The organism is Streptomyces sp. SCSIO 75703 (assembly GCF_036607905.1).
Taxonomy (GTDB): domain Bacteria; phylum Actinomycetota; class Actinomycetes; order Streptomycetales; family Streptomycetaceae; genus Streptomyces.
In genome coordinates this window covers 3,669,872-3,895,692 of the sequence record NZ_CP144555.1, presented here as the reverse complement: position 1 = coordinate 3,895,692, position 225,821 = coordinate 3,669,872, and the positions used below count along the sequence as shown (strand labels likewise).

The following is a 225,821-nucleotide window of genomic DNA, read 5'->3' as shown; positions in this document are numbered from 1 at the left end:
TCCTGCCGGTGCTGCCCAACATCCGCGTCGACACCGACCCCGGGTTCGCCGCCCAGACCGGCCTCTTCAACCACCTGCTCGCCGGGGCCCTGGACGCCCTGGACGAGCCCCGCTCCCCGCTCCTGCTCATCCCGCCGCCGCCCTCGTACGACTTCCACGCCGACACCTACGACGGCACGCACCCCAACGAACGCGGCGAACACAAGATCGCCGAGGCGTTCGCGCAGGCGATGTGGGAGCACTGGGACCTGGGCGCCCCCTACGCGCTGCGCCGCGACGCCGGACGCTGACAAGGGCCCCGGACACCGGCACCGGCCGCTTGCGTGGAGCACACTCCAGGACGTTGGCTGGAGGACATGGAGTACACGCAGCTCGGACGCACCGGACTCACCGTCGGCCGGCTGGTCCTCGGGACCATGAACTTCGGCCCGCAGACCGACGAGGCCGACAGCCACGCGATCATGGACGCGGCGCTGGACGCCGGCATCAACCTCTTCGACACCGCCAACGTGTACGGCTGGGGCGAGAACAAGGGCCGCACCGAGGAGATCCTCGGCAGTTGGTTCGCCCAGGGCGGCGGACGGCGCGACAAGGTCGTCCTCGCCACCAAGGTCTACGGGAACATGGGCCCGGACGGCGAAGTCTGGCCCAACCACGACAAGCTCTCCGCCGTGAACATCCGGCGGGCCGTCGACGCCAGCCTCCAGCGGCTGCGCACCGACCACATCGATCTCTACCAGTTCCACCACATCGACCGCGCCACCCCCTTCGAGGAGATCTGGCAGGCGGTCGACGTCCTCGTCCAGCAGGGCAAGATCCTCTACGTCGGCTCCAGCAACTTCCCCGGATACAAGATCGCCCAGGCCAACGAGCTGGCCGCCCGGCGCGGCGGCACCATCGGCCTGGTCAGCGAGCAGTGCCTGTACAACCTCGCCGAGCGGCGGGCCGAGATGGAGGTCATCCCGGCCGCCCGCGACTACGGGCTGGGCGTCATCCCCTGGTCGCCGCTGCACGGCGGGCTGCTGGGCGGTGTGCTGAAGAAGCAGGTCGAGGGCGGGCGCCGGGCCTCCGGCCGGGCCGCCGAGGCCCTGTCCGACCCGGCGCTGCGCGCCCGCGTGCAGGCGTACGAGGACCTGTGCGACAAGCACGGCGTGGAGCCCGGGGAGGCGGCGCTGGCCTGGCTGCTCACCCGGCCCGGCGTGACCGGCCCCATCGTGGGCCCGCGCACCGCCGGCCAGCTCGCCTCCGCGCTGCGCGCGGTGGAACTGGAGCTGTCGCCGGAGCTGCTGTCCGGGCTGGACGAGGTCTTCCCGGGCCCGGGACCGTCCCCGGAGGCGTTCGCCTGGTGACGGGGGCCGTACCGGAGGGCGGGCCGTAGCGGAGGGCGGGGCCGTAGCGGAGGGCGGGCCGTAGCGGAGGGCGGGCACTCCGCCGGAGGGCCGGGGCCACACCAGGCGGGCACTCCGCCGGAAGGCGGGTGCTTCGCCGGGCGAGGCGCCGCGCCGGGCGGCGGGTGCTTCGCCGCGTGAGACGGCCCGTGGCCGGTGGCGGGCGCTTCGCGGGGTGACCGGGGCGCGGCCCGGGGGCGGAGGCGCACGCCCGGCGACCGGCGCGCGCCGCGCCGGAGGGCGAAGGCGCCGCGCCGGAAGGCGACGGCACCGCCGGGTGTGCCGGCCCGCTTCCGGTCACCGGTGCCCGCCGGGTGCCGCGTGGCTCCGCCGGGCAGGGGTCACCCGGTGCGGGACGTGGCGCCCGGCGGAGCGGTGGTGCGGAGCGTCGGGCGCCCGGTGCGGCCCAGGGGCCCGGTGACCCGCCGGTGGCGGTGACGCGGGGGAAACGGGGCGGCGGCTCGGCGGGCGCCCTCGCGGGGCTACCGTCCGAGCGCCGCCGCCAGAGCCACCACGGCGAGCATCAGCACGAGCACACCGGCCATGATCCGGTTCCGGGTCTTCGGGTCCACGGTCCCGAGCCTATCCGGCGCCGCCGAGCGCCGAGCGGGCGACCGTCCCGTACCGGGGCCGTTCCCCCGGCACCCCGGAACGGGGCAGCTCGCTGCGCATCAGCACCAGCTCCGTGACGGTCCAGGCGGGCCCGGCGAACCCCGCCAGCGCCTCGGTGTACGGCCGCACCTCGTACGGGCCCCGGGCGCGCGCCAGGGTCAGGTGCGCCCGGTAGGGCCGGTGCTCGCCCGGCGGCAGCCCGGCCCGGCGCCCGGCCGCCTCGGCCCGTCCGGCCAGCAGGCGCAGCGCCCGGACGTCCCCGCGGACGCCGGTCCACAGGGTCCGGCCCCGCCCGAAGTGGCCGCCGCCGCCCAGCGCCAGCGCGAAGGGCGCGGTGTGCCGGGCGGCGCGGTCCAGCCGCTCGGCCAGCCGCCCGGCCGTGTCCTCGTCGGCCTCGCCGTAGAAGGCGAGGGTGAGGTGCCAGGAGGGGCGGTCGGTCCAGCGCAGCGCGTCCGCGCCGGGCAGCGCGCGCAGGGCGGCCTCCTCGGCGGCGAGGGCCCGCAGCGCCTCCTCGGAGGGCAGCACGGCGGCGAACAGTCTCATACGGGCAGTCTGCCCGGACCTCCGGGGGCGCGGCGGGCAGCGGCCGCCCGGGGAGGCCCGGCCCCGCTCACAGCGCCGCGGCCAGTTCCTCCCGGCGCTCGCGGGGCACGAACCGCACCTGGGGGTGCCCTCGGTGCCAGCCGACCGACAACCGCAGGTTGCCGACGCGGGCCAGGATCAGGCCGATGACCGCCGCGGCACCGGCCGCGACCGCGCCGCCGGCCGCGAGGCCGACCCGGGCGCCGTAGGCGTCGGTGACGTAGCCGACGATCGGGGCGCCGACCGGGGAGCCGCCGAGGAAGACCATCATGTACAGGGCCATGACGCGGCCCCGCATGGCCGGGTCGGTGGACATCTGGATGCTGGTGTTGGCGGTGACGTTGACCGTCATGCTGAAGATGCCGAGCGGCACCATGAGCAGGGCGAACAGCCACAGGCTGGGCGCGAGGGAGGCCGCCACCTCCAGCGAGCCGAAGGCGAGGGCCGCGGCGATCAGCACCCGCAGCCGGGCCGTGCCGCGCCGGGCGGCGAGCAGCGCGCCGGCCAGGGAGCCGACGGCCATGAGGGTGTTGAAGAGGCTGTAGGAGCCGGCGCCGGCGCGGAAGACGTCGTCGGCGAAGGCGGACAGGAAGACCGGGAAGTTGAAGCCGAAGGTGCCGATGAAGCCGACCAGGACGATGGTCCAGGTCAGCTCGGGCCGTCCGGCGACGTAGCGCAGTCCCTCGCGGAGCTGGCCCTTGCCGCGCGGGGCCCGCTCGACCGCGTGCAGTTCGCGGGCGCGCATCAGCACCAGGCAGGTCAGCGGCGCGACGAAGGAGAGGCCGTTGGCGAGGAAGGCCCAGCCCGTGCCCACGCCGGTGATCATGAGGCCGGCGACGGCGGGGCCGACCAGCCGGGCGGACTGGAAGTTGGCCGAGTTGAGGCTGACGGCGTTCTGCAACTGGTCGCGGCCGACCAGTTCGGCGACGAAGGACTGGCGGGCGGGGTTGTCGACGACGGTGGCGAGGCCCATGGCGAAGGCGGCGACGTAGACGTGCCAGACCTGGACCTGGCCGGTCAGGGTGAGGACGGCGAGGGCGAGCGCGGTGACGCCCATCGCGGACTGGGTGACCAGCAGCGCGGGCCGCTTGCGCATCCGGTCGACGAGGACACCGCCGTACAGGCCGAAGAGGAGCATCGGCAGGAACTGGAGGGCGGTGGTGATGCCGACCGCCGCGGAGGAGCCGGTCAGGCTCAGCACCAGCCAGTCCTGGGCGATGCGCTGCATCCAGGTGCCGATGTTGGAGACGACCTGCCCGACGAAGAAGAGCCGGTAGTTGCGGACCTTCAGGGAGGCGAACATCGACGTCCTGGCGGACGTCCGGGAAGCGGACGGGGGAAGGGGTTCGTCGGGGTCGGGTGCGGGGGCGGAATCTGCTCCGGTTCCCGTACTCAAAGGGTTCGCCTCCTCGTGAACGGCCTACAGGTGTGCGAGCTTCTCCAGCACGGGGGCGGCGGCCCGCAGGGTCGCCCACTCGTCCTCGTCGAGTCCCTCGACCAGCGTCGCCAGGAAGGCGCTCCGCCTGCGGCGGCTCTCGTCCAGCATGACCACGGCCTGCTCGGTCTGCGTGACGACCTTCTGGCGCCGGTCCTCGGGATGCGGCTCCAGGCGGACCAGCCCCTTGGACTCCAGCAGCGTGACGATGCGGGTCATCGACGGCGGCTGGACGTGTTCCTTGCGGGCGAGTTCTCCCGGGGTCGCGCTGCCACAGGTGGCGAGGGTGCCGAGCACCGACATCTCGGTGGGGCTCAGGGACTCGTCGACCCGCTGGTGCTTGAGCCGACGGGACAGTCGCATCACGGCGGAACGCAGGGAGTTCACGGCGGCGTCGTCGTCGCCATGGGTGAGGTCCGGCATGGTCCTTAGCGTAACTCATTAGTCTGTCGAAATACCACCGCTCACCAGGCCGCGTTCCCGTGACGCCCGGCACGGAAACCTCGGCATCACCCTTACGGGTGAGCTGAATCCGGAAACACTCGCGCGGGTGGCCCGGCGGGGGTGACCCTCGACGCCATGGGGACCAACGTGCTCAGCCTGCGAATGGACGGGGAGCTGCTCGAACGGCTCCGGGAACATGCCGCCAAAAGAGGGATGAGCGTCCAGGACTATGTCGTCCAGACGCTCATCCGTGATGACTTCGACCAGCGCTTCCAGTCCGCCGTCGAGGAGACGGAACGGTTCTACGGGGTCACCTGACCGGTCCGCGGGGTCCGGCCGGCGGCCCCGCGCCGCGTCGGCGGACCGGGGCGGGCCGTACCGGGCCGGGGCGGGCCCTCACCGGTACGGCGCCGGCCGGATCAGGTCAGGCCCAGGGCCGGCATCAGGTAGTAGAAGGCGAAGACGCCCGCCACGGCGTACATCGCCACCGGGACCTCCCGGCCGCGGCCGGTCGCCAGGCGCAGCAGCGCGAAGGTGATGAAGCCCATGCCGATGCCGTTGGTGATCGAGTAGGTGAACGGCATCATCACCATCGTCACGAAGGCCGGGACGGCGATCGTGAAGTCGGCCCAGTCGATCTCCTTGACCGAACCGGCCAGGATCAGGAAGCCGACCGCGACCAGCGCCGGGGTGGCCGCCTGGGACGGGACCATGGTGGCGACCGGGGAGAGGAAGAGCGCCACCGCGAAGAGGCCGCCGGTGACGATGTTGGCGAAGCCGGTCCTGGCGCCCTCGCCGACACCGGCCGTGGACTCCACGAAGCAGGTGGTGGCCGAGGAGGAGCTGGCACCGCCCGCGGCGACGGCGATGCCGTCGACGAACAGGACCTTGTTGATGCCGGGCATCTGGCCCTCGGCGTCGGTCAGCTTGGCCTCGTCGCTGACGCCCATGATCGTGCCCATGGCGTCGAAGAAGCAGGACAGCAGGACCGTGAAGACGAAGAGCACCCCGGTCAGGATGCCGACCTTCTGGAAACCGCCGAACAGGCTGACCTCGCCGATCAGGCCGAAGTCGGGGGCGGCGACCGGGTTGCCGGGCCACTTCGGGGTGGTCAGGCCCCAGGACGGGACGTCGGCGACCAGCTCGATGACCACCGCGACGACCGTCATCACGATGATGGAGATCAGGATCGCGCCGGGCGCCTTGCGGACGATCAGCGCCAGCGTGAGCAGCACGCCGAGCACGAAGACCAGCACCGGCCAGCCGAGCAGGTGCCCGCCCGTGCCGAGCTGGAGCGGGACCGTGGTCTGCGCGACGTCCGGGATGCGGGTGACGAAACCGGAGTCGACGAGGCCGATGAGCATGATGAACAGGCCGATACCGATGGCGATCGCCTTGCGCAGCCCGTAGGGCACGGCGTTCATCACGCGCTCGCGCAGACCGGTGGCGACCAGCAGCATCACCACGAAACCGGCGAGCACCACCATGCCCATGGCGTCCGGCCAGGACATCCGGGGGGCGAGCTGGAGGGCGACGACCGAGTTCACGCCGAGACCGGCGGCGAGCGCGATCGGGACGTTGCCGATGACACCCATGAGCAGCGTGGTGAGGGCCGCCGTCAGCGCGGTCGCGGTGACGAGCTGGCCGTTGTCGAGCTGGTGGCCGTAGATGTCCTTCGCGCTGCCCAGGATGATCGGGTTCAGCACGATGATGTAGGCCATCGCGAAGAAGGTGGCGAGACCGCCCCGGATCTCACGGGGCAGCGTGCTGCCGCGCTCGGAGATCCTGAAGAAACGGTCGAGGGGACCCTGCGGGGACTGCTGCCCCGGGGCCGGGGGAACCTTGGCAGACGCCGAGGTGGACATGCGAGACCTCATCACCCAAGGGTTCCCCCACGGCCCTTTTGGTGTTTCCTACGAATGAAAGCGGTCAGAGACAAACGGGTTCAGTATGAACGTATGAGCCCGAGATCGCTATCTCCGCGCGTAGAAACCGGCCGGAGCGGTCCCCGGACGCGCCGCCACCCGCGCCACGGCCCCCTCGTAAGCTGTACGCATGGCGAAGTGGACACCCAGACACGAGGCGCCGGAGCCCCTGGAGGGGCCCGTGGTCGCGACCATCACCGGCGGCACCGTCCTCTGGTTCGTCCTCTTCGTGGCGCAGCTCCCCTTCTACGGCTGGTTCGACGACCGCGGGCACGCCTGGTGGGTGTGGACCTGCCTGGCCGGAGCCGGCCTCGGGCTCATCGGCATCTGGTACGTGCGCAAGCGGGACGCGGCGCTCCGCCGGGACGCGGCACGGCGGGCCTCCGCGCAGGGCTGACGGCCGGCGGCCGGCCTCCCGCCGGGTGACGGCCGGCGCTCCGCCGCCCCTCGGGCGGCCCCGCCCCGGGGCACCCTTCCGGGGCGGGTCCTCCTCACGCAGCACGCGCGGCGCCACCCCCTCGTCCCCAGGTCTGATCTTGGGCACCCTCGGCGGGTGCGGCCGGGCGAGCGCACGTACCGTCGAGGGCATGACGCACACCGACGCGGAAGCGGGTCCAGGCGCCGTGCCCCCCGTCCCACCCGCCCCGCCGGCGACGGGCCTGAGCGCGGCCGAGGTCGCCGAGCGGGTCGCGCGAGGTCAGGTCAACGACGTTCCGGTGCGCAGCAGCCGGTCGCTGACCGAGATCGTCCGCGCCAACGTCTTCACCCGGTTCAACGCGATCATCGGCGTGCTCTGGGGCATCATGCTCTTCGTCGCGCCGATCCAGGACAGCCTCTTCGGCTTCGTGATCGTCGCCAACACCGGCATCGGCATCGTCCAGGAGTGGCGGGCGAAGAAGACCCTGGACTCCCTCGCCGTGATCGGCGAGGTCCGCCCCACCGTACGGCGCGACGGACGGGCCGCCGAGGTCGCCACCTCCGACATCGTGCTCGGCGACCTCATCGAGATCGGCCCCGGCGACAGGGTGGTCGTCGACGGCACCTGCGCCGAGGCCGACGGGCTGGAGATCGACGAGTCGCTGCTGACCGGCGAGGCCGACCCGGTCCTCAAACACCCCGGCGACCCGGTGCTCTCCGGCAGCTTCGTCGTCGCGGGCGGCGGCGCCTTCCAGGCGACCCGGGTGGGCCGCGAGGCGTACGCCGCCCAGCTCGCCGAGGAGGCGTCCCGCTTCACCCTCGTCCGGTCCGAGCTGCGCTCGGGCATCTCCACCATCCTCAAGTACGTCACCTGGATGATGGTCCCGACCGCGATCGCCCTGATCATCAGCCAGCTCGTGGTCCAGCAGACCGCGCTCAAGGGCTCCCTCGCCCGGACCGTCGGCGGCATCGTGCCGATGGTGCCGGAGGGGCTGGTGCTGCTCACCTCGGTCGCCTTCGCCCTCGGCGTGATCCGGCTCGGCCGCAAGCGGTGCCTGGTGCAGGAGCTGCCCGCCATCGAGGGGCTCGCCCGGGTCGACACCGTCTGCCTGGACAAGACCGGCACCCTCACCGAGGGCGGCATGGACATGAGCGCGCTGCACCCCCTCGGCGGCGCCGACGAGGGCCACGTCCGCGCGGTGCTCGGCGCCCTCGGCGCCTCCGACCCCCGCCCCAACGCCTCCCTCCAGGCCGTCATCGACGCCTGTCCCGTCCCCGACGGCTGGCGGTGCACCGCCGCCCTGCCCTTCTCCTCCGCCCGCAAGTACAGCGGCGCCACCGTCCGCGAGGGCGCCGGCGCCGCCCCCCGCACGTGGCTGCTGGGCGCGCCGGACGTGCTGCTCGCCGAGGACGACCCGGCGCTCGCCGAGACCGCCCGGCTCAACGAACAGGGGCTGCGCGTCCTGCTGCTCGCCCGCTCGGGCCGGGAACTGGACGACCCCGCCGTGGCCGAGGACGTCACGCCCGCCGCCCTGGTCGTCCTGGAACAGCGGCTGCGCCCGGACGCCGCCGACACCCTGCGGTACTTCGCCGCGCAGGACGTGCGGGCCAAGGTGATCTCCGGCGACAACGCGGTCTCCGTCGGCGCGGTCGCCGCCAAGCTGGGCCTGTCCGGCGGGGCCGTGGACGCGCGGCGGCTGCCCGCCGAGCGGGAGGACATGGCGGCGGCGCTGGACGAGAACACCGTGTTCGGGCGGGTCACCCCGCAGCAGAAGCGGGAGATGGTCGGCGCCCTCCAGTCGCGCGGGCACACGGTCGCCATGACCGGCGACGGGGTCAACGACGTCCTCGCGCTCAAGGACGCCGACATCGGCGTGGCGATGGGCTCCGGCTCGGAGGCCACCCGGGCGGTCGCGCAGATCGTGCTGCTCGACAACAGCTTCGCCACGCTGCCCTCGGTGGTGGCCGAGGGCCGCCGGGTCATCGGCAACATCACCCGGGTCGCCACGCTGTTCCTGGTCAAGACGGTCTACTCGGTGCTGCTGGCCGCCCTCGTGGTGTGCTGGCAGGTCGAGTACCCCTTCCTGCCCCGGCACCTGACCCTGCTGTCCACGCTGACCATCGGCGTCCCGGCCTTCTTCCTCGCGCTCGCCCCCAACACCGAACGGGCCCGGCCGCACTTCGTCCGGCGGGTGATGCGGTACGCGATCCCGGGCGGGGTGGTGGCCGCGCTGGCGACCTTCTCCACGTATCTGCTGGCCCGGCACCACTACACGGGCCCGGGGTCGCTGGAGGCGGAGACCAGCGCGGCGACGCTGACGCTGTTCCTGGTCTCGATGTGGGTCCTGGCGATCATCGCCCGGCCCTACACCTGGTGGCGGCTGACCCTGGTGGCGGCGATGGGCGGCCTCTTCGTCGTGGTGCTGGTGGTGCCGTGGCTCCAGCACTTCTTCGCGCTGAAGCTGGTCGGCGTGACGATGCCGTGGGCGGCGGTCGCGGTGGCCGCGGCGGCGGCGGCCCTGCTGGAGGTCGTGTGGCGCTGGGTGGGCCGCCGCTTCCCCGTCTGAGCCACCCGCGGGGGTGACGGCGGGACCCGGGCGGGCCGGCGATCGGGGGCCGGGCGAGGGCCGCCGGGCCCGGACGGCGACGGCGGGGCCGGGCGCGGTGTCCGGCCCCGCCGTCGTGTCCCGGGTGCTCCCGGGGCCGTGCCCGGGTCAGTCGAACCAGCGGTCGCGGGCCAGTTCCGCCGTGCGCGAGGGGTCCTCCAGCAGCGCCGCCACCTCGAAGCGCCGCGGCCACTGCCCGGCCGCCCAGGCGAGGGCGGCGGCGACACCCTCCAGGGTCGCGGCGTGCACGACCCCGTCCGAGGAGCGCCGCCAATCGATCTCCACGCCGTCCACGACCAGCTCCTCGTGCTCCACATACGAGGCGGGGGTACGGGCGCCGAGCAGCACCCGCACCGGCTCCGGCACCTCGTGCTCGGTGCCCTCGGAGTGCACCTCGCCCGTGACCGACTCGCTCAGCCGCCGCACCTGGAACAGCTCCGCCAGCTCCGCCGCCCGCGCCGGGCGCACCGGCAGCAGCGGGACGCCCTCGGTGAAGGGCAACAGGTCGGGCGAGTCGACGACCACGGCGTCGGCGGCGTCCACCACCTCGACCCGGCCGTCGACCACGGCCCGCACCTCGTCCGGCAGCGTCACCCGCTCCGGGTTCAGCTCGGCCAGCGCGCCGTACAGGGCGTGCAACTGGGCCGCCGTGACCGGCCGGTCCGGGTCGGCGAGGCGGTCCAGCAGCTCGGCCGCGCCGCCCGGCTCGTCGAGCAGCGCGGCGACGGAGGTCCGCACGCCGAGGGCGCGCAGCACCTGCTCGTCGTCGAAACCGGCCGCGTCGGCCTCGTCGTACAGGCCGCGCAGCAGCGGGTCCGTGCCGGCCGCGCGCAGACCGGCGGGACGGCGTCCGCCGAGCACCGGGTGCCCGCGCAGCCACCAGGCGGTGTAGGGCCGTACGACCTCGTGGGTGCCGTCGGCCAGCAGGACGCGCACCGGCTGGACGAGGGCGTCGCGCAGCGGCGGGCGGGAGAGCAGGGCCAGGGCCTCCGGCCACTTGCCGTCGTCGACGAGGTCCAGGTCGCGGACGGCGACGATCTCGGTGGCGACCGGCGGGACGGGGCTGTCCGGGAAGCGGTCGAGGATGTCCTCGCTCCACACGTCCACGGCGTCCAGCAGTCCGGCGTCGTCCGGTTCGGCGAAGTCGCCGTCGCGGGGCTCCAGCTCGTCGGGGTCGAGGACCACGTCGGTGGCGCGGACCAGGGCGAAGTCCACCAGCACACCGCAGGCGGCGAGCGGGTCGGGGCCCCAGCGGCCGGCCAGGCCGGCGTCGACGGCGGCGAGTTCGTCCTCGCGCATCACCCGGGCGAAGGGGCCGCCGGGGAAGACCAGCTCGCCGGCCGGGGAGAGTTCGCCGTCCTCGTCGGTGAGGGCGAGCGCGCCGAGCCAGGGTTCGTCGCCGGGGGTGAGGCCCGCGTCGCGGACCAGGCCGAGGACGGTGTCGGCCAGTTCCTCGGCGTCGAGGGTGTCCTCGTCCCAGTGGGCGCCGGCGTCGTCGTCCAGGGAGGCGGCGACGGCGGCCCGCACCTGCGGGGTGGTGAGCACGGCGCGGGGCGTGGCCGGGAGCGCGCCGAGCTTTTCGAGCAGCGGGTGCGCGGCGTCCGGGTGGGCGACGCGCAGCCCGAGCCGGGTGAGGGTGTCCGGGCTGAGGGAGGCCGCCTCCGGGGAGGGCAGCAGCACCTGCCGGGGGCCGATCACCGTGCGCGCCCCGCCGGTGCCGTACTCCGTCCCCGCCGCGCCGGCCAGCGGTACGGGCAGCCCGGAGAGCCGGTCCGGGTCGACCCCGGCGAGGCTGTCGTAGAGCCGCCGCCACCACGCGGGGGCCTTCTCCAGTCCGGCCAGCCGGTCGATCGCGTCGGTCAGCGGCACCCGGGCCACGCCCAGCGCGCGCAGTTCGGCGCGGCGCTCCAGTCCGGCGGGGAGCAGCGTGGGCAGCACCTCGGCGAGGACGCGCACCGTCTCGGCGCCCGCTCCCTCGACGACCTCGGCGTCGCGGGGCCGCAGGGACCCGGGCAGGTCGTCGGCGTCGTCCTCGGGGACGACGGCGGGCGGCAGGAAGGAGGTGCGGGGCAGCCGGTCGAGGACCGCCTCGCGCAGGGCGCCGTCCAGGGCACCGGAGCCGAGCGGGCCGGGCACCAGGTCGATGATCCCGGCGGTGACGGGCCGCCAGTCGGCGAGGAGACCGGCGTAGGCGTCGGCGGCGCGCTGCACCAGGAAGTCGGTGAGCGGGCCGGGCGCGGCGTGCCGGCGGGTGGAGTCCAGCGGGAAGGTGGCGATGAGCAGGGCGGGCACGCCGAGCGGTTCGTCGCTGGGGGTGGGGGCGTGCACGACGGGGCTGGTGCGGGGGCGGACCGGGGCGCCGTCCGCGTCGACGGGCACGGCCCAGGTGAGCGACCAGTGGGGGCGCAGCCGCTCCTCCACGGGCCGGTCGGCGAGCAGGTCCGGGGTGAGGGGGCCGTGCGCGGCCGAGGTGCGCCAGCGGGTGGTGCCCTCGCGGGAGTCCTCGACGACGGTCAGGTCGCCGTCGGCGCGGCGGCCGAGGGTGCGCGTCCCCTCCGGTGTCTCGACGACGACCTCGGCGAGGCCGGGCAGCGCGAGCAGCAGGGCGTCGTCCACGGCGTGCAGCAGCCGTTCGGCCAGGTCGGCGGCGGCCGGGTCGCGCAACGGCAGGATCACGGCCGTGTCGTACGGGTCGGGGGCGCTGGCCTCGGCGGGGAACGGCAGCCGCAGCAGCGGTACGTGGCCGTCGCGCCGGCGGATCTCGTCGGCGAGCCCGGCGCTGTCCCCGGCGGTGCCGGCGGCGAGGTCGCGGGCCTCGGCGAGGGACCAGCGCACGCCGCCCTGGCGTCCGACGACGGCGGGCTCGTCGGTGACCGACAGCACGGCGGCGAAGCCGACGCCGAAGCGGCCGACGGCGTGGTCCCCGGCGTCCCGCTTCGCGGAGGCCCGCAGCGTGGCCAGCGACTCGACGCCGGCCGCGTCCAGGGGGGCGCCGGTGTTGGCGGCGACCAGGACGCCGTCGCGCAGGGTGAGGCGGAGCCGGCCGGTCACGCCGGCGCGGGCGGCGGCGTCGGCGGCGTTCTGGGCCAGCTCGACGACCAGCCGGTCGCGGTAGCCGCCGAGGACGAGGTCCTCCTCGGCGTTGGCGTCCTCCCGGAACCGGGCGGGGCTCGCCGCCCAGGCGTCCAGCACCCCGCGCCGCAGCCGTGCCGTACCGAACGGGTCCGCGCCCTCGACGGCCGGCCGAACGAACTTGCTCACGTTGACTCTCCTCATCGGCCCTCATCGGCGTGAGCTCGAAGGTACCGCTCCGGACCGACGGACCGGCACGACGTCCCTGCGGCCCCGCCCACCCCACCCCCCACCGGCGTTCACCCGCACGGACGAATCCGCGGCGTCGGCATCGGGGGCCTCTGGTGCCGGGTCCCCCGCCCGCCGCCCCCGCGCCGCCCCCGCGCCGTCCTCGGAACCGGCCGCACCGCCGCGGCCCGGTCCGGCCGCTTCCGGAGGCACCCGGCGCCGTGGCCCCTCCTGCCGCACGTCGGACCCGTCCGGGGAGATCCGCGGCCAGGGCCGTGAGCGGGCCGGGTTCAGGGGCCCGAGGAACTGCCGCCGGGCCGGAGCGGCGGGGGCCCGGCCCGTCCGCGGACGTCCGGCGGCGGATCGAGGAGTGCGGTGATCGCGAGGTGCGGCGGGGGTGGCCCGTGCGGGCCGTGACCGCCGGCCGGACCGAGGACGCTTCCGGCGCCGGGTGACCGCCCCGGTGCCCGCTCGCGCGCCGGGCGCCCCCTCGCCCGCCCGGGGCCTACGAGTGGCCCAGGTCCGTCGTCGTGTCGTCCTCCTCGGCCGGGACCGAGCCCGAGTCGGGGGACGGACGGAGCGGGAAGGGGTCGACGCGGGTCTCGTCGATCACCGGCGGGGCCGGCTGGGGCGTCTTCGGCATGACCGCGGCCTCGGAGTGGCCGCCGCAGCCGTAGGCCAGCGAGACGACGCGGCCGTCCGCCGGGGAGAACTCGTTGGCGCAGATGCCGAACGCCTGGCCCAGGGTGCCGCCGACCGGCACCAGGAAGCCGCAGGAGTCGCAGGCGGCGGGCGCCGACTGGGCCATCGGGGTTCTCGGGCCGAAGGACTCCTCCCAGCGCTCGGCGGCCAGCCGCAGCCCGTAGCGGGAGAGGACCCGGGCGCGGCGCAGGCCCAGCTCCTCGGCGAGCGCGGCGATGGTGCCGCGCGCCGGGACGACCGGCAGCTCGGCCGGCGGGACGGCCGTGACCTCGGCGTCCTCGGCCTCCACCACGTCGGCCGGCTCGGCGAGGACGGCGGAGTTCGGCGGCGGCTCGTCCTCCCCCGACCAGCCCGGCTCCAGCCGGGGGTCCTCCGCGTCCGTGGGCAGCAGGTCGCCGGGGCCCAGGTCGCCGGGGCGCAGCCGCTCGCTCCACGGCACCCACTCCGGCGCGAGCAGCGCGTCCGGGCCGGGCATCAGGACGGCCTCGTCCACCGTGACGACGCGGGCGCGGGAGGCGCGGGCCACGGTGACGGCCCAGCGCCAGCCGCGGTAGCCCAGCTCCTTGCAGGCGAAGTAGTGCGTGACGACGCGGTCGCCCTCCGACACCATGCCGGTGTGCTCGCCGACCACTCCCGGTGCGGCGGCCTCCTCGGCCGCGCTCCGGGCGAGATCGATCGCCTCGGCGCACAGGCGGTCAGGGGTGCGGCTTCGCGTTGTCGCTGCGCTCACAGGTATCGCTTCTCTCCATACGCCGTCTCACGAGTGCGCCGCTGCCTGCGAGGGGCGGACGGAGCGGACCCGTGGACCGCGTCGACGTCCGCGCCCGATCGCGCTCGGGCGCACCTACGTCATCCATTCTGCGGGATGCACGTGAGGCGCGCGGCCGAGAACGACGCGACGGCGCGCTAGGCACGCTACCTGCTCAGGTGCGCTGGGCCTACACCGACGGGAGTTTCGGCGCGGGCCCGTGGCCTCCCCGGGCGCGGCGCGGGGCCCCGCGGGCCGGGTGCGCCGGACGACCCGATCAGCGCCATCCGCGGCCCCGCGGCGCTAGAGGGCCGCCGCTCGGGGCACTATGACGGGGTGGCAGCCGCGCGGACGGAGTCCAGGGGCGGAAGCCGGGGACGCGGTCCCGGGCTGTTCCGTGCCGTCGGCCGTGCCCTGCGCCGGCCGGTGAGCGCCGCGGGCCGCCTCATCCGCCGGGCCACGCACGCGCACGGCGCCGGCGAGTCGGGCCTCGGCAAGCTGATCGAGCTGCACGGGGTGAACGGCGCCGGCGACGTCATGATCACCGTCGCCCTCGCCTCCACCGTCTTCTTCTCGGTGCCCACCGACGAGGCGCGCGGCCGGGTCGCCCTCTACCTCGCCATCACGATGGCCCCCTTCACCCTGCTCGCGCCGGTCATCGGCCCGCTCCTGGACCGCGTCCCGCACGGCCGCCGGGCCGCCATGGCCACCGCGATGGGCGCCCGCGCGCTGCTCGCCCTGGTGCTCTCCGCGGCGGTCGCCGGCGGCGGACTGGAGATGTACCCGGCGGCGCTCGGCGTGCTGGTCGCCTCCAAGGCGTACGGCGTGGTGCGCAGCGCGGTGGTGCCCCGGCTGCTGCCGCCCGGCTTCTCCCTGGTGAAGGCGAACTCGCGGGTCACGCTCTGCGGGCTGCTCGCCACCGGCGCCGCCGCCCCCGTCGCGGCCCTGCTCCAGCAGGTCGGCCCCCGCTGGCCGCTCTACGGCGCCTTCGTGATCTTCGTGGTGGGGATGGCGCTGTCCTTCTCGCTGCCCGGCAAGGTGGACTCGGCCCGCGGCGAGGCCCGGGCGCTGCTCGCCGCCGACGAGCACCGGCTGCACGTACCGCGCCGGGTCGCGGGCAAGCGTCCCGGGCTGCGCACGGTCGGCACCGCGGTCACCCACGCGCTGGCCGCCAACGCCGCCATCCGCGGCCTCTCCGGCTTCCTGATCTTCTTCCTCGCCTTCCTGCTGCGCGAGCACCCCATGACCGGACAGAGCGCGGCGGTGTCCCTCGGCATCGTGGGCGTGGCGGCCGGGGCGGGCAACGCGCTGGGCACGGCGGTCGGGGCCTGGCTGCGCTCGCGGGCACCGGAGATCATCATCGTGACGGTGGTGGCGGTGGTGCTGGGCACGGCGGTCACCTCCGCGGTGTTCTTCGGCGCGGTGCTGGTGGCGTGCCTGGCGGCGGTCGCCGGGTTCGCGCAGGCGCTGGCCAAGCTGTCGCTGGACGCGCTGATCCAGCGGGACGTGCCCGAGCTGGTGCGCACCTCGGCCTTCGCCCGCTCGGAGACGCTGCTCCAGGTCTCCTGGGTGCTCGGCGGGGCGATCGGCATCGCGCTGCCCCTCAACGGCACGCTCGGCCTGTCGGTCGCCGCGGCCATCGTCGCCGCCGGATGGCTGACCACCGTACGGGGCCTGATCGGCTCCGCGCGGCACGGCGGAACGGCCCGGCCGCGGGTGGCGTGAGCACGGCACGCCGCCCCCAGGTGGGAACCGGGCCCGAGTCGGCATATAGCCTTCGCCCATGACCACGTTGCAATCCGTTGTGCGACGCCGCCGCGCCGTCGCCGCCGCCGGCGCCGTATCCGCCGGACTGCTCGTCCTGTCCGCCTGTGAGAAGCCGACCGCCATGTCGACGATCACGGTGGGCAGCTCCTCCATCAGCTCGGAGGCCGCCTGCGGCGGTCACGACAAGGCACTCTCGGACAACGAGATCACCAAGTGCCTCCAGGACAAGAACGCCAAGTCCGTCAAGGTCGACGAGGACGGCACCGTGCGCTTCGGTGTCGATCCGGACATCGCCGACAAGCACTGGACGATCCTGATGAACGGTCAGCAGCTCGTCGACGACAGCTCGAAGACCTACCGCACCATCCCCGGCAGCGTCTTCTTCAACGCCCAGTACGGCGCCCAGGGCAACTCGACCAACGTCGCCATCGCCGCCCGTGACGGCAAGGACGGCAGCGAGAAGATCACCGGCGTGTGGGTCTTCAAGCTGGAGAAGGGCGACTGACCACGTCCCCCGCGCGCATCCTCGTGGCCACCGCGGTCCCCGCCGAGCGGGACGCGGTGGCGCGGGCGTTCCCGGGAACGCCCGCGGAGATGCCCCTCCCCGGCGCGCTGCTGCACCGCCCGCCGGACGGCCCCGACCTGCTGGCCGCCGGTGTCGGCCCCGCCCTCGCCGCCGCCTCGGCCGCCGCCGCGCTGACCGCCGCGGCCCTCGACGGCGCCCCCTTCGCCCTGGTCGTCTCGGCCGGCATCGCCGGCGGCTTCGCGCCCCTGGCGCCGGTCGGCTCGCTCGTCGTCGCCGACGAGATCACCGCCGCCGACCTCGGCGCCGAGACCGCCGACGGTTTCGTGCCGGTCACCGCACTCGGCTTCGGCACCGTCACCCACCGTCCGCCCGCCGCGCTGGTGCGCCGGGTCGCCGAGGCGACCGGGGCCCGCCCCGGGACCGTGCTGACCGGGTCCACCGTGACCGGCACCGCCGAACGCGCCGCGCTGCTGCGCGCCCGCCACCCCGGCGCCCTCGCCGAGGCCATGGAGGGCTTCGGCGTCGCCGAGGCCGCCGCCGCGCACGGGGTGCCCGTGCTGGAACTGCGCGCGGTCTCCAACCCGGTCGGCCCGCGCGACCGGGCCGCCTGGCGCGTCGGCGAGGCACTCGCGGCCCTGACGGACGCGTTCGGGAAACTCGCCCCCGTCCTCACCAGTTGGAAGCCGGATGGTCCAGATGTTCGCTGAGCCCCTGCGGATCGCCTACTCGCCCTGCCCGAACGACACCTTCGTCTTCGACGCCCTCGCCCACGGACGGGTGCCCGGCGCCCCGGCGCTCGACGTGACCTTCGCCGACATCGACCTCACCAACGGCATGGCCGCCCGCGGCGAGTTCGACGTGCTGAAGGTGTCGTACGCGGTGCTGCCGTACGTCCTCGGGCCCTACGCGCTGCTGCCCTGCGGCGGGGCGCTGGGCCGGGGCTGCGGGCCGCTGGTGCTGAGCCGGGACGCGGACGCGGCGGGGAGCGGGCTGCGCGGCCGGACGGTCGCGGTGCCGAGCGAGACGTCGACGGCGTACCTGCTGTTCCGGCTCTGGGCGGCGGAGTCGGTGCCCGGCGGGGTCGGGGAGATCGTCGTGATGCCGTTCCACGAGATCATGCCGGCGGTGCGGGACGGGAAGGTGGACGCGGGCCTCGTGATCCACGAGGCGCGCTTCACCTACCGGGAGTACGGGCTGTCGCAACTCGCCGACCTGGGCGAGTTCTGGGAGCGGACCACGGGGCTGCCGATCCCGCTCGGCGCGATCATCGCCCGGCGCTCGCTGGGGGCGCCCGCGCTGACCGGGCTCGCCGACGCGATCCGGACCTCGGTACGGGCCGCCTGGGACGACCCCGAGGCGTCCCGGCCCTACGTCATGGAGCACGCCCAGGAGATGGACCCGGCCGTCGCCGACCAGCACATCGGGCTGTACGTCAACGAGTTCACCGCCGACCTCGGCGAGGACGGCTACGCGGCCGTGCGCGGACTGCTGACCCGCGCGGCGGCCGAGGGCCTGGTGCCGGCCCTCGGCCCGGACGCGCTGGAATTCCCCTGAGGAACCCGGGGAACCCGGGCAACCCGAGAACCCGGGGAACCCGAGGAACCCGGGGAACCCGAGGCCCCGGGGAACCCGGGAAAACGCGGCGGAACTCCTGCCTCACACGTCCAACTGGTCGGCGACCGCCCGCAGGAGTCCGGCGATTTGCTTGCCGGAGTTCTTGTCGGGATAACGCCCCTTCTCCAGCATCGGCGTGATGTTCTCCAGGAGGGTCGTCAGGTCCTGGACGATCGAGGCCAGTTCGTCGGGCTTCCTGCGCTGGGCGGCGGCGACCGAGGGCGCCGGCTCCAGCAGGGTCAGGGACAGCGCCTGGTCACCGCGCTGTCCGGCGACCACCCCGAACTCCACGCGCTGTCCCGGCTTCAGCGTCTCGACTCCGGCGGGGAGGACCGAGGAATGGACGAAGACGTCGCCGCCGTCGTCCCGGGAGAGAAAGCCGAAGCCCTTCTCACTGTTGAACCACTTGACCTTGCCGGTAGGCACGTCTGTCCTCGTCCTCGTACTCGTCGGAAAACTGCTGCTGACCACCGCGGAAACGGCTCTTGATAGCACTCGGGCGGGTCGTGGGACCCGCCGGTACCCAGGCTAATGGTCTTCCCGCCCGTGACAAGACGTCCCCCGGGTTGTTCCTTCGGGTCGGGAACTACCCTGGTGGGGTGCGTGACAAAACCCGAACGAATTCCGCCGCGCCGGGCGACCGGCTGATCCTCGCCGGTGCGATCGTCTTCTTCATCGGAACCGCGGCCACCCTGGTCACGGTGGCCCCGCTGTTTCTGGGGACCACTCCGTTTCCCACCTACATGTTCGGACTGAGCATGCTCATGGGGGTCGGTTTCCTGATCTCCGGCGCGGGCGTGCTGCGTTCGGTGGCGGCGGGGCGGCGTCAGGCGCGGGAGGCGTCGGGTCCACCGAGGTAGGCCGCGAACCACCCGGGGAACTCCGTGAGCGCGCCGAGGATCACGTCGGCGCCCGCCGCGCGCAGTTCCGCCGCGTCGCAGGGCCCGCTCACGACGGCCACGGCGTGCGCGCCGGCGGCGCGCGCGCCGCGCACGTCGCCCGTGTGATCCCCGACGTACACCGATGCGCCGTGCTCGCGCAATGCGTCCGCCTTCTGTTCGGCCCACAGGTCGCCGACCACGGAGTCCGGTTCCAGACCGAGGTGTTCCAGGTGGAGCTTGGCGTTGGGCTCGTACTTGGCGGTGACCACGACGGTGCGTCCGCCGGCGGCGCGCACGGCGGCCAGCGCCTCGCGCGCGCCGGGCAGGGCGGGCGTGGCGGTGACGGCGTACGCCGGGTACATCTCCCGGTACAGGCCGGCGGCCTCCGCGACGCGCTCCGCCGGGAACCAGTGGGCCAGCTCCTCCACGAGCGGCGGGCCGAGCCGGGTGACGGCCAGGTCGGCGTCGACGTGGGTTCCCGTCCGCTCGGCCAGCGCCCGGTAGCAGGCGTGGATGCCGGGGCGGGAGTCGATCAGCGTCATGTCCAGATCGAAACCGACGGTGGGGGCGGGGCGGGACGTCCGGTTCATACCGCCCATTGTGCCGGGCGGCCGGTGACCGGCGGCAGCCCCCTCCCAGCCGTCCCGGCCCGGACCGGCCCCAGGAGAGGCCCCGGCGGCCCTCCGCCGGACACGGCGGGCCCGCGGGGGCCGGAGCCCTCGCGGACTCTCGCGGTGCGGGGCGCGCACCGGCGGAACGGAGGCACGTCGCCGGGCCGAGGCGGTCCGGTCGGGCCGAGGCGGTCCGGTCGGTCTCGTCCGGCCGGAGCCGCGTCGCCGGGCGGGGGTCCCTCGTCCGGCCGGGCGCGGCGCCCCCGCCGCACGCCCGGTGCTCAGGAGGCGCGGCGGGACTGAAAGAGGAGGTAGAGGGCGGAGGCGAGGGCGGCGCCGCGCAGTACCCAGGGCCAGGTGCCGGCGACCGCGTCGCTCATCTGCCCCTGGAGGACCGGATCGCCCCAGCGGCCGTCGGCGCGGCCCCACAGCCAGACGGCGCCCGCGACGGCGACCGTGCCGGGGAGCCCGAGGACCGCCCACTTGGTCTGCGCGGGGGTAAGCCGCCGGGAGAGGTAGACGATCAGCCAGCCCAGCCCCAGCGGGAGCAGGCTGCCGAGCACGGCGCCGGCGATCAGCAGCGCGGCGGCGCACAGCAGCAGCGGACTGTTCCGGCCGCCCCGCGGCCACAGGCGGGACAGCCGGCCGCGCAGCCCGGCCGGTCCGGCCGCCGCCTCCTCGGCCACGACGGCCTCCCCCGCCGGCGGCACCCGCTCCGTCGCCTCGGACGGCCGCTGCGGCGGCCGGAGCAGTTCGGGCAGCTCCACACCGCCGACGAAGCCGGGCACCCCGTCCCCCATGCCGCCGAAGGGCCCGTCGTCCACCCGCCACCAGTCGGGCTCGCGGACGTTCTCCCCCAGCTCGTGCGCGCCGGCCGTGTGCGGCGGGGAGGGCGGCGGCGGTGCGTCCGCCGGTCCCGTGGGCCTGGGGCGCGGCACGGGCCACCGCAGGCCCTTGCGCCGGCCCCCGTCCTCCGCGGCCTTCGGCGGCTCGGGCGGGCCGGGCGGGCCCTCCGGCTGGAGCGGCACCCCGGCGGGCACGTGCCGGGGCGCGGCCGGGGCGGCGGGCGAGCCGCCGGCCGCCTCCACGATGTCGTCGGGGCTGCCCAGCCGGTCCAGGATGCGGCGGACGGCGGCCGGGCTGTCGACGGTGGTCCGGGCGCGGTGCCGGTCGATCTCGTTGCGCAGGTCGGCGACCAGCCGCATGCGGGCGGACGACGGCAACTGGCGTTGCTGCGCCACGTCGCCGACGCGGCTCAGATACTCGTAGACGACCTGGTCGCTCTCGATCCCCACGAACCCCTCCGGGGCGGTGCGGTGTGATACCCCGTCGGACGAAGGTACCGAATCTTCCCCGGCCCGGCGGCACCGAACGGCCGCCGGGCCGCGCCGTGACCCGCCGGCCCCACGGGCCGGCCCCCCTCGCCACCGACCGGGCACCACAAGCCGACCCCCCTCGTGACCGACCGGGCCCCGCCCGTGCCCGTGGTGTGTCCGGGGACGCGCGCGCCGCCCCGGTGACGGACGCACCGGCTACCGTTGGCCGGATGAGCACCGAGGAGAAGTCCGCGGCCCCCCGGTCCCTCGCGGAGGCGCTCCGGGGGAGGGACGACGCGTCCCTCGCCGCCCTTCTGCGCGCCCGGCCCGACCTCGTCACGCCCGTGCCCACCGACCTCACCCAGCTCGCCACCCGGGCCGGCACCCGGGCCTCGGTGGTGCGGGCGCTGGAACGTCTGGACCGCTTCGCGCTCCAGACGGCCGAGGCCCTCGCGGTGGCCCCGGACCCGGCGGCCTACGGGGAACTGCTCGCGCTGCTGGCCGGGGACCCCGGTGACACGGCCGACCCGGCGGTCGCCACGGCCCTGCCCCGCGCCCTCGGGCTCCTGCGCGACCAGGCCCTGGTGTGGGGCGACGACGACCGGCTGCGTCTGGTGCGCACCGCCCGCGAACTGCTCGCCCCCTCCCCGCAGCACCCCTCGCCGACCGGGCTCGGCCCGACCGTGCGGGAGGCGACGGCGGGCATGTCACCCGGCCGGGTGCAGGAGATCCTGGCCGCCGCCGGGCTGCCGTCGACGCACGACTCGGTCTCCGCCGTGGCCGCGCTCGGCGGCCTCTTCCGGGACCGGGAGCGGATGGCCGCCCTGCTCGGCACGGTCCCCGAGGAGTCCCGCGCGGTGCTGTCCCGGCTGGTCTGGGGCCCGCCGTACGGGCAGGTCACCCACGACCCCGCGCCCCCTCTGCGCCGGCTGCTCGACCTCGGCCTGCTGCTGCCCACCTCGCCCGGCACCGTGGTGCTGCCCCGCGAGGTCGCCCTGCACCTGCGCGGCGGCCGGGCCCACCGGACGACCGAGCCGGTGCCGCCGCCCGTGACCGCCGCCGCCGGCCACCGCCCCGAGGTGGTGGACGCCACCGCGGCCGGGCAGGCCCTCACCGCGCTCGCCACGGTCGACGAACTGCTCACGGACTGGAACGAGGGCGGTCCCCCGGTGCTGCGGGCCGGCGGCCTGAGCCAGCGCGACCTCAAGCGCACCGCCGTCGCCCTGGACGTCTCCGAGCCGGTCGCCGCCTTCTGGACCGAACTGGCCTACGCGGCCGGGCTGCTGGCCCCGGACGGCGAACCGGACGAGCGGTACGCGGCGACCCCGGCGTACGACGAGTGGCGCGACCTGCCCGACGCCGAACGCTGGGCCCGGCTCGCCGAGGCGTGGCTGCTCGCCACCCGCACCCCCGGCCTGATCGGCGGACGGGACGCCAAGGACCGCACCCTCGCCGCCCTCGGCCCCCACCTGGACCGTTCGGCGGCCCCCGAGGTCCGCCTGCGGGTGCTGGCACTGCTCGCCGGGCTGCCCGAGGGCTCCGCGCCGGACGAGGAGTCGCTGCTCGCCCGGCTGCACTGGGAGCGCCCGCTGCGCGCCACGCGCCGCGACGGGCGGGACGCGGGCGCCGGGCGCGGCGGGGCGGAGGACGACCCGCGCACCCGGCTGGCCCGGTGGACGCTCTCGGAGGCGGAACTGCTCGGCGTCACCGGCCGCGGCGCCCTCGCCGCGCCCGCCCGTGCCCTGATCGGAGCGCCCGCGGGCGCCGACGGCACGCTCACCACACCCCTCGCCCCCGCCGAGCGGGCCGCCGCCGGGGCCGCCGCCGCCCGGCTGCTGGCACCCCTGCTCCCCGAACCGCTGGACCACGTCCTGCTCCAGGCCGACCTGACGGCCGTCGCCCCCGGACCGCTGGAACGCCCGCTCGCCGAGGTGCTGGGCGTCCTCGCCGACGTGGAGTCCAAGGGCGCGGCGACCGTCTACCGGTTCACGCCGGGCTCGGTGCGCCGCGCGCTGGACGCCGGGCGGACCGCCGCCGACCTGCACGCCTTCCTCGCCGCGCACTCCCGCACCCCGGTGCCCCAGCCACTGACGTACCTGATCGACGACGTGGCCCGGCGGCACGGGCGGCTGCGGGTCGGGGCGGCCTCGGCGTACGTGCGCTGCGACGACGACGCGCTGCTCAGCGAGATCCTGGCCGACAAGCGGGCCCCGGGCCTGGGCCTGCGCCGCCTCGCGCCGACCGTGCTCGCCGCCGGGGCGGACCCGGGCGCGCTGCTGGAGGGGCTGCGCGCGATGGGCTTCGCGCCGGCCGCCGAGACCGCCGAGGGCGATGTGCTGATCGCCCGCGCGGACGCCCGCCGCACCCCGCCGCGCACCCCGCCCGAGCCGGTCCCGGACGGTCCGCCGGTACCGGACGAGGCGCTGCTGACGGCCGCGATCCGCGCCGTGCGGGCCGGCGACCTCGCCTCCACGGCCCCGCGCAGACCGGCCCCCGGCGCCGCCCCCGCGGCCGACGGCACGCCGCCGCGCACCGGTCCCGCCGAGACCCTGGCCACCCTCCAGGCCGCCGTGCTGACCGGCGAGGCGCTGTGGATCGGCTACGTGAACGCCGACGGCGCCGCCAGCCAGCGCGTCATCGCCCCGGTCCGGGTCGAGGGCGGCTTCGTGACGGCGTACGACCACACGGCGGACGAGGTGCGCACGTACCCGGTGCACCGGATCACGGGTGTGGCGGAGCTGGCCGACGGCGCGGACTGAGCCGCCCCCACCACACCTCGCCACACGGTTCCGCTTGGCTCCGCGCATTCGGGTGTACGCGAGTGTTCATGCACGCCACGCCGGGCCCGTCCCACCGACGAGGGAGGTTCGGGAGCATTCCGCATCGGAGCGGTACGGCGGGGGCAGCCACCCGGTGTCCCGAGCGGGACCGCCCACCGGCGGGACCGTCGCGCTCCCCGAGCGCCCCCACCCCGTGACCCGCGCGCCCAGCGCCAGGAAAGGCCGGACCCCCATGCGCCGCCCCACCCTCCCCGACTCCGTCCGTCCCGCCGTCGCCGTCTCCGTCGCCGCCCTGATCACCGCCGCGGCGCTCTTCGGCTCCCTCGCCCCCCGGGCCTCCGCCCAGCCCCCGGCGTACCTCGCGCCCCACCCGTACCTCACCGCCACCACGGTCCCGCCGACCGCGTCCGCGCACCACTGAGCCGCGGTCCCGATCAGGCACACTGGACGTTTGGCCGAGCCGTCCGGCCCGACCGCGCGCGAAGGGGTGCCACCCGTGAATGGTCCGCTGATCGTCCAGTCCGACAAGACCCTGCTCCTGGAAGTCGACCACGAGCGGGCCGACGACTGCCGCCGGGCCATCGCGCCGTTCGCCGAGCTGGAGCGGGCGCCGGAGCACATCCACACCTACCGGGTGACGCCGCTCGGCCTGTGGAACGCCCGCGCGGCGGGCCACGACGCCGAGCAGGTCGTGGACGCGCTCGTGCAGTACAGCCGCTACCCGGTGCCGCACGCGCTGCTCGTCGACGTCGCCGAGACGATGGACCGCTACGGCCGCCTCACCCTCTCCAAGGACCCGGCCCACGGGCTGGTCCTCACCACCACCGACCGGCCGGTGCTGGAGGAGGTGCTGAAGTCGAAGCGGATCGCGCCGCTGGTCGGGGCCCGTATCGACCCCGACACGGTGGCCGTGCACCCCTCCGAGCGCGGGCAGATCAAGCAGACCCTGCTCAAGCTGGGCTGGCCCGCCGAGGACCTGGCCGGGTACGTCGACGGCGAGGCGCACCCGATCGAGCTGGCCGAGGACGGCTGGGCGCTGCGGCCCTACCAGAAGCAGGCGGTGGAGAACTTCTGGCACGGCGGCAGCGGGGTCGTCGTGCTGCCCTGCGGCGCCGGGAAGACGCTGGTCGGCGCGGGGTCGATGGCGCAGGCCAAGTCGACGACGCTGATCCTGGTCACCAACACCGTCTCGGCCCGCCAGTGGAAGCACGAACTGGTGCGGCGCACCTCGCTGACCGAGGACGAGATCGGCGAGTACAGCGGGACGCGGAAGGAGATCCGGCCCGTCACCATCGCCACGTACCAGGTGCTCACGACCCGCCGCAAGGGCGTCTACCCGCACCTGGAGCTGTTCGACTCCCGCGACTGGGGCCTGATCGTCTACGACGAGGTGCACCTGCTGCCCGCGCCCGTCTTCAAGTTCACGGCGGACCTCCAGGCCCGGCGGCGGCTCGGGCTGACCGCGACCCTGGTCCGCGAGGACGGCCGCGAGTCGGACGTGTTCTCGCTGATCGGGCCGAAGCGGTTCGACGCCCCGTGGAAGGAGATCGAGGCGCAGGGGTACATCGCGCCCGCCGACTGCGTGGAGGTCCGGGTCAACCTCACCGACTCCGAGCGGCTCGCGTACGCCACCGCCGAGACGGAGGAGAAGTACCGGTTCTGCGCCACCACCGCGACGAAGCGGAAGGTGACGGAGGCGCTGGTGCGCCGCTTCGCGGGGCAGCAGATCCTCGTCATCGGCCAGTACATCGACCAGCTCGACGAACTGGGCGAGCACCTGGATGCGCCCGTGATCAAGGGCGAGACGACCAACGCCCAGCGGGAGAAGCTCTTCGAGGCGTTCCGGCAGGGCGAGATCGGTGTGCTGGTCGTCTCCAAGGTGGCGAACTTCTCCGTGGACCTGCCGGAGGCGACGGTGGCGATCCAGGTCTCCGGCACCTTCGGCTCGCGGCAGGAGGAGGCGCAGCGGCTCGGCCGGGTGCTGCGGCCCAAGGCCGACGGCCACCAGGCCCACTTCTACTCGGTGGTCGCCCGGGACACCATCGACCAGGACTTCGCCGCTCACCGGCAGCGCTTCCTGGCGGAGCAGGGGTACGCGTACCGGATCGTGGACGCGGACGACCTGCTGGCCGCCGACTGAGGCGGCCGGGACGGCCGGCGGTCAGGACAGGCGGGGCCGGGCCCCGCGCCCTCCGAGGTGCGCGCTCGGCGGCAGGAGGCGGGCGGTACGGACCGCGCGGGGGGTACGGGCCGGCGCGGGGCGGGTCAGCGGCGGCGGACGCCGGCCTCCTCGCCGTACTCGCCGAGGACGATCACGTCGAAGGCGGCGCCCGCGAAGACCCGGACCGCGCGCAGGGCGTCGCCGATCCGGTGCCGGCGGGCACCGGTCACGGAAGTGGCGCCGGACGCGCGGTGCGGGGCCGGGGCGGGGGAGACGGTTGCTGCACTCATGTCCCCATGGTGGCGTTCCGTCCCCCCGCGCGGCATCGGTCCGAGGACCGAACTTCCGGCGGTGCCGCGTACGCCTGCGGAGGGACCGGGACCCCCGGGGTGAGGAGGGCCCGTCCCCTAGGGCCTCTCGTGTGGATCACGCCGGGCTCGCGGGGTCCGGCCCGATCCACACGAAAGACCTCAAGGCGCGACACGGGGGCGCGGGGACCGTCCGGGCCGCGGTGCCGGAAAACCGTTTGGCCCGGGGTGCCCCTCCTCCCCTAGGATGCCCCTTCTGCCCGCCTCCCCCCGGAGTGCCGCCGCCCGGACGGAAACCGGCCGGCCCGCGCGTCGCCCGCGCCCGTCCGTCCCGCAGGTCCGTCCGGAGGCATCCCTTGACCACGTCCGTCCACGACGACTCCCCGTCCGGCACCGCCGACGGCCCCCTCGCCCGGGAACGCGCCCACCTCGCCGCCGCGCGCCGCGCCCTGCGGGCCATGCGGGAGGACGTCGAAGCCCTCGACCTCACCGACGTCGCCGCGAACTGGGTCAACGCGGCCGTCCTGGAACGCCAGATCGAGGACCGCGTCAAGGCCCTCGCCGACCTCGCCGACACCCCGCTCTTCTTCGGCCGGCTCGACTACCTGCGCGCGCCCGGCGAGAGCGGGGCCGAGGGCGGTGACGGCCTCCGCTTCCACATCGGGCGCCGGCACGTGCACGACGCGGACGGCGACCCGATGGTGATCGACTGGCGGGCGCCGGTCTCCCAGCCCTTCTACCGGGCCTCCGCCAAGGACCCGATGGACGTCACGCTGCGCCGCCGCTTCGGCTACACCGGCGGCGACCTCACGGCCTACGAGGACGAGCACCTGTCCGACCCGGCGGAGGCGGCGACGACCAGCGCGCTGCTCCAGCGGGAGATCGAGCGGCCCCGCGTCGGCCCGATGCGCGACATCGTCGCCACCATCCAGCCCGAGCAGGACGAGATCGTGCGGGCCGGGCTCGGCGGGACGGTCTGCGTGCAGGGCGGCCCCGGCACCGGCAAGACCGCGGTCGGCCTGCACCGGGTCGCCTACCTCCTCTACGCCCACCGCGAGCGGCTGGCCCGCACCGGCACCCTCGTCGTCGGGCCCAACCGGTCCTTTCTGCGCTACATCGAGCAGGTGCTGCCGGCCCTGGGCGAGCTGACGGTGCGTCAGTCCACGGTGGACGAGCTGGTGGCCCGGGTCGAGGTGCGCGGCACCGACGACGCGCCGGCGGCGACGGTCAAGGGCGACGCCCGGATGGCCGAGGTGCTGCGCCGGGCGCTGTACGCGCACGTCACCGCGCCCACCGAGCCGGTGGTCGTGGTGCGCGGCTCCCGCCGCTGGCGGATCCCGGCGTACGAGGTGGAGGAGATGGTCCGCGAGCTGCTGGACCGCTCCATCCGCTACGGCGCCGCCCGCGAGGCCCTGCCGCAGCGCATCGCGCACGCCGTACTGGTGCGCATGGAGCGCTCCGGGGAGGCGCCGGACGACCGGGTGCAGGACGCGGTGGCCCGCAACGCGGCGGTGAAGGCGGCGGTGAAGGCCCTGTGGCCGCCGGTCGACCCGGCCAGGCTGGTACTGCGGCTGCTGTCGGACCCGGAGTTCCTGGCCGAGCACGCCGAGGGCGTCCTCACCGGGGAGGAGCGGGCGGCGATCCTGTGGGACCGGCCGGCCCGCTCGGTGCGCTCGGCGCGCTGGTCGGCGGCGGACGCGGTGCTGATCGACGAGGCCGCCGACCTGATCGAGCGCACGCCCTCGCTCGGGCACGTGGTGCTCGACGAGGCGCAGGACCTCTCCCCGATGCAGTACCGGGCGGTGGGCCGGCGCTGCTCCACCGGCTCGGCGACGGTCCTCGGCGACCTGGCGCAGGGCACCACGCCGTGGGCCACCGGGAGCTGGCGGGAGGCGCTGGCGCACCTGGGCAAGGACGGTGCGGTGGTGGAGGAGCTGACCGCGGGTTTCCGCGTACCGACGGACGTCATCGCGTACGCCTCCCGGCTGCTGCCGCACATCGCGCCGGGGCTCGCGCCGGTGGCGTCGGTGCGGGAGAACCCGGGCTTCTTCGAGGTCCGTCCGGTCGTGGCCGGGACGGCGGAGGTGGTGGCCGCCTGCCGGGAGCTGCTGGGCCGGGAGGGCTCGGTGGGCCTGATCGCCGCCGACGCCCGGGTCCCGGCGCTGGCCGCGGCGTTGACGGAGGCGGGCCTCGGCCCGCTGGGCCCCGGTGAGGAGGCCACCCGCGAGACCCGCCTGACGCTGGTCCCGGCCTCCCTGGCCAAGGGCCTGGAGTACGACTACGTGGTCCTCGACGAACCGGCGGCGGTGGCCGGCGCCGAGCCGGACGAGCGGACGGGGCTGCGCCGGCTCTACGTCTGCCTGACCCGGGCGGTCTCCGGCCTGATCGTGACCCACGCGGAGCCGCTGCCGCGGCAACTGGCGGGGTGACGGGCCGGGGGCCGGTCCCCGCCGGCCCCGCCCCGCCGGCTCACCCGGCGTCCAGCACCGTCCGCCACCGGGCGACCTCGTCCGCCGAGACGGGCCCCGCCCAGCCGTCGGGCCGGGCCGCGCCGCCGATGTGGAAGGCGTCGACCCCGGCCTCCCTGAGCACCGGTACGTGGTCCAGGCGCAGGCCGCCGCCGACCAGGAGCTGCTGGCGGTAGCCCGGTTCGTCGCGGCGCCGCGCCTCGGCGAGCAGCACGGGCAGGCCCTCGTCCACGCCGCCGGCCGCCCCGGCGGTCAGGTAGGTGTCGAGACCGGGGAAGTCGGCGAGGCGCTTGCGCAGCGCGGCCCGGTCCAGGGAGCGGTCGATGGCGCGGTGGAAGGTCCACGGGCAGCCCTCCAGCTCCCCGGCGACCCGCTCGACCGCCGGGACGTCCAGGTCGCCGTCGGCGTCGAGGAAGCCGAGGACGAACTGCGTGGCCCCCGCGTCCCGCAGCTCCCCGGCGAGCCGTGCCAGCCGCTCGACGTCCCCGGCGGCGAACCCGGCCGCCAGCCGCAGCATGACCCGCAGGTCGATGTCGACGGCGGCCCGGATCGCGGCGACGGTCGCGGTCGGCGGGGTGAGCCCGTCGGCCGCCATGTCGGTGACCAGTTCGAGGCGATCGGCGCCTCCGGCCTGGGCGGCGACCGCGTCCCTGGCGTCGAGGGCGATCACCTCCAGGACTGCACGCTTGCTCATGGGACCCCATTCATCGGCCTATAGGTCTAGTCCAATCAAGACTATGCCCCACCGGGGCCCGCGTGGGCGCCGGTCCCGGTTCGCGGCCCGTTCCCGCCCGGTCCCGGTTCGCGGCCCGTTCCCGCCCGGTCCCGGTTCGCGGCCCGTTCCCGCCCGGTCCCGGTTCGCGGCCCGTTCCCGCCCGGTCCCGGTTCGCGGCCCGTTCCCGGCCGGGCCCGCGCCGGAGCGGGCACAGCGGGCGGGCCGGCGTGGAGAATGGGGGCATGGCCGATCTCGACGCGTTGCGGTACCGGTTCTCCCGGGCCCTGGAGGGGGCGCGGGGCGCGGACGGGCCCGACCCCGGGCCCTACGCCGAGCGGCTGCTGGCCCGGTGGGGCGAGCCCCAGCGGCGCTACCACACCCCGGCCCACCTCGCGGCGGTCCTCGGGCACGTCGACACGCTGAGCGCGCACGCCGACGACCCGGACGTGGTCCGGCTGGCCGCCTGGTTCCACGACGCCGTCTACCTGCCCGAGCGCTCCGAGAACGAGGAGCGCTCGGCGCGGCTGGCCGAGCGGGCGCTCCCCGAGGCCGGGGTCCCGGCGGCGAAGACCGCCGAGGTGGCCCGGCTGGTCCGGCTCACCGCCGGCCACGACCCGGCCGACGACGACCGCGACGGGCAGGTGCTCTGCGACGCCGACCTGGCGGTCCTCGCCGCACCGCCCTCGGCGTACGCCGCGTACACCGCCGCCGTGCGCGAGGAGTACCACTTCGTGCCGAACGACGCCTTCCGCGCGGGCCGCTCCGCCGTCCTGCGGCACCTCCTGGAGCGCCCCGCGCTCTACTCCACCCCGCACGGCCGGCGGGAGTGGGAGGCGACCGCCCGCCACAACCTCGCCGGAGAGCTGGAAATGCTGTCGACCGACGGTGATCCGGCGCCGTAGCCTGCCCGGCATGGGACACGAGGGCGCGCAACGGGTGGAGGAGGCCGTCGCGGACGCCGTGGCGCTGCTGCGGACGGCGGCGGACCGGGACTGGGAGGCCGTACGGGCCGGCGGGCTGGAGTGGAGCTGCCGGCGCACCGCACAGCACGTCGCCAGCGATCTCCTCGCCTACGCGGGCCAGTTGGCGGGCCGCGCCGAAGACGCCTACGTGCCCTTCCGGATCACCCTCGACGCGGACGCCGACGCGGCGGACGCCCTCCACGTGATCGAGACGGCCGGCGCGCTGTTCGCCGCCACGCTCCGCGCCACCCCGCCCGGGGTACGCGCCTTCCACCCCTACCCCTTCGGCAGCGCGGACCGCGACGGCTTCGCCGCGATGGGCGTCGCCGAGGTCCTGGCGCACACCTCCGACATGGCCGAGGGCCTGGGGCTCGGCTACGAGCCGCCCGCCGAGCTGTGCGCGTACGTGCTGACGCTGATCTTCCCGCACGTGCGGCCCGGCGAGGCCCCGTGGCCCACGCTGCTGTGGGCCACCGGCCGCGGCGAACTGCCCGGCCGGGCCCGGCTCACCGAGTGGCGCTGGCGCAACGACCTGGTGCTGCCGGCCGGACGGCTCGCCCTGCGGGGCGTCCGGCCGGCCGTCGCGGCCGATCTGGCGATGGGCGGCGACGGCGGCTTCACCTGGGTGGAGGGCGGCCCCGGCGAGGGCACCCGCGACGCGGCCGGGGCGCTGTTGAAGGCGTACGAGGCGGGCACCCACCGGCCCGAGTGGGGCATGTTCGTCCTCGTCCGCGCCGAGGACGACCGGGCGGTCGGCGGCATCGGCTTCCACGGCCCGCCGGACGGCGAGGGCCGCGTCGAGGTCGGCTACGACCTGTCCGCCGCCGCCCGCGGCCGGGGCCACGCCACCGAGGCGCTGCGCGCGCTGTCGGCCTGGGCGCTCGGCCGGGACGAGGTGACGTGCGTGACCGCCACCACCGAGCCCGGCAACCTCGCCTCCCAGGCCGTCCTGGGCCGCGCCGGCTTCACCCGGACCGGCGGGGAGGCGCAGGAGTACGCCTACGAGCTGAGCGGCCCGCTGGGCTGACCCCCGGCCCGCTTGCGGCGGCGCAGCCCGGACGCGTGCAGCAGCCGCACCACCTCGCGGCTGCCGACCTCCAGGGCGCCGGCGACGACGTCCGCGTAGCGCTGGGCGGGGATGTCGTAGTGGTCGCGTTCGAAGGCGCGGCGGGGCACGCCCAAGTGGTCGGCGAAGGCGTGCAGTTCGGTGTAGGAGACGTCGCTGACCAGGTGGGACCAGAGACGGCCGTGGCCCGGCCAGGTCGGCGGGTCGATGTAGAGGGCCACCGGCGCCCCTACGCGGACGGGGCGCCGCCGGTGACGGCGCCCAGCGAGCCGACCGGTGCCACCCGCACGCCCGCCTCGGAGCACACCCAGTGCGGGTCCGGGCCGAGTTCGGGATCGACGTCGAGCGCGTGCGGCTCGCCGGCGACGCACACCGGGCAGAGCGGCCAGCGGCCGTACCGCTCCAGCAGCGCGTCCTGCACGTCCTGGGCGACCAGTCCGGCGACGAACTCCGCTCCCTCGGGCCACTGCTCGACCCACCAGCGCCGGTGGGCGACGGCCTCCTCGACGAGCGAGACGACGTCCGCCTCGGCGACCCGGCCGGCCATCAGGTCGGCGAGGACGAGGGCGCGGGCGGCGTGCAGGGCCTGCTCCAGGGGGCTGACGGGGTCCATGCCTCCCATTGTGCGCGCTCTTGACCCCCGAACCGAAACGAAAATATCTTTCAGGGGTGACCGATGACGTGAAGGAAACTTCCGGCAGACCGCGGGGCGGGCGGTCCGCTACGCCGGACGGCCGGAGCGTGCCCGCGTCCCCCACGCTCCCCGCGCCCCCGGCGCCCGCCGCCCTCACCGCGAAGGTGCGCACGCTGGCCCCGTCGATGACCCGGTCCATGCAGCGGGTCGCCGAGGCGGTCGCGGGTGATCCGGCGGGCTGCGCCGCCCTCACCGTCACCGGTCTCGCCGAGCGCACCGGCACCAGCGAGGCGACCGTCGTGCGCACCGCCCGGCTGCTCGGCTACCCCGGCTACCGGGACCTGCGCCTCGCGCTCGCCGGACTCGCCGCCCAGCAGCAGTCCGGCCGGGCACCCACCCTCACCACCGACATCGCGGTCGACGACCCGATCGCCGACGTGGTCGCCAAGCTCGCCCTCGACGAACAGCGCACCCTCGCCGACACCGCCGCCGGCCTCGACACCGGCCAGCTCGAGGCGGCCGTCGTCGCGCTCGCCGCCGCCCGGCGCACCGACGTCTACGGGATCGGCGCCTCCGGGCTGGTCGCCCAGGACCTCACCCAGAAGCTGCTGCGGATCGGGCTGATGGCCCACGCCCCCGGCGACCCCCACCTCGCCGTCACCAACGCGGTGCAACTGCGCCCCGGTGACGTCGCCCTCGCCGTCACCCACTCCGGCTCCACGGCGGACGTCATCGAACCGCTGCGGGTCGCCTTCGAGCGCGGCGCCACGACCATCGCCGTCACCGGCCGCCCCGACAGCCCCGTCACCCAGTACGCCGACCACCTGCTGACCACCGCCACCTGCCGGGAGAGCGAGCTGCGGCCCGCCGCGATGTCCTCCCGGACCAGTCAGCTCCTCGTCGTGGACTGCCTGTTCGTGGGGGTCGCCCAACACACCTACGAGACGGCGGCGCCCGCGCTGGCCGCCTCGTACGAGGCCCTGGCGCACCGGCGCGACCCGCGCGGCGCCCGCTCCCGCTGACCGGCCCCGGCACCCCCGCACACGCACACGCACACGCACCGAAGAGAGCCGCCGCCATGAACTCCCCCTCCCCCGCGCCCGGCACCCCCGCCGCTCCCGGCCCCGCTCTGCGGTCCGAGCTGGAGACCCTGGCCACCGAGGCGTTCCGGCCCGAGCTGGCCGAGATCGACAGGCTGCCCACCCTGGAGATCGCGCGGCTGATGAACGGCGAGGACCGCACGGTGCCCGCCGCCGTCGCCGAACGGCTGCCCGAGATCGCCGCCGCCGTCGACGCCGTGGCCGCCCGCATGGCCCGCGGCGGCCGGCTGGTCTACGCGGGCGCGGGCACCGCGGGCCGGCTCGGCGTCCTGGACGCCTCCGAGTGCCCGCCCACCTTCAACACCGCCCCCGGCCAGGTCACCGGCCTGATCGCGGGCGGCGCCGACGCCCTGGTCACCGCCGTCGAGGGCGCCGAGGACTCCGCCGAGGCGGCCCGCGCCGACCTCGACGCGCTCGGGCTCGCCCCCGCGGACACCGTGGTCGGCGTCTCGGCCTCGGGCCGCACCCCGTACGCCGTGGGCGCCGTCGCGCACGCCCGCGCCCTGGGCGCGCTGACCGTCGGCCTGTCCTGCAACCCCGGCAGCGCCCTCGCCGCCGCCGCCGAGCACGGCATCGAGATCGTCACCGGCCCCGAGCTGATCACCGGCTCGACCCGGCTGAAGGCGGGCACGGCCCAGAAACTCGTCCTCAACATGCTGTCGACGATCACGATGATCCGGCTCGGCAAGACCTACGGGAACCTGATGGTCGACGTCCGCGCCTCCAACGAGAAGCTGCGCGCCCGTTCCCGGCGGATCGTCGCCCTCGCCACCGGCGCCGGGGACGCCGAGGTCGAACGCGCCCTGGCGGCGACCGGCGGCGAGGTCAAGCACGCCATCCTCGTCCTGCTGGCCGACGTGGACGGCCCCACGGCCGCCCTCCTTCTGGAGGACTCCGGCGGCCGGCTGCGCGCCGCGCTGGCGGCGGCGGGCGGCTGACCGCAGGCTCGGGGGGTGCACAAGGACCCCCACGCCACCGCCGCCGCGCTGCTCCCCCTGGTCGGCGGCGCCGCGAACATCACCTCCGTCGCCCACTGCACGACCCGGCTGCGTCTCGGGCTCGCCGACCGCTCCCGGGTGGACGACGCCGCCCTGCGGGCCCTGCCGGGCGTGCTCGGCGTGGTCGAGGGCGACGGGGCCTGCCAGATCGTGCTGGGCCCGGGGACCGTCGGCCGGGTGACCGGCGCCTTCGAGGAACTGCTCGCGGCCGGACCGCCCGGCGCCCCCGCGGCCGAGGGCACGGCCGACGAACTGGCCCGGCGCGGCAGCGCGTTGAGGGAACGCCAACGGCGGCGCAACGCGACCCCGGTGAAGACCGCCCTGCGCCGCCTGGCCGGGGTCTTCGTGCCGCTCGTCCCCGCCCTCATCGGCTGCGGCATCGTCGCGGGCATCGGCGGGCTCCTCGCCAACCTGGGCTGGGCGGCGGGGCTCACCCCGGCCCTCACCGCCGTCTCCTCCGCCTTCCTCGCGCTGATCGCGGTCTTCGTCGGCCACAACACGGCCCGCGAGTTCGGCGGCACCCCGGTCCTCGGCGGCGCCGTCGCGGCCGTCGTCGTCTACCCGGGCGTGGCGAAGGTGACCGTCCTCGGCGCCGCGCTGGCCCCCGGACAGGGCGGGGTGCTCGGCGCGCTGGCGGCGGCGCTGCTGGGCTGCCGGGTCGAGAAGTGGTGCCGGGCCCGCCTGCCCGGCACCCTGGACGTGCTGCTGACACCCACCCTGACCGTCCTGGTCCCGGGCCTCGCCACGCTCTACGTGCTGATGTCCACGGCCGGCGCGGTCGCCACCGCCATCGGCACCGCGGCGACCTGGCTGCTCGGCACCGCCGGCGCGCTCGCCGGGCTGGTCCTCGGCGGGCTCTTCCTCCCGCTGGTGATGCTGGGCCTGCACCAGGCGCTGATCCCGCTGCACACCACGCTCATCGAGCAGCAGGGCCACACCGTCCTGCTCCCGCTGCTGGCCATGGCCGGCGCCGGACAGGTCGGCGCCGCGGCGGCCGTCTGCCTCCGGACGCGCCACGACACCTCGCTGCGCACCACGATCCGCTCGGCGCTGCCGGCCGGACTGCTCGGCGTCGGCGAACCGCTCCTCTACGGCGTCTGCCTGCCGCTGGGCCGCCCCTTCCTCACCGCCTGCGCGGGCGGCGCGGCCGGGGGCGCCTTCGTCGGGTTCTTCGCCATGCTCGGCCGGGACGTCGGCGCGACCGCCATCGGCCCCTCCGGCTGGGCCCTGTTCCCGCTGCTCGCGGGCGACGGCGGCTGGGCCTTGGCGGCGGCGGTGTACGGCGGCGGACTGCTCACGGCCTACGTCACCGGGTTCGCGGCGACCCTCCTGTTCGGCCTCCGCGGACTCCCCCGTCCCGCGCGGGCGGACGGCACGGCCGGCGCCGTGTGCGATTCTGAGGGACATGAACCACGCCCAGCGGACCGCCCTGGGCCGAGCCCTGCGTCTCCTCGGTGAGCACGGCGAGGCCCTGGGCGCCGACACCCCGGACGCCCGGCTGCACGAGGTCAGGGCGGATCTGAAGCGCGCGCTGGACCTGCTGGAGGAGAGCGTCACCACGGCCGTCCCCACGACCCGCTGCCCCGAGCACCCGACCGGGCCGGTCGACCAGGGCGCTCCCGACCTGTGCCTGCTCTGCGAGACCCGGCGCCGTTCCGCGCGCCGCGCCGAGTACCACGGCGGTCCCCTGCCGGCCCGGCCGGCCGAGCCGGTGCCGTCCCGGTACGGGGTGCGGGGCGACCGCCCGCAGCCGCAGCAGCGCTGGCTGCCGGAGCGGTGGAACGGCCAGGTGTGGGAGTTGTGCGGCACCCCGCGCCGGGACCGCCGCGAAGCCGAGCTGTACATCGCCGCCCAGCTCCGCGGCCCGCGCCCGGCGCCGGCCTACCGGCTGGTGCACGAGTTCACCGACTACGAGGTGCTGCGGGTGTGGGGCACCCCGGTCCGCACGGACACCGAACCGCTCGGCGGCGCCTGACCGGGGCCGCCGCCCCGTACCGCGCTCAGCTCAGTGTCTTCAGTGACGCCGCGTCGAACGGGGCCAGGTCGCCGAAGCGTCCGGCGAGGACCTTCTCGGCCCATTCCGGGTCCTGGAGCAGCGCCCGGCCGACGGCGACGAGGTCGAACTCGTCGTTCTCCAGCCGGTCCAGGAGGTTGTCGAGGCTGCCGACCGCGGCGCCCTCCCCCAGGAACGCCTTGCCGAAGTCGCCTTCGAGCCCGACCGAGCCGACGGTGATGACGGGCTTGCCGGTGAGCTTCCTGGTCCAGCCGGCCAGGTTGAGGTCGCTGCCGTCGAACTCGGGGCGCCAGTAGCGGCGGGTGGAGGCGTGGAAGACGTCGACGCCGGCGGCGGCGAGCGGGCAGAGGAGCGCGTCCAGTTCCCCGGGGGTCCCGGCGAGGCGGGCGTCGTAGGCGTCCTGCTTCCACTGCGAGTAGCGGAAGATCACCGGGAAGCCGGGCGAGACCCGCTCGCGGACGGCGGCCACGATCTCCGCGGCGAAGCGGGTGCGGGCCACGAGGTCGCCGCCGTAGGCGTCGGTGCGGCGGTTGGTGCCCGCCCACAGGAACTGGTCGACGAGGTAGCCGTGGGCGCCGTGGATCTCCACGCCGTCGAAGCCGATGCGTTCGGCAGCCGCGGCGGCCTCGGCGAACGCCCCGACGACGTCGTCGAGGTCCTGGCGGGTCATCTCCCGGCCGGTGGGCACGGACTCGCCGATGCGCAGGCCGGAGGGGCCCACGGCGGGGGCGTCGGCGAAGGGCGGGTCGCCCTGCTCGCGGACCATGCCGATGTGCCAGAGCTGCGGCACGATCGTGCCGCCGGCCGCGTGCACGGCCTCGGCGACCCTGGCCCAGCCGGCGAGCTGCTCCTCGCCGTGGAAGCGGGGCACCCGGTCGCTCTGCCCGGCGGAGGGGTGGCCGACGTAGGTGCCCTCGGTGACGATGAGTCCGACACCGGCGGCGGCGCGGCGCGCGTAGTACGAGAGCACGTCCTCGCCGGGGATGCCGTCCGGGGAGAACATGCGGGTCATCGGCGCCATGGCGATGCGGTTGGGGACGGTCAGCCCGTTGAGGGTGACGGGGCGGGCCAGCAGCCGGGCGGCGCGGGCGGCGGCTTCGGACGCCTCGGGGGCGGTGGCGGTCACGTGGGGGCTCCTCGGTCGAGGGAGTACCGGCGGGTATGTGCGCGCGCATGCATCGCACGCGTCCGGGACAACCGGCCGTCCCGCGCGGGCATTCCGCGCTCCGGCACCGCCCCGTGTGATCCCCGGCACATCCAACTCCCCGGCGCCACCGTCCCCTTGGGCCGCGCCCGGGTCCGAAGACGGCGCGAGGGCGGCACCCCCTGCCGGAACAGGGGATGCCGCCCTCGGATGCGCGGGACGCGACCGGACGGGTCCGGTCAGAAGTCCATGTCACCGCCCGGCATGCCGCCGCCGGCCGGCGCGGCGGCCTTCTCCGGCTTGTCGGCGATGACGGCCTCGGTGGTGAGGAACAGCGCGGCGATGGAGGCGGCGTTCTGCAGCGCGGAACGGGTCACCTTCGCCGGGTCGATGATGCCCTCGGCGATCATGTCGACGTACTCGCCGGTCGCGGCGTTCAGGCCGTGGCCGACCTGGAGGTTGCGGACCTTCTCCACGACGACGCCGCCCTCGAGACCACCGTTGACGGCGATCTGCTTCAGCGGGGCCTCCAGCGCGAGCTTCACGGCGTTGGCGCCGGTCGCCTCGTCGTCCTGGAGCTCCAGCTTCTCGAAGACCTGGGAGGCCTGCAGCAGGGCCACGCCGCCACCGGCGACGATGCCCTCCTCGACGGCCGCCTTCGCGTTGCGGACGGCGTCCTCGATGCGGTGCTTGCGCTCCTTGAGCTCCACCTCGGTGGCGGCACCGGCCTTGATGACGGCCACGCCGCCGGCCAGCTTCGCCAGGCGCTCCTGGAGCTTCTCGCGGTCGTAGTCCGAGTCGCTGTTCTCGATCTCGGCGCGGATCTGGTTCACGCGGCCCTGGACCTGGTCGGCCGAGCCGGCACCGTCGACGATGGTGGTCTCGTCCTTGGTGATGACGACCTTGCGGGCCTTGCCCAGCAGGTCCAGCGTGGCGTTCTCCAGCTTGAGGCCGACCTCCTCGGAGATGACCTCGCCGCCGGTGAGGATGGCGATGTCGCCGAGCATGGCCTTGCGGCGGTCGCCGAAGCCCGGGGCCTTGACGGCGACGGACTTGAAGGTGCCGCGGATCTTGTTGACCACCAGGGTCGACAGGGCCTCGCCCTCGACGTCCTCGGCGATGATCAGCAGCGGCTTGCCCGACTGCATGACCTTCTCCAGGAGCGGCAGCAGGTCCTTGACGTTGCCGATCTTGGAGTTGGCGATCAGGATGTACGGGTCGTCGAGGACGGCCTCCATACGCTCCATGTCGGTGGCGAAGTACGCCGAGATGTAGCCCTTGTCGAAGCGCATACCCTCGGTGAGCTCCAGCTCCAGACCGAAGGTCTGGGACTCCTCGACGGTGATGACGCCTTCCTTGCCGACCTTGTCCATGGCCTCGGCGATCAGCTCGCCGATCTGGGTGTCGGCGGCGGAGATGGAGGCCGTGGAGGCGATCTGCTCCTTGGTCTCCACGTCCTTGGCCTGCTCCAGCAGGGCGGCGGAGACGGCCTCGACGGCCTTCTCGATACCGCGCTTGAGGGCCATCGGGTTGGCGCCCGCGGCGACGTTGCGCAGGCCCTCCTTGACCAGGGCCTGGGCGAGGACGGTGGCGGTGGTCGTACCGTCGCCGGCGACGTCGTCCGTCTTCTTGGCGACTTCCTTGACCAGCTCGGCGCCGATCTTCTCGTACGGGTCCTCGAGCTCGATCTCCTTGGCGATGGACACACCATCGTTGGTGATCGTGGGGGCGCCCCACTTCTTCTCGAGGACGACGTTGCGGCCCTTGGGGCCGAGCGTCACCTTGACGGCGTCCGCGAGCTGGTTCATGCCGCGCTCGAGGCCGCGCCGTGCCTCCTCGTCGAACGCGATGATCTTGGCCATGTGAAGTGGTCCCTCCAGGACTGGGGGTGATTCCTTCGGACCGCGCCCGCGCCCGCGACGGACGGCTCGCGTGCCTCGTGGTTCCTTCCCCACCCGGCCCGCGGGCCTCACCGACCCGGTCCTCGTTGTCACTCTCACCTTCAGAGTGCTAACGCAATGATTAGCACTCGACCCTGCCGAGTGCAAGCGCCTCCGGGCGATCCGCGGCCCGGCTCCGCCGCCCGCGAACACCGGGGAGCCCCCGCCCGGGACGGCCCGAAGGGCCCGCACCCCGTGGGGTGCGGGCCCTTCGGAGAAGAACCGTTCGCTTTCGGTGGCCGTACGTCTCAGGCGCTGAGGCGGACCATGTCGGCCTGCGGGCCCTTCTGACCCTGCGAGATCTCGAACTCGACCCGCTGGCCTTCTTCGAGGGTGCGGTAGCCGTCCATCTGAATCGCGCTGTAGTGGACGAAAACATCCGCACCACCGTCGACCGCGATGAAGCCGTACCCCTTCTCCGCGTTGAACCACTTGACGGTGCCCTGAGCCATGCCTAACTCCCCTATTACTGGCCCTTGCACAGATCCGCACTTCGCGGACCCGGGTCAGACCTCACCCCCCGTGCTTGGGGGCGTGCGCCGGAACGCGTCGACCGCGGCCGAATGTATCTGCCCAACTGCCGTCTGCAACAGGTCAATCGGACGAGAAATCTGGACGCGCCGGGCCAGGAAAGTGGCGAGAATTCGGTTGAATTCCGGTCAAGTCGGGCCACACAAAGGCCACAAAAGCCGCGAATGCCGCCCAGACTTTGGCTGCATCTTGTCGGGCGTACGGCAGGAATTCAGGGTCCCCGAACCGTCGGAGGAGACCGCGTTCCCCAACTCTACCGTGCTCAACCCCATGGAATTGCCCCCTCCGCTTCTCTCACGGAGGGGGCAGGTCCCGCGCACGGCGGGTCACCGCCATTACCTTTGGTAACGGCCAGGGTCGGTCAGCCGCCGGCGACCGCCGGGATGATGGAGACGCCCGCGCCGTCCGGGGTCGCCGTCTCCAGCCCCTGCTCGAAGCGGACGTCGTCGTCGTCGACGTAGACGTTCACGAAGCGGCGCAGCTTGCCCTGGTCGTCCAGGACGCGGGCGGCGATGCCCGTGTGGTTCTTCTCCAGGTCGGAGATGACCTCGGCGAGGGTCGCGCCCTCGGCGCTGACCTCGGCGCGGCCCCCGGTGTAGGGGCGCAGGATGGTGGGGATGCGGACGGTGACACTCACGGGGGAACCTCCGGAAGGGGTGGCGGACCGACGGGCGCGGGAGCTGCGCGTCCAGCCCCCGCCGCCCGACGACGAGGGGACGGCGGGGCGGTGGCTCAGCCGAGGCCGGCCGCGCGGAACGACTCCAGGCTGGGGCGGATCGTGGCGGTCAGGCCGGTGTCGGCCACCGCGTCCAGGGTCTTGAGCCCGTCGCCGGTGTTGAGCACGACGGTGGTCAGGGTGGGATCGAGGACGCCGCTCTCGACCAGCTTGCGGGTCACGCCGACGGTCACGCCGCCGGCGGTCTCCGCGAAGACGCCCTCGGTGCGGGCGAGCAGCCGGATCGCGTCCACGATCTGCGCGTCGGTCACGTCCTCCACGGCGCCGCCGGTGCGGCGGGCGATGTCGAGGACGTAGGGGCCGTCGGCCGGGTTGCCGATGGCGAGGGACTTGGCGATGGTGTCCGGCTTCTGCGGGCGGACCACGTCGTGTCCGGCCTTGAAGGCCGCGGCCACCGGCGAGCAGCCCTCGGCCTGCGCCCCGAAGATCTTGTACGGCCGGTCCTCGACCAGGCCCAGGGAGATCAGCTCGCGCAGCCCCTTGTCGATCTTCGTGAGCTGGGAGCCGGAGGCGATCGGGACCACGATCTGGTCCGGGACGCGCCAGCCGAGCTGTTCGCAGATCTCGTACGCGAGGGTCTTGGAGCCCTCGGCGTAGTAGGGCCGCAGGTTGACGTTGACGAAGCCCCAGCTCTCGCCGGCCGGGTCGCCGATCAGCTCGGAGCAGAAGCGGTTCACGTCGTCGTAGGTGCCCTCGATGCCGACGAGGTCACCGCCGTAGACCGCGGCCATGACGACCTTGCCCTGCTCCAGGTCGTGCGGGATGAAGACGCACGAGCGCAGTCCGGCGCGGGCGGCGGCGGCGCCGACGGCGCCGGCCAGGTTGCCGGTGGAGGAGCAGGACAGGGTGGTGAAGCCGAAGGCGCGGGCGGCCTCCAGCGCCTGGGCGACGACGCGGTCCTTGAAGGAGTGCGTCGGGTTGCCGGAGTCGTCCTTGACGAACAGCCCGCCGGTGACGCCGAGTTCGGCGGCGAGGCGGTCGGCCCGCACGAGCGGGGTCCAGCCCGGGTTGAGGTTGGGCTTGCCGGCCACGTCGGCGGGGACGGGCAGCAGCGGGGCGTAGCGCCAGATGCTGGCGGGGCCGGACTCGATGCGCCGGCGCAGTTCCCCGGCGTCCAGGCCGGCGAAGTCGTAGGCGATCTCCAGCGGTCCGAAACACTCTTCGCAGGCGAAGACCGGGCCGAGCGGGACGCTGTGGCCGCATTCGCGGCAGGAGAGCGCGGCGGCGGGACCGAGGTCGACCGAACCGGCGGCAGGGGTGGCGGCGTTGGCGCTTTCGACGGTCTGCACAGCCATGTGAGGCGAGGCCCTTTCTCCTCATCTTCCCCACGACGCGTTTCGCCGTGAGACGGAATTGGCACCTTCCCGAGCCGGGAGCCTCGCCACGTCTGCGTGACAAGAACCGACTGGAGGGTTGCCGGGGCTTCATCGGGCCGTGTCCCTCTGCCCCTCTGGATGAGCGGTATGCGGTTGTCGGCGGTGGCGACCCCGGCATGCGAGGGTCGTCCGCGTTGTTCAAGACTGTAACCGAAGGCCATGACGGCCGAGACCGTCGTCCGTACCGCGAGATGGATCACGAAGGAGCCACCGACCGTGCTGGAAGAAGTCGAGCGCTGGCTGAGCGCCCGCTCGTGGTCCGTCGCCGACCGCCCGCTCCGGCAGCTCGTGGCCGCCAAACGCGCCGGGGGCCAGTCGGTCAGCGTCGTGCTCCCCGCGCTGGACGAGGAGGCGACGGTCGGCGAGATCGTGCGGGTGATCCGCCGCGAACTGATGGAGCGCTGCCCGCTCGTCGACGAGGTGGTGGTCGTCGACTCCGGCTCCCGCGACCGGACGTCGGCGGTGGCCGCGGCGGCGGGCGCGCGGGTCGTGCACCGCGACGCCATCCTGCCGCGCATCCCCGCGGTGCCCGGCAAGGGCGAGGTGCTGTGGCGGTCGCTGCTGGTGACCGGCGGTGACATCGTGTGCTTCGTCGACGCCGATCTGCGCGAGTTCTCCGCCGACTTCGTCACCGGCATCGTGGGCCCGCTGCTGACCGACCCGGACGTGCACCTGGTCAAGGCGATGTACGACCGTCCGCTGGGCACCGCCGCCGGTCAGGGCGGCCGGGTCACCGAGCTGGTGGCCCGTCCGCTGCTCAACCTGCACTGGCCGCTGCTGGCCGGCTTCGTGCAGCCGCTGGGCGGCGAGTACGCGGCCCGCCGCTCGCTGCTGGAGCGGCTGCCCTTCCCGGTCGGCTACGGCGTCGAGCTGGGCATGCTGGTCGACGCGCTGCACCTGGTGGGGCTGGACGCGCTCGCGCAGGTCGACGTCGGGGTGCGCCACCACCGCCACCAGGATGGGCGGGCGCTCGGCCGGATGTCCGCCGCGATCTACCGCACCGCCCAGCTCCGGCTGGCCCGCGGCCACCTGGTGCGGCCGTCCCTCACCCAGTTCGAGCGGGGTGAGGGCGGCTTCGAGCCGCGCACTCACCCCGTGGACACCGAGGAACGGCCGCCGATGGAGCAGATCGCGGAGTACGCGGCCCGGAAAGTGGCCTGAGGCCCCGGCCGGGCCCGGGGATCAGCCAGGGACGCCGTCCGACCAGCGCCAGCGTCCGGCGCCGTCGCGCTGACAGGTCAGGTACTCGCCGCCGCGCCCGTAGGTGCTCATGCCGTGGTGCCGGTTGGCGCAGAACTGGCCGTCGGCGTAGCAGTTGCCCGCGGGGCTGGTGAGGGCGCAGTTCCGGGTGGTGCCGGAGCCGCCGGTGGTCCCGCCCGTGGAGCCGCCGGTCGTGCCGCCCGTGGAGCCGCCGGTGCCGCCTGTCGTGGCGGGGGCCGCGGGCCGGGGCGGCGGGGGCGTGTACAGCGCCTTCCCGGCGCAGTCGCGGCCGTCACGCGGGACGGTGAACGCCACGTCGTAGGCGGGGTTGGCGTCCTCGGGGTCGTCGACCTGGCCGCAGACCCTCTCGCCGGCGCCCCAGGACGAGGCCCGCGTGCCGCCGCCGTCCAGCGAGAGGCCGGTGCCCTGGAGGTAGACGGCGTAGTCGAGGCCGGCCGAGCGGGCGGCGGCCGTGGCGGTGCCGACGGTGGCGCCGGTCTGGTCCGCGAGCGTCTCCACGGCCGGCGTGGGCGCGGGCGTCTCGGAGGTCTCCGCCGGCTCCGGTGCCTGGGCTGGCTCCGGCGTCCGCGCGGCCGGCGTCGCGGACGCGGTGGCCGGACGGGCGTCCGCCGCCGCACTCCCGCCGCCACCCCCGCAGCCGGCCAGGACCAGTGCGGACACCGCCGTCACGGCCGCCGCGGCGACGGCCCCCCGGCCGCCTCGGACCCGTCTGTGCACGGGCATGCCGCCCACCCCCCACGATGATGAAAATATGCACCGCATATCCTCAGGCTTTTCACGCCACGCACACAAGCGGTGTGACGGAATCGATGCGCGGGGGCGCCCGGCCACGTTTGAGGCCCCCGGGGCGTGGCTAGGTTGAGGCGTATGGCTTCACGCTTCGGTGCTGCTCAGGTGCTGGTGGCCTCCAACCGGGGGCCGGTCTCCTACCAGGTGCGCGAAGACGGTTCGCTGCACGCCCGACGGGGCGGCGGCGGACTGGTCTCCGGACTGTCGGCCATCGGCCCGGACGCCGGGGCGCTGTGGGTGTGCTCGGCGCTCGGCGACGGCGACCGCGAGGCGGTCCGGCGCGGGGTGGGCGAGGACGGCGTGCGGATGCTGGACGTCCCGGCCGACGTGCACGCCGACGCGTACAACGGGATCGCCAACTCGGTGCTCTGGTTCGTCCACCACATGCTGTACCAGACACCGCTGGAACCGGCCTTCGACGCGGAGTTCCGCCGCCAGTGGGCCTCCTACGAGTCGTACAACCGGGCCTTCGCCGAGGCGCTGGCCGCGGAGGCCGCCGAGGGCGCGGCCGTGCTCGTCCAGGACTACCACCTGACGCTGGTGCCCGGGATGCTCCGCGCGCTGCGGCCGGACGTGCGCATCAGCCACTTCTCGCACACCCCGTGGGCGCCGGTGGACTACTTCCGGCTGCTGCCGGACGACATCGCCGAGCAGGTGCTGCGCGGGATGCTCGGCGCCGACCGGCTCGGCTTCCTGACCCGGCGCTGGGCGGACGCCTTCACCGCCTGCTGCGAGGCCGTGACGGGCGGGACCGGGACGGCCCGGATCGGGGTCCACGGACTCGGCGCGGACGCCGGGTTCCTGCGCGAGCGCGCGCACCGGGCGGACGTCGGCGAGCGGATGGCGGCGCTGCGGGCGGAGATCGGCACGGACCCGGAGGGCCGGCCGCGGCGGACCGTGGTGCGGGTGGACCGGACCGAGCTGTCCAAGAACATCGTGCGGGGCCTGCTCGCCCACCGGCGGCTGCTGACCGACCGGCCCGAGTGGCGCGAGCGGGTCGTGCACGTGGCCTTCGCCTACCCCTCGCGGCAGGACCTCGCCGTGTACCGGGAGTACACGGCCGAGGTGGAGCGCGTCGCGCGGGAGATCAACGACACGTTCGGGACGCCGGGGTGGACGCCGGTCCTGCTGCACGTGGAGGACGACTTCGCGCGGTCCCTGGCGGCCTACCGGCTGGCCGACGTGGCGCTGGTCAACCCGATCCGCGACGGCATGAACCTGGTCGCCAAGGAGGTGCCGGTCGTCTCCGACGAGGGGTGCGTGCTGGTCCTGTCCCGGGAGGCGGGCGCCTTCGAGGAACTGGGCCGGGACGCGCTCGCCGTCAACCCGTACGACGTGACGGGGACCGCCCGGGCGCTGCACGAGGCGCTGACGACGGACCCGGCGGAGCGCGCCGAGCGGACCGGGCGGCTGGCCGCCGCGGCGACGGCGCTGCCCCCGGCGCGGTGGTTCCTGGAGCAACTGGAGGCGCTGCGCGGCTGAGCGGGGCCCGGACGGGCGCGGCCCGGACCCGCCCCCGCGGCCCGCGCGGGCGGGTCCGCCCGGCCGGACGGGCGCGTCAGGGCGCGAGGCGGTCCGCGAGGGCGCGCAGGAGGGCGACGACGCCGGCCGGTCCGTCCACGACCACGTCGGCGCGCTCGCGCAGCCGCGTGACCTCGTCGCTGCCGCTGCACACCAGCAGGCCGGGGGTGCCGGCGGCGCGCAGTTCGTCGACGGCGGCGTAGGCGGGCAGGTCGCCGAGGTCGTCGCCGGCGTACAGGACGCAGGCGGCGCCGGTGGCGCGGACGTGCTCGCGCAGGGCGACGCCCTTGTCCATGCCGGGCGGGCGCAACTCCAGGACCATGCGGCCCGGTTCGACGATCAGGCCGTGCCGGGCGGCGAGGGCGGCGAGGGGGCCGTCGAGGGCGTCGAAGGCGGCCTGCGGGTCGGGGGCGCGGCGGGTGTGGACGGCGACCGCGTGGCCCTTCTCCTCGATCCAGGTGCCCTCGGCGGCCCCGGCGTGCTCCAGTGCGCCGGGGAGCGCGGCGCGGACCGCGGCGACGCCGGGGTGGGGCTCGGGGGCGGTGAGGGTGCCGGTGGCGGCGTCCCAGCGTTCGGCGCCGTAGTGGCCGAGGACGACGAGGTGTTCCAGTCCGGGCACGTCCGCGAAGCCGCCGTGGGCGACGGCGACCTCGGCCGGGCGGCCGGTGATCACCGCGACGGAGGCCACCCGGGGGGCGAGGGCCGCGAGCGCGGGCACCGTGCCGGGGTGGGCGCGGGCCCGGTCGGGGTCGGGCACGATCGGGGCGAGGGTGCCGTCGAAGTCGAGGGCGATCACCGCGTGGCCGGGGTCGGCGAGGAGCGCGTCGAGGCCCGCGCGGCCGGCGCTCGTCGCGGGCTCCGGCAGCGCGCCGGGGCCGAAGGGGTCGGGGGTGGAGTCCGTGTGGCTGCCCATACGGCGAACCTATCCCGCGGGGCGCCCCGGCAACCTCAGCGTTCCGCCCGGCGGGCGTCGCGCACCCGGCGCAGCCGGTTGACCGTCACCGGGTCCAGGGCGAGGGCGCGGGGGTCGTCCAGGAGGGCGTTGAGGAGCTGGTAGTAGCGGACCGGGGCGAGGCCCAGTTCCTCGCGGATCGCCCGTTCCTTCGCGCCGGGGCCGGGGAAGCCCCGGCGTTCCAGGGCGAGGATGTCCCGTTCCCGCCGGCCGGGCTCCCCGGCCCGTTCGTCCTGCTCGTGGTCCATGCCCGGCACGGTAACCCCCACCGCCGACAGCGGCGGGCGAACCCCGCTCCGGACGCCCCGCCGGGCCGGCGGCGGCGCCGACGGGCCGCGCCCGCTCAGTGGCCGCTCTCCGTGCGGACGGCGGTCGCCTGGACGCCGGCGAGGATCTCCGCCGGGTCCCCGCCGGCGGCGACCGCCTGGCCGATCCGCTTCTTGACCTCCGCGCTGACCGAGGCCCAGGAGGACTTGCCGACCGGGTACAGCTCGGAGAGGAGCAGTTCGTCCAGGAAGGGCCGCAGGTCCTTGTCCTCCTCGGCCTCGCCCATGATCTGCGAGGCGGAGCCGGTGACCGGGAGCAGGTCGTACTCGCGGGAGAAGCCGAGGACGTTCTCGCTGCCGTAGACGTAGTCGAGGAAGTCGCCGATCTCCTCCTGGTGGCCGTTCCGCTTGAAGGCGGTCATCCAGTCGCTGACGCCGAGGGTGCTGCGGCTTTCGCCCTCGATGCCGGGGGTCGGCACCATGCCGAACTCCACGTTCTTCCTCGCCGCCATCTTCATCAGCGACGGGTGGCCGTTGAGCATGCCGACCTTGCCATCGGCGAACGCGGCGAAGGCGTCGGCCCGGTTGAGCTTGCCGGGGGCGACCGGCCCGGTGAGGCCCTTGTCGACCAGCTCTTCCTTGAGCCAGGTGAAGGTGGCGACGTTCTCCGGGGAGGCGAGGGCGTACGTCCCGTTGGTGTCGGTGTAGCCGCCCCCGCCGCTGAGCATCCACTGCATGGTCTCGGCCTGCGCCTCCTCGGGGCCGAGCGGCAGGGCGTACGGGTACGTGACGCCCTCCGCCTTCAGCGCCCCGGCGGCCCGCGCCAGGTCGTCCCAGGTCTTCGGCGGGGCGATGCCAGCCTTCTCGAAGTGGGCCTTGTTGTAGAAGAGCACGCGCGTGGAGGCCGCGAACGGCATGCCGTACTGCACCCCGCGGACCTGGCCCGCGCCCGCGAGCTGGGAGACGAAGTCGGCCTGCACGGGGATGGAGAGCAGGTCGTCGGCCCGGTAGAGCAGGTCCTTGGCGGCGTAGTCCGAGTAGGCGCCGATCTGCGCCATGTCGGGGGCCTCCCCGGCGTCGACCATCTCGCGGACCTTGCGGTCGACGTCGTTCCAGGAGTGGACCGACACCTCGATCCGCACGCCGGGGTGCTCGGCCTCGTAGGCGCGGGCCAGGTCCTCCCAGTAGATCCGGGAGCTGTTGGCCTTGGTGTCGCCGTAGTCGGCGGCGACCAGCCTGAGGGTCACGTCCCCGGAGTCGCCGGAGAGCCCGCAGCCGCCGAGGACCGCCGTCATGCCCAGTGCGGACACCACCGCGATCGTTCCAGTCCTACGCCGCTGCACCGTACCTGCCCCAACCTGCCGGCCGTCATGTTCGTTTAACGGATTAAGGTCTACACCACGTAAGTGGACTAGACCTCTCGCGGGTCAACGGGTCACACTGTCCCCCGTGAGACATGTCATCGCCCTCGATGTGGGCGGCACCGGGATGAAGGCCGCCCTGGCCGGGCCGGGAGGCGAACTGCTCCACGAGGCCCGTCGCGCCACCGGCCGCGACCGCGGGCCCGAGGCGGTCGTCGCCGGCATCCTGGACTTCGCCGCCGAGCTGCGCGCCCACGGCGCCGACCGCTTCGGCGAACCGGCCCGCGCGGCCGGCGTCGCCGTCCCCGGGATCGTCGACGAGGAGAGCGGCACCGCCGTCTTCGCCGCCAACCTCGGCTGGCACGACGTCCCGCTGCGGGCGCTCCTCGCCGAACGGCTCGGCGGCATCCCCGTCGCCCTCGGCCACGACGTGCGCACGGGCGGTCTCGCCGAGGGGCGGATCGGGGCCGGCCGGGGCGCCGACCGGTTCCTCTTCGTGCCGCTGGGCACCGGCATCGCCGGGGCGATCGGCCTCGACGGCCGGGTCGAGGCGGGCGCGCACGGCTTCGCCGGCGAGATCGGTCACATCGTGGTCCGCCCCGGCGGCGCCCCCTGCCCCTGCGGCCAGCGCGGCTGCCTGGAGCGGTACGCCTCCGCGTCGGCGGTCAGCCAGGCGTGGGCCGAGGCCGGCGGCGGCCCGGACGCGGACGCCGCCGACTGCGCCGCGGCCGTCGTGGCCGGCGACGAGCGCGCCCGGCGCGTCTGGCAGGACGCCGTGGACGCCCTCGCCGACGGACTGGTCACCGCGCTCACCCTGCTGGACCCGCGCGTCCTGATCATCGGTGGCGGTCTCGCGGAGGCGGGGGAAACGTTGTTCACGCCGCTGCGGGACGCCGTCCGGCGCCGCGTCACCTTCCAGCGCCTGCCCGAACTGGTCCCCGCGGCCCTCGGCGACAACGCCGGCTGCCTCGGCGCCGGCCTCATGGCCTGGGACCTGCTCCACGCCACCACCGCACCGCCCGCCACCCACACCCTGACGTCCCCGGAGGTAACCACCTGATGGCCCCCAGCAAGGTTCTCGCCGGCGCCCGGGTGGTGCTCCCCACCGGGACCGTGGAAGACGGCCGCGTGATCGTCGACGGCACGCGGATCGCCGCGACGGCCCCCGCCGACGCGCGGATCCTCGACGCCGGCGGCCACTGGGTGGTCCCCGGCTTCGTCGACCTGCACAACCACGGCGGCGGCGGAGCCTCCTTCGCCGGCGGGCCCGCCGAGGAGATCCTCCGGGGCGTCCACACCCACCGCCTGCACGGCACGACCACCCTGGTCGCCTCCGCCGTCACCAGCGACCTGGACTTCCTCACCCGGCACGCCGGGGTGCTCGCCGAACTGGCCGAGCAGGGCGACATCGCCGGCATCCACTTCGAGGGGCCGTTCATCTCCCCGTGCCGCAAGGGCGCCCACGAGGAGCGGCTGCTGCGCGACCCCGACCCGGCCGAGGTCCGCAAGCTGATCGACGCGGCGCACGGCCACGCCCGGATGATGACCCTCGCCCCGGAACTCCCCGGCGGCCTCGACTCCGTGCGGCTCCTCGCCGAGCACGGCGTCATCGCGGCCGTCGGCCACACCGACGCCACCTACGAGCAGACGCTCCAGGCCATCGACGCCGGCGCCACGGTCGCCACCCACCTGTTCAACGCCATGCCGCCGCTCGGCCACCGCGCCCCGGGCCCCATCACCGCCCTCCTGGAGGACGAGCGGGTCACCGTCGAGCTGATCAACGACGGCACCCACCTGCACCCGGCCTCGCTCCAGCTCGCCTTCCACCACGCGGGGGCCGACCGGGTGGCCTTCATCACCGACGCGATGGACGCGGCCGGCTTCGGCGACGGCCGCTACATGCTCGGCCCGCTGGAGGTCGAGGTCGCCGACGGCGTCGCCCGGCTGGTGGAGGGCGGCACGATCGCCGGCTCCACGCTCACCCTGGACCGCGCCTTCAAACGGGCCGTGACGGTCGACCGGCTGCCGGTCGGCGACGTGGTCGCCGCGATCTCCGCCAACCCCGCGCGGCTGCTCGGCCTCTCCGACCGGGTCGGCTCGCTGGAGCCCGGCAAGGACGCCGACCTGGTGGTGCTGGACGAGGAGTTCGACCTGGTCGGCGTCATGCGCCGGGGCGAATGGGTGGTCGATCCCCAACTGGGCTGATCCGTCCGCGACTCCGCCCCCCGAAGGGCGTAGGGCACACGGCCGCGGGGTGGGCCGCCCGGCGCGCGTTTGGCATGATCGTGTCCGGCGGCCGCACCGGGCGGGCGCCGTGCGTCCGGCGGACGGGGGAGGTCGGCACAGGTGATTCTCACCGTCACGCTGAACACCGCGCTGGACCTCACCTACCGGGTCCCCGACCTGCGCCCGCACGCCTCCCACCGCGTCACCGAGGTCATCGAGCGCCCCGGCGGCAAAGGGCTGAACGTGGCCCGCGTGCTCGCCGCCCTCGGCCACGAGACGACCGTCACCGGCTTCGCGGGCGGCACCACCGGACACCTCGTGCGGCAGGGGCTCGCCGCCGTGCCGGGGCTCGTGGACGCGCTGGTGCCCACCGAGGGCGCCAGCCGCCGCACCATCGCCGTGGTGGACCGGCGCACCGGCGACACCACCCAGCTCAACGAACCCGGACCGGCCGTCGCCCCCGCCGAGTGGGACGCCTTCCAGCGCGCCTACGAGCGGCTGCTCGGCGGCGCGGACGCCGTCGCCCTGTGCGGCAGCCTGCCGCCGGGCCTGCCGGTCGGCGCCTACGCCGGCCTGGTGCGCACCGCCCGCGCGGCCGGGGTGCCGGTGCTGCTCGACACCAGCGGGGAACCGCTGCGCCGGGGCGTCGCCGCCCGCCCCGACCTGATCAAGCCGAACGCCGAGGAGCTGGCCGAGCTGACCGGTGCGCACGAGCCGCTGCGGGCCACCCAGTCCGCCCGGCGGCGCGGTGCCCACGCGGTCGTCGCCTCACTGGGCGCCGAGGGGCTGCTCGCGGTGACCCCGGAGGGCCGCTGGCGGGCCGCCCCGCCCGCCCGGCTGGCCGGCAACCCGACCGGCGCCGGCGACTCCGCCGTCGCGGGGCTGCTGTCCGGCCTGGTGGAACGCCTGCCCTGGCCGGACCGGCTGGCCCGCGCGCTCGCCCTGTCCGCGGCGACGGTCCTCGCCCCCGCGGCCGGCGAGTTCGACCGCGCGGCCTACGAGAACCTGCTCGCCTCCGGCGTCACGGTGACACCGGAGGCGGGGTGAGTCAGGTCACCAGGGCCTTTCGTGTGGATCACGCCGGGCTCGCGGGGTCCGGCCTGATCCGCACGAAAGACCCTAGCCGGGCTTCAGCCAGAACTGGTCCAGGTTGAGGTCGCACTGGTTGCCCTCGTTGCACGCGAGCTCGATCGTGTTCGTGCCCTCGTTCAGGTTCACGTTGGCCCAGGTGCTCTGCCATCCCTTTTCCCAGTCGCCCTCGGGCGAATTGGCGAAGTTCCGCATGTTGAGCGGACGGGAATCGGCCTTGCCGTTGACCACGAGCGTCGCGTTGGCGTCCACACCGGGGATGCCGTAGCGCACGTACAGCCGGTAGGAGCCCTTGTCCTTGATGCCGTCGACGGTCCAGGTGACCTTGGCGCCGACCTGGTTGAAGCCGGCCACGTAGACTCCGCCCTCGGCCTGGGCGCCCTGGGTGTCCGAAGCGGTCGAGAGGCCGGGCGAGAGGCGCAGGGCCTTGGCGTCCGAGGCCGGCAGCTCCGCCTTCTCGTCGTCCTTCTTCCCCTCCTCCGTGGCGGTGGCGGACGGTTCGCCGGTCTCGGGCTGGGCGGGCGCGGTGGCGCCGGCCTCGTTGCCGCCCTTGCCGTCGTCCTTGTCGCCGCTGCTCGCCATGGCGACCGCGATGCCGACGACGACCGCCGCGACCACGGCGACGGCGCCGATCAGCAGGCCCTTGGTGTTGGGGCCCCGGCCGCGGCCCCCGCCGCCCGCCCGGCCCTGCTGCTGCGGGCCCGGGGCGCCGGGCACGGTCTCGGGTGCGGCGTAGTGGGCGTTGGGCTGGCCGTAGACGCCCTGCTGCTGAGGGGCCTGGGCCTGCGGTGCCCCGTACTGCCGTGTGCCGACGGGGCGCACCCGGTTGACGGAGTTCGGGTAGCCGTAGCCACCGGACGGCGGCTGGGCCCCGTTGGCCTGCCCGTCGGCGTAGAGGTAGCCGAACGGGTCGTCGTCCTCGGGCGTGCTCGCGCCGTTGTTGCCGGGCGTCATCCCTAGGTCTCCTAACCAGGTGCGGTGCGGGCGGTGAGAGGCCGAGCCTACCTTCCCCGGTGGCACCATTCGCTCGATCGGGGGTACCCCTCAGGGCCGGTGGGCAGGGGTGAAATCGGGCCGTACCCGCCCACTGTTCTGGGGATCACCCGGCTCGCCGGTGCTGTTTGGGACGAGATCGTTTCTCGACGTACATCCGTTCGTCAGCGGACTTCAGCACTTCGTCCGCCGTCATCCCGCAGTGGGCCCATCCGATGCCGAAACTGGCGCCCACGCGGACGGCCCGCCCCTCGGCCCGGATCGGCTGGATGATCTCGCTGCGCAGGCGTACCGCGAGGTCCTCGGCGTCGGCCTGGCCGAGCCCGTCGGCGAGGATCACGAACTCGTCGCCGCCGAGCCGGGCGACCGTGTCGCCGTCGCGGACCCCGCAGCCGAGCCGCCGGGCGACCTCGATGAGGACGGCGTCGCCCGCGTTGTGCCCGAACCGGTCGTTGATCGACTTGAAGCCGTCGAGGTCGCAGAAGAGGACCGCGAGCCCCTTGGCGCCGTCGTCCCCCTCGGGGGCGACGACGTGCACGTGGTGGTCGTAGGGGGCGTACGGTCCCGGGTCCTCGCGGTAGCCGAGGTCCTGGTCCTCGGCGCGGCGGCCGGGGCGCGTGTAGGCGGCATCGAGCATGTCGGCCACGCTGGCGTGCGGGGAGCCGGGCCGGCGGCACAGGCGGGCGGAGAGGCGGGCGCGCAGTTCGGCGGAGTTGGGCAGCCCGGTCAGCGAGTCGTGGGAGGCGCGGTGGGCGAGCTGGAGCTCGCGGCGCTTGCGCTCCTCTATGTCCTCGACGTGGGTGAGCAGGAAGCGCGGCCCGTCGGCGGCGTCGGCGACGACGCTGTTGCGCAGCGAGACCCAGACGTAGGTGCCGTCGCGGCGGCCGAGGCGCAGCTCGGCCCGGCCGCCCTCGGCGGAGGTGCGCAGCAGGGTGCCGATGTCCTCGGGGTGGACCAGGTCGGAGAAGGCGTAGCGGCGCATCGCGGAGGCGGGGCGGCCGAGCAGCCGGCACAGCGCGTCGTTGGTGCGCAGGATGCGGCCGTGCTGGTCGCCGCCCATCTCGGCGATGGCCATGCCGGAGGGGGCGTACTCGAAGGCCTGCCGGAAGCTCTCCTCGCTCGCGCGAAGGGCCTGCTGGTCGCGTTCGAGGCGGACCAGGGCGCGCTGCATGTTGGAGCGCAGGTGGGCGTTGCTGATGGCGATGGCTGCCTGGAAGGCGTACATCTGGAGCGCCTCGCGGCCCCAGGCGCCGGGGTGGCGGCCGTTGCGCGGGCGGTCCACGGACAGGACGCCGACCAGCTTGCCGCTGGTGCCGCCGCCCTGCGGGCCGGGCGCGTACATGGGGGCGAAGAGCCGGTCCGAGGGGTGCCACTCGTCGGCGAAACGCGGTTCGGGTCCGTCGGTGTACCACTGGGGGACGTCGTCGTCGTCGAGGACCCAGCCCTCGGTGTGCGGGATGAAGACCAGGTCGCCCCAGCGTTCGCCCATCGTCAGGCGGCGGTCCCAGGAGGCGCGGGAGCCGACGCGGCCGGTGATGAGGGCCTCGGCGGCCTGGTCGCCGGCGAAGGCGGCGACGACGAGGTCGCCGTCGGGACGGACGAGGTTGACACACGCCAGCGCGTACCCGAGGGCGTCGACCACGCCGTCGGCGACGGTCTGCAGGGTGTCGGCCAGACTGCGGGCCGTGTTCATCTCCGCCATGACGCGGTGCAGTTGCCGCAGGGACTCAAGACGGACGTAGGGCTCCGACTCGGTCTCCATCCTCGCCCTCCCCCCGAGACCTCGCAGTGAATCAAGGGTTCTCTTCGGCGTATCGTCCTACCAGCTTCCGCCACTGAATCACAGCGCGCTGCCCACTCGGTACACAGGGTCAACAATTACCGCCCCTTGTGACTCAAGTCACAACGAAACCTGAACAATTGGGTGGTGTATCCGTGTTTTCGACGCATCGCGGCCAACCCGTCGGACGACTTGTGGAGAAAGCGGGGCTCCGGCCACGGTCCTAGGACCGGCCTGGTCCCGGGGCCCGATGCGGGGCGCGCGCGGCGCCGATTAGCGTGATGGTGTGCCGAACACTCCCCCTGCCACCGTCGCCGCCTCCTCGTTGCCCTCCCCCGCCTCCGGGCATGCTGGCGGAGTGAGCAACGACGAGTTCCGTGCCGCCATGTCCCGGCTCTCCTCCGGCGTGGTCCTCGTGACCGCCCAGGAGCCGCCGCTGGACCCCGACGACCCCCGGGCGCCGCTCGGCGAGGACGCCGGGATGACGGCCACGGCGTTCATGTCGGTGTCCCTGGAACCGCCGCTGGTCCTGGTGAGCCTGCGCTCGGGCTCCCGCATGGACGACCTGCTCACCGAGCAGCCGCTGTGGGCGGTCTCCGTGCTCTCCGAGAGCCAGCGGCACATCGCCGGCCGCTTCGCCATGCGGGGCCGGATCAGCGACCGGCTGCTCTTCGAGGACATCCCCTACAGCCGGGGCGAGGCGTCCGGGGCACCGCTGGTGGGCGGGGCGCTGGCGACCCTGGAGTGCAGCACCGAGCAGCGCGTCGACGCCGGCGACCACACCCTCGTCATCGGCCGGGTGCTGACCGCGCGGGTGCCCAGCGCGGAGGGCGGCCCGCTGATGTACTTCCGGGGCCGTTACCGGCACCTGGGCTGAGCGGCCGGCGCCCTCACTCCCAGCCCTTCGGGGAACGGCCGCGCTTGGTCTGCGACCGCTGCTTCTTCTCGCGCAGCCGGCGTTCGTTGATACCGCGCGGGACGCGGGTGGGCCGGCGCGGCCGGGGCGGCGGCGCCGTGGCCTCCGCCAACAGCGCGGCCAGGCGCAGGGCGGCGGCCTCCCGGTTGCGCCACTGCGAACGGTGCGCGGCGGAGCGCACGGTGACGACCCCGTCGGTCAGCCGCCCCGCCAGCCGCTCCAGCGCCCGCGCCTTCCACACCTCGGGCAGGGCCTCGGTGCGAGCCAGGTCGAAGCGCAGCTCCACCTGCGTGTCCGTGGTGTTGACGTGCTGACCGCCGGGCCCCGAGGAACGCGAGAAACGCCAGACCAGCTCGGCCTCGGGCAACGAGACGGAACCGCGGACGACGTAGGGACCGGACATGTGTCCATGGTCCCTCGTCACCCGCCCGGCGTCACCCCGATATCCGCGTCGGCCCCGTCACCCCGCCCCGCCGCGCCCCGTGCCGCGGGCCCCGGCGTGCCCGGCGAAGAAGGCCGGAAGAGCCGGAACCTTGCGGACCCCTCACGTCGTTCATGGAGGTGGCTGTAGCTTTCGTGCCGTAAGCAAACGAGGGAAAGGACTCCCACACCATGGCTGTAAGCCTGTCCAAGGGTGGCAACGTCTCGCTCACCAAGGAGGCTCCGGGCCTGTCCGAGGTCACCGTCGGCCTCGGCTGGGACGTCCGCACCACCACCGGCACCGACTTCGACCTCGACGCCTCCGCCATCGCGGTCAACGCGGAGGGCAAGGTCTACTCCGACGCCCACTTCGTCTTCTTCAACAACAAGCAGACGCCGGACAACACCATCGTCCACACCGGTGACAACCGCACCGGCGAGGGCGCCGGCGACGACGAGTCGATCAACGTCAACCTGTCCGCCCTGCCGGCCGACATCGACAAGATCGTCTTCCCGGTCTCCATCTACGACGCCGAGGCCCGTTCGCAGAACTTCGGCCAGGTGCGCAACGCCTACATCCGCGTCGTCAACCAGGCCGGCGGCAGCGAGATCGCCCGCTACGACCTGTCGGAGGACGCCGCGACCGAGACCGCGATGGTCTTCGGCGAGCTGTACCGCAACGGCGCCGAGTGGAAGTTCCGCGCGGTCGGCCAGGGGTACGCCTCGGGTCTGGTCGGCATCGCCCAGGACTTCGGCGTCAACGTCTGACGCCCCGTCCGCCGCGCGGGCTCCCGGCACGTCCGACGGGGGCCCGCGCGGCGCGTCCGGCCCGTGCGGGCGTCCCGGCGGGGCCGCGTCCGGTCCGTACCCGAGTGGCCGCGCGGGCCCGCGCGGCGCGGGGCGCCGGGCTCCGGACCGGGGCCTAGGATCACGGCGTGCGCCCTCGCCCTCCGTTCGTCCTCGCCGCGGCGCTGGCCGCGCTGGCCGCCGGATGCGGCGGCAGCGGCGTCCACGGCACGCCCGGCGGCCCGGGGCTGCGCGACCCGTACTTCCCGAAGGCGGGCAACGGCGGTTACGACGTACGCCATTACGGTCTCGTCCTCGACTACGACCCGGCCCGCCGGCACCTGTCGGGCACCGCGACCGTCACCGCCCGCGCCACCGAGGCGCTCTCCGCGTTCGACCTCGACCTCGACGGCCTCACCGTCGAGGAGGTCACCGTCGACGGCCGCACCGCCCGCTGGAGCCGCGCCGGCCAGGAACTGACCGTCCGTCCGCGCGACGGCCTCCGCCGCGGCGCGACCTTCCGGGTGACCGTCCGTTACTCCGGCGAGCCGGTGACGATCACCGACCACGACGGTTCCGAGGAGGGCTGGCTGCACACCGCCGACGGCGCCGTCGGCCTGGGCGAACCGACCGGCTCGATGGCCTGGTTCCCCGGCAACCACCACCCCTCCGACAAGGCCGCCTACGACCTCACCGTCACCGTGCCGGAGGGCCTGCGGGCCGTCTCCAACGGGGAGTTGACCAGCGAGCGCACGGAGGGCGGCCGGACCACCTCCACCTGGCACAGCGCGGAGCCGATGCCGAGCCACGCGGCCACCGTCGCCATCGGCCGTTTCGACGTCACCCGCACCACCACCCGTGACGGGCTGCCCGTGCTCACCGCCGTCGACCCGGAGCAGGCCGCGGCGGGCAAGGCCGTCCTCGGCCGCGTTCCCGAGATCATGGAGTGGGCGGGCGACCTCTTCGGGCCGTACCCGTTCTCCTCCACCGGCGCGATCGTCGACCGGCCCGGCGACGCCGGGTACGCGCTGGAGACGCAGACCCGGCCCTACTTCGCGGGCGCCCCCGACCTGCGCACCCTCGTGCACGAACTGGCCCACCAGTGGTACGGGAACTCCGTCACGCCGAAGACCTGGGCGGACGTGTGGCTCGCGGAGGGCTTCGCCACCTACGCGGAGTGGCTGTGGGACGAGGACCACGGCGGCGACAGCGCCCAGCACACCTTCGACACCTTCTACGCGACCGGCGAGGGCCTGTGGGCCTTCCCGCCCGCCGAACCGCCGGACGCGGCCCACCTCTTCGAGAGCCCGGTCTACCAGGGCGGCGCCATGGTCCTGCACCGCGTCCGGCGGACCGTCGGCGACGACGCCTTCCGCGCCCTGCTGCGCGGCTGGGCGGCGGCCCACCGCCACGGCAACGCGGACACCGCGGACTTCACGGCGTACGTCGAGAAGTCCGCCCCGGGAACAGACTTCACGCCCCTGTGGAGGGAATGGCTCCACGGCTCGGGCACCCCACCCCGCCCCTGACACCCCGGGCACGCCGGCGAACGGCACGCCCCCGGCCGGCAGGGGTGGCCGGCAGGGCATCGCCCGAGACGCGGCGCCTGCCGGCGGCGGGGTGAGCGGCGGTGACCGGAAAGGGGGCGAGCGGCGACGACCCGCCACGCTCCGCCCGGGCCCCGGTACGACACCGGCCCGCGGCACGGTCGGGCGGAGCGCGGCGGGCACCCGCCCCAGGGCGAGGACACCGGCCCCGGCGCGACAGCACTCGGCACCCGGCGCCCGCAGTACGGGACGGGCCCCCGGCCCCCGCACCGGCCGGCCGACGGCGGTGACCGACCCGGCGGTGGCCGACGGCGGTGACCCACCCGACGGCGGGCACCGCGCGTGGTACGGCACCCCGGCGCGGCGGCGGCCCGGGGCCCGGCACCACCACCGACGGCACCGCACCGGCCCCCTGCACGGCACCGACCCGGGGCCCGACCGGGCACCCGCCCCGGGGCAAGGACACCGGCCCCGGCGCGACCGCGCACCGAGGCGCGGCGGTTCGCAGCACGGCGGAGCCCGGGACACGGCACGGGGCAGCCGCCCCCGCCCGGCACCGGCCGCCGACGCGGCAGCGGCCGACGGCGGGGCCCGCGGCACGCGCCGGGGCGGTGGGCCTCGGCGGGGCACCGGCCCGCGGCCGGGGCGGCACGGCGTGACACCATCTCCCCGTGCTCGACATCGGCTACGCCCTCTCCCACCGCTTCCCGGACCCCCCGCAGACGGACTACCGCCGCGCGGACGTCCACGCGCTGCGGCACGACCTGTTCTGCGGGGACGTGTACCTCGCCGACACCGAGGCGGACCGGGAGATCGCCACGGCCTGGGGATGGGTGCCGGTGCTCGACTTCGCCTGGGCGCTGTGCGACATCGTGGAGCACGTCGACCGGGACCCGGCGGGCTCCCGCGCCGCCCGGCCGCAGCGGGCCGAACTGGACTTCACCGAGTCCACCGACCGCCTGCTCTTCGAGCGCCGCTTCGGCTGGGTCGACATCGACGCCGAGTGGCTGCCGGCCGGCGAACCACCGCTCTCCTTCCCCCACTCCGGCCTGCGCCGGGAGGCCCGGGACTTCCTCCACGACCTGCTCGCCGACCTCACCGACCTGCACGAGGACCTCGCGGAGAACCCGGTCGTCTGGACCCTCCAGGCCCGCTTCCCCCGCCTGCCCTGACGCCCGGCCGCGGCCCGGGGCGCACCGCCCGGCACGCCCCGGCCGCGGCCCGGGGCGCACCGCCCGGCACCCCCGAGGGCGGAGCGCGGCGCACGGGCGGGGGCCACCCGCCGCGCCCGGCACCTCCCCTACGGCAGCACCCGTACCCCCAGTTCCGCCGCCAGCACCGGGGCCAGGTCCAGCAACTGGGTGTGGCTGATCACCGCGCCCGAGAGCCGGTCCACTCCTCGGGCCAGCTCCAGCGGGGCGGCCCCGCGCAGGTCCACGTCGGTCAGGGTCGCCGCGCTCAGGTCGGCCCCCTTCACCGCGCAGTCCGCGAACGCCACCCGCTCCAGCCGGGCGCCCCCGAAGTCCGGCTCGACCAGCACGCAGCCCTCGAAGACCACGTCCTTGAGCCGCGCCCCCCGCAGGTTGAGGAAGTCGATCTTCCCGCCGCGGATCACCACCCGCTCCAGTACGGCCCCGTGCGCCTGGACCCCGCCGAGCCGGGCGTCGGCCAGGACCACGTCGCGCAGGGTCGCCTCGCCGAGGTCGGTGCCCACGCCCCGTACGCCGGTCAGGACCGTGTCGAGCAGCCGGGCCCGCCGCAGGGACGTCTCGTCCAGCACGCACCCGGTCAGGGCGCAGTCCATGAAGCGGGCGCCCGCGCCGTCCTGGCCGGCCAGGTCCGTCCCGTCGAAGTCCAGCCCGTCGTAGTCGCCGTCGCGCTCCAGTGCGCCGTCGCCGTACGGCTCCAGGGCGGGCAGCCGCACCTCGGGGCGCCGCGCCGCCCGGGGAGCCGTGCCGCCGCCCGCCGTTCCCGTTCTCCTCGCCATGGCCCCATGCTGCACCCCACCACCGACAGTCCGGCCCCGGCCCGGACGGGCTTGACCTCAAGCAAGGTCGAGGTCGTTGGCTGACATCCGGACCGCCCGCAACCGGCGCCGTCCGTCCTTCCGCCGACCCGACCCCGGGGGTACTTCCTCATGCGCGCCATCCGTCTGCACGCCTTCGGCCCCGCCGACAACCTCGTCCACGAGGAGGTCGAGGACCCGCGCCCCGGCCCCGGCCAGGTCCGCGTCACCGTGCGCGCGGCCGGCGTCCACCTCCTGGACGCCGCCCTGCGCGAGGGCGTCCCGGGGCCCGCCCCCGAGCCGCCCGCGCTGCCCACCGTGCCCGGCCGCGAGGTCGCCGGCGTCGTCGACGCCCTCGGCGAGGGCGTGGCCGGCACGTGGCTCGGCCGGCGCGTCGTCGCCCACCTCGGCTTCGCCCCGGGCGGGTACGCCGAGCGCGCCGTCGTCGACGCCGCCCGGCTGCACGAGATCCCCGCGAACCTCGACTTCGCCGCGGCCGTCGCCATGATCGGCACGGGCCGCACGGCGATGGGCATCCTCGGCTTCACCGTCCTCGGGCCCGGTGCGGTGGTGGTGATCCCGGCCGCGGCCGGCGGGCTCGGCACCCTGCTCGCGCAGTACGCGAGGAACGCCGGCGCCACCGTGATCGGCCTGGCCGGCGGAGCGGAGAAGACCGCCCGGGTCGCGGCGGCCGGCGCCGGCCTCGCGGTCGACTACACGCGCCCCGGCTGGCCCGCCGAGGTCCGCGCCCACCTCGACCGCCTCGGCACCCGGGCCACCGTCGTCCTGGACGGCGTGGGCGGGGACGTGGCCCGCGAGTGCGTCGCCCTGCTCGGGCCGGGCGGCCGGCACCTCGTCTTCGGCTGGTCGGCGCTGGGCATCCGCGACGGCGGGCCGCACCTCGTCGAGGGCGTCTCCGAGGAGGTGCTGGGCCCGGCGATGCTGCGGCGGGCCGGCGGCCCCGACCCGATCCGCACCCTCGAACTACGCGCCCTCGACGAGGCCGCCGCGGGCCGGCTGGTCCCGGCGGTGACCCGTTTCCCGCTCGCCGAGGCCGCCGCCGCGCACCGCGCGCTGGAGGGCCGGGCCACCATCGGGAAGGTGGTCCTGGAACCGTGAACGGAGCACCGTGAGCGGGGATGCGACACGTCCCGATCCGTGGTGTTCTGGGCCAATGAGTGCGGCCCGCACAGGTGACGCGAACACACCACCCCCCTCCGATCCCCGCCGCTGGTGGGGGCTGGTGGTGATCGCCCTGGCCCAGTTGATGGTCGTCCTGGACGCGACCATCGTGCAGATCGCGCTGCCCTCCGCGCAGCGCGATCTGGGCATGTCCGACGCCAACCGGCAGTGGGTGATCACCGCCTACACCCTGGCCTTCGGCGGGCTGCTGCTGCTCGGCGGCCGGATCGCGGACCTGGTGGGCCGCAAACGGACCTTCGTCGTCGGCCTGATCGGCTTCGCGGGCGCCTCCGCGCTCGGCGGCGCCGCCGCCGGTTCCGGGATGCTCTTCGGCGCCCGCGCCCTCCAGGGCGTCTTCGCCGCCATCCTCGCGCCCTCCGCGCTGTCCCTGCTGGCCACCACCTTCACCGACCCGAGGGAGCGCGGGAAGGCGTTCGGCGTCTACGGCGCGCTGGCCGGCAGCGGCTCCGCCATCGGCTTCGTCGTCGGCGGCGTGCTCACCGAGTACCTCGACTGGCGCTGGTGCCTGTACGTCAACGTGCCCATCGCCGTCATCGCCGTCTTCGGCGCGCTGTCCCTGCTGCACGACAGCCCCGGGCACGCGGGCGCCCGCCTCGACATCCCCGGCGTCGTCCTCGGCTGCGGCGGACTGGTCTCCCTCGTCTACGGCTTCAGCGAGGCCCAGCCGCGCGGCTGGAGCGACCCGCTGGTGCTCGCCCTCTTCGCCGCCGCCGCCGTGCTCCTGGCCGCCTTCGTGTGGTGGCAGACCCGGGCGCCCGTACCCCTGCTGCCGCTGCACGTCATCCGCGAGCGGAACCGGGCGGGCTGCTTCCTGACGATGATGCTGGCCGTCATCGGCATGTTCGGCCTGTTCCTCTTCATGACCTACTACCTCCAGGTCATCCTCGACTACTCGCCGGTGAAGACCGGACTGGCGTTCCTGCCGCTGACCGCCGGGATCATCGTCGGCTCCACCCAGATCTCGGCCCGGCTGCTGCGCCGGGTGGCGCCGCGCGCGCTGATGGTCCCGGGCATGGTGCTGGCCGCCGCCGGGATGGTGGTCCTCACCCGGATCACGGTGCACTCGGAGTACCTCACCGAGGTCATGCCCGCGCTGATCCTGATGGGCCTCGGCATGGGCCTGACCTTCATGCCGGTCTTCTCCACCGCCACCGCCGGGGTCGCCCCGCAGGACTCCGGGGTGACCTCGGCGACGGTCAACACCTCGCAGCAGGTGGGCGGTTCGATCGGTACGGCGCTGCTCAACACCGTGGCCACCACGAGCAGCACCACCTTCATCGCCACGCACCTGAAGAACCCGGCCCAGCGCGCGATGATCGTCAAGGAGGGCATCGTGCACGGCTACACGGTGGCGATCTGGGTGGCCGCGGGCGTGATGCTGCTGGCCGGACTGGTGGCGGGCCTGATGGTGACGGCGAAGGCCCCCCGCCACGGCACCCCGGCCGGCACCCCGGTCCCCGAGCCGGCCTCCTGACCCCGCCCGGGGCCGGGCCACCGCGGCCCGCGCCACCCCCGTCGTGCGAACGGCCCCCCGCCCTGCACGGGCGGGGGGCCGTCGCGACCGTCCGAGCCCCCTGTCGGATTCGAACCGACGACCTTCGCTTTACAAGAGCGGCGCTCTGACCAGCTGAGCTAAGGAGGCGGCGCGCGGCGGACCGCGCGGAGGCTGCTCCACTGTACACAGCACCGGTGAACGACGGGATGCGCGCGCCGCGGCGAAGTTCACGGGCCGGTAGGTGCTGACAGATCACATGAACGCCAGGTAGCGTCCTGACCCGGTTCACTCGCGTGGACTACACCACCACCTTCCTACAACGGATCGTCCGGCACGTTCCTGCCGGTAGAAGGGGGCCTCTCACCATGGCCACTGTCCAGTTCGACAAGGCGACCCGGATCTACCCCGGTTCCGACAAGCCCGCCGTCGACGGTCTCGACATCGACATCGCGGACGGGGAGTTCCTCGTCCTGGTCGGCCCGTCCGGCTGCGGCAAGTCCACCTCGCTCCGGATGCTCGCCGGCCTGGAGGACGTCAACGGCGGCGCCATCCGCATCGGCGACCGCGACGTCACCCACCTCCCGCCCAAGGACCGGGACATCGCCATGGTGTTCCAGAACTACGCCCTGTACCCGCACATGAGCGTCGCGGACAACATGGGCTTCGCCCTCAAGATCGCGGGCGTGCCGAAGACGGAGATCCGGCAGAAGGTCGAGGAGGCCGCCAAGATCCTCGACCTCACCGAGTACCTGGACCGCAAGCCGAAGGCGCTCTCCGGCGGTCAGCGCCAGCGCGTCGCCATGGGCCGCGCCATCGTCCGCGAGCCGCAGGTCTTCCTCATGGACGAGCCGCTGTCCAACCTGGACGCCAAGCTCCGCGTCTCCACCCGTACGCAGATCGCCTCGCTCCAGCGCCGCCTGGGCATCACCACCGTCTACGTCACCCACGACCAGGTCGAGGCCATGACCATGGGCGACCGGGTGGCCGTGCTCAAGGACGGACTGCTCCAGCAGGTCGACTCGCCGCGCAACATGTACGACAAGCCCGCCAACCTCTTCGTCGCCGGCTTCATCGGCTCCCCCGCCATGAACCTGGTCGAGGTGCCGATCACCGACGGCGGCGTGAAGTTCGGCAACAGCGTCGTCCCGGTCAGCCGGGAGGCCCTGAAGGCCGCCGCCGACAAGGGCGACCGCACGGTCACCGTCGGCGTCCGCCCCGAGCACTTCGACGTGGTCGAGCTGGGCGGCACCGCCTCCGCCTCGCTGACGAAGGACGCCGACGACGCCCCGGCCGGCCTCGCGGTCTCGGTCAACGTCGTGGAGGAGACCGGCGCCGACGGCTACATCTTCGGCTCCGTCGAGGTCGGCGGCGAGTCCCGCGACCTCGTCGTCCGCGTCAGCAGCCGCGCCGTGCCGGAGAAGGGCTCGACCGTGCACGTCGTCCCGCAGCCGGGCGAGACCCACGTGTTCTCGACCTCCACGGGCGAGCGCCTCTCCGACTGAGGTTCCCCCCGCTCCGGCGTACCGGGCCCCGCGGCGTATCGCGGGGCCCGTTCCGTTTCCCGGCACGAGCGCGGCACTTCGGGACGTTTCGAGCCGTGTGCGTCAACCCATTACCCATTTCGTGGCACCACTTCATCCCCCGAACCGGTGACTAAATGTCGCCAAATCATCACCGGACGCTACCCTCACTCGCGTGAAGCACTCCGTGAAGCACTCCGCCATCCCGCAGAGGCGGCACGGCCGGGGCCCCGCCCACCGCATCGGCCGCTCGCTCGCCTTCGTCCTGCCCGTCGTCCTGGTGCTCTCCGGCACCCTCGCGGTGACCCGGGTCGACTGGTCGGGAGACCCCTCGGACTCGGTGCTCACCGCGTCCGACGCCTCCTCGTCGCAGACCGGCGCGACCACCGCGCCCCGCGCCGCGCACGAGGTCCTGCGCGACCAGCTCCTGACGGAGCTGCAGGAGAAGGACCCGGGCATCGCCCTGACCCACCTCCAGCAGGCCGTCAACGAGCGGCCGTCGCTCGCCGGGCACTGCGCCTCCATCGCGCGGGCGCTGGGCCGCGCCGCGGTCAAGGTCTACGGGCCCACGCGCGCCCAGTCGTTCGCCCGCCCCGTCTGCGACACCGCCTTCGCCTCGGGCGTGCTGGCAGCGCACGGCTGAGCCCGCCCCGCGCTGCCGCGGCGCCGGCGGGGCGCCCCGTACAGTTCGGGTCATGAGCGATCCGAACGCCGCGTCCCGCCGCCCCGTTCAGGCCGTCGTCCTGGCCGGCGGACAGGGGTCCCGTCTCCGTCCCTACACCGACGACCGGCCCAAGCCGATGGTCGAGATCCCGGGCACCGGGACCCCGATCATCGGCCATCAGCTCTCCTGGCTCGCCGACGAGGGCGTGACCGACGTGGTGGTCTCCTGCGGCCACCTCGCCGAGGTGCTGCAGAAGTGGCTGGAGACGGCCGAGCTGCCGCTCTCCGTCAGCACCGTCGTGGAGACCGAGCCGCTGGGCCGCGGCGGTGGCCTCAAGTACGCCGCCGCCCACCTGCCCCACCCCGACCGGCCCTGGTACGCCACCAACGGCGACATCTGGACGCGCTTCTCGCTGCGCGACATGGCCGACTTCCACGCCGAGCGGGGCGCCGTGGCCACCCTCGCGCTGGCCCGCCCGAGGCTGCCCTGGGGCGCCGTGAAGACCGACGGCTTCGGGCACATCACGGACTTCATCGAGGCGCCGCCGTCGACCTTCGAGATCAACGCGGGCGTCTACGTCTTCTCGTCCGGTTTCGCGGAGTTGCTGCCGGAGCGCGGTGACCACGAGCGGACGACGTTCCCGCGGCTGGCCCGCGAACGCCGGCTGGCCGGCTTCCCCATCCCGCAGGGCTCCTACTGGCGGGCGATCGACACCGCGAAGGACCTGACGGAGGCCGCCCGCGAACTCGCCGACCAGCGCCGCTGAGCCGGTCACCGCGCGCCGCCGGCGGCCCCGCGCTCGCCGAACGGCCTCCGCGGCCCGCCGGCCCGGCTCCCGGGCACCGCGTACGACGACGGGGTCCCGCACGGTTCTCGTGCGGGACCCCGTCGTCGTCGGGCCGGTGGCGGCCGGTGGTCAGCCCAGGAGACCGCCGACCAGGCGCCCGCCCGACTGGCCGGTGGACGGTTCGCCCTCCTCGCCTCCGCCCCCGCCGGTGCCCCCGGTGGAGCCGTCGGAGCCCGTGGTGGCGCCGCCGGAGGCCGGCCCGGCGCTGGTGCTCGGCGCCTGTCCGGCCGGGGCCTCCTGCTGCGGCGGGACCTGGCCCGTGGTGCCCTGGGTCTGGCTGGGGGCGCCGCCGGTGGTGGCGCCGGTGCCCTGGGTCGCGCCCGGGGTGGTCGTGGCTCCCCCGGTCCCGGGACCGGCGGTGGCGCCGCTGGTGGCGCCCTGGGTGGGCGAGGAGGACGCCTCCGGGGTGGTGGTCGCGGTGCGCTCGCCGGGCTCCTGCGGCAGCGGCGAGCCGGGCAGCACGTTGCGCGGGGCCTCGCCGGGCCCGGGGACGACCACGCGGTCGGCGTCGCGGACGGCGCCGCCGAGCAGCGAGCCGACCAGCAGGGTGATGCCGGTGACGAGGAAGGTCACCACGGCCCCGCGGCGCAGCACGTAGCGGCGCAGGTCCCAGATGTCGGCCCGGGGGCCGAGGCGGCGCCAGGCGCTGCCGGCGAGCCGGCCGTCCACGGAGTAGACCGGGGCGCCCGCGATGATCAGCGGGGACCAGGCGGCGAGGTAGATGATGTCCGGCGCGTCGTAGGCGGGGACGCTCTTCCAGCTCACGGTGACCAGCAGCGCGGCCGACAGCAGGGCGCCGATGCCGGCGGCGAGCCGCTGCCAGCAGCCCAGCACGGTCAGGACGCCGACGATCACCTGGAGGAAGGCGATGACCAGCCCGGAGCCGACCGGGTGGGCCAGGGCGAACTGGCGCAGCGGCTCGGCGACGTCCCACGGGTGCAGGGTGTTGAGCCACTTGACCATGGAACCGCGCTCGCCGCCGTCGAAGTAGACGGGGTCGCAGAGCTTTCCCATGCCCGCGTAGACGGAGATGAAGCCGAGGAAGACGCGCAGCGGGAGCAGCACGACGCCGAGGTTCATCCGGCGGCCGGGGTAGTAGGCGTGCCGCGCCGGGTCGTCGCCGTGCCGGCGGACACCGGCGCCCTCGCCCGGGTACGTGCCCGGGGTGACGTCGAAGTCGTCGTCGGCGTAGTCGAGTTCGTCGTAGGCGCTGCCCGAGGAGCGCATCGCGGGCAGCAGCCGGGTGCCGTCGCCGGGACCGCGCTGGGCGCCGACGACCGGGGCCTCCAGCGGCTGCGTGTCGGGGCCCTCGTCGTAGTCGTCCGCGTAGCCGGGGAGGCCGCCGCCGGGCCCGGCCGGCTCGCCGAAGCGGGGGATGACCTGAGTGGCCCCGGCGTCGCCGGGGCCGTCGGCGGCCGGGTCCGCGAGATGCCGGCCGGCCCCCGCCCGCACCGCCTGGAGCAGCCGGTGGGCGCCCGTGTCGTCCGGTTCGGACCGGCCGCTCCAGACGACGGGGCGGCGGCGGGCGGCCGGGCCCACGGCACCGGCCACGGGGACGCGCGCGGTGTCCTGGGTGGCGCTCATGTGCCGCGCGATCCGCGGGGACCGGGTCCGCCGCGCCGAGGCACCGAGCTGCACGCGGAAACTCGCGTGGTTGACGATGACCTGGGCCGGATCGCTCGGCACCTTCACCATGCTCAGCGCGGGAGCGTCGTCGACCAGCGACGAGCGGTCCCCCGTGGGTGTGCGGGGTGTTCTGGTGTCCACACTCATCTAACCGAGTGACGTGTCGTTAGGACACTGCCTTGACCCGCCGGATCTGTCCGGACCGCGTCAAGCATGTCCGGACCGCCGGGAACACCCCGCCCGGGGGACGCGTCGAACGCCGGTTCACCCGTTCGGCGGGGCCGGCGTCCGTGCGCTCAGGCCCGCCTGCGGGCCGCCTCGTAGAGCACGATCCCCGCCGCCACACCGGCGTTGAGGGATTCGGCGCCGCCCGGCATCGGGATGCGCACCCGGATGTCGCAGGTCTCGCCGACCAGCCGGGACAGGCCCTTGCCCTCGCTGCCGACCACGATGACGACCGGCCCGTCGAGGGCGTCCAGGTCGCTCAGCTCGGCCTCCCCGTCGGCGGTGAGCCCGACGACGACGATCCCGGCCTTCTGGTACGTCTCCAGCGCCCGGGTGAGGTTGGTGGCGCGCGCGACCGGCGTGCGCGCCGCCGTGCCGGCCGACGTCTTCCAGGCGCCCGCCGTCATGCCGGCCGCGCGCCGCTCGGGCACGACCACGCCGTGGCCGCCGAAGGCGGAGACGGAGCGGACGACGGCCCCCAGGTTGCGCGGGTCGGTCACCCCGTCGAGGGCGACGATCAGCGGGTCCTCGCCCGCGTCGGCGGCGGCGTCGGCGAGGTCCTCCGGGTGCGCGTACTCGTACGGCGGCACCTGGAGGACGAGGCCCTGGTGGTTGAGGCTGTTGGTCATCCGGTCCAGCTCGGGGCGCGGCGCCTCCATGAGGTTGATGCCGCCGCGGTCGGCGGCGAGCTGGAGGGCCTCGCGCACCCGCTCGTCGTTGTCGATGAACTGCTGGACGTAGAGCGTCGAGGCGGGCACGCCCTCGCGCAGCGCCTCGACGACCGGGTTGCGGCCGACGACCAGTTCGGAGGTGGACCGGCCACCGCCGCGCCGCTGCTGCGGGCGGCCCTGGGCGCGGCGCGTCCTGGCCTGGGCGGCACGCTGCTTGGCGTGCCCCTTGCGCATCTCGGCGGGGGGCGTGGGCCCCTTGCCCTCCAGGCCCCGGCGCCGCTTGCCGCCGCTGCCGGCCTGCGCGCCCTTCTTGCCGGACATGCGGCGGTTGTTCGCGGCCATGAGTTCCCTGTCTCCGCTCTGTTTCGCGTCTGTTCTCGCGTCCGGTGCGCGCCTGCGGCGCGCCTGTTCTCGCCCCGCGTCGTACGCGGTCGCCCGCGCCGTGCGGGGGCTTCGGGTCGTACGCGGTCTTCGTGTCGTATGCAGTGTGCCGCCCGGGGGGCCGGGCGGCACAAGTCGATCTTCCGCGGCCGGGCCGGTCAGCGCGGGCCGAGGCTCCAGCGGGGACCGTGCGCGCCGTCCTCGACGACCAGTCCGGACTCGCCCAGCCGGTCGCGGATGGCGTCCGCGGTCGGCCAGTCCTTGCGGGCCCGCGCGGACTCGCGCTGGTCGAGGACGAGGCGGACGAGGCTGTCGACGACGCCGTGCAGGTCCTCGCCGCGGTCGGCCTCGCCGGCCCAGTGCGCGTCCAGCGGGTCGAGGCCGAGCACGCCGAGCATGGCGCGGACCTCGGCGAGCCGCGCGACGGCGGCCTCCTTGTCGTCGGCGGCCAGCGCGCTGTTGCCCTGCCGGACGGTGGTGTGCACGACGGCCAGCGCCTGGGGGACGCCGAGGTCGTCGTCCATCGCCTCGGCGAAGGCGGGCGGCACCTCGGCGGCGGGCTCGACGGGCCCCCCGGCGAGTTCGGTGACGCGCTGCACGAAGCCCTCGATCCGGGCGAAGGCGGACTCCGCCTCGCGCAGGGCCTCCTCGCCGTACTCGATGGTGGAGCGGTAGTGCGGGGTGCCCAGGTAGTAGCGGAGCACGATCGGGCGCCAGCGCTTGACCATCTCGGCGACGAGCACGCTGTTGCCCAGCGACTTCGACATCTTCTCGCCGCTCATGGTGACCCAGGCGTTGTGCACCCAGTACCGGGCGAAGGCGTCGCCGAAGCCGCGGGCCTGGGCGATCTCGTTCTCGTGGTGCGGGAAGATCAGGTCGATGCCGCCGCCGTGGATGTCGAACTCGCTGCCCAGGTACTTGTGGGCCATCGCCGAGCACTCCAGGTGCCAGCCCGGCCGGCCCCGGCCCCACGGCGTCTCCCAGCTCGGCTCGCCCGGCTTGACCGCCTTCCACATGGCGAAGTCCCGCGGGTCCCGCTTGCCGGTCTCGCCCTCCTCGGAGGGCTGGCGCAGGTCGTCCAGGTCCTGGTTGGACAGCGAGAGGTACCCGGGCAGGGAGCGCACGTCGAAGTAGACGTTGCCGTCGGCCTCGTAGGCGTGGCCGCGCTCGATCAGGCCGCGCATCATCTCGACCATCTCGGTGATGTGCCCGGTGGCGCGGGGCTCGTAGGTGGGCGGCAGGCAGCCGAGCGCCGCGTAGGCGTCGTTGAAGGCCCGTTCGTTCTCGTAGCCGATGGACCACCAGGGGCGGTTCTGCTCCGCCGCCTTGCGGATGATCTTGTCGTCGATGTCCGTGACGTTGCGGATGAACGTCACGTCGTAGCCGCGGTACGCGAACCAGCGGCGCATGATGTCGAAGTTCAGACCCGACCGGATGTGGCCGATGTGGGGTGCCGCCTGAACGGTGGCACCGCACAGGTAGATCGAGACACACCCGGGCGTGAGAGGGGCGAAGTCACGGATCTGCCGGGCGCTGGTGTCGTACAGGCGAATGGTCACGGCTCCAGGGTAGTGGGCCCCGGACAGTGCCAGGGGCCCACGGACCCCTTGACACCCCCGACGGGAGCGGTCCGTGACACGCCGGTGACCGGACCGCGGCCGGAACCAGCCGCTCCGTCGGGCGCGCGGGGGATGGAACCGGCCGTTCCGTCGGGCGCGCGGGCGCTGGGCGGAACGGCCGGCGGGGCACGCCGCGGGCGGTCGCCGCGGGCCGGGGCCCGGCTCGCGTGCCACTCGCCGGGTGGGCCGGCCACGCGCCGGCGCCGGCCTGGGCGGGCGCCCCGGCGGCGGGCCGGGGCGCGGGTCAGGGAGTGCGGGCGTGCGCGGTCCAGCGGGTGCGGGCCGGGGCGCGAGTCAGGGAGTGCGGGCGACCAGGGCCGTGGCGACGGCCATCAGTCCCTCGTCCCGGCCCGGGAAGCCGAGGCCGTCCGTGGTGGCGCCGGAGACGGACACCGGGGCGCCGACCGCCTCGGAGAGCACCTTCTGGGCCTCCTCGCGCCGTTTGCCGATCTTCGGGCGGGCCCCGACGACCTGCACCGCGACGTTGCCGATCCGGAAGCCCGCCGCCCGTACGATCCGCGCGGCCTCCGTCAGCAGGGTCACCCCCGAGGCACCGGACCACTCGGGGCGGCCGGTGCCGAAGTGCTGCCCCAGGTCACCGAGCCCGGCTGCGGAGAACAGCGCGTTGCACGCGGCGTGCGCGACCACGTCCGCGTCGGAGTGCCCGGCCAGCCCGGGACCCTCGCCCTCCCACCTGAGGCCGGCGCACCACAGCTCGCGGCCCTCCTCGAAGGCGTGGATGTCGGTGCCGATGCCGACCTGCGGCAGGGCGGGGAAGTCGTCAGAAGCCATCGGTGTGCCTCCTGCGGGCGAGGACCGCCTCGGCGAGCACCAGGTCCAGCGGGCGGGTCACCTTGAACGCCTCCTCGTGCCCCGGTACCACCACGACCGGCAGCCCGAGCCGTTCGACCATGCTCGCGTCGTCGGTGACCTCGCCGGTCACCGTCGTGTGGGCGCGGACCAGCGTGTCGTGGTCGAAGCCCTGGGGCGTCTGCACCGCGCGCAGCAGGGCGCGTTCCGGCGTGGCCACGACCGGTTCGGGTGTGCCGGGCGCCTCGGCCGGCCCGACCTGCTTGACGGTGTCGGCGAGCGGCAGCGCCGGCACGACGGCGGGGGCCCCCGCGCGCACCGCCTCGATCACCGCGTCCACCGTCTCCACCGGCACCAGCGGCCGGGCCGCGTCGTGCACGAGGACGACGTCGTACGCGCCGGACGGCAGCACCTCCAGGCCGCGCCGTACGGATTCCTGGCGGGTGTCGCCGCCGGGCACCACGAGGACGTCGGTCCCCTCCGGCAGCGTGTGCGCGTCCAGGAGCCCCTTGACCTCGGTGGCACCGTCGGGCGGGGCCACGACGACGACCAGGGAGACCGCGCGGGAAGCGGCCATCGCGCGGACGGCGTGGATCAGCATGGGGGTGCCGCCGAGCGCCCGGAGCGCCTTGGGCGCGCCCGGACCGAGGCGTACGCCCCGCCCGGCGGCCGGGATGACCGCCGCGGTGCGGGCGGGCCCGGGAGCCTCGGCGGGCGCGGGGGCCCCGGTGGGCGAGAGCCGCGAATCGTCAGACATCGGTTCCTGTCAGGTTTGTGTGCTCGACCTAGGTGGGTATGGCCTCACCGTGCCGGGCGCTACGCCTTGACCGGACCCTTCCGTGACCCTGGTCGAGCCGCGGACCGGGCCCGGCACGCGAGGGACCGGGAGACCTCCCGGGACGAGCCTACGAAGTCCGGCGGCTCCCGGGGGCCCCGCAGGACGCACCAAATGCACCGGACGCACCGGTGAAGGACTCCGCGGCCGACCGGTGGTTCCGGCGGATCCGGCCTCGGTGGTTCCCGCGGCTCCCGGGACGAACATGCCGCGGCGCCCGGCGACAGAAACTGTCATCGGGCACCACGGCATTTCCGTGCGCTGGTTCCGAGCGTGCGGCGAACGCGCCTCGCGTCAGGCCACGCGAGCGTCCCGCCTCAGGAAGCGAGAACCTCGTCGAGCAGGGCCTCGGCCTTGTCCTCGTTGGTGTTCTCCGCGAGGGCCAGCTCGCTCACCAGGATCTGACGCGCCTTGGCGAGCATGCGCTTCTCGCCCGCGGACAGTCCGCGCTCGCGCTCGCGCCGCCAGAGGTCGCGCACGACTTCCGCGACCCGGATGACGTCGCCGGAGGCGAGCTTCTCCAGGTTTGCCTTGTAACGACGCGACCAGTTCGTGGGCTCCTCGGCGTACGGCGCGCGCAGCACCTCGAAGACCCGGTCCAGCCCGTCCTGACCGACCACATCACGCACGCCGACGAACTCCGCATTGTCCGCTGGCACACGTACCGTCAGGTCACCCTGGGCGACCTTCAGCACCAAGTAGGTCTTGTCCACGCCTTTGATCTGGCGAGTTTCGATAGCCTCGATCAGCGCGGCCCCGTGATGGGGATAGACCACGGTGTCGCCAACCTTGAACGTCATGTGACAGGTACCCCTTCCGTGGCTATCCAGGGTAACACGGATACGGCGCCTACTGAATGGCGTTTTCGCAGGTCAGGGCATATCTCGGGGGTTGACAACAGTCACAGGAACGTGCTGCGCGGGGTCAGCGGAACCTCGTATTCGCAGGTCGGAGGGGCTCTCCGGGCCGGGCGAAACACCCACGTCACCTCCTCCGGGAGCCTCGCCACACCAACCAAACATCCCCATATGTCCGGTCCCTGACGTGCGACTTCCGCTACTGCGTTCGACAGTCGGGGCGGGGTTCCGGTCGAATCCCGGAATTGATCACCCGCCGGAGGGCCACCGGCCCGCCGTGATCAATTCCCGGCCCGGGGACGCATTCCTTCACCCGCAATTCACGGGCCGACAGCCCGGCGGTATCGCGGGGCTTCTTATCGGAATGACGCACGGACGGGGTACTCCAAAGGCACCAAAGGCGGCCGGGATGCGGTCTCGGGTGTGGCGTGAAAGTAACGGGGCGTGCCGGGCGGGTACGGGCTCACGGGAGAACACAGGAGGGAGGCAGAGGCAGAGGCCAGAGGGGAGGAGAGGGAACGAGGGAGGCACCGGGGTGAGGGGGCGCGGGAGAGCGTGGGGCCCTGCGGGGGTGGGGGCGCCTGGGAGGAGTGCGGTTCCTCGGGGCCGTGGGCGTGCGAGGGCGCGGGCACGGGTCCATGGCGGAGGTTCCGGTTCCGGCCGGCGGCCCTGCGGCGGGGGCTCCCCGAGGGGCCGGGGCCCGCCGGGTCCGGCGACCGCGCCGGCCGGTTTCCCGACCGGTCTACCGCCTGCCGGGCTAAGCCGGGCGCCCCTCGGGGAGGGTCGGGTGCGGCGGCCTCGGGACGGCTCGGTAACCTATGGTCGCTGACCATCACTTAGGGCGGCTTTATCCGTTGCCGCCGCCTCGCTCGAGTCCTAGGAGTTGCCGCCGCCGTGAGCAGCAGCCTTCGACGCGGCGCCCTCGCCGCCGCCGCCATCGCGTTCTCGATCGCCTCGCTCGCCGCGTGCGGCGCCGGCCACAACGCCCAGAGCCTGCAGATCCAGCCGGATCACGCGGCCACGGCCGTCGGCGACATCAAGATCCAGAACGCCGTCGTCATCACGCAGCCCGACCTCCAGTCGACCGGTCCGGCCGTGGTCGCCGCCACGCTCTTCAACGAAGGCCGCACCGACCAGACGCTGGAGTCCATCACGCTGCCCGGCACCGGCAAGACCGCCGAGCTGAAGCCCGCCAAGGGCAGCGGCGGCCTGGTCGTCCCGGCCGGGGGCTCCCTGATCATCGGCGGCAAGGACAACGCCGCCGCCGTCCTGCCCAGCAGCCGCGAGTCCGTCCAGGACGGCAACGCCCAGAAGGTCACCTTCACCTTCAGCAAGACCGGTGACGTGAACCTCCAGGCGTTCGTCGTCCCCGCCGAGAGCTTCTTCTCGGACTGGGGCCCGAGCGAGACCCCGGCCGCCCCGGGCGCTCCGGCGGACGCCGCCACCGAGCCGTCGGCCGACGCGAGCGCGTCGGCGAGCGCCGGTGCCTCCGAGGAGCCGGCCGCCGGCTGACCCCGTACGCGACCGGCCGCGACCGGCCGACGCGAAGGGCGGGACCTCCCCGGGGAGGTCCCGCCCTTCGCGTGTCGTCACACCGGGCCGGTCTACGGCTCGAACTTGTAGCCGAGACCCCGCACGGTCACCAGGTACCGCGGTGCGCCCGGGTCGGGCTCGATCTTGGCGCGCAGCCGCTTGACGTGGACGTCCAGGGTCTTGGTGTCGCCGACGTAGTCGGCGCCCCACACCCGGTCGATGAGCTGCATGCGGGTCAGCACCCGGCCCGCGTTGCGCAGCAGCATCTCCAGCAGGTCGAACTCCTTCAGCGGCAGGTCGACCTTGGTACCGCCGACGGTCACCACGTGCCGGTCCACGTCCATGCGGACCGGGCCGGCCTCCAGCGCGGCGGGGGCGATCTCCTCGGGCTCGCCGCGGCGGCGCAGCACGGCGCGGATCCGGGCGACCAGTTCGCGGGAGGAGAAGGGCTTGGTGACGTAGTCGTCCGCCCCTATCTCCAGCCCCACGACCTTGTCGATCTCGCTGTCCTTGGCCGTGACCATGATCACGGGGACGTTGGAGCGGCCGCGGAGCTGGCGGCAGACCTCGGTGCCCGGCAGGCCGGGCAGCATCAGGTCGAGGAGGACGAGGTCGGCGCCGTTGCGCTCGAACTCGTCGAGTCCGTCGGGCCCCGTGGTCGCGACCGCGACCTCGAAGCCCTCCTTGCGGAGCATGTACGACAGGGCGTCGGAGAAGGACTCCTCGTCCTCGACGACGAGCACACGGGTCACGGAAGGACCTCCGGGGCGGGAAGCGTTTCGTACGGGGATCGGTGGGAGGCGGCGGGGTCGGGCCGTCCGGCCGCCCCCTTCTCCTCCGCGGGGTCCGCGGATGCCGCGCGTTCCTCGTCCGCCGTGGTCGGGGCGGCGTCGGCGCGCGGTGCGGGGTCGGCGACCCGGGCGGTGTCTCCGCTCGGGACGGGGTCGGGATCGGGGTCGGGGTGGGAGACGGGGCCGGCGGGCTCCTGGGGCGGCTCGGACGCGGTGCGTTCCGTGGCGTCCCCGGGGGATCCGGGCGCCGTGCCACCGTCCGCGCCGTACTGCGCGCGGTCGGCGGGGTCGGGGAGGTCTGGGGGGCCGGGCAGGTCTGAGGGACCGGTGGCGGCAGTGGGGCCGTCGAGGGCGGTGCGGCTGGTGGGCCCGGTGGGGCCGGTGGGCCCGGTGGGGTCGGTGGGGTGGTCGTCTGCGGGGCCGGTGGGACCGGAGAGTCCGGTGGGGCCGGCGGGCCCGGCGGAGCCGGTGCGGTCTTCGGGGCCGCCGTGGGCGGGGTCGTCCGGGTCGGAGTCACCGTACTCCGGGGCTCCCGGCCCCGCCGTGTCCCGGGGGGTGCCGGCGGGTCCCGATTCGGGCAGGCGCAGGGTGAAGGTGGAGCCCTGCCCCTCGGCGCTCCACAGCGTGACGTCCCCGCCGTGCGTGGCGACCACGTGCTTGACGATGGCGAGGCCCAGCCCCGTACCGCCGGTGGCCCGGGAGCGGGCCGGGTCGACCCGGTAGAAGCGCTCGAACACGCGTTCCCGGTCCTTCTCCGAGATGCCGATGCCCTGGTCGGTCACGGCGACCTCGATCATGGCGCCGCCGGACGCGGCGACCCGGCGGACCGCGATGCCGACGCGGGTGCGGGCGGGTGAGTAGTTGACGGCGTTCTCGACGAGGTTGCCGATGGCGGCGGCGAGCTGGCCGCGGTTGCCGTGCACCGACAGGCCCGCGGCGCCGGCCGTCGCCATGGTGATCTGCTTGGTGCCGGCCGCGTGCCGGCAGCGGTCGACGGCCTCGGCGACCAGCTCGTCCACCCGGACCGGCTCGGCGTCGTCGAGGGTGTCGTCGTTCTGCACCCGGGACAGGTCGATCAGCTCCTGGACCAGGTTGGTGAGCCGGGTCGCCTCGATCTGCATCCGCCCGGCGAAGCGCTCGACCGCCTCGGGGTCGTCCGAGGCGTCCATCACCGCCTCGGAGAGCAGGGACAGCGCGCCGACCGGCGTCTTCAGCTCGTGGCTCACGTTGGCGACGAAGTCGCGCCGGACCGCCTCGATGCGGCGGGCCTCGGTGAGGTCCTCCACCAGCAGGAGCACCAGCCGGGAGCCCAGCGGCGCGACGCGCGCGGAGACGGCCAGCGCCTCGCCCCGCCCGCTGCGGCGTGGCAGGTCCAGCTCGACCTGGCGTATCTCCCCGTCGCGGCGGGTGTCCCGCGCCATCTGGAGCATGGGGTCGACGGCGAGCCGGCCGCCCCGGACCAGACCGAGGGCGTACGCGGCCGAGCTGGCCTTGACCACCGCGTCGGCCTCGTCGAGGACGACCGCCGAGGACCGCAGCACGGACAGCACCGTGTCCACGCCCGGCGGGAGCACCGGGTCGGTGTGCAGGGAGGTGCGGGTGGGGCGGCTCTGGTCGCGCTCGCTCCAGCGGAACGCCAGCACTGCGATGACGCCGGTGAGCAATCCGGCGAGCGCCGCCACTGCGGCGACCGCCGCGTTCACGTCCATGCGTCCAGGTTAGGCATGAGGTACGGACTGTCCCCAGCCATCGGCGTGCGACCTCGAACACTCGTCGCCCAGAGTTCACCTGGGGGCCAGGGGTGGTTCATTCCGGGTGCCGGAAACGGACGCGTACGGGCCGGACGGTGGGGCCGTGGGGCCGGGGCGGGGGATCCGAGCCCCCGCCACGACGTACGAGAGGGAACCTGATGCGGGACGCCTACCACGAGGAACTGGACTCGATCGGCGACGGTCTGGTGGAGATGGGCCGGCTGGTCGGTTCGGCGATCGGACGCGCCACGACCGCCATCCTCGACGCCGACCTGAAGCTCGCCGAGGAGGTGATCGAGGGCGACGAGAAGGTCGACGAGCTCCAGCACGACCTGGAGGCTCGGGCGATCACCCTGCTGGCCCGGCAGCAGCCGGTCGCCACGGACCTGCGCATCGTCGTCACGTCGCTGCGGATGTCGGCTGACCTGGAGCGTTCGGGTGACCTGGCCCAGCACGTGGCCAAGCTGGCCCGGCTGCGCTACCCGTCGCGGGCGGTCCCCCGCGACCTGCACGCCACCATCCTGGAGATGGGGCAGCTCGCCCAGCGGCTGATGGCCAAGGCGGCCGAGGTGATCATCACCAAGGACGTCGAGCTGGCCCTCCAGTTGGAGCAGGACGACGACGAGATGGACCTCCTGCACCGCACCCTCTTCCAGCACCTGATGGACGACCGCTGGAAGCACGGCATCGAGACGGCCGTCGACGTGACCCTGCTGGGCCGCTACTACGAGCGGTACGCGGACCACGCCGTGGCGGTCGCCAAGCGGGTGGTGTACCTGGTCACCGGCGAGCACGCCGACGAACTCCAGGCGGACCTGCCGGCGGTGAGCCGGGGCGAGGCGACGGGAACGGCGGAGGCGGCCGAGGAGAGCTGACGGACACGCGGGCCGGCCTCCCGGGGAAACGCGTCTCGGTTGCCGGCGCGACTTCGGGTGGCGCCGGCGCTTCGTGTGGTGCCGGTGGTGCCGGTGCTTCGTGCAGTACCGGTGCTTCGTGCAGTGCCGGTGGTGCCGGTGCTTCATGTGGTACCGGTGCTTCGTGCAGTGCCGGTGCTACGGGTGGCGTCGGCGCTTCGGGGGGCGCCTGGGCTGGGAGTGCTTCCGGCGACTTGGGGCTTACCGGGGCCCGGGTGCCCCGGGCTCGGGGCTTACCGGGCTCGGGGCTTCCCCGGGCTCCGGGGCCCCGGGCCTCGAAGGCACCCCGTACCGCAGGTGTTCCCCGGGTGCTCGGGACCGTTGCGGCCGTTGCGGGGGCGGGCCGCGGGCCGCTCGGGCCGCGGCCGGAACGGCGGCCCGGCGAGGCTCCACCGGGCCCGCGCCCCCGAGCACCCGGGCCCGGCGGCCCCTCGCCCGCTGAACCCCGGCCCGGCGGAACCGCGCCCCGCGGAGCCCCGGGACCGGCGGCCGGGGGGCGCACGTGATCACGGCATGCGCCGTTGATGCGACCGCCACTCGGGGCATCCAATGGTCACAGGCACGAGCCTCAAGGAGGGTCCCATGGCCGAATCCCCCGCTCAGCAGCCCGACCCCGCGCAGCAGCGCCCGACCGAGCAGCCCGCAGACCTCAAGAGCCTGCCCCTGATCGCCGCCTGCGGTTGCGGTTCGGGGTGCGGCTGCGGCTGCCAGTCCGGAAACCCCTGCCAGTGCGGCTGACCGCACGGTGAACTGACGCGGTGCGGTGGCCGGGCCTCCCGGCCACCGCGGGCGCGTACCGGGACGTGGGCGAGCTGAGTACGGGTACTCAGGACACGGACGGACCACCGTCCGACCCTGGAGTCACGTCGCCGACCCCTGGGGGAGATCCCGATGAACACCCGCCCGATACGTACGTTCACGCGCCGCGCCGTCACCAACCCCGTCTCCGCGGTCTACCTCTCGCTGGTGGGCGCGGCCATCGTCCTCGCCGCGGCGGAGCCGCTGTACGCGAGCGGCCCGGACGCCTCGTTGGTCTGGGTGTGGCCGGCCCTGCTGACCTTCCCGCTCTTCGGGTTCGTCGTGTGGCTCGTCGACAGCGGCTGGGCGGACGCGCCGGCCTGGTTCTTCATCGGCGGGATCGTGGTGTCCGCCCTGCTCCAGTCCTTCGTCCTGGGCACCGTGTACACGTCCCTGCGCGGGCGCCGCCGTCGCCACGCGCCGACGGCGCCGGTTCAGTAGCCGACGTCCCACTCGTCCGCCGGGCCGCTCGGTGGCGCGGGCGCGGGCCGAGGGGGGCAGGGCCCCTCCGTCCTCCCACCCCCTCTCGCAACCGGTCCTTCCTCGTACACGCGTCCCCAGGAGGTACGACGATGGGCGCACCACCGTGAGAGGCCACGTATGACCACCGAACTCGCCCAGGGCGGCACCGTGCCCCTGCCCACCGGGCTCTGCCACATCACCCTCACCTCGGCCGGCACCGGCATCGACGTCTCGGCCGTGCTGCTCGGCCCGGACGACCGGGTCCGTGGCGACGAGGTGCCCGTCTTCCACAACCACCCGGCACAGGACGGGGTGGCGTTGACGGGGCAGACCGTCGTCGCGGACCTGGCGGCGCTGCCCGCGTCGGTGGAACGGGTGCCGGTCGTGGCGAGCGTCGGCCCGGAGCCGGACCTCGTCGTCACCGCCGGTCTGGAACGGGACGGCGGCAGCAAGGCCCGGCGCGAGGCGGGCGCCGACCTCGACCTGTACGCCCTGCACGTCCCTGCGCACCCGGTCACCCCGAAGGGGAGACGCCCGCTCAGGTCCGCGCAGGTCGTCTACTACCGCGACCTGGGCTCGGATACGGCCCCGCCGTACATCCGCCTGGACGGCGACTTCCGGGCGCCGGGCCGGGAGACGATCACGATCCGCTTCCCGGCCCCCGGCGGCGGCGGCGAGATCCGCCGCGTCGAGGAGTACAGCGGCAACCACATCGAGGCCCGCCCCACCCGCTACGCCAACGGCACCTTCCGCATGAGCACGGGCAAGGTCGAGTTCAGGACGCAGGCCGCGTGATGGCCGCGTCGATCACGTACGAGTGGCGTGGCGACTTCGAGGACGCGGAACTCGACGCGCTGCACGCCGAGGGCTTCGGTCACCCCGTCACCCGCACTCCGTGGCGGGCCCGGCTGGAGCGCCACAGCCTCGGGTGGGTCTGCGCCCGCGAAGACGGCTCCCTGGTCGGATTCGTGAACGTCCTCGGCGACGGCGGCGTCCACGCCTTCCTGCTGGACACCGTGGTCGCCCGGCGCTGCCGGACCCGGGGGGTCGGCTCGGCCCTCGTCGCCAAGGCCGCCGAGGAGGCCCGTGCCGCCCGGTGCACGTGGCTCCACGTCGACTTCGAGGACCACCTGCGCCCCTTCTACCTCGACGCCTGCGGCTTCCGGGCGACCGCGGCGGGCCTGCTGCGCCTGTGACCACGCCGGGCGCCGCACACGGGACGCGGGACGGTCACACGCTGCACCGGCAGTAGAGGCGGACCCCCGCCCGCCGTGCCCGGCGAGCCAGGCCGGTGAACTGGGCGACGGTCCTCTCCGCGTCGAGGGGGCCGGCGAAATCGGCCTCCTCGATCCCGCACCACCGGGCGGCGACCGTCGGTATCGCGTCCTCGGGCAGGGCGGCGAGAACGTCCCGCCAGCGGTCGGGGACATGCTGGAGTATCAGCCCCGTGTCCCACGGCGAACCGGGCTCGACCTCGCCCCGGGGGTGCGGTTCCCCGGGCCAGACCAGTACCGGGCCGTCCGGCAGGTCACCGAAGGGAACACCCTCGGCGTAGGCGACCAGTTGACCCAGCACGACGACCGGGTCCAGGTTCTTCGCGTCGACCCGGTCCGCCCCGGCCTCCTCCAGCGACCGGCCTGCCCGCCAGTCACCGCCGGGCCCGATGCCCAGCTCCACCGCCGCGGCATGGTCCCCCGCGCGAAAGTAGTCGTACAGCACACCCATCCCGGCCCCCCTCACCCACCGCCACCTGCCCTGAAGTAGAGCAGAGGGCACTGACAACCGGGCCACAGCAGCGGGCCCGCCGGCCCCTCGACGGCCCGTTCCCGCTGGTCAGACGGCGTACGGCTCCACGCCATGAGCCTGGGCGAGGGTATCGACGCGGTGCGCCAGACCGGAGTCGGCGGCCGTCAGCCGGTGCCCGGCGTCGTGCGTGGTGACGCCGAACCGGACGCGCTCCCCCGCAGGTCGATGTCGGCGTGGTGGCCGATGAGCCGCTCGACATCGGCGACATGCGCGCTCAGCACGACGCCCCGTGGTGGCGGATACCGAAGGCCCGGGTGATCTCGCCCCCCTTCCCGGCGCCGACCGGGCACGTCACCACAGCGCCACCTCGATCTCGGTCAGCGGCACGGGTGCTCAGCCCTGCCCGACCCCCTCGCCCACCCGAGCCAACACCGCGCGCGGCCTGCCCGACGGGCGCATCCGACCACGGGCGCGTCGCCCGCCGGAACGCGCCGAGTCCTCCGCGAAGGCGAGCCGACCCCGACTCCGCGGCGGTGCCCACGACGCTCCGCACGGTCGGGCAGGTGATCCCCGTGCCGGGTCGCGGACGGAGCCCTTCACCCGCGTATCCGGGCGGCCCGGGTCCGACGTAGGGCGCCGTGCGCGACGACTCGCCGACCACGTGGCGGGTAACCGACGGCACGGCTCCCTTTACTCTTGCCCGCCATGTACTTTGTGCTGCAAAGTACATGGCGGGTCGGACACCGGCGGCCCGCTCGTCGGCTCCGCCAGCGCACGAACCCAGGGGGACAGCGTGGGAACACCGTCACTGAACAGCGCGGATCACGAGCCGAGGGCGTACGCTGCGGGCCTGTTGGCGGCGGCCGAAGGGCTACGGGCCAGGACCCGGGCCCAGACGCACGGCGCGGAGGTCGCCCTCCTCGGCTTCGGCCTCCTCGCCCTGGCGGCGGTCCCGGTGGCCCGGTACGCCTTCAACTTCGGAGCGCACGGCCGCAACGTCGCCTCCTACCCCGCCTTCGCCTACGCCGAGTTGACCGGCCTGTGCGTGGTCCACGAGCCGGGCACTCCCTGCCTGGCGGGCGAGTTCGACGGCGCCTTCCCGCGGTTCACGGCCTGGGGCGTGTGGTTCGTACTCCTGCCGCTGGCATGGTTCGTCTTCGCCCGCTGGTACCGCCTGCGCGGCGAGGCCAGGGGGATCGTTCCCCGGCGCGGCGTGTGGATCCGCGCGACCGTCGTGACCACCGCTCTCACTACCACGGCCCTGGCGACCTTCGTGTTCGGCCGGCCCCGGCCGTGGACGGCCGACCTGCTGGAGAACAGGTACGCCTCCCCCTGGTACCTCGTCGGCATCGGGCTGCTCGCCCTCGGCGTGGCCGAACGCAGCCGGATCGCCGCGGCCGCCGGCGCTGCCCACGCCCTGCTGCTCACCGGCTACCTCGGTGCTTCCTGGGGCAGCGGATGGCTCCCCTGGCGGCACCCCGCCCAGCCCGGCTGGACCGACGGGCCGCAGGCCAAGGCGCTGCTGCTCGCCGCACTCCTGCTCGTCGCCGGCCTGGCGGAACGGTCCGCGGCCCGGTATCGGGCCACGGCCCGCTGCGCCGACGCGGGTACGGTTGTCCCATGAGCGCCGCAGACGCGACCGCCGCGAGCGACGAAGGAGAAGACCTCCATCCGACCCGGTCCCTGGACGACACCGTCCACCAGCGCGTACGGCTCGGCATCCTCACCATCGCCAGAGAGGCCGAGCGCGTCGAGTTCGGCTTCCTGAAGGAGCAATTGGCCCTCACCGACGGCAACCTCTCCCGGCATCTGAAGGTGCTGGAGGAATCGGCGCTGATCACCCTGGAGAAGGGCTACTCGGGCCGGCGCCCCCGGACGTGGGTCTCCCTCACCCGCGACGGCGCGCAGGCGCTGGACGCCGAACTCCGCGCCCTGCGCGCCCTGGTACGCCGCCTGGAAACCCCGCGCCCCCCTCCCGGCCCACCCGGCACCTGATCACGCTGCCCTGCGTGAGCGTTCGGGCCGGCGAGCTCGAAGGGGCGGCGGGCGACGGCCCGTTCGCCGATCGGCGACGGGCCGAACCCGGGCGAGAACCTGCCCGCCATGGCCACTCAGATCATCACCCTGGCCGGCGTCCTCGTCGGCGCCCTGGCCTCCTTCCTGGCGTCCTCCATGGCGGAACGCGCCAAGTTCAGACGGGAGATGGCCGCGCGCTGGGACGAACGCAAGCTCGACGCCTACATCGAGTACTGCGGGCCGCCAGGGTCGTGTTCGCGGCACGGGAAGCCGGGGAGGACCGCACCCCCGGGCTCGCCGCCATGGAAGCCGCGGAGTCCAAGCGGTCCGTCCTCTTCGAAGGGCTGGTCCTCCTGGCCGACGAGGACGCGGCGAGGATCGCCAATCGGGTCAACGAGCGGACTTGGGCTGTCCTCCGGCAGGCCCGCGACCCCGAGGGTACGGACGGCACCCCGGAGGAGGCCCGCCTTGCGGTCATCCACGCACTCAACGACTTCCACAAAGCGGCCAAGGCGGACCTGCTCATGGGAAACACCCACCGTGCCGGCCCATCCATGCGCCGTCGTTAGCGCCGGCACGTGAGCGGACGCGGCCCCTGGCGTCCCGGCTGCGGCAGGGCTCAGGCGTCGAAGTCGTATTCCAGGATGTACGACGCGGCGTCCAGGGTCATTTCGTTGACCTCGACGGGGCGGCCTTCCTCCGTGAACGCGGTGCGGCAGATGAGGATGACCGGGGTGCCCGCGGACATGCTCAACTGGCGCGCCTCGGCCTGCGACGGCATACGTGAGCGGATCTCTTCGCGGAAGTGCGCCGGCTCGCAGCCGAGTTCGGCGAGCCTCGCGTACGTTCCGCCCTGGCCGGTGTCCTCCTGGGTGACCGCGGATCCGGCGACCAGGGACAGGGGCAGATAGCTCGTGGCGAGCAGGACAGGCTTACCGTCCAGGACGAAGCGCCGGCGCCGCACGCACACCGTCTCGCCGTCGGCCAGGTCCAGGACCCTGCCGACGCTGTCGGGCGCGGACTCCTCGGACACGGCGACCTGGTCCACCTCGAGCCCGCGGTCCTCGATGTCCGCCGACCAGATGGACCGGCCATTACCCCATTGCTGGCGAGCCAGCCGCTGAATCCCTCGGCGCCGAAGCGGGCGGAACGCCCGGACGAACACGCCGGCACCCTTTCGGGCTTCGGCGATGCCTTCGTCCCGGAGAACGCTCAAGGCTTGGCGGGCGGTCATGCGGGCCACGCCGTGAACGGCCATCAGGTCGTTCTCTCCCGGAAGCCGATCACCAGGACCGTACTCACCCGACTGGATCGCCTGTCGCAAGGTGTCCGCGATCCGTTGGTACTTGGGCCGACGGTCATCTTCGGTGTTGGCCATCCCGTGGATCTCCTCCCATTCCTCTCTAGACACCTTAGGCCACAGGTTGGGCATTCGCTCGCTGGGTGTAGCGACGACGCCCGCCCTGGAGCCCCCTTCGGGCGCTGCGCTTGATCTCTAGAGGTTGCGCTGGCGGCCTCCACGGTGAGCGGTGAGGGGTGCTGCATGACGACCACGCCGTACAGCCCCGCCTGCTCGGTCGACGACTGTGTGCTGTGGATCTCAGAACTGGTGACCAACGCCATCTTCCATGGCACGTCGGACGACCCCTGGGTCGTCCGACTGGAGTGGTTCCGCGAGGGGGCGTCCCTCCGCGTCGAGGTCCACGGTGCCGGGCTGCCGGCGAACGTCCGGCTGAGGCGTCCCGGCTCCGAGGACACCCACGGGCGCGGGCTGCCCTTGGTCGACTCCATCGCCGACTCGTGGCACTTCGGTCCCAGCCGATTCGGCGGAATGATGGTCTCCTTCGAAATGGCCCACGCCTGGCCATCCTGAACGCGACCCGACCACACAGACACCACACGGAACGCGGCCTGGTCCCACCAAGAAGCCCCCGCCCCCGCAGAGAAACCGCGGGGCGGGGGCTTCAGACGAGCGCTACTTCTTCTTGCCCTGGGTCTTGTCGGGGATCTTGGTGAGCTGGGTTTTTGCTGGTCGGGGGCGCTGGGCTCGTGCGCCTGGTGGTCGTCGGTGGTCGTCATTGGCCACTGTCGAGCGTCCTCGGACGGCCCAGGGACGGTCCAGCCCTGCCGCACCTGGCTGACTGTCGGCGCCCTCGTTCGCCCCCCGTCTGAACCTCAGCCGACGCCAATCAGCCACGACGGCGGGTGCGTCGACCGGCCAGGCGCGCGTGTGCCTCGCTGCCCCCCACCGGCCTCAGCCACGCTGCCAATGCCGTCGACCGGAGCAAGCCCGCGAGAGCCGGCACATGGCGACGGCGCCCGAGCCCAAGCTTGGTTGGCTGCGATCCTCCCAGGGGGATTTGGGCCCCGAACTGGGTGAACGGTTGAGGGCAGAGCGACGGCCACTCGTACGGCCCGGTCCTTGGCGTCGGCGGCCAGTCGGCGCTGAACCGTGCTCTCTGGCGGGGAAGGACTGCGTGTCCTGAACAGGCACCCGGAGTGGGCAGGTGAGAGTACCCTCATTCCTGCCACAGTTTCCCGGCCTGTTACGTACCTGAAGGGCGTACACATGACGTCTTCCTCTAACACTCACATTCTGAAGGAGCTTGTCTTTCCGGCTCGGTACGAATTCCTTATTGAACATGTGGGCTCCGAGGTCGCCCGATTGGTTGTTGCTCCCCCTTCAGAAACGCTTTATTCAATTGAACTAGCGGCGCAAAGTATTCGCGCACGCGGTGAAGGCTTGTTCGTTCCGATGTATGCGCTCTCCGGGACGGGAAAGACTACCCTTTCCAGTAATTTGCGAACTTTCCTTCCCTCTCAGTTCTCTGCCACTTTTCAACATAACGGTGCAGTCAGTTTTGATGAACTCAAGGCGGCGGTCGCAGAAGCTGTCCGTTCGAGGGCAGCTAACGATGAGCGCATCATTCCGTTGCTCGTCGATCACCGGGAAAGTGCACCAGCTGACACGACTGAGCTCGCAGCAATCAAGCGCTTCCTGCGCGATCCACTCGGCCGCAAAGTGATCCTCTGCTGGCCGGAAACGTCGGAGGAAATGGCGAAATCCATGTCGGCCGATTATGAGCGGATCGCAGGGCGCCCACCCATTCCTCTTCCGCTTCACGTGGAAGGTCCACATCGAGACGCGTGGGTGCCGATCGCTACGAATACTCTGCAACTGTCGAATAATGTTGAATCGCTGGAGCTGCTGGGGGTTGACCCCCGGGACTACACTCCGGAGGAATTTGACACGCTCGGCGACTACCTCCGGGCCATTTCTGACGACTTCACGAGGAACCGTCTAGACATCCTTCAACGTACGCGACTTCCTATTCGAATGGCCGTCGTGGTTGTGTCTGCCAGCACGGACCCAGGCGTACTCATGCACTTGACCAACAGCAGCCGATTCGGCTTCGTTGATGGTAATGCGCTGCTGGCTGCCACGCCTGCAAGTGTCATCGGAAAATGGTGGGCAGACCGTCGCGGACTTCTCACCCAGATGATTGTTCAGTTGGATGCACGGGTTTTTGGGCTACCTCCTGCTGTCACTATTCCAATTCTTCGCCGCTTTGGTCCGGAAGACGTGAAGGAGCCACTGGAGAGTCTTGACGTCTCAGACAAGGGCGCAGCCTCGATCGCTCGCAACATAAAGCGAAGCGATTTCGGGAAGTACCTGCTGGGCACAGCTACGTCCACTTACGAGACCCGAGGAACGCCATCTAGCGTATCGTCACCAGCCTTCGATCTGCTGGCGGAACGAGGCTTCACTCACGGCGCGGATAAGGAGCTTAATAAGGCTGTCCTTGAGGCTATTAAGGTGTTCGTCGAGATCAACGGGATGGAGGCGAGCGAGTTCAAGGCCGAAGAAAAAATGAGCTTCACTCCACTGATTCCCGACACTTCCTTCGTGCTAAATAATGAAGCGGTATGTATCGAATACACCTGGAGGTCTGGGGACTACTTGACGAATAAGAATCGCGCGGCAATCGCCGCTTACATTCTAGGTAAGCTCCAGAATTATGCCAGAGAATTGGGGTACGTTGAGTAAGCCTGCCGCAAGGTTGGTGGAGCGGCTTTGGGCTGGAGCTGCTTTGGCGCGAGTGATCATGGCCCCGTAAGCTTCCGGCGCGTCGGGCAGTCTGTGCACCTGCCCGGTAAAGCACGACGTTGGGGCCATGATCTTCGAGGCTCGCGTCAAAGTGGCTGCCTAAAGCCGTGGAGCCGACCGCCCCAGCCACGACGTGCCCCTTCTCTGACGGCAAGAGCGGCTAATTGCTGTGCGCGCGGCACGGGCGCCGGCCGGGCTGGAGCGGGGCGGAGACAGGAGCGCAGGCCCGGCCGGGGGCCGGGCCGCGCGCGGTGAGCGGAGCGAGCCGCCTTGAACCAGTAGAGAAAGTTGTAACTCAGTCTGCGGCGTAGCGTTTGAAGTCGTACGCACAGGCCGGGAGTTCGGCTCCTCCTCGGTGTACGAGCGGCAGGAAGAGAGCTGGGCGGACCGTCCATGTGATGCGGGTGCTGGCGTGCGTGACCGTCACTGTGCAGGGTTCCGAGCGCAGGAGAGCCTGCCTGGTCTCGACTCGCCCCTCGTACAGCCATGCCCACGCCTCGTCCGATGCGTCGGGGTCGAGCGCTGGTGAGATGGTGCGGAGCGCGACTGCTATCCAGCGGTCCGCCTGCGGTGCCGAGTGGGCGTCGAAGGAAGCTCGGAGCGCTGACCCTTCCGCAGAGGTCAGGTCTTCGGTCCAGCACTCGCACCAGTAGCCGCGGGTGGGCGCGCTCATGAGGTCGTTCCTGGTGGGTAGACCGCGAGCACGTAGCGAGTGCCCTCGTCGTAGAGGGTGAGGTGGTAGCCCGTGCCTCTGGTCATGTAGGCGAGGGCGCGTTCACGCTCCGCCTCGTCCGTCAGCCAGTGCAGTCCCGGCCGTGCGTACGCGGTGTCGAGTTGGTCGGTGATGTGGCGGGTGCGCTCTTGTAACCAGCGCAGGGCCAGGCGCGGGCTGGCTGCATCGTGTGATCCCAGCGGGATCGAGCGCACTTCATCCAGGGGGTAGGCGACGGCCTGGCACTGGTAGAGGCGAGGCCGGCTGTCCACGTCCGGTGTCTCGGGATGCGTGTACGTCAGCACGGGTGTCCTCCTGCCGATCCTCGCGGTGCGGCGAACAGTTCCGCGGTGACGGTGTGGCCGGCCTGGCTGCGGTGGACGATGACCCGATGCGCGAGAACACTGACCAGATCCAAGCCTCGGCCGTGTTCGGCGTCCTGGTCCTGGTGCTCGACCTTCGGGGCCGTGCCAGTGCCTCCGTCGTCCGTGACCGAGAGCGCGATCACTTGCGCGGAGACCGCCAAGGCCAGGTGAAAGATGCCCGCCTGCTGGCCGCTGGCCGTGTGGAGGATCGCGTTCGCGCTCAGCTCGCTGACGATCAGCTCGGCGTCCTCCGCCAACGGCGATCCCCGCAGGATGTCGCGGGTCCAGCGGCGGGCCCTGCTGACCTCTTCCGGAAAACCTGGGCAACTGAGCCCCCAGACCCGGGCGCTACTCGTATACTCGTGCATACAAGTTCCTTCATGCTGGTAGGCCGCCATGTGCAGCGGGTTCGGACTAGACGAGTTTCACGCCGTCGTGGGCGCGGACGGCCGGCGGGGATGCCGCGTCGAGTGCGTCGAGGACGCGGATCGCGTATGCCTCGTCGGCGAGTTCGATGACTTCTTCGCGGGTGGCCCAGCGCAGTGCGCGGGTCTCGTCCCCCGTGGTGGGAGTACCGTCGGCCGCCTGGCAGCGGAAGACGAGGGAGACGATCAGGCCCGTCATGTTCTTGTAGACGCCGGTCAGGGTCGCGGGAAGCTCGATCTTGATGCCGGTTTCTTCGAGGACTTCGCGCTGAAGTGCCTCGGGGATGGTTTCCTCGCGTTCGAGGACTCCGCCCGGCGGTTCCCAGTGGCCGTTGTCGCGGCGCTTGATCAGGAGGGCCCGGCCTTGGTCATCGACGATGACCCCGGCGACGCTCACGGAGTGCGGGCGTTCTGTGCTCACGTTCCTCGGCCCTCTCGGCTGGCTAGGCTCTCCACCGTAGCAACAAGACTCGCCCACTCGTCTAGATACCTAAAGGAGTACGCGTGACGTCTCTACCGAGCATTCTCGGCGGCCTCGACCCGACCAGTGATCGTGCCGTCTTCCGGCAGATCGCCGACCAGCTGCGCGAGGCCATCGACCGTGGGCGATTCAAGGAGGGAGAGAAGCTGCCCTCTGAAGCTGAGCTGGTCGAGCACTACGGGGTGTCCCGGATGACGGTCCGGAACTCCTTCTCGATTCTCCAGGGCGAGGGCCTGGTGCATGCCGAGCACGGCCGGGGCGTCTTCGTCCGGCCCCGGCCTCCGGTGCGCCGCCTCGCCTCCGACCGGTTCGCCCGGCGCCACCGCGAGCAGGGCAAGTCCGCGTTCATCGTGGAGGCCGATGCCGCCGGCAGTCACCCCACTGTGGACAGCCTGGAGGTGAAGGAGGAGAAGGCCAGTCAGGACATCTCCACCCGGCTCGGCTCCGTGCGGCGCGTGCTGGCCCGGCGTCGCCGGTACCTGCTCGACGGCCGGCCGGTCGAGTTCGCCACGTCCTACCTCCCGCTCGACATCGCCCGCGGTACGCAGATCGCCGAGCCCAACCCGGGCCCCGGCGGCATCTACGCCCGTCTCGAGGAACTGGGCCACCAGCTCGACCACTTCGAGGAGGAGATCCGGGCCCGGATGCCCTCGCCGTCCGAGGTGAAGACGCTCCAACTGGCCTCCGGCGTGCCGGTGATCCACCTGATCCGTACCGCCTTCGACACTTCGGGACGGGCCGTGGAGGTCTGCGACACGGTGATGGCGGCCGACGCCTACGTCCTCTCCTACCAGCTTCCGGCGACCTGATCGGCGGTGCGCGAGGCCACTTCTCCGGACTCGTACACACCGACACGCATACTCGTATAGACGAGTGGGCAAGTTGTGTGGCAAGGTAATCCCGTTCCCGGCGTCGTCGGGTTCGAAGGATGCATCTTGTCTAGACGAGTAGATGGGAAGAAGCCTTGCGCACCATCCGTGTGGAGACCTCGGCCGCGACGATCCTGCTGACCGAGGCGCCCGAGCCTAAGGTCCGCGACCGGCAGTCGGGCGAGATCGCGAAGGACGCCATCAGCGGTGAGGCGCTGATGACCATCGGCGTCGTGTACATCGAGGAGGGGGAGTCGTCCCTGATCAAGGTGACCGTCCCGGAGAGCGGGGTGTCGGAAGGGCTCGCCCTCGGTGCCCCGGTCTCCCTGCCGGGCCTGATCGCCCGGCCGTGGGAGAGCGTCTTCAACGGCCAGCAGCGGCACGGCATCGCCTTCCGGGCCGCCGCCGTTACTCCGGCCGCCTTCCCGGCCGCCGTGGGGGCGTCGGCCTGATGACCGACCTGGCAACGCTTCTGGAGGTGGGTGGTCCCGTCGCCGCGCTCGGCGGTGGGGCCGCCTACGCCCGGGCGCGACACCCCGGCGTCTACTGGTCCACGGTCGGCTTACCGGTGTCCACGGTCCGGCTGCTCAGCTCCTACGGCTCCGTCATGGAGGCGTGCGGGCTGACCGTGGCCCCCTCCCGGCTGCGGGTCCTGGCGGTCAAGGCCACCACCCGCCGTGAGGTCCGGCCCGTACCGCCGCGCCGGGGGATCATCCGGCCGACCACGACGGGGCTGCGGGTTCGCCTACGGCTCGCCCCGGGACAGGAACCCGCCGACGTGGCCGCCTCCGCCGAACGGCTGCGGCACGCCTGGGGCGTCCACGCCGTCTACGTGACCACGATCAAGCCGGGCGTGGTCGAACTGCGTCTCGTCGGCTTCGACGTGCTGCGGCGGGTGCGCATGCCGCGCAAGCTCCGCCCGGGCCTGCTCCGGGTGCCGGTCGCGCTGCGCGAGGACGCCACTCCGTTCGTACGCGACTACCGCACCGTGCCGCACCAACTCACCCTCGGCGCCACGCTGTCCGGCAAGTCCATGTACCTGCGTCACCTCGTCGCCGGCCTCGCCCGCCAACCCGTCGCCCTGGTCGGCATCGACTGCAAGCGGGGCGTGGAACTGGCGCCCTTCGCCCCGCGCCTGTCGGCGCTCGCCACCGACCCGGAACAGGCCGCCGAACTGCTGCCCGTGCTCATCAGGGAAATGGAGGACCGGTACGACCTGCTCAAGGCCCGGCAGGGCATCACGCCGAGCACGCCGGACGAGGAGATCACCTCTGACATCTGGGGTCTGCCCGAGCACGAACGCCCGGTGCCCGTCGTGCTGTTCGTCGACGAGGTGGCCGAACTCTTCCTCGTCGCCACGAGGAAGGACGAGGAACGCCGGGACGAAATGGTCACCCAACTCATCCGGCTCGCCCAGCTCGGCCGGGCCGCCGGCATCTACCTGGAGGTCTGCGGACAGCGCTTCGGCGCCGAACTCGGCAAGGGCGCGACCATGCTGCGGGCACAGTTGACCGGCCGCGTCTGCCACCGCGTCAACGACGAAGCCTCCGCCAAGATGGCACTCGGCGACATCGCCCCCGAGGCGGTCTCCGCGGCCTGCGCCATCGCCCCCGAACGGCCCGGCCTCGCCGTGGCCGGTGACACCTCCGGCGGCTGGTCCCGCATCCGCACGCCGTACCTCTCCCTCGGCGACGCCGCCGAGACCTGCCGCGAGTCGGCCCACCTGGTCCCCGACCTGCCCGCGCTCAAGCCCTTCCGGCCCGACGCGCCCCTACAGCCTGCTGAGACACCGAGCCCGGTCCTGCGGCCTCGACCGGTGACCGACTGACCCGCGTCCCCGCTTATCCCCGGTCGGCGTGACCGCCTCACGCCATGTCCCTACCCCTCTCATGCCCGAATTCGGAAGGAGCCGCAGCATGCGTGCCTACCTGGCCCGTGTCGATGCGGTGCTCGTCCAAGCGGTCATCGCCGCCGCGTTGTCCTTCGCCCACCTGCACGACGTCGCCTCGGCGGCCGGACAGGACGGGTGGAAGGCGTGGGCCTATCCCGTCTCCGTCGACCTGCTGCTCGTCGCCGCCTGGCGCCGTCTGCGGTCCGGCGAGGCGAAAGCGGCCGGGTGGTGCTGGTTCCTGATCGCCCTCGCCGCGTCGCTGGGCGCGAACGTCGCCACCGCCGGGCTGCTCGACCTGGACCACGTGCCGGCCTGGCTTCGCATCCTCGTCGCGGGCTGGCCCGCGGTCGCCTTCCTCGGCGGAACCCTCCTGGTCCACTCGTCGCCGACCACGCATGACGAGCCCAGTGATGCCGTGGGCCAGGAGGCGCCCGAGGACATCGAGGACCAGGAGGACGCGCCCGATCCCGCTCCGGAACCGCCGGCGGCCGAGTCGGCACCGGTTCCACCTCCGGCCCCGCCTCCGGTCGCCGTCCCGGCCGCCCTGGTCGAGCACGCCCGCAAAGTCGCCGCCGAGCACCACGCCCGCACCGGAACGGCCATCGACACCCCGACCCTGCGCGCCCGCCTCGGCGTCCCGCCACCCATGGCCGACGCCATCGCCGCCCAGCTCTGAAAGGAGACCCACGTGAGCGCCAACCGCCGCTTCCGCTCCGTCACCCGCATCGGCCCCGTCCAGGTCGGCACGTCCTACGACGGTCGTGGCCGGGAGAAGCACACCGCTGCCTGCACGGCCCCGCGCTGCGGCTTCTCCGCCGACTACGACAGCCGCGCCGCCGCCGAACTGGCCGCCCGTACCCACCGTTGCCCCGTCCGCTGAAAGGACCCGCACACCGTGACCGTCAGCCTGCCGCTCGTCGTCCTCCTCGGCTTCTTCGCCTGGGGAGCGGTCAAGTTCCTCGGCGTCCGCACGTGGATCTTCGTCCTGATCGCCCTCTTCGGCTTCTGGCTCTCGGACACCTTCCTGGCCCCGGCCATCGAGTCCGGCACGCGCTCCGGCGTGGACATCGTCAACGGCTCACATGACTAGACGAGTAGGTAAGGAGAGCTTCGCCGTGTTCCTGCCCAAGTACCCCGACAGCCCGACGCCCCCGCCCGCGCACACCCACACCGTGGCCGATCAGGTGCCCGCGCGGCGGCCGGCCCCGCAGATCTCCGTCAGCACCGGAGCGGTCGCGGCCGTCCTCGTCGGCGGCGTCGTGCTGACCGCGCTCCTGGCCGCCGTCGCCGTCACGGCCGTCTCCGTGGCCGTCGCCGCCGTGGTCCTGCGCTCGCTGCTCCGCGACCAGCACCGCCGCTGACACACCGGACCCCCGGGGCGGCCTCGATACCGCCAAGCATCCGCCGCCCCGGGGGCCGTCTCCCTCCAGCCAAACCAGAAGGAGAAGGCCATCATCACCCGCGCCACTCCGCCCCCACTCCACGAACTCGGCGAACTGGCCGCCCTCGGCACCATGCCCGCACTCCTGCGCCAACTCTCCGGCCTCGGCGGCTGCACGCACCCGATCCGCCTCGACGGCCACCGCACCGAGTACGACGTTGACACCCGCACCGGCGAGATCGGCAACGTCCTCCACCACCTCGACTCCTCCAGCCTCCCGGCCGGTCACCTCCTGGTCCGCTGCAACAACCGCCGCACGACCCGCTGCGCAGCCTGCGCCGAGGTGTACCGCCGCGACACCTTCCACCTGATCACCTCCGGCCTGCGCGGCGGCAAGGGCGTCCCCGAACGCGTCGCCGCCCACCCGCGCGTCTTCGCCACCTTCACCGCCCCGAGCTTCGGCCCGATCCACAACCGCCCCACCGGCCCGGCCGGATCGGTCCGCCGCTGCCGCTGCGGCGAGCTCCACGACCAGGACGACTCCGCCCTCGGCACCCCGCTCGACCCGGACACCTACGACTACGAAGCGGCCGTGCTCTGGAACGCGCACGCCGGTCCGCTGTGGCGGCGCTTCTCCATCTACCTGCGCCGGGAGGTCGCCAAGCGCGCCGGCCTCACGCAGCGGGCCTTCCGCGAGTACGCCCGGGTGTCCTTCGCCAAGGTCGCCGAGTACCAGAAGCGCGGGGCCGTCCACTTCCACGCCGTCATCCGCATCGACGGCCCCGAGGGCGGCGACACCCCGCCTCCCGCCTGGGCCACCGCAGAGCTGCTGACCGACGCCATCCGGGCCGCCGCTGCCGCCGCCCGCGTGGACGGCCCGGTCATCGACGGCCGGGCCCACGCCTTCGCCTTCGGCCGTCAGCTCGACGTCCGCACCATCCGCTCGGCCGACTTCGACGGCGGCCAGGAACTGACCGAACGGGCCGTCGCCGCCTACATCGCCAAGTACGCCACCAAGGGCGCCGAGACCGCCACGGGAGCTCTGGACCGTCCGCTGAAGTTCCTCGCCGAACTCGCCCACCTCGACATCGGCGACCACGCCCGCCGGCTCATCCGCACCGCCTGGACCCTCGGCGCCCGCAAGGACCTCGAACACCTCCGCCTGCGGGCCTGGGCCCACATGCTCGGCTTCCGCGGCCACTTCTCCACCAAGTCCCGCCGCTACTCCACCACCCTCGGCGCCCTCCGCGACGCCCGCGCCGCATGGCGCCGCGCACAGGCCCTGGCAGCGGCCGAGACCGGCCCGGACACGACCCTCGTCCTCGCGCACTGGGTCTACGCCGGGACCGGCCTCACCGACGCCGAAGCCTGGCTCGCCGAAACCCTTGAACCCGCCCCCGGAACGGAAGGAGAGCCCACCCATGGGTAGCCGTCGCCTCGCTGTCGCAGAAGCGGCTTCCGAGCCGCGTGGTCTGCCGTCGCGGTACCTGACTCCTGACGACCTGGTGGCGATGTTCGACCTGCCCAGCGTCGAGACGGTCTACCAGTGGCGCCGCAAGCGCACCGGTCCCCGTGGCTTCCGGGTCGGCCGACACCTGCGCTATGACCCTGCGGACGTCCAAGCCTGGGTCGAGTCCCTGCGGGAAGAGGCTGCCGCCTGATGGCCGGACACATCCAGGACCGCTGGTACAGAACCGAGACCGGACCGGACGGGAAGGCGCGCAAGGTCAAGACCGAGCGCTACGGGTCCGGTCAGCGCTACCGCGCTCGCTACGTCGGTCCGGACGGCACGGAGAAGTCCAAGAGCTTCCCCGACCGTCAGAAGCGGCTCGCCGATCAGTGGCTGGCGCACATCGAGGCGGACATGGCGCGCGGGCAGTACATTGACCCGCGCGCCGCCCGGATCACCTTCCAGCAGTACGCCGAGCGATGGGTCGTCACGCAGGGCGCCGACCCGAACACCCAAGCCTCGATGGAGTCGCAACTCCGGCTGCACGCCTTCCCCTACCTCGGCTCGCGTCCGCTCGGCTCCTTCCAGCCGGCGCACATCCGGGACTGGGTGCGGCAGTTGCAGGAGAACGGCGTCCGTGGGTCGTACGCCCGGACGATCTACTCCAACGTGCGCGCGGCGCTCAGCGCGGCCGTGGACGACGGCCACCTTCCCCGCAACCCGTGTGCGGCCCGGTCCGTCCGTCCGCCGACCGTCGACAACAAGCGCATCGTGCCCTGGACGCCCGAGCGGGTCTTCGCCGTCCGGGCCGCCATGCCCGAGCGCTACCAAGCCATGGTCGACCTGGGCGGCGGCTGCGGGCTCCGCCAGGGCGAGATCCTGGGCGTGGCCGTCGACGCGATCGACTTCGAGTCGGACACGCTCCACGTGGTCCAGCAACTGAAGCTGAGCCGCAGCAAGGCCGTGTTCGCGCCGCCGAAGGGCGGCAAGCTGCGGGACGTGCCGCTTCCCGGCCCCGTCGCCGATGCCCTCCGGGCGCACATGAAGCGGTTCCCGCCGGTCGAGATCACCTTGCCGTGGAAGGTGGCCGACGGTCCTCCGGTGACCAAGCGGCTCATCTTCACCGGGCCGCGCGGCGGGCACGTCTGGCGTACGTCGCTCAACGAGGAGGCATGGAAACCGGCGCTCGCCGCGGCCGGCGTCATCCCCGTGCCCAAGCGAGGCCAGCCGTACGCGGAGTCACGCGAGAACGGCATGCACGCGCTGCGCCACTTTTACGCCTCGGTGCTCCTGGACGCGGGGGAGAACATCAAGGCCCTCGCCGAGTACCTGGGCCACTCGGACCCGGGCCTGACGCTCCGTGTGTACGCGCACCTCATGCCCTCCAGCCGGGAGCGGACCAGCAGAGCCGTGTCCGACGTCTATTCGAAGCTTCTGCACCCCGAACCGTGAGATCCGCGGGTGGTCCGGCAGGATGCTCGGACTTGGTTACTTCGGGGAGGGAATCCATGGAGTCGACGGATGGCGTCATCAACCTGATTCACCTGGCCGACACACCCGGCACCGGCGGCCACAGTGTCTCCGTACGCGTCTTGGGTCGCTTTCAACCCGGAATCCTGACCGGCCACGACTTCCTCGACTGCGAGATCGTCATCGTGGCGGAATCCGTCAACGCCACTTTCCCTGTGACTCTCCTCCCTGAAGATCTGGAGGACTGGGAGGACGCCTTGGCAGCCCTGGGGTCCGGTCGGTTCGCCATGTGGCTCGAATCCGGGCGGACTCCTTCCATGAAGTTCAAGCCCGACGAGAGCGGTGGACTCTGGGTATCCGTGCATGACGGGCCGGCGTCAGGGGTCACTGTCACCGTCCCGCTGTTCGTGCTCTCGTCGGCATGGGTCGACGAGCAGCGGGACCTACTAACCCGGGTACGCGAGGTCTACCCGAGAGAGGTCGTCGAGACGTCGCCCGGCGCCTACGAGTGGCGGCGTGACACCCGCTCCTGACGGAACCGCCGAGCAAGGGACGGCCCAGAGACGGCCCACGGACAACACAAAGCCCCCTACCAGCGAAGAAACCGCAGGTAGGGGGCCTATTCGTGCGGGCTTACTTCTTCTTGCCCTGGTTCTTGACCGCTTCGATCGCCGCTGCCGCGGCGTCCGGGTCGAGGTAGGTGCCGCCCGGGTTGAGGGGGCGGAACTCGGCGTCCAGGTTGTAGGAGAGCGGGATGCCCGTGGGGATGTTCAGGCCCGCGATGTCGGCGTCGGAGATGCCGTCGAGGTGCTTGACCAGGGCGCGGAGGCTGTTGCCGTGGGCGGCGACGAGGACGGTGCGGCCGGTGAGCAGGTCGGGGACGATGCTGTCGAACCAGTAGGGCAGCATCCGGGCGACGACGTCCTTGAGGCACTCCGTCTGGGGACGCAGCTCCGGCGGGAGCATGCCGTAGCGCGGGTCGGAGAACTGGGAGTACTCGGCGTCGCGGTCCAGGGCCGGCGGCGGGGTGTCGTAGGAGCGGCGCCACAGCATGAACTGCTCTTCGCCGAACTCCGCGAGGGTCTGCGCCTTGTCCTTGCCCTGGAGGGCGCCGTAGTGACGCTCGTTCAGGCGCCAGCTCCGGTGGACGGGGATCCAGAGGCGGTCGGCGCTCTCCAGCGCGAGCTGGGCGGTGCGGATCGCACGCTTCTGGACGGAGGTGTGGACCACGTCGGGCAGCAGGCCGGCGTCCTTGAGCAGCTCACCGCCGCGCGTCGCCTCCTTCTCGCCCTTCGGGGTGAGGTTGACGTCCACCCAGCCGGTGAACAGGTTCTTCTCGTTCCACTCGCTCTCGCCGTGGCGGAGGAGGATCAGCTTGTACGGTGCGTCGGCCATGCTCCCGAGCGTAATCGACCCGCCCCGGCGCCCGCGCGCCGCGCCCGAGGGGCGGACGCCGGGGCCGTCGACGTTTGACGGGTGTTGCTAAACGACTGGCCTCCGGAGGGACGGCGTCCGTAAGGTCTGATCACCGCATCAGCCGCTTACACGCCGTTTCGCACGCCACGGGGGTCCGCCATGTCAGTCGCCGGTCTGCGACGCGCCGCACGCGAGTCCGTTTCCGGGCTCCCCCGCGCGTTCTGGTGGCTGTGGACGAGCACCCTGGTCAACCGGCTCGGCGCCTTCGTCGCCACCTTCATGGCGCTCTACCTGACCCTCGAACGCGGCTACTCCGCCTCCTACGCGGGCCTCGTCGTCGCCCTGCACGGGCTCGGCGGCGTCGTCTCGTCGCTGGGCGCCGGCGTGATGACCGACCGGCTCGGCCGGCGGCCCACGCTGCTCGTCGCGCAGAGCGGCACCGCGCTGTCGGTCGCGCTGCTCGGCTTCGTGCAGGACCCGGTCGCCATCGCGTCCGTCGCCTTCCTCGTCGGCATGGCGAGCAACGCCTCCCGGCCCGCCGTGCAGGCGATGATGGCGGACATCGTGCGGCCCGAGGACCGCGTCCGGGCCTTCTCCCTCAACTACTGGGCGATCAACCTCGGCTTCGCCGTGTCCTCCATGGCGGCCGGTTTCATCGCCGAGGTCAGCTACCTCGCCGGGTTCCTGCTGGAGGCCGGGATGACGCTGGCCTGCGCGATCCTGGTCTTCGTCAAGCTGCCCGAGTCGCGTCCGGTGCGCGAGGACGGCCCGGCCTCCGCCGCGGCGCAGGCGCCGGTCTCGCTCGGGACCGTGCTGCGCGACGGCCGTTACATGAGCGTGGTGGGCCTGTCCTTCCTCATCGCCGTGATCTTCCAGCAGGGTTCGGTCGGGCTGCCGGTCGCCATGGGCGCGGCCGGGTTCACCCCCGCGGACTACGGCATGGCCATCGCCGTCAACGGCGTGCTGATCGTCGTCCTGCAGATCCCGGTCACCCGGTTCATCGAGCACCGCGATCCCCGTCGGCTGCTCGTCGTCTCCGCCCTGCTGGCCGGGTACGGGTTCGGGCTCACCGCGTTCGCCGGGTCGGTCGGCGTGTTCGCGCTCACCGTCTGCGTGTGGACGCTGGCGGAGATCGTCAACGCCCCGACGCAGACTGGGCTGGTCGTCCGGCTCTCGCCGGTGCACGGGCGGGGCCGCTACCAGGGCATGTACACCCTGTCCTGGGCCGTGGCCTCCCTCGTCGCCCCGCTGGTGTCCGGCTTCGTCATCGACCGTCACGGCGCCGAGTGGCTGTGGGGGCTGTGCGCGCTCGTCGGCACGGTCGCGGCGGCCGGGTACGCGCTGCTCATGCGGCGGCTGCCGGAGGAGGGGAGCGCGGGGGCGGCGGGTCCGGCGGCGCCGACCGGGAAGGGGACGCCGGGGGCGGACGCCGGGGGCGAGGGGACCGCGGACCGGGCGGAAGGGGTCGGCACCACCTGAGGCACCCCCACCCGCGCCTCCCCGGAGCCCCTCCCCGCGCGTCGGTGCGCTCCGCCTCAGCGCTCCCCGCGCCCCGTGTCAGCCCTCGGTGCGCTCCGCGTCGGTCCCGGTGCGTTCGATCAGGTGGGTGAACGCCTCCAGGTTGCGCGTCGACTCGCCGCGCGAGGTCCGCCAGGCGTGCTCCTTGCGGATGGCGGTGGCGAAGCCCATCTCCAGCAGCGTGTTGAAGGCGCCGTCGGCGGCCTCCAGGACCTGGCCGAGGAGCCGGTCGATCTCGTCGGGGGCGACGGCGGAGAGGGGGAGCTTGGCGGTGACGTAGACGTCGCCGAGCCGGTCGACGGCGTAGCTCACGCCGTAGAGCCTGAGGTTGCGTTCGAGCAGCCAGCGGTGGACGGCGGGCTCGTTCTCGTCGGGGTGGCGGACGACGAAGGCGTTCAGGGAGAGGGAGTGGCGGCCGAGGACCAGGGAGACGGTGGTCGACAGCTTCCGGGTGCCGGGGAGGGTGACGACGTACTTCCCGGGTTCGGTGGTCTCCCACTCCAGACCGGCGTCGCCCAGGGCGCCCTCCAGGGTCCGCGCCGCCTCCGCCGCCTTCTCTCCGTCAGCCATGGGGCGAGCGTACGCGACGGCGGTGGGACTGGATCGCGGCCGAGTACACGTCGGCGGTGGCGGCGGCGGCGCCGTCCCAGCCGAAGGCACGCGCGTGCCGTGCGGCGGCGGCGCCCATGCGGTCGGTGAGCGACGGCTCGTCGGCGAAGTCGGCCAGTACGCGCGCGTAGGCGCCGGGTTCGTGGCCGTGGACGAGGCGCCCGGTGTGTCCGTCGCGGACGGCGACGGGCAGGCCGCCGACGGCGGCGGCGAGGACCGGCGTGCCGGTCGCCTGCGCCTCGATGGCGACGAGGCCGAAGGACTCGCTGTAGGAGGGCATGACCAGCACGGACGCGGCACGGAACCAGTCGGCGAGCTGTTCCTGCCCGACCGGCGGGCGGAAACGGACGACGTCGGCGATGCCGAGCCGCGCGGCGAGCTTCTGGAGGCCCTCCGGTTTGGCGAGGCCGCTGCCGCTGGGGCCGCCGACGACGGGGACGAGGATGCGCGAGCGCAGTTCGGGGCGTTCGTCGAGGAGGACGGCGACCGCGCGGAGCAGCACGTCGGGGGCTTTGAGGGGCTGTATCCGGCCGGCGAAGAGCGGGATCAGCGCGTCCTGCGGGAGGCCGAGGCGGGCGCGGGCGGCGGCGCGGCCGTCGGCGGGACGGAACCGTTCGAGGTTGACGCCCGGGTGGACGACGGCGACCTTGGCCGGGTCGGCGGCGTAGTGCCGGACCAGTTCGTCGGCCTCTTCGGCGGTGTTGGCGATGAGGCGGTCGGAGGCGGAGACGATCTGGGTCTCCCCGATGACGCGCGCGGCCGGTTCGGGCGTGTCGCCCTCGGCCAGGTTGGCGTTCTTGACCTTGGCCATGGTGTGCATGGCGTGCACGAGGGGGGCGCCCCAGCGTTCGGCGGCGAGCCAGCCGACGTGGCCGGAGAGCCAGTAGTGGGAGTGGACGAGGTCGTAGTGGCCGGGGCGGTGGCCGGCCCACGTCTGCATGACACCGTGGGTGAAGGCGCAGAGCTGGGCCGGGAGGTCCTCTTTGGCCAGCCCCTCGTAGGGGCCGGCGTCGACGTGCCGGACGAGGACGCCGGGGGCCAGTTCGACGCTGGGCGGGAGGGCGGCCGTGGTGGCCCGGGTGAAGATCTCGACCTCGATGTTGATGGCGGCGAGGCGCTGGGCGAGTTCCACGATGTAGACGTTCATGCCGCCGGCGTCGCCGGTGCCGGGCTGGTGGAGCGGTGAGGTGTGCACGGAGAGCATGGCCACGCGGCGGGGCCTGCGGGACAGTCTCCGCAGGGGTGAGGCCGCCGGTGAGCGACGCCCGAGCCTGCCGACGTACTGGCTCACGAGCCGTTCCTCCTCGCTGCGGACATGCCGGTCGGAGGACCCGCCCGGCCCTCCGAGGAGTGGAACGCCGGATGGCAGTGCTCCATTTCCGGTTTCCGGGCCTTTGCCGAATCATTACGAAGGTCGATCAACCGTTCGAGCTGTTCCGTGCGCGGGGGCCCGCGCTCCGGCGCGCCGCGCCGCGCCGCTTACCCTCGTAGGCATGCCCTCCCTCCCCACCGGCCGTCCCCGTGCCCTGCTGCGGCCGGGCGGCGGCGCCCCCGTGGTGGGGACGGTCACACGGGGCACGACCAACCCGAACCGGCTGCGCCGGATGGACCGCTGGATCGCCGCCGTCCACGGCGCCGAACTGCGCCGCGCCGACGACCCCGTCGCCGTCGACCTCGGCTACGGCGCCGCCCCCTGGACCGCCGTCGAACTGCTGCACCGCCTGCGCGCCGTCGCGCCGCGCACCCGCGTGGTCGGTGTCGAGATCGACCCGGAGCGGGTCGCGGGCGCCGCCCCGTACGCGCGCGAGGGACTGGTCTTCCGGCACGGCGGCTTCGAGGTCCCGGTCACCCGGCGCCCGGCCCTGATCCGCGCGGCGAACGTCCTGCGCCAGTACGACGAGTCCGAGGTCGCCGCGGTCTGGCGGCGGCTGTGCGCGCGGCTCGCGCCGGCGACGGAGCACTCCCGGGGCGGGCTGCTGGTCGAGGGCACCTGCGACGAGATCGGCCGGCGGCACGTGTGGGTCGCGCTCGGCCCGGAGGGCCCCCGCACGGTGACCTTCGCCACCCGGCTCGGCTCGCTGGAACGCCCCTCCGACCTCGCGGAACGGCTGCCGAAGGCGCTGATCCACCGCAACGTCCCCGGCGAGCCGGTCCACGCCTTCCTGCGCGATTTCGACCGCGCCTGGGCCGCCGCCGCGCCGTACGCGTCCTACGGGGCCCGCCAGCGCTGGCTGCGGACGGTGCGGGACCTTACCGCCGACTGGCCGGTGGCGGACGGGCCGGCGCGGTGGCGGCAGGGCGAAGTGACGGTGCGCTGGGCGGCGTTGGCGCCTCGGGGCTGACCCGCTCCCCCCTCGCCCCTCGCCCCTCTCGCCCGGCTCGCCGCCTGCCGCCTGCCGTGCCGCCCGTAGTGCCCGCCGCCCGTCGCCCGTGGCCCGTGGCCCGCCGCTCGATTCTCCGGGTCGCGTGCGCCCCCCTGCGAGGGACGCACCCCCTCTGTCGTTTCAGCTCCGGACGTGGCACGATCCCCCGAGCGACGCGATGTTACTGACGGGTTCATCGATGGTGGGGGGCGCCATATGCGTACGGGCAAGCACGGGTTGACGGCCGCCGCCGTGACCGTGGTCTGCGCGGTCACCCTGCTGGCGGCCCCGGGGACGGCGTTCGCGGCCCCCGCTCCCACCCCCGGACCCACCTCACCCGCCCCACCGGCACCGCCGGCCCCGAGCGCCACCGCCGCCCCGGCCCGCGACCTGGAGGCGGTGCGCAAGGAGCTGGAGTCCCTCTACCGGGCCGCCGCCACCGCCACCGACGAGTACAACGCGGCGGAGGAGAAGGCCCGCGAGCAGTCCGCCGAGATCGCCGAACTGGCCAAGAAGACCGCCCGAGGCCAGGAGCGGCTGGACCGCCTGCGCGACCGCGCCGGTGCCGCCGCCCGCGCCCAGTACCGCACCGGTGGCCTGCCCGACGAGGCCAAGCTGATGCTGAGCAGGGACCCGGAGGAGTTCCTCGACGCCGGCGGCCGGGTCATGCAGGGCCAGCGCGCCACCAAGGGCCTGCTCGGCGAACTCGCCCGCGCCCAGCAGGACCTGGAGACCTACGCGGCCGACGCCGCCGCCCGGGGCCGGAAGCTGGAGGCCAACCGCAAGGAGAAGGCGACCGCCCGCGAGAAGGTCGAGAAGCGCGTCGCCGCCGCCGAGAAGCTGGAATCGGAGCTGGAGAAGGAGGAGCGGGAGCGCCTCGCCCAACTGGAACGGCAGGCCGCGCGCGAGGCCCAGGCCGCCTGGCTCCGCTCCGGCATCCTCGGGGATCTCCGCGGCAAGGCGACCGAGCGGGGGCGCAAGGCGGTGGAGTACGCCACGGCCCAGATCGGCAAACCGTACGTGTGGGGCGCGGCGGGCCCGTCCTCCTTCGACTGCTCCGGCCTCACCTCGCAGGCGTGGGCCGCGGCCGGCCAGGGGATACCGCGCACCTCGCAGGAGCAGTGGCGGCAACTGCGGCGCGTCGACGTCGAGGACATGCGCCCCGGCGACCTGATCATCTACTTCGAGGACGCCAGCCACGTCGGCATGTACGTCGGCGACGGCTCGGTCGTGCACGCCCCGCGCCCCGGACGCACGGTGACGATGGCCGGCGCCGGCACGATGCCGATCCTCGGGGTGGTACGGCCGGAGCGCTGAGCCGGACGGCGCCCTCACGGCGGACGGGCGGCCTGCGGGTCACGGCCTGCGTCGTGCGGCCCGTGGGATACGGCATGCGGGGAAGCCCGGCGCCGTGACCCCGGCCACGCCCGCCCGCCGAGCGCCGAGCGCCGTGACCCCGGCCACGCGCGCCCCCGCCACCTGGCAGCCCCGTCCCCCGCGACCCGGCGGCCCCGGGCACGCCCCCGCCCGTACGACGTGGTGACGGGGCCGAACCCCCACCCCCGGTGGCGAGATCCGGACCACGTGACGCAGTCCACGCGCGGCGCCCACCCCGCGTGACGTTCGTCATCCCCCGCACCCCGGCAACGTGCCCAACTGCGGGACAGAACACCGCATATGACGGCGTCCGGTGCCGTGGCCCGGCGGGGCCGGCCATTCCGCGCCGGTGCCGTCACCCGCTATGGTCCCCGTCGGTGGGTCGAGGTCCCTCGCCCCACCGTGCCCTCGGGGGGAGGGAAGGAAACCCACGATCATGCCCGTACCCGTACCGCGGCAGAGGGCGATCCCGGCCGCCGAGTGCGGTCAGGCGCCCCCCGCGTCTCCGGACGGCGGCCCCCGCGAGGAGCGGGCCACCCCGGGGAACGCCCCGGCCGAGAACACCACCACCCGGTGCGCGAGCACCACGGACCCGCGCGACGCCGCCGGCGGCGCGCACGAGCCCGCCGCCCCGGACGGGCCGAGCGCGTCCCCCACGGAGAAGCGCGAGGACACCACGGACCACCCGGACACCACCCCGCCCGTCAATCTGACGCTGCTGCTGATCGAGGACGATCCGAACGGTTCCCCGATCGTGCCCGACCTGCTCGACCAGGCCGGCAAGCCGATCCGGGTCCGTACCGCCCGCAACCTCACCGAGGCCGAGCGGCTGCTGACCGACGACGTCCACTGCATCCTGCTGGACCTCGCCCTGCCGGGCCCGGCCCGTGGCGGCGACGCGGCGGACGACGACGAGCTGGCCGTGCTGAGGCACGTACTGGAGCTGGCGCCCCGGCACGCCGTGCTCGCGCTCACCTCGGCCGGCGACGCCGAGCGCGGCGCGGAGGCGGTGGCGGTGGGCGCCCAGGACTACCTGCTCCGCGACGAACTCGACGGCCGGCTGCTGAGCCGGGCGATCCGCTACGCCGTCGAGCGCAAGCGGTCCGACTGGGCGGAACGGCGGCTGGCCGAGGGCCGGCTGCACGCCCAGGAGAACGCCCGCCTGGAACGCGGGCTGCTGCCGACGCCGCTCCTGGACGGCTCACCGCTGCGGTTCGCCGCCCGCTACCGTCCCGGCCGCTCCCGCGCGCTGCTCGGCGGGGACTTCTACGACGTCGTCCGCACCCCGGACGGAACCGTGCACGCCATGATCGGCGACGTCTGCGGGCACGGCCCGGACGAGGCGGCGCTCGGCGTGGAACTGCGCATCGCCTGGCGGGCGCTGACCCTGGCCGGGATGTGCGGGGACGAACTGCTCGCCACCCTCCAGCAGGTGCTGGAGCACGAGCGCTCGGACGAGGAGATCTTCGCGACGCTGTGCGCGGTGGACATCTCGCCGGACGGGACGCGGGCCGGCCTCTGCCTGGCCGGTCATCCGGCGCCGCTGCTCGCGGGACCGGACCGGCCCGCCCGGCTGCTCCCCCACGACGAGAACGGCCCGGCGCTCGGCCTGCTGCCGACGGCCCGCTGGCCGCGGGCCGAGGTCGAACTCGGCGCCGAGTGGAGCCTGATGCTCTACACCGACGGCCTGATCGAGGGCCACGTCGGCCAGGGCCGGGAACGGCTCGGCCAGGACGGCATGGTGGAGATGGTGCGCCGCCGCTTCGCCGACGGGCTGCGGGGCGAGCAGTTGCTCCAGACCGCGGTGAACGAGGTCCGCGACCTCAACGGCGGGGAGCTGACGGACGACGTCGCGGTCCTGCTCCTCGACCGCGTGCCCCAGGTGCCCTGAGCGGGACGGCGGCGCACCACGCCCGCCGCCCGCCCGCCGCCCGCGCTCCGGCCGAGCGGGGGCGCGGCGGACGGCGGACCGGCCCACGGCGGACCGTCGGACGGCTGGGGTCCCGGCCGCCGGAGCGCCGGTGGCCGCGGGAGCCCTGTGACCGCCGGTGCCCCGATGACCGGGGCGGGACGGGACGGGCCGGATGCGGGCCGGCCGGTCGTCGTCGTTCAGCGGCCGCCGTTCCACGGGCCGTACGGGCCGTCGCTGCTGGAGCCGCGGCGGGTGTTGCGCCCGCCGCCCGACAGACCGCGCAGCGCGGGCCGCACGTCGACCATGTACACGATCGTCGCGATGAGGCCGATGATCGGCAGGAACGACAGGATGTTGAAGATCAGGTTCACCACGAAGGCGAGCCCGAGGACGATCAGCCAGAACGGCTTGGTCTTCTTGTCGGCCGCGCGGTAGGCGTCCTCGCGGCGCGTGGCGGCGTCGATCAACGCGAAGCCGCTGAAAAGGATCAGGGCCGTGCTCAGCAGCCACATCAAGCCTGCGAAACCCTGCATCAGCACAACGTCCACCACCAGATTCGGATCGTCCCTACGCGGTCACGGTACCCGGAGAACGAGCCGGGCATCCCCAGGGTGCCCGGCTCGTTCCCGGTCGGTGCCGCCGTCGTCGCCGGGCGGGGTGCCCGGCGCCAGTCACTCGGCGGACGGCGGCGTCCTCTTCGTCCCGGTGCTCTTGCGCGCCGGGGACTTCCGGGCGGCCGGGGCCTTCTTCGCCGGGGCGGGCTTCTCCTCGGTGACCTCGACCGGCTCGGGCTTCGGCTCGACGGCGACCGCCACGTCCTCGACGCCCTCGGCGACGCTCTCGACGCCCTCGGCGGCCTGGCCGCGCCAGGTGCGCACGGCCTGCTCGCCGCGCTCGGCGACCTTCTCGTAGGTCTCCCGGGCGCGCACGGCGTACTCGGCGGCGACGCCGACGCCGCGCAGGGCGAGGTCCTGGGCGGACTCGCCGAGCTTCTTGAAGTCGGCGTCCAGGGAGCCGACGAACTCGTTCACCTTGTTCTGCAGGGTGCCCTGCGTCTCGCGGACGCGGGCGGCGGCCCGCTCCTGCACGGCCTTCGGGTCGGTGTTGCGGACGGCCTCGATCCGGGCCGGGGCCTCGGCACGGAGCTGCTCGACCAGCACGGGCACCTTCTTGGCCTGCTGGAAGGCGAGGTCGGCGGTGCCCGCGGCGAAGTAGAGCGGGGTGGGGTCGCTGAAGGTCTTGCGCAGGTCTTCGGTGATCGGCATGGTGCTGGTCCTCCCGATGTGCGTTCGGCTGGGGTTGTCGTACGGGTCCCGCGCCCGGCGGCCGGTCATCCGGCCGTCTCCCGCGGGCCGGCGCCGCCGCTCTCCGCGGCAGGGGGGCGGCCGTCCGGTATGAGGGTGCCGCCGGCGTCCGCGCCGGCCCCGTACCCGTTCTCCTTGCGGAAGGACTCGTAGATCTGGAGCAGCACCTGCTTCTGCCGCTCGTCCAGGGTGGGATCGGCGAGGATCACCGCGCGGGTCTCCACCTCGTCCCGGTCCCGTTCCGCGTCGAGGATGCCGGCGCGCACGTACAGCGTCTCGGCGGAGATCCGCAGCGCCTTGGCGACCTGCTGCAACACCTCCGCGCTGGGCTTGCGCAGCCCGCGCTCGATCTGGCTCAGGTACGGATTGGACACCCCCGCGGCCTCCGCGAGCTGCCGCAGCGAGAGCTGCGCGTTGCGCCGCTGCTCGCGCAGGTACTCGCCGAGATTGCCGACGTTGAGCGATGCCATGCCTCCAGCGTGCCCCCTCCCGCTAACTTTTGCAAGCGACCCGCTTGCAAAAGTGCCCTCCCCCTCGCCCGCACGCCACGGAGGCCGCCGTCGGGCGAAACTCCCGTGGCAGGGGCGGGGTTGGCGGCATGGTGTTCGCTCGGGAGCGTCGCGGAGGCCGGCCAGGCCGGCCGCCGACGCCGTCCGCTCCGTGGGGATCAGGGGCCGGACGCCGGCCCGGTGGCCGCGGGCCGGGGGCTTCGCCGGATCCGTCACGGGGAAGGTCTCCCGTCACGGGGAGGGGCGGGTGGAGTGGAGACCGGCGCTCCGGGGGCGAAGTCGTCGCCCACGGGGGGCTGTCCCGCGTACCTCCCGGCGCGGGGCGTACGGGCCGGCCCCGGTTTCCGCTCACACCGGTGAGGAGACGTCCCCCGTGACGCTGCACGAGAACGAGATCCCCGTCGACGAGGAACTGGTCCGGACCCTGCTGCGGGAACAGCGTCCCCAGTGGGCCGGTCTGCCGCTGTCCCCGGCGGGCGCGGGCACGGACAACACCATGTACCGGCTGGGCGACGGCCTGCTCGTACGGCTGCCCCGGACCGCGGGGACCGCGCGGTCCCTGCGCAAGGAGCGGGAGTGGCTGCCCCGCCTGGCGCCCCGCCTCTCGCCGCGGATTCCCGAGCCGGTGTACGCCGGGACACCGACCGGCGCCTTCCCCGTGGCCTGGTCGGTCTACCACTGGATCGACGGGGCCGCGCCGGGGCCGGACACGGTCGGCGACTGGGCGGCCTTCGGGGCGGACCTGGCGGCGGCGGTGGGGGAACTGCACCGCACCGACCTCATGGGAGCAACCCGGAGCGGCGGGCTCGGCGGGTACCGCGGCGGCCCGCCGGCGGCGTGCGCCGAGTGGGTCGCGGAGTCGCTCGACGACTGCCGGACGGCCGAGGGCACGACGCTCGACGTCGACGCGCTGGAGCGGTGGTGGCGGGCCGCGCTCGCGCTCCCCGGGCCCTCGGCGCCCCACGGGTGGCTGCACGGCGACCTCAAGCCGAGCAACCTCCTGGTCCGGGACGGCGTGCTGCACGCGGTCATCGACTTCGGCGGGCTCTCGGTCGGTTTCCCGGACGCCGAGCACGCCACGGTGTGGGACCTGCCGCCCACGGCACGGCGGTCCTACTGGAACGTCCTGTCCCTCGACGACGCGACCTGGACCAGGGCCCGCGCCTGGGCCATCGCGGTGGGCGTCGGCGGGGTCGCGTACTACCGGCACACCTTCCCCGCCTTCGCCGCCGAGTGCCGGGCGCGGCTGGCGGCGATCCTCGCCGACGGCGCCGCGCGGTGAGCGGCCCCCGGCGGACGCGGTCCCGGGTGGGACGCCGGCCGCTCGGCGGCGGGGGCGATCTCGCCGCCCGGCCCGGCCCCCGCCCGGCGGCGCCCTGACGCGCTGTCGCGGGGCGGGGCGACGCGGGCGTCGAGGCCCCGGGGCGAGGACGGCCCCGGGGCCGAGGGTGTTCATGCCGTCCGTGCGCGCCGGGTCCGGTGGCTGGGTGGGGGCGAACGGCGGGCGGCCCTGCGCAGGGCCGGATGTCACCCCGGCAGCCGGGAGGTGTTCCGGGGGTACGGCGGGGTCAGGGGCGGTGGGCGATGACGACCAGTTCCCGGCCGGGGCGGTCGGGGGCGTCGCGGATCTCGTCCAGCACGTAGTCGTGGGCCGCCAGGTCGTCCTCGATCTCCCGGCGGGTGCGGAAGCGCAGGGTGGAGTCCGAGGTCAGCACGGCGCCGTCGGCGGCGAAGACGATGGTCCAGCGGAAGGTCACCAGCGGCCCGTCCGTCTCCCTCACCTCGACCCAGCTCTCGACCGCGCCGACGCCGGGCACCTCCGTCACGCGGTGCGACGCCTCGCGGTTCCACTCCTCCCAGGCCCGCGCGGCCGGGTCCCGGGTCTCGAAGACCAGGCGTCCGCCGGGGCGCAGCGCGGCGTGCACGCCCCGCAGGGTGCCGTGCCAGTCGTCGGGGCCGGCGATGGCCTGGGCGACGTTCGCCGTCATGGTCGCCAGGTCCACCCGCAGCGGGGGCAGCCGCGTCGCGTCGCCGTGCAGCCAGCGCACCCGTCCGGCACCCGGCTTGCCGCGCGCCACGTCGAGGGAGGCCCCGGCCGGGTCGACGCCGGTGACCTCGATGCCCCGGTCCGCCAGCAGCAGCGCGAAGACGCCCGTCCCGCATCCGACGTCCAGGACCCGGCGGGCCCCGTACTCCTCCGCCATCCGCAGGTAGGCGTCCAGGTCGCCGCGGTCCGGGTCGAGGACGTCGTAGAGCGGGGCGAGGCGGGGGTGGCGGAAGCATTCGTCGGCCATACCGTCCACCCTAGGTGTATTGATCACGAGCGTTGTTGACACTGCTGGATCTTGAACATGGCGAAGACCTCCGGTGTGGTGGGAGCTGTCTAGGAACTCACCGCACGGAGGTCTTCGTGCCCCACCGTAATGCCCGGCTGACCGTCTTCGGTAGAAGACTGCTGGTCGAACGTGTCTGCTCAGGCCGTCCGGTCGCTCACGTGGCCGCCGAGATGGGTATCTCCCGGGCCACGGCTCACAAATGGATCCGCAGGTGGCGGGCTGAAGGCGAGGCGGGCCTGCACGACCGGTCGAGCCGGCCTCACACGACGCCGCACCGGACCGCGGCCTCGGTCGAAACCCGCGTCTGCGACCTGCGACAGAGCCGCAAGCTCGGGCCGGCCAGGATCGGCCCGATCCTGGGCCTGCCCGCCTCGACCGTCCACCGGATCCTGACCCGCCACCGGCTCAACCGCCTGGCCTGGCTCGACCGCCCCACCGGCACGCTGATCCGCCGCTACGAACGCGAGCGTCCCGGGGAACTCATCCACGTCGACGTGAAGAAACTCGGCCGGATCCCCGACGGCGGCGGTCACAAAGCGCTGGGCCGCCAGGCCGGCCGGGCCACCCGCAACAACATGGGCTTCGACTACGTCCACTCCGCCGTCGACGACCACACCCGCCTCGCCTACAGCGAGATCCACGGCGACGAGAAGACCGCGACCTGCGCGGGCTTCCTCACCCGCGCGGCCACGTTCTTCCACAGCCAGGGCATCACCCGGATCGAGCGGGTGCTGACCGACAACGCCTGGGCCTACCGCAAGGGCCTGGCCTGGAAGGCAGTCCTGGCCGAGCTCGGCGCGACCGGCAAGCTGACCCGGGCCTACCGGCCGCAGACCAACGGCAAGGTCGAACGCTTCAACCGCACCCTGCTCGACGAATGGGCCTACCTGCGGCCCTACACCTCAAACACCGAACGGACCGAAGCCCTGGCAGACTTCCTCCACACCTACAACCACCACCGCTGCCACACCGCACTGGACGGACACCCGCCCATCAGCCGTGTCAACAACGCTGCGGGTCAATACACCTAGGGCCTCTCGTTCGGATCACGCCGGGCTCGCGGGGTCCGGCACCGCTCCCTGATCCGGCCTGATCCAGACGAAAGAACCTGACCGAGGCTCAGGAGAGCGTCATGTCGGTGGTGATGGTGTCCCACAGGGCGTCGAACCACTTCTGGGACTCGGCCACGAAGGCGGCGTCCCGGGGGCCCGCCTGGTCGCGGAAGGAGAACAGCAGGGACTGGGTGCCGAGGGCGTCGTACGTCGGGAACGTCCGGTCCTCCCACTCCTCCTCGCGCCGGGCGACGATGTAGTAACCGAGCAGCGCCTCCTCCCCGTTGAGGAGGTAGAGCTTCACCGGCGGGGTGAAGGGCAGGGACCGGAACGCGACGTCGACGGCGATGCCGTGGGTGGAGCGCAGGGCGTGCAGGCTGTGCCGGAGCACCCGGGCCTGGGCGTTGCGCATCTGGAGCCAGCGCCGGTGCGCCGGGTCGTCCGGCCCCGGCTCCGGCCCCCGCTCGGACGTCTGGCCCTCCCCCGCTCCCGGACCGGCCGTGACGCTCTCCGGCACCCCCGGGTCCGCCGGGTCCGCCGGGTCCGCCGGGTCCGCCGGGTCCGCCGAGTCCGCCGGGCCGGCCAGGACCGGGAAGGCCAGGGCGATGTCGCGGGCCGGCATCAGGACGCGCAGATGGAGGGAGTTCGGGCGGACGCGGCCCTCGTGGATCAGACGCAGCGGCTCGCTGAGCGCCAGCAGGAGGGATTCCGCGGTGTGGCACACCACGTCGAGCCGTACCCGGGGCTCGCGGAAGGCGTCCGACAGGCGCGGTCCGAGCACCACCAGCGCCGGCTGCGGTTCGCCGGGGTGGGGGGCGGGCTGGGCGATGCGGGGCGGGCTGCCCTTGCTGACGTTGGTGAGCAGGCCGTCGTCCTGGAGCGCGCGCAGGGCCTGCCGGACGGTGCCGCGTTCCACACCGAACTCGTCGGCGAGTTCGGCCTGGGTGGGGAGGCGGTCGCCCGCCTTGAGCCGGCCGCCGCGGATGCGGTCCCGCAGGATCTCGGCGATCTCCTGGGGCGTGGGCCTTCTGCCGGTGTTCACGGACGCGTTCTCCTGGGTCACGACCAGAAACTACAACTCCTGCCTTCCAAGCAGGAGTTGACTGAAACATGTTTGCCAGAGGATGCCAACTGGGGACATCATAGTTGTAGTTGGTTGCCAACTTTGCCCAGTTGGTGAGAGTTCGGCTGCCGAGACGACCGAAGGGGGAAGACCATGCCCGTCCTCGCTCTGCTCACCGCGGTCTTCACCGTCGGATTCGAGCAGGTCATCCAGTGGAAGTACGGCCTCACCGGCAGCGTCGGACTGCTGCTGCTCACCGTCGGGATCAAGGCCAAGAGCCCGTCGCTCAGCTCGGCCGGCGCCGTCATGCTCGCGCTCCTGGTGGCGGAACCGGCTCTGTGAGGCGTCCGAGACGGCGTCAACTTCGCGCCAACTTACGGAAGTTCGCCACATACCGGGTGCACGACCCTTCCCCGGGGCGCGACATCTGGCTAAGTTGGCAACCAACTTGGACAACGTGGTTGAGCCTACAGGAGGTTGGCCACCAGGGAAGAGTGTGGGCCGGTCCCCGGCAGGGGCGGCCCGAAGGGGGGACACCATGCCGTACATCGCCATCGTCATCGCCGCACTGGCCGTCGCGTTCGAGCAGTTCGTCCAGGGGAGGTACGGGGTGCTCGGCCTCGTCGCCCTCGTCACGCTGACCGTCGGCGTCAAGGCACGCAGCGGCGCGATCAGCGGCGTCGGCGCGGTCGTCCTCGTCATGCTGCTCGCCCAGTCCGCCTGAGCCGGCCACGCCGCCGTCCGGGCTCCTCTCCGGAGGGGAGCCGGGAGCCCGGCCCGGCGGCCGGCCGGCCCGACCACCGGCACGACGGAGCGCACGCTACGGACCCGCCCGCGCCCCGTCACCGGGAGAGGAGGTCACCGCACCGGGCTCCGGCCCGCAGAGACCGCACCGGGCTCCCGCCCGCAGGAACCGCACCGGGCTCCGGCCCTCAGAACATGTCCGGGCACCACGGGCGCCTGGGCGCACGCAGCAGGGCGTCGGCCGACAGGGCGGCGCCCGCTCGTTCTTCCGTGACCCGGCCCAGCGCCGCCAGCCGCGTGGCCGACTCGTCCCCGAGCCACAGCATCGCCAACGCCCCGGCGTCCAGCACGAGGTCGGCGCTCTCGGTGGTCCGCGCGCAGGACGCGCCCTGCGCCCCGGCCTCCAGACGCCACCGCCCGGCGGCCGGCCCGCCCGGGTCCACGACCTCCAGCACCAGCGCGCCGCTCGCCGCGTACGTCCGCGCCTCCAGGGCCCGTACGACGTCCAGGACGCGGACCCACAGCCAGTCGGCCTGGGTGCCGATCCGGGCCGCCCGCGGGTCGGGCAGGTACTGCGGGAGCAGGTCGTCCGGGGAGCGCCAGCCGCTCTTGACCGTGGTGATCCAGTCGATGGAGCAGAAGTACCGCCACAGGGCGCGCTCGGCGGCCGGGGTGACGCCGATCAGCCAGTCGACGGTCGCCGTGTTGAGCGGCTGCTTCGCGTCGCCCCAGGTGTCGTCGACCCGGTAGGCGGCCATGCCCTGGACCTCGCCGTCGGGCGAGCGGTACACCGCGTAGTACGGCTCGTGCCACGGGGTGGCGTGCATCCGGACGACGCCGGTCCGCACCTGCCACCACAGGTCGTCGCGGCTGACCGCGCCCGGCTGGGCCCGGCGCAGCCGCTCGTGCAGTTCGGGGCCGAGCTTGCGCACGTCGGCACCGTCGACGAGGTCGAGGGTGCCGCCGTCCTCCGGCGCCGCCCAGCGCGGGTCGAGGCCGGCGCGGGGCACGTCGACCGTCCACTCGGTCATGGTCGTGGCCGGGCCGAAGCCGTAGCGGCCGTAGATCGGGTACTCGGCGGCGATGAGCGTGGCGACCACGTCCCCGCGTTCCCTGGCCGCCGCGAGGTCGGCGCCGATCATGCGGCTGAGCAGGCCGCGGCGCCGGTGCGTCGCGGTGACGGTGACGTTGGAGACCGCGTCGGCCGGCACCTCGGCGCCGCCGACGGCGGTGAGCCGCTGGTCGAAGGAGCGGTACGTGGCGACGCACCGGCCGCGGTCGAACGCGCCGAGCAGCCGGCCCGGTACGAACTGTCTGGCGCGGGCGCGCAGTTGCTCCTCCCCCAGGACGGGATCCTGGAGGAAACCGGTGCTCAGGGCCCGGCTCCAGTCGGGGAAGTCGGCCTCGGTGATGGGGCGTACGTCGATCTCGGCACGGCTGGTCATGCGCTCACGGTATGCGGCGCCCCGGGCGCGCGTCGCGGAAATTTCCGGGGGTTTGGGCGGCACCCCCTGACCCGGCCGCCGAAATTTCCGGGGGTTTGGGCGGCACCCCCTGACCCGGCCGCCGCCGTCCGGCCCCGGCCGGCGCCACGCCCGTCGCGGCGAGGCGTGCTCAGAACGCCGCCCGGATCTCCCCCACCTCCGCGCCGCCGCCCAGCAGCGGCGCGCGGCCGATGCGGCCGACCACGGGGCCGTCCACGCCGAGCAGGGTGAGCGCGCGGGCGAGGACCGGGCCGAGCGCCCGCGTCGCCCCGTCCTCGATCTTGAAGGCGAGGGCGCGGCCGTCCGGCAGGGCCACCGCCTGGACCGCCTCGGCGCCCATCTTGGAGAGCGTGCCCGGCACCTCGCGCATCAGCCAGGTGTCGGCCCGGCGGGTGCCGGCGACGTACTCGGGGTGGGCGCGCATCGCGTCGGCGACCCGGCGTTCGGGCGTGCCGGGCTCGGCGCCGGCGACGTTCTGGAAGGCGCGGGCCAGGCCGACCAGGCTGATCGCCATCAGCGGGGCCCCGCACCCGTCGGTGCCGACCGCGGCGACCGGCTCGCCCGCCGCGTCCTCCACGGTCCGGTGGACGAGCCGCTGGAGCGGGTGTCCGGGGTCGAGGTAGTCCTCCAGCGGCCAGCCGCGCAGCGCACAGGCGGCGAGCATCGCGGTGTGCTTGCCGGAGCAGTTCATGGTGACGGGGTCGGCGGACTCGCCGGAGGCCAGGTAGAGGTCGCGTTCCTCGGCGTCCAGGGGCAGGTCGGGCGGGCACCGCAGCAGCCCGGCGTCGAGCCCGAAATCGGCGAGCATGGTCCGCACGAGCGTGCGATGGAAGGTTTCTCCAGAGTGGCTGGCGGCGGCCAGCGCCAGCCGCTCCCCGGCCAGGTCCAGCCCGGCCCGCAGCACCGCCGCGGCCTGCAGGGGCTTGTTGGAGGAGCGGGGGAAGACGGGTGCCGTCACGTCGCCGAGCGCCAGTTCCACGGCCCCGTCGGCGCCCAGGACGACCAGGGCGCCCCGGTGCCGCCCCTCGACGAAACCGGACCGCACGACCTCGGCGAGGACGGGCGGCGCGGCGGGCGCGAGGGCGGTCGGCGGCGCGGGCGGAGCGGCCGGCGCGGGCGGGGACACGGGCGGGGACGCGGACATCGGCGGTGGCCTTCCGGGACAAAGACCCGTCACGGCGACTGCCCGGGACCGCCGGGCCCTCCAGGACGGCGTACGGCGGCTCCCGGCGTCACACGAGCAGGTCGTCGACTTGTGCTTCCCCCTCACGGTACCGGCGCGCGATCTCCGCGCTGCAGTCGTCGGCGGTGCGCTGGAGCCGGCGGCGCCGGCGCGAGACCCGCTGCTCGTGACGGGCCAGGCGGCCCATCGCGGCGGTCAGCTCGGGATCGCTGAGCGCCGACAGGTCGGACAGCTCCACGTCCCCGAGCATCTCGGCGGCCAGCCGGCGGCCCTCCTCGCTGCGCGGCGTGCCCAGCGTCACGTGGCGGGCGGAGGCCCGGTGCCGGGCCGGGGCGTCGGCCAGGATCTCCGACAGCCGCTCGACCACGGACGCCTCCGCCGCGGCCGGCGGCGATGCCGTACCGCGCCGCGCCCGCTCGGCGCGCAGGATGTCGATCCGCCCGTGCAGCAGCCGCCGCACGTAACTGAGGTCGGCCTCCTCCCGCTGGGCGTCCCGGCGCAGCGTGCGCAGCTCCGGCAGGCTCAGCCCGGCCAGGTCGTGTCCCCCGCCCGGGGAGCCCGGGACGCCCGGCGCCGTGGCCCCGGGCAGCTCGGGGCTGTCCGTCCGCTGCACGGGCGGTCTGGGCGCCTCCAGGCCGCCCGGGTGAGTCAACGCGACAGTCCCTGACGGCTGCCCCGTACTCGGTGTGCTCATCTACCTCTACCGTCCCCTCGACCGGCGTCTGGAAGCATCGTGCCACCCCAAGTGGCCGCTATGTGACCGAGTGCCCCCGATCGGCCCCAGATGGGGGGTTACGGAGCGAAAAGAAGCCCCGTGTGGCAGCCTCCGGGCGCCGCGGGGCCCGCCCGCCGGCCGCGCGGACCCGCACGGCATCATGGCGGGCATGCGTGCGGTGGTGCAGAGGGTGGACGGCGCGAGCGTCGTCGTGGACGGCGAGACGGTGGGGGCGATCGAGGGCGAGGGGCTGTGCGTCCTGGTCGGGGTGACCCACGAGGACACCCCGGAGCAGGCGGACCGGCTCGCCCGCAAGCTGTGGTCGCTGCGGATGCTGCACGACGAGAAGTCGTGCAGCGACATCGGCGCCCCGCTGCTGGTGATCAGCCAGTTCACCCTGTACGGCGACGCCCGCAAGGGCCGCCGCCCCACCTGGAGCGCCGCCGCCCCCGGCGAGGTGGCCGAGCCGCTGGTCGACGAGGTGGTGGCCCGGCTGCGGGCGCTGGGGGCCACCGTGGCGACGGGCCGGTTCGGCGCACGGATGCGGGTCGCGCTGACGAACGACGGCCCGTTCACGGTGCTCGTCGAGGTGTGAGGCACCGGGCCTCACGGCTCGACGACGGTCTCCTGCGCGGCGGCGGTGTCCTCGGCGACCAGCCGGGCGTCGACCGGTACGTTCCGCTTGACCAGGGCGAGGGCGACCGGCCCCAGCTCGTGGTGGCGTACGGACGTGGTGACGAAGCCGATCTTCCGGCCGTCGGGGCCGTCGTCGGCCACGCGGACCGGGGCGCCGTGCCCGGGGAGGTGGACCTCGCTGCCGTCCAGGTGCAGGAAGACCAGGCGGCGCGGCGGCTTGCCCAGGTTCTGCACCCGGGCGACGGTCTCCTGGCCGCGGTAGCAGCCCTTCTGGAGGTGGACGGCGCTGCCGATCAGGCCCAGCTCGTGCGGGATGGTGCGGTGGTCGGTCTCGAAGCCGAGCCGGGGCCGGTGCTGCTCGACCCGGAGCGCCTCGTACGCCAGGATGCCGGCGGGCGGACCGGCCTGGGCGGCGAAGTCCGCCAGCCCGGCGCGGGGCAGGAAGAGATCGCGGCCGTACGCCGTCTCGCGGACCACGGCGCCCTCGGGGACCTCGGCGATGGAGCCGGCCGGGAGGTGGACGACGGCGGTGTCGGCGGTGCGGTCGGCGACCTCGGCCCGGTAGAAGAACTTCATGGACTCCAGGTAGGCGAGGAGCGCCTCCTGGGTGCCGGGTTCGACGTGCGCCCAGACGGTGGTCCCGTCGTCGACGAGGTAGAGGGCGTGCTCGATGTGGCCGTTGGCGGAGAGGACCAGGGCCTCGGTGGCCTCGCCGGCCGGCAGGTCGCTGACGTGCTGGGTGAGCAGCAGGTGCAGCCAGCTCAGCCGGTCCTCGCCGGTGACGGTGAGGACGCCGCGGTGGGAGAGGTCGACGAATCCGGTGCCGTCGGCGAGGGCACGCTGCTCGCGGAACAGGTCGCCGTAGTGGGCGGCGACGCCTTCGTCCACGCCCTCGGCGGGGACGGCGCCGGGCAGGGACAGCAGAGGGCTCTTCATGGCCCCAGCCTACGACCCGGCGGGCGGTGCCCCGGGGGCGCAGTCCGCGCAGCGGCCGAAGATGGCGAAGTGCTTCATGTCGGTGTCGAAGCCGAACTGTTCGCGGAGCTTGGCGGTGAACTCGGCGGCCACCGACACATCGGCCTCGATCACGTCGGAGCAGTCCCGGCAGACGAGGTGGATGTGGTGGTGCCGGTCGGCGAGGTGGTAGGTGGGCGCCCCGTGGCCGAGGTGGGCGTGCGAGACGAGGCCCAGCTCCTCCAGCAGCTCCAGGGTGCGGTACACGGTGGAGATGTTGACGCCGGAGGCCGTCTTCCTCACCTCGACGAGGATGTCGTCCGGGGTCGCGTGCTCGAGGGTGTCCACGGCCTCCAGTACGAGCTGACGCTGGGGGGTCAGCCGGTAGCCGCGCTGTCTGAGGTCGCTCTTCCAGTCGGTGCTCACCACGACACCGAGTCTAGGCCGTGTCCCCGGGGATCACTCCGGGTCCGGGCGGCCCGGTGCCGTGCGGCGGCCGGGACCCGGGCCGGGGGCGCGGGCGGGCGGCCCGGAGCGCCGCCCGTGCGGGGAGCCGGGGCTCCGTGCGGGCGGGGGCCGGGCCGCCCGGGAGGCAACCGGTCTACTTGAAGAAGGCGATGCCGTCGTCCGGCATGTCGTCGGGGAGGGCCTTGGCCCAGCGTTCGACGTCCTCGGGGGTGACGACCTTCTTGAGGTGGGCGGACATGTAGGGGCGCAGCTCGACCTCCGGGGTCTGCTTCTCGCCGACCCACATGAGGTCGCTCTTGACGTAGCCGTACAGCCGCTTGCCGCCGGTGTAGGGGCGGGCGTCGGGGGTGCGGGCGACCGCGTCGGTGACGAGGTCGATCTGCGGCTTCTGGTCGGCCAGCTCGCCGTACCAGATCTCGATGACGCCGTCGTCGCGGACCATCGTGACCTCGACCTTGCGGCCGGCGTCGATCCGCCAGAAGCCGTGCTCGGTCTCCAGCGGGCGGACCTTGTTCCCGTCGCCGTCCAGCACCCAGGTGCGGGAGCGGTACTCCAGGAAGTCCCGGCCGTCGTGGGTGAAGGCGACCTCCTGGCCGAAGTTGCACTTCTCGGCGCCGGGGAAGTCGTGCACGCCGGCGCCCGCCCACTCACCGAGCAGGAAGGCGAGCGGGACGAGGTCCTTGTGCAGGTCGGACGGAATCTCGATCATGAGCGGAACTTCCTGGCGAGGGGTCAGCGCTGGCCCTGGTACAGCTTCTTCACGGTCAGCCCGGCGAAGGCGAGGACGCCGACGCAGACCAGGACCAACAGGACTTCGAAGAAGATCTCCACGGGGTGCTCCTCGGTTGAGCGGGGTGCGTACGTGCGCGATGTGCACAGGGCCGGGCACCAGCTTACGCGGCCGGGCCGGGCGGCACCCTGGGAGGTGGGCACCGCCCGGCACCGTACGATGCGGCCATGGCGAAGAAGCTGGTGATCAAGCTGACGGCGGGGGCCGACGCTCCCGAGCGGTGCTCGCAGGCGTTCACGGTCGCGGCGGTGGCCGTGGCCAGCGGGGTCGAGGTCTCCCTGTGGCTGACCGGCGAGGCGTCCTGGTTCGCGCTGCCGGGCCGGGCGGCCGAGTTCGCCCTGCCGCACGCGGCGCCGCTGCCCGACCTGCTGGACTCGGTGCTGGCCGGCGGCCGGCTGACGCTGTGCACGCAGTGCGCGGCCCGCCGGGAGATCACGGAGGGCGACGTGCTCGACGGGGTGCGGATCGCGGGCGCCCAGGTCTTCGTGCAGGAGGCCATGGGCGAGGAGACGCAGGCGCTCGTCTACTGACCCGCCCGCGCGGGATGCCGACCCGGGGCCACGGTGAGCGACGGCCCGGCGGTCCCGGCGGTCCTGTGGCCCGGTGGTCGCCGGTGACCCGGCGGTTGCCGGTGACCCGGCGGTCGCCGGTGACCCGGTGGTCGCCGGTGGCCTTGGGGCCGCCCTGGGGCCGCGTGACCGTCCCGGGCCGTCACCGCCGGTCACCGGTGGCGGTTCTTGCCGTCCAGCTCGTCCCACCACTCGTCGGACTGCGGATCGCCCGAGGGGTCGTCCCACCAGCGGTCCTCGGGGCCCCGGCGGTTGGCGACCATCGCGGCGACCGGCGGGATGAGCATGGCCACCACGCACATGCCGACGGCGGCCGGGACCGACCAGAGGCGCACCACGCCCCAGGCCAGGACGAAGAGCGCGAGGCACGTCCCCATCATGGCGAAGTACACGTGACGCCGCCGTGCGTACATACCTCCAGGGTAGTTCCGGACGCGCGAAGGGGCCGCGCCCCGGGAGTCCAACCCGTGGGGCGCGGCCCCTTCCGCGCGGGTGCCGTCAGACGGCGATCGCGACCTCCGCCAGTCCGCCCTGCTGGGCGACGACCGTGCGGTCGGCGGTGCCGCCCGGGACCAGTGCCCGGACGGTCCAGGTGCCCTCGGCCGCGTAGAAACGGAACTGGCCCGTCGCGGAGGTGGGGACCTCCGCCGTGAACTCGCCGGTCGAGTCCAGCAGACGGACGTAGCCCGTCACCGGCTCGCCGTCGCGGGTCACCTGGCCCTGGATGGTGGTCTCACCGGGCTTGATCGTCGAGGCGTCGGGGCCGCCGGCCTTCGCTCCGCACATGTCGTACTCCTGAGGTGTTGGGAAGGGTCGGTCGGCTTACTTGGCGGGGCCCAGCTCGATCGGCACGCCGACGAGCGAGCCGTACTCGGTCCAGGAGCCGTCGTAGTTCTTGACGTTCTCCACACCGAGCAGCTCGTGCAGGACGAACCAGCTCAGGGCGGAGCGCTCGCCGATGCGGCACAGGGCGATGGTGTCCTTGGAGAGGTCGATCTGCTCGGCCTCGTAGAGGGCCTTCAGCTCCTCGTCGGACTTGAAGGTGCCGTCGTCGTTGGCGTTCTTCGACCACGGGATGTTGCGCGAGGACGGCACGTGGCCGGGGCGCTGCGACTGCTCCTGCGGCAGGTGGGCCGGGGCGAGGAGCTTGCCGGAGAACTCGTCGGGCGAGCGCACGTCGACGATGTTCTGCACGCCGATCGCGGCGACGACCTCGTCGCGGAAGGCGCGGATCGAGGTGTCCTGCGGCTTGGCCTTGTAGTCGGTGGTGGCGCGCACGGGCACCTCCTCGACCAGCTCGCGGGCGTCCAGCTCCCACTTCTTGCGGCCGCCGTCGAGCAGCTTGACGTTCTCGTGGCCGTAGAGCTTGAAGTACCAGTAGGCGTAGGAGGCGAACCAGTTGTTGTTGCCGCCGTAGAGGACCACCAGCGTGTCGTTGGCGATGCCCTTGGCCGACAGGAGCTTCTCGAAGCCCTCCTGGTCCACGAAGTCGCGGCGCACCGGGTCCTGAAGGTCCTTGGTCCAGTCGATGCGGATCGCGTTCCGGATGTGGTTCTTCTCGTACGCGGACGTGTCCTCGTCCACCTCGACGACGGCGATGTTCGGGTCGTCCAGGTGGTCCTGCAGCCAGTCGGCGTCGACCAGGACGTCGCTGCGGCTCATGTTTCTCCTCCGGGGCAGATGCGGCGGGGCGTACGGGACGGGGTGGGGGACGCGGCGCGGCGCGTGGCGGGCGCGGCACACGGCAGCCCCCCGGGTGCGGGGCGGGGATGCGGAGGCGGGGCCTTCCGCTCAGAAGGTGCGACAGAGCATGGCGGAGACGCGGCACAGGTCCACTGCCCGCCGCTTCGTGAGATCCGCCTGTCCCCGCGAACGGAGGACGCTTGTCTGGCACTGCATGGGGCCGATGGTAGGGACGGAATGCCGGGTGTGTCACCGGTGGATCACATGATGAGACGGAATGGTCCGCGATACGAGATGAGCGGCAGCCGGGGAGGAATCCGGCCCGCCGGGGAAGCCCTCCGGTCCGGCCGGGTTTCTACGGAGCGGACGGCTCCGTCTCGCATCGCGGACGACGGCGTGTCCGAGGGGCGGCGGGGCGGCCGGCGCCCCTCCGCCGCCCCCGTGCCGTCGCTGTTCCGTGGGCACCGGCCCCCGCCGGCACCCGGGCCCGGTGGGCACCGGGGCCCCGGCGCACCCGGGGCGGGCCGAGCGGTGCCGGCGCGGCAAGCCCTACCCGGCCAGGCGGATGTCCGAACCCTTCACGGTGATCCGCACGCCGTCCTGCGCCGCCTCGACCTTGTCGATCGTGATGCCGCCGGGCAGACCGTCGATGCGCTGGCGGAAGTCGGTGATGGCCCGCACCCGGGACTCGGGCAGCTTCACACCGGCGACCGTGGGCAGCCCGTCGGCGGCCACCTCGACGTCGTCGCCCTCGACCCGCACGGTGCTGAGCACGTGCACCGGCTCGGGCAGCGGCGTGCCCAGCACCGTCGCCTCCAGGGCCACCCTGATCTTGCCGTTGCCGCCGTCGGAGAGGCCCACGACCTTCGCCGTGACGCCCGGGGCGGCCTGGGTCGGCTCGGACTTGGCGGCCTTCAGCAGCTCGTCGTAGGAGATGGACGCGCTGCCCTCGGCGCTCGCCGCCGTGGCCGAGGAGAAGTCGCCGGAGAAGCCGACGCCCTTCATGTGGGCCCGCAGGTCGTCGATGCGGATCTTCTTGCCGCCGTCGCCGGCGGCGGCCTCGTAGGAGCCGATGCCGATCTCGACGTCGTCCAGCTCGCCGCCCAGGAGCTGGGTGAGGAACGGGAAGCCGTTGATCGACACGTCCGGCGTCTCGGCGAGGTTCTCGGAGGTGCGCAGCCGCTCGGCCACCTCGTTCTCGGCGAAGTTGACCGCGAGACGGTCCGCGATGGCGAAGAGTCCGCCCAGGACCACGACGACGATCAGCAGTATTCGCAGTGCTCGCATGCGGTGTCTTCCCCACCCTTGACGTCGACGACGGCGTTTCCCCCGACGACCGGGCGGCCGTCCAGCGCGAGGGTAGCGCGCGGAGGGACGGCCGCCCGATTTTTGTCGATCACCTGTGACAGGCCGGGCGGGTGGCGGCCGGGCTAACCCAGCAGCCGCCCGAGCCCGTACACCGCCGGGGCCGCCGCCGCGAGCGGCAGGGCGACGCCCGCCGTGAAGTGGACGAACCGCGACGGGTAGTCGTAGGCCGCCGCGCGGTGGCCGACCAGCGCGCACAGCGCGGCGCCCCCGCCGAGCAGCGCCCCGGAGGTGCCGAGGCCGGTCATCCCGCCGGCCGCGGCGCCCGCGCCCGCCGCCGCGAGGACGGCCGCGCCCATCGCCGCCGGGGCGGGCAGGGGCAGGGCGCGGACCACGGCCGCCACCGCCACCGCGACGCCGCCGACCGTCACGGCGTCGGCGTCCGCCGCGAGGTAGCCGCCCGCGATGATGGCGAGGGCCGCCGCGACGACGGTGGCCATCAGGCCGTACATCCGCTCGTCCGGGTCGGCGTGCGAGCGCAGTTGCAGGACGAGGGCGAGCAGCACCCACACGCCGAGGCCGCCGAGGAGTGCGGCCGGGGACCGGTCCGAGGCGAGCATCGCCACGTCGGCGACGAGCGCGCCGAGGAAGCCCAGCGCGATGCCCTGGCGGGCCGGCCACATGCCGTTCAGCCGGAACCAGCCCGCCGCCGTGACCGCCTGGAGCGCGATGAGCGGCAGGAGCAGCGCGTACGTGCCGATCGCCGCCGCGCCGGCCAGCAGCAGGCCGAGCAGGGCGGTGAGCAGGGCGGGCTGCATCCCCGGGTCGATGACCGGGGAGCGGCCCTCGGCACGGGCGCGCTGCGCGTCGGTGATCCGGGCGTTGCCGGCGAGGGTCGCCGGACCGTACGCGGGCCCGTCACCGGCGGCGGGCGCGGGCTTCGGGGCGGGGGCGGGCTCGTGGGGCCGCGCCGCGGGGGCGGCGTACGCGGCGGCCTGGGGCTGCGGGTACGGCTGGGCCGCCTGCGGCTCGTGGGGCGGTGCGGCGTACTGGTGCTCCGGCTGGGGCCGGGACTGGCCGGGGTACGGCGGGCCCGGCTGCGGCTGCCCCGGCGGGGACTGGCCCGCGTACGCCTGGCCGGGCTGCGGCTGACCCGCGTACGGCTGGGCCGCCTGCGGCAGGCCACCGTGGGACTGGCCCGTGTGGGCCTGACCCGCGTACGCCTGGCCCCCGGAGGACGGGTCCCCGTACGGCTGCTGCCCGTACGGCTGCCCCGGCTGCGGCGGGCCCGCGTACGGCTGCCCGGCCCCGTACGGCTGCCCCGGCCGCTGCCCGTAGCCCCCCGCGGGAGCCGGCGGGGGCGTGGCGGGGGTGACCGGGGGCTGGACCTGGGTCTCCCAGGTCTGGCCCTGCCACTGCTGGGTCTGCTCGGCGGCGGACGGCTCCTCGAAGCCCGGCGGGAAACCCTGCCCGGGCTGCGCGGGCCACTCCCAAGCCCCCTGGTGCCCCGGGTACGGCTGCTGCGGCTGGTCGGTCATCTCACCCTCCTGCGAACGGCGGGAGCACTTCGACCGTGCCGCCCTCGGCCAGCCGTACCGTCTCGTGCGCGCGGGTGCCGGCCGGGGCGCCGTCGACGAGGAACGAGCAGCGCATCAGCACGCGGGTGAGTTCGCCCGGGTGGCGTTCGCGCACCGCGTCGAGCACCCCGGCGAGCGTGTCCGCCTCGTACGGTTCCTCGGCCACCCCCGCCGCGGCCTTCGCGGCCGCCCAGTAGCGCACCGTGACCTTTGCCATCTGGACCCTTCGTCGCCTGTCGTCGTTCGGCAGTGAACACCTCAGGCTAGCCCGCCCGCGCGACCGCCCAGTCGCCGATCCGGTCCAGGAGTCCCGCGTCCGTGGCGTGCTCGGCGTGGCCCATGCCGGGCTCCAGCCAGAGTTCGCCCCGGTCACCGGCGGCCCCGGCCAGCATGCGCGGGTGGTCGAGGGGGAAGTAGGCGTCCCGGTCGCCGTGCACCAGCAGCAGCGGCACCGTGATCCGCGCCGCCGCCTCCACCGGGGAGAGCGGCACCGGGTCCCAGTCCCGGTGGTGGATGCGGGTGCGCAGCCCCCAGCGGCCCACCAGGCGGCCGGCCGGGCGCATGACCAGCCAGTGCAGCCGGCGCATGGGCGCGGTCCCCCGGTAGTACCAGCGGGCGGGGGAACTCACGGAGACCACCGCGTCGGTCCCGGCGACGGCGTCCGCGCCGTGCAGGGCGGCGTGCCGCAGCACCACCGAGCCGCCCATCGAGAAGCCGACGGTGACCAGGCGCGGGTGCCCGAAGCCGCGCGCCCAGGCGACCGCCGCCGCCAGGTCGAGCACCTCGCGGTCGCCGACCGTGGACCGGCCGCCGGAGGCGCCGTGCCCGCGGAAGGAGAAGGTGACCACCGCCCCGTGGCGGGCCAGGGCCGCCGCGATCCGGCGCACGTGCGGCCGGTCGGCGTCCCCGGTGAAGCCGTGCGCGACGACGAAGACCGGGGCGTGCGCGTCACCGGCGGCGGCGCCGGGCGCGTAGACGGCGTCGACGCGCACGCCGTCGGCCGTCCGGAGGAACGTGCGGGCGGGGGTGCGGCGCGCGGCCGGCGGCGGGGCCCCCGCCGGGCCCGGGGCGGACGCCGGGCGCGGTGCGCGGGCGGACGGACGAGAGGTGGCGCGCGCCACACGACCTGCCGGACCCTTGCTCATGTCGGTTATTCTGCTCGGCAGAGGACTCGGGCAGCGTAGCCCCCGGGTCCTTTCGTGCTTTCGGGGCCGGCCGGTTCCCGGACTCGCGGCGGGCCCCCCGGGCACGACCCGCATCGCAGGAAGCAGTGCCGCAGACGTCCTCGCAGGAACCGGAGAGGAATCCGACGTTATGGGCGAGCGAACCGCGCACGATCACCGCACACCCCGGGCAGGTGGGGCGCGATGAGTTCCCTGCTGCTGCTGACCAACGCGCTCCAGCCCTCGACGGAGGTGCTCCCGGCCCTCGGCCTCCTGCTGCACTCGGTCCGGGTGGCCCCGGCGGAGGGCCCCGCCCTGATCGACACCCCGGGCGCCGACGTCGTCCTCGTCGACGGCCGCCACGACCTGCCCCAGGTGCGCGGGCTGTGCCGGCTGCTGCGCTCCACCGGGCCGGGCTCCCCGCTGATCCTCGTCGTCACCGAGGGCGGGCTCGCCGCCGTCACCGCCGACTGGGGCGTGGACGACGTCCTGCTGGACACCGCGGGCCCCGCGGAGGTCGAGGCGCGGCTGCGGCTGGCCCTGGGCCGCCGGCAGATCGTCGACGACTCCCCCACCGAGATCCGCAACGGCGACCTGTCGGTGGACGAGGCGACCTACTCCGCGAAGGTGAAGGGCCGGGTGCTCGACCTGACCTTCAAGGAGTTCGAGCTGCTGAAGTACCTCGCGCAGCACCCGGGCCGCGTCTTCACCCGCGCCCAGCTCCTCCAGGAGGTGTGGGGGTACGACTACTTCGGCGGCACCCGCACCGTCGACGTGCACGTGCGGCGGCTGCGCGCCAAGCTCGGCCCCGAGCACGAATCGCTCATCGGCACCGTCCGCAACGTCGGCTACCGCTTCGTCACGCCCGAGAAGGGCGAGAAGGGCGAGCGGCCCGCGCGGGGCGTCCCCGGCGGCACGGCGGGAACCTCCAGGCCATCCAAGGTGTGATACGCCCTGCCCGGCGGGGATCCATCCGCGTAGACTCCGCGCGTGGCCAAGGTGACTCGGGATGACGTGGCGCGGCTGGCGGGGACTTCGACCGCCGTCGTCAGCTATGTCATCAACAACGGACCCCGGCCGGTCGCCCCGGCCACGCGCGAGCGTGTCCTCGCCGCGATCAAGGAGCTGGGGTACCGGCCCGACCGGGTCGCCCAGGCCATGGCGTCGCGGCGGACGGACCTCATAGGGCTGATCGTGCCGGACGCGCGCCAGCCGTTCTTCGCGGAGATGGCGCACGCCGTCGAGTGGGCCGCCTCCGAGCGCGGCAAGATGGTGCTCGTCGGCAACTCCGACTACGTCGGCGAACGCGAGGTGCACTACCTGCGCGCGTTCCTCGGCATGCGGGTCTCGGGGCTGATCCTGGTCAGCCACGCGCTCAACGACATGGCCGCCGCCGAGATCGAGGCGTGGGACGCGCGGGTCGTCCTGCTGCACGAGCGGCCCGAGGCCATCGACGACGTCGCGGTCGTCACCGACGACCTGGGCGGCGCCCAGCTCGCCGTCCGCCACCTGCTGGAGCACGGCTACCCCTACGTGGCCTGCGTCGGCGGCACCGCCGACACCCCGCCGGTCGGCGACCCGGTCTCCGACCACGTCGAGGGCTGGCGGCGCGCGATGAAGGAGGCCGGCCTCTCCACCGAGGGCCGGCTCTTCGAGGCCCCGTACAACCGGTACGACGCCTACCGCATCGCCCTCGACCTGCTCTCCGGCCCGCAGCGCCCGCCCGCCGTCTTCTGCTCCACCGACGACCAGGCGATCGGCCTGCTGCGCGCGGCCCGCGAGCTGCGCATCGACGTCCCCGGCGAGCTGGCGGTGGCCGGCTTCGACGACATCAAGGAAGCGGCGCTGGCCGATCCGCCGCTGACCACGGTGGCCTCGGACCGGTCGGCGATGGCGCGGGCCGCGGTCGACCTGGTGCTGGACGACGGGCTGCGGGTGGCCGGCTCGCGGCGCGAGCGGCTGAAGCTGTTCCCGTCCCGGCTGGTGGTCCGCCAGTCCTGCGGCTGCGAGTGAGCCGCGGGGCGGGCGCGCCGTAGCCGCAGGGCCCTCACGCCCCGCCCTTGTATCGGGCATACGCGGTTCTGCCGGGCTTCTCAGGCGTCCCTCAGGCGGCTCTCATGGAGCGGCGGGAGGCTCATGGACATGACCGAGAGCCACCGCCGCAGCGGCGCCGAGAACCCGCACGCGTCGCCCTCCGAGGGCGGCCGTCCGCACGTCCACGCCCCCCTGGGCTCGGGCCCGGTGGACCCCGCCTGGCCGCCCCCGCCGCACCGGCCGCCCGCGGCCGGGTACCCCGCGCCGGCCGGGCCGGAGGGGCCCGAGGGTCCGCGCGGGAAGCGGACCGTCCGGCGGCCCCTCGCCCTGCTCGCGGCGGTGGCCCTGGTCGCGGCGGCCGTCGGCGGCGGCACCGCGTACGGCATCCAGGAGCTGACCGGCAGTACCGCCGCCTCCGGCACCACCGGCACCACCGTGGTGCCCGCCGGCCGGAAGGGCACCGTCGCCGGGGTGGCCGCCGCGGTCGGCCCGAGCATCGTCGAGATCAGCGCGGCCACGGACACCGGCGCCTCCACCGGCTCCGGCGTGATCATCACGGGCGACGGCGAGATCGTCACCAACAACCACGTCGTCTCCGGCGCCTCCTCGATCACCGTGCGGACCGGCGACGGCACGACGTACACCGCGCGGACCCTCGGCACCGACAGCTCCAAGGACCTGGCGCTGGTCAAGCTGGAGAACGCCTCCGGGCTGCCCGCCGCCACCCTCGGCGACTCCGACGGCCTCCGGGTCGGCGACCAGGTCGTGGCGATCGGCTCCCCCGAGGGCCTGACCGGCACCGTGACCAGCGGCATCGTCTCGGCCCTCGGCCGCGACGTCACCGTCGCCAAGGACGACGGGGGGCAACAGCGGCAGCAGGGCGGCGGCCGGCCCTTCGCGTACGGCGGGCGCCAGTTCAACGGCGACACCGGCTCCTCGACGACCACGTACCAGGCGATCCAGACGGACGCCTCCCTCAACCCGGGCAACTCCGGCGGCGCGCTGATCGACATGAACGGCGCCGTCGTCGGCGTCAACTCGGCGATGTACTCGGCCGCCGGTTCCTCCTCGTCCGCCGACGCGGGCAGCGTGGGCCTCGGCTTCGCCATCCCCGTCAACACCGTCAAGGCCGGCCTGGCCTCCCTGCGGGCGGGCGCGGACGGCTGACCCGGCCCGGCGCCCCGCCGCGCCCCGCCGGCCCCGGGCGGACCGCCCGCCCCCGCCCCGTCGGCACCGGCACCGGCACCGGCACCGGACGGGCCCGTACGCGCCGCGCCCCCGCGGCTTCCCCGCACCCCCCGCCGGCGTGCGACGCTGAAGGACGTCCCGCCCCCGAGCCACCGCATCCGAGGAACCCGAGCCATGAGCCCCGCAGAAGGCGACCGTGACACCCAGCGCATCCTGATCGTCGACGACGAGCCGGCGGTCCGCGAAGCCCTCCGGCGCAGCCTCGCCTTCGAGGGCTACGGCACCGAGGTCGCCGTCGACGGCGCCGACGCCCTGGAGAAGGCCGCGGCCTACCGCCCCGACCTGGTCGTCCTCGACATCCAGATGCCCCGCATGGACGGACTGACCGCCGCCCGCCGCATCCGGGGCGCCGGCGACACCACCCCGATCCTCATGCTGACCGCCCGCGACACCGTCGGCGACCGGGTGACCGGGCTGGACGCCGGCGCCGACGACTACCTGGTCAAGCCCTTCGAGCTGGACGAGCTGTTCGCCCGCGTCCGCGCGCTGCTGCGCCGCAGCTCCTACGCGGCGGCCCTCGCGGCGAGCACCGAGGACGACGACACCCTCTCCTTCGCCGGCCTCTCCATGAACCCGGCCACCCGCGAGGTCACCCGGGGCGGGCGGCCGGTGGAGCTGACCCGCACGGAGTTCACGCTGCTGGAGATGTTCCTCGCCCACCCGCGCCAGGTCCTCACCCGGGAACAGATCCTCAAGGCCGTCTGGGGCTTCGACTTCGAGCCCTCGTCGAACTCCCTGGACGTGTACGTCATGTACCTGCGCCGCAAGACCGAGGCCGGCGGCGAACCCCGCCTCGTGCACACCGTCCGGGGCGTGGGGTACGTCCTGCGGCAGGGCGGCGCGGAGTGAACCGGGCGGTCCGCCGCTTCCGCACGCTGCCGCTGCGGTCCCGGCTGGCCCTGCTGGTGGCGGCGGCGGTGGCGTTCGCGGTGACGGCGGCGGCGGTGGCCTGCTGGTTCGTGGTGAAGAACGTGCTGGTGAACTCCCTGGACGACGCGCTGCGCGCCAACCGCATGACCACCTCGCAGGTGGCCGGGTACGTCGACCTCGCCACCGGCCTGTGCGCCCACGAGTCCACCCCGCGCGAACCCAACCTCTTCAACTCCAGCGTGCAGCTCCTGGACGACGAGGGGAAGAGCTGCCTCATCATCGGCACCGAGCGGGTCACGCTGACCGACGCCGACCGGGCGGTGGCCGAACGCCGGTCCGACGAGGCGCTGCACGACGCCACCGGCGCCGACGGCACCCCCTACCGCGTCCTCACCTACACCGTGCGCGGGCTGCCCAGGGTGGCGGTGTCCGCCGCCCGGCCGCTCAACGAGGTCGACGACTCGCTCGACAACCTCGCGCTGGTGCTCGTCTTCGTGGCGGGCGCCGGGGTGCTCGGCGCGGGCGCCGCCGGGCTGTGGGTGGCCCGCGCGGGGCTGCGCCCGGTGGACGAGCTGACCCGCGCCGTCGAGCACGTGGCCCGCACCGAGGACCTGGCGGTGCGCATCCCGGTGGACGAGGACAGCGAGGACGAGATCGCCCGCCTCTCGCGCTCCTTCAACACCATGACCTCGTCGCTGGCCGGCTCACGCGACCTGCAACAGCAGCTCATCGCCGACGCGGGCCACGAACTGCGCACCCCGCTCACCTCGTTGCGGACCAACATCGAGCTGCTCACCCGCAGCGAGGAGACCGGCCGCCCGCTGCCCGAGGCCGACCGGGCGGCGCTGCTCGCCTCGGTGAAGGCGCAGATGACCGAGTTGGCCACGCTCATCGGCGACCTCCAGGAGCTGTCCCGGCCGGACACCGGCCGGCACGCCGGGCGGACCCGCATCCTCGCCTGGCACGACGTGGTCGAGGCGGCCCTGCGCCGGGCCCAACTGCGCGGACCGGAGCTGACCTTCACGGCCGACGTGCGGCCCTGGTACGTACGGGCGGAACCGGCGGCGCTGGAGCGGGCGGTCGTCAACGTCCTCGACAACGCGGTGAAGTTCAGCCCCCGGGGCGGGGCGGTCGACGTCCGGCTGGCGGACGGTGTCCTCACCGTCCGCGACCGCGGGCCCGGCGTCCCGGCCGAGGACCTCCCGCACGTCTTCGACCGGTTCTGGCGCTCGCCGCAGGCCCGCGCGCTGCCCGGCTCGGGCCTCGGCCTGTCCATCGTGGCCCGCACGGTGCACCAGGCGGGCGGCGAGGTGGCCCTGGCCCGCGCCGGGGACCTCGAGGGCGGCACGGTGGTGACGATCCGCCTGCCCGGCGCGCCGGCCCCGCCGCCCGGCCCGGCGGCGGACGGCGGGGAGTGAGGGCGCGCGGCCGGCTCAGTTCAGGACGGTGATCCGGTCGGCCTTGGGCGGGTCGATCGGGTCGGCCGGGGTGGAGTGGGCGGTCAGGTACTGCTCCAGGGCCGTCAGGTCGTCCCCGCCGACCAGCGGGTTCGTGCCCTGGCCGAGGGTGGTGAAGCCGTCGCCGCCGCCCGCGAGGAAGCTGTTGGCCGCGACACGGTAGGTGGCCGCCGGGTCGATCGGGGCGCCGTCGAGCCGGACCGAGTCGGCCACGACCCGGTCCGCGCCGGACTTCGTGAGGTCGAGCGTGTAGGTGAGGCCGGAGGAGACCTGGAGGATCTTCGGGGCCGCCTCGTTCGCGCCGCTCACCTGCTCCCTGAGGACCTGGACGAGCTGGGCGCCCGTGTAGTCCTGGAGGTTCACGGTGTTGGCGAAGGGCTGGACGGTGAACGCCTCGGCGTAGGTCACCACGCCGTCGCCCTCGGCGGCCTGGGCCGCGTAGGTCAGCGGGGCGCGGATGCCGCCCGGGTTCATCAGCGCCAGGTCCGCCGACGGGTCGAGGGACTTCGCGTGGGCGAGCTGGGCGTCGGCGATCAGGTCGCCGAGGGGGGACTCGGTGCCGGTGTTGCCGATGTCGCCGGAGATGTGGCCGACGGCGCGGTCGCCGATGGGGGCGGCCAGCGCGTCCCACTTGCCGATCAGCCGGGTCATGTCGGGGGCCCTGGGCACGTCGCGGGTGACGACGCGGTTGGCGGAGCGCACGGCCGTGCGGGCGATGTCCCCCGTGCGGCGGTCGTAGGTGAGCGTGGTGTCCGTGTAGAGGCGGCCGAAGGAGGCGGCCGAGGTCACCATGCGGGGGTTGCCCGCCGGGTCCGGGATGGCGCACACGTACGCGCTGTGGGTGTGCCCGGTGACGAGCGCGTCGACCTGCGGCGAGATCTTCCGCGCGATGTCGACGATCGGGCCGGAGACCCCGGCGCCGGGGCCCGGGGTGTCGCAGTCGGCGTTGTAGGAGGCGGAGGCGGGGAAGCCGCCCTCGTGGATCAGCGCCACGATCGACTTCACGCCCTTGCGCTCCAGTTCCCGGGCGTACTTGTCGATCGTCGCGGCCTCGTCCTCGAAGGTCAGGCCCTTGACGCCCTCGGCGGAGACGATGTCCGGGGTCGCCTTCAGGGTGACCCCGATGAAGCCGATCTTGACGTCCTTCTTCTGCCACACCCAGTACGGCTTCATCAGCGGTTTGCCGGTGCGCTCGTCGAGGACGTTGGCGGCGAGGTAGGGGAAGTCGGCGCCCTTGAAGCGCTTGTCCGTGTAGCAGCCGTCGGTGGGGTGGCAGCCGCCCTTCTGGAGGCGGGCCAGTTCCTTGGCTCCCTCGTCGAACTCGTGGTTGCCGACGCTGGTGACGTCCAGGCCGAGCCCGTTGAGCGCCTCGATGGTCGGCTCGTCGTGGAAGAGGCCGGACAGCAGCGGGGAGGCGCCGACCAGGTCGCCGCCGGCCGCGGTGACCGAGTAGGCGTGGCCCTCGCGGGCGCTGCGCAGGTGGGTGGCGAGGTACTCGACGCCGCCCGCGTCCACGGTGCGCGTCGTGCCGTCCGGCAGGTCCTCGGTGACCCGGCCGGCGGAACCGGCGGGCGGCTCCAGGTTGCCGTGCAGGTCGTTGAAGGAGAGCAACTGGACGTCCTGGTAGCGGGCCGGGCCGTGGCCGCCGCCCCGCCCGCTCTCGCCCGCGTTCGCGGTCCCCGGCAGGGCCGCCGCGGCGAGCGCCCCGACGGTGACGGCACCGGCGGTGAAGGCGAGGAACCGCGTCGTACGGCGCCTGCGGCGCAGTACCTGCGACAGTCCTGTGGATGGCATGCGTCCCCCTGTGGGTCTCGCGTCGTCGGGCGGCCGGGGTGTCCGGTCCACCGGCGCAGCCTAAGGTCAACGCGCGTAGCGCGACAGGGGGTTCCGGGTTACATCCTGGTGTATCCGCGTGTCCGGCTCCCGCCGCCGCCCGGGGCGCGCCCCGTACCCTCGTACGCATGAGCAGCGACGACACCGAGCGGCCCGGCCGCACCCGTTCGATCGAGACCCACGCCGCACTCACCGCGGAGCAGGCCGGGGCCGTCCTGGCCCTGCTCGCGGAGGCGGCCCGGCACGACGGGCAGCAGGCCGTGTCCGAACAGGGCCGGCTGCACCTGCGCGGCGCGGCCCGCGAGGGCATCGCCCACCTGCTGCTGAGCACGGACGGCGAACTCGTCGGCTACGCCCAGTTGGAGGACACCGATCCGGTGGAGCCGCCGGCCGCCGAACTGGTCGTCCACCCCTCCCACCGGGGGCGGGGGCACGGGCGGGCACTGGGCTCCGCGCTGCTGGCCGCCTCCGGCAAGCGGCTGCGGGTCTGGGCGCACGGCGGCCACGCGGCGGCCCGGCACCTCGCCCAGGCCCTCGGGCTCGCCCTCTTCCGCGAACTGCGCCAGATGCGGCGCCCGCTGACCGGCCTCGGCCTGCCGGAGCCGCGGCTGCCCGAGGGGGTGACGGTGCGTCCGTTCGTGCCCGGTGAGGACGACGCGGCCTGGCTCGCCGTCAACGCCGCCGCCTTCGCCCACCACCCCGAGCAGGGCGCGCTGACCCAGCGCGACCTCGACGACCGCAAGGCCGAGCCGTGGTTCGACCCGGCGGGCTTCTTCCTCGCCGAGCGGGACGGCGAGCTGATCGGCTTCCACTGGACCAAGGAGCACGCGGACGAGGGCCTGGGCGAGGTGTACGTCGTCGGCATCCGCCCCGACGCCCAGGGCGGCGGCCTCGGCAAGGCCCTCACCGCCATCGGCCTGCGCCACCTGGAGCGGCGGGGCCTGCCCACGGCCATGCTGTACGTCGACGCCGACAACGAGGCGGCGGTCGCGGTCTACGAGCGCCTCGGCTTCACCACCCACGAGACGGACCTGATGTACCGCACGGAGACCTGAGCCCGGCCGGCCGCCCCGCCGCGGCCCCGGCCCTCACGCCGCCCCGGCGGGCCGGGAGGCGCGCCGGGGACGGGCCCGGAGGCGGACCGGTTCGGGGGCGCACAGGGCCCAGGCCGCCGTGCCCGCGGCCAGGAGCCACGCCCAGCGTTCGTGTGCCGGCGCCCACCGGGGGTCGTCCGGGGTGGCGAAGAGGGCCCAGCCCTCCGGGGCCAGCGGCGGCGCGAGGACGGCGACGGCCAGCAGGGCGGAGGCGACGGCGGGGCCGGGGCGCGGCCCCTCGCTCCACCGGACGGCCGCCGCGGCGCAGGCCAGGGTGAGGGCGCCGATCGCCGCGGCCTCCACGGTGACGGCACCGGCCGGGGGCCGGCCGTGTTCCGGGGTGACCAGCAGGACCGCCGTCCACCACAGCGCGGCCGGCGGGGCCACCAGGGCGAGGCGCAGGGCCTGCCGGCGGGCCCGCCCGACCGGGACCGGCGTGGTCGGGTGCCGGGCCGGGTCGTCCAGCAGGAAGGCCAGCCCGAGCGCCCCGGCCAGGGCGGCCGCCCGCAGCAGGGTGAGCGTCTGCCAGGGCGTCGCCTCGCCGGACGCCACCAGCGCCGGGGAGGCGGCGAGCAGCAGCCCGAGGGCGCCCGCCCCGCCCAGCGTCCGCCACGGCAGGGTGCGGGCGACGGGCACCGCCAGGGCCCGGGTCACGCCTCGCACTTCTCGCCCTCCCCCGACGCCGCGTCCTGCGCCGGGGCGCTCACGCCGAGGAGTCCGGCGGCGTGCGCGGTCGTCACGCCGGGCGCGGTCAGCTCGGCCCAGTGCTCCCGGACCCGCTCGGCCACGCCGGGCGGCGGGGACGCCAGCAACTCCCGTACCACCTCGGTCTGAGCCGCCGTCATGGACAGGGGTTCGGTGGGCGCGAGGACGGTCGCGGGGCCGCTGAGGCTGTCGTCGACGCGGACCCGGCGCAGGGCGTCCACCGGATCGTCCTGCCAGCTCAGCGACAGCCACATGACGGTGACCATGCGCCCGTCGCACAGCTCGGCCCCGGCGCTCTCACTCCCGGCGACGAACACGGCGGCGACGGCGCTGGAGAACTCGGGCACCCGGTTGCCGCCCCAGGAGGTGCCCACGGTCACCTGGTGCCGGCCCTCGGCGGGCGGGATCGCGGAGTCGTCGTACGGCCCGTACCGGGCGTCCACCCGCTGCCGTACGAGCAGCGGCGCCTCGCGGGCGGCTCCGCCGGTGAGGGAGCGGACCCGGTCCACGACCCCGGCCCAGGCGTCGACGCGCGGTTCCCACTCGGGGAAGGCGCAGTAGGCCGAGGCGCCCCGCCGCAGGCACGTCTGCTCCTTCTCGGGGGCGAAGGTGGCGCGTTCGCGGGCCGCGGTCAGCTCCGGCGAGGGCGCCGCGCCCCGGGCCTGGAGGGTGCCGCCGGCGACGGCCGCGGCGAGGGACAGGACGAGGCCCGCGCGGACGGCCCGGGTGCGCCCCCCGGCGGTGAGCACGGCGAGGAGGGCCACGGTCAGGGCGAGGCCGGCCAGGTAGAGGGCGTGCCAGGCGGCGGGCCGCCCCAGCAGCTCGGAGGGCAGGGTGGTGGAGGTGCCCGCGGCGACGGAGGGGGCCAGCCAGGACAGTCCGCCGGTCCCGTCCGGGCCGACGCCGAGGACGGCGACGGCCAGCAGGACGACGACCAGCGCCGGCGCCGCGAGCGGCGAGACCACGAGCCGGGCCAGCAGCACCCCGGCCGCCCCGAAGAGCAGCACCGACAGCGGGCCGACGGCCAGTTCGGCGGGCGAGCCGTGCCCGACCGCGCCCGGCTTGAGCGCCTCCCAGCCGAACTGGACGGCCACGCCCACCGCGGTGAGCAGCGCGGCCGGCACCACCGAGAGCAGGTGGGCGACGGTGCGGCGCCACGGCGTGAGCGGCAGTACCGCGAAGTGCTCCTCGGTGCCGTGCCGGTGGGAGCGGAGCACGCCGGTGCTGGCGCCGACCAGCACGGCGAGGCCGACGAGCAGCGGCAGGCCCTGGGTGGCGCGGTCGACGTCCTGGAGGGCGGGGTGGCCGTCCCAGGAGGAGGGGGTCCGCCACCCGATCCACAGGGCGTACCCGGCGAAGGCGAGCAGGACCGGGGCGGTCAGCAGCAGCCGGCGGGCCTCGAACCGGGCCAGGGCGAGCACGGCCCGGGGTCCGGAGCCGGGCGGCGTGCCGGCCGCGGCGGGCCGGGCGGGCGGGGCGCCGGGGAGCGGGGCGCTCATGCCGCCACCTCCGTGCCGGCCTCGTCGAGGGTCAGCAGGTAGCCGTCCTCCAGGGTGGGTTCCAGCAGGTCGGCGCCGGGTGGCGGGGCTCCGAGGTTGCGGTAGGCGCCGGTGCCGGTGCGCCAGCCGGCGCGGGCGCCGGGAGCGCGCTCGGTGCTGCTCCACACCCGTCCGGCGGCCCGCGCGGCCAGTTCGGCGGGGGTGCCGTCGAAGCGGACGGTGCCGTCGGCCAGCACCAGCACCCGGTGGCAGAGCATCGCCACGTCCTCGGTCTGGTGGGTGGAGAGCAGGACGGTGCGGCCCTCGCCGGCGCCGGCGATCAGCTCGCGGAAGCGCATCCGCTGCTCGGGGTCGAGGCCGACGGTGGGCTCGTCCAGGACGAGGAACGCCGGCTCCCCGACGAGGGCGGCGGCGAGGGCGACCCGCTGGCGCATGCCGCCGGACAGCTTGCCGACACGCCGGGCGCGCACGTCCGCCAGGCCGACCTCGTCGAGCACGCGGCGCACCTCGCGGTGGCGGGCGGCGCGGTCGGTCAGCTCCTTGAGGATGGCCACGTAGTCGACGAACTCGAAGGCGGTGAAGTGCGGGTGCAGTCCGGGCGTCTGCGGCAGGTAGCCGAGCCGGCGGCGCACCTCGCGGCGCCCGGCGGCACCGGACGGGTCGTGGCCGAGGACGGTGAAGGTGCCCCGGTCGGCGGGGACGGCGGTGGCCAGCACCCGCAGCAGCGTGGTCTTGCCGGCGCCGTTGGGGCCGAGCAGGCCGGTGACGCCGGGGGTGAGCCGCAGCGACACCTCGTCCAGGGCGCGGGTGCGCCCGTAGTGGAGGCTGAGCCCGGAGGCGGAGACGGTGGGGGTCATACGGCACTCCCGGTCGTGGGACGGAAAGGGCGGGGACGGGAAGGGGCGAGGGCGGGAAGGGGCGGCGCGGGGGCGGAAGGGCGGGGGCGCGGGGGGCGCCGCGGGCCGGGCCGCCGGCTCACACCACGCCCCGCGCGCAGACGTCGAAGCGGTCGCGGACGAGAAAGAGCAGTCCCGCGCCGAGCAGGGCCACGGCGGCCGAGACGCCCTGTCCGGCCGCGGTGAACGGCGCGAGCGGGAGGCTCGGGGCGGCGCGGGCCGCGTCGGCGGCGAGCAGCACCGCCACCCACGCCCCGGCGACCGCCGAGGGGCCGCCGACCGGGCCCAGCCGGGGCGCCAGCGCGAGGCCGGCCGAGGTGAGCGCGAGCGCCGGCAGCAGCCAGCCGAGGGCGCGCAGCCCGTACCCGGGCAGGGCGAGGGTGGCGAGGCCGTTCACGCCGAGCCCGGTGGCGAGCACGGCCACCGTGCGGATCATCAGCAGCCGGAACCCGTGCGTGGGCGTGACGACGGCCATCTCGTACGCCGGGTCCAGCGCGGGTCCGTAGGCCAGCGCCACCCCGGCCAGCGGGAGCAGCGGGGCGACGGCGAGGAAGGGGGTGGGCGTCCGGGTGGCGGCCGTGGAGACGGCGGCGACGCAGGTCATCAGCAGGACCAGGCCGAGGGCACCGAGCCAGGAGCGGCGCAGCAGCGGGGTGGCCGCGAGCAGCCGCGCCAGGTGGTCGGGGACGCCGCAGCGCACCAGCAGCGCCTCGCAGCGGCCCGGCCGGGGCGCGTCCAGCTCGGCGTCGAGCCGCTCCCACCCGGCGTCCAGCGCGGCCGGGTCGCCGGCCCCGGCGAGCGCCGCCCGGCACCGCGCGCAGGCCGCGAGGTGGGTGTCGGCGGACCAGAGCAGGGGGGCGGTGAGGGAGCCGCGGGCGTAGGCGCGCAGGTCCTCCTCGGCCACGTGCCAGGTGTCGTCGCTCATGCCAGCGCCTCCCGCAGTTGCCGGCGGGCCCGCATGGCCCGCGTCTTGACGGTGCCCGGCGGGATGCCGAGCAGGACGGCGGCCTCGCGGGTGGTCAGCCCGTCGACGACCGTGGCCTGGAGCACCGCGCGCAGCTCCGGGGAGAGCCGTACGAGGGCCCCGGCGAGGTCCCCGTGCTCGACGCCGGCCAGCACCCGGTCCTCGGCGGACGCCTCGTCGCGGTGGCGCAGCCGGGCCAGCGCCTGCCGCAGCCGGCCCCGCGCCCCGTCGCCGCGGAGCGCGTCGATCAGGCGCCGCGAGCCGATCCGCCAGAGCCAGCCGGCCGCGTCCCCGTCCTCGCGGTAGCGGGCGCTGCCCCGCCACACCGCGAGGAAGGTCTCCTGCACGACGTCGTCGACGACGCCCGGGTCGGCGCAGCGACCACGCAGCCGCGCGGTCAGCCAGGGCGCGTACCGGCGGTACAGCTCCTCGAAGGCGCGGCGGTCGGCGTCCGCCGCGACGGCGCGCAGCAACTCCCCGTCGCTTCTCGTTTCGCTCACGTCTCCTCATCGGACGAGCCGGCCCCAGCGGTTCACGGGACCTCGCGCGGCGGGGCGCGCGAGCGGCTCGGCGGGGCGGGGCGGGGCGCGGAAGGTACCACCGGGCGCCGTCGCACCGGTCCGTCCCGACCCAGGGGCCCCCGCCCCCACACGTCATGTCGCCGTAACCATCGCTTAAGACAACCTTGCGACCCTCGCCGAATGAAGCCGAGCCTGCCAGAGCCCTCCGCGCCCTCGGACGCGCCCCCAGCGGCCCCGGCGCGGAAGAATGGGTTCATGAGGCAGCCGAACAGCCAGGCACCGCACGAGGGCCCGCAGCCGCGGCCCTCCGTGGGCTCCGTCGCCGCGCACCGCCCGCACGGCGTCGCGCCGGCCGTCCCCGGTCTGGAACCGGATCTCGACGCCGGCCCCGACGTCTACGAGGAGGCGGCGGACCCCGGCGGGGCCCCGCTCCCCGGGGACCGGTTCCTGGACCGCGAGCGGAGCTGGCTCGCGTTCAACGAGCGGGTGCTCGAACTCGCCGAGGATCCGGCGACCCCCCTGCTGGAGCGCGCCAACTTCCTGGCGATCTTCGCCGGCAACCTGGACGAGTTCTTCATGGTCCGGGTGGCCGGGCTCAAGCGCCGCATCGCCACCGGCGTGGCCACCCGCTCCGCCTCCGGGCTCCAGCCCCGCGAGGTGCTGGAGATGATCTGGTCCCGCTCCCGGGAGCTGATGGCGCGGCACGCCGCCTGCTTCCACGGGGACGTCGCCCCCGCGCTGGCCGCCGAGGGCATCCACCTGGTCCGCTGGAGCGAGCTGGGCGAGGAGGAGCGGGCCCGCCTCTTCACCCTGTTCCGGCAGCAGATCTTCCCGGTGCTCACCCCGCTGGCGGTGGACCCGGCGCACCCCTTCCCGTACATCTCGGGCCTCTCGCTGAACCTGGCGGTCGTCGTCCGCAACCCGGTCACCGGGCACCGGCACTTCGCCCGGGTGAAGGTGCCCCCGCTGCTCTCCCGCTTCCTGGAGGCGTCCGCCGGCCGGTACGTGCCCGTCGAGGACGTCATCGCCGCCCACCTGGAGGAGCTGTTCCCCGGGATGGAGGTGCTGGAGCACCACGCCTTCCGCCTCACCCGCAACGAGGACCTGGAGGTCGAGGAGGACGACGCCGAGAACCTGCTCCAGGCGCTGGAGAAGGAGCTGACGCGGCGCCGCTTCGGGCCGCCGGTACGGCTGGAGGTGGAGGAGTCCGTCGACCGGGAGGTCCTGGACCTGCTGGTGCGCGAGCTGAAGATCGGCGAGGCGGAGGTCTACCCGCTGCCCGGCCCGCTGGACCTCACCGGTCTCTCCCGCGTCCACGGCCTCGACCGGCCGGAACTGAAGTACCCGAAGTTCGTCGGCGCCGTCCACCGCGACCTCGCGGAGGTCGAGTCGGCGTCCGCGCCGGACGTCTTCGCCGCGCTGCGCGAACGGGACGTGCTCCTGCACCACCCCTACGACTCCTTCTCGACCTCCGTGCAGGCGTTCCTGGAGCAGGCGGCGGCCGACCCCGACGTGCTGGCGATCAAGCAGACGCTGTACCGGACCTCGGGCGACTCGCCGATAGTGGACGCGCTGATCGACGCCGCCGAGTCGGGCAAGCAGGTCCTCGTCCTGGTCGAGATCAAGGCCCGCTTCGACGAGCACGCCAACATCAAGTGGGCCCGCAAGCTGGAGGAGGCCGGCTGCCACGTGGTCTACGGGCTGGTCGGCCTGAAGACCCACTGCAAGCTGTCCCTGGTGGTGCGCCAGGAGGGCGAGACGCTCAGGCGCTACAGCCACGTCGGCACCGGCAACTACCACCCGAAGACCGCCCGCCTCTACGAGGACCTCGGGCTGCTCACCGCGGACCCGCAGGTCGGCGCGGACCTCTCGGACCTGTTCAACCGGCTCTCCGGCTACTCCCGCCGGGAGACCTACCGGCGCCTGCTGGTGGCCCCGAAGTCGCTGCGCGACGGTCTGGTCACCCGGATCCACCAGGAGATCCGGCACCACCGCGCCGGCCGCCCCGCGCACATCCGCGTCAAGGTCAACGCGATGGTCGACGAGACGGTCGTCGACGCCCTCTACCACGCCTCGCGGGCGGGCGTCCCCGTCGACGTGTGGGTGCGCGGCATCTGCGCCCTGCGCCCGGGGGTGCCGGGCCTGTCGGAGACCATCCGGGTCCGCTCGGTCCTCGGCCGCTTCCTGGAGCACTCGCGGGTCTTCGCCTTCGGCAACGGCGGGGAGCCCGAGGTGTGGATGGGCAGCGCCGACATGATGCACCGCAACCTCGACCGCCGCATCGAGGTCCTGCTGCGGGTCACCGACCCCGCGCACCGGGCCGCCCTCGGCCGCCTGCTGGAGACCGGCATGTCCGACGCCACCGCCTCCTGGCACCTCGGTCCGGACGGCGAGTGGACCCGGCACGCCACCGACGCGGACGGGCGGCCGCTGCGCAACGTCCAGGAGATGCTCATAGACGCCCGGAGGCGCCGGCGTGGCACAGCGACACCTTGACCCGACGGATCCCCGGGGGGAGCCGGTGCCCGCGGACGTCCTCGCGGAGTACCTGCGCGGCCAGGCCGTGGAGTTCCTCCGGGCCCTGCGCCTGCACCGGGAGGCGGGCACGCAGAACGCCGCCGCCTCGGGACCGGACGCGGGGGGTCCCGCGGACGCGGTCCTCGCGCTGCGCCGGGCGGCCCGCCGCATCAGCGGCACCCTGCACACCTACCAGCCGCTGCTGGACGCCGACTGGGCCGAGGCGATGCGCCCGGAACTGGCGTGGCTGTCGGGCACGCTCTCGCGCGAGCACGCCTGCGCCTTGCGGCTGGAGCGCCTGCTGACGACCCTGCACCGGCTCTCCGGCACCCCGGCCCGCCCGCCGGGCCACACCGCGCCGGCGGGCCGGGCGTCCGTGCCGGCCCCGGCGGCCGTCGCGTCGAACGGGGCGGCCGGGTCCGCCGTGCCCGCCGCCCGCACCGCGCTCCCCGACCGCGGGCAGCTCACCGTGGGCGCGGCCCGGGCGGGCGCGCTGCTCGACCGCCAGCTCACCCTGGCCCGTACCCGGGCGCACTCGGCCGCGCTCCAGGCGCTGGGCAGCAGCCGCTTCCACGCGGTCGCCGACGCGGTCGCCCTGCTGGCCAGCGAGGTCCCGCTGCGGGCCGCAGCGGCCGGCGCCGACCTGCGCGCCCCGGCCGCGGCGGCCGAGGGGCGGCTCACCGACGCGGTGACGGCGCTGCCGCTGGCCACCGCGGGGCACCCGTACAACGCGCAGGCGCTGGACCAGGGGCTCTCCCCGGACTCCGCGCCGCATCCGCAGGACGCCCCCTGGCTCCAGGTGCGGCTGCTGCTGCGGCTGCACCGGTACGCGCGGGAGGTGCTGCTCGGGCCCGGCGGCACCGACCCCGACGAGGCGTGGCTGAGCGCCGCCGGGCAGGCCCTGGACCGGCACCGCGACGCCGCGGAGGCCGCCGCCGCGGCGGCCCAGGCGGCCCGCACCCCGCGCATCGCCCCGGCGACCGCGTACGCCCTCGGGGTGCTGCACGCCGCCCAGCGGCACGAGGTGGAGGCGGCGCGGTACGCGTTCCGGCACGGCCGGCAGCGCGCCGCCACCGGCACCCCGCGCTGAGCCCGCGCCGGGCCGGGCCCCGCGTCCGTCCCGCGGCGCCGGGCCGCCCCGGCGCCGCGGGAGAGGACCCCGCCCCTGCGGCCCACCCGCGCCCCCGTCGTACGGGCGGCCGGCCGCGTGCTGTGGCGCCGCGCACCGCGGACCGGCCGACTCCGGCTCCGCCCGCTCCACCGGCCCGGGTACGACGACGGGCCGCGTCCCGGGGGCGGGCCGCGGGGCGGCGGGGACCCGCTCGCCGCCGCCCCGCGCGAGGCCGCCGGGGAGACCGGGCACGCCGCCGTGCCGGGCGCCGCGCCGCCCACCGGGCACGCCGGCCGCCCCACGGAGGTCCGCCACCGGGCCGCCGGGGCCGGCGCCTTCGTCCCCTCCGACGGGGTCGTCCGCGTCCGGTGGCTGCCGCCCGCCGCCCGCCCGCGCCCGGCTCGCCCGCCCCGGGGACCGCGCCCTGGCCGGCGCCCCGCTCCGGACGGGTCCGCCCGGGACCGCTCCGTGTCCGTGACGTGAGCGTTCCGTGACCTCACCGCACCGTCCTCAGGGGTTCACCCCGCGTTCATTCACGCCCATCGGCGCCTTCATCTGATCTGCCTAATTTCGGCCTTACCCGATACGGGACGCATCCCGGCGGAACCCCGCCGAAGCGGCGCGGCCCTGTCGGCGCTGTCCGCAGCACCAGTCCTCGCACGCCGCCGAATTCAGGACGGCGGCTCCTGGAAGGAACTCCCTCAAGTGAAGCTTCAGCGCATGAACCGGCGGGCCCTCGCTCTCGGTGCTCTCGCCGTCTCCGGCGCCCTGGCCCTCACGGCGTGCGGCTCCGACGACACCGGCGGCAAGACGGCCGGCGGCGACTCCTCCGCCTCGGCCGGCACCGCCGGCTCGGTCCAGTGCGACGACGCCAAGGGCCGCCTCCAGGCGTCCGGCTCCTCGGCGCAGAAGAACGCGATCGACGCCTGGGTCAAGCAGTACGTCGCGGCCTGCAAGGACGTCCAGATCAACTACAACCCGACCGGCTCCGGCGCGGGCATCACCGCGTTCACCCAGGGCCAGACCGCCTTCGCCGGCTCGGACTCCGCGCTGAAGCCCGAGGAGGTCGAGGCGTCCAAGAAGGTCTGCACCAACGGCCAGGGCATCGACCTGCCCATGGTCGGCGGCCCGATCGCGGTCGGCTTCAACGTGTCCGGCGTCGACTCCCTCGCCCTGGACGCCCCGACGCTGGCGAAGATCTTCGACAGCCGCATCACCCACTGGAACGACCCGGCCATCGCCAAGCTCAACCCCGACGCGAAGCTGCCCGACCTCAAGATCCAGGCCTTCCACCGCTCGGACGAGTCCGGCACCACGGACAACTTCACCAAGTACCTGAAGGCCGCCGCGCCCAAGGACTGGACGTACGAGCCGGGCAAGTCGTGGCAGGCCAAGGGCGGCCAGTCCGCGCAGGGCTCCTCCGGCCTCGCCCAGCAGGTCAAGCAGACCCCGGGCGCCATCTCCTACTTCGAGCTGTCCTACGCCAAGGACGGCGTGAAGACGGTCGACATCAAGACCGAGGCCGCCGAGCCGGTCAAGGCCACCGTCGAGAACGCCACCGCCGCCATCGGCGCCGCCGAGGTCGTCGGCACCGGCAAGGACCTCGCCCTGAAGCTGGACTACACCCCCTCCGCCGACGGCGCCTACCCGATCGTCCTGGTGACGTACGAGATCGTCTGCGACAAGGGCAACAAGGCCGAGACCCTGCCCGCCACCAAGTCCTTCCTCAACTACATCGCCTCCGACGAGGGCCAGGGCCTGCTGGCGGACGCCGGCTACGCCCCGATGCCGCAGGAGATCATCACCAAGGTCCGCGAGACCGTCTCGGGCCTGAGCTGACCCGAGTGCGGTCCGGCCTCCCCCGCGGGGCCGGACCGCACCGTCCGGTGCACCGCCGCCAGGAGCGCCCCGACCCGTGGGCGGCTCCGCCCGAGCCGCCCGTACGACGGAGCGGCTCCGCAGACCGGAGAACCCGATGGACACCACCACCGACATCCACCAGCAGACGGACTCCCCCGCGCCCGGGGCGGGAGCCGAACGCGCCGAACGCGGCGCCATCCGTCCGGGCGACCGGATCTTCCTGGGACTCTCCCGGGGCTCCGGCATCCTCGTGCTGATCGTCATGGCCGCCATCGCGGCCTTCCTCACCTACCGCTCCGTCCTCGCCCTCAGCGAGAACGAGGCCAACTTCCTCACCGGCTTCGAATGGGACCCGAGCGGCTCCCCGCCCCGGTTCGGCATCGCCGTGCTGGCCTTCGGCACCGTCGTCTCGTCGGTCATCGCCATGGCCATCGCCGTGCCCGTCGCGGTCGGCATCGCCCTGTTCATCACGCACTACGCCCCGCGCAAACTGGGCGGCACCCTCGCGTACGTGATCGACCTGCTGGCCGCCGTGCCCTCCATCGTCTACGGACTGTGGGGCGCCCTCGCCCTCGTGCCGCACCTGAACGGGCTCTACGGCTGGCTCGACGACTACTTCGGCTGGACCGGCGTCCTGGAGTGGAACGGCGGCCCGGCGCGCTCGCTGTTCACCGTGGGCATCCTGCTGGCGATCATGATCCTGCCGATCATCACCAACGTCAGCCGCGAGGTCTTCCGCCAGGTCCCGCGCACGCACGAGGAGGCCGCCCTGGCCCTCGGCGCCACGCGCTGGGAGGTCATCCGCATGGCCGTGCTGCCCTTCGGCCGCTCCGGCGTCATCTCCGCCTCGATGCTGGGCCTCGGCCGCGCGCTCGGCGAGACGATGGCCGTCGCCATGGTGCTCTCCCCCGTCTTCGACATCCGCGCCAGCCTGCTCGAACCGGGCGGCGGCACCTTCGCCCAGAACATCGCCAGCAAGTTCAACGAGGCCACCGTGATGGGCCAGGACGCGCTGATCGCCTCCGGCCTGGTGCTCTTCGTCATCACCCTGCTGGTCAACGGCGCCGCGCGACTGATCATCGCCCGCCGCAAGGAGTACTCGGGGGCCAACGCATGAGCCACGCATCCCTCACACCCCGGCGCAGTTCCCTGCGCGGCGCCACCCTGCCGAAGTGGTTCCCGTGGGCGGTCGCCGCCGCCTCCGTCGCCCTCGGCCTCGCCGTCAGCGCCGCCGCCGGGCTGCACAGCAGCATCCAGTGGGCGCTCATCGCGGCCGTCTGCTTCGTCGGCGGCAGCTACGGCGTCTCGGCCCGCGTCGAGGGCCGGCGACAGGCCAAGGACCGGGTCGCGACCAGCCTGGTCTGGGTCGCCTTCCTGCTCGCCGTGATCCCGCTCGCCTCCCTGATCTGGGAGACCCTCAAGCGCGGCGTGAAGGTCCTCGACGGCTACTTCCTGTCCCACTCGATGGGCGTGGTCAGCGACACCGAGCCCGGTGGCGGCATCTACCACGCGATCATCGGCACCCTGGAGCAGGTCGGCCTGGCCACCCTGTTCTCCGTGCCGGTCGGCGTGCTCACCGCGATCTACCTGGTCGAGTACGGGCGGGGCCGGCTGGCGAAGGCGGTCACCTTCTTCGTCGACGTCATGACGGGCATCCCGTCGATCGTCGCGGGCCTGTTCATCCTCAGCCTGTGGGTGCTCATCCTGGACATGGGCCCGTCCGGCATCGCCGGCTCCTTCGCGCTGAGCATCCTGATGATCCCGGTCGTGGTCCGCTCCACCGAGGAGATGCTGAAGCTCGTCCCGAACGAGCTGCGGGAGGCGTCGCTCGCGCTCGGCGTGCCGAAGTGGCGCACCATCCTGAAGGTGGTCCTGCCGACCTCGCTCGGCGGCATCACCACGGGCGTGATGCTGGCCATCGCCCGCATCACCGGCGAGACGGCCCCCGTGCTGCTGCTGGTCTGGGGCACGAACTTCATCAACACGAACCCGCTCTCCGGACCGCAGGCGTCGCTGCCCATGTACATCTACCTCCAGTACGCCAACAGCGGCGGCGAGGGCGCGGCCTACGACCGCGCCTGGGCGGCGGCCCTGACGCTCATCGCGTTCATCATGATCCTCAACCTCGCGGCCCGCGGCATCGCCCGCTGGAAGGCCCCCCGCTGATCCTCCGCGGCCCCGCCGCGCGGCCGGCCGCCGCGATCCGGCCGGCCCCCACGACGTGAAAGAAGCAGTGATCCCCATGGCCAAGCGCATCGACGTCAGCGGACTCAATGCCTACTACGGCTCCTTCCTGGCCATCGAGGACATCTCGATGACCGTCGAACCCCACTCGGTGACGGCCTTCATCGGCCCCTCCGGCTGCGGGAAGTCGACCTTCCTGCGCACCCTCAACCGCATGCACGAGGTCACGCCGGGCGGCCGGGTCGAGGGCAAGGTCATGCTCGACGACGAGAACCTCTACGGCGCCGGCATCGACCCGGTCGCCGTGCGCCGCGAGGTCGGCATGGTCTTCCAGCGGCCGAACCCGTTCCCCACCATGTCGGTCTACGACAACGTGGCGGCGGGCCTGCGCCTGAACGGCAACCACCGCAAGGCGGCCCTGGACGACATCGTCGAGAAGTCGCTGCGCGGCGCCAACCTGTGGAACGAGGTCAAGGACCGCCTGAACAAGCCCGGCTCCGGCCTCTCCGGCGGCCAGCAGCAGCGCCTGTGCATCGCCCGCGCCATCGCGGTCGAGCCGGACGTGCTGCTCATGGACGAGCCCTGCTCCGCCCTGGACCCGATCTCCACGCTGGCGATCGAGGACCTGATCGGCGAGCTGAAGGAGCGGTTCACGATCGTCATCGTGACGCACAACATGCAGCAGGCGGCGCGGGTCTCGGACCGCACGGCCTTCTTCAACCTGGCGGCGGTCGGCCGGCCCGGCAAGCTGGTCGAGATCGACGACACGGAGCGGATCTTCTCCAACCCGTCGGTGCAGGCGACCGAGGACTACATCTCCGGCCGCTTCGGCTGACCCACGGTCCCCTCGCGGCGCTGCATGGCGGTGCCGCCGCGAGGCGAAAGGGCCCGCCCCCGGTGGACCGGGGGCGGGCCCTTTCACGTCCCGGGCGGAAGGCGCGCTCAGGGCGCGGCCAGGTACACGATCCCGTAGGAGGCGGCGGCGACCGCGGCGGCGGCGGGCATGGTGATGAACCAGCCCAGGATGATGTTCTTGGCGACGCCCCACCGCACCGCGTTGACCCGCTTGGTGGCCCCGACACCCATGATCGCCGAGGTGATGACGTGGGTCGTCGAGATGGGCGCCTTGAACAGGAAGGCCGTGGTGAACATGATCGACGCGCCGGTCGTCTCCGCCGCGAACCCCTGCGGCGGGTCCAGCTCGATGATCTTGCGGCCCAGGGTGCGCATGATGCGCCAGCCGCCCGCGTAGGTGCCGAGCGACAGCATCAGCGCACAGGCGATCTTGACCCAGACCGGGATCGGGTCACCGGCGTCCTCGACATCGGCGATGACCAGCGCCATCACGACGATGCCCATCGTCTTCTGGGCGTCCTGCAGGCCGTGGCCCAGCGCCATGCCGGCCGCGGACACCGTCTGCGCGATGCGGAAGCCGCGCTTGGCCTTGTGCGGGTTGGCCCGCCGGAAGATCCACATGATGCCGGTCATCACCAGGTAGCCGACGATCAGGCCGACGACCGGCGAGATGAACATGGGCAGCACGATCTTGTCCAGCACGCCGTGCCAGTAGACCGTGGTGCCGCCGGCCAGGGCCGCGCCCACCATGCCGCCGAAGAGCGCGTGCGAGGAGGACGAGGGCAGGCCGAAGTACCAGGTGACCAGGTTCCAGACGATCGCGCCGATCAGCGCCGCGAAGAGGATGCCCATCCCTTTGGACCCCTCGGGGGTCTCGATCAGGCCCTCGCTGACGGTCTTGGCGACCCCGGACCCCAGGAAGGCCCCGGCCATGTTCATGATCGCGGCCATGGCGAGCGCGGCCCGGGGGGTCAGCGCCCGCGTCGACACCGAGGTCGCGATCGCGTTCGCCGAGTCGTGGAATCCGTTCGTGTACGTGAAGAAGAGCGCGACCCCGATGGTCACGACCAGAGCGAAGGTGTCCATGAAGGGGTCAGGACTCCTTGACCGCGATGGTCTCCACCGTGTTCGCCACGTGCTCGAAGGCGTCGGCCGCCTCTTCCAGCACATCCACGATCTGCTTGAGCTTCAGCACCTCGATCGCGTCGTAGGTGCCGTTGAAGAGGTGGGCGAGCAGCTTGCGGTGGATCTGGTCGGCCTGGTTCTCCAGCCGGTTGACCTCGATCCAGTACTCGGTGAGGTGGTCCATGGTCCGCAGGTTGGGCATGGCCTCGGCGGTCAGCTCGGCGGCCCGCGCCAGCACCTCGATCTGCTGCTCGACCCCCTTGGGCAGCTCCTCCACGTTGTAGAGGACGACCAGGTCGACGGCCTCCTCCATGAAGTCCATGATGTCGTCGAGCGAGGAGGCGAGGGAGTAGATGTCCTCGCGGTCGAAGGGCGTGATGAACGAGGAGTTCAGCTGGTGGAAGATCGCGTGCGTGGCGTCGTCACCCGCGTGTTCGGCGGCCCGCATACGCTCTGCGATCTCGGCTCGGGCGGGACCGTCCGCCCCGAGCAGTTCCATCAGGAGCTTGGAGCCCGTGACGATGTTGTCCGCGGACGCGGCGAACATGTCGTAGAAGCTCGTCTCCCTGGGGGTCAGACGAAAGCGCACGTGGGGTCCTCGGGGTGCATCGAATTCGGTCAGGCTGATGCTAGGCGCACCAACCGGCCACGGCTAACGGGCCGTCCCCCAGTGTCGCCCATCGGACACCGTGGCGAGCAGGGGGGCATCCCGGGGCCAACCGGCCCGGTCCCGGCACACCGCGTCGGCCATGCGCTACCCATGAAACGCCCGGGAACCACCAAAAAACGGGTCAAGATTCGGCCAAGGGGCCCGGGCGCGGCGAAGTTCGTTACCATATACCCGCTAGGGGTATATGTCCGCAATCTGTCCACCAGGAGGACGCGATGACGACCACCGAGGCCGGCGCGGGTGCGCCCTCCACCGCCGCCGTCGGCGCCCGGGACGCCGAGGAGACCGCCGCGGTGGCGCCCGTCCCCGTGACCGACCACGACCGCGGCGTGCACGGGTACCACCACCAGAAGGACCAGCACCTCAAACGCCTGCGCCGGATCGAGGGCCAGATCCGCGGCCTGCAGCGCATGGTCGACGAGGACGTCTACTGCATCGACATACTCACCCAGGTCTCCGCCTCCACCAAGGCCCTCCAGTCCTTCGCGCTGCAACTGCTGGAGGAGCACCTGCGCCACTGCGTCGCCGACGCGGCCCTCAAGGGCGGCGCGGAGATCGACGCGAAGGTCGAGGAGGCCACCAAGGCGATCGGCCGCCTGCTGCGCACCTGACCCCTGCGGGCCGGCACCCTCGGGCCCGCCGGAGCCCGGGCTCCGGCGGGCGGGGGTCGTCGCGTCCGGGCCCGCCCCTCCGGTCCCGGCCCGGGGGCGGGGGCGGGCCGGCGCACCGGCCTCACCGGACCGCGACCGGGGTCTCCGTCCGGCCGGGCGCGGACCGGCGGTCGGCGGCGTGCCGCTCCTCGGCCACCTTCAGCACCTCGTCGATGCTCTCCAGGCTCAGCCGGCCCCGCGCGGCGGAGGCCGCGATGATCAGCTCCCCGCACAGCTCGATCTCGGCGAGGGCCACGTGGTCCTGAATCGCCGTCCCCCCGACCGGAGCCACACCCGTCACCTCGTCCCTGCCGCAAGCCGACTTCCTAGGGTAGGCAGCCGCTACACAGCGCGCATGGCACGGAAGGGCTAGTCCTTACCGGCCGGTCCCTCGGCGATCCGCCCCGCGTAGATGTCGCCCTCGGCCGGCAGCCGCACCCGGACCTCGGCGCCGAAGTCGTAGAGCAGCGTCGTGGAGGAGACCGCCACGGTGCCCTCACGCTGCCCGTTGACGAAGCTGAAGCGGTGCCGGAGCTTGCGGATGCGGCCCTCGTCGTCGAGGTAGACCTCGAAGGGGACCTCGGCGGTGGCGAACCCCTCGGCCGCGGCGGCCAGCGTCTCCCGGTTGTCCGGGGTCGCGTCCCGGGCGGCACGGGCGAGGTCGGCGGTCCCCCGGTAGTGCCGCACGGCGGTCCCCGCCACCTCGGTGCGCCCCACGTACGCCGCCGTCCGCGTCCCGCGCAGCACCTCCGCGGCGGCGAAGGGGTCGGTGGCGCCGCCGGTGACCAGATTGCCGTCGGAGAGCGTGGCGGTCTCCACCCGCACCCACTTGTCGTCGGGCACGCCCGCCCCCCGGTTCTTCATGAACAGGGCGCCCGGGGTGAGCAGCTCGGTGATCGGCCGGTGCTCCCGGTTGCCCGCCGCGTCGGCCGGCAGCAGCACCCTGAGACTGCCGCGCCGCTCCCGGAAGTCGTAGACGCCCTCGCCCCGGATGGTCACCCGGGTCCCGCCGCTCGCCATCTCCATCGCCGTCCGCGCCTTCGCGCTGCCGGCGGCCACCAGCCGGTCGGCGGCCCCGTGCAGCACGGCGACCGGATCGCCCGCGGCGGCGTCCTGCACGGCGGCGCCCTCGCCCGAGCACCCGGCGCCGCCCAGGCAGGCGCCGAGGACCACGCTCCCGGCGAGGAACCCGCCGCCCGCCCTGCCGCCCCACCGCTCCCGCCGCCCTGCCATCGCCTTCCCTACCCCCAGCCGTCCCGTCCGTCCCGGCCCCCTGCCACCCGGTTAACGACGGGCGGACGGCGCTAGTAACGTTGCGCCCGTGGCACAGCAGGACGGTACGGAGATCCGCCGGGACACCCCGGAGCACCACACGTCGACCGCCGAACGGGGGTCGTTCTGCCGGGCCCGCTGCACCTGCGGCTGGCAGGGCCCGGCCCGCCGGGCCAGATCCCAGGCCCGCACGGACGCCCGCACCCACGCCCCGGGCTGATCCGGCACCCCGCGTCCGCCCGCTTCACCCGCACGGCCGACACCGCCGCGGGAACCCCCGCCCCCGCGTGTCCCGTCTTGCCTGGCGACCCCCACGCGAGGCGGAGGCGGACATGGACCGGCGCACCTTCCTCGGCGGCACGGCCGCCGCGGCCCTCACCACGGCGACGGCCGGCTGCGCCGGCCCCGTCCCCGACGACCACACCGACCGCCACGCGTCCGCCGGCACCCCGCCCCCGTCGTCGCCCCCGCCGCCCCGCCCCACCGCCCCCGCCCCGGGCGGGGCACCCACCGCCGCCGACTGGAACGCGCTCGCCGCCTCCCTCGACGGCACCCTCGTGCGCCCCGGCGACCGGAGCTGGACCACGGCCCGCCAGCTCTACAACACCCGCTTCGACACCCTGCGCCCCGCCGCCGTGGCCTACGCCGCCCACGCCGACGACATCCGCACCGCCCTCGGCCACGCCCGGGCCCACGGCGTCCCCGTCGCCCTGCGCGGCGGCGGCCACTCCTACGCCGGCTGGTCCTCCGGCGACGGCCGCCTGGTCATCGACGTCTCCGCCCTCGACCGGGTCCGGGCGGGCGGCGACGAGGCGGTGATCGGCGCCGGCGCCAAGCTGATCGACGTCTACCGCTCCCTCGCCGCCCGCGGCACCACCCTGCCGGCCGGCTCCTGCCCCACCGTCGGCATCGCCGGACTCGTCCTCGGCGGCGGCCACGGCGTCGTCTCCCGCGCCTACGGGCTGACCTGCGACCACCTCACCGGCGCCACCCTGATCACCGCCGACGGAACACGGCTCACCGCCGACGCCGCCGAGAACCCGGACCTGTTCTGGGCACTGCGCGGGGCGGGCAACGGCACCTTCGGCGTCGTCACCGAACTGCGCTTCCGCACCCGCCCGGCCCCGCAGGCCGTCTCCGCGTACCTGACCTGGCCCTGGTCACGGGCGGCCGGCCTGGTCGCCGCCTGGCAGCGGTGGGGTCCGGACCAGCCCGACGAGATCTGGTCCTCCCTGCACCTGGAGGCCGCCGCGGGACGCGGACCGGCCGTCTCCCTGGCCGCCTTCTCCCTGGGCACCCTCGGCGAACTCCAGAACGCCGTCGACCGGCTCGCCGCCCGCGCCGGCTCCTCCGCGAGCCACGTCTCCTTCAAGCGCCGCGGCTACCGGGAGGCCATGGAGGTCTACGCGGGCTGCTCGTCCTTCCCCACCGACGCCCGCTGCCACCTCCCCGGCACCACCCCCGGGCGCGCTCCCGAGGGCGGCCTGGCCCGCGAGACGTACGCCGCCCGCTCGGACTTCTTCGACCGCGACATCCCGGCGGCCGGCGTCACCGCCCTGCTGGACCGGCTCCGCGCGGTGCCCGGCGGGGCCGGCAGCGTCTCCCTCACCGCGCTCGGCGGCGCCGTGAACCGCGTCGCGCCCACCGCCACCGCCTTCGTCCACCGCCGCTCCCGGACGCTGGCCCAGTACCTGGCCTCCTGGCCGGCGGGCGGCGACGGCGCGGCGTCCCGTGACTGGCTCGCCTCGGTGCACGGCGCCATGCGCCCGTACGCCTCGGGCGCCGCGTACCAGAACTACACCGACCCGGACCTGAAGGACTGGCGCACCGCCTACTACGGCGACGCCGCGCCCCGGCTGACCGCCCTGAAGGACCGCTACGACCCGGACCGCGTCTTCACCTCGCCGCAGGGGCTCTAGGTGTGCTGTCCCGGCACGTTGGTGACACGCGGGCTGGGTTCTTGATACGGGTGAGGGCCTTCTGGGTTCGGTGTGACGCGGACGCCTCCCGACCCGGCGTCACCCGGCCCCGTCAGGCGGCCAGGTCGCGTTCCTCGCTGCCGGGGCTCTCCTTGCGCGCCCCCGGGATCACCGCGTCCCGGCCGGCGGCGGTGTGCCGCGCGCTGACCAGCCCGCCGAGCCGCGGCGAGCGCTCGACGGCCCGGGTCAGCGGCGTCAGCAGGGCCATGGCCACCGGCGACAGCAGCAACGCGACCGCCGTGCCCAGGGCGAAGCCGCCCACCACGTCGGTCGGGTAGTGCACGCCCATGTAGACCCGGCAGAACCCGCCGAAGAGCGCCAGCACGATCCCCACGAGGCCGAACCGGCGGTTGGCCACGAACAGGCCGACCCCCATCGCCATGACCAGCGTCGCGTGATCGCTGACGAAGGAGTAGTCGGTCTTGCCGGAGACCAGCACCTCCAGGCCCTGGTGGTCGTGGAACGGCCGGGGCCGCTCGACGAAGCCCCGTATCGGCACGTTGACCAGGACCGCCACGCCCGCCGCCAGCGGCGCCCACAGCAGCGCCGCCACCGAGGAGGCCGCGTCCTCGCCGCCGCGCCGGCGCACCGTCCACCAGCACCAGAGCACCAGCAGCAGGAGGGCGAACACGACCCCGTACTCGCCGACGAACTCCATGACCCGGTCGAACCAGTGCGGCGCGTCCTTGGCCAGGCCGTTGATCTCGTAGAGCAGCTCGACGTCGGGGTTCGACCCGGATTCGGCGAGTCCAGCCATGGCGCTGCGGCCCCTTCGTCCCGTCCTCCGGCACGCGGTTGCGCGCGCCTCTCCTGCCACCCCCGTGGTCGTAGATCACGCTCTACGCACACAGGAACGCACGGCTCCCGCCCATACGTTCCACACTCCACCGAACGATCACTCAGACGTTATCGAAGAGAGACAGATCGTCGCAGCTCAGGGCAGGGTTTCACGCTCGGTCACACGGTGGTGGGGAGCGCGTTCGCGCCCTCCTCGGTCACCCGCGTGGCACCGAAGTAGTCGGGGGTGTCGACCGGGTCGAACCGGATCACCGCGCCCGGCCGCGGCGCGTCGATCATGAACCCGCCGCCCACGTAGATGCCCACGTGCCGGATGGCCCGCGAATCGGTCGGATCGTCCGAGAAGAAGACCAGATCGCCCGGGAGCAGTTCGTCCCGCCCCGGGTGCGGGCCCGCGTTGTACTGGTCGTTCGCCACCCGGGGCAGGGTGATGCCGACGCTCTCGTAGGCCGCCTTGGTCAGCCCCGAGCAGTCGAACCGCCCGCCCTGGTCCGCGGTGCCGTTGCCGCCCCACAGGTACGGCGTGCCGAGCTTCTTCTGCGCGTAGGCGATGGCGCCGGCGGCCTGCCGGGAGGGGTCGACCCGGGTCTCGGGCTGGGCGAAGCTCTCCTCCAGCGACCGGATCACCTTGACGTAGTTCTGCGTCTCCTTGTACGGGGGCACGCCCTGGTACCGGATCACCGCGTCGGGGCCCGCGTTGTAGGAGGCCAGCATGTTCTCGGTCGGGTCCCCGGGCACGCTCTTCACGTACGAGGCCAACTGGCAGTCGTAGGAGGCGGCCGAGGGGATCGCGTCCTGCGGGTCCCACACGTCCCGGACCCCGTCGCCGTTCCCGTCGATGCCGTGCGCGGCCCAGGTGCCGGGGATGAACTGCGCGATCCCCTGCGCCGCCGCCGGGCTCTGCGCCTTCGGGTCGAACCCGCTCTCCTGGTAGAGCTGGGCCGCCAGCAGCGCCGGATTAATCGCCTCGCAGAGGTTCCCCCAGGTCTGCACCAGCTCCTGGTACGCGGCCGGCACCGTCCCCTTGGCGAGCCGCTTGGTCCCCCCGGCCACCCCGCCCGCCAGGTTCCCGGCGACCACGTAGACGCCCACGACGAGGAGCATCACGAAGGAGAGGCCGGCCCCCAGGACCACCGTCGCCAGGACCCACGCCTTACGCACCCTCAACCACCCCTCGTCGTCCAGGAGTACGCCGCCCAGGTCAGTGTAGGGGCGGGGCCCGCTCCCCGCCCGACCATCCGTCAGGAGCCGCGGTCCAGGGCCTAGAAGGGCCTAACGACCGAACCACGCCACAGGTTCCGCACTCTCCTCGTTGCCCGGCGTGACCTGCCGTGATACACAGAGTGACGATACGACATCCGGGCCACCGCCCCCCGCCTGCCGCGAGCGCGCCGGCGCGGGGCGATGGCAAGCTGTTCTCACGAAACCCGCCAGGCAATGACGTCAAGTCGACATGCGACGGCGCCATCGTCGGCGACAATGAGGCCTGACCTCTGCACACCGCAGAGGGTGCGGAACTACCCAACAGGGGCGGTGACTTACATGCTCTTTGCGGCCGACAAGGGAGACATCAACACCATCATCGGCGGGATCGCTCCGGACTGGGGCCCCTTCGGCAGCCTGGGCAACGAGGCCAAGGTGATGATCGAGGTGGTCATGGCGGTCGCCATCCTCCTCTGCCTCGGCATCGCCATCTGGGGCGCCGCCAAGCAGCGCATCGGCGCCACCGCGCTCCGCGACACCTTCAGCGCGGAACAGGGCAAGGGCCTCATCATCGCCGGGCTCACGGGCGTGTTCATCATCGGCTCGCTCGGCACGCTCTTCACCATCGTGTACGGCATGGCCGTGTAACCGGACCCGCCACACCGGCCCCTCCGGGCACGCCCGGTCCCCCTCCACCCACCCGCCCGCCGTGCCCACCGACCGAGGTTGCGTTTCCCTGATGCCGAGTCACCACACCGCGCCCGCGCGGGAACCAGCACGGCTACCGTCATACTTCTACGGCACGGGGTACGAGGTGTTCCCGCACGACGTCGAGGGGGCGTACGCGGCATGAGTCTCGGAGACGACCAGCAGGACTCCGGCGGCTACGGCGGCACGGGCCAGACGCGCACACGGCTGCCCGACGGCGGCCCCGAGGGGTACCCGGGCCCACGCCGCGGCGGCCGCTCGTCCTCGCGCAGCCTGGTCACGGTCGTCGGCGTCGTCGTCCTCCTCATCGCCGCGATCGCCTTCGCGAACCGCGGCGGCGGAGACCCCGGCCCCCGCGACGGCGCCTCGGGCGACGCGCCTCGCACCTCCCCGACCGCCCCCACCGGCGAACGCCCCGTCGACACCACCACCCACGACATCCCCACCGGCCACCCCCACACCCAACAGGGCGCGGAAAGCGCGGCGGCGAACTACTCCGTCGCACTCGGCTCGGCGGAGATGTTCGAGAAGGACAGACGGCACGCCATCGTCGACGCCGTGTACGCGCCGGACATCGCCGCGACCCGGCAGAAAGAGCTCGACGGCGCCTACACCAGCCCGCAGTTCCTGGAGAACATCGGGCTCGACAAGGACGGTGCCGCACCCTCCGGCCAGACCTTCGTCTCACGTGTGATCCCCGTGGGTTCCAAGCTCACGGCCTCCGGCAAGGACAGTGCCACCGTCGAGGTCTGGTACACGTCCCTGTTCGGTCTGTCGGGCACCGACTCGACCAATCCGGTCACCGAGAGCTGGTACACCACGACCTACGACCTGAAGTGGATCGGCGGCGACTGGAAGGTCACCGACTTCCGGCAGAAGGACGGCCCCGTGCCGGTCGGACGCGACCAGAGGGCCTCCACCGCCGACGACATGACGAAGGCCGTCGAGGAGTACGGAGGGTTCACGTATGCGCGCTAACCACCGCTTCCTCAGTCTCACAGCCGCGGTCGCGGTGGTGCAGACCGCAGCCGTGCTGTTCGCCACCCGGGCCTTCGCCGACCCGACGCCCACTCCGGAAGAGAGCGACAACCCCTGCGATCTCATTCGGGGCCCCGCCAAGGACTACTGCGAACGCGGGGGTTCCCGTCGCGGTGGTTCCGGCCCCGACACCCCCGTCTCCGCCCTCGACCCCCTCGCCTCCCTCGCCAAGGGCTGCGCCGACGCCGCCTCCTGGACCGTCGACAAGCTCAGCGACGCCGTCCGCGAGACCGCCACCGTCGACTTCACCAACCCCAGGTTCCTCCAGCAGTACGCCGTCGTCTTCGCCGCCTCGACGATCCTGACGCTCCTGCTGTGGCTCCTGGCCGTCGCCAAGCGCGCCGTCCGCGGCGTCCCGCTCAGCACCGCGCTCTCCGAGGCCGTCGGCTTCCTCTGGCTCACCGTCCTCGCCTCCGCCTTCACCCCCCTGATCCTCTACACCGTGGTCTCCGCGACCGACGGCGTCACCGACGTCCTCGCCAAGGCCACCGGCGACCAGACGGACACCTTCTTCGGCACCTTCTCCGGCGCCCTGGAGAAGGGCAACGACATCGGCGGCGGACCGATCATGCTGATCGTCGTCTCCCTCGTCTCCATCCTCGCCGCCGGCATCCTCTGGCTCGAACTCGTCATCCGCGCCGCCCTCCTCTACGTCGGCGCCCTCCTCGGCACGGTCGTCTACGCCGGCCTGGTCGACAAGAACCTCTGGGGCCACGTCCGCCGCTGGGCCGGCGTCATGATCGCCGTGATCCTGGTCAAACCGGTCATCGTCATCGTCCTCGGCCTGGCCGGCGCCCTCTCCGCCGACGACGGCCCCAACGCCTTCTCCGCCGTCGTCTCCGGCCTGGCGATCATCCTGCTCGCCATCTTCGCCTCCGCGATGATCTACCGTTTCGTCCCCGGCTTCGGCGACGAGCTCGTCGGCTCCCGCAACAACCGCCTCATGCGCGGCGCCGAGAACAAGGCCGCCGCCGTGATCAGCTCCCCGGCCAACCTCGTCGCCCAGGGCATCCGGACCCACAGCGCCCGCCAGGGCGGCGACGGCGGCCAGTCCTCCGCCGCCCCCCGCCCCGCCAACCCCGCCTCCGGCGGAGTCGCCGCGCACAGTTCCCGGCCCGCCTCCGGCGGCGCCGCCCCCGCGCCCCGCACCGGCAGCCCCGTCAACACGCCCCACGCCAGCAACACCCGCACCAGCAACAAGAGCACGGGAGGTGAAGGGCGTTGACGACCGATTCCCACCTGGCCCATCCGGTCACGCCCCGCCGGACGTATCTGATCGGCCGCGCCCGGCCGAACGCGATCGTCGGACGCAACCGCGAGACCGGAGAGATCGCCCTCATCATCGCGGGCGCCTTCCTCGGCATGATGTGCGGACTCCTCGTCCCCGTCCTGTCCCTGCGCATCGTGCTGCTCACGGGCCTCCCCATGCTGGCGCTCGCCGCGGTCTACGTCCCGTACAAGAACCGCACCTTCTACAAGTGGTTCGAGATCAACCGCAGCTACAAGCGGACCCTGCGCCAGGGCACCGCCTACCGCTCCGGTGCCATCGAGGCCGGCACCCGCCTGGACGGGCGCGAGGTCGAGGTCGGCCCGCCGCCCGGCATCGGCCGCATCTCCTGGCTGGCCGCGCCCTTCGGACCCGACGAGATCGCCGTCCTGCTGCACGCCGACCGCCGCACGGTCACCGCCGCCATCGAGATCGAGGGACCCGGCGTCGGCCTGCGCGACTCCGAGGACCAGGAAGCCCTCGTCGACCGCTTCGGCACCCTGCTCAAGCACGTGGCCAACGGCGACGGCTTCGTCACCCGCCTCCAGATGCTCGCCCGCACCCTCCCCGCCGACCCCGACGCCCACGCCAAGGACGTCGCCCTGCGCGGCGACGAGAAGGCGGCCGGCTGGCTGCGCCAGTCCTACGACCAACTCCAGTCCATGGTGTCCACCAGCAGCGAGCAGCACCGCGCCTACCTCGTCGCCTGCATGCACTACTCGCGCGAACTGGCCGCCGAGGCCCACGCCATGGCCCGCGCCGCCCGCCCGCAGAACGGCCGCAAGGTCGACCGCGACGCCGGGCTCGCCGTCGTCATGGCCCGCGAGCTGACCGACATCTGCTCCCGCCTCCAGGAAGCCGACATCCGGGTCCGCCAGCCCCTCGGCCAGGGCCGGCTCGCCTCCCTCATCCACTCCATGTACGACCCGGACCACCCCATCGACCACATCCAGGCGATGACCAAGCGCAACGCCTGGCCGGCCGAGCTGGACGCCATGGAGCCCACCTACCTCCAGGCCAAAACCCGCGAGTCCTCCACCCGCGCCCCCTGGTGCCACGCCACCGCCTGGGTCAAGGAGTGGCCGATGACCCCGGTCGGCGTGAACTTCCTCGCGCCGCTGCTCGTCCACACCCCGGACGTCATCCGCACCGTCGCCGTCACCATGGACCTCGAACCCACCGAGGTCGCCATCGAGCGCATGCTCACCGAGAAGACCAACGACGAGGCCGAGGCGTCCCGCGCCGCCAAGATGAACCGCACCGTCGACCCGCGCGACATCGCCGCCCACAGCCGCCTCGACCAGCGCGGCGAGGACCTCGCCAGCGGCGCGGCCGGCGTCAACCTCGTCGGCTACATCACCGTCTCCTCGCGCTCCCCCGAGGCACTGGCCCGCGACAAGCGGACCATCCGGGCCTCGGCCGGAAAGTCGTACCTGAAGCTGGAGTGGTGCGACCGCGAGCACCACCGCGCCTTCGTGAACACACTTCCGTTCGCCACCGGCATCCGAAGGTAGGGGCTGAGCCTGATGCGGGACCCGATGTCCGTCCTCACCGACGCCTTCACGTCGTTCCTGTTCGGGAAGGTGGAGACGACCCGCCTGCCGGTGCGCACCTCCACCGGCCAGGCCCAGGCCGTCTACCTGCCGACGGCCGCGCCCGGCCTCGGCGACTCCGGCGTGATCATCGGCCGCGAGGTGTACTCCGGCAAGGGGTACATCTACGACCCCTTCCAGCTCTACGGGCAGCAGCTCCCCGCCCCGCACTGGCTGGTCCTCGGCGAGTCCGGCAACGGCAAGTCGGCGCTGGAGAAGACGTACGTCCTGCGCCAGCTCCGTTTCCGCGACCGCCAGGTCGTCGTCCTGGACGCCCAGGGCGAGGACGGCGTCGGCGAGTGGAACCTGATCGCCGAGGAACTGGGCATCACGCCCATCAGGCTGGACCCGCGGGCCGCCCTGGACCACGGCATCCGCCTCAACCCGCTGGACCCGTCGATCACCACGACCGGCCAGCTCGCCCTGTTGCGCACCATCATCGAGGTCGCCATGGGCCACGGCCTCGACGAGCGGTCCGGCTTCGCCCTCAAGGTCGCGCACGCCTACGTCAACGAGACCATCGTCGACCGGCAGCCCGTCCTCACCGACATCGTCGAGCAGCTCCGCCACCCCGAGCCGGAGTCCGCGGAGGCGATGAACGTCGACATAGACGACGTGCGGGCCTGGGGCCTGGACGTGGCGCTGGTGCTGGACCGGCTGGTCGACGGCGACCTGCGCGGCATGTTCGACGGGCCGACGACGGTCGGCATCGACCTGGACGCGCCGCTGATCGTCTTCGACCTCTCCCACATCGACCGCAACTCGATCGCCATGCCGATCCTCATGGCCATCGTCGGCGTGTGGCTGGAGCACACCTGGATCCGCCCCGACCGCAAGAAGCGCATCTTCCTGGTCGAGGAGGCGTGGCACATCATCAACAGCCCCTTCGTCGCCCAGCTCTTCCAGCGGCTGCTCAAGTTCGGCCGCCGGCTCGGCCTCTCCTTCGTGGCGGTGGTCCACCACCTCTCCGACGTCGTCGACGGGGCGGCGGCGAAGGAGGCCGCGGCGATCCTCAAGATGGCCTCGACCCGCACCGTCTACGCGCAGAAGGCCGACGAGGCCCGCGCGACCGGACGGGTGCTGGGCCTGCCCCGGTGGGCGGTGGAGATCATCCCCTCCCTCACCCCCGGCATCGCCGTGTGGGACGTCAACGGCAACGTCCAGGTGGTCAAGCACCTGATCACCGAGACCGAACGCCCCCTGGTCTTCACCGACCGCGCGATGACCGAGTCCTCCGACGATCTCGCGGACGAGGCGCTGCGGGCCGCCGAACTGGAGGCGGAGGAGCGGGCGGCGGCCTTCATGGAACACCACCTGGGCGACTCCTCGACGGTGGCGTAGACGGAGCGAAGCGGGAGGCCGCATGAGACCTGACGACCGCCGCGAGAGCCGGCCCGACCACCGGGGCGGCGTCCCCGACGGTCTGCTGGTCGGCGTCCTCGCGTTCCTGCTCGGCATGACGGTGCTGGTGTGGACGGCGACCGGACTGGCCGCGCTGTTCGCGCACGGGGCCTGGCCGGACGGCGTCAGCTTCACGGGCACGCCGCGGGCGATGCGCGCCCTGATCACCGAGCCCCACGACGTCCCCGGCGCCTGGCCGGACGCCCCGGCGGCCTCCCTCTCCGGGTACGGCCTCCTCTGGGGGCTGTTCATCGGCCAGTTGATGGTGCTGGTGGTGCTGACGGTGTTCGTGATGGGCACGCTGACCCGCTGGAAGGCCGTACGGCAGCGCCGCCGCACCGGGTACCCGGCCGAGGAGGCCCGTCCGGCCGAGGCGTTCCCGGCGCCGGCGGAGCCCGCGCCCCGCCACGAGGTGCCCACGCCGAGGCCGGCCCCTTCCGGGGAGAGCGCGCGGGCGCCTTACGTGGCCGCCACGGCACCGGAGGTGCCGGCCGCCGGGGCCGCACCGCCCGTCCTCACCACCGCCGGGCGCGCGAACGGCTGGGGGAAGGTCCTGCTGGGTTCGCGGGAGGACCGGCGTTCGCCGGCCGCGCGGGCGGTCCGGGAGGCCGAGGGCCCGGTCGTCGTCGTCACCTCGCAGCCCGGCCTGTGGGAGGACACGAAGGACGCCCGCGCCAAGCTCGGGCCCGTCCTGCTCTACGATCCGGTCCACCTCTGCGACACCCCGGCCCGGCTGCACTGGTCGCCGACGGCGGGCTGCGAGGACCGCGACACGGCCGGGGTCCGCGCCGCCGGGCTGCTGGCCCCGGTCCGGCCCACCTCCCGGCTCGACCAGGCCGTCGCCGACACCGCGGCGACGCTGCTGCGCAGCCACCTGCACGCCGCCGCCCTCGACGGCCGTACCCTGCGCCACGTCCACCGCTGGTCCCAGGGCGGCCAGGTCCAGGAGGCGGTCCGTGTCCTGCGGACGCACCCGAAGGCGGCACCGGGGTCCGCGGGCGAGCTGGAGGCGGCCCTGACGGCCCATCCGGAGCGCCGGGACATGGCCCAGCAGCTCATCGCGCGGGCGCTGGCGGCCCTCTCGACGGTGAACATCCGGGAGGCGTGCACTCCCCACCGAAGTGATGCGCTCGCCTTGGATTCCTTTCCGCACGAAGGGGGAAGCCTTTACGTGGTGGGGGAGTCCCTGGAGGATCCCCGCACCGCTCCGGGCGCCATGCCGCTGCTCACGGCGCTCGTCTCCAGCGTGGTCGAGCGCGGCCGGCGCATGGCCGAACGGTCATCCTCCGGTCGCCTCGACCCACCAATGACCCTCGTGCTGGACGACGTCGCCGCGGTGGCCCCGCTCCCCCAGCTCCCGGAACTCCTGGCCTCGGGTGCGGATCAGGGCCTGCCGACGCTCGCGCTGCTGCGCTCCCGTGAACAGGCCCGGACCCGCTGGCCCCACACAGAACTCCCGGTCTGACACCGGCGGCCCGGCACACCCCCGGGCCGGGAAATGTCTCCGGAAACGCAGAAGACCCCGCACCAAAGGTGCGGGGTCTTCCCAATATTTGTTCGGCGGCGTCCTACTCTCCCACAGGGTCCCCCCTGCAGTACCATCGGCGCAGTAGAGCTTAGCTTCCGGGTTCGGAATGTAACCGGGCGTTTCCCCTACGCTATAACCACCGAAACACTATAAAACCCAGCCAACAAAGACTGTTCGTGGTTTCAGAACCAACACAGTGGACGCGAGCAACTGAGGACAAGCCCTCGGCCTATTAGTACCAGTCAACTCCACACTTTACAGTGCTTCCATATCTGGCCTATCAACCCAGTCGTCTACTGGGAGCCTTACCCCATCAAGTGGGTGGGAGCCCTCATCTCGAAGCAGGCTTCCCGCTTAGATGCTTTCAGCGGTTATCCCTCCCGAACGTAGCCAACCAGCCATGCCCTTGGCAGAACAACTGGCACACCAGAGGTTCGTCCGTCCCGGTCCTCTCGTACTAGGGACAGCCCTTCTCAAGACTCCTACGCGCACAGCGGATAGGGACCGAACTGTCTCACGACGTTCTAAACCCAGCTCGCGTACCGCTTTAATGGGCGAACAGCCCAACCCTTGGGACCGACTCCAGCCCCAGGATGCGACGAGCCGACATCGAGGTGCCAAACCATCCCGTCGATATGGACTCTTGGGGAAGATCAGCCTGTTATCCCCGGGGTACCTTTTATCCGTTGAGCGACGGCGCTTCCACAAGCCACCGCCGGATCACTAGTCCCGACTTTCGTCCCTGCTCGACCCGTCGGTCTCACAGTCAAGCTCCCTTGTGCACTTACACTCAACACCTGATTACCAACCAGGCTGAGGGAACCTTTGGGCGCCTCCGTTACCCTTTAGGAGGCAACCGCCCCAGTTAAACTACCCATCAGACACTGTCCCTGATCCGGATCACGGACCCAGGTTAGACATCCAGCACGACCAGACTGGTATTTCAACGACGACTCCACACACACTGGCGTGCATGCATCAAAGTCTCCCAGCTATCCTACACAAGCCGAACCGAACACCAATATCAAACTGTAGTAAAGGTCCCGGGGTCTTTCCGTCCTGCTGCGCGAAACGAGCATCTTTACTCGTAGTGCAATTTCACCGGGCCTATGGTTGAGACAGCCGAGAAGTCGTTACGCCATTCGTGCAGGTCGGAACTTACCCGACAAGGAATTTCGCTACCTTAGGATGGTTATAGTTACCACCGCCGTTTACTGGCGCTTAAGTTCTCAGCTTCGCCTGGACGAATCCAAGCTAACCGGTCCCCTTAACGTTCCAGCACCGGGCAGGCGTCAGTCCGTATACATCGCCTTACGGCTTCGCACGGACCTGTGTTTTTAGTAAACAGTCGCTTCTCGCTGGTCTCTGCGGCCACCCCCAGCTCAGACCGAAAAGATCATCACCAGGAATGGCCCCCCTTCTCCCGAAGTTACGGGGGCATTTTGCCGAGTTCCTTAACCATAGTTCACCCGAACGCCTCGGTATTCTCTACCTGACTACCTGAGTCGGTTTAGGGTACGGGCCGCCATGAAACTCGCTAGAGGCTTTTCTCGACAGCATAGGATCATCCACTTCACCACAATCGGCTCGGCATCAGGTCTCAGCCTATTGCGAGGCGGATTTACCTACCTCACGGCCTACACCCTTACCCCGGGACAACCACCGCCCGGGATGGACTACCTTCCTGCGTCACCCCATCACTCACCTACTAACCGCTTGGTTCAGCGGCTCCACCACTCCCCTTCACCCGAAGGATCCAGGACGGCTTCACGGCCTTAGCATCACGATGCTCGATGTTTGACGCTCCACAGCGGGTACCGGAATATCAACCGGTTATCCATCGACTACGCCTGTCGGCCTCGCCTTAGGTCCCGACTTACCCTGGGCAGATCAACTTGACCCAGGAACCCTTAGTCAATCGGCGCAAACGTTTCTCACGTTTGTATCGCTACTCATGCCTGCATTCTCACTCGTCAACCGTCCACAACTACCTTCCGGTGCTGCTTCACCCGGCAGACGACGCTCCCCTACCCATCACGATCCCCGTTAGAGGTACATATCGCAATGACACGACTTCGGCGGTACGCTTGAGCCCCGCTACATTGTCGGCGCAGAATCACTAGACCAGTGAGCTATTACGCACTCTTTCAAGGATGGCTGCTTCTAAGCCAACCTCCTGGTTGTCTCTGCGACTCCACATCCTTTCCCACTTAGCGTACGCTTAGGGGCCTTAGTCGATGCTCTGGGCTGTTTCCCTCTCGACCATGGAGCTTATCCCCCACAGTCTCACTGCCGCGCTCTCACTTACCGGCATTCGGAGTTTGGCTAAGGTCAGTAACCCGGTAGGGCCCATCGCCTATCCAGTGCTCTACCTCCGGTAAGAAACACACGACGCTGCACCTAAATGCATTTCGGGGAGAACCAGCTATCACGGAGTTTGATTGGCCTTTCACCCCTAACCACAGGTCATCCCCCAGGTTTTCAACCCTGGTGGGTTCGGTCCTCCACGAAGTCTTACCTCCGCTTCAACCTGCCCATGGCTAGATCACTCCGCTTCGGGTCTTGAGCGTGCTACTCCACCGCCCTATTAGGACTCGCTTTCGCTACGGCTTCCCCACTCGGGTTAACCTCGCAACACACCGCAAACTCGCAGGCTCATTCTTCAAAAGGCACGCAGTCACGAGAGCAAGGCAAGCCTTGCTCCGACGCTCCCACGGCTTGTAGGCACACGGTTTCAGGTACTATTTCACTCCGCTCCCGCGGTACTTTTCACCATTCCCTCACGGTACTATCCGCTATCGGTCACCAGGGAATATTTAGGCTTAGCGGGTGGTCCCGCCAGATTCACACGGGATTTCTCGGGCCCCGTGCTACTTGGGTGTCTCTCAAACGAGCCGCTGACGTTTCGACTACGGGGGTCTTACCCTCTACGCCGGACCTTTCGCATGTCCTTCGCCTACATCAACGGTTTCTGACTCGCCTCACAGCCGGCAGACTGTGAACAAGAGATCCCACAACCCCCACGACGCAACCCCTGCCGGGTCTCACACGTCGTAGGTTTGGCCTCATCCGGTTTCGCTCGCCACTACTCCCGGAATCACGGTTGTTTTCTCTTCCTGCGGGTACTGAGATGTTTCACTTCCCCGCGTTCCCTCCACACTGCCTATGTGTTCAGCAGCGGGTGACAGCCCATGACGACTGCCGGGTTTCCCCATTCGGACACCCCCGGATCAAAGCCTGGTTGACGACTCCCCGGGGCCTATCGTGGCCTCCCACGTCCTTCATCGGTTCCTGGTGCCAAGGCATCCACCGTGCGCCCTTAAAAACTTGGCCACAGATGCTCGCGTCCACTGTGCAGTTCTCAAACAACGACCAGCCACCCGTCACAACCCGCCGAAGCAGATCTATACCGGGGCCGGCAACCGAAGACACAGCCATCACGGCCGCACCCTCAGACACCCAACAGCGTGCCCGACACGATCAGCCGCCCAGATCAGCGTTCCACACCCCGCAAAGGGGCAGTACTAGCGCCTGGTCCATCCTGAACCATGCCGAGTAGTCAACGTTCCACCCATGAGCAACCAGCACCGGACATTCGCCGATGTACTGGCCTCTGACCCGGACAAGTCCGAGTAAGAAGTGCTCCTTAGAAAGGAGGTGATCCAGCCGCACCTTCCGGTACGGCTACCTTGTTACGACTTCGTCCCAATCGCCAGTCCCACCTTCGACAGCTCCCTCCCCGAGGGGTTGGGCCACCGGCTTCGGGTGTTACCGACTTTCGTGACGTGACGGGCGGTGTGTACAAGGCCCGGGAACGTATTCACCGCAGCAATGCTGATCTGCGATTACTAGCGACTCCGACTTCATGGGGTCGAGTTGCAGACCCCAATCCGAACTGAGACCGGCTTTTTGAGATTCGCTCCACCTCACGGTATCGCAGCTCATTGTACCGGCCATTGTAGCACGTGTGCAGCCCAAGACATAAGGGGCATGATGACTTGACGTCGTCCCCACCTTCCTCCGAGTTGACCCCGGCGGTCTCCCGTGAGTCCCCAGCACCACAAGGGCCTGCTGGCAACACGGGACAAGGGTTGCGCTCGTTGCGGGACTTAACCCAACATCTCACGACACGAGCTGACGACAGCCATGCACCACCTGTACACCGACCACAAGGGGGGCACTATCTCTAATGCTTTCCGGTGTATGTCAAGCCTTGGTAAGGTTCTTCGCGTTGCGTCGAATTAAGCCACATGCTCCGCCGCTTGTGCGGGCCCCCGTCAATTCCTTTGAGTTTTAGCCTTGCGGCCGTACTCCCCAGGCGGGGCACTTAATGCGTTAGCTGCGGCACGGACAACGTGGAATGTTGCCCACACCTAGTGCCCACCGTTTACGGCGTGGACTACCAGGGTATCTAATCCTGTTCGCTCCCCACGCTTTCGCTCCTCAGCGTCAGTATCGGCCCAGAGATCCGCCTTCGCCACCGGTGTTCCTCCTGATATCTGCGCATTTCACCGCTACACCAGGAATTCCGATCTCCCCTACCGAACTCTAGCCTGCCCGTATCGACTGCAGACCCGGGGTTAAGCCCCGGGCTTTCACAACCGACGCGACAAGCCGCCTACGAGCTCTTTACGCCCAATAATTCCGGACAACGCTTGCGCCCTACGTATTACCGCGGCTGCTGGCACGTAGTTAGCCGGCGCTTCTTCTGCAGGTACCGTCACTCTCGCTTCTTCCCTGCTGAAAGAGGTTTACAACCCGAAGGCCGTCATCCCTCACGCGGCGTCGCTGCATCAGGCTTGCGCCCATTGTGCAATATTCCCCACTGCTGCCTCCCGTAGGAGTCTGGGCCGTGTCTCAGTCCCAGTGTGGCCGGTCGCCCTCTCAGGCCGGCTACCCGTCGTCGCCTTGGTGAGCCATTACCTCACCAACAAGCTGATAGGCCGCGGGCTCATCCTGCACCGCCGGAGCTTTCGAACCCTCTGGATGCCCAGAAGGATCAGTATCCGGTATTAGACCCCGTTTCCAGGGCTTGTCCCAGAGTGCAGGGCAGATTGCCCACGTGTTACTCACCCGTTCGCCACTAATCCCCACCGAAGTGGTTCATCGTTCGACTTGCATGTGTTAAGCACGCCGCCAGCGTTCGTCCTGAGCCAGGATCAAACTCTCCGTGAATGCTTTTCACGGGAGCGGAACAGTCGGAGGAATAGTCCGACCGTTCACAGCGTCCTCGCTGTGTATTTCAAAGGAACCACAACATCAGGAACAGAGTCCCGACGTCGGGGTATCAACATATCTGGCGTTGACTTTTGGCACGCTGTTGAGTTCTCAAGGAACGGACGCTTCCTTTGTACTCACCCGAGACACTGTCTCCGGCTTTCCTCCGGGCGCTTTCCCTTCGGTCTTGCGTTTCCGACTCTATCAGACCTTTTCCGATCCGATTTCCTCGGTGCTTTCCAGGTTCCCGCTTTCGCGTTTACCTTTCCGGCGGTTCCGACTCTATCAGACCCTTTCGGTGCTGATCCCCCGTCAGAAGGGGTTGCCGTCCCGGCCGTTGGGCCGTTCTGGTGGTCCCAGACCTTAGCCGACTTTCCCGGCGATTCCCAATCGGGCTTTCAGTCCCGATCGGGCCACACGGTGCCCACGGAAAGGAATTCGGCATGCCGAAGTCTTTCCCGGAGGAAGGTCGTACTGGTGTGGGGTGCCGCTGCTGCGGCGGGAGGTGTTGCCGGAGAACCGTGACGGCTCGGTGGCAACCCGGAGAACTCTACGGATCGAGTGGGGGCGTGTCAAGCGCAGCGGGTCACGCGGAGTCGTCGAGGTCGCTGAGCCGGCCGAGGGCGTCGGGCTGGGCGTCCTCCACCCTGATGAGCAGGCGGGTGAGGACCTCGCCGAGCGCGGTGCGCTCCTCCGGGGAGAGGTCCTGGAGCAGGTCGGCCTCGAAGACAGTGGCGAGGCGCATGGCCTCCATCCACTTCTCGCGCCCGTCACCGGTCAGCTCGATGATGACGCGGACCCGGTTGGACTCGTCGCGCTCCCGGGTGACCAGACCCTCCGCCACCAGGCGGTCGATGCGGTGGGTCATGGCGGCCGGGGTGAGACCGAGACGCTTGGCGAGGTCGCTCGGGCCCAACCGGTAGGGCGCTCCGGACAGGACGAGGGCCTTGAGGACCTCCCAGTCGGCGTTGGTGATGCCCAGCTCGGCGGTCTGCCTCCCGTACGCGACGTTCATGCGGCGGTTGAGGCGGGAGAGCGCGGAGACGATCTGCTCGACCTGGGGGTCGAGGTCCTGGAACTCACGCTGGTAGGCGGCGATCTGCTCTTCGAGTGTCGGCTCGCCGGCGCCGGAGGTCTCGGCCATGGGCGCAGTATGGCACGGGTCTCCTTTGCGTTGAAGTCCTTCACTGTGTAGCCTTTAGCGTTGAACTTTAGCTTCTAAGTCTTCAGTCCTAAGGCTGGAGCGAAGACACGAGAGGGTGAACGTGACCAGGGCGATGGGCGCGGCGATGCGCCGGATTCACGTGGGCAACGCACTCAGCGCGTTCGGACTGGGCTTCACCATTCCCTACCTGTACGTCTATGTGGCGCAGGTGCGGGGGCTGGGATCCATGACGGCGGGGCTCGTCCTCGCCGTCTTCGCCGTGGCCGCGCTGATCGTGCTGCCGTTCGCCGGGCGGGCCATCGTCCGGCGGGGCCCGCTTCCGGTGCTGATGACGGCCCTGGTCACCGCTTCCCTCGGCGCGCTCAGCCTGGGTCTGTCCGCGCACGCGCCGACCGTCCTGTCCTCCGCCGCCCTGCTGGGGGCGGGCCAGGCCGTGATGCAGCCGGCGCTGGCGACGATGATCGTGGAGTGCTCCTCGGCGGAGACCCGGTCGCGGGCCTTCGCCCTCCAGTTCTTCCTGCAGAACCTGGGCCTGGGCGTCGGCGGGCTCATCGGCGGGCACCTCGTCGACGCGTCGCGGCCGGCCACGTTCACCCTGCTCTTCGCCATCGAGGCGGCGATGTTCCTCGTGCTGGTCGCGGTGATGGCGACGGTGCGGATGCCGCGGGCGCCGCGTGTGGCCGGGGTGCCGGGCGAGCCGGCGGGCAGCGGGTGGCGGCAGCTCCTGGACAACCGCGCGATGGTGCAGCTCTGCGTGCTGGGCTTCGTCCTCTTCTTCGCCTGCTACGGGCAGTTCGAGTCCGGGCTGGCGGCGTACGGCGTCGAGGCGGCGGGCATCTCGACCTCCGCGCTCGGGACGGCGCTGGCCGCGAACACGCTGGTGATCGTGGTGGCGCAGTTCGCGGTGCTGAAGTTCGTCGAGCGCCGCAAGCGTTCGCGGGTGATCGCCGCGGTGGGGCTGATCTGGGCCGTGGCGTGGGCCGTGGCCGGTTACGCGGGGCTGGGCGGCGGCAGCCGGACGATGGCGACGGCCGCCTTCATCTCGACGTACGCGCTGTTCGGGCTGGGTGAGGCGATGCTGTCGCCGACGGTGGCCCCGCTGGTGGCGGACCTGGCGCCGGCCGGGCTGGCCGGGCAGTACAACTCCGCCTTCGCCCTGGTGAAGCAGCTCGCGCTGGCGATCGGGCCGGCGGTGGGCGGGCCCATGGGCGCCTCGCTGCACGCCCCGTACGTCGTGACGTTCCTGCTGTTCTCCCTGGGGATCACGGTGCTGGCGGTGCGGCTGGGGCGCCGGCTCACGGAGGTGCAGAACCAGCCCTCGCTGGTGCGGAGCCGGGTGGTCACGCAGGGCGGGGCGCCGGCCGGGCGGGTGGCGGCCGCCGAGGCGTGAGCCGGCGCCGCCGCTCCCGGTGGGCGGCGGCGGTCAGGGGCGGGTCAGTTCGAACTCGCACCAGACGACCTTGCCGCCGCCGGGCGTGCGCCGGGCGCCCCAGTGGGTGGCGATCGTCGCCACGATGGCGATGCCCCGGCCGGACTCGTCCGCCGGTTCCGCGCGACGGCGCAGGGGCAGGTGGTCGTCGCCGTCGGCGACCTCGATGATCAGGCGCCGGTCGGTGCGGCGCAGCCGCAGCCGCATGGGCGCGGTGCCGTGCCGCAGGGCGTTGGCGACGAGTTCGCTGGCGGCCAGGACGACCTGGTCGTGCAGGTCGGCGGGGAAGCGCCAGCTCGCCAGGACACCGGAGGCGAAGGCACGCGCGCGGGGTGCCGCCTCCACGCCGCCGAGCAGTTCCAGGGTGGCGTTGCGGAAGAGTTCCGCTTCGGGGCCGCGGCGGGCGGGGTGCTGGAGGACGAGGACGGCCACGTCGTCGTCGTGGTCCGGGGTGACGCCCGCGGAGCGCACCAGCCGGTCGCAGACGACCTGGGGGCTGCCGGTCGCGCCGGCCAGGGCGTGCTCCAGGGCGGCGATGCCCACGTCCAGGTCCTCGTCGCGGCGCTCCACGAGGCCGTCGGTGTAGAGGACGGCGGTCGAGCCGGGGCCGAGCGGCACCGAGCCGGAGGCGTGGATCCAGCCGCCGGTGCCGAGCGGCGGGCCGGTGGGTTCGTCGGCGCGGCGCACCGTGCCGTCCTCGTCGCGGACGAGGATGGGCAGGTGCCCCGCGGAGGCGTAGACCAGCTCGCCCTCGGTGGGGTCGTGGATGGCGTAGACGCAGGTGGCGATCTGGCTGGCGTCGATCTCGGTGGCGAGGCCGTCGAGGAGCTGGAGTACCTCGTGCGGGGGCAGGTCGAGGCGGGCGTAGGCGCGGACCGCGGTGCGGAGCTGGCCCATGACGGCGGCGGCGCGCACCCCGCGCCCCATGACGTCGCCGATGACGAGGGCGGTGCGTCCGCCGCCGAGGGTGATCACGTCGTACCAGTCGCCGCCGACGGCGGCCTCGGTGCCGCCGGGGTGGTAGGTGGCGGCGACCCGCAGGTCGTCGGGCTCCTCCAGTTCCTGCGGGAGCAGGGAGCGCTGGAGGGTGACGGCGGTCTCGCGCTGGCGGGCCTCGCTGGCGCGCAGGCGTCCGGCGGCCTCGGCGTGGTCGGTGACGTCGGTGGCGAAGACGAGGACGCCGTCGCTGCCGGCCTCGGTGACCGGGGCGCAGGTGAAGGTGTAGGAGCGGCCGTCGGTGGCCCTGCGGGACTTGAGGGTGCGGGGCCGGCCGCTGCGCTGGACCTGGTCGAGGAGCGGGAAGAGGCCGAGCTCGTCCAGCTCGGGCAGGGCGTCGCGGGCGCGGGCGCCGGTGCGGCGGGGGCCGAAGGCCGCGATGTAGGCGTCGTTGAGGTAGGCGATGCGGTGGTCGGGGCCGTGGACGAGGGCGACGAGGGCGGGAACGCGGTCGAGGACGTCCCGGACCGGCAGGTCGTCGACGGCGGGGACGGGTGACGCCTCGTCGGTGAGCTGCTCGACGCGGGCGGCGGGCACGGAGCCGTCGGTCCGCCGGTCCGCGGCGAGCGCCGTGTCGGCGCGGGCCGCGGCGCGGCGTTGTGTTCCGGGGATGCGGGCGCTCCAGCGCGTGAAGTTCACGATTCCTTGCCTCGTGTAGTCGTCGGCGGCCGGCACCGGAACCGGCCGGGCCCCGGGAGCCGCGCGGGATGAGCGGAGGCCCGCCCGCGATGGTGGACCAGTCTGGCAGGGGGCCGACCGGACCGACATCCGTCAGACGCCGGTCTCGGCCAGGGAGTTCCCGGGTCCGGTCAGGTCGACCCCTTCGGGCCGTCCTCGGGGTCGTGGGGTGGTTTTCGCCCGGCCGCGAGTGCGAACTCGGCGCGTGGGTGTTCGAGGGAGCCGAGGGAGACGATCTCGCGGGTGAAGAGCCCGCCGAGCGCCCATTCGGCGAGGACCCGGGCCTTGCGGTTGACGGTGGGCACCCGGCTGAGGTGGTAGGCACGGTGCATGAACCATGCGGGGTAGCCCTTGAGCTTGCGCCCGTAGACGTGGGCGACGCCCTGGTGGAGGCCGAGGGAGGCGACGGAGCCGGCGTGGCGGTGGGCGTAGGTGTCGAGGGGTTCGCCGCGCAGGGCGTGGGCGATGTTGTCGCCGAGCACGGCGGCCTGGCGCACGGCGTGCTGGGCGTTGGGCGCGCAGAGCGGGCGGGGGCCCTCGCCCGGGTCGGGGGCGGTGACGTCGGGGACGGCGGCGGCGTCGCCCGCGGCCCAGGCGTGCGGGGCGCCGTCGACGGCCAGTTCGGGGGTGCAGAGCAGGCGGCCCCGGGCGTCGAGGGGGAGGCCGGTGTCCGCGAGCAGCGGGTGGGGTTTGACGCCGGCCGTCCACACGACCGTGCGGGTGGGGAAGCGGGAGCCGTCGCTGAGCCGGGCGACGCGGTCGGCGCAGGAGTCCAGGCGGGTGTCGAGGCGGACGTCGATGTTGCGGCGGCGCAGTTCGGTGACGGTGTAGCGGCCCATGTCCTCGCCGACCTCGGGGAGGATGCGGCCGGTGGCCTCGACGAGGACCCATCTCATGTCCTCGGGGGTGAGGTTGTGGTAGTAGCGCGTGGCGTAGCGGGCCATGTCCTCCAGTTCGCCGAGCGCCTCGACCCCGGCGTAGCCGCCGCCGACGAAGACGAAGGTGAGGGCGGCGTCGCGGACGGCGGGGTCGCGGGTGGAGGAGGCGATGTCCATCTGTTCGAGGACGTGGTTGCGCAGGCCGATGGCCTCCTCGACGGTCTTGAAGCCGATGCCGTGGTCGGCGAGGCCGGGGACGGGCAGGGTGCGGGCGACCGATCCGGGGGCGAGGACGAGTTCGTCGTACTCCAGGCGGCGGGGGTCGCCGCCCTCCTCGTCGGTGGCGAGGGTGGTGAGGGTGGCGGTGCGGGCGGCGTGGTCGAGGGAACGGACCTCGCCGACGACGATGCGGCAGCGGTCGAGCACCCGGCGCAGCGGCACGACGACGTGGCGCGGGGAGATGGAGCCCGCGGCGGCCTCCGGGAGGAACGGCTGGTACGTCATGTACGGGTCGGGGCTGACGACCGTGATCTCGGCTTCGCCCCGGCGGATTTCGGCCTTGAGCCGCCGCTGCAGACGCAGGGCCGTGTACATCCCGACGTAGCCGCCGCCGACAACGAGAATGCGCGCACGTTCCTTCACCCTCCCATGACGCACCCGACGCTCGCGTTTGTCCACAGGCCCGGCAGATCGTGTGACCGCGTTCCGTGGCGCGACGGGAATGGCCGAAACGCAGCGTCCGGACCGCTCGCCCAGGTCAGCGGGGTGGGGCTGGGGGCGCAAGGGGGCGTATTCGGGGCGTATACGATCCGTACTCCGATCGGGGGGCGCTCTGTGCGGAACCTGCCCCTTCTGAATTGACTGGCACTCAACTATGTTCGTCGTCACGGGGTGTGGGGGGATGTGCTCCATCGGGTCCGCGACAAGCGGACGACCGATCCGGATCCGTTCCGTGCGCTCCATGCTGTCGATGGCGGGGAGTGTCTCCGGGGGGAGACGCCATGACCGGGGGATTGTCTATGCATGTTCAGGGGTCTCATTGGCCGTCCGCACCGGCTCTCGCGCCGGGTGCCGCGGCGGCCGGTGGCGGACGCGGGGGCGGTGCCCGGACGGCGCCGCTGCGCGTGGACGCCCAGCGCAATCTGGAGCACGTGCTGCGCGCGGCGCGCGAGGTGTTCGGCGAGCTCGGCTACGGGGCGCCGATGGAGGACGTGGCACGGCGCGCGCGGGTCGGCGTCGGCACGGTCTACCGGCGCTTTCCCAGCAAGGACGTGCTGGTGCGCCGGATCGCCGAGGAGGAGACGGCCCGGCTGACCGACCAGGCCCGTGCCGCGCTCGGCCAGGAGGACGAGCCGTGGTCGGCGCTGGCGCGGTTCCTGCGCACGTCGGTGGCGTCCGGGGCCGGGCGGCTGCTGCCGCCGCAGGTGCTGCGGGTCGGCGTGGCGGACGAGACCGAGGGCGGTGCCCCGGGCGAGCCGCGGGTGCCGCAGCAGCGGGCGCAGCCGGGCTCGGGCGAGCTGCGGCTGGTGCCCGAGGGCGCGGAGCCGGTCGCCGCGGAGCCGGATCACGGGGCGGCGGCGCTGCTGGAGGTCGTGGGCCGGCTGGTGGAGCGGGCACGGGCGGCGGGCGAGCTGCGGCCGGACGTGTCGGTCTCGGACGTGCTCCTGGTGATAGCGACGGCGGCGCCCTCGCTGCCGGACGCGGCGCAGCAGGCGGCGGCCTCGGCCCGGCTGCTGGACATCCTCCTGGAGGGTCTGCGGTCGCGACCCGCCTGACGCGAGGGCGCGGGGCCCCGGGCGCGGTCAACACGACGTGCCCGGACGGCTGTTCTTCCTTCCCCGAACACGTGAGCGCAACCGTCCCGGGCCGGTAAGTCCCCACGGACGGGTGATGGTCGGCACCTCGGGACCCTCATCAAAAAGTCGTGTGGCACCCTGGCCGATGTTCGGAACTGGTCGGGCAGGTGGCGGGGGCGTTCCGCGATGAGCGTTGACGGGTGGGACAAGTCACTCGGTGACGGCGAGGCCGGACTCGGTGACCCGCCGCAGGTGCCGGGCCAGGGCGGTCCGGCGGATCCCCCACGCGGTGCCGGCCCCGCGGAGGGAAGCGTTCCTGCACAGCGCGAGCGCCACGACGACGGGGTGCTGCCCCCGCCCCGCGAGACGCCGGCCTCCGACGCCGAGCTGATCGGGCTGATGCGCTCGGGCGACGACACGGCGTACGAGGAGCTGTACCGGCGCCATGCCGACGCCGTGCGCCGGTACGCGCGGACGTGCTGCCGCGACGCCCACACGGCGGACGACCTGACCGCCGAGGTGTTCGCCGGGATGCTCCAGGCGGTGCGGCGGGGCTCCGGCCCCGAGCACGCCGTCCGCGCCTACCTGCTCACCTCGGTCCGGCGGGTCGCGGCGGGCTGGGTGCGGTCGGCCAAGCGCGAGCAACTGGTCGACGACTTCGCGGTGTTCGCGGCGCAGTCCTCGCGCGGCGCCTCGGTGCCGGACGACGACACGCTCGAACTGGGCGCCGACGTGCGGGCCATGCACGAGGCCGAGCAGTCGATGGCCATGCGGGCCTTCCGCTCGCTGCCCGAGCGGTGGCAGGCGGTGCTGTGGCACACCGAGGTGGAGGACGAGTCGCCGAGCGAGGTGGCCGTCCTCTTCGGGCTGGACGCCAACGGCACGCGCGTGCTGGCCAGCCGCGCCCGGGAGGGGCTGAAGCAGGCGTACCTCCAGGCGCACGTCAGCGACGCCCTCGCGGGGGACGCGCAGTGCGCGCGCTACGCGGACCAGTTGGGCACCTACGCGCGCGGGCGGCTGCGCACGCGGGCCGAGCGGGGGCTGCGCAAGCACCTGGAGGAGTGCGCCCGGTGCCGGGTCGCCGCCGGCCAGATCCAGGAAGTGGCGAGCGGCATCCCGGCCGTGGTCCCGCTCGCGGTCATCGGCTGGTTCGGCGCCGCCGGGTACGCCAAGGCGGCCGGGCTCATCGCGGGCGGCGCGGGGGCTGGGGCGGCCGGTGCCGCCGGTGCGGCGGCCGCGGCCAACGGCGGTGCCTCGGGCGGGGCCGGCGCGGGGGCGGCCTCCGAGGGCATCGGGGCGCCGCTGAAGGCGGGCATCGCGGCCGGCGTGGTCGCGGTCGGCGTGGCGGCGGCCCTGGTCCTCGCCCTCGCCGGCAACGACACCCCCGCCCGGCGGCCGGCCGAGGCGGCACCGCCCCCCTCGGCCCCCGCGGCCCACCCCACCCCGGAACCCCCCGCGCCGCGGCCGGCCGACCCCCCGCCCCCGCCGGCCCCCGCCCCCACGCCGACGCCCACTCCCCCGCCGACGCCGACCCCGACGCCCACGCCCACTCCCACCCCGACGCCCACGCCGTCGCCCACCCCGACGCCGAGCCCCACGCCCACGCCGACCCCCTCGCCGACGCCGACCCCGACACCCACGCCGCCGCCCCCGCCCCCCGCTCCGGAGGTCTACCAGTGGAACGAGCTGGCGTACGACCTCACGGGTGACGGCACGGGCCCGGAGATGCGCCTTAGCGGCAGCAGTTGGGCCTGGCAGCGCACGGGACTGTGGATCGGCGGGGCGCAGCACGCGCACGGCGTCACGGTGCACGGCCGGTCCTCCGTCACGATCGACCTCAACCGCGCCTGCTCCTCCTACGACGCGCTGGTGGGCGTCGACGACCTGACGAGCCTCGGCAAGGTGCGCTTCTCCGTCCACGCGGACGGCGTCCGGCTGTGGAACTCCGGCATGGTCAAGGGCGGCGACCGGGCGATCCCCGTCCACGTGAACCTCACGGGGCGCGAGACCGTACGCCTGGTGGTCGAACCGCACAGGCCCTTCGACTCGGTCGCGCTGGCGGACTGGGCGCAGTCGCGCTTCACCTGCGGGTAGGCGCACCCGCGCAGGTCACCAGCGCCCCCGCACCGGCACCGGCACCGGCCGGCGCGGGGGCCGGGAGGGACCGCGTCACACCCACCGCGGGGCCGGGGCCCGGGCCGGGGAGGCGGCGCCTCTCACACCCGCCGTACCACGGCGCCCGCGCCGCCCAGCGCCCCGCGCTGCGGCACGATCCCGGCGGGGACCGCGCGCTGCCGGGCCGGCGTGCCCGTCCAGCAGGTCCCGCGCCGGGCGAGCAGCCGCCCGAGCCACAGTTCCAGGGAGACCAGCCCGGCGAGCCCGTCCAGCGGCAGCGGCTCCCCCTCGGCCGCCGCGCGCAGCGCCTTGCGGACGACCCGCGCCTCCACCAGCCCCGCCTGCGCGAGCAGCGGCGTGTCGAAGAGCGCGAGCAGCGAGTCTGCGGCCACCCGCAGCCCGGTCCGCGTGGCCGTGGCCTCCGGCGCCCGGGTCGGCGTGCCCCAGCCGGTGGGCAGCTCGCTCACCCCCGCGCCCTCCAGCACCGAGCGGAGGATCGCCGCCCGCGCCCCGGGCCGCACCCGCAGCGCCTCGGGCAGCGCGCGGCAGGCGCGGACGACCTGGTTGTCGAGGAACGGCGTGTGCAGCCGCTGGAAGCGGACCTCGGCGGCCTGTTCCAGCACCCGCACCTCGGCCGCCCGCCGGGCCAGCGCGGCCCGCGCCCGGAAGTCGCCGGGCCGCTGTCCTGGCCCCACGGCGGACCGCTGGGTCACGGCCTGGAGCCGAACCGATACTTCGGCCAGCGCCTCGCCCGTCAGCCACCGCGCCGCCGGTCCCGGCCCGCCCCAGGTGAGCACCGCGAGGGACGCGTCGACGGCCCCGTCGCCCGGCGGGTCGAAGCGGCGCCGCATGAGCTGTTGGGCGAGGTCGTCGAGGCCGGACCGGTAGGGGGTGCGGGACAGGCGCCGGGCGGCGGCGTAGACGCGGGCGGGGACGAGGACGGACCCGTCGGCGCGGGCGAGGGCGGCGACGGGCCGGACGAGGTGGCGCCGCTTGCGGTCCATCAGCAGGTCGGCGAGGCGGGCCGGGTGGGCGTCGAGCACCTCCCGGGCGCCGTGCCCGGTGAAGTGGTCGGCGCTGCCGGCGGCGAGGCGGGCGCGGTGGCGGGCGGCGGAGACGAGGCAGGCGGCCGGTTCGTCGGTGAGGGGACCGTCGAGGACCGCGAAGGGCAGGACCTCCTCGCCGCCGGTCACCACGACGTGGTGCAGGCGCGGGCCGGCGGCGATCGCCCCCGCGCGCTCCAGTTCGGACTCGCGCCCGCCGACGGCGAGGTCGTTGAAGGTGACGGCGAGCAGCCGTTCCCCCGCGCCGGGGCCGTGTCCGAGGACGGTGCCCGGCATGCCGGGCAGCCCCGCGGCGAGCAGCGCGAGCGTCCCGGAGGCGGGCCCGCCGGACAGGTCGGCGCCGATGCCGGGCACCGGCATGCCGCGGGCGGCCCGCCGTTCCGCGGGGCCCATGCCGGGGACGGGGCCGGGGTCGATGCCGTCGCCGGGGACGTGGCGGGGCGCGGCGAGTCGGGTGCGCACGGCCTCGACGAGGGCGTCCCGTACGCCGTCGACGGCGCTGTCGGGGTCGGCGGGCGGGGCGGCGACGGCGAGCGAGGCGACCGGTTCGTATCCGGCGATCTCGCGCGCCCCGGCGCGCAGGATGAGCGCGTGCCCCGGCGGAACACGCTTCACGCCGTCGTACGGCGTGGAGTCGTCGAGCGCGGCGGGCACGTCGGGGGCGGCCAGGAGCGCGGCGAGGTGCCCGAAGTCGAGGTTGGCCTCGACGAGGTCGGCCAGCGGCAGGGCGGCGGTGGCGTAGGCGGTGCCGCCGGCCCAGGGGGTGTGGAAGACCGGCCGCGCGCCGGCGAGGTCGCCGCAGACGGTGACGCGGCGGCCGACCTGGACGACGGCGGTGTAACTGCCGGGCCAGGCGGTCAGATGACGCAGGGCGCCGCCGCGCGCGGCGAAGAGCCCGACGCGCAGTTGTTCGTCGCTGGCGCCGCACAGGCCGAGGACGGCGATGCGGGTCTCGGGGTCGGCGGCGACGACGCGCACCTCGTCGGGGCGCCAGTCGCCGACCGCCCACAGGGGGTCGGGGCCGCCCCAGAGCGGCTGGGAGCCGACGGGCCGCACGCTCTCGCCGTCGTGTCCCGCGTACGCCTCGTGCGCGTCGGGTCCGGCGCTCCCCGTGGGGCGGGCGCCGGCCGCGCCGGGGGCTCCCACGGCGGTGCTGCTCCACCCCACCAACCACCGCATCGACGCCTCCACAGGCTGGGGACCACCAGGCACGGTAAGAACCGGGTCCCCATGCTGCCATGAAGGGCGTGCCACGGAGCGGCGGCGGAGCCGTCCGCGCTCCCGCGAACACGCCCCCGCGGCTCCCCGCGCGGGGGCGTCGGTCCGCCGTTCGCGCCTGCCGGTCAGGTCACGGCGACGCGGTCGAGGCGGTGCGAGGACGACGCGAATGCGCCCCCATAATGCGCCCCTTGGCTACCCAAAGCGCCCTCAACTTCCGTGGTGGGAACGCCACGAGCCCGAAAATCATAGGATCGATTTTCGGCCAATTACCTGATGTTCTCCCGGCGTTGACCACGCTCCGTGCAGGTTCTGCGCAGTGCCCCGCGGGGCGCGGTCCGGGAGGCGGGACGCGCCCCCCGGACCGGTCCGCCGCCCGCGGGGATGTAGACGGCGGTGTCCCCCAGCCCACTGTCCTGGACAGCGGGCCGACCCACGCACCGCCATGGAACCGCTCCCGGCGCCGGCCGCAGAAGAGCGCACGGACGGGCGCACGGCCACACACCGGGAGCACACGGCCACAGTCCGTACAGACGCCGCACTTCCGTACGGACCACAATCCCGCCATCCGGAAGAATGCCCCTTAACGCTTGGGATGCGGCGAACTACGCTGGGTTTACGAATGCCGCGGGGTTATGCCAGCGCGGCAGCCGTCTGTGTCGAGGGGTGGCGCATGTCCAGGGAGCAACGCGGGCCGAACGAAAAGCTCGGCGCCGTTCTCGCCCTCGCGGGAATCAGCAACGCGGGTCTCGCCCGCCGCGTCAACGACCTCGGCGCCCAGCGCGGGTTGACGCTTCGCTACGACAAGACGTCGGTGGCGCGCTGGGTGTCGAAGGGCATGGTGCCGCAGGGCGCCGCCCCGCACCTCATCGCCGCCGCCATCGGCCAGAAGCTCGGGCGACCCGTGCCGTTGCACGAGATCGGCCTCGCGGACGCGGACCCGGCCCCCGAGGTCGGCCTCGCCTTCCCGAGGGACGTGGCGCAGGCGGTGCGGTCGGCGACCGAGCTGTACCGCCTCGACCTCGCCGGACGCCGGGCCGGCGCGGGCGGCATCTGGCAGTCCCTGGCGGGCTCGTTCGCGGTGAGCGCGTACGCGACCCCCGCCTCGCGCTGGCTGATAACCCCGGCCGACAGTTCGGTGGCGCGCGACGTGGGCCCGGCCGAGGGCTCCGGCGCACCCCTGAAGGTCGGCCACAGCGATGTGCGCAAACTCCGGGAGGCCGCCGAGGACGCCCGCCGCTGGGACTCCAAGTACGGCGGCGGCGACTGGCGTTCCTCGATGGTGCCCGAGTGCTTACGGGTCGAGGCGGCGCCGCTGCTGCTCGGCGCCTACTCCGACGAGGTCGGCCGCGCGCTGTTCGGCGCCTCGGCCGAACTGACCCGCCTGGCCGGCTGGATGGCCTTCGACACCGGCCAGCAGGAGGCCGCCCAGCGGTACTACATCCAGGCGCTGCGGCTGGCCCGCGCGGCGGCCGACGTGCCCCTCGGCGGGTACGTGCTCGCCTCCATGTCGCTCCAGGCGACCTACCGGGGCTTCGGGGACGAGGGCGTGGACCTCGCGCAGGCCGCGCTCGAACGCAACCGCGGTCTGGCCACCGCCCGCACCATGAGCTTCTTCCGCCTGGTCGAGGCGCGGGCCCACGCCCGCGCCGGGGACGCCGCAGCGGCCGGGACGGCGCTGAAGGCGGCGGAGAGCTGGCTGGAGAGGTCCCGCCCCGGCGACAGCGACCCCAGTTGGCTCGGCTTCTACTCCTACGACCGCTTCGCCGCCGACGCCGCCGAGTGCTACCGGGACCTGAAGGCACCCGGCCAGGTCCGCCGCTTCACCGAGCAGGCGCTGTCGAGGCCGACCGAGGAGTTCGTCCGCTCGCACGGGCTCAGACTCGTCGTCTCGGCCGTCGCCGAACTGGAGTCGGGGAACCTGGACGCCGCCTGCGAACAGGGCGTACGAGCGGTCGAGGTGGCCGGGCGCATCTCGTCCGCCCGCACCACCGAGTACGTCAAGGACCTGCTGCACCGGCTGGAGCCCTACGGCGACGAACCGCGCGTGGCCGAACTCCGCGAGCGGGCCCGCCCGCTCCTGGTGACCCCGGCCTGACCCCGCGCCGCCCCTCGGCCGGCCCCTGACCGGGTCGGCCCGCGCCACGGGCCGGTCCGGCCCGGTCCGGTGGGCCGCCGCCCGCACGAGGCGGCCCACCGTGCCCCGCTCCGCCCCGGCCAGGGGCGTGTGGTCCGCCCGCCCCCTTCCCGAGGCCCCACACCGGCGCTCGCTCCGGCGCTCGCCCGTCCCACGTAAAATCGACTCACTGTGTCTGATTCCCACCGCACCCCCGCCCACCGTCCGGCCTCCGCGGCCCCCGCCGCGCCCGCCGGCGGCTCCCTGCGCCACACCCGGGCCAAGGGGGAGCCACGGTTCCCGGACGGTCCGAAGGCCGACCCCGCCGGCTCCCACTTCGAGCGGCGCATCCGGAGCTTCCAGCCCCGCCGGAGCCGGGTCACCGCCGGGCAGGCGGACGCCCTCCAGCGGCTCTGGGCGACCTGGGGCCTGGACGTCGACGGGCAGCGGGTCCTCGACCTGCCCGCCCTGTTCGGCAACGACCACCCCGTCGTCCTGGAGATCGGCTTCGGCATGGGCGAGGCCACCGCGCGGATGGCGGCCGCCGACCCGGGGGTCGACATCCTCGCGGTGGACGTGCACACCCCCGGCCAGGGCAACCTGCTCGCCCTCGCCGAACGCGACGGGCTGACCAACGTCCGGGTCGCCAACGGCGACGCGATCATCCTCCTGCGCGAGATGCTCGCCCCGGACTCCCTCGCCGGACTGCGCGTCTACTTCCCCGACCCCTGGCCGAAGAAGCGGCACCACAAGCGGCGCCTGATCCAGCCGGAGTTCCTGACGCTGGCCGCCTCCCGCATGGCCCCCGGCGCCGAACTGCACTGCGCCACCGACTGGGAACCGTACGCGGAGCACATGCTGGAGGTGCTCACCGCGCACCCGGACTTCGAGAACACCCGGGCCGACGGCGGCTTCGCCCCCCGCCCCGCGCACCGGCCGCTGACCCGCTTCGAGGGGCAGGGCCTGGAGAAGGGGCACGTCGTCAACGACCTGGTCTTCCGCCGCGTCCCCCACGCCCGGCCCGAGACGGGCTGACCGCCGACGCGGACCGGCGGCCCGGCGCGGTCGAGGCGCCCCGGGCCGCGTACCGGCGCCGCGCTCAGGCGGAGGCGTCCGTCAGCTTGGTGATCTCCTCCGGCGTGAGGCTCAGTTCCGCCACGCCGAGCAGCGCCGGAAGCTGCTCCACGGTCCGCGCGGAGGCGATCGGCGCGGCGACGGTCGGCTGGGCCGCGAGCCAGGCGAGGGCCACCGTGGCGAGGGGCGCGTCGTGCGCCCCGGCGACCTCGTCGAGCGCCGCGAGGACCCGACGGCCGCGCTCGCTCTCCAGGTGGGCGCCGGCCCGCCCGGCCCGCGGGCTGTCGACCTCCACGCCCGGCCGGTACTTGCCGGTGAGGAAGCCGGCCGCGAGGGCGAAGTAGGGGACGGCGCCGAGTCCGGACCGCTCGGCGAGGTCGCGCAGCGGGCCCTCGTAGGTGTCGCGCGAGACCAGGTTGTAGTGGGGCTGGAGGGCGACGTAGCGGGCGAGTCCCTCGCGCTCGGAGAACTCCAGGGACCTCGCGAGCCGCTCCGGCGAGATGTTGGAGGCGGCGATGTACCGGACCTTGCCGGCCGTCACCAGTTCGTCGAGGGCGCCGATGATCTCCTCGACCGGTACCTCGGGCTGGTCGAAGTGGGTGTAGTAGAGGTCGATGTGGTCGGTGCCCAGGCGGCGCAGCGAGGCGTCGGCGGCGGCCTTGATGGTGCCGGCGGACAGGCCCCGGTACTCCGGGTGCTGGCTGACCTTGGTGGCGATCACGATGTCGTCGCGGTTGCCGCGCGCGGCGAGCCACTCGCCGATGACGGTCTCGGACTCGCCGCCGGAGTTGCCCTCCACCCAGGCGGAGTAGGAGTCGGCGCTGTCGAGGAAGTTGCCGCCGGCAGCCGCGTAGGCGTCGAGGACGGCGAAGGAGCGGTCGCGGTCGGCGGTCCACCCGAAGACGTTGCCGCCGAGGGCGAGCGGGAAGACCTGGAGACCGGAGGAGCCGAGAGGGCGCGGATACGTCATGTCGTACGTCAACGCCCGCGCCGGACGCGGTCATTCCGTGGGTGGGCCGTTCGGCGGGGCGGCCCGCGCGCCGGAAGCCGGCAGCCCTGGCGTCGGGGGGTTGGCCGCCAGGACCGCCGGGGTCCTCCAGGGGGTCGCCGCGGTCACCGCGCGGGGCGGGGCCACGGGGGTCTCGCGTCGAGGTGGGCGGGGCCCGCCACCGGGCCGGCGCGGGGTGCCGCGCCGGCTGCCCGGCCCGGGGTGCCGGATGCCGGGCGCTCGGGGCGCCGGATGCCTCAGATGCCGAGGCCCTTGCCCCGCAGCCACGCCGTCGGGTCGACACCGCTGTCGGCGCCACCGGGGTGGACCTCGAAGTGCAGGTGGGGGCCGGTCACGTTGCCGGTGGCACCCACGCGGCCGATGACGTCACCGGTGTTGACCTGCTGGCCCACGCTGACGTTGATCGACGACTGGTGCGCGTACCACAGCTCGGTGCCGTCCTCCAGGGTGAGGATCGTGCGGTAGCCGTAGGAGCCCGCCCAGCCGGCCTCGGTGATCGTGCCGGTGTGCACGGCCTTGATCAGGGTGCCGGTGGGGGCGGCGAAGTCGAGCCCGGTGTGGTAGCCGGAGGACCACATGGAGCCGGACTGCCCGAAGGTCGAGGTGATCGTGTAGGCGGAGGTCGGCAGCGCGTACTGCCGGGCCAGCTCGGCCAGGCGCTCGGCCTCGGCCTTCCTGCGGGCCTCCTCCTCCGCCTTCTCCTTGGCGGCGGCGGCCTTGGCCCTGGCCTCCTTCTCCGCCTTGGCGGCGGCCTCGACGGCCTGCTTCTCCGCGGCGGCGGCGGCCTCGGCGGCGGCCTTGCTCGCCACCTGGTCCTGCTGCTGCTCGGCCTGGGCCATGATCCGGGCCCGCAGCGCCTCACCGGCGTCGCCGGCGCCCTCGTCGGTGTCGCCGGTGGAGGCGCCGATACCGCTGAGCGGGGTGCTGGAGCCCTCGGGCTCCGGCTCGGGGGTGGAGATCAGCGAGCCGACCGAGGGGAGGTCGGGCAAGGAGATCGAGACGGGCGACTTGCCGGGGGCGGCGGTGGCCATGCCGCCCGCGCCGACGGCCGCGATGACGCCGACGCCGAGGACCGTGGAGCTGCGGGCGAGCCCGCCGCGCTGCTTGGCGACGCGGTGCCTGCCCCGGACGGGCCGGACGGTGTCGGCGGTGGGGTTCCACTCCTCGAAGGGGCCGTCGTCGGGGTGGGGACCGCCGTAGACGAAGGTGTCGCCGTCGTACCCGCCGGGTACGGACGGAGCCTCGGGGGCGGGCCGGTTGGACGCCACGTGGGCGCGCTCCTTTCCTTCCTTCCGCCTACCGGGTTAGCTGACGGGTTCGGAGCAGGAAGGTCTCCTACGCGCGTATACCGGCCGCGTCTCCACGGCGGCACACACACGATTCACCCCAATGTGGTGGTTCCCCGGTTCCCTCGCGGGATTCGGCGCGTGCGCGCGGAGCCGCCTTCTGTGACGGCTGGGACGACCGCGCTGCGTTATCGAACGTTAATAGACACCGGGCAGGGAATCCAAGCCGTTCCTCTTGATCATTAACGGTCCCGGCACGGACTTAGGCCCCACGACCGGTGAAAACCGGGCGAGTTGACCCGCCTCTGGTGGAGCGCCTCACACCACGATTTTCTGATGGTGTGTCAGTTGTTATGCGCAGGGCGGTCGTCCGGTCACGGATCGTGACGGCGGGTCCCGGACGCGGGGCTCACGGGGTGCGGCGGATCAGGGGCGGCGGAGGGCGAGCAGCGCCATGTCGTCGGCCATACCGTCCCCGGAGTAGCGGCGTACGTCCTCGGCGAGGGTGTCCAGCAACTCCGCCGGATGCCGGAAGGAACGGCCGGCGAGGTAGGCGTACGGGTCGTAGAACTCCCCCCGTTCGTCGCGGGCCTCGGTCAGTCCGTCGGTGTAGAGGAGGAGGGTGGCGCCGCCGGGGAAGCAGGACTCCTCGGCGCGGTCGGGCCAGACGCCGAGGTCGCCCATGCCGAGCGGCAGGGCCGGTTCGCGCACGGGCACCTGGCCGAGGGTGCCGTCGGCGTACAGCAACAGGGGCGGCGGATGGCCCCGGTTGACGATGCGGACGGTGCCGTCGCCGTGCGGGAGTTCGGCGAGGACGGCAGTGGTGAACCCCTCGAAGGCGTCCAGCCCCTCGCGCCGGGTGCCCTCGCGGGCGAGCGCCCGTTCCAGCCGCTGCGCGACCGCCTCCAGCGTGGCCTCCTGCTCGGCGGCCTCGCGGAAGGCGCCGATCACGACGGCGACGGCCGCGACCGCGCCCATGCCCTTGCCACGGACGTCCCCGACGATGACCCGGACGCCCCGGGCGCTGTCCTGCACGGCGTAGAGGTCGCCGCCTATGAAGGCGTCGGCCTGGGCGGCCTCGTAACGGGCGGCGATCTCGAAGCCGCCGATGCGTTCGGCGGGGGCGGGCAGCACCGCGCGCTGGGCGGCCTCGGCGATCTCGCGGGCGGAGGCAAGGCGTTCGTCGGTGCGGCGGACGAAGGCGTTGAAGAGGATGGCGAGCGCGGCGACGGTGGCGATGGTGGCCAGTTCGGTCAGGGAGTCGACGTAGTAGAGGACACCCTTGCCGCTCTGGAGCGCGAGGACGGAGACGACCGAGGCGGCGCTGGTGAGCACGGTGCCGCGCCGCGAGTAGACCGGCGCGGCGACCAGCGGGGCGGCCGTGTAGAGCGGCCCCGCGGTGAAGGAGCGGGGGGTGAACAGGTCGTAGAGGACGGCGACGACGAGGATCAGGACGGGGAGCACGCGGACGAGGGTGCGGCGCCCGCCGCGCCCGGGCGGGCGCACGGGGGACCGGGTCGCGTCGCCGAGGCCCGGGTCGGGCACGGGGTCGCCGGGGAGCCTGCCGCCGGCCCTGGCGAACGCTCCCTCGTCGTCCACGTCACCTGGCCGCACCACTCGTCTCCCGCCACCCCGCTGCCGTGCCGCTTGCCGTCCCGACGTCCAGGTTCGCGGGAGCGGGGAGGGGCGGCGAGCGGTACGGGGCCGATCGGATGACGGAACGGGGGGCGCCGCGAGCAGGGCGGCGACGGGGCGGGCACGGCGGCGGGGCGGGCGCGACGGCGACGGCCGAGCAGCGCCGGAGGCCGGTGAGCACGCGCGGCAGGGGACGTCGACGATCACGCCGGACGTCACCGACAACACACCGGAGGCCGGAATCCTCAAGGATTCCGGCCTCCGGCCTTCAGTAGCGGGGACAGGATTTGAACCTGCGACCTCTGGGTTATGAGCCCAGCGAGCTACCGAGCTGCTCCACCCCGCGTCGTTGTGTCTCCAGTGTACGTCATCCCGGGGGCCCGGCGCACATCTGTTTCCCCAGGCGCCCCGGCGGGCGTCTCAGCCGGTCAGGTGGCGGTTCGGCGCGGTGGCCCGTTCCTCGTACTCGGGCAGGACGACGACGGTGGCGCCCTTGGCGGCGAGCACCCCGCTGCCGTCCGCGTCCGCCACGAAGGTGTCCGGCTCGCGCCAGGCGGTGACCACCCGGCGCACCCCGGCGTCGAGGATCAGCCGGGCGCAGGGCGCGGGCCGGGAGGCGCGGCGGGCGCACGGCTCCAGGCTGCTGTAGACGGTGGCGGTGGCGAGCCGGGGGTCGGCGGGGTCGGTCTTGGCGAGGGCGGCCTCCTCGGCGTGGGCGACCGGGTCGTCGCCCTCCCGGGAGTGGCCCCGGGCGAGTTCGGTGCCGTCCTCGGCGACGACGACCGCGCCCACGCTGAACGCGGTCCGCGAGGGCGGGCACAGCTCGGCCAGTTCGCAGGCGAGCGCCAGCCAGTGCCGGTCGGCGGCGGTGACGGCGGGGCCGGTGCCGGGGGCGGTGGGCAGGTAGCGGGTGAGGACGACGTCCTCGATGCGCCGCGTCTCCACCAGCCGCAGCCGCCCGGCCTGGTAGGCGCCGGGCCCGAACATGCGGGGCGCCCGCGGGTCCCCCACGAGCAACGGGGCGAGGACGAGCTGGAGTTCGTCGGCCAGTGCCTGTTGCAGCAACTGGGTGTGGACGGTGCCGCCGCCCTCCACCATGAGCCGTTCGACGCCGAGCGCGTCATGCAGGTGCTCCAGCGCGGCCCGCCAGTCGATCCGGTCGCCGAGCGGCACGATGTCGGCGGCGATGCCGAGCGCGCGGGCCCGCCGGGCGCCCTCGTCGGTGGTCAGCAGGGCCTTGGCTCCGCCGGTGTGCCAGAAGGGCGCCGCCGGGTCCAGTTCCCCGGACCCGCTCACCGTGACCTTCAGCGGGTACTCCGGCCGCCCCGAGGCGACCCGCGCGGCCCGCCGCGCGGCCGCGTGGACGAGCAGCCGCGGATTGTCGGCCCGGATCGTCCCGGCCCCGATCAACACCGCGTCCACGGACGCCCGTACCTCGTCGACCCGGTCGAAATCCGCCGGCCCCGACAGCAGCAGCCGCTCGGGCCCGGTGTCGTCGAGATACCCGTCGAGGGAGACGGCGGCGGAGAGCAGGACGTAGGGAAGAGGCATCGGCACTCCGGCTGGACGGACGAACAGGCTGACCACGGTGACGGCACGGAAACACACCGCCCCACGAGGACCGCGCCGCCTCCCCCTCCACCACCCGCCGCGGACGGCGCCGAGTGCCCGTGCTCAGAACGACTGGTGACACACGTCAAGGGCCGGTACGGGGAACGCCTCTCACGGAAGCGCCCTGACCAGTCGGGCCGGCCGGGGCGCTTCGCGGGCAGGTCGGAGTCCATGCGCTCCGCCTGCGGCCGTAGGCCCTGTGGGACTCGAACCCACAACCAATGGATTAAAAGTCCACTGCTCTGCCAATTGAGCTAAGGGCCCAGGGGTGGTGCGTGGTGTTGCCTCATTGAGCATAGCTGGACGAGGCCGTGTCTCCGATCGGGTATCCGGGCGGTCGGCGCGTCCGGGACGTCGGCGTTCGTGCTGTTCGGGGCCGTTCCTGGTGGGGGGTGCGGAGGGGGTTCACGGCGTTGACGCCGGGGAGACGCGGGCGAAAAAAGTGACGGGCGTCACAGGCTGGGAATGCGGAAGGGCCCGCACGAGGGGATCGTGCGGGCCCTTGCCGGTGCTCAGGTGCCGTCAGCCGCTGCGCTTCCAGCGCGGCTTGTCGTCGCGGCGGCCGAAGGAGGAGCCGCGGTGGTCGTCCCGGCGGCCGTACGGGCGGTCGTGGCCGCCGCTGCGGAAGCCGGGGCGGTCGCCCTGGCGGTCGCGGTTGAACGGACGGTCGCTGCCACGGTGGCCGCCCCGGTCGTCCCGGCGGAAACCGCCGCGGTCGTCGCGCCGGTCGTCCCGACGCTCGAAGGAACGCCCACCCCGGTCGCCCCGGTCACCCCGGTCGCCCCGGTCGTCACGGCGGAAACCGCCACGGTCCCGGTCCCGGTCGCGGTTGAAGCCACCCCGGTCGTCACGACGCTCGTACGAACGACCGCCCCGGTCACCCCGGTCACTCCGGTCGTCACGGCGGAAACCGCCGCGGTCGTCGCGCCGGTCGTCCCGACGCTCGAAGGAACGCCCACCCCGGTCGCCCCGGTCACCCCGGTCGCCCCGGTCGCCCCGGTCGCCCCGGTCGTCACGGCGGAAACCGCCACGGTCCCGGTCCCGGTCCCGGTTGAAGCCACCCCGGTCGTCACGACGCTCGTACGAACGACCGCCCCGGTCACCCCGGTCACTCCGGTCGTCACGGCGGAACTCGTCCCGCTCGCCCGGCTGTTCCGGCAGGGTGATCTCCGGCTCGGCCACGGCCGCCGCCACCTCGGCGATGACCGTCTCCACGTCCTCGCCGCGCTCGCGCGCGACGCGGGCCACCAGCCGGTCCGCCTCCTCGCGCAGTTCGGTCGCGCGCCGCTGGGCCCGCTCCAGTTCCTTGGTGAGCTGGGCGACCTCCCGCTCGGCCTGCTGGGCCGCGTTGCCCGCGGACTCGGCCTGGACCTCGGTCATCGACCGGGCGCCGGTGATCTCGGCGACCTCCGGGTCGAAGGCCGCGCCGCCCTGGATGATGTGGCGCGTGGCGTCGACGCCCGCGTCCTCCATCAGCCGGAAGATCTGGCGCCGCTGGTGCGGCAGGGACAGGGACACCACGGTGCCGGTGCGGCCCGCGCGCGCCGTGCGCCCGGCACGGTGCAGGTAGTCCTTGTGGTCGCCGGCCGGGTCGACGTTGAGGACCAGGTCGATGCCGTCGACGTGGATACCGCGGGCGGCGACGTCGGTGGCGACCAGGACGTTGACGTAACCGTCCTTGAAGTCGGCCAGCGTGCGCGTACGGGCGCCCTGGGTCATGCCGCCGTGCAGCGCCTCGGCCTTCGCGCCGGCCTCGCGGAGCTGGTCGGCGACGCGGTCGGCGCCGAGCTGGGTGCGGACGAAGACGATGGTGCGGCCCTTGCGGGAGGCGATGGCCGCGGTGACCGGCGCCTTGTCCTTGGGCTTCACGACCAGGATGTGGTGCGACATGGTCGTCACCGCGCCCTGGGCCGCGTCGACCTCGTGGCTGACCGGGTTGTCGAGGTACCGGTCGACCAGGGTCTTGATCTCGTTCTCCATGGTGGCGGAGAACAGCATCCGCTGGCCGCCCGCCGGCACCTGGTCGAGCAGTTCGGTGACCTCGGGCAGGAAGCCCAGGTCGGACATCTGGTCGGCCTCGTCGAGGACCGCGATCTGCACGTTCTCCAGGGAGCAGGCGCCGCGGTTGATGATGTCGCGCAGACGGCCCGGGGTGGCGACGAGGATGTCGACGCCCTTCTCCAGAGCGTAGATCTGGTTGCCCATGGAGGTGCCGCCGCAGACGACCTTCATGCGCAGGCCGACCACGTCGCCGTAGGGCTGGAGAGCGTCGGCGACCTGCATGGCCAGTTCGCGCGTGGGCGTCAGGATGACGGCGCGCGGCTTGTGCTTCTCGGTGCGGCCGCCGGCCAGCGTGGCCAGGGTCGGCAGACCGAAGGAGAGGGTCTTGCCGGAGCCGGTGCGGCCGCGGCCGAGGATGTCCTTGCCGGCCAGGGCGTCCGGGATGGTCGCGGCCTGGATCGGGAAGGGGGTGGTCACGCCGTTCTGCGCGAGCTTGCGCACGACGCCCTCGGGCAGCCCCAGCTCGGCGAAGGTCGGCTCGGGCTCGCCGGAGTCCGCGGCGGCCTCGTCGGCCTCCACGGTCTCGACGGCGGCCTCGGTGAGGTCGACGTCGGTGACGTCGGTGACGTCGACGTCGGTGACGTCGGTGGCCACGGAAACGCCCTCGGCGTTCTCGGGCACGACGACGTGATCAGCACTGGTGATGGACATGCGAATGCGAAACCTTCCGGAGTCTCGTCGGCACGCGCCCGTCAACTCCGTGAATCGCGATTCGCAATACGACCGCCTCGATGCGGTCCGCCACGGCAAGGGAGAGTACGCGCCACACGGCGCGCTCTGTGGTGGCGCCGGGCAAATGGGATCAAACGATCTACCACCATACGCACCTACCACCCCCTTAGGCAAACCGAGTGGTCGCATGGACCGAGCGGGTGGCCCCACCCGTTTCCCGCGGGCGATCCGGCCCCTTCCGAGGGCCGCGCCGGCCCCTTCCGAGCTGGTGACCCGGCCCTTTTCGCGCGGGCGGCACGGCCTGCCGCGAGCGGGTGATCCCGCCCGTTCCGGTGCGGCGGGTGGGTCCCGTCGCGACCGTGTTCCCCCTCACACCACGCGCGGCGTATCGCAAGAGGCGCCCCACACCCACGAGGCGTATCGCAAGAAGCGCACCACCCCCGGGCACCGCACCCGGCACCACCCCGGGGTACCGCGCCACACCGCGCGAGGCAGCCGGCGGCCCGCACGAGGCGCGCCCCGCCAGGCACCGCGCCCTCCCCACCGGCCCCGGCACCGGCGCCCACCGGCCCCAGTGCCAGCGCCCGCCGGCCCGCCTAGACCGGCACCCCGGCCCGCGGGGCCGGTTCGCGCTGGGCGAGTTGGGTGCCCGGCGGTTCGTGCGCGGACGAGGACGGCTCGGGCGTCGGTTCCGGCGCCGGCGGGTCGGGCGGCTCCGGCGTGGCCGTCGGCTCCGGTTCCGGCGGACGCGGCGGCTCCGGGAGCGTCGTACGGGTGGGGGCCGCTTCACCGGGGCCGCCCTTGGAGGGGGCCGAACCGGAGGGGCCGGCGGTCGGTGCCCCCGAGCGGCCGGCGTCCTCGCCCCCGTCCTCGTCGCGCCCGTCCTTCCCGGCCTTGCCGTCGCCGCCCCCGGCGTCCTTGCCGCGGCCGTGCCCGTCACCGCCGCCGGCCTGGCCGTACCCGGCGGGACCGCCCGGGAGCACCGGGCCCGCCCCGGGCGCGTCGCCGGCCCGCTCACCGGCGGAGTGCGTCGGGCGCGCGCTCCGGCCGGACGCGTCGTCGCCGACGTTGACGCAGCCGGCGGCAGCGGCGACGGCCAGGAAGGTGGCGGTCAGTCGGGCGGGTACGTACAAGGGGCGCACGGGCGGCCACCTCCGGGGGTCAAGGAGTCGCCGTGCCCAACTCCCGTCACCCACAAGAGGACACGCGTCACACCGCCGGGACCGGCGTCCGCGGCCGTCCCGAGGGCGGCTCGGTCACCCGTATCCGAGGTCGTGCAGACGCGCGTCGTCGATGCCGAAGTGGTGCGCGATCTCGTGCACGACCGTGACCTCCGTCTCCGCGACGACGTCCTCGCGCGTCTCGCAGAAGCGCAGCGTCGGCCCCCGGTAGATGGTGATCCGGTCCGGGAGCACCCCCGCGTACCACTCGCCGCGTTCGGTCAGCGGTGTCCCCTCGTAGAGCCCGAGCAGGTCCGGCTCGTCGGCGGGCGGCTCGTCCTCGACGAAGACCGCCACGTTGTCCATGAGCCGTGTCAGCTCCGGGGGGATCCGGTCCAGCGCCTCGGCGACCAGTTCCTCGAACTCCTCGCGCGTCATCTCCAGCACAGACCCATTGTCGGATACGACACATCGGTATGACACTGCCGTCACGACCCGCCCTCGCATATCCGCCCGGGGTCAGGGGCATACGGCCCCAATGGCCCGCGTCCCCGCCGCATTCCCGCACGTCATGGCCGAGGTGATGAACCGCATCCGCCGCGCCCCGCGCATCCTCCCGTTCCGCCGCCGCACCCGGCCGGTCTCCCCGGCGGTGGGTCTCGCGCCCCGTTCCCGGCCGCTGACCCGCGCCCTCGGCATGATCGCCGTCGTCCTGCTCGGCGCCTGGCTGGGCCTGCTGGTGGTGGGCGACGTGCGCGTCCCGGTCGGCCCGATGAACACGACGATGACCCTGCGTCCCTCGCTGGCCGGCGGCACGAAGATCAACGTGTCGCCGCTGGGCGCCCTCCAACTGGACAGCCACGTCGCCCCGGTCCGCCTCGACGTCAACGTGGACCAGCTCGACCCGGCCCGCGCCCAGGCCCTGGTGGACCACCCCGAGCGGCTCTCCGGGCTGCAGGACGAGGTGGCGCGGGACGTCGGGCAGGGCACGCTCGACCTGGCGCTCCGCTCCTGCGTCGCGGTGGTCACCGGCGCCACGGCGCTCGGCCTGGTGGTCTACCGGCGCCCCCGCCGCGCCGCGGCGGCCGGCGGTCTGGCGCTGACGCTGCTCGTCGCCTCCGGCGGCACCGCGTACGCGACCTGGAACCCGGACTCCGTCCTGGAGCCGAAGTTCTCCGGGCTGCTCTCCTCCGCGCCCTCCCTGGTGGGCGACGCGCGCAGCATCGTCACCGAGTTCGACGTGTACCAGCAGGAGCTGGCCCGCCTGGTGACGAACGTGACCAAGCTCTACGACGTCACCTCCACGCTCCCCGCCTACCGGCCCGATCCGAGCACGCTGCGGGTGCTGCACGTGTCCGACATCCACCTCAACCCGGCGAGCTGGAAGATCATCGCCTCGCTGGTGGAGCAGTACGACGTGAACGTGATCGTCGACTCCGGCGACACGATGGACCACGGCACGGCGGCGGAGAACGGCTTCCTGGACCCGGTCAAGGACCTGGGCGCTCCCTATGTATGGGTGCGCGGCAACCACGACTCGATGGTCACCCAGGAGTACCTGAAGGGCCTGAGGAACACGCACGTGCTGGACGACGGCCGGGCCGTGACCGTCGCCGGGCTGCGCTTCGCCGGCATCGGCGATCCCCAGTTCACCCCCGACCGGTCGGCGAAGCCGGGCGCGGAGGCGTCCCAGGAGCTGGCCGGCGCCCGGCTGGCCTCCGCCCTGCGCGACCAGCAGGCCGCCGGCACCCCGGTGGACGTGGCCGTGGTGCACGAACCGTCGGCCGCCCGGGTGGTGGACGGGGACGTGCCGCTGGTGCTGTCGGGCCATCTGCACCGCGAGAGCATGGAGGTCATGAAGTTCGGCACCCGGCTCCGCGTCGAGGGCTCCACCGGCGGCAGCGGGCTGCGGGCGGTGGAGGGCGAGCACCCCGACCCGATCCAGGCGTCGATCCTCTACTTCGACCGGGACACCCGGCGCCTCCAGGCCTGGGACGAGATCAAACTCGGCGGCCTGGGGCTGACGACGGCCGAGGTCAGCCGCCATCTGCCGAAGGAGAACCAGCCCGGGGCGACGCCGTCCCCGACCGGGCCGGACCCGTCGGGGAGCGAAGGCTCCACCACACCCGGCACGCCGACGCCGGACGCCCCGTAAACCGTTTTGGTGATAGGTCCCGCCATCCCCTATGCTTCTCACGTCCCCGACGCGCTGAGAAGCGCCCAGGCGGGCCGATAGCCCTCATCGTCTAGCGGCCTAGGACGCCGCCCTTTCAAGGCGGTAGCACGGGTTCGAATCCCGTTGGGGGCACGCAGTACGGTGTGCGACACTTGCTTTGCCGGTTCGCACCCGCCCACTTGGTCCTGTGGAGCAGTTTGGAGTGCTCGCCACCCTGTCAAGGTGGAGGCCGCGGGTTCAAATCCCGTCAGGACCGCTGAGGTTTCACGTGAAACCTCACGGCTGGGTAGCTCAGTTGGTACGAGCGTCCGCCTGAAAAGCGGAAGGTCGCCGGTTCGACCCCGGCCCCAGCCACAGCAAAGGCCCCGATCCCCGGATCGGGGCCTTGTCGTTGCCTGTTCCGCCGTAGGTCCGGGTCGGTCGCGCTCCCGGTACCCCGGCCCCCGGCCCGGGGTAAAAGCGCTCGCCAGGAATTTCCGGGGGATGAGATCCTGGATTCCGTATGTCTACGCACCCCGCCCCCGCCCTCGGCGCCCTCGCCCCCCGGCTGACCGAGCTGTCCCTGCGCGACGCGCACCGGCTCGGCCGCCGGCTCGAAGGTGCGCGGAAGATCCGTAAGCCGGAGGCCCGCGCCTCCGTCCTCGCCGAGATCGAGGCGGAGGTCGTCAAGGCCGAGCAGCGCATCGGCGAACGGCGCGCCCGCACCCCCGCCGTCAGCTATCCCGAGCAGCTTCCGGTCAGCCAGAAGAAGGACGCCATCGCGGCGGCCATCCGCGACCATCAGGTCGTCATCGTCGCCGGTGAGACCGGGTCCGGTAAGACCACCCAGATCCCCAAGATCTGCGTGGAGCTGGGCCGCGGGCTGCGCGGCATGATCGGCCACACCCAGCCGCGCCGGATCGCGGCGCGCACCGTGGCCGAGCGGGTCGCCGAGGAGCTGGACACCCCGCTCGGCGAGACCGTCGGCTGGAAGGTCCGGTTCACCGACCAGGTCGACCCCGAGGCCACCTTCATCAAGCTGATGACGGACGGCATCCTGCTCGCCGAGATCCAGACCGACCGCGAGCTGCGCGCCTACGACACGATCATCATCGACGAGGCGCACGAGCGGTCCCTCAACATCGACTTCCTGCTGGGCTACCTCGCGCAGCTCCTGCCGAAGCGGCCCGACCTCAAGGTCGTCATCACCTCGGCCACCATCGACCCCGAGCGCTTCTCCCGGCACTTCGGCGACGCCCCGATCATCGAGGTGAGCGGGCGGACGTATCCGGTGGAGGTGCGCTACCGCCCACTGCTGGAGGAGGACGGCGAGGACGCGGACCGGGACCAGATCACGGCGATCACCGAGGCCGTCGACGAGCTGATGGGCGAGGGGCCGGGCGACATCCTGGTCTTCCTCTCCGGCGAGCGGGAGATCCGGGACACCGCCGACGCCCTGGAGAAACGCAAGCAGCCGCGGGGAGCCGGCGCCGACTGGCAGCGCACCGAGATCCTCCCGCTGTACGCCCGGCTCTCCCACGCCGAGCAGCACCGCGTCTTCCAGCGGCACTCCGGGCGCCGGATCGTGCTCGCCACCAACGTCGCCGAGACCTCGCTGACCGTGCCGGGCATCAAGTACGTGATCGACCCCGGCTTCGCGCGGATCTCCCGCTACAGCCACCGCACCAAGGTCCAGCGGCTGCCGATCGAGCCGGTCTCGCAGGCCAGCGCCAACCAGCGCAAGGGCCGCTGCGGACGCACCAGCGACGGCATCTGCATCCGCCTCTACAGCGAGGACGACTTCCTCGCCCGGCCCGAGTTCACCGACGCGGAGATCCTCCGTACCAACCTGGCCTCCGTCATCCTCCAGATGACCGCGGCCGGCCTCGGCGACATCGAGAAGTTCCCCTTCATCGACCCGCCGGACCACCGCAACATCCGCGACGGCGTGCAGCTCCTCCAGGAGCTGGGCGCGCTCGACCCGGCGCGGAAGGACCCGCGCGACCGGCTCACGGAGACCGGCCGCAAACTCGCCCAGCTCCCCGTCGACCCGCGCCTGGCCCGCATGGTGCTGGAGGCCGACAAGAACGGCTGCGTCCGCGAGGTCATGGTCATAGCCGCCGCGCTGTCCATCCAGGACCCGAGGGAGCGCCCGGCGGAGAAGCAGGCCCAGGCCGACCAGCAGCACGCCCGTTTCAAGGACGAGACCAGCGACTTCCTCGCCTACCTCAACCTCTGGCGCTATCTGCGCGAACAGCAGAAGGAGCGCGGCTCCTCCTCCTTCCGCCGGATGTGCAAGCAGGAGTACCTCAACTTCCTGCGGGTCCGCGAGTGGCAGGACATCTACACGCAACTGCGGACGGTCGCCCGGCAGATGGGCATCCACCTCAACGACCAGGACGCGCCCGGCGACCGCGTCCACATCTCCCTGCTGGCCGGGCTCCTCTCCCACGTCGGCATGAAGGACGTGAAGGACGGCGCCAAGAACGAGTACCTGGGCGCCCGCAACGCCAAGTTCGCGGTCTTCCCCGGATCGGCGCTCTTCAAGAAGCCCCCGCGGTTCGTGATGTCCGCCGAACTCGTCGAGACCTCCCGCCTCTGGGCCCGGGTCAACGCGAAGATCGAGCCCGAGTGGGTCGAACCGCTCGCCGGCCACCTCCTCAAGCGCACCTACAGCGAACCGCACTGGGAGAAGGACCAGGCGGCCGTGATGGCGTACGAGAAGGTCACCCTGTACGGCGTGCCGATCGTCGCCCAGCGCAAGGTGAACTACGGGCGGATCGACCCCGAGGTCAGCCGCGACCTGTTCATCCGGCACGCCCTGGTCGAGGGCGACTGGCGCACCCACCACAAGTTCTTCGCCGACAACCGCCGGCTCCTCGGCGAGGTGGAGGAGCTGGAGAACCGCGCCCGGCGCCGGGACATCGTCGTCGACGACGAGACGCTCTTCGACTTCTACGACCAGCGGGTGCCCGAACACGTCGTCTCCGGCGCGCACTTCGACTCCTGGTGGAAGCACAAGCGGCACGAGCAGCCCGACTTCCTCGACTTCGAGCGCGAGATGCTCGTCAACGAGAAGGCGGGCGCGGTCACCAAGGACGCCTACCCGGACTCCTGGCGCCAGGGGCCGCTGACGTTCCGCGTCACCTACCAGTTCGAGCCGGGCGCGGACGCGGACGGCGTCACCGTGCACGTCCCGCTCCAGGTGCTGAACCAGGTCACCGACGAGGGCTTCGACTGGCAGATCCCGGGCCTGCGCGAAGAGGTCGTCACGGAGCTGATCCGCTCCCTGCCCAAGCCGGTCCGCCGCCACTACGTCCCCGCGCCGAACTACGCGAAGGCGTTCCTGGACCGGGCCGTCCCGCTCCAGGAGCCGCTGACGACGACCATGGCCCGCGAACTGCGGCGCATGGTGGGCGTCCCCTTCGAGCCCACCGACTTCGACTGGGCCAAGGTCCCCGACCACCTCAAGATCACGTTCCGGATCGTCGACGAGCGACGCCGCACGCTGGCCGAGGACAAGGACCTGGAGGCACTCCGGCTCCGGCTCCGCCCGAAGGCGCGCAAGGCCCTCTCCCAGGCGGCGGCCGCCACGGCCGAACGCCGGGGCGGGGAGTCCCTGGAGCGCACCGGGCTGACCGACTGGACCATCGGCACGCTGACCCGCGTCTTCGAGACCCGCCGGGCCGGCCAGCCGGTGCGGGCCTACCCGGCGCTGGTCGACGACGGCGACACCGTCTCCGTACGCCTCTTCGACACGGAGGCCGAGCAGGCGCAGGCGATGTGGAAGGGCACGCGCCGGCTGATCCTGCGCAACATTCCGGTCAACCCCGCGAAGTTCGCATCCGAAAAGCTCACCAACCAGCAGAAGCTCGGGCTGTCCGCCAATCCGCACGGTTCCATCCAGGCGCTGTTCGACGACTGCGCGACCGCCGCGGCCGACCGGCTGATCGCCGGCTTCGGCGGTCCGGCCTGGGACGAGGAGTCCTACCGGAAGCTGTACGACCGGGTCCGGGCGGAGATCGTGGACACCACCGTCCAGGCGGTGGACCGGGTCCAGCAGGTGCTGGCCGCCTGGCAGGCGTGCGAACGCCGGCTCAAGTCCGTGCGGAGCCCCGCGCTGCTGCCCAACCTCCAGGACGTACGGGCCCAGCTCGACGCGCTGGTGAAGCCGGGCTTCGTGACGGAGGCGGGGCTCGGGCGGCTGCCGGACCTGATGCGCTATCTGGTCGCCGCGGACCGCCGGCTCCAGCAGATGCCGGCCAACGTCCAGCGGGACACGACCCGGATGGAGAAGGTCCGGGAGATGAGCGACGAGTACGCCTGGCTGCTGGAGCAGATGCCGGCCGGGCGCCCGGTCCCGCGCCAGGTCCTGGACGTGCGCTGGATGATCGAGGAGCTGCGGGTGAGCTACTTCGCCCACGCGCTGGGCACGGCGTACCCGGTCTCCGACAAGCGGATCGTGAAGGCGATCGACGCGCTGGCACCGTGACGAGGGCCGTACGGAGGGTGAGTTCGACCCGGGGCGCACCCTCCTGTACAGTCTCTTCTCGCAGCGCAACACCGAAAAGCGCCGCGAAATCTGGTCCTGTGGAGCAGTTTGGAGTGCTCGCCACCCTGTCAAGGTGGAGGCCGCGGGTTCAAATCCCGTCAGGACCGCGTCACGAAAGGGTCCGCACCGCGAGGTGCGGGCCCTTTCGCATGCCCTCGTCCGGCGCCGTCGCGCGCACGGACCCGCCGCACGGACCCGGGCCGGCCCCGCCCGCCGGGCTCCGCCGGGGGCCGGACGGCCCGCAACGCCCGTACGTCCGGTGGCCCTTCCGCCCCTGCCCTCACCAGGGCCCCCAGCGCCCCTCAGCGCCCCTCAGTGCCCCTCTGACGGCCTTGACGGCGTCAGGTCCACTCGGTACTTCAATGGGCAGGGCCCGTTCCCCGTGCGGCCCCCGGAGGTGGCGTATGACGGCATCGGTCAGGCACGAGACGCGGGCACTGCTCCGCGCGCATCTGTCGGCCGCGTCGGCGTACCGCCATGTGACGCACCGTTGCCCTGTCTGCCACCGGTTACTGCGGCTGGCGATGGATTCGTCCGCCCCGGACTCCCCCGCCCTCCTGACGGTCGCCGCGCCGTCCGGCGAGCCGACGGCCCGTCAGGCGAGGGCAGGTGAACGGGGTGCGTCCTTGACGTGACGCCCGGTCATCCACTCCCAACACCCCTGTGCCGTAAGGCTGCTGAGGCTTCGAGCCCGCCCCTAGCGCACATATGCCGCAGTCAACAAGCGCCAGAGCGTGTGACGGGTGTCACGGCAGGAGTTTTCGAAACTCCGGGACTCACGGGCCCCCTGCGCGGGGTCAATTTAATATGTGCAATTGCACCCCCCGTCCGGGCCCTTGGTGACCCTCCGGAGCGGCCCCCGGCGACCCGATCCGACACCCCTCCCCAGACTCCGACAAGGCCGCTCACCCACGTGATCGGACACGCCACCGCCGGGCACAAAAAAGATCGCGCCGGGCCCTGTGGGGGTCCAGCGCGATCGACGACGCACCCTGTCGGTCACCCGACGTGTTCAGCTGGGGTGGGCGGGGGGCCTGTTGGGGCAGGACCCGCGTCGCTTGGAGCTATGATTCCGGGCGTCTCGGCAGGTTGGGGGACGCGTCGTTCTGCCCGGTTATGCGGTTGTTCAGGCTTCGCTGCGCTGCTGCGGAATGCCCGCGAGCAGCGCGCGGACCTCGGCTTCGCGGTAGCGGCGATGCCCGCCGAGCGTGCGGATCGACGTGAGCTTGCCGGCCTTCGCCCAGCGCGTGACCGTCTTCGGGTCGACGCGGAACATGGTGGCGACCTCAGCCGGGGTCAGCAGCGGCTCGGCATCAGGGGTGCGAGCGGTCATGAGCGGCCTCCTCGGGAGAACCGAACCTTCTCGGTTCATTCCTCTAAATTCTGCACCTTGACCCGCGTTGCCCGAAATGGCGGACGCGAGTCGAGTCGGTTATAGGACGAACGGCTTGTCCTCGGCACTACAACTACACCATCTGTCCAGCCGCGTCGGCCAAACCGATGGAATTGCCCTCCCAGGTGTTCATCACCGACGGAAGCCGATGGACCATGCCATAGCGGACAGTCACGCCTCTGTGACGATCAGTCACATGGCGATCAGGAGTCACCAGATCCCCCAAAGCGTGCAAAGCTGAGAACCCGCCCACAGTGCACCACATCAGGACGGACGGAACCTCCCCCGGGCTCCTTGTCCTATTTTGGCATGAGGAGGGGGAAGCGGCGCAAGAGTGGGGTACGTGCGATCCGTCACGCTTGACACATACGCCCGGAACGGGGCGTACGTCCTTTGTCGACTCCGCATCAACACGCACGGTGGTCCACTCCGCGCTCCGTACGAAACCCCGGATCGGGCGGCACCGCAAACGTCAGTTCGCCGACCGCCGGTCGCGCACCGACCGCCACCGCTCCACCAGCCGCCCGTACGCCTCCCCCGCCGCGGCCCCGTCCCCCTGACCCAGCGCGGCGATGCCCTCGGCGACGTCCGCGGCGGAGTGGTCCGCCTCCAGCTCCCCGGCCGGCAGCGTGTGCACCAGCCCCCCGTAGTCCAACTCGACCAGCGAGCGGGGGTGGAACTCCTCCAGCCAGCGCCCCACGTCCACCAGGCCGTCGATCAGCGGCCCCTCGTCCATCGCCTGCCGCAGCGCCCGGAGCCCCCGGGCGACCCGTCGCCTGGCCTGCACCATCGGCGTGCGGTAGCGCAGCACCGGGGGCGCGGACCCGGGTCCCGCGCCGCCCCGGTCGTACTCGCGCTCCTCGTCGGAGACGAGCACGAACCAGTTGATCGGCACCTGCCAGGTGGCGGTGCGGATCCAGGGCCGGGCGTCCGGGTTCCGCTCCCGCCAGCGCTCGTAGTCCCGCGTGCTCTGGTCGCGGACGACCGGCGGCAGCAGGGCGTCGAGGACCGGCTCCGGGAAGTCCTCGGCCAGTTCGCCCAGGGCCTGCCAGCCGCGCAGCCGGGTCCGCCAGGGGCAGACGCGGACCACCCCGTCGACCTCGGTCACGAAGGCGTCGCCGCTCTCGTGCACCGGGACCGGCACCGGCGGGGTGGGCAGCAGGTCGGCCAGCGAGCGGCGCAGCTCGTCCTGGTAGGAGGGCAGGTCGGCGCGGCGGGCGTAGCGGGTCCAGTGGCCGCGCTCGGGCTCGCGGAAGGCGGCCAGCGGCTCGTAGACCCGCAGGTAGGCCGCGTAGGGGACGATCACCGAGGACACCTTGGGCACCCCTGCTCCCTCCCCCGCGCACCGGCGCGAAAACCTGCGGCCCGGGTCCGCCGGGCGCGGCCCACCCCGCGGGTGCCCCCGCGCGCCCCGTCCTCCGTGCGGAGGTGATCCCGCACACGGTGGGGCGGTCCGGCGGCACCAGGGCCTACCCTCATGCCAGGCTCCCGCCCCGCTCCCGTGCCACAAGCGTGGGGGCAGGATGGGGGTCGTCTCCACCCGCCGCTCTTTACTCAGGAGTCACCACCGTGACCGACGTAACCGGCGCACCCGCTGATGTGCTGCACACCCTGTTCCACTCGGACCAGGGCGGACATGAGCAGGTCGTGCTCTGCCAGGACCGTGCCAGCGGCCTGAAGGCCGTCATCGCCCTCCACTCCACCGCCCTGGGCCCCGCCCTCGGCGGCACGCGCTTCTACCCCTACGCGAGCGAGGCCGAGGCCGTCGCCGACGCGCTGAACCTCGCCCGCGGGATGTCGTACAAGAACGCCATGGCCGGCCTGGAGCACGGCGGCGGCAAGGCCGTGATCATCGGCGACCCGGAGCAGATCAAGAGCGAGGAACTGCTGCTGGCCTACGGCCGCTTCGTCGCCTCGCTCGGCGGACGGTACGTCACCGCCTGCGATGTCGGCACCTTCGTCGCCGACATGGACGTGGTGGCCCGCGAGTGCCGCTGGACCACCGGCCGCTCCCCCGAGAACGGCGGCGCCGGCGACTCCTCGGTGCTCACCTCCTTCGGCGTCTACCAGGGCATCCGGGCCTCCGCCCAGCACCTGTGGGGCGACCCGACGCTGCGCGACCGCACCGTCGGCGTCGCGGGCGTCGGCAAGGTCGGCCACCACCTGGTCGAGCACCTGCTCGCCGAGGGCGCGAACGTCATCGTCACGGACGTGCGCGAGGACGCGGTCCGCCGCGTCACCGAGCGCCACCCGTCGGTGCGCGCGGTCGCGGACACCGACGCGCTGATCCGCACCGAGGGCCTGGACGTGTACGCGCCGTGCGCGCTCGGCGGCGCGCTGAACGACGACACGGTGCCGGTGCTGACCGCCAAGGTGGTCTGCGGCGCCGCCAACAACCAGCTCGCCCACCCCGGCGTCGAGAAGGACCTCGCGGACCGCGGCATCCTCTACGCGCCCGACTACGTCGTGAACGCCGGCGGCGTGATCCAGGTCGCCGACGAGCTGCGCGGCTTCGACTTCGAGCGGTGCAAGACGCAGGCGGCGAAGATCTTCGACACCACCCTTGCAATCTTCGCACGCGCAAAGAGCGATGGTATTCCGCCGGCCGCGGCGGCCGACCGGATCGCCGAGCAGCGGATGGCGGAGGCGCGTGCGCGGGGCTGACCCCGACCGCACGCGGCGGCGGCCGTCGAAGGTTTGAGCGGTACCCGCCGGAGGGCAGTTAGAGAGAACTCTCACTTCTTCCGGCGGGTCGACCGCGGAAAGGTGGTTAAAATCGCCCTTGACCAGCGAGGACAGCACGCCTCGTCGGTCTGGGGCGTGGCCACGTCCTGTGGGCGACGTACCGTATGTGCGTGGGCTCAGGTACCGTGGAAGCCCTACGGACCGGTCTCTCTACGGAGAGTCCGTTCCGGACCATGAACGCGTGTCAAGACTCTGGGGCCGTCGAGCCCCGTCGTTGAGGGGGTCGAGCCATGGGGCGCGGCCGGGCCAAGGCCAAGCAGACGAAGGTCGCCCGCCAGCTGAAGTACAACAGCGGTGGGACTGACCTCTCACGCCTGGCCGAGGAGCTGGGCGCATCGACGTCGAATGCGCAACCGCCGAACGGCGAGCGGTTCGAGGACGATGAGCACGAGGACGTATACGCACGGTACGCCGACCTCTATGAGGACGACGACGCGGACGAGGACGGCCAGTCCCCGAAGCAACGTCGCGGCGCTTGACCTTGCACAGAACACCCACCCGGTCGGTGACCCCCGTCACCGACCGGGTTCTGTGCTACCCGCTTCACCATCGCCTCAGTGGGCGTGGTCGCCGACCAGCGCCGCACCCGTGGCGTGGTCGCCGCGGTCGGTGATCTCGCCGGCCACCCAGGCGTCCACCCCGCGGTCGGCGAGGGTCGCCAGCGCCACGTCGGTGGACTCCTCGGGCACCACGGCGATCATGCCGACGCCCATGTTGAGGGTCTTCTCCAGCTCCAGGCGCTCGACCCGGCCGGTGGTCCTGACCAGGTCGAAGACGGCGCCCGGGGTCCAGGTGGAGCGGTCCACGACCGCGTGCAGTCCCTCGGGGACGACGCGGGCGAGGTTGGCGGCGAGTCCGCCACCGGTCACGTGGCTGAAGGCGTGCACCTCGGTGGTGCGCAGCAGCGCCAGGCAGTCCAGCGAGTAGATCTTGGTGGGCTCCAGCAGTTCCTCGCCGAGGGTGCGGCCGAGTCCGTCGAGGTGGGTCTCCAGGGAGAGCCCGCCCTCGTTCAGCAGCACGTGGCGGACGAGCGAGTACCCGTTGGAGTGAAGACCGGAGGCGGCCATGGCGATGACCGCGTCCCCCTCGCGGATGCGGTCGGGGCCCAGCAGCCGGTCGGCCTCCACGACACCCGTGCCGGCGCCGGCCACGTCGAAGTCGTCCTCGCCGAGCAGGCCGGGGTGCTCGGCCGTCTCGCCGCCCACCAGGGCGCAGCCGGCCAGCACACAGCCTTCGGCGATGCCCTTGACGATGGCGGCGACCCGTTCGGGGTGCACCTTGCCGACGCAGATGTAGTCGGTCATGAAGAGCGGCTCGGCGCCGCACACCACGATGTCGTCCATGACCATGGCGACCAGGTCGTGGCCGATGGTGTCGTAGACGCCCATGCGGCGGGCGATGTCGACCTTGGTGCCGACGCCGTCCGTGGCGGAGGCGAGCAGGGGCCGCTCGTAGTGCTTGAGGGCGGAGGCGTCGAAGAGGCCGGCGAATCCGCCGAGGCCGCCGAGGACCTCGGGGCGGTGGGTCCGCTTCACCCACTCCTTCATCAGCTCGACCGCGCGGTCACCCGCCTCGATGTCGACGCCCGCTGTCTTGTAGGAGGCCGCCGCGGGGCTGGCACCGGTTGTGTCAGGCATGACGATGAGAACCTTCGTGTCGTACGGCTGGTGGGGCGGACGGCTACGGGCGACGGATGGCGTCGGCGGCGGCCGTGGCGGCGGGCCCGGCGGCCAGCTCCGTCTCCAGGAGCTGCTTGCCGAGCAGCTCGGGGTCGGGCAGCTCCATCGGGTACTCGCCGTCGAAGCAGGCACGGCACAGGTCGGGCTTGGCGATGGTGGTCGCCTCGATCATGCCGTCCAGGGAGATGTACGCCAGCGAGTCGGCGCCGAGCGAGGTGCCGATCTCCTCGATGGTCATGCCGTTGGCGATCAGCTCGGCGCGGGTGGCGAAGTCGATGCCGAAGAAGCACGGCCACTTCACCGGCGGGGAGGAGATCCTGATGTGGATCTCGGCGGCACCGGCCTCGCGCAGCATGCGCACCAGGGCGCGCTGGGTGTTGCCGCGGACGATGGAGTCGTCCACGACGACCAGCCGCTTGCCCTTGATGACTTCCTTCAGCGGATTCAGCTTCAGCCGGATGCCGAGCTGCCGGATGGTCTGGGAGGGCTGGATGAAGGTGCGCCCGACGTAGGCGTTCTTCACCAGTCCGTTGCCGAAGGGGATGCCGGACGCCTCGGCGTAGCCGATCGCGGCGGGGGTGCCGGATTCCGGGGTGGCTATGACGAGATCGGCGTCGGCGGGGGCCTCGGCGGCCAGCCGGCGGCCCATCTCGACCCGCGAGAGGTAGACGTTGCGGCCCGCGATGTCGGTGTCCGGACGCGCCAGGTACACGTACTCGAAGACGCAGCCCTTGGGCTTTGCTTCCGCGAATCGGGTGGTGCGCAGGCCGTTCTCGTCGATGGCGACGAACTCGCCCGGCTCGATCTCGCGGACGAAGCTGGCGCCGCAGATGTCGAGGGCGGCGGACTCGGAGGCGACCACCCAGCCACGCTCCAGGCGGCCGAGGACCAGCGGGCGGATGCCCTGCGGGTCGCGGGCGGCGTAGAGCGTCTGCTCGTCCATGAAGACGAGGCTGAAAGCGCCCTTGACCTCCGGGAGGACGGTGTGGGCGGCCTCCTCGACGGTCAGCGGCTTGCCGTCGTCGTCGACCTGGCCCGCGAGCAGGGCCGTGATCAGGTCGGTGTCGTTGGTCGCCGCGACCCGGGTGGAGCGCCCGTCCCGCTGGGGCAGGGCGGCGACCATCTCGGCGAGCTGGGCCGTGTTGACGAGGTTGCCGTTGTGCCCGAGCGCGAGGGAACCCTGCGCGGTGGCGCGGAACGTCGGCTGGGCGTTCTCCCACACGGAGGCACCGGTGGTCGAGTAGCGGGCGTGTCCGACCGCGATGTGGCCCTGGAGCGAGCCGAGGGAGGTCTCGTCGAAGACCTGGGACACGAGGCCCATGTCCTTGAAGACGAGGATCTGGGAGCCGTTGCTCACCGCGATACCCGCGGATTCCTGGCCCCGATGCTGGAGGGCGTACAGCCCGAAGTACGTGAGCTTTGCGACCTCTTCGCCCGGAGCCCAGACACCGAAGACGCCGCATGCGTCCTGGGGGCCCTTCTCACCGGGGAGCAGATCGTGATTGAGTCGACCGTCACCACGTGGCACGTTCCCGAGTGTAGGCGAGGCCGGCCGCTGGTCCGAACTGGGGATACCTCCTCGGCCTCGGGTCACTCCGCGGCGACGGCCCGCACCACCGTTCCGTTCTCGCTGGTCAGCGTCAGGTTGCGCTGATCGACGCGGTAGGCGACCGGGCCGTCGAAGAGGCTCAGCAACCGCTTCTCGGTGTCCATGAGTGAGTCTTCGCACATCATTCGGGTGGTGGACGCTCGGCCGAGGGTGATATGGCCGTCGCGCACCGTCGCCTCGGCGCGTACGTGGTTGCAGCCCAGGCTGCCGCCGACGGTGCCCTCGTCCGGGTCGAAGGTGAGGTGGGCGCGGCCCTGGCCCGCCGGGGTCGTCACGGTCCACCCGGTCCCGTGGAGGGACGCGTCCCGCCCCTGGCTCAGCCGGACGGTGTCCCCGGCGGGGGTGGTGAGGGTGAGGCCGCCGCCGTCCTCGGCACGGGGGGTCAGGGGGCCCTCGGTGAGGGTGCGGGAGAGGGTGCGTTCGAAGTCCGCGGAGGTGTTCTCGCAGGCCATGTCGGTCGACGTGGCCTCGCTGAGCCGGATGCGGCCGTCGCTCAGGTCGGCGCGGGCGGTGAAGCGGTTGCAGCCGAGGCTGCCCTCGGCGGTGCCGTCCTCGCCGATGCGGACGTGGGCGCTGTCCGGGGCGCGGTGGGTGGTGCCGCCGGCGGTGACGCTGTCGACGCTCCAGTCGATGCCGGTCAGCGGGCGGCCGGCGCCGGCCGATCCGCTGTCGGCGGGGCGGCTTCCGCAGGCCGCCAGCAGGGGGACGAGCGCGGCCGCGGCCGCCACGGTCAGGGTCGTGCGCTGCCTGTTCCGGTCCATGCGGCTTCGACGGAGACGGGCGCGGTCCGGTTCCCCCGGCCCCGGATCAGGGGCGGAGCGGCAGCAGGGCGCCGAGGTCGGCCCGTCCCCCGCTCGCGCTGACCAGCGCCCCGGCCACGGCGTCCGCCCAGGTCAGCCGGCCGGTGGCGAGCCGGACCCAGGTCAGCGGGTCGGTCTCGACGACGTTGGGCGGGGTGCCGCGGGTGTGCCGGGGGCCCTCGACGCACTGCACGACGGCGTACGGCGGGACCCGTACCTCGGTGGAGCCGCCGGGTGCTCCGGCGGCGAGCGCGTCGGCCAGCAGCCGGGTCGCGGTGGCGAGGGCCTGCCGGTCGCGGGGCACGTCGAGGCCGGGTACGGCGGTGTCGAGGTCGTCGGCGCGCACGACGAGGTCGGCGGCGCGGGTGACGACGTGGTCGGCCAGGGGCAGGGCGCCGGCGCCGGTGGGCAGCAGGCGGGTGCCGGGGTGGGCGTCGAGGGCCGCGGCGAAGCGCCGCCCGGCGTCGGCGAGGAGGGCGTCGAGAGCCGCGGGGTCGGCGGGGTCGGCGGGCGGGGCCGGGGCGGGGCCGCCCGCATCCGGCACCGGCAGCGTCGTCAGCCTCGGCCAGTCGGCGAGGCGGAGGTCCTGGCGGGCCGGGGCGGGCTCGGCCAGCAGGCGCTCCCCCTCCGTCAGGGCCGCGTGCGCGCCGGCGAGCAGTGCGCCCACGGTGCGCTCCCCGGCGCGGACGGGCAGCGCGAGGTGTTCCGGCGTGAGGGCGCGGGCGGCCCCCCGGAGGTGGGAGAGCTGTGCCAGTACCGCGGCGCGGGTCCGGGCGGGGTCGTAGCGGCGGGCACGTTTCACGGCGGGGGGCATGCCCGCAGCCTAGGGTCTGGCACCGACAGCCCGCCCACGGCCGCGCTCACCGGCACCGGGCCACCCCGGCCTCCCACGGCCGCGCTCACCGGCACCGGTCCGCCCCGGCCTCCGGAGGCGCGCCGGGGCACCGGCCGCCGCGCCCCGGGCGTCCGCCCGCGGAAACCGCGCCGCCCCCGCCCGGCGGACCGGGCGGGGGCGGCGCGGAGCGGGGGCGCGGCTCAGGCGAGCAGCGCCGGAATGGTCTCCTCGTGCGCGGTGCGCAGTTGTTCCAGGGACAGCGAGAACTCGCCCTGGACCTCCACCGCGTCCCCGTCCACGACCCCGATACGGGTGGCCGGCAGACCGCGGGCGCCGCACATGTCGGTGAAGCGGACCTCCTCCGAACGCGGCACGGCGACGATCGCGCGCCCGGCCGACTCGGAGAAGAGGAAGGTGAAGGCGTCCAGCCCGTCCGGGACGACCAGCCGGGCGCCCTTGCCGCCGAGCAGCGCCGACTCGACGACCGCCTGGACCAGCCCGCCGTCGGACAGGTCGTGCGCGGCGTCGATCATGCCGTCGCGGGAGGCGGAGATCAGGATGTCGGCGAGCAGCCGCTCGCGCTCCAGGTCGACCGCCGGGGGCAGGCCCCCGAGGTGGTCGTGGACGACCTGCGACCAGGCCGAGCCGCCGAACTCCTCGCGGGTGTCGCCGAGGAGGTACAGGAGCTGGCCCTCCTCCCGGAACGCGGCCGGCGTGCGCCGGGCCACGTCGTCGATGACGCCGAGGACGGCGACGACCGGCGTCGGGTGGATGGCGGCCTCGCCGGTCTGGTTGTAGAGCGAGACGTTGCCGCCGGTCACCGGGGTGCCGAGCTGCAGGCAGCCGTCGGCCAGCCCGCGCACGGTCTCGGCGAACTGCCACATGACCGCCGGGTCCTCCGGCGAGCCGAAGTTCAGGCAGTCGGAGACGGCGAGGGGCTTCGCGCCGGTCGTCGCCACGTTCCGGTACGCCTCGGCGAGGGCGAGCTGGGCGCCGTGGTACGGGTCCAGCTTGGCGTAGCGGCCGTTCCCGTCGGTGGCGATGGCGACGCCGAGGCCGCTCTCCTCGTCGATGCGGATCATGCCCGCGTCCTCGGGCTGGGCGAGGACGGTGTTGCCCTGCACGAAGTGGTCGTACTGCTGGGTGATCCACTTCTTGGACGCCTGGTTCGGGGACGCGACCAGCTTCAGGACCTGGTCCCTCAGCTCCTCGGAGGTCTCCGGGCGGGGCAGCTCGTTCGCGTCGTCGGCCTGGAGGGCGTCCTGCCACGCGGGGCGGGCGTAGGGCCGCTCGTAGACCGGGCCGTCGTGGGCGACGGTGCGCGGGTCCACGTCGACGATCTTGCCGCCGTGCCAGAAGATCTCCAGGCGGTCGCCGTCGGTCACCTCGCCGATGACGGTGGCGATGACGTCCCACTTGGCGCAGATCTCCAGGAAGCGGTCGACCTTGCCGGGCTCGACCACGGCGCACATGCGCTCCTGCGACTCGCTCATGAGGATCTCCTCGGGCGAGAGCGTGGAGTCGCGCAGCGGCACGTCGTCGAGGACGACGCGCATGCCGCCCGAGCCGTTGGAGGCCAGCTCGGAGGTGGCGCAGGACAGTCCGGCCGCGCCGAGGTCCTGGATGCCGACGACGAGCTTCTCCCGGAACGCCTCCAGGGTGCACTCGATGAGGAGCTTCTCCTGGAAGGGGTCGCCGACCTGGACCGCCGGGCGCTTGGACGGCTTGGCGTCGTCGAAGGTCTCGGAGGCGAGGATCGAGGCGCCGCCGATGCCGTCGCCGCCGGTGCGGGCACCGTAGAGGATGACCTTGTTGCCGGCGCCGGACGCCTTGGCGAGGTGGATGTCCTCGTGCCGCATGACGCCGATGGCGCCGGCGTTGACCAGCGGGTTGCCCTGGTAGCAGGAGTCGAAGACGACCTCGCCGCCGATGTTGGGCAGGCCCAGGCAGTTGCCGTAGCCGCCGATGCCCGCGACGACGCCGGGCAGCACGCGCCGGGTGTCGGGGTGGTCGGCGGCGCCGAAGCGCAGGGGGTCCACGACGGCGACCGGGCGGGCGCCCATGGCGATGATGTCGCGGACGATGCCGCCGACGCCGGTGGCCGCGCCCTGGTAGGGCTCGACGTAGGAGGGGTGGTTGTGCGACTCCACCTTGAAGGTGACCGCGTAGCCCTGGCCCACGTCGACGACGCCGGCGTTCTCGCCGATGCCGACGAGGAGGGCGTCGGACTCGGGGGCCTTCTCGCCGAACTGGCGCAGGTGGACCTTGGAGGACTTGTACGAGCAGTGCTCGGACCACATCACCGAGTACATGGCGAGCTCGGCGCCGGTCGGGCGGCGGCCGAGGATCTCCACCACCCGCTCGTACTCGTCCTTCTTGAGGCCGAGTTCGGCCCAGGGCAGCTCGACGTCGGGGGTCGCGGCCGCGTGCTCGACCGTGTCCAGAGGCGTCCGGCTCATGCGTTGACCAGCTTCTTGAGGATCGAGGTGAAGAAGGGCAGGCCGTCGGTGCGGCCGGTGCCGATCAGCGGCTCGGTGGCGTGCTCGGGGTGCGGCATGAGGCCGACGACGTTCCCGGCCTCGTTGGTGACGCCGGCGATGTCGCGGAGCGAGCCGTTGGGGTTGACGTCCAGGTAGCGGAAGGCGACCCGGCCCTCCGCCTCCAGCTGGTCGAGCGTGTACGCGTCGGCGACGTACCGGCCGTCCATGTTCTTCAGCGGGATGTGGATCTCCTGGCCCTCGGTGTAGTCCGAGGTCCAGGCGGTCGCGGCGTTCTCCACCCGCAGCTTCTGGTCGCGGCAGACGAAGTGCCGGTGGTCGTTGCCCAGCATGGCGCCCGGGAGCAGGTGGGCCTCGGTGAGGACCTGGAAGCCGTTGCAGATGCCGAGCACCGGCAGACCGGCCCGCGCCTGGTCGATCACGGTGTCCATCACCGGGGAGAAGCGGGAGATCGCGCCGGCGCGGAGGTAGTCGCCGTAGGAGAAGCCGCCGGGCAGGACGACCGCGTCGACCTGCTTGAGGTCCTTGTCCTTGTGCCAGAGCGCGACCGGCTCGGCGCCCGCGAGGCGGATCGCCCGCTGCGTGTCGCGGTCGTCGAGGCTGCCCGGGAAAGTGACGACGCCAATACGAGCGGTCACTTCGCGGCCTCCGCGACTTCCTCGACCCTGACGGTGAAGTCCTCGATCACGGTGTTGGCGAGGAAGGATTCCGCAAGATCACGGATGCGGGCGAGGGCGGCGTCGTCGACCGGCCCGTCCACTTCGAGTTCGAATCGCTTTCCCTGACGTACGTCGGAGATGCCCTCGAAACCGAGCCGCGGCAGTGCGCGCTGCACCGCCTGGCCCTGGGGGTCGAGGATCTCCGGCTTGAGCATGACGTCGACTACGACGCGTGCCACTGGCACTCCCGGTGTGTGGTGCTGAGCAGGTCCCTTCAGACTACCCGCCCAAAATTTCTACCCGCGTAGCATTGGAGGATGCTACGTGACCGCCCTCACGGACGGCCCCTCGGGAGAGGCGCGGACGAAAATCTTCGGGAAAGATTCCGGATCGATCCCCGGTGGCTATTGCGCGACAGACACGCGGAGAGATTTAGTCGAGCTTCACATGGCAATGCCAGGCACTGTACAAATGAAATGTCTTGAGCCGATGCTTTGCCCACATACTGGCGAACAGCCGGCATCATCGCGACGTCCTGGCACGTCATCGCGGAGATGCCACATGAAGGGACCGATATTCGTGGCGCAGCGTGTCGTGGTCACTCTCTATGACGACATCGACGGCTCGGAAGCGACGGAGACGATCGCCTTCGGCGTCGACGGCCGCACGTACGAGATCGACCTCAACGAAGCCAATGCCCGCAAACTGCGCAAGGCCCTCGAACCCTATGTGTCGGCCGGCCGCAAGCGCTCCCGGTCCGGGCGGGCGTACCGGCAGACCGAGGTGGCCCCGGCCCCGGCGGCGGTGCGCGCCTGGGCGCAGGCGAACCGGATGGACGTGCCGGCGCGCGGCAGGATCCCAAAGAAGGTGTACGAGGCGTTCGCCCAGGCGCAGTGATCCGGCGGACCCGGCGCCGGGGGCCGACGGCCGCTCACCGGCCCCTGGCGGCAACCGACTTGCGCAGCACCCCGGGTGATCAGCTAGAGTCTGGAGCACGCCGAGGGGCAAGGCCGGAAGGCCCCCGCCTCACGGACCACGCGGGTGTAGTTCAGTAGTAGAACATCCCCCTTCCAGGGGGAAGGCGCAGTGTGCAATTCCTGTCACCCGCTCTGCTCAGCCCACCGTCCTCACCGGGGTCACTTCACCGGAACGGATCGGGTAGGCTGGTGCTCGCACCGATCGGTGAAAGCCGGTCGGGGGCAGTGCGGACGTAGCTCAGCTGGTAGAGCGCAACCTTGCCAAGGTTGAGGTCGCGAGTTCGAACCTCGTCGTCCGCTCATGGTGAAGACCCCGGTTCTTGTGGACCGGGGTCTTTCTCGTGTCCCGGGCCTCCCCGCACCGCCGGGCGTCCGGGGCTTTCGGTGTCCCCGAAGGCCGGCCGGTCCCTGACATGTGTCACGCGAGCCGATGACACCGCGCACTGACGACGCTCCCCCGGCGCCGCGACGCTGGAGACATGCGAGCAGACGAACAGGAACACGCGATCGAGGTCACCGGCCTGCGACGTGTCTACGGGGGCGGGTTCGAGGCGGTGCGCGGGATCGACTTCTCCGTGCGCCGCGGCGAGGTCTTCGCCCTGCTGGGCACCAACGGGGCCGGCAAGACCTCCACCGTCGAACTGCTGGAAGGGCTCGCCGCCCCGGCGGGCGGCCGGGTGCGGGTCCTCGGCCACGACCCCCACACCGAGCGGGCCGCGGTCCGCCCCCGGACCGGCGTGATGCTCCAGGAGGGCGGCTTCCCGTCCGAGCTGACCGTCGCCGAGACCACCAGGATGTGGGCCGGCTGCGTGAGCGGCGCCCGCCCCGAGGGGGAGGCGCTGGAACTCGTCGGCCTGTCCGGCAAGGCCCGGACCCGCGTCAAGCAGCTCTCCGGCGGCGAGCGGCGCCGCCTGGACCTGGCCCTCGCCCTGCTCGGCGAGCCCGAGGTGCTCTTCCTCGACGAGCCCACCACCGGGCTGGACGCCGAAGGCCGCCGCGCCACCTGGGACCTGGTGCGCGCACTGCGCGACGGCGGCACGACGGTCCTGCTCACCACGCACTACCTGGAGGAGGCCGAGAGCCTCGCCGACCGGCTCGCCATCCTGCACCGGGGCCGCATCGCCGCCACCGGCACCCCGGCCGAGGTCACCGCCGCCCAGCCCGCCCGGATCTCCTTCGCCCTGCCCGAGGGGTACTTCGTCGGCGATCTGCCGCCCCTGGGCGAGCTGGGCGTCACCGGGCACGAGACCGACGGCCGCACGGTCCGGCTGCGCACCCGCGACCTCCAGCGGGCCGCCACCGCCCTGCTGGTGTGGGCCGACCGGGCCGGAGTCGAACTGCGGGGGCTGGACATCCGCTCGGCCTCCCTGGAGGAGGCGTTCCTGCGGATCGCCGAGCAGGCGTCCGAGACGGCGACGACGACGAGGACGGCGACGACGACGGCCACGCAGCACGAGGAGTACGCGGCATGAACGGCACGGAGGCACCCGGCCGTACGACGGGCACGACGGGGACGACGGGGACGACGGGCACGGGCACCGGGGGGACCGGGCGGTCGGCGCGGGGGCCGGCCCGCACACCGCTCGGCCGGATCGGCGCCCTCGCCCGCGCCGAACTCACCCTCCTGGGCCGGAGCAAGGGCACCCTCGTGGCCGCGGTGTTCGTCCCGCTCGTCCTGCCGCTCAGCGTGCGCTCGGCAGCCACCAAGATGGACCTCGCCGAGGCGGGGCTGTCCGTCGGCACCGTCGTCCTGCCCGCCGCCGTCGGCTTCTCGCTGCTCTTCGCCGTCTACTCGGCGCTCGTCGGCGTCTTCGTCGTCCGCCGCGAGGAACTCGTCCTCAAGCGGCTGCGCACCGGTGAACTGCGGGACGCCGAGATCATCGCCGGGTCGGCCCTGCCCGCCTCGCTGACCGGCCTCGTCCAGTGCCTGCTGCTGACGGCCGCCTGTTCGCTGCTCCTGGACCTGCCCGCGCCGCCCGCGCCGCAGCTGGCCGTCGCCGGGGTGCTGCTCGGCCTCGTGCTCTGCGCCGCGCTCGCCGCGGTCACCGCCGGCTTCACCCGGACCGGCGAGAGCGCGCAGGTCACGCCGATGCCCCTGATGATCGTCTCCATGCTGGGCTCCGGCATGTTCGTCCCCCTGGAACTGCTCCCGGCCCGGATCGCCTCCGTCTGCGAACTGCTGCCGCTGACCCCGGTCGTCACCCTGGTGCGGGCCGGCTGGACCGGCGGCCTGCCGGCCGGCGGGACACTGACCGCGCTCGCCACGGCGGTGGCCTGGACCGCGCTCGCCGTGTTTGCTGTACGCCGGTGGTTCCGCTGGGAACCGCGACGCTGACGACACGGGCCGCACGGCCGGGAGGACGGGACGAGACGATGGGCAGGCCGGGGAGCTGGTGGCGCCGGAAGAGCACGCCGGCGAAGGTGGAGACGTACACGCGGTGGTCGTTCCACTCCTTCGCGCTCCTGGAACTCCTCACCGTCGGCACGACCGCCCTGCAGCACGCCGGGCCCCGGATCGCGGGCGGGCTGGTCCTGCTGGTCTCCGGGCACGCCGCGCTGATGCTGCCCGCGACCTCGCGCTCCCTGGACTGGACCCGGGGCCGCCGGGAACAGCCGGTGCGGCTGCTGTGGGCGCTCGCCGCCGCCACCGGTGTGGTCGCGACGGCCGCCACCGCGCTGGCGCGGCACGGTCCGGGCGGCGAGGGCACGGGCCAGGCGGCGGGCGCGGCCTTCGGCATCGTCCTGTGCTTCGGGCCCGGCGTCATCGCGCTCGGCATACGCACCCGGCGGCGCGTGTGCGCCGTGGTCGCGGGCTTCGCCGCCGGTGCGGGGCTGGTCTCGGCGGCGTGGGGGACGGGCGTGACGGCCGCCGCCTCGACCGCGCTCATCGTGCTGATCGGCGGCGGTTTCGTGGCGTTCACCTCGGTCTTCTCGGTCCGGCTGCTCAACGCCGTCTACGCCCTCGACGAGGCCCGCGAGACCCGGGCACGGCTCGCGGTCGCCGAGGAGCGGCTGCGCTTCGGGCGGGACCTGCACGACGTGATGGGCCGCAACCTCGCGGTCATCGCCCTCAAGAGCGAACTGGCGGTGCGGTTGGCCCGGCGCGGCCGGCCCGAGGCCGTCGAGCAGATGATCGAGGTGCAGCGCATCGCCCAGGAGTCGCAGCGCGAGGTGCGGGACGTGGTGCGCGGCTACCGGGAGGCCGACCTGGAGGTCGAGATCACGGGTGCCCGGGGCGTGCTGACCGCCGCCGGCATCGCCTGCGAGGTGGCCGGCGACCCGTCCGGGCTGCCCGCCGGGGCGCAGTCGGCGCTCGGCTGGGTGGTGCGGGAGGCGACCACCAACGTGCTGCGGCACGGGGACGCGAAGTCCTGCGCCGTGACGGTGCGCAGGGCGAAGGGGCGTGTGGTGCTCACGGTGGAGAACGACGGGGCGCCCGCGCCGTCCGCCGACCGGCCCGGCGGCTCCGGCCTCGCCGGTCTGCGCGAACGGCTCGCCGCGGTGGGCGGCACGCTGGAGGCGGGCCCGGCCGGCAAGGGCGTCTTCCGGCTGCGGGCTGAGGTGCCGGTGGGGGGCGGTGCCGTCGCCGATGCCGCCGGAGTCGCCGGGGTGGTCGCGGGCGGGGGGTTGTGACGCCGATGGGGCCGGTGGTGCGGCGGGGCGGCGGCTGGGAGGGGTGTGGCCGTGGGGAAGACGGGCGTGACCGGTGGGGCGGGCAGGGCCCGTGGGGGCGGCGAGGCCGGAAGCGTCGTCCAGATGAGGGAATCAGTGGTGGCCGGTGGTGCTGGGGCGAATGGGGAGACTTGGGTGACCGGTGAGGTAGCGGAGGCGATGGCGGTGGCCGGGGGTGCCACGGCACGCGGGAGCGGCGCGGCGCCCGGCGCGGCACGCGGGAGTGGTGGGCTCGGCGGGAGCGGCGCGGCGCGCACCGTGGCCGGCGTGGACGGCTCGGCGCCCGGCGCGGCGGACGTGGGCTGCGCGGCAGGCCGGACCGGCACCGGGGACAACGTGACGGTGAAAAGCCGTACGGCGAGCAGCGCGGTGGGCGGGGGTGGCGTGTGAGTACGCCCCTCGTGCGGGTGCTGCTCGCGGACGACGAGCACCTCATCCGCGGGGCGCTCGCCGCCCTGCTCTCGCTGGAGGACGACCTCCGCGTCGTCGCCGAGGCGGCCACCGGCCCGGAGGCGCTGGCGATGGCCCGCGCGCACGAGCCCGACGTCGCCGTGCTCGACCTCCAGATGCCCGGCGCGGACGGTGTGAAGGTCGCCACATCGCTGCGCACCGAACTCCCCGGCTGCAAGGTGCTGATCGTGACCGGTCACGGGCGCCCCGGCCACCTGAAACGGGCGCTGGCCGCGGGCGTGCGCGGCTTCGTCCCCAAGACCGTCAGCGCGCAGCGGCTGGCCGAACTCATCCGCACCGTGCACGCGGGAAACCGCTACGTCGACCCCGAGTTGGCCGCCGACGCGATCTCCGCCGGGGACTCGCCGCTGACCGCGCGCGAGGCCGAGGTACTGGAACACGCGGCCGACGGGGCGCCCGTCGCGGAGATCGCCGAGCGGGCCGCGCTCGCGGAGGGCACCGTACGCAACTACCTGTCGTCGGCCGTCACCAAGCTCGGGGCGGAGAACCGGCACGCGGCGGTCCGGCTCGCGCGGGAGCGCGGTTGGGTATAGTGGCTGTCGCGCCACGGCGCACGCGGACGTAGCTCAGCTGGTAGAGCGCAACCTTGCCAAGGTTGAGGTCGCGAGTTCGAACCTCGTCGTCCGCTCCGCTGAACGAAGCCCCCGGTTCCGGCCGGGGGCTTCGTCGTTCCCCCGGCCGGAACCGCCGGGGTCCGGGCTACGACCAGGTCAGGCCGGTCAGCCGCTCGTACGCCTCGACGTACCGCGCCCGGGTCGCCTCCACGATCCGCTCGGGCAACGCCGGCGGCGGCTGCTCGCCGGTACGGTCCCAGCCGGACTCGGCCGAGGTGAGCCAGTCCCGCACGAACTGCTTGTCGTACGAGGGCTGGGCGCGGCCGGGCTGCCAGCGGTCGGCCGGCCAGAAGCGGGAGGAGTCCGGGGTGAGGACCTCGTCGGCGAGGACGAGGTCCCCGTCGCCCTCGGCGAAGCCGAACTCGAACTTGGTGTCCGCGAGGATGATGCCGCGCTCGCGGGCGATGTCCCGGGCGCGGGAGTAGACGGCCAGGGTCACCTGGCGCAGCCGGGCCGCGGTGTCGGGGCCGACCCGGTGGGCGACCTCCTCGTAGGAGACGTTCTCGTCGTGCTCGCCGACCTCGGCCTTGGTGGCCGGGGTGAAGATCGGGGCGGGCAGCTCGGAGCCGTCGACCAGGCCCTCGGGCAGGGCGAGCCCGCAGACGGTACGGGTCTGCCGGTACTCGGCGAGACCGGAGCCGGTGAGGTAGCCGCGGGCCACGCACTCGACGGGGACCATGCGCAGCGAGGCGCAGACCAGGGCCCGGCCCTCCCAGTCGGCGGGGGCGCCGGGGGGCAGCCCGGTGCTGATCACGTGGTGCGGGACCAGGTCGGCGAGCTGCTCGAACCACCACAGGGAGAGCTGGGTGAGGATGCGGCCCTTGTCGGGGATCTCGGTCGGCAGCACCCAGTCGTAGGCGGAGACGCGGTCGCTGGCGACCATGACGAGGTCGCCGGCCTCGTTGCGGTAGAGGTCGCGCACCTTGCCGGTGTGCAGATGCACCAGGCCCGGGACCTCGGTCGGCTCGGGCTTTTCGACGAATCCGGACACGGTTCCTCCCCGTGGTTCTGTCCAATGACGTGATTCTCCCGTATTCGGGAGGCGGGTCTCGGCGCGGGGTGGCGGCGGGCCGGCCTGGGGCTTCGGCCGGTCCGGCGTGGCATGCGGGTGGTGGTGGTAGGCGTGCCCAGGTGGGGGTGGGCCGGGCGGCGGTCCGGTCCCCTGGTGGCTGGAGGCCGTCCCCGGCCGGGCGGGATCAGTCCCGTTTGCAGACGCGGTCCAGGAGGTTGGCCGTGGCGCGCTGGATGCGCGCGTCGACGTGGCCGGGGCGGTCCAGTGCCGGGGACCACGCACAGGTGCCGGAGGCGAAGACCCAGGCGCCGGAGGGGGCCCGGTACAGCGACGTCTCCTGGTGGCGCGGGGCGCCCTCGGCGTCGGTGTACGGGGAGTGGGCGAGCAGCACCCTCTCCTCGTGGTCGGGGAGCGGGGTGCGCGGGAAGTACCGGTCGGCCTCGCCCGCGACCAGGCCCTCGATCGGGTCGCCCTCGTGGGCTCCGGTGGCCTCCCACAGCCAGTGCCCGTCGTTGCGGACGATCAGCGGGTGTGGCGCGGGGACGGCGCCGGCGTGCTGGATGCCGAGCAGCCGCTGTTCGGCGCGGTCGGTCTCCCGCCACAGCGCCGGCCGGCCGGTGCCGCGGCGCCCCCTGCCGCTGAGCAGACGGCCGGGGGCGCCGGAGGGCGACGCGCTCAGCTCGGCCCGCCGGGAGAGGCTGCCCGCGGAGAGGAAGACCAGGGAGGTGCCCAGCGCGCGGGCGCGTTCGGCGGTGTCCCGCATCGCCGCGGTCCAGTACGCGTCCCGGCCGGGGAAGACCAGGCCCCGGTACCGGGTGGGGTCGACGCGGCCGGTGTGCAGGTCGACGGCGTTGGCGTAGGCGAGGTCGTAGCCGTAGCGCTCGGCGAAGCGGATGACGTCGTAGGCGTGCCCGGCGTAGGGGGGCAGGCCGGTGCCCGCGTAGGGCCGGTCGAAGGAGACGGTGGTCGCGGCGTCGGCCTCGCCGAGCAGCCGGCCCTCCTCGTCCCAGGCGTGGTGCAGGCTGGCGCCGGTCCGGCCGTCGGCCGGGTAGAGGTTGTACGCCTGCCAGGTGACGTCGGGCAGGACGAGCAGCAGGTCGGCGGCGCGGTCGTCGCGGACGGTGAAGGGGATGTGCGTGCGGTGCCCGTCGGCGGTGGTCAGCACGGCCACGTAGGCGCCGACACCCCAGTACGCCGGGACCCGGAACCGCCAGGACAGCCACCAGTGGTGGCAGGAGACGGTGCGGTCGGCGGTCAGCGGCGGCGGCTGGACCATGCCGGACAGCCGGGGGCTGCCGGTGATGCGTGCCGCGCCCTCGCCGCCGTAGTGGCCGATCCGGTAGACGTCGACGCCGAACGGCTGGGGCGGGTCGACGCCGATGTGGAAGTCGAGGTCCTCGCCGGGTGCGACGGCGCCGGTGGCGGTGAAGCCCTTGATCTGGCGTCGGATGTCGTCGGCGGCGCGCAGGGCTCCGGGCGGGGTGTGCTCCGTGGGGCGTGGGGCGGCGGCGCGGTGCCGGGGGTGGGGGAAGGGGGCGCGCTCCGCGGGCGCGGTCGCGGGGACGGGAGCCGGGGCGTTGGCGTGGGCGGTCCGGGACGGGTCGGCGGGAAGCGTCTCGGTGCCGCGCGGCCAGGGGACGGGGCCCGGTCCGAAGGGGTCCGTCAGGGCGTGTGCCCGTACGGCCGGCTCCCAGCGGCGGATGTGCTCGGACCCCATGGGACGTCCCTCTCCCTCTCTCCCGGCCTGCCCCGCGGTCGCACCGTGCGTGGAGACGAACGCCTGTGCCTCGTACGCGATCGGTCCCAGCACATCACATGTGGCGCGGGTGTGGTCACGGTTCGTCGTGAAGCGAGCCGAAGTGGAAGTGGGGAGACCGGTTTCGGAGGTGAAGGGACGGGGGTGAGGTGGTGGACCGGGTGGGGGGTGAGTTGCGGGGAGTGGAGTGGACGCCGGGGGTGGGGAGGGCGTGAGGGGACGTGGGAGGGGCGGGCCGGGAGGGGTGCGGCGGGCCGGAGGGCGGGGGTGGGCCGGAGGGGTGCGGCAGGTCGTGGGGGCGTGGCAGGTCGTGGGGGCGCGGTGGGTCGTGGGGGCGCGGTGGGTCGGGGAGTGCGGCGGGACCGTGCCGGAGGGGGCGGCGGGTCTTACCGGGGGTCCGGTGGGTCGGCGTGGCGTGCGGGCCGGCCGGTGCCACCGGGGCGCGAGGGCGTGCTCCGAGGGCGGAGAAGACCGGGCCTGGTCAGACCAGGCGGACCGGCTTCTCCGGGCGTATGCCGAGGTCGGTCAGCCAGGCCCGCAGGGGGTCGGGGTCGCCGCTCTCGACGAGGCTGAGGACGCGTGGGGCCAGGTCGGAGGCGCGGGCGCCGCCGATCAGGAGCGTGGGGCCGTCGAGCCAGTCGAGGCCGGGGAGCGCGCCGGCCGTGTCCATCGCGGCGCAGCAGACCATCGCCGTGATGTGGTCGGTGAGGATCTCGCGCCCGGAACGCGGGGGCCGGAGCGGGAAGAGCGGGAGCGCCCGGTCGTCCCAGAAGGCGGCCTCGGGTCCGGCCGGGCCCGCCGTCGCGCCGGCCGGTGCCGAGAGGGCCCCCGCGGCCTCCTCGCGGGCCAGCTGGGCGCTGAGCCCGGCGGCCAGGGCGGCACCGGAGGCGGTGGTGTCGGCGAGGTCGTCGTCCTCGTCCGCGAAGAGGCCCTGGGGGTCGTGGGGATGGCCGTGGCCGTGGGGATCGTGGGGGTCGTGGGGGTCGTGGCCAGGCTCGTGGTCGTGCGCGGGGGCGTGGGGCGGGGAGGCCGCGGAGCCGTTGAGGGCGCGGGCGGGGCCGTGCCCGTCGGAGTCGGGGAGGGCGGGGGCGCGGCCGGCGGCCGGCGGGAGCGCGAGGTGGTTCAGGACGCGGGCCAGCGTGGGGCCGTCGGCGCCGGGCACGTCGTCGGCGGAGCGGCGGACGCCGAGGGTGTCCAGGACGCGGTGGAGCCGGGCGGCGTCGGTGCGCCAGGTCCGGTCGACGACCTCCTCCGGGTACTCCTCCCACTCGACCGGTGCCCAGTCCGGCCGGGACTCCGCGGGGCCCCCGTGGAAGAGGCGGGCGGCGAGCAGGGAGACCGCCCCGTCGATGGCGCCGGGCTCCTCCAGCAGGTCGCAGGCGGGACGCTCGCCCAGCCGGGTGGTGAAACCTTCGGCCAGACGGTCCCGCCGGGACAGTTCCGTGAGGGCGGCGACCACGCCGGCGTCCAGCCGGGAGGGCCACCGGCCCATCCGCCAGGCGGGCAGCGCCACCCGGGTCAGCAGCCGGTCCCAGCCCGCGTACGCCAGGCCGACCTGCTCCTGGGCGACGATCCGCAGCCCGTAGTCCACCGCCTGGGCGCGTTCGGCGGCGGCGGCCGCCACCCCGCGCTCCATCTCCACCGCGTGTTCGCGGCAGCCGTGCAGCAGCATGCGGGACACCTGACCGAGACCCGCGTACGCCACCCGGAGGAACGGCCCCCGGCCACCCGTCGCGGCCACGGCGACGGCGGCGTCCAGCCCGCGTATGAAACGGCGGGCGGCGGCTATGTCGGGGTGGGCGGAAGGGCCCGTACCGGCGACGACCGGGGCGAGCACCGCGCGCAGTTCGCCGACCCGCATCCACCACAGGAAGGGTGAGCCGATGACGAGCACCGGCGCGACGGCGGCCCGGCGGCGGGCGGCGTCCGGAGGGACGATCGCCTCCTGGGGATCACCGGCGGGCGGCGGCCCGTGGGCCGGATGCGTACGGTCCTCCAGCCAGCTGTCGCAGTCCGGCGTCAGGGCTATCGCGGAGGGGGCGGGGACGCCGAGCCGGTCGGCGAGGTCGCGCACCAGCCCGTAGAGGTCGGGGGCGGACTCCTCGGAGACCGGCACCGTCGGGGTGACGGCGGGCCGGGCGCGGGCGACGACCAGGGCGACGGCCGCCGCGCCGAGCAGGACGAGCAGCGCGAGGACGCAGACGGCCCAGCGGGCCGCGTCCCACGCCGGACCCGCGAAATGGCCGGTCAGCCCGCCCACCAGCAGGACGACGGCGACGGCGGCCGGTACGAGGGCCACGGCCAGCGCCCGGCTGCGGACGTGCAGCACGGCGAGCGCCCGCGCACGCGCCGCCTGGGCGCCCCTTTCCACACCACCGGTTGCGGTCACGTGCGGACCTCACCCCCTCCTTGCCGTCCCCGACCGTCCTCTTGCTCTCCTGGAGTTGCCCATGACCCCACTGTGGCACTCGCCACCGACATCGCAATGCCGGTGGGCCAAGTGCCGGAATGCCTGCGCGGCACCCTAGTTGGGGCCTCGGTCCACGTCAGCCGTATGGCTCATCGGTCACTCGATGGAATGGCTTTGGGGAGAGCTGGGTGACGGACAGCAAGGGTCAGGCCCCGGTTCCCAGAAGGAAGCCGGGGCCTGGCAGGTCCCGTGCGCCGGGGCGCGAAGGGGGCGCTTTCCGGGCCGGCGGAGCGGACCGGCAGTGGACCGGTGGTGGACCGGCAGTGGACCGGTGGTGGGCCGACTGGGCGGACGGTCCGGCAGTGGACCGGCGGGGGGGAGAGACTGGCGGGCGGACCGGTGAGGGGCCGGTGCCGGGGCCGCCGGGGCACGCCCCCGGTGCCGGTCAGGACTCCGCCGCCGCCTTCGCCGCGATGTCCGTACGGTGCTGGGAGCCGTCGAGGCCGACGCGGGCGACGGCCCGGTAGGCGCGCTCGCGGGCCTCGGCCAGGTCCGCCCCGGTGGCGGTGACGGACAGGACGCGCCCGCCGGCGCTGACGACGGCGTCGCCCTCCCGGCGGGTGCCGGCGTGCAGGACGTAGGCGTGCGGGGCGTCCTGGGCGGCCACCTCGTCGAGGCCGGTGACCGGGTCGCCGGTGCGCGGGGTGCCGGGGTAGTTGTGGGAGGCGACGACGACGGTGACGGCCGCGTCCTCGCTCCAGCGCAGCGGCTCCAGGTCGGCGAGGGTGCCGGTGGCGGCGGCCAGCAGCAGCCCGGCGAGCGGCGTGCGCAGGCGGGCCAGGACGACCTGGGTCTCGGGGTCGCCGAAACGGGCGTTGAACTCGATCACGCGGACCCCGCGGGCGGTGATCGCCAGCCCGGCGTAGAGGAGCCCGGAGAACGGGGTGCCGCGGCGGCGCATCTCGTCCACCGTCGGCTGGAGCACGCTCTCGACGACCTCGTCGACCAGCTTGGGGTCGGCCCAGGGCAGCGGCGAGTAGGCGCCCATGCCGCCGGTGTTGGGGCCTTCGTCGCCGTCGAGGGCGCGCTTGAAGTCCTGGGCGGGCTGCAGCGGGCGGACGGTCTCGCCGTCGGTGACGGCGAAGAGGGAGACCTCGGGGCCGTCGAGGTACTCCTCGATGACGACGCCGCCGCCGGGCTCGCGGGAGGCGTCTCCGGCACCCAGGCAGGCGCCGGCGTGCGCGCGGGCGGCCTCGACGTCGGACGTGACGACGACGCCCTTGCCGGCGGCCAGTCCGTCGTCCTTGACGACGTAGGGGGCGCCGAAGGCGGTGAGGGCCGCGTCGACCTCCTCGGGCGTCGCACAGACGTAGGAGCGGGCCGTGGGCACGCCGGCGCCTGCCATGACGTCCTTGGCGAAGGCCTTGGAGCCCTCCAGCCGGGCGGCCTGGGCGGAGGGGCCGAAGACCGGGACACCCGCCTCGCGCACGGCGTCGGCGACCCCGGCGACGAGCGGCGCCTCCGGTCCGACCACGACCAGGTCGGCGCCGAGTCCGGTGGCCAGCGCGGCGACGGCCGCGCCGTCGAGGGCGTCGACCGGGTGCAGTTCGGCGACCTCGGCGATGCCGGCGTTGCCGGGTGCGCAGTGCAGCGCGGTGACGTCGGGGTCGAGGGACAGGGAACGGCACAGGGCGTGTTCGCGGGCGCCGCCGCCGATGACGAGGACCTTCACGGGGTCAGCCTAATGGCAGCGGAGGGGGGCGGTTTGTGCGGGCTTCCGAAGGGAAGGGCGGCGGGGGCTTGTGGCTTCCTCCAGGAGGCCCATGCCCCGCCCCCTCAGCCCACCCCCGGCCCGCCTCACACCCGGGTCGCCCGCGGACCGGCTCGTCGGCCCGTCCGCTGGTCGGCCGTTCCTGGTCGGCCGTTTGTCTGGTCGGCTGGCCCCCTGACCCCTGGTCCGCCGGCCCGCCGACCCGTCGCCCCGTCGACCCGCCGGCGAGTGCACCGGCTGTTCCGCTCGCCGGTTCACCCGTGGTCGCACTCGGCGGTTCACCCGTGGGTCACTCGTTGGCGATCTCCTCCACCACGGTGGCCCCCAGTTCCCGGACGAGCAGGTCCATGCCGGAGAGGGCCGACTCGTCGAGGTCGGGGTCGTCGTCCTCGGGGGTGTCGTCCTCGGGGGAGACCGGAGGCGGCGGCGCGGGCGCCGGGGGCCGGGGCGCGGGCGCGGAGGGCGGCGGTCCGGCCGGGGCCGGGGGCGCGGGGGCGGACGGGGGCGGTCCGGCCGGTGGCGGAGCGGCGGGGCGGGGCGCGGGCGCGGAGCCGCCGAAGCCTCCTCCGAAGCCGCCGGGGGGCCCGGCGGGCGGGGGCGCGGAGCCACCGGAGGGGTCGACGACGGCCTCGATCTTCCACTGCACGTGGAACTGCTCGGCCAGGGCCTGTCGCAGCACGTCCTCGCTGCCGCTGCTCAGGAAGTTGTCGCGGGCGCCGGCGTTGACGAAGCCGATCTGGAGGGCGGCGCCGTCGAAGCCGGTCACCTGGGCGTTCTGGCTGAGCAGGATCCAGGTGAAGCGGCGGCGGTTCTTGACCGCCTCCAGGATGTTGGGCCAGATCGACCGGGGGTCGAGGCCGCCGCTCGAGGGCGGGGCGCCGACCGGGGCGGGGGGCTGGGCGGCGGGCGCCGGCGCGGAGTGCGCGGCGGGGGGTGCGGGGGCGGACGGGGCCGACGGTGCGGCGGGGGCCTGGGGACGTCCCGCGCCCGGGGCCGCCGCGGTGGGCCACCCGCCGGGACGGCGTCCGCCGCCGGCGGGAGCCGCGGTGGGCCAGGCGCCGGGCGCGGAGGCCGCGGGGGCGGCGGGCGCGGGGGCGGCGGGCGCGGGGGCCGGTGCGGGGGCCGGTGCGGGGGCCGGTGCGGGGGCCGGTGCGGGGGCCGGTGCGGGGGCTGGCGTGGGGTCCGCCGGCGGCCGGCCACCGCTCGGGGCGGGCTCGGCCGCCGGAGGCGCACCGGCGCCGGGAGTCTCGTACGCGCCGTGGGCGTGGGACGGGCCGGGAACGCTGGGGGCCGCCGCGGGCCCCCCGCCCCCCGGTGCCCGTACCGCCGCCCTGGCGGCAGCGGCGCCACCGCCGGGCGGGACCGCCGTACCACCGCCCCCGTGTGCCTCGGGCCCCGGCACGTACCCCATCGGGGGCGTGCCCGCGCCCGCGGAGAACTGCGCGCCGCGCTCGATCCGGTCGAGGCGGGCCATCACGGACCGCTCGTCGCCGTACGCCCCGGGCAGCAGGACGCGCGCGCAGATCAGCTCCAGTTGGAGGCGGGGCGAGGTCGCGCCGCGCATCTCGGTGAGCCCCTCGTTGACCAGGTCGGCGGCGCGGCTCAGCTCGGCGGCGCCGAAGGAGCGCGCCTGGGCCCGCATGCGCTCGACGACGTCGGCGGGGGCGTCGATGAGCCCCTTCTCGGCCGCGTCGGGCACGGCCGCGAGGATGACGAGGTCGCGCAGTCGCTCCAGGAGGTCGGCGACGAAGCGCCGGGGGTCGTTGCCGCCCTCGATGATGTGGTCCACGACCTCGAAGGCCGCCGCCCCCTCCCCCGAGGCGAACGCCTCGACCACGGAGTCGAGCAGCGAACCGTCCGTGTAACCGAGCAGCGCGGTCGCCATGGCGTACGTCACACCGTCGGTGTCGGCCCCGGCGAGCAACTGGTCCATGACGGACATCGAGTCACGGACGGACCCGGCGCCCGCGCGCACCACCAGCGGCAGCACGCCCTCCTCGACCGGGATCTGCTCCTGCCCGCACACCTCGGCGAGGTAGTCGCGCAGGGTGCCGGGCGGCACGAGCCGGAAGGGGTAGTGGTGGGTCCGCGAACGGATCGTCCCGATGACCTTCTCGGGCTCGGTCGTGGCGAAGATGAACTTCAGGTGCTCCGGCGGCTCCTCGACCACCTTGAGCAGCGCGTTGAAGCCGGCCGACGTGACCATGTGGGCCTCGTCGATGATGTAGATCTTGTACCGGCTGTGGGCGGGCCCGAAGAACGCCTTCTCCCGCAGGTCACGGGCGTCGTCCACACCTCCGTGCGAGGCGGCGTCGATCTCGATGACGTCGATCGAGCCGGGCCCGTTCCGCGCCAGGTCGCGGCAGGACTGGCAGGTGCCGCAGGGGGTGGGCGTGGGGCCCTGCTCGCAGTTCAGGCAGCGGGCGAGGATCCGCGCGCTGGTCGTCTTGCCGCAGCCGCGCGGACCGCTGAACAGGTACGCGTGATTGACCCGGTTGTTCCGCAGCGCCTGCTGCAACGGGTCGGTGACATGCCCCTGCCCGATGACCTCGGCAAAGGACTCCGGGCGGTAACGGCGGTACAGCGCGAGAGACGACACGCCTACGAGGTTATAGGCGCCCGCCGACAACCGGGCCGCGCCGCCCGCGTGGGCCCCGGACACGCGAGCGCCCCCCACGCACCCGCCAGAGCCGACCTACCCTTGCTGCCTTCCGGCCCTGGGGGAGTTCAGTCAGATAGCGCCGCGTGAGGGGCTCCGCACAGGGTACCCGATCCGCCCGGCGGGAACGAGTTCGCGAGCACTCCCCAACGTCATGTAATGTTCCCGGCGGAGGATTCGCCTAGTGGCCTAGGGCGCACGCTTGGAAAGCGTGTTGGGGGCAACCCCTCAAGGGTTCGAATCCCTTATCCTCCGCCAGTGCCTCACCGGGCACGATGTCGTAGGGCCCCCTGGAAACAGGGGGCCCTACGACGTTGTCCTTACGCCTCGTTGTCCTGGTCTTTGTCCACAGCGAGGTTTTCTGGGGCTCCCCAGATGGCGCGCTCGATCTTCCGGGCCGCTTCCTTGAGCATGGGATCGGTCACGTGCAGGTACCGCGCCCGCATCCGGGCGGCACCGCCCGGTTCCCAACCCATGATCTGGTCAATGACTCGGTCCGGGACCCCGAGCAGCATCAGCACGGTGCCCGCAGTGTGCCGCGCATCGTGTAGGCGCCCGTCCCGGACGCCGGCGTCTTCCAGCAGCCGCTTCCAGTCGTGGTAGTCCGTGTTCGGGCTGAGCGGCCCGCCCAACGGCTTGGTGAACACGTACTCGGACTCGGACCACAGGTTGCCGGCCACCGCGCGCTCCCGGGCCTGTGCCTCCCGGTGGGAGCGGAGCATCACGACCAGCGGGCCCGGGAGGGGCACGGCGCGGCGCCCAGCGCGTGACTTCGTGTTCTTCGTCTCGCGCCGCACCTGCACCCGGTCCGGGCAGTAGCCGGCTTTCCGGCCGCACGGCGCCGCCTCGCCACACCCGTGCTCGTACTTCGGCCGCAACCGGTTCCGGCGGAGCTTCAGGTACTCGTTGTCCAAGTCCACGTCAGACCACCGCAGGCCGAGCGTCTCCCCCTGCCGCAAACCGAGCGCCAGGGCCAGCATCCAGCGGGCACTGTTCCGGCGCTTGTTCACTTCGAGCAGGAGACTCTGCACCTCGTCGACCGAGTAGGGCTCCACCTCGTTCTCGTCTTCTTCCATCCGGGGAGGCTTCGCCAGCGCGGCAGCGTTCTTCGCGGCGTGACCACGCCGCACGGCTTCCCCGAGGGCCGTACGGGCCGTCCGGTGAGCCTGG

Annotated in this window: 198 protein-coding genes, 11 tRNA genes, 3 rRNA genes, 1 other RNA gene, 4 pseudogenes and 2 riboswitches (2 of these 219 running past the window's edge); of the genes and pseudogenes, 110 read left to right on the top strand and 107 right to left on the bottom strand. The window is 73.6% G+C overall.

Annotation, left to right across the window (positions count from 1 at the left end):
• Both VM636_RS17130 and VM636_RS17125 read left to right on the top strand, forming a co-directional pair.
• On the top strand, positions 1-290 hold the 3' portion of the coding sequence (locus VM636_RS17130; RefSeq protein WP_030419452.1) for a GDSL-type esterase/lipase family protein. It extends 403 nt beyond the left edge of the window; 290 of the gene's 693 nt are visible here — the last part of the coding sequence; the start codon falls outside the window, past its left edge; it ends in the stop codon at positions 288-290.
• Positions 291-356: 66 nt separating this feature from the next.
• Entirely contained in the window at positions 357-1,349 is a 993-nt protein-coding gene (locus VM636_RS17125; RefSeq protein WP_030419453.1) for an aldo/keto reductase, read from the top strand.
• A gap of 621 nt (positions 1,350-1,970) precedes the next feature.
• Here the strand turns inward: VM636_RS17125 and thpR are convergent.
• The 3 genes from thpR to VM636_RS17110 form a co-directional block, all read right to left on the bottom strand.
• The gene (thpR, locus tag VM636_RS17120; protein ID WP_030419454.1) at positions 1,971-2,543 is read right to left on the bottom strand and encodes an RNA 2',3'-cyclic phosphodiesterase; all 573 of its coding nucleotides are present in this window, start codon (positions 2,541-2,543) and stop codon (positions 1,971-1,973) included.
• A 67-nt stretch (positions 2,544-2,610) separates the two neighbouring features.
• Positions 2,611-3,978 carry an MFS transporter gene (locus VM636_RS17115; protein WP_030419455.1) on the bottom strand — a complete coding sequence of 456 codons (1,368 nt, stop codon included), beginning with the start codon at positions 3,976-3,978 and terminating at the stop codon, positions 2,611-2,613.
• Positions 3,979-4,002: 24 nt separating this feature from the next.
• Positions 4,003-4,440, bottom strand: a complete 438-nt coding sequence (locus VM636_RS17110; RefSeq protein WP_030419456.1) for a MarR family transcriptional regulator — start codon at positions 4,438-4,440, stop codon at positions 4,003-4,005.
• Between the two features lie 156 nt (positions 4,441-4,596).
• Here VM636_RS17110 and VM636_RS17105 point away from each other — a divergent pair, with 156 nt between their 5' ends.
• Positions 4,597-4,779, top strand: a complete 183-nt coding sequence (locus VM636_RS17105) for a ribbon-helix-helix protein, CopG family (RefSeq protein WP_030419457.1) — start codon at positions 4,597-4,599, stop codon at positions 4,777-4,779.
• A gap of 101 nt (positions 4,780-4,880) precedes the next feature.
• On the opposite strand, the gene VM636_RS17100 is transcribed toward VM636_RS17105, so the two are convergent.
• Positions 4,881-6,326: an NCS2 family permease gene (locus VM636_RS17100; protein WP_030419458.1), complete on the bottom strand. Its 1,446-nt coding sequence runs from the start codon at positions 6,324-6,326 to the stop codon at positions 4,881-4,883.
• Positions 6,327-6,516: 190 nt separating this feature from the next.
• Between VM636_RS17100 and VM636_RS17095 the strand changes: the two genes are divergently transcribed.
• Complete coding sequence (locus VM636_RS17095; protein ID WP_030419459.1) at positions 6,517-6,783, top strand: DUF2530 domain-containing protein; 267 nt, start codon at positions 6,517-6,519, stop codon at positions 6,781-6,783.
• 190 nt (positions 6,784-6,973) lie between these two features.
• Complete coding sequence (locus VM636_RS17090; RefSeq protein WP_030419460.1) at positions 6,974-9,370, top strand: HAD-IC family P-type ATPase; 2,397 nt, start codon at positions 6,974-6,976, stop codon at positions 9,368-9,370.
• 147 nt (positions 9,371-9,517) lie between these two features.
• Here the strand turns inward: VM636_RS17090 and VM636_RS17085 are convergent, their stop codons facing one another.
• Both VM636_RS17085 and VM636_RS17080 read right to left on the bottom strand, forming a co-directional pair.
• A complete protein-coding gene (locus VM636_RS17085; RefSeq protein ID WP_053914037.1) occupies positions 9,518-12,670 on the bottom strand; it encodes a hypothetical protein in 3,153 nt (1,050 codons plus the stop codon).
• A gap of 544 nt (positions 12,671-13,214) precedes the next feature.
• Complete coding sequence (locus tag VM636_RS17080; RefSeq protein ID WP_030419462.1) at positions 13,215-14,141, bottom strand: DUF3027 domain-containing protein; 927 nt, start codon at positions 14,139-14,141, stop codon at positions 13,215-13,217.
• Positions 14,142-14,495: 354 nt separating this feature from the next.
• Between VM636_RS17080 and VM636_RS17075 the strand changes: the two genes are divergently transcribed.
• From VM636_RS17075 to VM636_RS17060, 4 genes are read left to right on the top strand one after another with little or no spacing between them, the layout of a single operon-like run.
• Positions 14,496-15,884, top strand: a complete 1,389-nt coding sequence (locus VM636_RS17075) for an MFS transporter (protein ID WP_030419463.1) — start codon at positions 14,496-14,498, stop codon at positions 15,882-15,884.
• Positions 15,885-15,942: 58 nt separating this feature from the next.
• Positions 15,943-16,431: a DUF2771 domain-containing protein gene (locus VM636_RS17070; protein WP_199809353.1), complete on the top strand. Its 489-nt coding sequence runs from the start codon at positions 15,943-15,945 to the stop codon at positions 16,429-16,431.
• On the top strand, positions 16,401-17,159 hold the full coding sequence (locus VM636_RS17065; protein ID WP_234340440.1) for a futalosine hydrolase: 759 nt from the start codon (positions 16,401-16,403) through the stop codon (positions 17,157-17,159). Before VM636_RS17070 ends, VM636_RS17065 begins: the two co-directional genes overlap by 31 nt.
• Positions 17,149-18,006, top strand: coding sequence for a 1,4-dihydroxy-6-naphthoate synthase (locus tag VM636_RS17060; RefSeq protein WP_030419466.1), 858 nt, complete (start codon positions 17,149-17,151; stop codon positions 18,004-18,006). The genes VM636_RS17065 and VM636_RS17060 overlap by 11 nt, the downstream gene beginning before the upstream one ends.
• 102 nt (positions 18,007-18,108) lie before the next feature.
• On the opposite strand, the gene VM636_RS17055 is transcribed toward VM636_RS17060, so the two are convergent.
• Positions 18,109-18,492, bottom strand: a complete 384-nt coding sequence (locus VM636_RS17055) for a cold-shock protein (RefSeq protein WP_030419467.1) — start codon at positions 18,490-18,492, stop codon at positions 18,109-18,111.
• A 173-nt stretch (positions 18,493-18,665) separates the two neighbouring features.
• Here VM636_RS17055 and VM636_RS17050 point away from each other — a divergent pair, with 173 nt between their 5' ends.
• Positions 18,666-18,926 (top strand): hypothetical protein, encoded by a 261-nt coding sequence (locus VM636_RS17050; RefSeq protein WP_030419468.1) that lies wholly within the window; start codon positions 18,666-18,668, stop codon positions 18,924-18,926.
• Here VM636_RS17050 and VM636_RS17045 read toward each other — a convergent pair.
• The gene (locus tag VM636_RS17045; RefSeq protein WP_030419469.1) at positions 18,893-19,537 is read right to left on the bottom strand and encodes a haloacid dehalogenase-like hydrolase; all 645 of its coding nucleotides are present in this window, start codon (positions 19,535-19,537) and stop codon (positions 18,893-18,895) included. The genes VM636_RS17050 and VM636_RS17045 overlap by 34 nt on opposite strands.
• Positions 19,538-19,839: 302 nt before the next feature.
• On the bottom strand, positions 19,840-20,853 hold the full coding sequence (locus VM636_RS17040; protein WP_030419470.1) for a hypothetical protein: 1,014 nt from the start codon (positions 20,851-20,853) through the stop codon (positions 19,840-19,842).
• A 251-nt stretch (positions 20,854-21,104) separates the two neighbouring features.
• Here VM636_RS17040 and VM636_RS17035 point away from each other — a divergent pair, with 251 nt between their 5' ends.
• From VM636_RS17035 to VM636_RS17025, 3 genes are all read left to right on the top strand, one after another.
• Positions 21,105-23,633, top strand: coding sequence for a helicase C-terminal domain-containing protein (locus tag VM636_RS17035; RefSeq protein ID WP_338485048.1), 2,529 nt, complete (start codon positions 21,105-21,107; stop codon positions 23,631-23,633).
• Positions 23,634-23,886: 253 nt separating this feature from the next.
• A complete protein-coding gene (locus VM636_RS17030; protein WP_053914035.1) occupies positions 23,887-24,075 on the top strand; it encodes a hypothetical protein in 189 nt (62 codons plus the stop codon).
• Positions 24,076-24,150: 75 nt separating this feature from the next.
• On the top strand, positions 24,151-25,794 hold the full coding sequence (locus VM636_RS17025) for a DNA repair helicase XPB (protein WP_030419473.1): 1,644 nt from the start codon (positions 24,151-24,153) through the stop codon (positions 25,792-25,794).
• 125 nt (positions 25,795-25,919) lie between these two features.
• On the opposite strand, the gene VM636_RS17020 is transcribed toward VM636_RS17025, so the two are convergent.
• Positions 25,920-26,105: a hypothetical protein gene (locus tag VM636_RS17020; RefSeq protein WP_030419474.1), complete on the bottom strand. Its 186-nt coding sequence runs from the start codon at positions 26,103-26,105 to the stop codon at positions 25,920-25,922.
• Positions 26,106-26,581: 476 nt separating this feature from the next.
• Here VM636_RS17020 and VM636_RS17015 point away from each other — a divergent pair, with 476 nt between their 5' ends.
• On the top strand, positions 26,582-28,552 hold the full coding sequence (locus tag VM636_RS17015) for a UvrD-helicase domain-containing protein (protein ID WP_078855839.1): 1,971 nt from the start codon (positions 26,582-26,584) through the stop codon (positions 28,550-28,552).
• Positions 28,553-28,592: 40 nt separating this feature from the next.
• On the opposite strand, the gene VM636_RS17010 is transcribed toward VM636_RS17015, so the two are convergent.
• On the bottom strand, positions 28,593-29,285 hold the full coding sequence (locus VM636_RS17010; RefSeq protein ID WP_030419476.1) for a copper homeostasis protein CutC: 693 nt from the start codon (positions 29,283-29,285) through the stop codon (positions 28,593-28,595).
• 263 nt (positions 29,286-29,548) lie between these two features.
• Here VM636_RS17010 and VM636_RS17005 point away from each other — a divergent pair, with 263 nt between their 5' ends.
• Together VM636_RS17005 and VM636_RS17000 are read left to right on the top strand one after the other, a co-directional pair.
• Positions 29,549-30,208 carry a hypothetical protein gene (locus VM636_RS17005; RefSeq protein WP_030419477.1) on the top strand — a complete coding sequence of 220 codons (660 nt, stop codon included), beginning with the start codon at positions 29,549-29,551 and terminating at the stop codon, positions 30,206-30,208.
• A 10-nt stretch (positions 30,209-30,218) separates the two neighbouring features.
• Positions 30,219-31,295, top strand: a complete 1,077-nt coding sequence (locus VM636_RS17000) for a GNAT family N-acetyltransferase (protein WP_107091386.1) — start codon at positions 30,219-30,221, stop codon at positions 31,293-31,295.
• Here the strand turns inward: VM636_RS17000 and VM636_RS16995 are convergent.
• On the bottom strand, positions 31,268-31,555 hold the full coding sequence (locus VM636_RS16995) for a DUF4031 domain-containing protein (RefSeq protein ID WP_338485043.1): 288 nt from the start codon (positions 31,553-31,555) through the stop codon (positions 31,268-31,270). The two genes, VM636_RS17000 and VM636_RS16995, sit on opposite strands and share 28 nt — an antisense overlap.
• Positions 31,556-31,563: 8 nt before the next feature.
• Positions 31,564-31,947 (bottom strand): hypothetical protein, encoded by a 384-nt coding sequence (locus tag VM636_RS16990; protein WP_030419480.1) that lies wholly within the window; start codon positions 31,945-31,947, stop codon positions 31,564-31,566.
• 128 nt (positions 31,948-32,075) lie between these two features.
• On the opposite strand from VM636_RS16990, the gene VM636_RS16985 reads away from it, so the two are divergent.
• From VM636_RS16985 to VM636_RS16970, 4 genes are read left to right on the top strand one after another with little or no spacing between them, the layout of a single operon-like run.
• Complete coding sequence (locus VM636_RS16985; protein ID WP_199809354.1) at positions 32,076-32,990, top strand: MurR/RpiR family transcriptional regulator; 915 nt, start codon at positions 32,076-32,078, stop codon at positions 32,988-32,990.
• A gap of 56 nt (positions 32,991-33,046) precedes the next feature.
• Positions 33,047-34,006 (top strand): N-acetylmuramic acid 6-phosphate etherase, encoded by a 960-nt coding sequence (gene murQ / locus VM636_RS16980; RefSeq protein ID WP_051821248.1) that lies wholly within the window; start codon positions 33,047-33,049, stop codon positions 34,004-34,006.
• Between the two features lie 15 nt (positions 34,007-34,021).
• Positions 34,022-35,524, top strand: a complete 1,503-nt coding sequence (locus tag VM636_RS16975) for a PTS transporter subunit EIIC (protein ID WP_037857791.1) — start codon at positions 34,022-34,024, stop codon at positions 35,522-35,524.
• Entirely contained in the window at positions 35,472-36,041 is a 570-nt protein-coding gene (locus VM636_RS16970; RefSeq protein WP_030419484.1) for a hypothetical protein, read from the top strand. Before VM636_RS16975 ends, VM636_RS16970 begins: the two co-directional genes overlap by 53 nt.
• Positions 36,042-36,066: 25 nt before the next feature.
• On the opposite strand, the gene VM636_RS16965 is transcribed toward VM636_RS16970, so the two are convergent.
• From VM636_RS16965 to thrC, 5 genes are all read right to left on the bottom strand, one after another.
• Positions 36,067-37,206: an NADH:flavin oxidoreductase gene (locus tag VM636_RS16965; protein WP_338485038.1), complete on the bottom strand. Its 1,140-nt coding sequence runs from the start codon at positions 37,204-37,206 to the stop codon at positions 36,067-36,069.
• A 257-nt stretch (positions 37,207-37,463) separates the two neighbouring features.
• Positions 37,464-39,086, bottom strand: a complete 1,623-nt coding sequence (gene groL, locus VM636_RS16960; RefSeq protein WP_030419486.1) for a chaperonin GroEL — start codon at positions 39,084-39,086, stop codon at positions 37,464-37,466.
• Between the two features lie 326 nt (positions 39,087-39,412).
• Positions 39,413-39,616 (bottom strand): cold-shock protein, encoded by a 204-nt coding sequence (locus tag VM636_RS16955; protein ID WP_004929928.1) that lies wholly within the window; start codon positions 39,614-39,616, stop codon positions 39,413-39,415.
• Between the two features lie 440 nt (positions 39,617-40,056).
• Entirely contained in the window at positions 40,057-40,332 is a 276-nt protein-coding gene (locus VM636_RS16950; RefSeq protein ID WP_030419487.1) for a MoaD/ThiS family protein, read from the bottom strand.
• A 95-nt stretch (positions 40,333-40,427) separates the two neighbouring features.
• Positions 40,428-41,726, bottom strand: coding sequence for a threonine synthase (gene thrC, locus VM636_RS16945; protein ID WP_338485029.1), 1,299 nt, complete (start codon positions 41,724-41,726; stop codon positions 40,428-40,430).
• An 18-nt stretch (positions 41,727-41,744) separates the two neighbouring features.
• Positions 41,745-41,892: riboswitch (SAM riboswitch) on the bottom strand.
• A gap of 131 nt (positions 41,893-42,023) precedes the next feature.
• On the opposite strand from thrC, the gene VM636_RS16940 reads away from it, so the two are divergent.
• Positions 42,024-42,968 carry a glucosyl-3-phosphoglycerate synthase gene (locus VM636_RS16940; protein ID WP_053914061.1) on the top strand — a complete coding sequence of 315 codons (945 nt, stop codon included), beginning with the start codon at positions 42,024-42,026 and terminating at the stop codon, positions 42,966-42,968.
• 21 nt (positions 42,969-42,989) lie between these two features.
• Here the strand turns inward: VM636_RS16940 and VM636_RS16935 are convergent, their stop codons facing one another.
• Complete coding sequence (locus VM636_RS16935; RefSeq protein ID WP_030419490.1) at positions 42,990-43,751, bottom strand: hypothetical protein; 762 nt, start codon at positions 43,749-43,751, stop codon at positions 42,990-42,992.
• A 144-nt stretch (positions 43,752-43,895) separates the two neighbouring features.
• On the opposite strand from VM636_RS16935, the gene VM636_RS16930 reads away from it, so the two are divergent.
• A complete protein-coding gene (locus VM636_RS16930) occupies positions 43,896-45,299 on the top strand; it encodes a trehalose-6-phosphate synthase (protein WP_338485027.1) in 1,404 nt (467 codons plus the stop codon).
• A gap of 76 nt (positions 45,300-45,375) precedes the next feature.
• On the opposite strand, the gene otsB is transcribed toward VM636_RS16930, so the two are convergent.
• From otsB to VM636_RS16915, 3 genes are all read right to left on the bottom strand, one after another.
• The gene (gene otsB, locus VM636_RS16925; protein WP_030419492.1) at positions 45,376-46,251 is read right to left on the bottom strand and encodes a trehalose-phosphatase; all 876 of its coding nucleotides are present in this window, start codon (positions 46,249-46,251) and stop codon (positions 45,376-45,378) included.
• Between the two features lie 35 nt (positions 46,252-46,286).
• Complete coding sequence (locus tag VM636_RS16920; RefSeq protein WP_053914033.1) at positions 46,287-46,538, bottom strand: DUF3263 domain-containing protein; 252 nt, start codon at positions 46,536-46,538, stop codon at positions 46,287-46,289.
• A 95-nt stretch (positions 46,539-46,633) separates the two neighbouring features.
• Entirely contained in the window at positions 46,634-47,899 is a 1,266-nt protein-coding gene (locus tag VM636_RS16915; RefSeq protein WP_338485024.1) for an extracellular solute-binding protein, read from the bottom strand.
• Positions 47,900-48,005: 106 nt separating this feature from the next.
• Here VM636_RS16915 and VM636_RS16910 point away from each other — a divergent pair, with 106 nt between their 5' ends.
• The 3 genes from VM636_RS16910 to VM636_RS16900 all read left to right on the top strand — a co-directional run bounded on the left by VM636_RS16910 (position 48,006) and on the right by VM636_RS16900 (position 51,190).
• The gene (locus tag VM636_RS16910) at positions 48,006-48,977 is read left to right on the top strand and encodes an ROK family protein (RefSeq protein WP_199809355.1); all 972 of its coding nucleotides are present in this window, start codon (positions 48,006-48,008) and stop codon (positions 48,975-48,977) included.
• Positions 48,977-50,122 (top strand): N-acetylglucosamine-6-phosphate deacetylase, encoded by a 1,146-nt coding sequence (gene nagA, locus VM636_RS16905; RefSeq protein ID WP_338485020.1) that lies wholly within the window; start codon positions 48,977-48,979, stop codon positions 50,120-50,122. The genes VM636_RS16910 and nagA overlap by 1 nt, the downstream gene beginning before the upstream one ends.
• A 141-nt stretch (positions 50,123-50,263) precedes the next feature.
• Positions 50,264-51,190 (top strand): 1-phosphofructokinase family hexose kinase, encoded by a 927-nt coding sequence (locus VM636_RS16900; RefSeq protein ID WP_030419496.1) that lies wholly within the window; start codon positions 50,264-50,266, stop codon positions 51,188-51,190.
• A 72-nt stretch (positions 51,191-51,262) separates the two neighbouring features.
• Here VM636_RS16900 and VM636_RS16895 read toward each other — a convergent pair whose 3' ends face one another.
• Both VM636_RS16895 and cdgB read right to left on the bottom strand, forming a co-directional pair.
• The gene (locus VM636_RS16895) at positions 51,263-52,186 is read right to left on the bottom strand and encodes a CBM35 domain-containing protein (protein WP_030419497.1); all 924 of its coding nucleotides are present in this window, start codon (positions 52,184-52,186) and stop codon (positions 51,263-51,265) included.
• 145 nt (positions 52,187-52,331) lie between these two features.
• Positions 52,332-53,987: a diguanylate cyclase CdgB gene (cdgB, locus tag VM636_RS16890; RefSeq protein WP_030419498.1), complete on the bottom strand. Its 1,656-nt coding sequence runs from the start codon at positions 53,985-53,987 to the stop codon at positions 52,332-52,334.
• A 376-nt stretch (positions 53,988-54,363) separates the two neighbouring features.
• On the opposite strand from cdgB, the gene VM636_RS16885 reads away from it, so the two are divergent.
• Entirely contained in the window at positions 54,364-54,882 is a 519-nt protein-coding gene (locus VM636_RS16885; protein WP_030419499.1) for a flavin reductase family protein, read from the top strand.
• Positions 54,883-54,895: 13 nt separating this feature from the next.
• On the opposite strand, the gene arfB is transcribed toward VM636_RS16885, so the two are convergent.
• The gene (arfB, locus tag VM636_RS16880; protein WP_030419500.1) at positions 54,896-55,324 is read right to left on the bottom strand and encodes an alternative ribosome rescue aminoacyl-tRNA hydrolase ArfB; all 429 of its coding nucleotides are present in this window, start codon (positions 55,322-55,324) and stop codon (positions 54,896-54,898) included.
• 209 nt (positions 55,325-55,533) lie between these two features.
• Here arfB and VM636_RS16875 point away from each other — a divergent pair, with 209 nt between their 5' ends.
• The 3 genes from VM636_RS16875 to VM636_RS16865 all read left to right on the top strand — a co-directional run bounded on the left by VM636_RS16875 (position 55,534) and on the right by VM636_RS16865 (position 58,846).
• The gene (locus VM636_RS16875; protein WP_030419501.1) at positions 55,534-56,109 is read left to right on the top strand and encodes a TerD family protein; all 576 of its coding nucleotides are present in this window, start codon (positions 55,534-55,536) and stop codon (positions 56,107-56,109) included.
• A gap of 167 nt (positions 56,110-56,276) precedes the next feature.
• Entirely contained in the window at positions 56,277-57,656 is a 1,380-nt protein-coding gene (locus tag VM636_RS16870; protein WP_053914032.1) for a M1 family metallopeptidase, read from the top strand.
• A gap of 689 nt (positions 57,657-58,345) precedes the next feature.
• Positions 58,346-58,846, top strand: a complete 501-nt coding sequence (locus tag VM636_RS16865; protein ID WP_030419503.1) for a hypothetical protein — start codon at positions 58,346-58,348, stop codon at positions 58,844-58,846.
• Between the two features lie 128 nt (positions 58,847-58,974).
• Here the strand turns inward: VM636_RS16865 and VM636_RS16860 are convergent, their stop codons facing one another.
• Complete coding sequence (locus VM636_RS16860) at positions 58,975-59,661, bottom strand: pentapeptide repeat-containing protein (RefSeq protein WP_051821249.1); 687 nt, start codon at positions 59,659-59,661, stop codon at positions 58,975-58,977.
• A 150-nt stretch (positions 59,662-59,811) separates the two neighbouring features.
• Here VM636_RS16860 and VM636_RS16855 point away from each other — a divergent pair, with 150 nt between their 5' ends.
• Together VM636_RS16855 and VM636_RS16850 are read left to right on the top strand one after the other, a co-directional pair.
• Positions 59,812-60,798, top strand: coding sequence for a zinc-binding dehydrogenase (locus tag VM636_RS16855; protein WP_030419505.1), 987 nt, complete (start codon positions 59,812-59,814; stop codon positions 60,796-60,798).
• Between the two features lie 55 nt (positions 60,799-60,853).
• A complete protein-coding gene (locus VM636_RS16850; RefSeq protein ID WP_030419506.1) occupies positions 60,854-62,356 on the top strand; it encodes an MFS transporter in 1,503 nt (500 codons plus the stop codon).
• A gap of 94 nt (positions 62,357-62,450) precedes the next feature.
• Here VM636_RS16850 and VM636_RS16845 read toward each other — a convergent pair.
• Positions 62,451-62,524, bottom strand: a tRNA-Thr gene (locus tag VM636_RS16845).
• 218 nt (positions 62,525-62,742) lie between these two features.
• On the opposite strand from VM636_RS16845, the gene ugpC reads away from it, so the two are divergent.
• The 3 genes from ugpC (at position 62,743) to VM636_RS16830 (ending at position 65,327) form a co-directional block, all read left to right on the top strand.
• Positions 62,743-63,879, top strand: a complete 1,137-nt coding sequence (gene ugpC / locus VM636_RS16840; protein WP_030419507.1) for a sn-glycerol-3-phosphate ABC transporter ATP-binding protein UgpC — start codon at positions 62,743-62,745, stop codon at positions 63,877-63,879.
• 205 nt (positions 63,880-64,084) lie between these two features.
• Entirely contained in the window at positions 64,085-64,540 is a 456-nt protein-coding gene (locus VM636_RS16835) for a hypothetical protein (protein ID WP_030419508.1), read from the top strand.
• 52 nt (positions 64,541-64,592) lie between these two features.
• Positions 64,593-65,327 carry a nucleotidyltransferase family protein gene (locus VM636_RS16830; RefSeq protein ID WP_030419509.1) on the top strand — a complete coding sequence of 245 codons (735 nt, stop codon included), beginning with the start codon at positions 64,593-64,595 and terminating at the stop codon, positions 65,325-65,327.
• A 150-nt stretch (positions 65,328-65,477) separates the two neighbouring features.
• Here VM636_RS16830 and VM636_RS16825 read toward each other — a convergent pair whose 3' ends face one another.
• From VM636_RS16825 to VM636_RS16800, 6 genes are all read right to left on the bottom strand, one after another.
• Positions 65,478-67,181, bottom strand: coding sequence for a DoxX family protein (locus VM636_RS16825; RefSeq protein ID WP_199809356.1), 1,704 nt, complete (start codon positions 67,179-67,181; stop codon positions 65,478-65,480).
• A gap of 149 nt (positions 67,182-67,330) precedes the next feature.
• Complete coding sequence (rlmB, locus tag VM636_RS16820) at positions 67,331-68,272, bottom strand: 23S rRNA (guanosine(2251)-2'-O)-methyltransferase RlmB (protein ID WP_338485011.1); 942 nt, start codon at positions 68,270-68,272, stop codon at positions 67,331-67,333.
• A gap of 197 nt (positions 68,273-68,469) precedes the next feature.
• A complete protein-coding gene (cysS, locus tag VM636_RS16815; RefSeq protein WP_338485009.1) occupies positions 68,470-69,870 on the bottom strand; it encodes a cysteine--tRNA ligase in 1,401 nt (466 codons plus the stop codon).
• A 354-nt stretch (positions 69,871-70,224) separates the two neighbouring features.
• Entirely contained in the window at positions 70,225-70,722 is a 498-nt protein-coding gene (ispF, locus tag VM636_RS16810) for a 2-C-methyl-D-erythritol 2,4-cyclodiphosphate synthase (protein ID WP_030419513.1), read from the bottom strand.
• Positions 70,712-71,497, bottom strand: coding sequence for a 2-C-methyl-D-erythritol 4-phosphate cytidylyltransferase (ispD, locus tag VM636_RS16805; RefSeq protein WP_030419514.1), 786 nt, complete (start codon positions 71,495-71,497; stop codon positions 70,712-70,714). The genes ispF and ispD overlap by 11 nt, the downstream gene beginning before the upstream one ends.
• Before the next feature lie 395 nt (positions 71,498-71,892).
• Positions 71,893-72,375, bottom strand: a complete 483-nt coding sequence (locus VM636_RS16800; protein WP_030419515.1) for a CarD family transcriptional regulator — start codon at positions 72,373-72,375, stop codon at positions 71,893-71,895.
• Positions 72,376-73,326: 951 nt separating this feature from the next.
• On the opposite strand from VM636_RS16800, the gene VM636_RS16795 reads away from it, so the two are divergent.
• The gene (locus VM636_RS16795) at positions 73,327-73,944 is read left to right on the top strand and encodes a hypothetical protein (protein WP_030419516.1); all 618 of its coding nucleotides are present in this window, start codon (positions 73,327-73,329) and stop codon (positions 73,942-73,944) included.
• A gap of 92 nt (positions 73,945-74,036) precedes the next feature.
• Here VM636_RS16795 and VM636_RS16790 read toward each other — a convergent pair whose 3' ends face one another.
• Positions 74,037-74,717 carry a response regulator transcription factor gene (locus VM636_RS16790; protein WP_030419517.1) on the bottom strand — a complete coding sequence of 227 codons (681 nt, stop codon included), beginning with the start codon at positions 74,715-74,717 and terminating at the stop codon, positions 74,037-74,039.
• A gap of 605 nt (positions 74,718-75,322) precedes the next feature.
• Positions 75,323-76,465, bottom strand: a pseudogene (locus VM636_RS16785) (ATP-binding protein); the annotation flags it as partial.
• Between the two features lie 200 nt (positions 76,466-76,665).
• Here VM636_RS16785 and phoU point away from each other — a divergent pair.
• The 5 genes from phoU (at position 76,666) to VM636_RS16760 (ending at position 79,877) form a co-directional block, all read left to right on the top strand.
• Positions 76,666-77,382, top strand: a complete 717-nt coding sequence (gene phoU, locus VM636_RS16780; protein WP_030419519.1) for a phosphate signaling complex protein PhoU — start codon at positions 76,666-76,668, stop codon at positions 77,380-77,382.
• Between the two features lie 621 nt (positions 77,383-78,003).
• On the top strand, positions 78,004-78,159 hold the full coding sequence (locus VM636_RS16775; RefSeq protein ID WP_199809357.1) for a hypothetical protein: 156 nt from the start codon (positions 78,004-78,006) through the stop codon (positions 78,157-78,159).
• A 153-nt stretch (positions 78,160-78,312) separates the two neighbouring features.
• Complete coding sequence (locus VM636_RS16770; protein WP_053914031.1) at positions 78,313-78,660, top strand: hypothetical protein; 348 nt, start codon at positions 78,313-78,315, stop codon at positions 78,658-78,660.
• 159 nt (positions 78,661-78,819) lie between these two features.
• Positions 78,820-79,476, top strand: a complete 657-nt coding sequence (locus VM636_RS16765) for a hypothetical protein (protein ID WP_053914030.1) — start codon at positions 78,820-78,822, stop codon at positions 79,474-79,476.
• Complete coding sequence (locus tag VM636_RS16760; RefSeq protein ID WP_053914029.1) at positions 79,476-79,877, top strand: GNAT family N-acetyltransferase; 402 nt, start codon at positions 79,476-79,478, stop codon at positions 79,875-79,877. Before VM636_RS16765 ends, VM636_RS16760 begins: the two co-directional genes overlap by 1 nt.
• 34 nt (positions 79,878-79,911) lie before the next feature.
• Here the strand turns inward: VM636_RS16760 and VM636_RS16755 are convergent, their stop codons facing one another.
• On the bottom strand, positions 79,912-80,406 hold the full coding sequence (locus VM636_RS16755) for a hypothetical protein (protein WP_053914028.1): 495 nt from the start codon (positions 80,404-80,406) through the stop codon (positions 79,912-79,914).
• 108 nt (positions 80,407-80,514) lie between these two features.
• A pseudogene (locus VM636_RS16750) lies at positions 80,515-80,799 on the bottom strand (4a-hydroxytetrahydrobiopterin dehydratase).
• A 481-nt stretch (positions 80,800-81,280) separates the two neighbouring features.
• Here VM636_RS16750 and VM636_RS16745 point away from each other — a divergent pair.
• The 3 genes from VM636_RS16745 to VM636_RS16735 all read left to right on the top strand — a co-directional run bounded on the left by VM636_RS16745 (position 81,281) and on the right by VM636_RS16735 (position 83,012).
• Positions 81,281-82,051, top strand: coding sequence for a hypothetical protein (locus tag VM636_RS16745; protein WP_234340439.1), 771 nt, complete (start codon positions 81,281-81,283; stop codon positions 82,049-82,051).
• Positions 82,048-82,422 carry a transcriptional regulator gene (locus VM636_RS16740; RefSeq protein WP_053914026.1) on the top strand — a complete coding sequence of 125 codons (375 nt, stop codon included), beginning with the start codon at positions 82,048-82,050 and terminating at the stop codon, positions 82,420-82,422. The genes VM636_RS16745 and VM636_RS16740 overlap by 4 nt, the downstream gene beginning before the upstream one ends.
• 272 nt (positions 82,423-82,694) lie before the next feature.
• Positions 82,695-83,012, top strand: coding sequence for a hypothetical protein (locus tag VM636_RS16735; protein WP_234340438.1), 318 nt, complete (start codon positions 82,695-82,697; stop codon positions 83,010-83,012).
• A gap of 50 nt (positions 83,013-83,062) precedes the next feature.
• Here VM636_RS16735 and VM636_RS16730 read toward each other — a convergent pair whose 3' ends face one another.
• Complete coding sequence (locus tag VM636_RS16730) at positions 83,063-83,821, bottom strand: GntR family transcriptional regulator (protein WP_053914025.1); 759 nt, start codon at positions 83,819-83,821, stop codon at positions 83,063-83,065.
• Positions 83,822-83,998: 177 nt separating this feature from the next.
• On the opposite strand from VM636_RS16730, the pseudogene VM636_RS16725 reads away from it, so the two are divergent.
• Both VM636_RS16725 and VM636_RS16720 read left to right on the top strand, forming a co-directional pair.
• Positions 83,999-84,316, top strand: a pseudogene (locus VM636_RS16725) (ATP-binding protein); the annotation flags it as partial.
• 696 nt (positions 84,317-85,012) lie between these two features.
• Entirely contained in the window at positions 85,013-86,491 is a 1,479-nt protein-coding gene (locus tag VM636_RS16720; RefSeq protein WP_159042130.1) for a hypothetical protein, read from the top strand.
• 355 nt (positions 86,492-86,846) lie between these two features.
• Here the strand turns inward: VM636_RS16720 and VM636_RS16715 are convergent, their stop codons facing one another.
• From VM636_RS16715 to VM636_RS16700, 4 genes are read right to left on the bottom strand one after another with little or no spacing between them, the layout of a single operon-like run.
• Positions 86,847-87,224, bottom strand: a complete 378-nt coding sequence (locus VM636_RS16715; protein WP_053914022.1) for a hypothetical protein — start codon at positions 87,222-87,224, stop codon at positions 86,847-86,849.
• The gene (locus tag VM636_RS16710) at positions 87,221-87,568 is read right to left on the bottom strand and encodes a hypothetical protein (protein WP_053914021.1); all 348 of its coding nucleotides are present in this window, start codon (positions 87,566-87,568) and stop codon (positions 87,221-87,223) included. The genes VM636_RS16715 and VM636_RS16710 overlap by 4 nt, the downstream gene beginning before the upstream one ends.
• Positions 87,562-87,996 carry an ATP-binding protein gene (locus VM636_RS16705; RefSeq protein WP_053914020.1) on the bottom strand — a complete coding sequence of 145 codons (435 nt, stop codon included), beginning with the start codon at positions 87,994-87,996 and terminating at the stop codon, positions 87,562-87,564. Before VM636_RS16705 ends, VM636_RS16710 begins: the two co-directional genes overlap by 7 nt.
• 46 nt (positions 87,997-88,042) lie before the next feature.
• Complete coding sequence (locus VM636_RS16700; RefSeq protein ID WP_053914019.1) at positions 88,043-88,450, bottom strand: NUDIX hydrolase; 408 nt, start codon at positions 88,448-88,450, stop codon at positions 88,043-88,045.
• A gap of 107 nt (positions 88,451-88,557) precedes the next feature.
• Here VM636_RS16700 and VM636_RS16695 point away from each other — a divergent pair, with 107 nt between their 5' ends.
• From VM636_RS16695 to VM636_RS16645, 11 genes are all read left to right on the top strand, one after another.
• A complete protein-coding gene (locus VM636_RS16695) occupies positions 88,558-89,343 on the top strand; it encodes a GntR family transcriptional regulator (RefSeq protein WP_053914018.1) in 786 nt (261 codons plus the stop codon).
• Positions 89,344-89,498: 155 nt separating this feature from the next.
• Positions 89,499-89,855, top strand: coding sequence for a hypothetical protein (locus VM636_RS16690; protein WP_053914017.1), 357 nt, complete (start codon positions 89,499-89,501; stop codon positions 89,853-89,855).
• A complete protein-coding gene (locus VM636_RS16685) occupies positions 89,855-91,231 on the top strand; it encodes an FtsK/SpoIIIE domain-containing protein (RefSeq protein ID WP_053914016.1) in 1,377 nt (458 codons plus the stop codon). The genes VM636_RS16690 and VM636_RS16685 overlap by 1 nt, the downstream gene beginning before the upstream one ends.
• An 88-nt stretch (positions 91,232-91,319) precedes the next feature.
• On the top strand, positions 91,320-91,970 hold the full coding sequence (locus VM636_RS16680) for a DUF2637 domain-containing protein (RefSeq protein ID WP_053914015.1): 651 nt from the start codon (positions 91,320-91,322) through the stop codon (positions 91,968-91,970).
• 12 nt (positions 91,971-91,982) lie between these two features.
• Entirely contained in the window at positions 91,983-92,174 is a 192-nt protein-coding gene (locus VM636_RS16675) for a mobile element transfer protein (protein WP_004986816.1), read from the top strand.
• Between the two features lie 15 nt (positions 92,175-92,189).
• Positions 92,190-92,384: a hypothetical protein gene (locus VM636_RS16670; RefSeq protein ID WP_053914014.1), complete on the top strand. Its 195-nt coding sequence runs from the start codon at positions 92,190-92,192 to the stop codon at positions 92,382-92,384.
• Positions 92,385-92,409: 25 nt separating this feature from the next.
• On the top strand, positions 92,410-92,655 hold the full coding sequence (locus tag VM636_RS16665; RefSeq protein ID WP_053914013.1) for a hypothetical protein: 246 nt from the start codon (positions 92,410-92,412) through the stop codon (positions 92,653-92,655).
• A 153-nt stretch (positions 92,656-92,808) separates the two neighbouring features.
• A complete protein-coding gene (locus VM636_RS16660) occupies positions 92,809-94,104 on the top strand; it encodes a replication initiator (RefSeq protein ID WP_053914012.1) in 1,296 nt (431 codons plus the stop codon).
• Positions 94,097-94,336, top strand: coding sequence for a helix-turn-helix domain-containing protein (locus VM636_RS16655; RefSeq protein ID WP_053914011.1), 240 nt, complete (start codon positions 94,097-94,099; stop codon positions 94,334-94,336). Before VM636_RS16660 ends, VM636_RS16655 begins: the two co-directional genes overlap by 8 nt.
• A complete protein-coding gene (locus VM636_RS16650) occupies positions 94,336-95,577 on the top strand; it encodes a site-specific integrase (protein WP_053914010.1) in 1,242 nt (413 codons plus the stop codon). Before VM636_RS16655 ends, VM636_RS16650 begins: the two co-directional genes overlap by 1 nt.
• A 56-nt stretch (positions 95,578-95,633) precedes the next feature.
• On the top strand, positions 95,634-96,128 hold the full coding sequence (locus VM636_RS16645) for a DUF5959 family protein (RefSeq protein WP_053914009.1): 495 nt from the start codon (positions 95,634-95,636) through the stop codon (positions 96,126-96,128).
• Between the two features lie 100 nt (positions 96,129-96,228).
• Here the strand turns inward: VM636_RS16645 and VM636_RS16640 are convergent, their stop codons facing one another.
• The gene (locus tag VM636_RS16640) at positions 96,229-96,990 is read right to left on the bottom strand and encodes a phosphoglyceromutase (protein WP_030419525.1); all 762 of its coding nucleotides are present in this window, start codon (positions 96,988-96,990) and stop codon (positions 96,229-96,231) included.
• A gap of 180 nt (positions 96,991-97,170) precedes the next feature.
• Between VM636_RS16640 and VM636_RS16635 the strand changes: the two genes are divergently transcribed.
• Positions 97,171-98,490: an MFS transporter gene (locus VM636_RS16635; RefSeq protein WP_053914008.1), complete on the top strand. Its 1,320-nt coding sequence runs from the start codon at positions 97,171-97,173 to the stop codon at positions 98,488-98,490.
• Between the two features lie 78 nt (positions 98,491-98,568).
• Here the strand turns inward: VM636_RS16635 and VM636_RS16630 are convergent, their stop codons facing one another.
• A complete protein-coding gene (locus VM636_RS16630) occupies positions 98,569-99,099 on the bottom strand; it encodes a YbjN domain-containing protein (RefSeq protein WP_030419527.1) in 531 nt (176 codons plus the stop codon).
• Positions 99,092-100,429, bottom strand: a complete 1,338-nt coding sequence (gene mshA, locus VM636_RS16625; RefSeq protein WP_030419528.1) for a D-inositol-3-phosphate glycosyltransferase — start codon at positions 100,427-100,429, stop codon at positions 99,092-99,094. Before mshA ends, VM636_RS16630 begins: the two co-directional genes overlap by 8 nt.
• A 265-nt stretch (positions 100,430-100,694) precedes the next feature.
• On the opposite strand from mshA, the gene VM636_RS16620 reads away from it, so the two are divergent.
• The 3 genes from VM636_RS16620 to VM636_RS16610 all read left to right on the top strand — a co-directional run bounded on the left by VM636_RS16620 (position 100,695) and on the right by VM636_RS16610 (position 104,769).
• Complete coding sequence (locus VM636_RS16620) at positions 100,695-101,480, top strand: hypothetical protein (RefSeq protein WP_030419529.1); 786 nt, start codon at positions 100,695-100,697, stop codon at positions 101,478-101,480.
• Between the two features lie 237 nt (positions 101,481-101,717).
• Complete coding sequence (locus VM636_RS16615) at positions 101,718-102,818, top strand: C40 family peptidase (RefSeq protein ID WP_030419530.1); 1,101 nt, start codon at positions 101,718-101,720, stop codon at positions 102,816-102,818.
• Between the two features lie 496 nt (positions 102,819-103,314).
• Complete coding sequence (locus VM636_RS16610) at positions 103,315-104,769, top strand: SpoIIE family protein phosphatase (protein ID WP_338484986.1); 1,455 nt, start codon at positions 103,315-103,317, stop codon at positions 104,767-104,769.
• A 218-nt stretch (positions 104,770-104,987) separates the two neighbouring features.
• On the opposite strand, the gene VM636_RS16605 is transcribed toward VM636_RS16610, so the two are convergent.
• The 3 genes from VM636_RS16605 to VM636_RS16595 all read right to left on the bottom strand — a co-directional run bounded on the left by VM636_RS16605 (position 104,988) and on the right by VM636_RS16595 (position 106,564).
• Positions 104,988-105,323, bottom strand: coding sequence for a DUF2516 family protein (locus tag VM636_RS16605; protein WP_030419532.1), 336 nt, complete (start codon positions 105,321-105,323; stop codon positions 104,988-104,990).
• A gap of 138 nt (positions 105,324-105,461) precedes the next feature.
• On the bottom strand, positions 105,462-106,055 hold the full coding sequence (locus tag VM636_RS16600; protein WP_030419533.1) for a hypothetical protein: 594 nt from the start codon (positions 106,053-106,055) through the stop codon (positions 105,462-105,464).
• 65 nt (positions 106,056-106,120) lie between these two features.
• Positions 106,121-106,564, bottom strand: a complete 444-nt coding sequence (locus VM636_RS16595; RefSeq protein ID WP_053914006.1) for a helix-turn-helix transcriptional regulator — start codon at positions 106,562-106,564, stop codon at positions 106,121-106,123.
• Positions 106,565-106,976: 412 nt separating this feature from the next.
• On the opposite strand from VM636_RS16595, the gene VM636_RS16590 reads away from it, so the two are divergent.
• Positions 106,977-107,885: a phosphotransferase gene (locus tag VM636_RS16590; RefSeq protein WP_053914005.1), complete on the top strand. Its 909-nt coding sequence runs from the start codon at positions 106,977-106,979 to the stop codon at positions 107,883-107,885.
• Positions 107,886-108,171: 286 nt separating this feature from the next.
• Here the strand turns inward: VM636_RS16590 and VM636_RS16585 are convergent, their stop codons facing one another.
• Complete coding sequence (locus tag VM636_RS16585; protein WP_030419536.1) at positions 108,172-108,897, bottom strand: class I SAM-dependent methyltransferase; 726 nt, start codon at positions 108,895-108,897, stop codon at positions 108,172-108,174.
• A 116-nt stretch (positions 108,898-109,013) separates the two neighbouring features.
• Between VM636_RS16585 and VM636_RS16580 the strand changes: the two genes are divergently transcribed.
• A complete protein-coding gene (locus VM636_RS16580) occupies positions 109,014-109,970 on the top strand; it encodes an IS481 family transposase (RefSeq protein ID WP_338482875.1) in 957 nt (318 codons plus the stop codon).
• Between the two features lie 88 nt (positions 109,971-110,058).
• On the opposite strand, the gene VM636_RS16575 is transcribed toward VM636_RS16580, so the two are convergent.
• Entirely contained in the window at positions 110,059-111,060 is a 1,002-nt protein-coding gene (locus VM636_RS16575; protein WP_078962851.1) for a winged helix-turn-helix domain-containing protein, read from the bottom strand.
• 147 nt (positions 111,061-111,207) lie between these two features.
• On the opposite strand from VM636_RS16575, the gene VM636_RS16570 reads away from it, so the two are divergent.
• Positions 111,208-111,396 (top strand): hypothetical protein, encoded by a 189-nt coding sequence (locus VM636_RS16570; protein WP_030419538.1) that lies wholly within the window; start codon positions 111,208-111,210, stop codon positions 111,394-111,396.
• A gap of 196 nt (positions 111,397-111,592) precedes the next feature.
• Complete coding sequence (locus VM636_RS16565; protein WP_053914760.1) at positions 111,593-111,778, top strand: hypothetical protein; 186 nt, start codon at positions 111,593-111,595, stop codon at positions 111,776-111,778.
• Between the two features lie 208 nt (positions 111,779-111,986).
• Here VM636_RS16565 and VM636_RS16560 read toward each other — a convergent pair whose 3' ends face one another.
• The 3 genes from VM636_RS16560 to VM636_RS16550 form a co-directional block, all read right to left on the bottom strand.
• Entirely contained in the window at positions 111,987-113,243 is a 1,257-nt protein-coding gene (locus VM636_RS16560) for a GNAT family N-acetyltransferase (RefSeq protein ID WP_053914759.1), read from the bottom strand.
• Positions 113,244-113,412: 169 nt separating this feature from the next.
• Positions 113,413-114,426 (bottom strand): asparaginase, encoded by a 1,014-nt coding sequence (locus VM636_RS16555; protein WP_053914758.1) that lies wholly within the window; start codon positions 114,424-114,426, stop codon positions 113,413-113,415.
• Positions 114,427-114,514: 88 nt separating this feature from the next.
• Positions 114,515-115,159: a hypothetical protein gene (locus VM636_RS16550; protein ID WP_030419542.1), complete on the bottom strand. Its 645-nt coding sequence runs from the start codon at positions 115,157-115,159 to the stop codon at positions 114,515-114,517.
• A gap of 190 nt (positions 115,160-115,349) precedes the next feature.
• On the opposite strand from VM636_RS16550, the gene dtd reads away from it, so the two are divergent.
• Positions 115,350-115,775: a D-aminoacyl-tRNA deacylase gene (gene dtd / locus VM636_RS16545; protein WP_030419543.1), complete on the top strand. Its 426-nt coding sequence runs from the start codon at positions 115,350-115,352 to the stop codon at positions 115,773-115,775.
• An 11-nt stretch (positions 115,776-115,786) separates the two neighbouring features.
• Here dtd and VM636_RS16540 read toward each other — a convergent pair whose 3' ends face one another.
• The 3 genes from VM636_RS16540 to VM636_RS16530 form a co-directional block, all read right to left on the bottom strand.
• A complete protein-coding gene (locus VM636_RS16540) occupies positions 115,787-116,752 on the bottom strand; it encodes a glycine cleavage T C-terminal barrel domain-containing protein (RefSeq protein WP_030419544.1) in 966 nt (321 codons plus the stop codon).
• Between the two features lie 9 nt (positions 116,753-116,761).
• Positions 116,762-117,199, bottom strand: coding sequence for a Fur family transcriptional regulator (locus VM636_RS16535; RefSeq protein ID WP_030419545.1), 438 nt, complete (start codon positions 117,197-117,199; stop codon positions 116,762-116,764).
• 172 nt (positions 117,200-117,371) lie between these two features.
• Positions 117,372-117,947 carry an FABP family protein gene (locus VM636_RS16530; RefSeq protein ID WP_030419546.1) on the bottom strand — a complete coding sequence of 192 codons (576 nt, stop codon included), beginning with the start codon at positions 117,945-117,947 and terminating at the stop codon, positions 117,372-117,374.
• Between the two features lie 248 nt (positions 117,948-118,195).
• Here VM636_RS16530 and VM636_RS16525 point away from each other — a divergent pair, with 248 nt between their 5' ends.
• Positions 118,196-118,558, top strand: coding sequence for a DsrE family protein (locus tag VM636_RS16525; RefSeq protein WP_053914757.1), 363 nt, complete (start codon positions 118,196-118,198; stop codon positions 118,556-118,558).
• A 191-nt stretch (positions 118,559-118,749) separates the two neighbouring features.
• Here VM636_RS16525 and VM636_RS16520 read toward each other — a convergent pair whose 3' ends face one another.
• The 7 genes from VM636_RS16520 to VM636_RS16490 all read right to left on the bottom strand — a co-directional run bounded on the left by VM636_RS16520 (position 118,750) and on the right by VM636_RS16490 (position 124,307).
• On the bottom strand, positions 118,750-119,010 hold the full coding sequence (locus VM636_RS16520; protein WP_030419549.1) for a DUF3099 domain-containing protein: 261 nt from the start codon (positions 119,008-119,010) through the stop codon (positions 118,750-118,752).
• Between the two features lie 85 nt (positions 119,011-119,095).
• Complete coding sequence (locus VM636_RS16515; protein ID WP_004986406.1) at positions 119,096-119,383, bottom strand: DUF1416 domain-containing protein; 288 nt, start codon at positions 119,381-119,383, stop codon at positions 119,096-119,098.
• 36 nt (positions 119,384-119,419) lie between these two features.
• On the bottom strand, positions 119,420-120,259 hold the full coding sequence (locus tag VM636_RS16510; RefSeq protein ID WP_053914756.1) for a sulfurtransferase: 840 nt from the start codon (positions 120,257-120,259) through the stop codon (positions 119,420-119,422).
• 570 nt (positions 120,260-120,829) lie between these two features.
• Positions 120,830-121,567, bottom strand: a complete 738-nt coding sequence (locus VM636_RS16505; protein ID WP_030419551.1) for a DUF2993 domain-containing protein — start codon at positions 121,565-121,567, stop codon at positions 120,830-120,832.
• A gap of 143 nt (positions 121,568-121,710) precedes the next feature.
• Positions 121,711-123,123: a hypothetical protein gene (locus tag VM636_RS16500; RefSeq protein ID WP_053914755.1), complete on the bottom strand. Its 1,413-nt coding sequence runs from the start codon at positions 123,121-123,123 to the stop codon at positions 121,711-121,713.
• Between the two features lies 1 nt (position 123,124).
• Positions 123,125-123,379, bottom strand: a complete 255-nt coding sequence (locus VM636_RS16495; protein WP_030419553.1) for a MoaD/ThiS family protein — start codon at positions 123,377-123,379, stop codon at positions 123,125-123,127.
• Between the two features lie 46 nt (positions 123,380-123,425).
• Entirely contained in the window at positions 123,426-124,307 is an 882-nt protein-coding gene (locus VM636_RS16490) for an alpha/beta fold hydrolase (RefSeq protein WP_199825524.1), read from the bottom strand.
• Positions 124,308-124,529: 222 nt separating this feature from the next.
• Here VM636_RS16490 and VM636_RS16485 point away from each other — a divergent pair.
• The 5 genes and pseudogenes from VM636_RS16485 to VM636_RS16465 all read left to right on the top strand — a co-directional run.
• A pseudogene (locus VM636_RS16485) lies at positions 124,530-125,216 on the top strand (response regulator transcription factor); the annotation flags it as partial.
• A 99-nt stretch (positions 125,217-125,315) separates the two neighbouring features.
• Complete coding sequence (locus VM636_RS16480; protein WP_030419556.1) at positions 125,316-126,338, top strand: LacI family DNA-binding transcriptional regulator; 1,023 nt, start codon at positions 125,316-125,318, stop codon at positions 126,336-126,338.
• A 123-nt stretch (positions 126,339-126,461) separates the two neighbouring features.
• A complete protein-coding gene (locus tag VM636_RS16475) occupies positions 126,462-127,526 on the top strand; it encodes a trypsin-like peptidase domain-containing protein (protein WP_053914753.1) in 1,065 nt (354 codons plus the stop codon).
• 195 nt (positions 127,527-127,721) lie between these two features.
• On the top strand, positions 127,722-128,456 hold the full coding sequence (locus tag VM636_RS16470; RefSeq protein ID WP_053914752.1) for a response regulator transcription factor: 735 nt from the start codon (positions 127,722-127,724) through the stop codon (positions 128,454-128,456).
• Entirely contained in the window at positions 128,453-129,895 is a 1,443-nt protein-coding gene (locus tag VM636_RS16465; RefSeq protein WP_030419559.1) for a HAMP domain-containing sensor histidine kinase, read from the top strand. The genes VM636_RS16470 and VM636_RS16465 overlap by 4 nt, the downstream gene beginning before the upstream one ends.
• 15 nt (positions 129,896-129,910) lie before the next feature.
• Here the strand turns inward: VM636_RS16465 and VM636_RS16460 are convergent, their stop codons facing one another.
• Positions 129,911-131,728, bottom strand: coding sequence for a bifunctional metallophosphatase/5'-nucleotidase (locus VM636_RS16460; RefSeq protein WP_053914751.1), 1,818 nt, complete (start codon positions 131,726-131,728; stop codon positions 129,911-129,913).
• A gap of 167 nt (positions 131,729-131,895) precedes the next feature.
• Here VM636_RS16460 and mshD point away from each other — a divergent pair, with 167 nt between their 5' ends.
• Positions 131,896-132,822: a mycothiol synthase gene (mshD, locus tag VM636_RS16455; RefSeq protein ID WP_030419561.1), complete on the top strand. Its 927-nt coding sequence runs from the start codon at positions 131,896-131,898 to the stop codon at positions 132,820-132,822.
• 33 nt (positions 132,823-132,855) lie between these two features.
• On the opposite strand, the gene VM636_RS16450 is transcribed toward mshD, so the two are convergent.
• The 5 genes from VM636_RS16450 to VM636_RS16430 all read right to left on the bottom strand — a co-directional run bounded on the left by VM636_RS16450 (position 132,856) and on the right by VM636_RS16430 (position 137,425).
• Entirely contained in the window at positions 132,856-133,515 is a 660-nt protein-coding gene (locus tag VM636_RS16450; RefSeq protein ID WP_234312543.1) for an ABC transporter, read from the bottom strand.
• Positions 133,512-135,065 (bottom strand): hypothetical protein, encoded by a 1,554-nt coding sequence (locus tag VM636_RS16445; protein WP_051821253.1) that lies wholly within the window; start codon positions 135,063-135,065, stop codon positions 133,512-133,514. The genes VM636_RS16450 and VM636_RS16445 overlap by 4 nt, the downstream gene beginning before the upstream one ends.
• The gene (locus VM636_RS16440) at positions 135,062-135,922 is read right to left on the bottom strand and encodes an ABC transporter ATP-binding protein (RefSeq protein ID WP_030419564.1); all 861 of its coding nucleotides are present in this window, start codon (positions 135,920-135,922) and stop codon (positions 135,062-135,064) included. Before VM636_RS16440 ends, VM636_RS16445 begins: the two co-directional genes overlap by 4 nt.
• Positions 135,923-136,040: 118 nt before the next feature.
• Positions 136,041-136,886 (bottom strand): hypothetical protein, encoded by an 846-nt coding sequence (locus VM636_RS16435; RefSeq protein ID WP_030419565.1) that lies wholly within the window; start codon positions 136,884-136,886, stop codon positions 136,041-136,043.
• On the bottom strand, positions 136,883-137,425 hold the full coding sequence (locus VM636_RS16430; protein ID WP_030419566.1) for an RNA polymerase sigma factor: 543 nt from the start codon (positions 137,423-137,425) through the stop codon (positions 136,883-136,885). Before VM636_RS16430 ends, VM636_RS16435 begins: the two co-directional genes overlap by 4 nt.
• 201 nt (positions 137,426-137,626) lie before the next feature.
• Here VM636_RS16430 and VM636_RS16425 point away from each other — a divergent pair, with 201 nt between their 5' ends.
• From VM636_RS16425 to pstB, 6 genes are all read left to right on the top strand, one after another.
• A complete protein-coding gene (locus VM636_RS16425) occupies positions 137,627-139,942 on the top strand; it encodes an RNA degradosome polyphosphate kinase (RefSeq protein ID WP_078855836.1) in 2,316 nt (771 codons plus the stop codon).
• A complete protein-coding gene (locus VM636_RS16420) occupies positions 139,923-141,053 on the top strand; it encodes a CHAD domain-containing protein (protein ID WP_030419568.1) in 1,131 nt (376 codons plus the stop codon). The genes VM636_RS16425 and VM636_RS16420 overlap by 20 nt, the downstream gene beginning before the upstream one ends.
• A gap of 726 nt (positions 141,054-141,779) precedes the next feature.
• Complete coding sequence (pstS, locus tag VM636_RS16415; protein WP_199825523.1) at positions 141,780-142,913, top strand: phosphate ABC transporter substrate-binding protein PstS; 1,134 nt, start codon at positions 141,780-141,782, stop codon at positions 142,911-142,913.
• Between the two features lie 136 nt (positions 142,914-143,049).
• On the top strand, positions 143,050-144,051 hold the full coding sequence (gene pstC, locus VM636_RS16410) for a phosphate ABC transporter permease subunit PstC (RefSeq protein WP_030419570.1): 1,002 nt from the start codon (positions 143,050-143,052) through the stop codon (positions 144,049-144,051).
• Positions 144,048-145,100, top strand: a complete 1,053-nt coding sequence (gene pstA / locus VM636_RS16405; RefSeq protein ID WP_030419571.1) for a phosphate ABC transporter permease PstA — start codon at positions 144,048-144,050, stop codon at positions 145,098-145,100. Before pstC ends, pstA begins: the two co-directional genes overlap by 4 nt.
• A gap of 76 nt (positions 145,101-145,176) precedes the next feature.
• Positions 145,177-145,953, top strand: a complete 777-nt coding sequence (gene pstB / locus VM636_RS16400; RefSeq protein ID WP_030419572.1) for a phosphate ABC transporter ATP-binding protein PstB — start codon at positions 145,177-145,179, stop codon at positions 145,951-145,953.
• A gap of 107 nt (positions 145,954-146,060) precedes the next feature.
• Here the strand turns inward: pstB and VM636_RS16395 are convergent, their stop codons facing one another.
• Positions 146,061-147,059 carry an inorganic phosphate transporter gene (locus VM636_RS16395; protein WP_053914748.1) on the bottom strand — a complete coding sequence of 333 codons (999 nt, stop codon included), beginning with the start codon at positions 147,057-147,059 and terminating at the stop codon, positions 146,061-146,063.
• 7 nt (positions 147,060-147,066) lie between these two features.
• Positions 147,067-147,687 (bottom strand): DUF47 family protein, encoded by a 621-nt coding sequence (locus VM636_RS16390; RefSeq protein ID WP_030419574.1) that lies wholly within the window; start codon positions 147,685-147,687, stop codon positions 147,067-147,069.
• A 296-nt stretch (positions 147,688-147,983) separates the two neighbouring features.
• Between VM636_RS16390 and VM636_RS16385 the strand changes: the two genes are divergently transcribed.
• On the top strand, positions 147,984-148,379 hold the full coding sequence (locus VM636_RS16385) for a metal-sensitive transcriptional regulator (protein WP_030419575.1): 396 nt from the start codon (positions 147,984-147,986) through the stop codon (positions 148,377-148,379).
• Positions 148,380-148,500: 121 nt separating this feature from the next.
• On the opposite strand, the gene VM636_RS16380 is transcribed toward VM636_RS16385, so the two are convergent.
• Both VM636_RS16380 and VM636_RS16375 read right to left on the bottom strand, forming a co-directional pair.
• Positions 148,501-148,719 carry a hypothetical protein gene (locus VM636_RS16380; protein WP_199809358.1) on the bottom strand — a complete coding sequence of 73 codons (219 nt, stop codon included), beginning with the start codon at positions 148,717-148,719 and terminating at the stop codon, positions 148,501-148,503.
• A gap of 68 nt (positions 148,720-148,787) precedes the next feature.
• The gene (locus tag VM636_RS16375) at positions 148,788-149,651 is read right to left on the bottom strand and encodes a hypothetical protein (RefSeq protein WP_053914747.1); all 864 of its coding nucleotides are present in this window, start codon (positions 149,649-149,651) and stop codon (positions 148,788-148,790) included.
• Between the two features lie 88 nt (positions 149,652-149,739).
• Between VM636_RS16375 and VM636_RS16370 the strand changes: the two genes are divergently transcribed.
• Both VM636_RS16370 and VM636_RS16365 read left to right on the top strand, forming a co-directional pair.
• Complete coding sequence (locus VM636_RS16370) at positions 149,740-149,910, top strand: hypothetical protein (RefSeq protein WP_199809362.1); 171 nt, start codon at positions 149,740-149,742, stop codon at positions 149,908-149,910.
• Between the two features lie 112 nt (positions 149,911-150,022).
• Complete coding sequence (locus VM636_RS16365; protein ID WP_053914746.1) at positions 150,023-151,609, top strand: FAD-binding oxidoreductase; 1,587 nt, start codon at positions 150,023-150,025, stop codon at positions 151,607-151,609.
• 112 nt (positions 151,610-151,721) lie between these two features.
• Here the strand turns inward: VM636_RS16365 and VM636_RS16360 are convergent, their stop codons facing one another.
• Together VM636_RS16360 and VM636_RS16355 are read right to left on the bottom strand one after the other, a co-directional pair.
• Positions 151,722-152,426 carry a phosphatase PAP2 family protein gene (locus tag VM636_RS16360; protein WP_053914745.1) on the bottom strand — a complete coding sequence of 235 codons (705 nt, stop codon included), beginning with the start codon at positions 152,424-152,426 and terminating at the stop codon, positions 151,722-151,724.
• A 200-nt stretch (positions 152,427-152,626) separates the two neighbouring features.
• Positions 152,627-153,634, bottom strand: coding sequence for a bifunctional lytic transglycosylase/C40 family peptidase (locus VM636_RS16355; protein WP_037860019.1), 1,008 nt, complete (start codon positions 153,632-153,634; stop codon positions 152,627-152,629).
• A gap of 375 nt (positions 153,635-154,009) precedes the next feature.
• Here VM636_RS16355 and VM636_RS16350 point away from each other — a divergent pair, with 375 nt between their 5' ends.
• The 6 genes from VM636_RS16350 to VM636_RS16325 all read left to right on the top strand — a co-directional run bounded on the left by VM636_RS16350 (position 154,010) and on the right by VM636_RS16325 (position 161,141).
• On the top strand, positions 154,010-154,318 hold the full coding sequence (locus VM636_RS16350; RefSeq protein WP_003991275.1) for a hypothetical protein: 309 nt from the start codon (positions 154,010-154,012) through the stop codon (positions 154,316-154,318).
• Between the two features lie 201 nt (positions 154,319-154,519).
• Positions 154,520-155,356 carry a hypothetical protein gene (locus tag VM636_RS16345; protein WP_053914744.1) on the top strand — a complete coding sequence of 279 codons (837 nt, stop codon included), beginning with the start codon at positions 154,520-154,522 and terminating at the stop codon, positions 155,354-155,356.
• On the top strand, positions 155,346-156,641 hold the full coding sequence (locus tag VM636_RS16340; protein ID WP_053914743.1) for a hypothetical protein: 1,296 nt from the start codon (positions 155,346-155,348) through the stop codon (positions 156,639-156,641). Before VM636_RS16345 ends, VM636_RS16340 begins: the two co-directional genes overlap by 11 nt.
• Positions 156,638-158,197, top strand: a complete 1,560-nt coding sequence (locus VM636_RS16335) for an SCO6880 family protein (protein ID WP_030423281.1) — start codon at positions 156,638-156,640, stop codon at positions 158,195-158,197. The genes VM636_RS16340 and VM636_RS16335 overlap by 4 nt, the downstream gene beginning before the upstream one ends.
• 12 nt (positions 158,198-158,209) lie before the next feature.
• Positions 158,210-159,616, top strand: coding sequence for an ATP-binding protein (locus tag VM636_RS16330; protein WP_030423280.1), 1,407 nt, complete (start codon positions 158,210-158,212; stop codon positions 159,614-159,616).
• 22 nt (positions 159,617-159,638) lie between these two features.
• Positions 159,639-161,141, top strand: coding sequence for a type IV secretory system conjugative DNA transfer family protein (locus VM636_RS16325; protein WP_030423279.1), 1,503 nt, complete (start codon positions 159,639-159,641; stop codon positions 161,139-161,141).
• Positions 161,142-161,231: 90 nt separating this feature from the next.
• Here the strand turns inward: VM636_RS16325 and rrf are convergent.
• The 4 genes from rrf to VM636_RS16305 form a co-directional block, all read right to left on the bottom strand.
• A 5S ribosomal RNA gene (gene rrf, locus VM636_RS16320) occupies positions 161,232-161,348 on the bottom strand.
• A 68-nt stretch (positions 161,349-161,416) separates the two neighbouring features.
• A 23S ribosomal RNA gene (locus tag VM636_RS16315) occupies positions 161,417-164,537 on the bottom strand.
• Positions 164,538-164,854: 317 nt separating this feature from the next.
• Positions 164,855-166,379, bottom strand: a 16S ribosomal RNA gene (locus VM636_RS16310).
• Together the 16S, 23S and 5S rRNA genes form the textbook arrangement of a ribosomal RNA operon.
• A 628-nt stretch (positions 166,380-167,007) precedes the next feature.
• Positions 167,008-167,565: a MarR family transcriptional regulator gene (locus tag VM636_RS16305; RefSeq protein ID WP_053914686.1), complete on the bottom strand. Its 558-nt coding sequence runs from the start codon at positions 167,563-167,565 to the stop codon at positions 167,008-167,010.
• A 133-nt stretch (positions 167,566-167,698) separates the two neighbouring features.
• Here VM636_RS16305 and VM636_RS16300 point away from each other — a divergent pair, with 133 nt between their 5' ends.
• Positions 167,699-168,976, top strand: coding sequence for an MFS transporter (locus VM636_RS16300; protein ID WP_030423370.1), 1,278 nt, complete (start codon positions 167,699-167,701; stop codon positions 168,974-168,976).
• A gap of 33 nt (positions 168,977-169,009) precedes the next feature.
• Here VM636_RS16300 and VM636_RS16295 read toward each other — a convergent pair whose 3' ends face one another.
• Positions 169,010-170,650: a SpoIIE family protein phosphatase gene (locus VM636_RS16295; protein ID WP_030423369.1), complete on the bottom strand. Its 1,641-nt coding sequence runs from the start codon at positions 170,648-170,650 to the stop codon at positions 169,010-169,012.
• A 170-nt stretch (positions 170,651-170,820) separates the two neighbouring features.
• Entirely contained in the window at positions 170,821-172,209 is a 1,389-nt protein-coding gene (locus VM636_RS16290) for an NAD(P)/FAD-dependent oxidoreductase (RefSeq protein ID WP_030423368.1), read from the bottom strand.
• Between the two features lie 377 nt (positions 172,210-172,586).
• Between VM636_RS16290 and VM636_RS16285 the strand changes: the two genes are divergently transcribed.
• Together VM636_RS16285 and VM636_RS16280 are read left to right on the top strand one after the other, a co-directional pair.
• Complete coding sequence (locus VM636_RS16285) at positions 172,587-173,342, top strand: helix-turn-helix domain-containing protein (RefSeq protein ID WP_030423367.1); 756 nt, start codon at positions 172,587-172,589, stop codon at positions 173,340-173,342.
• A gap of 207 nt (positions 173,343-173,549) precedes the next feature.
• Complete coding sequence (locus tag VM636_RS16280) at positions 173,550-175,457, top strand: sigma-70 family RNA polymerase sigma factor (protein ID WP_338484946.1); 1,908 nt, start codon at positions 173,550-173,552, stop codon at positions 175,455-175,457.
• Positions 175,458-175,579: 122 nt separating this feature from the next.
• Here VM636_RS16280 and VM636_RS16275 read toward each other — a convergent pair whose 3' ends face one another.
• Positions 175,580-177,721, bottom strand: a complete 2,142-nt coding sequence (locus tag VM636_RS16275) for an asparagine synthase-related protein (protein WP_030422821.1) — start codon at positions 177,719-177,721, stop codon at positions 175,580-175,582.
• A gap of 712 nt (positions 177,722-178,433) precedes the next feature.
• Here VM636_RS16275 and VM636_RS16270 point away from each other — a divergent pair.
• Both VM636_RS16270 and trmB read left to right on the top strand, forming a co-directional pair.
• Positions 178,434-179,858, top strand: a complete 1,425-nt coding sequence (locus VM636_RS16270; protein ID WP_030422820.1) for a hypothetical protein — start codon at positions 178,434-178,436, stop codon at positions 179,856-179,858.
• Positions 179,859-180,140: 282 nt separating this feature from the next.
• Positions 180,141-180,911 (top strand): tRNA (guanosine(46)-N7)-methyltransferase TrmB, encoded by a 771-nt coding sequence (gene trmB / locus VM636_RS16265; protein WP_053914691.1) that lies wholly within the window; start codon positions 180,141-180,143, stop codon positions 180,909-180,911.
• A 64-nt stretch (positions 180,912-180,975) separates the two neighbouring features.
• Here the strand turns inward: trmB and VM636_RS16260 are convergent, their stop codons facing one another.
• From VM636_RS16260 to VM636_RS16220, 9 genes are all read right to left on the bottom strand, one after another.
• Positions 180,976-181,920, bottom strand: a complete 945-nt coding sequence (locus VM636_RS16260; protein ID WP_030422818.1) for an aldo/keto reductase — start codon at positions 181,918-181,920, stop codon at positions 180,976-180,978.
• Positions 181,921-182,195: 275 nt separating this feature from the next.
• Positions 182,196-183,227 (bottom strand): M23 family metallopeptidase, encoded by a 1,032-nt coding sequence (locus VM636_RS16255; RefSeq protein WP_053914685.1) that lies wholly within the window; start codon positions 183,225-183,227, stop codon positions 182,196-182,198.
• Positions 183,228-183,237: 10 nt separating this feature from the next.
• A riboswitch (cyclic di-AMP (ydaO/yuaA leader) is annotated at positions 183,238-183,395 on the bottom strand.
• A gap of 276 nt (positions 183,396-183,671) precedes the next feature.
• Positions 183,672-184,844, bottom strand: a complete 1,173-nt coding sequence (locus tag VM636_RS16250; protein ID WP_199825520.1) for a PP2C family protein-serine/threonine phosphatase — start codon at positions 184,842-184,844, stop codon at positions 183,672-183,674.
• Between the two features lie 308 nt (positions 184,845-185,152).
• Positions 185,153-185,226, bottom strand: a tRNA-Met gene (locus tag VM636_RS16245).
• Positions 185,227-185,300: 74 nt separating this feature from the next.
• Positions 185,301-186,431: a dihydrofolate reductase family protein gene (locus tag VM636_RS16240; protein ID WP_053914684.1), complete on the bottom strand. Its 1,131-nt coding sequence runs from the start codon at positions 186,429-186,431 to the stop codon at positions 185,301-185,303.
• Positions 186,432-186,682: 251 nt separating this feature from the next.
• Positions 186,683-186,755: transfer RNA gene (locus VM636_RS16235), tRNA-Lys, on the bottom strand.
• Between the two features lie 258 nt (positions 186,756-187,013).
• Positions 187,014-189,203 (bottom strand): DEAD/DEAH box helicase, encoded by a 2,190-nt coding sequence (locus VM636_RS16230; protein WP_053914683.1) that lies wholly within the window; start codon positions 189,201-189,203, stop codon positions 187,014-187,016.
• 617 nt (positions 189,204-189,820) lie between these two features.
• A complete protein-coding gene (locus VM636_RS16225; protein WP_030422814.1) occupies positions 189,821-190,366 on the bottom strand; it encodes a hypothetical protein in 546 nt (181 codons plus the stop codon).
• 114 nt (positions 190,367-190,480) lie between these two features.
• Positions 190,481-190,831: a metallopeptidase family protein gene (locus tag VM636_RS16220; RefSeq protein ID WP_030422813.1), complete on the bottom strand. Its 351-nt coding sequence runs from the start codon at positions 190,829-190,831 to the stop codon at positions 190,481-190,483.
• A 91-nt stretch (positions 190,832-190,922) separates the two neighbouring features.
• Here VM636_RS16220 and VM636_RS16215 point away from each other — a divergent pair, with 91 nt between their 5' ends.
• The 7 genes from VM636_RS16215 (at position 190,923) to VM636_RS16185 (ending at position 197,726) form a co-directional block, all read left to right on the top strand.
• On the top strand, positions 190,923-192,539 hold the full coding sequence (locus VM636_RS16215; protein WP_053914682.1) for a metallophosphoesterase: 1,617 nt from the start codon (positions 190,923-190,925) through the stop codon (positions 192,537-192,539).
• An 80-nt stretch (positions 192,540-192,619) separates the two neighbouring features.
• Positions 192,620-192,692, top strand: a tRNA-Glu gene (locus VM636_RS16210).
• A 49-nt stretch (positions 192,693-192,741) separates the two neighbouring features.
• A tRNA-Asp gene (locus VM636_RS16205) sits at positions 192,742-192,816 on the top strand.
• A gap of 24 nt (positions 192,817-192,840) precedes the next feature.
• Positions 192,841-192,914, top strand: a tRNA-Phe gene (locus tag VM636_RS16200).
• A gap of 148 nt (positions 192,915-193,062) precedes the next feature.
• Complete coding sequence (gene hrpA / locus VM636_RS16195) at positions 193,063-197,031, top strand: ATP-dependent RNA helicase HrpA (RefSeq protein ID WP_053914665.1); 3,969 nt, start codon at positions 193,063-193,065, stop codon at positions 197,029-197,031.
• 92 nt (positions 197,032-197,123) lie between these two features.
• Positions 197,124-197,198 (top strand) — tRNA-Asp (locus VM636_RS16190).
• A 297-nt stretch (positions 197,199-197,495) separates the two neighbouring features.
• Positions 197,496-197,726, top strand: a complete 231-nt coding sequence (locus VM636_RS16185; RefSeq protein WP_053914664.1) for a DUF6274 family protein — start codon at positions 197,496-197,498, stop codon at positions 197,724-197,726.
• A gap of 491 nt (positions 197,727-198,217) precedes the next feature.
• Here the strand turns inward: VM636_RS16185 and bldC are convergent, their stop codons facing one another.
• Complete coding sequence (gene bldC, locus VM636_RS16180) at positions 198,218-198,424, bottom strand: developmental transcriptional regulator BldC (RefSeq protein ID WP_003949541.1); 207 nt, start codon at positions 198,422-198,424, stop codon at positions 198,218-198,220.
• 532 nt (positions 198,425-198,956) lie between these two features.
• Complete coding sequence (locus VM636_RS16175) at positions 198,957-199,808, bottom strand: hypothetical protein (RefSeq protein ID WP_338484938.1); 852 nt, start codon at positions 199,806-199,808, stop codon at positions 198,957-198,959.
• Between the two features lie 245 nt (positions 199,809-200,053).
• Here VM636_RS16175 and VM636_RS16170 point away from each other — a divergent pair, with 245 nt between their 5' ends.
• Complete coding sequence (locus tag VM636_RS16170; protein ID WP_030422809.1) at positions 200,054-201,148, top strand: Glu/Leu/Phe/Val dehydrogenase dimerization domain-containing protein; 1,095 nt, start codon at positions 200,054-200,056, stop codon at positions 201,146-201,148.
• 311 nt (positions 201,149-201,459) lie between these two features.
• Entirely contained in the window at positions 201,460-201,708 is a 249-nt protein-coding gene (locus VM636_RS16165; protein ID WP_030422808.1) for a DUF3073 domain-containing protein, read from the top strand.
• Positions 201,709-201,783: 75 nt separating this feature from the next.
• Here VM636_RS16165 and purM read toward each other — a convergent pair whose 3' ends face one another.
• The 7 genes from purM to purS all read right to left on the bottom strand — a co-directional run bounded on the left by purM (position 201,784) and on the right by purS (position 209,548).
• Positions 201,784-202,866, bottom strand: coding sequence for a phosphoribosylformylglycinamidine cyclo-ligase (gene purM, locus VM636_RS16160; RefSeq protein WP_030422807.1), 1,083 nt, complete (start codon positions 202,864-202,866; stop codon positions 201,784-201,786).
• 43 nt (positions 202,867-202,909) lie between these two features.
• Positions 202,910-204,436, bottom strand: coding sequence for an amidophosphoribosyltransferase (purF, locus tag VM636_RS16155; protein ID WP_030422806.1), 1,527 nt, complete (start codon positions 204,434-204,436; stop codon positions 202,910-202,912).
• Positions 204,437-204,498: 62 nt separating this feature from the next.
• A complete protein-coding gene (locus VM636_RS16150) occupies positions 204,499-205,278 on the bottom strand; it encodes an META domain-containing protein (RefSeq protein ID WP_053914662.1) in 780 nt (259 codons plus the stop codon).
• A gap of 46 nt (positions 205,279-205,324) precedes the next feature.
• On the bottom strand, positions 205,325-206,131 hold the full coding sequence (locus tag VM636_RS16145; RefSeq protein ID WP_053914661.1) for a sterol carrier family protein: 807 nt from the start codon (positions 206,129-206,131) through the stop codon (positions 205,325-205,327).
• A 221-nt stretch (positions 206,132-206,352) separates the two neighbouring features.
• Complete coding sequence (purL, locus tag VM636_RS16140; protein ID WP_053914660.1) at positions 206,353-208,611, bottom strand: phosphoribosylformylglycinamidine synthase subunit PurL; 2,259 nt, start codon at positions 208,609-208,611, stop codon at positions 206,353-206,355.
• Positions 208,608-209,288: a phosphoribosylformylglycinamidine synthase subunit PurQ gene (purQ, locus tag VM636_RS16135; RefSeq protein WP_030422803.1), complete on the bottom strand. Its 681-nt coding sequence runs from the start codon at positions 209,286-209,288 to the stop codon at positions 208,608-208,610. The genes purL and purQ overlap by 4 nt, the downstream gene beginning before the upstream one ends.
• Complete coding sequence (gene purS, locus VM636_RS16130; protein ID WP_030422802.1) at positions 209,285-209,548, bottom strand: phosphoribosylformylglycinamidine synthase subunit PurS; 264 nt, start codon at positions 209,546-209,548, stop codon at positions 209,285-209,287. The genes purQ and purS overlap by 4 nt, the downstream gene beginning before the upstream one ends.
• A gap of 340 nt (positions 209,549-209,888) precedes the next feature.
• Between purS and VM636_RS16125 the strand changes: the two genes are divergently transcribed.
• From VM636_RS16125 to VM636_RS16090, 8 genes are all read left to right on the top strand, one after another.
• Positions 209,889-210,206, top strand: coding sequence for an Lsr2 family protein (locus VM636_RS16125; protein ID WP_030422801.1), 318 nt, complete (start codon positions 209,889-209,891; stop codon positions 210,204-210,206).
• Positions 210,207-210,346: 140 nt separating this feature from the next.
• Positions 210,347-210,418: transfer RNA gene (locus VM636_RS16120), tRNA-Gly, on the top strand.
• Positions 210,419-210,513: 95 nt separating this feature from the next.
• A tRNA-Gly gene (locus VM636_RS16115) sits at positions 210,514-210,586 on the top strand.
• Positions 210,587-210,765: 179 nt separating this feature from the next.
• Positions 210,766-211,758 (top strand): ABC transporter ATP-binding protein, encoded by a 993-nt coding sequence (locus VM636_RS16110; protein WP_053914659.1) that lies wholly within the window; start codon positions 210,766-210,768, stop codon positions 211,756-211,758.
• Complete coding sequence (locus tag VM636_RS16105) at positions 211,755-212,621, top strand: ABC transporter permease (protein WP_338484932.1); 867 nt, start codon at positions 211,755-211,757, stop codon at positions 212,619-212,621. The genes VM636_RS16110 and VM636_RS16105 overlap by 4 nt, the downstream gene beginning before the upstream one ends.
• Positions 212,622-212,659: 38 nt before the next feature.
• Positions 212,660-213,919 carry a sensor histidine kinase gene (locus tag VM636_RS16100; RefSeq protein WP_030422798.1) on the top strand — a complete coding sequence of 420 codons (1,260 nt, stop codon included), beginning with the start codon at positions 212,660-212,662 and terminating at the stop codon, positions 213,917-213,919.
• A 425-nt stretch (positions 213,920-214,344) separates the two neighbouring features.
• Positions 214,345-214,962 carry a response regulator transcription factor gene (locus VM636_RS16095; protein WP_053914657.1) on the top strand — a complete coding sequence of 206 codons (618 nt, stop codon included), beginning with the start codon at positions 214,345-214,347 and terminating at the stop codon, positions 214,960-214,962.
• Between the two features lie 22 nt (positions 214,963-214,984).
• Positions 214,985-215,057 (top strand) — tRNA-Gly (locus VM636_RS16090).
• Between the two features lie 71 nt (positions 215,058-215,128).
• Here VM636_RS16090 and VM636_RS16085 read toward each other — a convergent pair.
• The 6 genes from VM636_RS16085 to ffs form a co-directional block, all read right to left on the bottom strand.
• Complete coding sequence (locus tag VM636_RS16085) at positions 215,129-216,034, bottom strand: phosphoribosylaminoimidazolesuccinocarboxamide synthase (RefSeq protein WP_030422796.1); 906 nt, start codon at positions 216,032-216,034, stop codon at positions 215,129-215,131.
• A gap of 205 nt (positions 216,035-216,239) precedes the next feature.
• A complete protein-coding gene (locus VM636_RS16080; RefSeq protein ID WP_030422795.1) occupies positions 216,240-217,772 on the bottom strand; it encodes a N,N-dimethylformamidase beta subunit family domain-containing protein in 1,533 nt (510 codons plus the stop codon).
• Positions 217,773-218,292: 520 nt separating this feature from the next.
• Entirely contained in the window at positions 218,293-220,200 is a 1,908-nt protein-coding gene (locus tag VM636_RS16075; RefSeq protein ID WP_053914656.1) for a hypothetical protein, read from the bottom strand.
• A gap of 466 nt (positions 220,201-220,666) precedes the next feature.
• Positions 220,667-221,953 carry a phosphoribosylamine--glycine ligase gene (gene purD / locus VM636_RS16070; protein ID WP_053914655.1) on the bottom strand — a complete coding sequence of 429 codons (1,287 nt, stop codon included), beginning with the start codon at positions 221,951-221,953 and terminating at the stop codon, positions 220,667-220,669.
• A 328-nt stretch (positions 221,954-222,281) separates the two neighbouring features.
• Positions 222,282-224,591 carry a DNA polymerase III subunit gamma and tau gene (locus VM636_RS16065; protein ID WP_338484928.1) on the bottom strand — a complete coding sequence of 770 codons (2,310 nt, stop codon included), beginning with the start codon at positions 224,589-224,591 and terminating at the stop codon, positions 222,282-222,284.
• Positions 224,592-224,654: 63 nt separating this feature from the next.
• Positions 224,655-224,749: signal recognition particle sRNA small type (gene ffs / locus VM636_RS16060), an RNA gene on the bottom strand.
• 72 nt (positions 224,750-224,821) lie between these two features.
• Between ffs and VM636_RS16055 the strand changes: the two genes are divergently transcribed.
• Positions 224,822-224,909, top strand: a tRNA-Ser gene (locus VM636_RS16055).
• Positions 224,910-224,971: 62 nt separating this feature from the next.
• Here the strand turns inward: VM636_RS16055 and VM636_RS16050 are convergent.
• Positions 224,972-225,821, bottom strand: the 3' portion of a protein-coding gene (locus tag VM636_RS16050) for a site-specific integrase (RefSeq protein ID WP_053914653.1). The gene runs 431 nt beyond the window's last position; only the last 850 of its 1,281 coding nucleotides appear in the window; its start codon lies off the right edge, out of view; its stop codon occupies positions 224,972-224,974.

Bases quoted from the DNA above. Each gene is read 5' to 3' on its own strand.
- VM636_RS16920 (WP_053914033.1), bottom strand. From the start codon at position 46,538: ATGGACCACGAGCAGGACGAACGGGCCGGGGAGCCCGGCCGGCGGGAA.
- VM636_RS16495 (WP_030419553.1), bottom strand. From the start codon at position 123,379: ATGGCAAAGGTCACGGTGCGCTACTGGGCGGCCGCGAAGGCCGCGGCG.
- VM636_RS16765 (WP_053914030.1), top strand. From the start codon at position 78,820: ATGACCACCGAACTCGCCCAGGGCGGCACCGTGCCCCTGCCCACCGGG.
- VM636_RS17015 (WP_078855839.1), top strand. From the start codon at position 26,582: ATGCGGGAGGACGTCGAAGCCCTCGACCTCACCGACGTCGCCGCGAAC.
- purM (WP_030422807.1), bottom strand. From the start codon at position 202,866: ATGCCTGACACAACCGGTGCCAGCCCCGCGGCGGCCTCCTACAAGACA.
- pstA (WP_030419571.1), top strand. From the start codon at position 144,048: ATGAGCCACGCATCCCTCACACCCCGGCGCAGTTCCCTGCGCGGCGCC.
- dtd (WP_030419543.1), top strand. From the start codon at position 115,350: ATGCGTGCGGTGGTGCAGAGGGTGGACGGCGCGAGCGTCGTCGTGGAC.
- VM636_RS16285 (WP_030423367.1), top strand. From the start codon at position 172,587: ATGCATGTTCAGGGGTCTCATTGGCCGTCCGCACCGGCTCTCGCGCCG.
- VM636_RS16425 (WP_078855836.1), top strand. From the start codon at position 137,627: ATGAAGCCGAGCCTGCCAGAGCCCTCCGCGCCCTCGGACGCGCCCCCA.
- VM636_RS17020 (WP_030419474.1), bottom strand. From the start codon at position 26,105: ATGAGTGCAGCAACCGTCTCCCCCGCCCCGGCCCCGCACCGCGCGTCC.
- VM636_RS16570 (WP_030419538.1), top strand. From the start codon at position 111,208: ATGCCCGTCCTCGCTCTGCTCACCGCGGTCTTCACCGTCGGATTCGAG.
- VM636_RS16635 (WP_053914008.1), top strand. From the start codon at position 97,171: ATGTCAGTCGCCGGTCTGCGACGCGCCGCACGCGAGTCCGTTTCCGGG.
- VM636_RS16260 (WP_030422818.1), bottom strand. From the start codon at position 181,920: ATGACGTATCCGCGCCCTCTCGGCTCCTCCGGTCTCCAGGTCTTCCCG.
- VM636_RS16340 (WP_053914743.1), top strand. From the start codon at position 155,346: ATGCGCGCTAACCACCGCTTCCTCAGTCTCACAGCCGCGGTCGCGGTG.
- VM636_RS16655 (WP_053914011.1), top strand. From the start codon at position 94,097: ATGGGTAGCCGTCGCCTCGCTGTCGCAGAAGCGGCTTCCGAGCCGCGT.
- VM636_RS16585 (WP_030419536.1), bottom strand. From the start codon at position 108,897: ATGGCCGACGAATGCTTCCGCCACCCCCGCCTCGCCCCGCTCTACGAC.
- ugpC (WP_030419507.1), top strand. From the start codon at position 62,743: ATGGCCACTGTCCAGTTCGACAAGGCGACCCGGATCTACCCCGGTTCC.
- VM636_RS16145 (WP_053914661.1), bottom strand. From the start codon at position 206,131: ATGCCCCCCGCCGTGAAACGTGCCCGCCGCTACGACCCCGCCCGGACC.
- VM636_RS16300 (WP_030423370.1), top strand. From the start codon at position 167,699: ATGGGCGCGGCGATGCGCCGGATTCACGTGGGCAACGCACTCAGCGCG.
- VM636_RS16185 (WP_053914664.1), top strand. From the start codon at position 197,496: ATGACGGCATCGGTCAGGCACGAGACGCGGGCACTGCTCCGCGCGCAT.
- VM636_RS16755 (WP_053914028.1), bottom strand. From the start codon at position 80,406: ATGGGTGTGCTGTACGACTACTTTCGCGCGGGGGACCATGCCGCGGCG.
- VM636_RS16650 (WP_053914010.1), top strand. From the start codon at position 94,336: ATGGCCGGACACATCCAGGACCGCTGGTACAGAACCGAGACCGGACCG.
- VM636_RS16385 (WP_030419575.1), top strand. From the start codon at position 147,984: ATGACGACCACCGAGGCCGGCGCGGGTGCGCCCTCCACCGCCGCCGTC.
- VM636_RS17105 (WP_030419457.1), top strand. From the start codon at position 4,597: ATGGGGACCAACGTGCTCAGCCTGCGAATGGACGGGGAGCTGCTCGAA.
- VM636_RS16850 (WP_030419506.1), top strand. From the start codon at position 60,854: ATGAGTGCGGCCCGCACAGGTGACGCGAACACACCACCCCCCTCCGAT.
- VM636_RS16555 (WP_053914758.1), bottom strand. From the start codon at position 114,426: ATGTCCGCGTCCCCGCCCGTGTCCCCGCCCGCGCCGGCCGCTCCGCCC.
- VM636_RS16770 (WP_053914031.1), top strand. From the start codon at position 78,313: ATGAACACCCGCCCGATACGTACGTTCACGCGCCGCGCCGTCACCAAC.
- phoU (WP_030419519.1), top strand. From the start codon at position 76,666: ATGCGGGACGCCTACCACGAGGAACTGGACTCGATCGGCGACGGTCTG.
- thpR (WP_030419454.1), bottom strand. From the start codon at position 2,543: ATGAGACTGTTCGCCGCCGTGCTGCCCTCCGAGGAGGCGCTGCGGGCC.
- VM636_RS17030 (WP_053914035.1), top strand. From the start codon at position 23,887: ATGCGCCGCCCCACCCTCCCCGACTCCGTCCGTCCCGCCGTCGCCGTC.
- pstB (WP_030419572.1), top strand. From the start codon at position 145,177: ATGGCCAAGCGCATCGACGTCAGCGGACTCAATGCCTACTACGGCTCC.
- VM636_RS17010 (WP_030419476.1), bottom strand. From the start codon at position 29,285: ATGAGCAAGCGTGCAGTCCTGGAGGTGATCGCCCTCGACGCCAGGGAC.
- VM636_RS17045 (WP_030419469.1), bottom strand. From the start codon at position 19,537: ATGAACCGGACGTCCCGCCCCGCCCCCACCGTCGGTTTCGATCTGGAC.
- VM636_RS16475 (WP_053914753.1), top strand. From the start codon at position 126,462: ATGGACATGACCGAGAGCCACCGCCGCAGCGGCGCCGAGAACCCGCAC.
- bldC (WP_003949541.1), bottom strand. From the start codon at position 198,424: ATGACCGCTCGCACCCCTGATGCCGAGCCGCTGCTGACCCCGGCTGAG.
- cdgB (WP_030419498.1), bottom strand. From the start codon at position 53,987: ATGGAGACCGAGTCGGAGCCCTACGTCCGTCTTGAGTCCCTGCGGCAA.
- VM636_RS16360 (WP_053914745.1), bottom strand. From the start codon at position 152,426: ATGGCTGGACTCGCCGAATCCGGGTCGAACCCCGACGTCGAGCTGCTC.
- VM636_RS16330 (WP_030423280.1), top strand. From the start codon at position 158,210: ATGCGGGACCCGATGTCCGTCCTCACCGACGCCTTCACGTCGTTCCTG.
- VM636_RS16615 (WP_030419530.1), top strand. From the start codon at position 101,718: ATGCGTACGGGCAAGCACGGGTTGACGGCCGCCGCCGTGACCGTGGTC.
- VM636_RS17095 (WP_030419459.1), top strand. From the start codon at position 6,517: ATGGCGAAGTGGACACCCAGACACGAGGCGCCGGAGCCCCTGGAGGGG.
- ispD (WP_030419514.1), bottom strand. From the start codon at position 71,497: ATGTCTGACGATTCGCGGCTCTCGCCCACCGGGGCCCCCGCGCCCGCC.
- VM636_RS16270 (WP_030422820.1), top strand. From the start codon at position 178,434: ATGTCCAGGGAGCAACGCGGGCCGAACGAAAAGCTCGGCGCCGTTCTC.
- VM636_RS16705 (WP_053914020.1), bottom strand. From the start codon at position 87,996: ATGCACGAGTATACGAGTAGCGCCCGGGTCTGGGGGCTCAGTTGCCCA.
- VM636_RS17110 (WP_030419456.1), bottom strand. From the start codon at position 4,440: ATGCCGGACCTCACCCATGGCGACGACGACGCCGCCGTGAACTCCCTG.
- VM636_RS16110 (WP_053914659.1), top strand. From the start codon at position 210,766: ATGCGAGCAGACGAACAGGAACACGCGATCGAGGTCACCGGCCTGCGA.
- VM636_RS16855 (WP_030419505.1), top strand. From the start codon at position 59,812: ATGCGCGCCATCCGTCTGCACGCCTTCGGCCCCGCCGACAACCTCGTC.
- VM636_RS16680 (WP_053914015.1), top strand. From the start codon at position 91,320: ATGCGTGCCTACCTGGCCCGTGTCGATGCGGTGCTCGTCCAAGCGGTC.
- arfB (WP_030419500.1), bottom strand. From the start codon at position 55,324: ATGTCCGGTCCCTACGTCGTCCGCGGTTCCGTCTCGTTGCCCGAGGCC.
- VM636_RS16610 (WP_338484986.1), top strand. From the start codon at position 103,315: ATGCCCGTACCCGTACCGCGGCAGAGGGCGATCCCGGCCGCCGAGTGC.
- VM636_RS16895 (WP_030419497.1), bottom strand. From the start codon at position 52,186: ATGACGCCCGGCAACAACGGCGCGAGCACGCCCGAGGACGACGACCCG.
- VM636_RS16825 (WP_199809356.1), bottom strand. From the start codon at position 67,181: ATGAGTGTGGACACCAGAACACCCCGCACACCCACGGGGGACCGCTCG.
- VM636_RS16395 (WP_053914748.1), bottom strand. From the start codon at position 147,059: ATGGACACCTTCGCTCTGGTCGTGACCATCGGGGTCGCGCTCTTCTTC.
- VM636_RS16935 (WP_030419490.1), bottom strand. From the start codon at position 43,751: ATGCCCGTGCACAGACGGGTCCGAGGCGGCCGGGGGGCCGTCGCCGCG.
- VM636_RS16730 (WP_053914025.1), bottom strand. From the start codon at position 83,821: ATGGCCAACACCGAAGATGACCGTCGGCCCAAGTACCAACGGATCGCG.
- VM636_RS17090 (WP_030419460.1), top strand. From the start codon at position 6,974: ATGACGCACACCGACGCGGAAGCGGGTCCAGGCGCCGTGCCCCCCGTC.
- VM636_RS16565 (WP_053914760.1), top strand. From the start codon at position 111,593: ATGCCGTACATCGCCATCGTCATCGCCGCACTGGCCGTCGCGTTCGAG.
- VM636_RS16830 (WP_030419509.1), top strand. From the start codon at position 64,593: ATGAGCGATCCGAACGCCGCGTCCCGCCGCCCCGTTCAGGCCGTCGTC.
- mshD (WP_030419561.1), top strand. From the start codon at position 131,896: ATGAGCAGCGACGACACCGAGCGGCCCGGCCGCACCCGTTCGATCGAG.
- VM636_RS16525 (WP_053914757.1), top strand. From the start codon at position 118,196: ATGGCGAAGAAGCTGGTGATCAAGCTGACGGCGGGGGCCGACGCTCCC.
- VM636_RS16645 (WP_053914009.1), top strand. From the start codon at position 95,634: ATGGAGTCGACGGATGGCGTCATCAACCTGATTCACCTGGCCGACACA.
- hrpA (WP_053914665.1), top strand. From the start codon at position 193,063: ATGTCTACGCACCCCGCCCCCGCCCTCGGCGCCCTCGCCCCCCGGCTG.
- VM636_RS16970 (WP_030419484.1), top strand. From the start codon at position 35,472: ATGAACCACGCCCAGCGGACCGCCCTGGGCCGAGCCCTGCGTCTCCTC.
- VM636_RS16345 (WP_053914744.1), top strand. From the start codon at position 154,520: ATGAGTCTCGGAGACGACCAGCAGGACTCCGGCGGCTACGGCGGCACG.
- VM636_RS16660 (WP_053914012.1), top strand. From the start codon at position 92,809: ATGCCCGCACTCCTGCGCCAACTCTCCGGCCTCGGCGGCTGCACGCAC.
- VM636_RS16100 (WP_030422798.1), top strand. From the start codon at position 212,660: ATGGGCAGGCCGGGGAGCTGGTGGCGCCGGAAGAGCACGCCGGCGAAG.
- VM636_RS16435 (WP_030419565.1), bottom strand. From the start codon at position 136,886: ATGAGCGACGACACCTGGCACGTGGCCGAGGAGGACCTGCGCGCCTAC.
- VM636_RS17100 (WP_030419458.1), bottom strand. From the start codon at position 6,326: ATGTCCACCTCGGCGTCTGCCAAGGTTCCCCCGGCCCCGGGGCAGCAG.
- VM636_RS16760 (WP_053914029.1), top strand. From the start codon at position 79,476: ATGGCCGCGTCGATCACGTACGAGTGGCGTGGCGACTTCGAGGACGCG.
- VM636_RS16740 (WP_053914026.1), top strand. From the start codon at position 82,048: ATGAGCGCCGCAGACGCGACCGCCGCGAGCGACGAAGGAGAAGACCTC.
- VM636_RS16440 (WP_030419564.1), bottom strand. From the start codon at position 135,922: ATGACCCCCACCGTCTCCGCCTCCGGGCTCAGCCTCCACTACGGGCGC.
- VM636_RS16105 (WP_338484932.1), top strand. From the start codon at position 211,755: ATGAACGGCACGGAGGCACCCGGCCGTACGACGGGCACGACGGGGACG.
- VM636_RS17000 (WP_107091386.1), top strand. From the start codon at position 30,219: ATGGGACACGAGGGCGCGCAACGGGTGGAGGAGGCCGTCGCGGACGCC.
- VM636_RS17070 (WP_199809353.1), top strand. From the start codon at position 15,943: ATGACCACGTTGCAATCCGTTGTGCGACGCCGCCGCGCCGTCGCCGCC.
- VM636_RS16375 (WP_053914747.1), bottom strand. From the start codon at position 149,651: ATGGCAGGGCGGCGGGAGCGGTGGGGCGGCAGGGCGGGCGGCGGGTTC.
- VM636_RS17125 (WP_030419453.1), top strand. From the start codon at position 357: ATGGAGTACACGCAGCTCGGACGCACCGGACTCACCGTCGGCCGGCTG.
- VM636_RS16275 (WP_030422821.1), bottom strand. From the start codon at position 177,721: ATGCGGTGGTTGGTGGGGTGGAGCAGCACCGCCGTGGGAGCCCCCGGC.
- VM636_RS16955 (WP_004929928.1), bottom strand. From the start codon at position 39,616: ATGGCTCAGGGCACCGTCAAGTGGTTCAACGCGGAGAAGGGGTACGGC.
- VM636_RS16490 (WP_199825524.1), bottom strand. From the start codon at position 124,307: ATGAGCAAGGGTCCGGCAGGTCGTGTGGCGCGCGCCACCTCTCGTCCG.
- VM636_RS16595 (WP_053914006.1), bottom strand. From the start codon at position 106,564: ATGGCATCGCTCAACGTCGGCAATCTCGGCGAGTACCTGCGCGAGCAG.
- VM636_RS16515 (WP_004986406.1), bottom strand. From the start codon at position 119,383: ATGTGCGGAGCGAAGGCCGGCGGCCCCGACGCCTCGACGATCAAGCCC.
- VM636_RS16875 (WP_030419501.1), top strand. From the start codon at position 55,534: ATGGCTGTAAGCCTGTCCAAGGGTGGCAACGTCTCGCTCACCAAGGAG.
- VM636_RS16165 (WP_030422808.1), top strand. From the start codon at position 201,460: ATGGGGCGCGGCCGGGCCAAGGCCAAGCAGACGAAGGTCGCCCGCCAG.
- VM636_RS16510 (WP_053914756.1), bottom strand. From the start codon at position 120,259: ATGAGCCGCAGCGACGTCCTGGTCGACGCCGACTGGCTGCAGGACCAC.
- VM636_RS16520 (WP_030419549.1), bottom strand. From the start codon at position 119,010: ATGTACGCACGGCGGCGTCACGTGTACTTCGCCATGATGGGGACGTGC.
- VM636_RS16445 (WP_051821253.1), bottom strand. From the start codon at position 135,065: ATGAGCGCCCCGCTCCCCGGCGCCCCGCCCGCCCGGCCCGCCGCGGCC.
- VM636_RS16600 (WP_030419533.1), bottom strand. From the start codon at position 106,055: ATGCCGATCACCGAAGACCTGCGCAAGACCTTCAGCGACCCCACCCCG.
- VM636_RS16215 (WP_053914682.1), top strand. From the start codon at position 190,923: ATGGCCCGCGTCCCCGCCGCATTCCCGCACGTCATGGCCGAGGTGATG.
- VM636_RS16560 (WP_053914759.1), bottom strand. From the start codon at position 113,243: ATGACCAGCCGTGCCGAGATCGACGTACGCCCCATCACCGAGGCCGAC.
- VM636_RS16350 (WP_003991275.1), top strand. From the start codon at position 154,010: ATGCTCTTTGCGGCCGACAAGGGAGACATCAACACCATCATCGGCGGG.
- VM636_RS16460 (WP_053914751.1), bottom strand. From the start codon at position 131,728: ATGCCATCCACAGGACTGTCGCAGGTACTGCGCCGCAGGCGCCGTACG.
- ispF (WP_030419513.1), bottom strand. From the start codon at position 70,722: ATGGCTTCTGACGACTTCCCCGCCCTGCCGCAGGTCGGCATCGGCACC.
- murQ (WP_051821248.1), top strand. From the start codon at position 33,047: ATGAACTCCCCCTCCCCCGCGCCCGGCACCCCCGCCGCTCCCGGCCCC.
- rlmB (WP_338485011.1), bottom strand. From the start codon at position 68,272: ATGGCCGCGAACAACCGCCGCATGTCCGGCAAGAAGGGCGCGCAGGCC.
- VM636_RS16500 (WP_053914755.1), bottom strand. From the start codon at position 123,123: ATGACCGACCAGCCGCAGCAGCCGTACCCGGGGCACCAGGGGGCTTGG.
- VM636_RS16720 (WP_159042130.1), top strand. From the start codon at position 85,013: ATGACGTCTTCCTCTAACACTCACATTCTGAAGGAGCTTGTCTTTCCG.
- VM636_RS16550 (WP_030419542.1), bottom strand. From the start codon at position 115,159: ATGAGCACACCGAGTACGGGGCAGCCGTCAGGGACTGTCGCGTTGACT.
- VM636_RS16930 (WP_338485027.1), top strand. From the start codon at position 43,896: ATGGCTTCACGCTTCGGTGCTGCTCAGGTGCTGGTGGCCTCCAACCGG.
- pstC (WP_030419570.1), top strand. From the start codon at position 143,050: ATGGACACCACCACCGACATCCACCAGCAGACGGACTCCCCCGCGCCC.
- VM636_RS16530 (WP_030419546.1), bottom strand. From the start codon at position 117,947: ATGATCGAGATTCCGTCCGACCTGCACAAGGACCTCGTCCCGCTCGCC.
- VM636_RS16540 (WP_030419544.1), bottom strand. From the start codon at position 116,752: ATGAAGAGCCCTCTGCTGTCCCTGCCCGGCGCCGTCCCCGCCGAGGGC.
- purL (WP_053914660.1), bottom strand. From the start codon at position 208,611: ATGAGCCGGACGCCTCTGGACACGGTCGAGCACGCGGCCGCGACCCCC.
- VM636_RS16305 (WP_053914686.1), bottom strand. From the start codon at position 167,565: ATGGCCGAGACCTCCGGCGCCGGCGAGCCGACACTCGAAGAGCAGATC.
- VM636_RS16860 (WP_051821249.1), bottom strand. From the start codon at position 59,661: ATGGCGAGGAGAACGGGAACGGCGGGCGGCGGCACGGCTCCCCGGGCG.
- VM636_RS16325 (WP_030423279.1), top strand. From the start codon at position 159,639: ATGAGACCTGACGACCGCCGCGAGAGCCGGCCCGACCACCGGGGCGGC.
- VM636_RS16365 (WP_053914746.1), top strand. From the start codon at position 150,023: ATGGACCGGCGCACCTTCCTCGGCGGCACGGCCGCCGCGGCCCTCACC.
- VM636_RS16685 (WP_053914016.1), top strand. From the start codon at position 89,855: ATGACCGACCTGGCAACGCTTCTGGAGGTGGGTGGTCCCGTCGCCGCG.
- otsB (WP_030419492.1), bottom strand. From the start codon at position 46,251: ATGGGCAGCCACACGGACTCCACCCCCGACCCCTTCGGCCCCGGCGCG.
- thrC (WP_338485029.1), bottom strand. From the start codon at position 41,726: ATGGCTGTGCAGACCGTCGAAAGCGCCAACGCCGCCACCCCTGCCGCC.
- VM636_RS16800 (WP_030419515.1), bottom strand. From the start codon at position 72,375: ATGACGTTCAAGGTTGGCGACACCGTGGTCTATCCCCATCACGGGGCC.
- VM636_RS16150 (WP_053914662.1), bottom strand. From the start codon at position 205,278: ATGGACCGGAACAGGCAGCGCACGACCCTGACCGTGGCGGCCGCGGCC.
- VM636_RS16230 (WP_053914683.1), bottom strand. From the start codon at position 189,203: ATGTCCATCACCAGTGCTGATCACGTCGTCGTGCCCGAGAACGCCGAG.
- VM636_RS16630 (WP_030419527.1), bottom strand. From the start codon at position 99,099: ATGGCTGACGGAGAGAAGGCGGCGGAGGCGGCGCGGACCCTGGAGGGC.
- VM636_RS16640 (WP_030419525.1), bottom strand. From the start codon at position 96,990: ATGGCCGACGCACCGTACAAGCTGATCCTCCTCCGCCACGGCGAGAGC.
- VM636_RS16080 (WP_030422795.1), bottom strand. From the start codon at position 217,772: ATGGGGTCCGAGCACATCCGCCGCTGGGAGCCGGCCGTACGGGCACAC.
- VM636_RS17060 (WP_030419466.1), top strand. From the start codon at position 17,149: ATGTTCGCTGAGCCCCTGCGGATCGCCTACTCGCCCTGCCCGAACGAC.
- VM636_RS16470 (WP_053914752.1), top strand. From the start codon at position 127,722: ATGAGCCCCGCAGAAGGCGACCGTGACACCCAGCGCATCCTGATCGTC.
- VM636_RS16605 (WP_030419532.1), bottom strand. From the start codon at position 105,323: ATGCAGGGTTTCGCAGGCTTGATGTGGCTGCTGAGCACGGCCCTGATC.
- groL (WP_030419486.1), bottom strand. From the start codon at position 39,086: ATGGCCAAGATCATCGCGTTCGACGAGGAGGCACGGCGCGGCCTCGAG.
- VM636_RS16505 (WP_030419551.1), bottom strand. From the start codon at position 121,567: ATGCGAGCACTGCGAATACTGCTGATCGTCGTCGTGGTCCTGGGCGGA.
- VM636_RS17005 (WP_030419477.1), top strand. From the start codon at position 29,549: ATGGCCGATCTCGACGCGTTGCGGTACCGGTTCTCCCGGGCCCTGGAG.
- VM636_RS16240 (WP_053914684.1), bottom strand. From the start codon at position 186,431: ATGCCTCTTCCCTACGTCCTGCTCTCCGCCGCCGTCTCCCTCGACGGG.
- VM636_RS16775 (WP_199809357.1), top strand. From the start codon at position 78,004: ATGGCCGAATCCCCCGCTCAGCAGCCCGACCCCGCGCAGCAGCGCCCG.
- nagA (WP_338485020.1), top strand. From the start codon at position 48,977: ATGGCCCCCAGCAAGGTTCTCGCCGGCGCCCGGGTGGTGCTCCCCACC.
- VM636_RS16715 (WP_053914022.1), bottom strand. From the start codon at position 87,224: ATGAGCGCGCCCACCCGCGGCTACTGGTGCGAGTGCTGGACCGAAGAC.
- VM636_RS16280 (WP_338484946.1), top strand. From the start codon at position 173,550: ATGAGCGTTGACGGGTGGGACAAGTCACTCGGTGACGGCGAGGCCGGA.
- VM636_RS17035 (WP_338485048.1), top strand. From the start codon at position 21,105: ATGAGCACCGAGGAGAAGTCCGCGGCCCCCCGGTCCCTCGCGGAGGCG.
- VM636_RS16990 (WP_030419480.1), bottom strand. From the start codon at position 31,947: ATGGACCCCGTCAGCCCCCTGGAGCAGGCCCTGCACGCCGCCCGCGCC.